The sequence below is a fragment of the Mesorhizobium sp. M0045 genome (genome assembly GCF_040323385.1).
In the GTDB taxonomy this organism is placed as follows: domain Bacteria; phylum Pseudomonadota; class Alphaproteobacteria; order Rhizobiales; family Rhizobiaceae; genus Mesorhizobium.
Window position 1 is genome coordinate 1 of record NZ_JAMYUY010000003.1, and the last position, 218,231, is coordinate 218,231.

233 protein-coding genes, 2 tRNA genes, 5 pseudogenes and 2 riboswitches (1 of these 242 running past the window's edge) are annotated in these 218,231 nt (G+C 63.1%); of the genes and pseudogenes, 133 read left to right on the top strand and 107 right to left on the bottom strand.

The features are described from left to right. Positions 1-241: 241 nt before the first annotated feature. The 7 genes from NKJ72_RS04880 to NKJ72_RS04910 form a co-directional block, all read right to left on the bottom strand. A complete protein-coding gene (locus NKJ72_RS04880) occupies positions 242-454 on the bottom strand; it encodes a hypothetical protein (RefSeq protein WP_352476084.1) in 213 nt (70 codons plus the stop codon). Between the two features lie 446 nt (positions 455-900). Beyond that, on the bottom strand, positions 901-1,932 hold the full coding sequence (locus NKJ72_RS04885) for a peptidoglycan -binding protein (RefSeq protein ID WP_352465687.1): 1,032 nt from the start codon (positions 1,930-1,932) through the stop codon (positions 901-903). Between the two features lies 1 nt (position 1,933). Beyond that, complete coding sequence (locus NKJ72_RS04890) at positions 1,934-2,959, bottom strand: MotA/TolQ/ExbB proton channel family protein (protein ID WP_352476085.1); 1,026 nt, start codon at positions 2,957-2,959, stop codon at positions 1,934-1,936. 115 nt (positions 2,960-3,074) lie between these two features. Continuing rightward, positions 3,075-3,782 carry a PAQR family membrane homeostasis protein TrhA gene (gene trhA, locus NKJ72_RS04895; protein WP_352476086.1) on the bottom strand — a complete coding sequence of 236 codons (708 nt, stop codon included), beginning with the start codon at positions 3,780-3,782 and terminating at the stop codon, positions 3,075-3,077. A 99-nt stretch (positions 3,783-3,881) separates the two neighbouring features. Continuing rightward, on the bottom strand, positions 3,882-4,682 hold the full coding sequence (locus tag NKJ72_RS04900; protein ID WP_352476087.1) for an inositol monophosphatase family protein: 801 nt from the start codon (positions 4,680-4,682) through the stop codon (positions 3,882-3,884). A gap of 25 nt (positions 4,683-4,707) precedes the next feature. Then, positions 4,708-5,274 (bottom strand): elongation factor P, encoded by a 567-nt coding sequence (gene efp / locus NKJ72_RS04905; protein ID WP_352476088.1) that lies wholly within the window; start codon positions 5,272-5,274, stop codon positions 4,708-4,710. Positions 5,275-5,409: 135 nt separating this feature from the next. After that, entirely contained in the window at positions 5,410-6,267 is an 858-nt protein-coding gene (locus NKJ72_RS04910; RefSeq protein ID WP_352476089.1) for a LysR family transcriptional regulator, read from the bottom strand. 112 nt (positions 6,268-6,379) lie between these two features. Between NKJ72_RS04910 and NKJ72_RS04915 the strand changes: the two genes are divergently transcribed. Then, positions 6,380-7,396 (top strand): zinc-dependent alcohol dehydrogenase family protein, encoded by a 1,017-nt coding sequence (locus NKJ72_RS04915; RefSeq protein ID WP_352476090.1) that lies wholly within the window; start codon positions 6,380-6,382, stop codon positions 7,394-7,396. A gap of 43 nt (positions 7,397-7,439) precedes the next feature. On the opposite strand, the gene NKJ72_RS04920 is transcribed toward NKJ72_RS04915, so the two are convergent. From NKJ72_RS04920 to NKJ72_RS04930, 3 genes are all read right to left on the bottom strand, one after another. Then, positions 7,440-8,471: a tetratricopeptide repeat protein gene (locus NKJ72_RS04920; protein ID WP_352476091.1), complete on the bottom strand. Its 1,032-nt coding sequence runs from the start codon at positions 8,469-8,471 to the stop codon at positions 7,440-7,442. 1 nt (position 8,472) lies between these two features. Continuing rightward, positions 8,473-9,120, bottom strand: a complete 648-nt coding sequence (locus NKJ72_RS04925; protein ID WP_254816453.1) for a thiamine phosphate synthase — start codon at positions 9,118-9,120, stop codon at positions 8,473-8,475. A gap of 105 nt (positions 9,121-9,225) precedes the next feature. Next, positions 9,226-10,110 carry a DMT family transporter gene (locus NKJ72_RS04930; RefSeq protein ID WP_352476092.1) on the bottom strand — a complete coding sequence of 295 codons (885 nt, stop codon included), beginning with the start codon at positions 10,108-10,110 and terminating at the stop codon, positions 9,226-9,228. A 132-nt stretch (positions 10,111-10,242) separates the two neighbouring features. Here NKJ72_RS04930 and NKJ72_RS04935 point away from each other — a divergent pair, with 132 nt between their 5' ends. Both NKJ72_RS04935 and NKJ72_RS04940 read left to right on the top strand, forming a co-directional pair. Continuing rightward, positions 10,243-10,692, top strand: coding sequence for an Lrp/AsnC family transcriptional regulator (locus NKJ72_RS04935; protein WP_352476093.1), 450 nt, complete (start codon positions 10,243-10,245; stop codon positions 10,690-10,692). Positions 10,693-10,786: 94 nt separating this feature from the next. Further along, positions 10,787-11,557 carry a sulfite exporter TauE/SafE family protein gene (locus NKJ72_RS04940; RefSeq protein WP_352476094.1) on the top strand — a complete coding sequence of 257 codons (771 nt, stop codon included), beginning with the start codon at positions 10,787-10,789 and terminating at the stop codon, positions 11,555-11,557. A gap of 40 nt (positions 11,558-11,597) precedes the next feature. On the opposite strand, the gene NKJ72_RS04945 is transcribed toward NKJ72_RS04940, so the two are convergent. After that, positions 11,598-12,149 carry a DUF2269 family protein gene (locus NKJ72_RS04945; RefSeq protein ID WP_352476095.1) on the bottom strand — a complete coding sequence of 184 codons (552 nt, stop codon included), beginning with the start codon at positions 12,147-12,149 and terminating at the stop codon, positions 11,598-11,600. A 580-nt stretch (positions 12,150-12,729) separates the two neighbouring features. Between NKJ72_RS04945 and rcdA the strand changes: the two genes are divergently transcribed. The 17 genes from rcdA (at position 12,730) to ftsH (ending at position 27,503) form a co-directional block, all read left to right on the top strand. Next, positions 12,730-13,257 (top strand): protease adaptor protein RcdA, encoded by a 528-nt coding sequence (gene rcdA / locus NKJ72_RS04950; protein ID WP_352476096.1) that lies wholly within the window; start codon positions 12,730-12,732, stop codon positions 13,255-13,257. A 308-nt stretch (positions 13,258-13,565) separates the two neighbouring features. Next, positions 13,566-14,078: a crossover junction endodeoxyribonuclease RuvC gene (gene ruvC / locus NKJ72_RS04955; protein ID WP_254816459.1), complete on the top strand. Its 513-nt coding sequence runs from the start codon at positions 13,566-13,568 to the stop codon at positions 14,076-14,078. A gap of 56 nt (positions 14,079-14,134) precedes the next feature. Continuing rightward, entirely contained in the window at positions 14,135-14,404 is a 270-nt protein-coding gene (locus tag NKJ72_RS04960) for an AbrB/MazE/SpoVT family DNA-binding domain-containing protein (protein ID WP_352476097.1), read from the top strand. Next, positions 14,382-14,804: a type II toxin-antitoxin system VapC family toxin gene (locus tag NKJ72_RS04965; RefSeq protein ID WP_352476098.1), complete on the top strand. Its 423-nt coding sequence runs from the start codon at positions 14,382-14,384 to the stop codon at positions 14,802-14,804. Before NKJ72_RS04960 ends, NKJ72_RS04965 begins: the two co-directional genes overlap by 23 nt. A 13-nt stretch (positions 14,805-14,817) precedes the next feature. Then, entirely contained in the window at positions 14,818-15,438 is a 621-nt protein-coding gene (gene ruvA, locus NKJ72_RS04970; RefSeq protein WP_352476099.1) for a Holliday junction branch migration protein RuvA, read from the top strand. 67 nt (positions 15,439-15,505) lie between these two features. Further along, a complete protein-coding gene (locus NKJ72_RS04975) occupies positions 15,506-15,790 on the top strand; it encodes an AbrB/MazE/SpoVT family DNA-binding domain-containing protein (RefSeq protein ID WP_352476100.1) in 285 nt (94 codons plus the stop codon). Beyond that, positions 15,787-16,191 (top strand): type II toxin-antitoxin system VapC family toxin, encoded by a 405-nt coding sequence (locus NKJ72_RS04980; protein WP_352476101.1) that lies wholly within the window; start codon positions 15,787-15,789, stop codon positions 16,189-16,191. Before NKJ72_RS04975 ends, NKJ72_RS04980 begins: the two co-directional genes overlap by 4 nt. After that, complete coding sequence (ruvB, locus tag NKJ72_RS04985; RefSeq protein WP_023677999.1) at positions 16,188-17,228, top strand: Holliday junction branch migration DNA helicase RuvB; 1,041 nt, start codon at positions 16,188-16,190, stop codon at positions 17,226-17,228. The genes NKJ72_RS04980 and ruvB overlap by 4 nt, the downstream gene beginning before the upstream one ends. 129 nt (positions 17,229-17,357) lie before the next feature. Then, positions 17,358-17,828, top strand: coding sequence for a tol-pal system-associated acyl-CoA thioesterase (gene ybgC, locus NKJ72_RS04990; protein ID WP_352476102.1), 471 nt, complete (start codon positions 17,358-17,360; stop codon positions 17,826-17,828). Positions 17,829-18,122: 294 nt separating this feature from the next. Beyond that, a complete protein-coding gene (tolQ, locus tag NKJ72_RS04995; RefSeq protein ID WP_254816465.1) occupies positions 18,123-18,833 on the top strand; it encodes a protein TolQ in 711 nt (236 codons plus the stop codon). Positions 18,834-18,842: 9 nt separating this feature from the next. After that, the gene (tolR, locus tag NKJ72_RS05000) at positions 18,843-19,301 is read left to right on the top strand and encodes a protein TolR (RefSeq protein ID WP_352476103.1); all 459 of its coding nucleotides are present in this window, start codon (positions 18,843-18,845) and stop codon (positions 19,299-19,301) included. 7 nt (positions 19,302-19,308) lie between these two features. After that, positions 19,309-20,475: a cell envelope integrity protein TolA gene (tolA, locus tag NKJ72_RS05005; RefSeq protein ID WP_352476104.1), complete on the top strand. Its 1,167-nt coding sequence runs from the start codon at positions 19,309-19,311 to the stop codon at positions 20,473-20,475. Between the two features lie 28 nt (positions 20,476-20,503). Further along, complete coding sequence (gene tolB, locus NKJ72_RS05010) at positions 20,504-21,814, top strand: Tol-Pal system beta propeller repeat protein TolB (protein WP_352476105.1); 1,311 nt, start codon at positions 20,504-20,506, stop codon at positions 21,812-21,814. A 284-nt stretch (positions 21,815-22,098) separates the two neighbouring features. Then, positions 22,099-22,605 carry a peptidoglycan-associated lipoprotein Pal gene (gene pal, locus NKJ72_RS05015; RefSeq protein ID WP_352476106.1) on the top strand — a complete coding sequence of 169 codons (507 nt, stop codon included), beginning with the start codon at positions 22,099-22,101 and terminating at the stop codon, positions 22,603-22,605. Positions 22,606-22,793: 188 nt separating this feature from the next. Next, a complete protein-coding gene (gene ybgF, locus NKJ72_RS05020) occupies positions 22,794-23,909 on the top strand; it encodes a tol-pal system protein YbgF (RefSeq protein WP_352476107.1) in 1,116 nt (371 codons plus the stop codon). A gap of 54 nt (positions 23,910-23,963) precedes the next feature. Beyond that, positions 23,964-25,472 carry a tRNA lysidine(34) synthetase TilS gene (gene tilS / locus NKJ72_RS05025; protein ID WP_352476108.1) on the top strand — a complete coding sequence of 503 codons (1,509 nt, stop codon included), beginning with the start codon at positions 23,964-23,966 and terminating at the stop codon, positions 25,470-25,472. A 105-nt stretch (positions 25,473-25,577) separates the two neighbouring features. Beyond that, on the top strand, positions 25,578-27,503 hold the full coding sequence (gene ftsH, locus NKJ72_RS05030) for an ATP-dependent zinc metalloprotease FtsH (RefSeq protein WP_352476109.1): 1,926 nt from the start codon (positions 25,578-25,580) through the stop codon (positions 27,501-27,503). Between the two features lie 412 nt (positions 27,504-27,915). Here the strand turns inward: ftsH and NKJ72_RS05035 are convergent, their stop codons facing one another. Next, on the bottom strand, positions 27,916-28,902 hold the full coding sequence (locus NKJ72_RS05035; RefSeq protein ID WP_352476110.1) for a hypothetical protein: 987 nt from the start codon (positions 28,900-28,902) through the stop codon (positions 27,916-27,918). Between the two features lie 534 nt (positions 28,903-29,436). Here NKJ72_RS05035 and glmM point away from each other — a divergent pair. From glmM to serA, 5 genes are all read left to right on the top strand, one after another. Continuing rightward, positions 29,437-30,789, top strand: coding sequence for a phosphoglucosamine mutase (glmM, locus tag NKJ72_RS05040; protein ID WP_352476111.1), 1,353 nt, complete (start codon positions 29,437-29,439; stop codon positions 30,787-30,789). A gap of 221 nt (positions 30,790-31,010) precedes the next feature. Further along, on the top strand, positions 31,011-31,850 hold the full coding sequence (locus NKJ72_RS05045; RefSeq protein WP_352476112.1) for an outer membrane protein: 840 nt from the start codon (positions 31,011-31,013) through the stop codon (positions 31,848-31,850). 234 nt (positions 31,851-32,084) lie between these two features. Continuing rightward, complete coding sequence (locus tag NKJ72_RS05050; RefSeq protein ID WP_352476113.1) at positions 32,085-32,945, top strand: outer membrane protein; 861 nt, start codon at positions 32,085-32,087, stop codon at positions 32,943-32,945. Between the two features lie 195 nt (positions 32,946-33,140). Continuing rightward, positions 33,141-34,316 carry a phosphoserine transaminase gene (locus NKJ72_RS05055; RefSeq protein ID WP_352476114.1) on the top strand — a complete coding sequence of 392 codons (1,176 nt, stop codon included), beginning with the start codon at positions 33,141-33,143 and terminating at the stop codon, positions 34,314-34,316. A 182-nt stretch (positions 34,317-34,498) separates the two neighbouring features. Continuing rightward, complete coding sequence (serA, locus tag NKJ72_RS05060; RefSeq protein WP_352476115.1) at positions 34,499-36,097, top strand: phosphoglycerate dehydrogenase; 1,599 nt, start codon at positions 34,499-34,501, stop codon at positions 36,095-36,097. Between the two features lie 84 nt (positions 36,098-36,181). Here serA and NKJ72_RS05065 read toward each other — a convergent pair whose 3' ends face one another. Beyond that, positions 36,182-37,084, bottom strand: a complete 903-nt coding sequence (locus tag NKJ72_RS05065) for a DMT family transporter (RefSeq protein ID WP_352476116.1) — start codon at positions 37,082-37,084, stop codon at positions 36,182-36,184. 320 nt (positions 37,085-37,404) lie between these two features. On the opposite strand from NKJ72_RS05065, the gene NKJ72_RS05070 reads away from it, so the two are divergent. Further along, positions 37,405-38,703 (top strand): adenylosuccinate synthase, encoded by a 1,299-nt coding sequence (locus NKJ72_RS05070; RefSeq protein ID WP_352476117.1) that lies wholly within the window; start codon positions 37,405-37,407, stop codon positions 38,701-38,703. Positions 38,704-38,776: 73 nt separating this feature from the next. Then, complete coding sequence (locus tag NKJ72_RS05075; RefSeq protein ID WP_352476118.1) at positions 38,777-40,459, top strand: hypothetical protein; 1,683 nt, start codon at positions 38,777-38,779, stop codon at positions 40,457-40,459. Positions 40,460-40,490: 31 nt separating this feature from the next. Here the strand turns inward: NKJ72_RS05075 and NKJ72_RS05080 are convergent, their stop codons facing one another. From NKJ72_RS05080 to NKJ72_RS05095, 4 genes are all read right to left on the bottom strand, one after another. Beyond that, positions 40,491-40,790 (bottom strand): CcdB family protein, encoded by a 300-nt coding sequence (locus tag NKJ72_RS05080; RefSeq protein WP_352476119.1) that lies wholly within the window; start codon positions 40,788-40,790, stop codon positions 40,491-40,493. After that, on the bottom strand, positions 40,790-41,032 hold the full coding sequence (locus NKJ72_RS05085; RefSeq protein ID WP_254816484.1) for a type II toxin-antitoxin system CcdA family antitoxin: 243 nt from the start codon (positions 41,030-41,032) through the stop codon (positions 40,790-40,792). The genes NKJ72_RS05080 and NKJ72_RS05085 overlap by 1 nt, the downstream gene beginning before the upstream one ends. A gap of 75 nt (positions 41,033-41,107) precedes the next feature. After that, positions 41,108-42,928: an ABC-F family ATP-binding cassette domain-containing protein gene (locus tag NKJ72_RS05090; protein WP_352476120.1), complete on the bottom strand. Its 1,821-nt coding sequence runs from the start codon at positions 42,926-42,928 to the stop codon at positions 41,108-41,110. Position 42,929: 1 nt separating this feature from the next. Beyond that, the gene (locus NKJ72_RS05095; RefSeq protein WP_352476121.1) at positions 42,930-43,574 is read right to left on the bottom strand and encodes a thiamine diphosphokinase; all 645 of its coding nucleotides are present in this window, start codon (positions 43,572-43,574) and stop codon (positions 42,930-42,932) included. Between the two features lie 140 nt (positions 43,575-43,714). Further along, positions 43,715-43,829, top strand: a riboswitch (TPP riboswitch). A 43-nt stretch (positions 43,830-43,872) separates the two neighbouring features. Here NKJ72_RS05095 and thiB point away from each other — a divergent pair. The 4 genes from thiB to NKJ72_RS05115 all read left to right on the top strand — a co-directional run bounded on the left by thiB (position 43,873) and on the right by NKJ72_RS05115 (position 49,258). Next, positions 43,873-44,886 (top strand): thiamine ABC transporter substrate binding subunit, encoded by a 1,014-nt coding sequence (thiB, locus tag NKJ72_RS05100; protein WP_352476122.1) that lies wholly within the window; start codon positions 43,873-43,875, stop codon positions 44,884-44,886. 240 nt (positions 44,887-45,126) lie between these two features. Continuing rightward, positions 45,127-46,746 carry a thiamine/thiamine pyrophosphate ABC transporter permease gene (gene thiP / locus NKJ72_RS05105; protein WP_352476123.1) on the top strand — a complete coding sequence of 540 codons (1,620 nt, stop codon included), beginning with the start codon at positions 45,127-45,129 and terminating at the stop codon, positions 46,744-46,746. Beyond that, positions 46,743-47,534: a thiamine ABC transporter ATP-binding protein gene (gene thiQ / locus NKJ72_RS05110; protein ID WP_352476124.1), complete on the top strand. Its 792-nt coding sequence runs from the start codon at positions 46,743-46,745 to the stop codon at positions 47,532-47,534. The genes thiP and thiQ overlap by 4 nt, the downstream gene beginning before the upstream one ends. A 254-nt stretch (positions 47,535-47,788) precedes the next feature. Beyond that, on the top strand, positions 47,789-49,258 hold the full coding sequence (locus tag NKJ72_RS05115; RefSeq protein WP_352476125.1) for a M48 family metalloprotease: 1,470 nt from the start codon (positions 47,789-47,791) through the stop codon (positions 49,256-49,258). A gap of 13 nt (positions 49,259-49,271) precedes the next feature. Here NKJ72_RS05115 and NKJ72_RS05120 read toward each other — a convergent pair whose 3' ends face one another. Then, positions 49,272-50,129 carry an RNA polymerase factor sigma-32 gene (locus NKJ72_RS05120; RefSeq protein ID WP_352476126.1) on the bottom strand — a complete coding sequence of 286 codons (858 nt, stop codon included), beginning with the start codon at positions 50,127-50,129 and terminating at the stop codon, positions 49,272-49,274. Between the two features lie 325 nt (positions 50,130-50,454). Here NKJ72_RS05120 and NKJ72_RS05125 point away from each other — a divergent pair, with 325 nt between their 5' ends. From NKJ72_RS05125 to NKJ72_RS05135, 3 genes are all read left to right on the top strand, one after another. Then, complete coding sequence (locus NKJ72_RS05125; RefSeq protein WP_352454874.1) at positions 50,455-51,228, top strand: amino acid ABC transporter substrate-binding protein; 774 nt, start codon at positions 50,455-50,457, stop codon at positions 51,226-51,228. Positions 51,229-51,350: 122 nt separating this feature from the next. Continuing rightward, complete coding sequence (locus NKJ72_RS05130) at positions 51,351-52,031, top strand: ABC transporter permease subunit (RefSeq protein WP_023721020.1); 681 nt, start codon at positions 51,351-51,353, stop codon at positions 52,029-52,031. After that, positions 52,028-52,801 carry an amino acid ABC transporter ATP-binding protein gene (locus NKJ72_RS05135; protein WP_352476127.1) on the top strand — a complete coding sequence of 258 codons (774 nt, stop codon included), beginning with the start codon at positions 52,028-52,030 and terminating at the stop codon, positions 52,799-52,801. The genes NKJ72_RS05130 and NKJ72_RS05135 overlap by 4 nt, the downstream gene beginning before the upstream one ends. A gap of 76 nt (positions 52,802-52,877) precedes the next feature. Here the strand turns inward: NKJ72_RS05135 and NKJ72_RS05140 are convergent, their stop codons facing one another. The 6 genes from NKJ72_RS05140 to NKJ72_RS05165 all read right to left on the bottom strand — a co-directional run bounded on the left by NKJ72_RS05140 (position 52,878) and on the right by NKJ72_RS05165 (position 59,545). Then, a complete protein-coding gene (locus NKJ72_RS05140) occupies positions 52,878-53,459 on the bottom strand; it encodes a CarD family transcriptional regulator (RefSeq protein WP_006327799.1) in 582 nt (193 codons plus the stop codon). Between the two features lie 368 nt (positions 53,460-53,827). Beyond that, positions 53,828-54,166, bottom strand: coding sequence for a ferredoxin FdxA (fdxA, locus tag NKJ72_RS05145; RefSeq protein ID WP_254816494.1), 339 nt, complete (start codon positions 54,164-54,166; stop codon positions 53,828-53,830). A gap of 148 nt (positions 54,167-54,314) precedes the next feature. Next, the gene (locus tag NKJ72_RS05150) at positions 54,315-54,701 is read right to left on the bottom strand and encodes an RNA-binding S4 domain-containing protein (protein ID WP_352476128.1); all 387 of its coding nucleotides are present in this window, start codon (positions 54,699-54,701) and stop codon (positions 54,315-54,317) included. Between the two features lie 12 nt (positions 54,702-54,713). Continuing rightward, positions 54,714-58,112: a helicase-related protein gene (locus tag NKJ72_RS05155; RefSeq protein ID WP_352476129.1), complete on the bottom strand. Its 3,399-nt coding sequence runs from the start codon at positions 58,110-58,112 to the stop codon at positions 54,714-54,716. 399 nt (positions 58,113-58,511) lie between these two features. Further along, positions 58,512-58,817 carry a hypothetical protein gene (locus NKJ72_RS05160; protein ID WP_352476130.1) on the bottom strand — a complete coding sequence of 102 codons (306 nt, stop codon included), beginning with the start codon at positions 58,815-58,817 and terminating at the stop codon, positions 58,512-58,514. Further along, positions 58,814-59,545, bottom strand: a complete 732-nt coding sequence (locus NKJ72_RS05165) for a TetR/AcrR family transcriptional regulator (RefSeq protein WP_352476131.1) — start codon at positions 59,543-59,545, stop codon at positions 58,814-58,816. Before NKJ72_RS05165 ends, NKJ72_RS05160 begins: the two co-directional genes overlap by 4 nt. On the opposite strand from NKJ72_RS05165, the gene NKJ72_RS05170 reads away from it, so the two are divergent. Then, positions 59,532-60,731 carry an FAD-dependent oxidoreductase gene (locus tag NKJ72_RS05170; RefSeq protein WP_352476132.1) on the top strand — a complete coding sequence of 400 codons (1,200 nt, stop codon included), beginning with the start codon at positions 59,532-59,534 and terminating at the stop codon, positions 60,729-60,731. The two genes, NKJ72_RS05165 and NKJ72_RS05170, sit on opposite strands and share 14 nt — an antisense overlap. Positions 60,732-60,798: 67 nt before the next feature. Here the strand turns inward: NKJ72_RS05170 and phbB are convergent, their stop codons facing one another. Both phbB and NKJ72_RS05180 read right to left on the bottom strand, forming a co-directional pair. Then, positions 60,799-61,524 carry an acetoacetyl-CoA reductase gene (phbB, locus tag NKJ72_RS05175; protein ID WP_352476133.1) on the bottom strand — a complete coding sequence of 242 codons (726 nt, stop codon included), beginning with the start codon at positions 61,522-61,524 and terminating at the stop codon, positions 60,799-60,801. A gap of 104 nt (positions 61,525-61,628) precedes the next feature. Continuing rightward, complete coding sequence (locus NKJ72_RS05180) at positions 61,629-62,813, bottom strand: acetyl-CoA C-acetyltransferase (RefSeq protein WP_254816500.1); 1,185 nt, start codon at positions 62,811-62,813, stop codon at positions 61,629-61,631. A 278-nt stretch (positions 62,814-63,091) separates the two neighbouring features. Here NKJ72_RS05180 and phaR point away from each other — a divergent pair, with 278 nt between their 5' ends. From phaR to NKJ72_RS05195, 3 genes are all read left to right on the top strand, one after another. After that, positions 63,092-63,700, top strand: a complete 609-nt coding sequence (phaR, locus tag NKJ72_RS05185; RefSeq protein WP_254816501.1) for a polyhydroxyalkanoate synthesis repressor PhaR — start codon at positions 63,092-63,094, stop codon at positions 63,698-63,700. A gap of 168 nt (positions 63,701-63,868) precedes the next feature. Continuing rightward, positions 63,869-64,147 (top strand): hypothetical protein, encoded by a 279-nt coding sequence (locus NKJ72_RS05190; protein WP_352476134.1) that lies wholly within the window; start codon positions 63,869-63,871, stop codon positions 64,145-64,147. A gap of 208 nt (positions 64,148-64,355) precedes the next feature. Next, a complete protein-coding gene (locus tag NKJ72_RS05195; RefSeq protein ID WP_352476135.1) occupies positions 64,356-65,009 on the top strand; it encodes a TetR/AcrR family transcriptional regulator in 654 nt (217 codons plus the stop codon). Between the two features lie 43 nt (positions 65,010-65,052). Here the strand turns inward: NKJ72_RS05195 and NKJ72_RS05200 are convergent, their stop codons facing one another. Further along, positions 65,053-66,201, bottom strand: a complete 1,149-nt coding sequence (locus NKJ72_RS05200; protein ID WP_352476136.1) for a citrate/2-methylcitrate synthase — start codon at positions 66,199-66,201, stop codon at positions 65,053-65,055. 92 nt (positions 66,202-66,293) lie between these two features. On the opposite strand from NKJ72_RS05200, the gene NKJ72_RS05205 reads away from it, so the two are divergent. The 6 genes from NKJ72_RS05205 (at position 66,294) to NKJ72_RS05230 (ending at position 74,553) form a co-directional block, all read left to right on the top strand. After that, positions 66,294-67,382 carry a citrate synthase/methylcitrate synthase gene (locus tag NKJ72_RS05205; RefSeq protein WP_352476137.1) on the top strand — a complete coding sequence of 363 codons (1,089 nt, stop codon included), beginning with the start codon at positions 66,294-66,296 and terminating at the stop codon, positions 67,380-67,382. A 199-nt stretch (positions 67,383-67,581) separates the two neighbouring features. Continuing rightward, on the top strand, positions 67,582-68,364 hold the full coding sequence (locus NKJ72_RS05210) for a 3-hydroxybutyrate dehydrogenase (RefSeq protein ID WP_352476138.1): 783 nt from the start codon (positions 67,582-67,584) through the stop codon (positions 68,362-68,364). A 26-nt stretch (positions 68,365-68,390) separates the two neighbouring features. Continuing rightward, positions 68,391-69,521 carry a patatin-like phospholipase family protein gene (locus NKJ72_RS05215; protein ID WP_352476433.1) on the top strand — a complete coding sequence of 377 codons (1,131 nt, stop codon included), beginning with the start codon at positions 68,391-68,393 and terminating at the stop codon, positions 69,519-69,521. 384 nt (positions 69,522-69,905) lie between these two features. Then, positions 69,906-71,117: an efflux RND transporter periplasmic adaptor subunit gene (locus NKJ72_RS05220; protein WP_352476139.1), complete on the top strand. Its 1,212-nt coding sequence runs from the start codon at positions 69,906-69,908 to the stop codon at positions 71,115-71,117. 2 nt (positions 71,118-71,119) lie between these two features. Next, a complete protein-coding gene (locus NKJ72_RS05225; protein WP_352476140.1) occupies positions 71,120-74,296 on the top strand; it encodes an efflux RND transporter permease subunit in 3,177 nt (1,058 codons plus the stop codon). A gap of 98 nt (positions 74,297-74,394) precedes the next feature. After that, positions 74,395-74,553 (top strand): DUF3309 family protein, encoded by a 159-nt coding sequence (locus NKJ72_RS05230; RefSeq protein WP_023678456.1) that lies wholly within the window; start codon positions 74,395-74,397, stop codon positions 74,551-74,553. Between the two features lie 63 nt (positions 74,554-74,616). Here the strand turns inward: NKJ72_RS05230 and NKJ72_RS05235 are convergent, their stop codons facing one another. Beyond that, the gene (locus NKJ72_RS05235) at positions 74,617-75,579 is read right to left on the bottom strand and encodes an SDR family oxidoreductase (protein ID WP_352476141.1); all 963 of its coding nucleotides are present in this window, start codon (positions 75,577-75,579) and stop codon (positions 74,617-74,619) included. 94 nt (positions 75,580-75,673) lie between these two features. On the opposite strand from NKJ72_RS05235, the gene NKJ72_RS05240 reads away from it, so the two are divergent. After that, on the top strand, positions 75,674-76,585 hold the full coding sequence (locus NKJ72_RS05240; RefSeq protein WP_352476142.1) for a LysR family transcriptional regulator: 912 nt from the start codon (positions 75,674-75,676) through the stop codon (positions 76,583-76,585). On the opposite strand, the gene NKJ72_RS05245 is transcribed toward NKJ72_RS05240, so the two are convergent. From NKJ72_RS05245 to NKJ72_RS05260, 4 genes are all read right to left on the bottom strand, one after another. Continuing rightward, on the bottom strand, positions 76,543-77,724 hold the full coding sequence (locus NKJ72_RS05245; protein ID WP_352476143.1) for an MFS transporter: 1,182 nt from the start codon (positions 77,722-77,724) through the stop codon (positions 76,543-76,545). The genes NKJ72_RS05240 and NKJ72_RS05245 overlap by 43 nt on opposite strands. A 146-nt stretch (positions 77,725-77,870) precedes the next feature. After that, positions 77,871-78,332 carry a cupin domain-containing protein gene (locus NKJ72_RS05250; RefSeq protein WP_352476144.1) on the bottom strand — a complete coding sequence of 154 codons (462 nt, stop codon included), beginning with the start codon at positions 78,330-78,332 and terminating at the stop codon, positions 77,871-77,873. Between the two features lie 13 nt (positions 78,333-78,345). Continuing rightward, the gene (locus NKJ72_RS05255; protein WP_352476145.1) at positions 78,346-78,654 is read right to left on the bottom strand and encodes a DUF1244 domain-containing protein; all 309 of its coding nucleotides are present in this window, start codon (positions 78,652-78,654) and stop codon (positions 78,346-78,348) included. Between the two features lie 26 nt (positions 78,655-78,680). After that, positions 78,681-79,478, bottom strand: coding sequence for an N-formylglutamate amidohydrolase (locus NKJ72_RS05260; protein ID WP_352476146.1), 798 nt, complete (start codon positions 79,476-79,478; stop codon positions 78,681-78,683). A 268-nt stretch (positions 79,479-79,746) separates the two neighbouring features. On the opposite strand from NKJ72_RS05260, the gene NKJ72_RS05265 reads away from it, so the two are divergent. The 3 genes from NKJ72_RS05265 to NKJ72_RS05275 all read left to right on the top strand — a co-directional run bounded on the left by NKJ72_RS05265 (position 79,747) and on the right by NKJ72_RS05275 (position 82,928). Further along, on the top strand, positions 79,747-80,211 hold the full coding sequence (locus tag NKJ72_RS05265; RefSeq protein ID WP_502894192.1) for a DUF1036 domain-containing protein: 465 nt from the start codon (positions 79,747-79,749) through the stop codon (positions 80,209-80,211). Next, positions 80,208-81,638, top strand: a complete 1,431-nt coding sequence (gene pyk, locus NKJ72_RS05270) for a pyruvate kinase (RefSeq protein ID WP_254816515.1) — start codon at positions 80,208-80,210, stop codon at positions 81,636-81,638. Before NKJ72_RS05265 ends, pyk begins: the two co-directional genes overlap by 4 nt. Before the next feature lie 207 nt (positions 81,639-81,845). After that, on the top strand, positions 81,846-82,928 hold the full coding sequence (locus NKJ72_RS05275; protein ID WP_352476147.1) for an NAD(P)H-dependent flavin oxidoreductase: 1,083 nt from the start codon (positions 81,846-81,848) through the stop codon (positions 82,926-82,928). Between the two features lie 86 nt (positions 82,929-83,014). Here NKJ72_RS05275 and NKJ72_RS05280 read toward each other — a convergent pair whose 3' ends face one another. Next, positions 83,015-83,614, bottom strand: a complete 600-nt coding sequence (locus NKJ72_RS05280) for a tetratricopeptide repeat protein (RefSeq protein WP_352454860.1) — start codon at positions 83,612-83,614, stop codon at positions 83,015-83,017. 94 nt (positions 83,615-83,708) lie between these two features. Beyond that, positions 83,709-83,834: a type B 50S ribosomal protein L36 gene (gene ykgO, locus NKJ72_RS05285; protein ID WP_006203764.1), complete on the bottom strand. Its 126-nt coding sequence runs from the start codon at positions 83,832-83,834 to the stop codon at positions 83,709-83,711. Between the two features lie 223 nt (positions 83,835-84,057). On the opposite strand from ykgO, the gene NKJ72_RS05290 reads away from it, so the two are divergent. Then, the gene (locus tag NKJ72_RS05290; protein WP_352476148.1) at positions 84,058-84,366 is read left to right on the top strand and encodes a lysozyme inhibitor LprI family protein; all 309 of its coding nucleotides are present in this window, start codon (positions 84,058-84,060) and stop codon (positions 84,364-84,366) included. A 215-nt stretch (positions 84,367-84,581) separates the two neighbouring features. Here NKJ72_RS05290 and NKJ72_RS05295 read toward each other — a convergent pair whose 3' ends face one another. From NKJ72_RS05295 to NKJ72_RS05350, 12 genes are all read right to left on the bottom strand, one after another. Then, complete coding sequence (locus NKJ72_RS05295; protein ID WP_352476149.1) at positions 84,582-85,658, bottom strand: 5-(carboxyamino)imidazole ribonucleotide synthase; 1,077 nt, start codon at positions 85,656-85,658, stop codon at positions 84,582-84,584. Next, positions 85,655-86,152 (bottom strand): 5-(carboxyamino)imidazole ribonucleotide mutase, encoded by a 498-nt coding sequence (purE, locus tag NKJ72_RS05300; protein ID WP_352476150.1) that lies wholly within the window; start codon positions 86,150-86,152, stop codon positions 85,655-85,657. Before purE ends, NKJ72_RS05295 begins: the two co-directional genes overlap by 4 nt. Before the next feature lie 123 nt (positions 86,153-86,275). Beyond that, entirely contained in the window at positions 86,276-87,109 is an 834-nt protein-coding gene (locus tag NKJ72_RS05305) for an anti-sigma factor family protein (protein ID WP_352476151.1), read from the bottom strand. Then, complete coding sequence (locus tag NKJ72_RS05310) at positions 87,106-87,666, bottom strand: sigma-70 family RNA polymerase sigma factor (protein ID WP_502901833.1); 561 nt, start codon at positions 87,664-87,666, stop codon at positions 87,106-87,108. Before NKJ72_RS05310 ends, NKJ72_RS05305 begins: the two co-directional genes overlap by 4 nt. A gap of 25 nt (positions 87,667-87,691) precedes the next feature. Continuing rightward, positions 87,692-87,934 (bottom strand): cupredoxin domain-containing protein, encoded by a 243-nt coding sequence (locus NKJ72_RS05315; RefSeq protein WP_352974016.1) that lies wholly within the window; start codon positions 87,932-87,934, stop codon positions 87,692-87,694. A 116-nt stretch (positions 87,935-88,050) separates the two neighbouring features. Next, complete coding sequence (locus NKJ72_RS05320; protein ID WP_352476153.1) at positions 88,051-88,998, bottom strand: metallophosphoesterase family protein; 948 nt, start codon at positions 88,996-88,998, stop codon at positions 88,051-88,053. A gap of 166 nt (positions 88,999-89,164) precedes the next feature. Continuing rightward, a complete protein-coding gene (locus tag NKJ72_RS05325; RefSeq protein ID WP_352476154.1) occupies positions 89,165-90,370 on the bottom strand; it encodes an aminotransferase class V-fold PLP-dependent enzyme in 1,206 nt (401 codons plus the stop codon). Positions 90,371-90,396: 26 nt separating this feature from the next. Next, entirely contained in the window at positions 90,397-90,855 is a 459-nt protein-coding gene (locus NKJ72_RS05330) for a RidA family protein (protein WP_254816524.1), read from the bottom strand. 34 nt (positions 90,856-90,889) lie between these two features. Beyond that, positions 90,890-91,684, bottom strand: coding sequence for an amino acid ABC transporter ATP-binding protein (locus NKJ72_RS05335; RefSeq protein WP_352476155.1), 795 nt, complete (start codon positions 91,682-91,684; stop codon positions 90,890-90,892). Positions 91,685-91,688: 4 nt separating this feature from the next. Then, entirely contained in the window at positions 91,689-92,339 is a 651-nt protein-coding gene (locus NKJ72_RS05340; RefSeq protein ID WP_254816526.1) for an amino acid ABC transporter permease, read from the bottom strand. 1 nt (position 92,340) lies between these two features. Continuing rightward, entirely contained in the window at positions 92,341-93,006 is a 666-nt protein-coding gene (locus NKJ72_RS05345) for an amino acid ABC transporter permease (protein WP_352476157.1), read from the bottom strand. A gap of 68 nt (positions 93,007-93,074) precedes the next feature. After that, positions 93,075-93,956, bottom strand: coding sequence for a transporter substrate-binding protein (locus NKJ72_RS05350; protein ID WP_254816528.1), 882 nt, complete (start codon positions 93,954-93,956; stop codon positions 93,075-93,077). Between the two features lie 128 nt (positions 93,957-94,084). On the opposite strand from NKJ72_RS05350, the gene NKJ72_RS05355 reads away from it, so the two are divergent. Further along, positions 94,085-94,888: an IclR family transcriptional regulator gene (locus NKJ72_RS05355; RefSeq protein ID WP_352476159.1), complete on the top strand. Its 804-nt coding sequence runs from the start codon at positions 94,085-94,087 to the stop codon at positions 94,886-94,888. A 32-nt stretch (positions 94,889-94,920) separates the two neighbouring features. Here the strand turns inward: NKJ72_RS05355 and NKJ72_RS05360 are convergent, their stop codons facing one another. Continuing rightward, positions 94,921-95,124, bottom strand: coding sequence for a YdcH family protein (locus NKJ72_RS05360; RefSeq protein WP_023678480.1), 204 nt, complete (start codon positions 95,122-95,124; stop codon positions 94,921-94,923). A gap of 239 nt (positions 95,125-95,363) precedes the next feature. Between NKJ72_RS05360 and NKJ72_RS05365 the strand changes: the two genes are divergently transcribed. The 7 genes from NKJ72_RS05365 to NKJ72_RS05395 all read left to right on the top strand — a co-directional run bounded on the left by NKJ72_RS05365 (position 95,364) and on the right by NKJ72_RS05395 (position 102,093). Further along, positions 95,364-95,543: a YdcH family protein gene (locus NKJ72_RS05365; protein WP_254816530.1), complete on the top strand. Its 180-nt coding sequence runs from the start codon at positions 95,364-95,366 to the stop codon at positions 95,541-95,543. Between the two features lie 206 nt (positions 95,544-95,749). Then, entirely contained in the window at positions 95,750-97,003 is a 1,254-nt protein-coding gene (ispG, locus tag NKJ72_RS05370; protein ID WP_352476160.1) for a flavodoxin-dependent (E)-4-hydroxy-3-methylbut-2-enyl-diphosphate synthase, read from the top strand. A 4-nt stretch (positions 97,004-97,007) separates the two neighbouring features. After that, on the top strand, positions 97,008-97,862 hold the full coding sequence (locus tag NKJ72_RS05375) for a lytic transglycosylase domain-containing protein (RefSeq protein ID WP_352476162.1): 855 nt from the start codon (positions 97,008-97,010) through the stop codon (positions 97,860-97,862). Positions 97,863-98,023: 161 nt separating this feature from the next. Then, on the top strand, positions 98,024-99,220 hold the full coding sequence (locus NKJ72_RS05380; protein ID WP_352476163.1) for a phosphoglycerate kinase: 1,197 nt from the start codon (positions 98,024-98,026) through the stop codon (positions 99,218-99,220). 140 nt (positions 99,221-99,360) lie between these two features. Then, positions 99,361-100,386: a class I fructose-bisphosphate aldolase gene (locus NKJ72_RS05385; protein ID WP_352476164.1), complete on the top strand. Its 1,026-nt coding sequence runs from the start codon at positions 99,361-99,363 to the stop codon at positions 100,384-100,386. A 151-nt stretch (positions 100,387-100,537) separates the two neighbouring features. After that, positions 100,538-101,275 (top strand): DUF899 domain-containing protein, encoded by a 738-nt coding sequence (locus tag NKJ72_RS05390; protein WP_352476165.1) that lies wholly within the window; start codon positions 100,538-100,540, stop codon positions 101,273-101,275. Between the two features lie 86 nt (positions 101,276-101,361). Continuing rightward, positions 101,362-102,093, top strand: a complete 732-nt coding sequence (locus NKJ72_RS05395) for an SGNH/GDSL hydrolase family protein (RefSeq protein ID WP_352476166.1) — start codon at positions 101,362-101,364, stop codon at positions 102,091-102,093. 114 nt (positions 102,094-102,207) lie between these two features. On the opposite strand, the gene NKJ72_RS05400 is transcribed toward NKJ72_RS05395, so the two are convergent. After that, positions 102,208-102,369, bottom strand: coding sequence for a hypothetical protein (locus NKJ72_RS05400; RefSeq protein ID WP_008873884.1), 162 nt, complete (start codon positions 102,367-102,369; stop codon positions 102,208-102,210). 203 nt (positions 102,370-102,572) lie between these two features. Between NKJ72_RS05400 and NKJ72_RS05405 the strand changes: the two genes are divergently transcribed. The 3 genes from NKJ72_RS05405 (at position 102,573) to NKJ72_RS05415 (ending at position 104,021) form a co-directional block, all read left to right on the top strand. Beyond that, positions 102,573-102,740 (top strand): hypothetical protein, encoded by a 168-nt coding sequence (locus NKJ72_RS05405; RefSeq protein ID WP_254816537.1) that lies wholly within the window; start codon positions 102,573-102,575, stop codon positions 102,738-102,740. 141 nt (positions 102,741-102,881) lie between these two features. Then, on the top strand, positions 102,882-103,283 hold the full coding sequence (locus tag NKJ72_RS05410) for a hypothetical protein (protein WP_352476167.1): 402 nt from the start codon (positions 102,882-102,884) through the stop codon (positions 103,281-103,283). An 18-nt stretch (positions 103,284-103,301) separates the two neighbouring features. Beyond that, positions 103,302-104,021 (top strand): helix-turn-helix transcriptional regulator, encoded by a 720-nt coding sequence (locus NKJ72_RS05415; RefSeq protein ID WP_254816539.1) that lies wholly within the window; start codon positions 103,302-103,304, stop codon positions 104,019-104,021. A gap of 107 nt (positions 104,022-104,128) precedes the next feature. Here the strand turns inward: NKJ72_RS05415 and NKJ72_RS05420 are convergent, their stop codons facing one another. The 3 genes from NKJ72_RS05420 to NKJ72_RS05430 form a co-directional block, all read right to left on the bottom strand. Beyond that, the gene (locus NKJ72_RS05420) at positions 104,129-104,824 is read right to left on the bottom strand and encodes a DUF1013 domain-containing protein (protein ID WP_254816540.1); all 696 of its coding nucleotides are present in this window, start codon (positions 104,822-104,824) and stop codon (positions 104,129-104,131) included. A 341-nt stretch (positions 104,825-105,165) separates the two neighbouring features. After that, positions 105,166-105,306, bottom strand: coding sequence for a DUF1127 domain-containing protein (locus NKJ72_RS05425; protein ID WP_023720976.1), 141 nt, complete (start codon positions 105,304-105,306; stop codon positions 105,166-105,168). 132 nt (positions 105,307-105,438) lie between these two features. Then, positions 105,439-106,449, bottom strand: a complete 1,011-nt coding sequence (locus tag NKJ72_RS05430; RefSeq protein ID WP_352476168.1) for an NAD(P)H-quinone oxidoreductase — start codon at positions 106,447-106,449, stop codon at positions 105,439-105,441. 124 nt (positions 106,450-106,573) lie between these two features. On the opposite strand from NKJ72_RS05430, the gene NKJ72_RS05435 reads away from it, so the two are divergent. From NKJ72_RS05435 to NKJ72_RS05445, 3 genes are all read left to right on the top strand, one after another. After that, positions 106,574-106,768 (top strand): DUF1192 domain-containing protein, encoded by a 195-nt coding sequence (locus NKJ72_RS05435; RefSeq protein ID WP_023678495.1) that lies wholly within the window; start codon positions 106,574-106,576, stop codon positions 106,766-106,768. A gap of 94 nt (positions 106,769-106,862) precedes the next feature. Beyond that, positions 106,863-108,110 (top strand): MFS transporter, encoded by a 1,248-nt coding sequence (locus NKJ72_RS05440; RefSeq protein WP_254816543.1) that lies wholly within the window; start codon positions 106,863-106,865, stop codon positions 108,108-108,110. Between the two features lie 31 nt (positions 108,111-108,141). Beyond that, positions 108,142-108,429 carry an ArsR/SmtB family transcription factor gene (locus NKJ72_RS05445; protein WP_254816544.1) on the top strand — a complete coding sequence of 96 codons (288 nt, stop codon included), beginning with the start codon at positions 108,142-108,144 and terminating at the stop codon, positions 108,427-108,429. Between the two features lie 142 nt (positions 108,430-108,571). Here NKJ72_RS05445 and NKJ72_RS05450 read toward each other — a convergent pair. Continuing rightward, positions 108,572-109,227, bottom strand: a pseudogene (locus NKJ72_RS05450) (glutathione S-transferase family protein). Between the two features lie 49 nt (positions 109,228-109,276). Further along, positions 109,277-110,128, bottom strand: a complete 852-nt coding sequence (locus NKJ72_RS05455; RefSeq protein WP_352476170.1) for an alpha/beta fold hydrolase — start codon at positions 110,126-110,128, stop codon at positions 109,277-109,279. Positions 110,129-110,225: 97 nt separating this feature from the next. Between NKJ72_RS05455 and NKJ72_RS05460 the strand changes: the two genes are divergently transcribed. The 3 genes from NKJ72_RS05460 to NKJ72_RS05470 all read left to right on the top strand — a co-directional run bounded on the left by NKJ72_RS05460 (position 110,226) and on the right by NKJ72_RS05470 (position 111,586). Further along, entirely contained in the window at positions 110,226-110,750 is a 525-nt protein-coding gene (locus tag NKJ72_RS05460; RefSeq protein ID WP_352476171.1) for a winged helix-turn-helix transcriptional regulator, read from the top strand. A 76-nt stretch (positions 110,751-110,826) separates the two neighbouring features. Continuing rightward, the gene (locus NKJ72_RS05465) at positions 110,827-111,057 is read left to right on the top strand and encodes a hypothetical protein (RefSeq protein WP_023678501.1); all 231 of its coding nucleotides are present in this window, start codon (positions 110,827-110,829) and stop codon (positions 111,055-111,057) included. Positions 111,058-111,154: 97 nt separating this feature from the next. Beyond that, positions 111,155-111,586: a GlcG/HbpS family heme-binding protein gene (locus NKJ72_RS05470; protein ID WP_352476172.1), complete on the top strand. Its 432-nt coding sequence runs from the start codon at positions 111,155-111,157 to the stop codon at positions 111,584-111,586. A gap of 10 nt (positions 111,587-111,596) precedes the next feature. Here the strand turns inward: NKJ72_RS05470 and NKJ72_RS05475 are convergent, their stop codons facing one another. The 3 genes from NKJ72_RS05475 to NKJ72_RS05485 form a co-directional block, all read right to left on the bottom strand. After that, positions 111,597-111,998 carry a hypothetical protein gene (locus NKJ72_RS05475; protein WP_023720966.1) on the bottom strand — a complete coding sequence of 134 codons (402 nt, stop codon included), beginning with the start codon at positions 111,996-111,998 and terminating at the stop codon, positions 111,597-111,599. Positions 111,999-112,197: 199 nt separating this feature from the next. Further along, positions 112,198-112,380, bottom strand: coding sequence for a 50S ribosomal protein L32 (gene rpmF / locus NKJ72_RS05480; RefSeq protein ID WP_006203806.1), 183 nt, complete (start codon positions 112,378-112,380; stop codon positions 112,198-112,200). Between the two features lie 139 nt (positions 112,381-112,519). Next, entirely contained in the window at positions 112,520-113,278 is a 759-nt protein-coding gene (locus NKJ72_RS05485) for a biosynthetic peptidoglycan transglycosylase (protein ID WP_352476435.1), read from the bottom strand. Positions 113,279-113,357: 79 nt separating this feature from the next. On the opposite strand from NKJ72_RS05485, the gene NKJ72_RS05490 reads away from it, so the two are divergent. After that, on the top strand, positions 113,358-114,275 hold the full coding sequence (locus tag NKJ72_RS05490; RefSeq protein ID WP_352476173.1) for a polyprenyl synthetase family protein: 918 nt from the start codon (positions 113,358-113,360) through the stop codon (positions 114,273-114,275). A 172-nt stretch (positions 114,276-114,447) separates the two neighbouring features. Here the strand turns inward: NKJ72_RS05490 and NKJ72_RS05495 are convergent, their stop codons facing one another. From NKJ72_RS05495 to tkt, 3 genes are all read right to left on the bottom strand, one after another. Next, the gene (locus NKJ72_RS05495) at positions 114,448-116,337 is read right to left on the bottom strand and encodes a potassium/proton antiporter (protein WP_352476174.1); all 1,890 of its coding nucleotides are present in this window, start codon (positions 116,335-116,337) and stop codon (positions 114,448-114,450) included. A 218-nt stretch (positions 116,338-116,555) separates the two neighbouring features. Beyond that, on the bottom strand, positions 116,556-117,566 hold the full coding sequence (gap, locus tag NKJ72_RS05500; protein WP_352476176.1) for a type I glyceraldehyde-3-phosphate dehydrogenase: 1,011 nt from the start codon (positions 117,564-117,566) through the stop codon (positions 116,556-116,558). 158 nt (positions 117,567-117,724) lie between these two features. Continuing rightward, complete coding sequence (gene tkt / locus NKJ72_RS05505) at positions 117,725-119,716, bottom strand: transketolase (RefSeq protein WP_352476177.1); 1,992 nt, start codon at positions 119,714-119,716, stop codon at positions 117,725-117,727. A gap of 260 nt (positions 119,717-119,976) precedes the next feature. Here tkt and NKJ72_RS05510 point away from each other — a divergent pair, with 260 nt between their 5' ends. The 5 genes from NKJ72_RS05510 to NKJ72_RS05530 all read left to right on the top strand — a co-directional run bounded on the left by NKJ72_RS05510 (position 119,977) and on the right by NKJ72_RS05530 (position 123,063). Further along, entirely contained in the window at positions 119,977-120,249 is a 273-nt protein-coding gene (locus NKJ72_RS05510) for a DUF4164 domain-containing protein (RefSeq protein ID WP_006200774.1), read from the top strand. Positions 120,250-120,253: 4 nt separating this feature from the next. Next, on the top strand, positions 120,254-120,619 hold the full coding sequence (locus NKJ72_RS05515) for a cell division protein ZapA (RefSeq protein WP_352476178.1): 366 nt from the start codon (positions 120,254-120,256) through the stop codon (positions 120,617-120,619). A 287-nt stretch (positions 120,620-120,906) separates the two neighbouring features. Then, entirely contained in the window at positions 120,907-121,566 is a 660-nt protein-coding gene (locus NKJ72_RS05520; protein ID WP_352476179.1) for a peroxiredoxin, read from the top strand. 152 nt (positions 121,567-121,718) lie between these two features. Next, a complete protein-coding gene (locus NKJ72_RS05525; protein WP_352476181.1) occupies positions 121,719-122,591 on the top strand; it encodes an MBL fold metallo-hydrolase in 873 nt (290 codons plus the stop codon). A gap of 223 nt (positions 122,592-122,814) precedes the next feature. Beyond that, positions 122,815-123,063: a hypothetical protein gene (locus NKJ72_RS05530; protein ID WP_352476182.1), complete on the top strand. Its 249-nt coding sequence runs from the start codon at positions 122,815-122,817 to the stop codon at positions 123,061-123,063. Between the two features lie 573 nt (positions 123,064-123,636). Here NKJ72_RS05530 and rpoH read toward each other — a convergent pair. Together rpoH and NKJ72_RS05540 are read right to left on the bottom strand one after the other, a co-directional pair. Further along, positions 123,637-124,548, bottom strand: coding sequence for an RNA polymerase sigma factor RpoH (gene rpoH, locus NKJ72_RS05535; protein WP_352476183.1), 912 nt, complete (start codon positions 124,546-124,548; stop codon positions 123,637-123,639). A 187-nt stretch (positions 124,549-124,735) separates the two neighbouring features. Next, the gene (locus NKJ72_RS05540; RefSeq protein ID WP_352476184.1) at positions 124,736-125,776 is read right to left on the bottom strand and encodes an RluA family pseudouridine synthase; all 1,041 of its coding nucleotides are present in this window, start codon (positions 125,774-125,776) and stop codon (positions 124,736-124,738) included. Positions 125,777-125,802: 26 nt separating this feature from the next. Here NKJ72_RS05540 and NKJ72_RS05545 point away from each other — a divergent pair, with 26 nt between their 5' ends. The 3 genes from NKJ72_RS05545 to NKJ72_RS05555 all read left to right on the top strand — a co-directional run bounded on the left by NKJ72_RS05545 (position 125,803) and on the right by NKJ72_RS05555 (position 126,755). Beyond that, complete coding sequence (locus NKJ72_RS05545) at positions 125,803-126,186, top strand: fimbrial protein (protein WP_352476185.1); 384 nt, start codon at positions 125,803-125,805, stop codon at positions 126,184-126,186. Further along, positions 126,183-126,590 (top strand): VOC family protein, encoded by a 408-nt coding sequence (locus tag NKJ72_RS05550; RefSeq protein ID WP_352476186.1) that lies wholly within the window; start codon positions 126,183-126,185, stop codon positions 126,588-126,590. The genes NKJ72_RS05545 and NKJ72_RS05550 overlap by 4 nt, the downstream gene beginning before the upstream one ends. A gap of 90 nt (positions 126,591-126,680) precedes the next feature. Further along, positions 126,681-126,755 (top strand) — tRNA-Glu (locus NKJ72_RS05555). A gap of 250 nt (positions 126,756-127,005) precedes the next feature. On the opposite strand, the gene NKJ72_RS05560 is transcribed toward NKJ72_RS05555, so the two are convergent. Beyond that, complete coding sequence (locus tag NKJ72_RS05560; protein ID WP_352476187.1) at positions 127,006-128,073, bottom strand: adenylate/guanylate cyclase domain-containing protein; 1,068 nt, start codon at positions 128,071-128,073, stop codon at positions 127,006-127,008. Positions 128,074-128,182: 109 nt separating this feature from the next. Between NKJ72_RS05560 and NKJ72_RS05565 the strand changes: the two genes are divergently transcribed. From NKJ72_RS05565 to tolA (NKJ72_RS05580), 4 genes and pseudogenes are all read left to right on the top strand, one after another. Continuing rightward, positions 128,183-128,623 (top strand): SRPBCC family protein, encoded by a 441-nt coding sequence (locus NKJ72_RS05565; protein WP_023678521.1) that lies wholly within the window; start codon positions 128,183-128,185, stop codon positions 128,621-128,623. 405 nt (positions 128,624-129,028) lie between these two features. After that, entirely contained in the window at positions 129,029-129,610 is a 582-nt protein-coding gene (locus tag NKJ72_RS05570; protein ID WP_352476188.1) for a VOC family protein, read from the top strand. Positions 129,611-129,637: 27 nt separating this feature from the next. Then, positions 129,638-130,501, top strand: a complete 864-nt coding sequence (locus NKJ72_RS05575; RefSeq protein WP_352476189.1) for a glutathione S-transferase family protein — start codon at positions 129,638-129,640, stop codon at positions 130,499-130,501. A gap of 357 nt (positions 130,502-130,858) precedes the next feature. Further along, positions 130,859-131,259, top strand: a pseudogene (gene tolA, locus NKJ72_RS05580) (cell envelope integrity protein TolA). A 34-nt stretch (positions 131,260-131,293) separates the two neighbouring features. Here the strand turns inward: tolA (NKJ72_RS05580) and NKJ72_RS05585 are convergent. Beyond that, positions 131,294-131,509: a hypothetical protein gene (locus NKJ72_RS05585; protein WP_352476190.1), complete on the bottom strand. Its 216-nt coding sequence runs from the start codon at positions 131,507-131,509 to the stop codon at positions 131,294-131,296. Positions 131,510-131,826: 317 nt separating this feature from the next. Here NKJ72_RS05585 and NKJ72_RS05590 point away from each other — a divergent pair, with 317 nt between their 5' ends. Next, positions 131,827-132,798 (top strand): DUF2865 domain-containing protein, encoded by a 972-nt coding sequence (locus tag NKJ72_RS05590; protein ID WP_352476191.1) that lies wholly within the window; start codon positions 131,827-131,829, stop codon positions 132,796-132,798. A gap of 88 nt (positions 132,799-132,886) precedes the next feature. Here the strand turns inward: NKJ72_RS05590 and NKJ72_RS05595 are convergent, their stop codons facing one another. Further along, positions 132,887-133,240 (bottom strand): hypothetical protein, encoded by a 354-nt coding sequence (locus NKJ72_RS05595; RefSeq protein ID WP_254816568.1) that lies wholly within the window; start codon positions 133,238-133,240, stop codon positions 132,887-132,889. A 653-nt stretch (positions 133,241-133,893) separates the two neighbouring features. On the opposite strand from NKJ72_RS05595, the gene pstS reads away from it, so the two are divergent. The 6 genes from pstS to phoB are packed head-to-tail and all read left to right on the top strand — an operon-like array spanning position 133,894 to position 139,102. Beyond that, entirely contained in the window at positions 133,894-134,952 is a 1,059-nt protein-coding gene (pstS, locus tag NKJ72_RS05600) for a phosphate ABC transporter substrate-binding protein PstS (protein ID WP_352476192.1), read from the top strand. A 59-nt stretch (positions 134,953-135,011) separates the two neighbouring features. Continuing rightward, positions 135,012-136,001 (top strand): phosphate ABC transporter permease subunit PstC, encoded by a 990-nt coding sequence (gene pstC, locus NKJ72_RS05605; RefSeq protein WP_254816570.1) that lies wholly within the window; start codon positions 135,012-135,014, stop codon positions 135,999-136,001. Between the two features lie 3 nt (positions 136,002-136,004). Further along, positions 136,005-136,856 (top strand): phosphate ABC transporter permease PstA, encoded by an 852-nt coding sequence (gene pstA / locus NKJ72_RS05610; RefSeq protein ID WP_023720929.1) that lies wholly within the window; start codon positions 136,005-136,007, stop codon positions 136,854-136,856. Further along, positions 136,853-137,656, top strand: coding sequence for a phosphate ABC transporter ATP-binding protein PstB (pstB, locus tag NKJ72_RS05615; protein WP_254816571.1), 804 nt, complete (start codon positions 136,853-136,855; stop codon positions 137,654-137,656). Before pstA ends, pstB begins: the two co-directional genes overlap by 4 nt. A gap of 32 nt (positions 137,657-137,688) precedes the next feature. After that, positions 137,689-138,396: a phosphate signaling complex protein PhoU gene (phoU, locus tag NKJ72_RS05620; RefSeq protein ID WP_352476194.1), complete on the top strand. Its 708-nt coding sequence runs from the start codon at positions 137,689-137,691 to the stop codon at positions 138,394-138,396. 16 nt (positions 138,397-138,412) lie between these two features. Continuing rightward, positions 138,413-139,102 carry a phosphate regulon transcriptional regulator PhoB gene (gene phoB, locus NKJ72_RS05625; protein WP_031212149.1) on the top strand — a complete coding sequence of 230 codons (690 nt, stop codon included), beginning with the start codon at positions 138,413-138,415 and terminating at the stop codon, positions 139,100-139,102. A gap of 9 nt (positions 139,103-139,111) precedes the next feature. On the opposite strand, the gene NKJ72_RS05630 is transcribed toward phoB, so the two are convergent. Beyond that, positions 139,112-140,356, bottom strand: a complete 1,245-nt coding sequence (locus NKJ72_RS05630; protein WP_352476196.1) for an ROK family protein — start codon at positions 140,354-140,356, stop codon at positions 139,112-139,114. Between the two features lie 284 nt (positions 140,357-140,640). Here NKJ72_RS05630 and xylF point away from each other — a divergent pair, with 284 nt between their 5' ends. From xylF to NKJ72_RS05650, 4 genes are all read left to right on the top strand, one after another. Further along, positions 140,641-141,681: a D-xylose ABC transporter substrate-binding protein gene (gene xylF, locus NKJ72_RS05635; RefSeq protein WP_352476197.1), complete on the top strand. Its 1,041-nt coding sequence runs from the start codon at positions 140,641-140,643 to the stop codon at positions 141,679-141,681. Positions 141,682-141,823: 142 nt separating this feature from the next. Continuing rightward, on the top strand, positions 141,824-143,188 hold the full coding sequence (locus tag NKJ72_RS05640) for a sugar ABC transporter permease (protein ID WP_352476199.1): 1,365 nt from the start codon (positions 141,824-141,826) through the stop codon (positions 143,186-143,188). Positions 143,189-143,203: 15 nt separating this feature from the next. Then, positions 143,204-144,004, top strand: coding sequence for an ATP-binding cassette domain-containing protein (locus tag NKJ72_RS05645; RefSeq protein ID WP_352476200.1), 801 nt, complete (start codon positions 143,204-143,206; stop codon positions 144,002-144,004). 130 nt (positions 144,005-144,134) lie between these two features. Further along, positions 144,135-145,757 carry a CHASE domain-containing protein gene (locus NKJ72_RS05650; RefSeq protein WP_352476201.1) on the top strand — a complete coding sequence of 541 codons (1,623 nt, stop codon included), beginning with the start codon at positions 144,135-144,137 and terminating at the stop codon, positions 145,755-145,757. Between the two features lie 97 nt (positions 145,758-145,854). Here the strand turns inward: NKJ72_RS05650 and NKJ72_RS05655 are convergent, their stop codons facing one another. The 6 genes and pseudogenes from NKJ72_RS05655 to NKJ72_RS05680 all read right to left on the bottom strand — a co-directional run bounded on the left by NKJ72_RS05655 (position 145,855) and on the right by NKJ72_RS05680 (position 149,172). Next, positions 145,855-146,100, bottom strand: coding sequence for a YMGG-like glycine zipper-containing protein (locus NKJ72_RS05655; RefSeq protein WP_006328050.1), 246 nt, complete (start codon positions 146,098-146,100; stop codon positions 145,855-145,857). A gap of 82 nt (positions 146,101-146,182) precedes the next feature. Further along, positions 146,183-146,401: pseudogene (locus NKJ72_RS05660) on the bottom strand (hypothetical protein); the annotation flags it as partial. A 44-nt stretch (positions 146,402-146,445) separates the two neighbouring features. Continuing rightward, the gene (locus tag NKJ72_RS05665; protein ID WP_352476202.1) at positions 146,446-146,616 is read right to left on the bottom strand and encodes a hypothetical protein; all 171 of its coding nucleotides are present in this window, start codon (positions 146,614-146,616) and stop codon (positions 146,446-146,448) included. Positions 146,617-146,746: 130 nt separating this feature from the next. Next, positions 146,747-147,781 carry a sensor histidine kinase gene (locus tag NKJ72_RS05670; RefSeq protein WP_352476203.1) on the bottom strand — a complete coding sequence of 345 codons (1,035 nt, stop codon included), beginning with the start codon at positions 147,779-147,781 and terminating at the stop codon, positions 146,747-146,749. Positions 147,782-147,973: 192 nt separating this feature from the next. Beyond that, the gene (locus NKJ72_RS05675; RefSeq protein WP_023678541.1) at positions 147,974-148,138 is read right to left on the bottom strand and encodes a DUF1328 domain-containing protein; all 165 of its coding nucleotides are present in this window, start codon (positions 148,136-148,138) and stop codon (positions 147,974-147,976) included. Between the two features lie 239 nt (positions 148,139-148,377). After that, positions 148,378-149,172 (bottom strand): response regulator, encoded by a 795-nt coding sequence (locus NKJ72_RS05680; protein ID WP_352476204.1) that lies wholly within the window; start codon positions 149,170-149,172, stop codon positions 148,378-148,380. A 214-nt stretch (positions 149,173-149,386) separates the two neighbouring features. On the opposite strand from NKJ72_RS05680, the gene NKJ72_RS05685 reads away from it, so the two are divergent. Together NKJ72_RS05685 and NKJ72_RS05690 are read left to right on the top strand one after the other, a co-directional pair. Next, complete coding sequence (locus NKJ72_RS05685) at positions 149,387-149,590, top strand: NepR family anti-sigma factor (protein ID WP_023678543.1); 204 nt, start codon at positions 149,387-149,389, stop codon at positions 149,588-149,590. Between the two features lie 3 nt (positions 149,591-149,593). Further along, complete coding sequence (locus NKJ72_RS05690; RefSeq protein WP_023678544.1) at positions 149,594-150,145, top strand: sigma-70 family RNA polymerase sigma factor; 552 nt, start codon at positions 149,594-149,596, stop codon at positions 150,143-150,145. A 29-nt stretch (positions 150,146-150,174) separates the two neighbouring features. Here the strand turns inward: NKJ72_RS05690 and NKJ72_RS05695 are convergent, their stop codons facing one another. After that, positions 150,175-150,495, bottom strand: a complete 321-nt coding sequence (locus NKJ72_RS05695) for a response regulator (protein WP_502895520.1) — start codon at positions 150,493-150,495, stop codon at positions 150,175-150,177. 283 nt (positions 150,496-150,778) lie between these two features. On the opposite strand from NKJ72_RS05695, the gene NKJ72_RS05700 reads away from it, so the two are divergent. Both NKJ72_RS05700 and NKJ72_RS05705 read left to right on the top strand, forming a co-directional pair. Then, positions 150,779-151,105: an ElaB/YgaM/YqjD family protein gene (locus NKJ72_RS05700; RefSeq protein ID WP_254816582.1), complete on the top strand. Its 327-nt coding sequence runs from the start codon at positions 150,779-150,781 to the stop codon at positions 151,103-151,105. A gap of 10 nt (positions 151,106-151,115) precedes the next feature. Further along, positions 151,116-151,595 carry a hypothetical protein gene (locus NKJ72_RS05705; protein ID WP_352476207.1) on the top strand — a complete coding sequence of 160 codons (480 nt, stop codon included), beginning with the start codon at positions 151,116-151,118 and terminating at the stop codon, positions 151,593-151,595. Between the two features lie 56 nt (positions 151,596-151,651). On the opposite strand, the gene NKJ72_RS05710 is transcribed toward NKJ72_RS05705, so the two are convergent. Continuing rightward, positions 151,652-153,178: a sensor histidine kinase gene (locus tag NKJ72_RS05710; RefSeq protein WP_352476208.1), complete on the bottom strand. Its 1,527-nt coding sequence runs from the start codon at positions 153,176-153,178 to the stop codon at positions 151,652-151,654. A gap of 143 nt (positions 153,179-153,321) precedes the next feature. Between NKJ72_RS05710 and NKJ72_RS05715 the strand changes: the two genes are divergently transcribed. Next, positions 153,322-153,495 (top strand): hypothetical protein, encoded by a 174-nt coding sequence (locus NKJ72_RS05715; RefSeq protein WP_352476209.1) that lies wholly within the window; start codon positions 153,322-153,324, stop codon positions 153,493-153,495. 58 nt (positions 153,496-153,553) lie between these two features. On the opposite strand, the gene NKJ72_RS05720 is transcribed toward NKJ72_RS05715, so the two are convergent. Next, entirely contained in the window at positions 153,554-154,474 is a 921-nt protein-coding gene (locus NKJ72_RS05720) for a diacylglycerol/lipid kinase family protein (protein ID WP_352476210.1), read from the bottom strand. Positions 154,475-154,728: 254 nt separating this feature from the next. Between NKJ72_RS05720 and NKJ72_RS05725 the strand changes: the two genes are divergently transcribed. After that, positions 154,729-156,087, top strand: coding sequence for a PRC-barrel domain-containing protein (locus NKJ72_RS05725; RefSeq protein ID WP_352476211.1), 1,359 nt, complete (start codon positions 154,729-154,731; stop codon positions 156,085-156,087). A gap of 51 nt (positions 156,088-156,138) precedes the next feature. On the opposite strand, the gene NKJ72_RS05730 is transcribed toward NKJ72_RS05725, so the two are convergent. Next, complete coding sequence (locus tag NKJ72_RS05730) at positions 156,139-157,731, bottom strand: alkaline phosphatase family protein (protein ID WP_352476213.1); 1,593 nt, start codon at positions 157,729-157,731, stop codon at positions 156,139-156,141. Between the two features lie 209 nt (positions 157,732-157,940). Here NKJ72_RS05730 and NKJ72_RS05735 point away from each other — a divergent pair, with 209 nt between their 5' ends. From NKJ72_RS05735 to NKJ72_RS05750, 4 genes are all read left to right on the top strand, one after another. Next, the gene (locus NKJ72_RS05735; RefSeq protein ID WP_352476214.1) at positions 157,941-158,873 is read left to right on the top strand and encodes a VOC family protein; all 933 of its coding nucleotides are present in this window, start codon (positions 157,941-157,943) and stop codon (positions 158,871-158,873) included. Between the two features lie 10 nt (positions 158,874-158,883). Beyond that, positions 158,884-159,519 (top strand): alpha/beta hydrolase, encoded by a 636-nt coding sequence (locus tag NKJ72_RS05740; RefSeq protein ID WP_352476215.1) that lies wholly within the window; start codon positions 158,884-158,886, stop codon positions 159,517-159,519. Further along, the gene (locus NKJ72_RS05745) at positions 159,512-159,811 is read left to right on the top strand and encodes a GNAT family N-acetyltransferase (protein ID WP_352476216.1); all 300 of its coding nucleotides are present in this window, start codon (positions 159,512-159,514) and stop codon (positions 159,809-159,811) included. The genes NKJ72_RS05740 and NKJ72_RS05745 overlap by 8 nt, the downstream gene beginning before the upstream one ends. A gap of 186 nt (positions 159,812-159,997) precedes the next feature. Continuing rightward, on the top strand, positions 159,998-161,056 hold the full coding sequence (locus tag NKJ72_RS05750; RefSeq protein WP_352476217.1) for a dipeptidase: 1,059 nt from the start codon (positions 159,998-160,000) through the stop codon (positions 161,054-161,056). A 42-nt stretch (positions 161,057-161,098) separates the two neighbouring features. Here the strand turns inward: NKJ72_RS05750 and NKJ72_RS05755 are convergent, their stop codons facing one another. Together NKJ72_RS05755 and NKJ72_RS05760 are read right to left on the bottom strand one after the other, a co-directional pair. Next, positions 161,099-161,359: a hypothetical protein gene (locus NKJ72_RS05755; protein WP_254816593.1), complete on the bottom strand. Its 261-nt coding sequence runs from the start codon at positions 161,357-161,359 to the stop codon at positions 161,099-161,101. 2 nt (positions 161,360-161,361) lie between these two features. Continuing rightward, positions 161,362-161,718 carry a hypothetical protein gene (locus NKJ72_RS05760; RefSeq protein ID WP_352476443.1) on the bottom strand — a complete coding sequence of 119 codons (357 nt, stop codon included), beginning with the start codon at positions 161,716-161,718 and terminating at the stop codon, positions 161,362-161,364. Here NKJ72_RS05760 and betI point away from each other — a divergent pair. From betI to NKJ72_RS05775, 3 genes and pseudogenes are all read left to right on the top strand, one after another. Continuing rightward, positions 161,709-162,404, top strand: coding sequence for a transcriptional regulator BetI (gene betI / locus NKJ72_RS05765; protein WP_352476218.1), 696 nt, complete (start codon positions 161,709-161,711; stop codon positions 162,402-162,404). The two genes, NKJ72_RS05760 and betI, sit on opposite strands and share 10 nt — an antisense overlap. 76 nt (positions 162,405-162,480) lie before the next feature. Further along, positions 162,481-163,782 (top strand): flavin monoamine oxidase family protein, encoded by a 1,302-nt coding sequence (locus NKJ72_RS05770; protein WP_352476219.1) that lies wholly within the window; start codon positions 162,481-162,483, stop codon positions 163,780-163,782. 27 nt (positions 163,783-163,809) lie between these two features. Continuing rightward, positions 163,810-163,985, top strand: a pseudogene (locus NKJ72_RS05775) (aspartate aminotransferase family protein); the annotation flags it as partial. A 73-nt stretch (positions 163,986-164,058) separates the two neighbouring features. Here NKJ72_RS05775 and NKJ72_RS05780 read toward each other — a convergent pair. From NKJ72_RS05780 to NKJ72_RS05790, 3 genes are all read right to left on the bottom strand, one after another. Beyond that, on the bottom strand, positions 164,059-164,559 hold the full coding sequence (locus NKJ72_RS05780; RefSeq protein ID WP_352476220.1) for a DUF6496 domain-containing protein: 501 nt from the start codon (positions 164,557-164,559) through the stop codon (positions 164,059-164,061). A gap of 122 nt (positions 164,560-164,681) precedes the next feature. Then, positions 164,682-165,359: a dienelactone hydrolase family protein gene (locus tag NKJ72_RS05785; RefSeq protein WP_352476221.1), complete on the bottom strand. Its 678-nt coding sequence runs from the start codon at positions 165,357-165,359 to the stop codon at positions 164,682-164,684. Between the two features lie 11 nt (positions 165,360-165,370). Next, positions 165,371-166,105: a phosphoribosyltransferase gene (locus NKJ72_RS05790; RefSeq protein WP_352476222.1), complete on the bottom strand. Its 735-nt coding sequence runs from the start codon at positions 166,103-166,105 to the stop codon at positions 165,371-165,373. A 286-nt stretch (positions 166,106-166,391) separates the two neighbouring features. On the opposite strand from NKJ72_RS05790, the gene NKJ72_RS05795 reads away from it, so the two are divergent. Then, a complete protein-coding gene (locus tag NKJ72_RS05795) occupies positions 166,392-166,820 on the top strand; it encodes a CBS domain-containing protein (RefSeq protein WP_502895512.1) in 429 nt (142 codons plus the stop codon). 76 nt (positions 166,821-166,896) lie between these two features. On the opposite strand, the gene NKJ72_RS05800 is transcribed toward NKJ72_RS05795, so the two are convergent. After that, positions 166,897-167,511, bottom strand: a complete 615-nt coding sequence (locus NKJ72_RS05800; RefSeq protein ID WP_352476224.1) for an Hsp20/alpha crystallin family protein — start codon at positions 167,509-167,511, stop codon at positions 166,897-166,899. Positions 167,512-167,583: 72 nt separating this feature from the next. On the opposite strand from NKJ72_RS05800, the gene NKJ72_RS05805 reads away from it, so the two are divergent. Together NKJ72_RS05805 and NKJ72_RS05810 are read left to right on the top strand one after the other, a co-directional pair. Next, on the top strand, positions 167,584-168,021 hold the full coding sequence (locus tag NKJ72_RS05805) for a DUF2267 domain-containing protein (protein WP_352476225.1): 438 nt from the start codon (positions 167,584-167,586) through the stop codon (positions 168,019-168,021). Positions 168,022-168,070: 49 nt separating this feature from the next. After that, entirely contained in the window at positions 168,071-168,541 is a 471-nt protein-coding gene (locus NKJ72_RS05810) for a YbhB/YbcL family Raf kinase inhibitor-like protein (RefSeq protein ID WP_352476226.1), read from the top strand. A 24-nt stretch (positions 168,542-168,565) separates the two neighbouring features. Here the strand turns inward: NKJ72_RS05810 and NKJ72_RS05815 are convergent, their stop codons facing one another. After that, positions 168,566-170,041 (bottom strand): FAD-dependent oxidoreductase, encoded by a 1,476-nt coding sequence (locus NKJ72_RS05815; RefSeq protein ID WP_352476227.1) that lies wholly within the window; start codon positions 170,039-170,041, stop codon positions 168,566-168,568. A gap of 1 nt (position 170,042) precedes the next feature. Beyond that, a complete protein-coding gene (locus NKJ72_RS05820; protein WP_352476228.1) occupies positions 170,043-171,035 on the bottom strand; it encodes a hypothetical protein in 993 nt (330 codons plus the stop codon). A gap of 204 nt (positions 171,036-171,239) precedes the next feature. Between NKJ72_RS05820 and NKJ72_RS05825 the strand changes: the two genes are divergently transcribed. Then, on the top strand, positions 171,240-172,196 hold the full coding sequence (locus tag NKJ72_RS05825) for an alpha/beta fold hydrolase (RefSeq protein WP_352476229.1): 957 nt from the start codon (positions 171,240-171,242) through the stop codon (positions 172,194-172,196). Between the two features lie 168 nt (positions 172,197-172,364). Here NKJ72_RS05825 and NKJ72_RS05830 read toward each other — a convergent pair whose 3' ends face one another. The 3 genes from NKJ72_RS05830 to NKJ72_RS05840 all read right to left on the bottom strand — a co-directional run bounded on the left by NKJ72_RS05830 (position 172,365) and on the right by NKJ72_RS05840 (position 177,913). After that, positions 172,365-172,946, bottom strand: a complete 582-nt coding sequence (locus NKJ72_RS05830) for a dienelactone hydrolase family protein (protein ID WP_352476230.1) — start codon at positions 172,944-172,946, stop codon at positions 172,365-172,367. Positions 172,947-173,482: 536 nt separating this feature from the next. Further along, a complete protein-coding gene (locus tag NKJ72_RS05835) occupies positions 173,483-175,228 on the bottom strand; it encodes an adenylate/guanylate cyclase domain-containing protein (RefSeq protein ID WP_352476231.1) in 1,746 nt (581 codons plus the stop codon). 408 nt (positions 175,229-175,636) lie between these two features. After that, the gene (locus NKJ72_RS05840) at positions 175,637-177,913 is read right to left on the bottom strand and encodes a hybrid sensor histidine kinase/response regulator (RefSeq protein WP_352476232.1); all 2,277 of its coding nucleotides are present in this window, start codon (positions 177,911-177,913) and stop codon (positions 175,637-175,639) included. Positions 177,914-178,134: 221 nt separating this feature from the next. Here NKJ72_RS05840 and NKJ72_RS05845 point away from each other — a divergent pair, with 221 nt between their 5' ends. Continuing rightward, positions 178,135-178,365, top strand: coding sequence for a VOC family protein (locus tag NKJ72_RS05845; protein ID WP_352476233.1), 231 nt, complete (start codon positions 178,135-178,137; stop codon positions 178,363-178,365). On the opposite strand, the gene NKJ72_RS05850 is transcribed toward NKJ72_RS05845, so the two are convergent. Together NKJ72_RS05850 and NKJ72_RS05855 are read right to left on the bottom strand one after the other, a co-directional pair. Next, positions 178,362-178,565 carry a hypothetical protein gene (locus NKJ72_RS05850; RefSeq protein WP_254816609.1) on the bottom strand — a complete coding sequence of 68 codons (204 nt, stop codon included), beginning with the start codon at positions 178,563-178,565 and terminating at the stop codon, positions 178,362-178,364. The two genes, NKJ72_RS05845 and NKJ72_RS05850, sit on opposite strands and share 4 nt — an antisense overlap. Before the next feature lie 143 nt (positions 178,566-178,708). Then, entirely contained in the window at positions 178,709-179,611 is a 903-nt protein-coding gene (locus NKJ72_RS05855; protein WP_352476436.1) for a LysR family transcriptional regulator, read from the bottom strand. Between the two features lie 97 nt (positions 179,612-179,708). Here NKJ72_RS05855 and NKJ72_RS05860 point away from each other — a divergent pair, with 97 nt between their 5' ends. Together NKJ72_RS05860 and NKJ72_RS05865 are read left to right on the top strand one after the other, a co-directional pair. Continuing rightward, positions 179,709-180,557, top strand: coding sequence for an SDR family oxidoreductase (locus NKJ72_RS05860; RefSeq protein WP_352476235.1), 849 nt, complete (start codon positions 179,709-179,711; stop codon positions 180,555-180,557). 109 nt (positions 180,558-180,666) lie between these two features. Next, the gene (locus tag NKJ72_RS05865; protein WP_352476236.1) at positions 180,667-181,089 is read left to right on the top strand and encodes a RidA family protein; all 423 of its coding nucleotides are present in this window, start codon (positions 180,667-180,669) and stop codon (positions 181,087-181,089) included. A gap of 316 nt (positions 181,090-181,405) precedes the next feature. Here NKJ72_RS05865 and NKJ72_RS05870 read toward each other — a convergent pair. After that, positions 181,406-181,482 (bottom strand) — tRNA-Arg (locus NKJ72_RS05870). Between the two features lie 47 nt (positions 181,483-181,529). After that, positions 181,530-182,222, bottom strand: a complete 693-nt coding sequence (locus NKJ72_RS05875) for a winged helix-turn-helix transcriptional regulator (protein WP_352476437.1) — start codon at positions 182,220-182,222, stop codon at positions 181,530-181,532. A gap of 173 nt (positions 182,223-182,395) precedes the next feature. Between NKJ72_RS05875 and NKJ72_RS05880 the strand changes: the two genes are divergently transcribed. The 3 genes from NKJ72_RS05880 (at position 182,396) to NKJ72_RS05890 (ending at position 183,801) form a co-directional block, all read left to right on the top strand. Beyond that, positions 182,396-182,722 carry a DUF1330 domain-containing protein gene (locus tag NKJ72_RS05880; protein WP_023677873.1) on the top strand — a complete coding sequence of 109 codons (327 nt, stop codon included), beginning with the start codon at positions 182,396-182,398 and terminating at the stop codon, positions 182,720-182,722. A 127-nt stretch (positions 182,723-182,849) separates the two neighbouring features. Beyond that, a complete protein-coding gene (locus tag NKJ72_RS05885) occupies positions 182,850-183,374 on the top strand; it encodes a hypothetical protein (protein WP_352476237.1) in 525 nt (174 codons plus the stop codon). Positions 183,375-183,510: 136 nt separating this feature from the next. Next, positions 183,511-183,801 (top strand): hypothetical protein, encoded by a 291-nt coding sequence (locus NKJ72_RS05890; protein ID WP_352468681.1) that lies wholly within the window; start codon positions 183,511-183,513, stop codon positions 183,799-183,801. Positions 183,802-183,816: 15 nt separating this feature from the next. On the opposite strand, the gene NKJ72_RS05895 is transcribed toward NKJ72_RS05890, so the two are convergent. Further along, entirely contained in the window at positions 183,817-184,980 is a 1,164-nt protein-coding gene (locus tag NKJ72_RS05895) for a M20 aminoacylase family protein (protein ID WP_352476238.1), read from the bottom strand. A 270-nt stretch (positions 184,981-185,250) separates the two neighbouring features. On the opposite strand from NKJ72_RS05895, the gene NKJ72_RS05900 reads away from it, so the two are divergent. Beyond that, entirely contained in the window at positions 185,251-186,429 is a 1,179-nt protein-coding gene (locus NKJ72_RS05900; protein ID WP_352476438.1) for a D-alanyl-D-alanine carboxypeptidase family protein, read from the top strand. A 4-nt stretch (positions 186,430-186,433) separates the two neighbouring features. Further along, on the top strand, positions 186,434-187,585 hold the full coding sequence (locus tag NKJ72_RS05905) for a CobW family GTP-binding protein (protein WP_352476239.1): 1,152 nt from the start codon (positions 186,434-186,436) through the stop codon (positions 187,583-187,585). A gap of 152 nt (positions 187,586-187,737) precedes the next feature. Here the strand turns inward: NKJ72_RS05905 and NKJ72_RS05910 are convergent, their stop codons facing one another. The 5 genes from NKJ72_RS05910 to NKJ72_RS05930 form a co-directional block, all read right to left on the bottom strand. Further along, positions 187,738-188,007, bottom strand: a complete 270-nt coding sequence (locus tag NKJ72_RS05910; protein WP_352476240.1) for a sulfurtransferase TusA family protein — start codon at positions 188,005-188,007, stop codon at positions 187,738-187,740. A gap of 5 nt (positions 188,008-188,012) precedes the next feature. Continuing rightward, on the bottom strand, positions 188,013-189,341 hold the full coding sequence (locus NKJ72_RS05915; RefSeq protein ID WP_254817064.1) for a L,D-transpeptidase family protein: 1,329 nt from the start codon (positions 189,339-189,341) through the stop codon (positions 188,013-188,015). A gap of 209 nt (positions 189,342-189,550) precedes the next feature. Then, positions 189,551-190,501 carry an acetyl-CoA carboxylase carboxyltransferase subunit alpha gene (locus tag NKJ72_RS05920; protein WP_352471457.1) on the bottom strand — a complete coding sequence of 317 codons (951 nt, stop codon included), beginning with the start codon at positions 190,499-190,501 and terminating at the stop codon, positions 189,551-189,553. Between the two features lie 99 nt (positions 190,502-190,600). Next, on the bottom strand, positions 190,601-191,518 hold the full coding sequence (locus NKJ72_RS05925; protein ID WP_352476241.1) for a site-specific tyrosine recombinase XerD: 918 nt from the start codon (positions 191,516-191,518) through the stop codon (positions 190,601-190,603). Then, positions 191,515-191,664 carry a hypothetical protein gene (locus tag NKJ72_RS05930; RefSeq protein ID WP_023677884.1) on the bottom strand — a complete coding sequence of 50 codons (150 nt, stop codon included), beginning with the start codon at positions 191,662-191,664 and terminating at the stop codon, positions 191,515-191,517. The genes NKJ72_RS05925 and NKJ72_RS05930 overlap by 4 nt, the downstream gene beginning before the upstream one ends. 161 nt (positions 191,665-191,825) lie before the next feature. On the opposite strand from NKJ72_RS05930, the gene NKJ72_RS05935 reads away from it, so the two are divergent. From NKJ72_RS05935 to NKJ72_RS05950, 4 genes are read left to right on the top strand one after another with little or no spacing between them, the layout of a single operon-like run. Next, entirely contained in the window at positions 191,826-192,428 is a 603-nt protein-coding gene (locus tag NKJ72_RS05935; protein ID WP_352476242.1) for a shikimate kinase, read from the top strand. After that, complete coding sequence (gene aroB, locus NKJ72_RS05940; protein WP_352476243.1) at positions 192,425-193,567, top strand: 3-dehydroquinate synthase; 1,143 nt, start codon at positions 192,425-192,427, stop codon at positions 193,565-193,567. The genes NKJ72_RS05935 and aroB overlap by 4 nt, the downstream gene beginning before the upstream one ends. Then, the gene (locus NKJ72_RS05945; RefSeq protein ID WP_352476244.1) at positions 193,564-194,460 is read left to right on the top strand and encodes an HlyC/CorC family transporter; all 897 of its coding nucleotides are present in this window, start codon (positions 193,564-193,566) and stop codon (positions 194,458-194,460) included. Before aroB ends, NKJ72_RS05945 begins: the two co-directional genes overlap by 4 nt. Positions 194,461-194,500: 40 nt before the next feature. Then, entirely contained in the window at positions 194,501-195,307 is an 807-nt protein-coding gene (locus NKJ72_RS05950) for an alpha/beta hydrolase (protein WP_352476245.1), read from the top strand. A 1-nt stretch (position 195,308) separates the two neighbouring features. On the opposite strand, the gene NKJ72_RS05955 is transcribed toward NKJ72_RS05950, so the two are convergent. Further along, positions 195,309-195,611 (bottom strand): BolA family protein, encoded by a 303-nt coding sequence (locus NKJ72_RS05955; RefSeq protein WP_352476246.1) that lies wholly within the window; start codon positions 195,609-195,611, stop codon positions 195,309-195,311. Between the two features lie 132 nt (positions 195,612-195,743). Between NKJ72_RS05955 and NKJ72_RS05960 the strand changes: the two genes are divergently transcribed. From NKJ72_RS05960 to NKJ72_RS05975, 4 genes are all read left to right on the top strand, one after another. Continuing rightward, positions 195,744-196,373 (top strand): J domain-containing protein, encoded by a 630-nt coding sequence (locus NKJ72_RS05960; RefSeq protein WP_254816626.1) that lies wholly within the window; start codon positions 195,744-195,746, stop codon positions 196,371-196,373. A 122-nt stretch (positions 196,374-196,495) separates the two neighbouring features. After that, complete coding sequence (gene cobS, locus NKJ72_RS05965; RefSeq protein WP_023721131.1) at positions 196,496-197,482, top strand: cobaltochelatase subunit CobS; 987 nt, start codon at positions 196,496-196,498, stop codon at positions 197,480-197,482. Between the two features lie 11 nt (positions 197,483-197,493). Further along, a complete protein-coding gene (gene cobT / locus NKJ72_RS05970; RefSeq protein WP_352476247.1) occupies positions 197,494-199,392 on the top strand; it encodes a cobaltochelatase subunit CobT in 1,899 nt (632 codons plus the stop codon). Continuing rightward, positions 199,389-200,414 (top strand): esterase-like activity of phytase family protein, encoded by a 1,026-nt coding sequence (locus NKJ72_RS05975; RefSeq protein ID WP_352476248.1) that lies wholly within the window; start codon positions 199,389-199,391, stop codon positions 200,412-200,414. The genes cobT and NKJ72_RS05975 overlap by 4 nt, the downstream gene beginning before the upstream one ends. 105 nt (positions 200,415-200,519) lie before the next feature. Here the strand turns inward: NKJ72_RS05975 and NKJ72_RS05980 are convergent, their stop codons facing one another. From NKJ72_RS05980 to rpmB, 3 genes are all read right to left on the bottom strand, one after another. After that, entirely contained in the window at positions 200,520-201,191 is a 672-nt protein-coding gene (locus NKJ72_RS05980) for a spermidine synthase (protein WP_352476249.1), read from the bottom strand. Positions 201,192-201,277: 86 nt separating this feature from the next. Next, entirely contained in the window at positions 201,278-201,958 is a 681-nt protein-coding gene (locus NKJ72_RS05985) for a queuosine precursor transporter (RefSeq protein WP_352476250.1), read from the bottom strand. 82 nt (positions 201,959-202,040) lie between these two features. Continuing rightward, on the bottom strand, positions 202,041-202,337 hold the full coding sequence (gene rpmB, locus NKJ72_RS05990; RefSeq protein ID WP_006328411.1) for a 50S ribosomal protein L28: 297 nt from the start codon (positions 202,335-202,337) through the stop codon (positions 202,041-202,043). A 600-nt stretch (positions 202,338-202,937) separates the two neighbouring features. Between rpmB and NKJ72_RS05995 the strand changes: the two genes are divergently transcribed. The 3 genes from NKJ72_RS05995 to NKJ72_RS06005 are packed head-to-tail and all read left to right on the top strand — an operon-like array spanning position 202,938 to position 205,327. Further along, the gene (locus NKJ72_RS05995) at positions 202,938-203,729 is read left to right on the top strand and encodes a DUF3108 domain-containing protein (RefSeq protein WP_352476251.1); all 792 of its coding nucleotides are present in this window, start codon (positions 202,938-202,940) and stop codon (positions 203,727-203,729) included. A gap of 42 nt (positions 203,730-203,771) precedes the next feature. Next, on the top strand, positions 203,772-204,659 hold the full coding sequence (gene yddG, locus NKJ72_RS06000; RefSeq protein ID WP_352476252.1) for an aromatic amino acid exporter YddG: 888 nt from the start codon (positions 203,772-203,774) through the stop codon (positions 204,657-204,659). Then, entirely contained in the window at positions 204,659-205,327 is a 669-nt protein-coding gene (locus tag NKJ72_RS06005; RefSeq protein ID WP_352476253.1) for a lysoplasmalogenase family protein, read from the top strand. The genes yddG and NKJ72_RS06005 overlap by 1 nt, the downstream gene beginning before the upstream one ends. 4 nt (positions 205,328-205,331) lie before the next feature. On the opposite strand, the gene NKJ72_RS06010 is transcribed toward NKJ72_RS06005, so the two are convergent. Both NKJ72_RS06010 and gloB read right to left on the bottom strand, forming a co-directional pair. Further along, on the bottom strand, positions 205,332-205,760 hold the full coding sequence (locus tag NKJ72_RS06010; protein ID WP_352476254.1) for a cupin domain-containing protein: 429 nt from the start codon (positions 205,758-205,760) through the stop codon (positions 205,332-205,334). 21 nt (positions 205,761-205,781) lie between these two features. Beyond that, the gene (gene gloB / locus NKJ72_RS06015) at positions 205,782-206,549 is read right to left on the bottom strand and encodes a hydroxyacylglutathione hydrolase (protein WP_352476255.1); all 768 of its coding nucleotides are present in this window, start codon (positions 206,547-206,549) and stop codon (positions 205,782-205,784) included. A 98-nt stretch (positions 206,550-206,647) separates the two neighbouring features. Here gloB and NKJ72_RS06020 point away from each other — a divergent pair, with 98 nt between their 5' ends. The 3 genes from NKJ72_RS06020 to NKJ72_RS06030 all read left to right on the top strand — a co-directional run bounded on the left by NKJ72_RS06020 (position 206,648) and on the right by NKJ72_RS06030 (position 210,281). Beyond that, entirely contained in the window at positions 206,648-207,418 is a 771-nt protein-coding gene (locus NKJ72_RS06020) for a class I SAM-dependent methyltransferase (protein WP_352476256.1), read from the top strand. 146 nt (positions 207,419-207,564) lie between these two features. After that, a complete protein-coding gene (locus NKJ72_RS06025; protein ID WP_352476257.1) occupies positions 207,565-209,397 on the top strand; it encodes an ABC transporter ATP-binding protein/permease in 1,833 nt (610 codons plus the stop codon). 77 nt (positions 209,398-209,474) lie between these two features. Continuing rightward, a complete protein-coding gene (locus NKJ72_RS06030; protein ID WP_352476258.1) occupies positions 209,475-210,281 on the top strand; it encodes a DUF1194 domain-containing protein in 807 nt (268 codons plus the stop codon). A gap of 18 nt (positions 210,282-210,299) precedes the next feature. On the opposite strand, the gene NKJ72_RS06035 is transcribed toward NKJ72_RS06030, so the two are convergent. Continuing rightward, positions 210,300-211,325 carry an RNA polymerase subunit sigma-70 gene (locus tag NKJ72_RS06035; RefSeq protein ID WP_352476259.1) on the bottom strand — a complete coding sequence of 342 codons (1,026 nt, stop codon included), beginning with the start codon at positions 211,323-211,325 and terminating at the stop codon, positions 210,300-210,302. 41 nt (positions 211,326-211,366) lie between these two features. Continuing rightward, positions 211,367-212,113 carry an SDR family NAD(P)-dependent oxidoreductase gene (locus NKJ72_RS06040; RefSeq protein ID WP_352476260.1) on the bottom strand — a complete coding sequence of 249 codons (747 nt, stop codon included), beginning with the start codon at positions 212,111-212,113 and terminating at the stop codon, positions 211,367-211,369. A gap of 271 nt (positions 212,114-212,384) precedes the next feature. On the opposite strand from NKJ72_RS06040, the pseudogene NKJ72_RS06045 reads away from it, so the two are divergent. After that, a pseudogene (locus tag NKJ72_RS06045) lies at positions 212,385-212,702 on the top strand (DUF1330 domain-containing protein); the annotation flags it as partial. 28 nt (positions 212,703-212,730) lie between these two features. Here NKJ72_RS06045 and metW read toward each other — a convergent pair. Both metW and metX read right to left on the bottom strand, forming a co-directional pair. Beyond that, positions 212,731-213,345 carry a methionine biosynthesis protein MetW gene (gene metW, locus NKJ72_RS06050; RefSeq protein WP_254817066.1) on the bottom strand — a complete coding sequence of 205 codons (615 nt, stop codon included), beginning with the start codon at positions 213,343-213,345 and terminating at the stop codon, positions 212,731-212,733. Between the two features lie 115 nt (positions 213,346-213,460). Then, positions 213,461-214,630, bottom strand: coding sequence for a homoserine O-acetyltransferase MetX (metX, locus tag NKJ72_RS06055; protein WP_254816640.1), 1,170 nt, complete (start codon positions 214,628-214,630; stop codon positions 213,461-213,463). Between the two features lie 95 nt (positions 214,631-214,725). Continuing rightward, positions 214,726-214,803, bottom strand: a riboswitch (SAM riboswitch). Between the two features lie 138 nt (positions 214,804-214,941). Between metX and hisC the strand changes: the two genes are divergently transcribed. Continuing rightward, entirely contained in the window at positions 214,942-216,051 is a 1,110-nt protein-coding gene (gene hisC / locus NKJ72_RS06060; RefSeq protein WP_352476261.1) for a histidinol-phosphate transaminase, read from the top strand. Between the two features lie 6 nt (positions 216,052-216,057). Then, positions 216,058-216,993: a prephenate/arogenate dehydrogenase family protein gene (locus NKJ72_RS06065; RefSeq protein WP_352476262.1), complete on the top strand. Its 936-nt coding sequence runs from the start codon at positions 216,058-216,060 to the stop codon at positions 216,991-216,993. A gap of 31 nt (positions 216,994-217,024) precedes the next feature. On the opposite strand, the gene NKJ72_RS06070 is transcribed toward NKJ72_RS06065, so the two are convergent. Beyond that, the gene (locus NKJ72_RS06070) at positions 217,025-218,026 is read right to left on the bottom strand and encodes a DUF2125 domain-containing protein (protein WP_352476263.1); all 1,002 of its coding nucleotides are present in this window, start codon (positions 218,024-218,026) and stop codon (positions 217,025-217,027) included. A 114-nt stretch (positions 218,027-218,140) separates the two neighbouring features. Here NKJ72_RS06070 and NKJ72_RS06075 point away from each other — a divergent pair, with 114 nt between their 5' ends. Beyond that, positions 218,141-218,231, top strand: partial view of a gamma-glutamylcyclotransferase gene (locus NKJ72_RS06075; RefSeq protein WP_352476264.1) — the 5' end (the start) only. The gene runs 443 nt beyond the window's last position; the window shows 91 of its 534 coding nt (coding positions 1-91); its start codon is at positions 218,141-218,143; the stop codon falls past the right edge of the window.

Sequence of the window (218,231 nt, forward strand, 5' to 3'; positions counted from 1 at the left end):
CCGGGTTAATTCCCGCCCGCACCGGCGGTTTCCCTGTTAAACGCCTCCGCCCGGGGGGGCGCCGCCGGCGCCGGCTTTTCCGGCGGGGCCCCGGCGGGCCGTAAAGTCCTGTTCATCCGAACCGTGCCGGCAGTGCTGGCGCTGAATGCGCTGGCGTTGGGCTAGCGCATGATCCCTGAACCGAGCTGGAAAAGGATCATGCACAAATCAATTGCCACAGCGCCGGGCACTGCGGCCGATTTCAGCCGCCTGGATAGGTTGGGCCATAGCCGTTCGGATAGTATCCGCCATCGGCGCCGTTGCCGATGAGGAAGGCACTGCCGGTATCAGCGCGCAGCTTTTGGCTGACATCGTCGAGCTGCGCCAGCAACTGCTGATATTGCGTGCTCGGCATCGTTCCCTCGCGTGCGGCCCTCTCGGCGGCCCGGTCGAGTTGAGCGAGCTGCGTGCGCAAGTCACGCGCCTCGCCCGGCTCGCTTGTTCGCCTGGATGGCGCCCTGGATACCTGTCTCCACGCTCTGGATCTGATTGATCAAGGCCGTCTCACGTGGGCCGGCGTAAGCGCCGGCAAACGGAACGAGGAGAAGTGTGGCGAGCGTAGCAGTCCTAAAATTCCTGGGAGCGAAGAAGCGCATGGTTGCGTCTTCTTTACTGGGGAAGGCGGTGGTTGGGAGGGGGCCCTGCCTTCCGGCCGCGGGCCGTCAGCTTCCGTCGCGTCGCGATGAGCGGTTCCACCGCCGGCGGTTCTCGGCCCATGACCAAGGCTAAAAGGCCGTGGCGGCAAAATGTAATTAAAAAAGGTAATTTTTTCAGCTCCTGCCGCTGCCGCACCAGTGCACTAAATGCCGCCGACTTGAGCCGGCTCGCCCTGGCGCATGATATAAGCCAAAGGCTTGCAGATCACCGCTCGGTCAGCTTCAGCTCGATACGGCGGTTCTTGTTGCGCGCCTCTTCGGTATCCGCGGGGTCGAGCGGCTGGAATTCGCCGAAGCCGGCCGCGACCAGCCGGTTGGCCGGCACGCCGTTCTCGATCAGGAACTTGACCACCGAGGTCGAGCGCGCCGTCGACAATTCCCAATTGTCGCGGTAGCGGCCGGTGCCGGAGAGCGGCTTGTTGTCGGTGTGGCCATCGACGCGCAGCACCCAGTTGATCTCCGGCGGGATTTCCTTTTGCAATTCGATGATGGCATCGGCAAGCTTCTTCATCTCGACCTTGCCGGCATCGTTGATCACTTCGGAGCCGGTCGGGAAAAGCACTTCCGACTGGAAGACGAAGCGGTCGCCGACGATACGGATGTTCTCGCGATCGGCGAGAATTTCACGCAAGCGGCCGAAGAAATCGGACCGGTAGCGGTTCAGTTCCTGCACGCGTTGCGCCAGTGCGACGTTGAGGCGGCGGCCGAGATCGGCGATCTTGGTGTTGGATTCGCGGTCACGCGTTTCGGACACGTCGAGCGCTTGTTCGAGCGCCGCGATCTGCTTGCGCAGCGCCGAAATCTGCTGGTTGAGGATCTCGACCTGGCTCAGCGCCTGCTGGCTGATCTGGCGCTGGCTGTCGAGTTCGCCGGAAAGGGCCGTGGCACGCTGGTTGGCGGCATCGCCGGCACCGGCGCCTTGCGCCAGCAATTGCTCGAGCCGGCTTTTTTCGGCCTCCGATGCGGATAGCGATGCCTGCAAATTGGCAAGGGTGTCTTCCTTGTCCTGTGTCGTCGAGCGCTCCAGCGCCAGAAGCTGGGTCAACTCATTGATCTGCGAGTTGAGGCGGTTGAGCACCGTGTCCTTGCCGGAGATCTCGCGGCCGAGCAGGAACTGCGCCAAAACGAAAACCGTGAGCAGGAACATGATCGCCAACAGCAGCGTCGACAGCGCATCGACGAAGCCCGGCCAGTAATCGATGCGGCGGTCGGAGCGCCGGCCTCGCGCCAACGCCACGTCAATGCACTCCAGGCTTCTTCAAGGCGTCGGCGATCTTCTCCAGGGTGTTGCGCATCGCCTTCTGCTCGTCGGACTGGGCCTCGACCCAGTCGCGCATGATCTGCTGTTCCGAGCGCATGTTCTTGACCAGGCCGGAAATGCCGTCGGCGAGATTGGCCATGGCAGTGGCCACGCGCGGATTGGAGCCGCCGCCATTTTCCTGCAGAGTGCGCAGCTTTTCCGATAACAGCCGGATTTCCTCGGAGGGTTCGGTCCTCGCCGCGTCGGCAACGACGATGTCGGAGGACAGGTCGGTGACCGAGGACAGCCAGTTTTCGAGTTCGGTATAGAAGCGCGTCTGGGCGCGGCCGGCCTGCAGGTCGAGGAAGCCGAGCACCAGCGAGCCGGAGAGGCCGAACAGCGAGGACGAGAAGGCGGTGCCCATGCCGGCCAACGGAGCGGAAAGCCCCTGCTTCAGGGATTCGAGCACGGCGGCGGCATCGCCGGTGCCGGGATCGAGCGACTCGATAGTTTCGCGGATCGAGCCGATCGTGTTGAGCAGGCCCCAGAAGGTGCCGAGCAGGCCGAGGAACACCAGCAGTCCGACAAGGTAGCGCGACGTGTCGCGGCTTTCGTCGAGGCGGGTGGCGATCGAATCCAGCATGGTGCGCATCGAACTGGTCGAGAAGGCAATCGTCGAGGAGCGGCCGATCATCGCCTTCATCGGCGCCAGCAGCACCGGTTCGGTTGTCTCGGAACCGGCGCGGAACGAGTTGACCCAGCGCACCTCGCGGAACAGCCGGCCGACCTGAACGAAGGCCAGCAGGATGCCGACCGCAAGCACGCCGATGATCAGGCCGTTGAGACCGGGATTGGTGACGAAGGCGGTCGAGATCTGGCGCGTCAGGATGGCGGCGATAAAGGCCACGATGAACAGAAAGATCACCATGGTCAGCAGAAACACCTGCGGGCTCGACAATTTGTGCGGATCGTAGATCAGAACGTCGGAGCGCCTGCCCATGCCGAAGGATCTGAGAAGAGTCATCCGTGCCCCGTTTCCGATGCCGTCGCCGCCGATCAATTTGTGTTTGCGACTCTAAACGGAATTGTGACGAAATTGAATGGCGCTTGGCAATATTGCCACTGTCCGCGACCGGAGGTCAAAGCCGGTTGATGACCAGGCAGTCGACCATGGCGGCCAGATGCAGGCCGGCGCCGGTGACGACAAAGCCATGCCACAGCGCATTGTGGAAGCGCAGGCCCTTCCAGGCGAAGAAGATCACGCCGCAGGAGTAGACGATGCCGCCGGCAACGATGAGCGCGATCGATGTCGCCGGCAGCGTCCGCACGAGCGGCTCCACCAGAACGAGACCGCTCCAGCCGATGGCTAGATAGAAGACGATCGCCAGCCGGTCGAAACGGCCGGGAAGAAAGACCTTGATAGCGATGCCGACCGCCGCGGCGGTCCAGACCAGGACGATCATCGAAACGGCCAGCGGCGAGCCGCCGAGCTGGGCCAGGAAAGGCGTGTAGGTGGCAGCGATCAGCAGGTAGATCGCGGCATGGTCGAAGCGCCGCAATATCCATTTTGCCGGCGACGACACCGGCCAGACATTGTAGGCCAGCGAAATCGACAGCACGGTGAGCAGCGAGACCACATAGAATGCGGCGGCGACATATTCGCCGGGGCCGGTTCGATAGGCGGCCAGTGCCAGCAGCGTCGAGCCGGCAGCGATCGCCAGCACGATGCCCACGGCGTGGACAATGCCGTCGGCGATGATCTCGGCGCGCGAGTAATGCCAGCGCCCCATAAAAGGAATGTCGAGCTGGGAGAATTCGCTCTCGGATTTGGGCCGGCTGTTCGTCATCGATGATCCTGCGTCGCCTTATCTGGGCGGCCGCGGGCGAGTATTTCAAGCTTTGGTTGCGGTTTTGCGACTGCGGCGCTTCAGCGCGGCGCGCCTCTATCAGCTGGCTGAGAGTGGCCTTTTTATGGTCTTCAACAACGCGCGCTGGATGAGTTCGTTGCCGGCAACCAGCGAACCGGCGTTCAGCGCGTCCTGTCCCCCGGCGAAATCGGAGACGAAACCGCCCGCCTCGCGGATCAGCAAGATGCCGGCGGCGACATCCCAGGCCGACAGGCCGGTTTCCCAGAACCCGTCCATGCGGCCGGCGGCGACGTAGGCGAGATCGAGCGAGGCGGAGCCGAGACGGCGGACGCCAGAAACCTCGGCCATGACATTGCGCAACTCGATGAGGAAATTGCCGTGCTGGCCACGCCCGAGATGCGGCATGCCGCAGCCGATCACCGCATCGACCAGCTTGGTACGGCCGGCGACGCGCAGCCGGCGGTCGTTCATGAAAGCGCCGCCGCCGCGCTCGGCGGTATAGAGCTCATCCATCGCCGGATTGTAGACGACGCCGGCGACGATCTGGCCCTGGCGCTCCAGCGCGATCGAAACGGCAAAGAGCGGAATGCCGTGCAGGAAATTGGTGGTGCCGTCGAGCGGGTCGACGATCCAGCGGTGCTGGCCGTCGTCGCCCTCGATCACGCCGCGTTCCTCCATCAGGAAGGCGTAGCCGGGCCGCGCCTTCGACAGTTCGGCAAAGACGATGTCTTCGGCCTTGCGGTCGGCCTGGCTGACATAGTCGCCTGGCCCCTTCATCGAGACCTGCAGGTTCTGCACTTCGCCGAAGTCACGCGACAGGGAGCGGCCGGCCTTCATTGCGGCCTGGACCATGACATTGAGGATCGCGGAACGCGGCATTGTGTTTCTTCCTGCTGCCCGCGCTTTAGTCGGCGCGGCGCACGTAAGTGATTTCGTTGGTATCGACGATGATGCGCTCGCCCGAGCCGATGAACGGCGGCACCAGCACGCGGATGCCGTTTTCGAGTATCGCCGGCTTGTAGGACGAGGCTGCCGTCTGGCCCTTCACCACCGGGTCGGCCTCGGAGATGGTCAAGGTGACATAGTCGGGCAGCGAAATGCCGATCGGCCTTTCGTCATAGAGCTGGACCGTCACCATCATGCCGTCCTGCAGGAAGGCGGCGCGATCGCCGACGAACTCCTTTTGCAGTTCGAGCTGCTCATAGCTTTCGGTGTCCATGAACACCAGCGCGTCGCCCTGCTCGTAGAGGAAAGAAAAATCCTTCAGATCGAGCCGGATCTGCTCGACCGTTTCGGCCGAACGGAAGCGCTCGTTGAGCTTGGTGCCGTTGATCAGGTTCTTGAGCTCGACCTGGTTGTAGGCGCCGCCCTTGCCGGGCTTGACGGTGTTGGTCCTGACCGCCACCCAAAGGCCGCCATCGTGCTCGATGACGTTGCCGGGACGGATTTCGTTGCCATTGATCTTGGCCATGGTGAGGTGATCCGGAAATGAGATGATCGCCGCAAACGGCAATTTGGCGCCTCCAAGACCACAAATCGCCAGCAGAGGCAAGGAGCGCCTTTCAGGTGAAGCGGGAAGCTGGCCCGGCAGCGCGGCGCGGCAGCCTCAGTCCGTCCCGACGGTTGCGGTGACCGCCCCGGTCACCGCGTCGGCAACCTTTCTCAAAAGATGCAGGTGCGGCGAACGCAGCACGACAATTCGCAGCGACAGCTCGAGGCCGGGAGCGTCGACCAGGGCAATACCCTGCGGCAGCTTTTCCCGCAGCAGCCGCTTGGGCAGCAGGCCAAGGCCTTGGCCTCGACGAACCCAGTCGATCTGCAGCGCGCTGTCCTGAATCTCGGCGCCGACGATCAATCTGTGGCCGCCCTCGGCAAGGGCAGCCGCCAGCCGCCGGCGCGCGTCGCAAGGTTCAGGGCTGAGGACCCAGGGCATGGTCTTGACGTCAACTTGCCGGCCGGTGTTTTCGGCAGCGATGATGCCGAGGGGCTCGGTTCCGACAACACCGTCGCCGGCTTTGGAATTGCTGCCGTCCAGGATGAAGGCGAGGTCGAGCTGTCCGCGCTTGTGCTGGTCGGCCAGCTCAAGACTCCAGCCGCTCTTCAGACGCAGCGAGACCTTCGGAAACCGCGCCACGGCATCAGCAATAGCGGCGGCCACAGCTTTGTCGCAAAGTCCATGCGCGAGGCCGAGCCGCAGCAGGCCCTCCGGTTCGTCGCCCTTGGCGAATGATCTCAGCGCGTCGACCGCAGCGAGAATGTGCTTGCCGCGTGCCAGCACTTCTACGCCGGCCGGGGTCAGTCGTGACGGTTTCAGCCGGCGGTCGAGCAATTCCGTGCCGAGCATTTCCTCCAGCCGCTGGATCTGACGGGTGACGGCCGGCTGCGTCAATGGCAGGCGTCGAGCCACCTTCTGAATCGAACCCTCCTCGGCAAAGAGGGCCAGTGTTTTCAGTTCTTCAAGCACGATACACCCGAACATGTCATAGAAGCATAATTATTCTGAACATTATGAATTTGAAATCGGATGGATGGCAAGCGATTTTCCTCCGGCAGGACCCAGCTGGAAAGGAACGACGATGAAAGCGATCGAATTGCGGAGCCCGGGCGGCCTGGAGAACCTCAAAATGGTCGAGCGGCCGATGCCTGAACCAGGGCGCCAGGAGATGATTGTGAAGGTCAAGGCCACGGCGCTGAACTACCGCGATGCCGAGATCGTCCGCGGCAGCTATCACACGAAGTTTGCATTGCCGCTGGTGCCGCTGTCGGACGGCGTCGGCGAAGTCGTTGCCATCGGCGCCGAGGTCAGCCGGTTCAAGATCGGCGACCGGGTCTGCGGCACGTTCTGGCAACGCTGGGTCGGGGGCAGTTTCGCGATGGCTGAGCCCTCCTATCAACGCGGCGGCCCAATCGACGGGCTGCTCAGCGAATTTGCCCGGCTCGACGAACAGGCGGCGGTGCTGGCGCCGGCCAATCTGAGCGACCTCGAAGCAGCGACGCTGCCATGCGCCGGCGTGACGGCATGGCACGCGCTGTTTACGGAGGGCAGCGTCAAACCCGGCGACACCGTGCTTTGCCTCGGCACCGGCGGCGTTTCGCTGTTTGCGGTGCAGTTCGCCGCCGCTGCCGGGGCGCGCGTCATCGTGACGTCGAGCAGCGACGAGAAGCTTGCGCGGGCAAAGCAACTTGGCGCGCAGGATGGCGTGAACTATCGCAGCGTCCCCGACTGGGCATCGGCCGTGCTGGGATTGACGGATGGCCGCGGCGCCGACCATATCATCGAGGTTGGCGGACCGCAGAGTTTTGCACAATCCCTGAGGGCAGCGGCGCGCGGCGCCCAGATCAACGTCATCGGCTATCTCGGTGGCAATGACGGCGCCATCAACCCGCTCGACATCTTCCGCCGGCAGGTCCGGGCGCGAGGCATACCGGTGGGCTCACGCGAATCCTTCGAGGCGATGAACCGCGCCATTGTCGTCAACCGGTTGAGACCGGTGATCGACCGGGTTATGCCGTGGAACCAGGCCGCCGAAGCCTTTCGGTACCTTGAACACGGCTCGCCCTTCGGCAAGGTCGTGCTCGATCATACGCAGTGAGCCCGCCTGACGAGCCCGGGTGCGATGAGTCGCGAGATCGCGATCAGGGCAGGCGGTTGGCCCGTTGCAGCGCCTGCTGTGTCTGCTCGTCGGTCAGGCCCTGCAGGAAATCGTCCATTTCTTGGTCGATGAGCCCGGCGCGGCGGGCGACAACATACCAGGCGCCGGCTAGGATCAGATCCGGATCGGTGCCGATGCCGTTCATGTAGAGCTTGGCGAGACGGTTCTGGGCAGCGACATTGCCGCCTTCTGCGGCCTGCTTCATCCAGTTGAAGCCGGATTTCAGGTCGCGTGCGCCGCCGCGCCCCTCGATCATCCAGGTGGCGAGATCGATCTGTGCGGTGTCGTAGTTCTGCCGCGCGGCCTGTGCCAGCAGGCCGCGGGCGCGGACATCGTCGCGCGGCTTGCCACCGGCGCCGTTGGCGTAGACCTGTGCCATCGCATATTGTGCGTCGGCAAGCCCGGTCGCGGCAGCGCGCTCGTAATAGGATACGGCTTTGGCAATACCGGCATCGCCGGGCTCCTGCTCGACCATCAGCTGCGCAAAATTGAACTGCGCCAGGCGATTGCCGGCCTCGGCGGCGGCCTGCATCAGCGCATAGGCTTCCTTTTCGTCCTTTTTGACGTAGCGGCCGTCGAGCAGCATCAGCGCATACTGGAATTGCGATTCCGGCACGCCCTGCTCGGCGGCAAGCGCATACCACTTCGCCGCCCCAGCCGCGTCGACCGGCACGCCGAGGCCGCGCGACAGTATCTCGGCCACCAACGTCTGTGCCGCCGGATCGCCGTTTTGAGCACGGGAAAGCGCAAGATTGTAGGCCGTCTTGTAGAGCCCGCGCTGAAAGGCGCCGTAGGCGGCGTCGGACGGCTTTGCGCCGAAGCGGTCGGGGTTGATGGTATCGGCCGACGGCAACGGGGCGGTGGTGGCGGGCTGCGGCAATTGTGCGGCGATCGGCTTATCGGCAGGTTCGCTGGAATCCGGCCTGGGCTGCGGTAGCGGAACGGGTTCCGCCGCTATCGCCTGCGTCACGGCCGTTGCAAGAAAGGCGCTGAAAAGGATTTTCCGCGAGAACACGTCAGTCCTCGAAGCGCGGCGCGGTTTCGTCGAGCAGCGCGTTGGCGGCGGCAACCGCCGTCTTCGGATCGGCGCCGTCGGCGAAGACGGCGCTGGACAGCGCAACGAATTCGGCACCAGTGGCGGCGACCGCTTCCACCGAGGCAAGATCGGATCCGGCCATGACGATGCAAGGGATCTGGATCACGTCCGCCCACCATTGCCCCAGCGACAGGTTGCGCGGGTGCGGCTCCGGCTTGTTGTCGTAACCGAAGCGGCCGAAGAAGATGTAATCAGGCCTGAGCTCGCCGAGTTCCAGCGCATCATCGCGGGTCTTGGCGCCGCCGGTGCCGACCATCATCCTGGCCTGGAAATGTTCGATCGTTTCGGCGAGCTCGTCCTTGCCGACCTCGACATGAATGCCGTCGGCCTGGACGCGGCCGGCGATGCGGGTGTCGCCGGCAATGATGACGGCAATGCCGGCCGCTTGCGCCACCGGCACGATCTGCTCGGCAAAGGCCTGGAAGGCGGCCTCGTCCATACCGTTTTCCGGCAGGATAAGCGAGGCGACGTCACCGCCGGCGAAGGCCGCGGCGATGCGCTCGGCGGGCACGTTCGGCGGCGCGATCAGCACGATACGGCAGCGGTTGGGCGGCGTTGCGTCATTCATTGGTGTTCGGTCCCGGTTATCGCCTATGCCGGGCGAAGATGGTTGCATTGCGGCATAGAGCAAAGTGCGGGAGTTGAACAGGCGGCAGGGGGTCGCTTGCGAGCTCTAGGCTGGCACTTTCGATTTCCACAGCGACCAGCCGAGGTTCATGCCGGCGGCGGCGACCAGGATGGCGGCGGCGCCGACGATCTGCGCCGGCTGCAGACGATGGCCGAAAGCGACCACGTCGACGAGGATGGCGACGACGGGATAGATGAAGGACAGCGATCCCTGCAGATGCGTCGGCAGCTTCTGGATGGCGCCGTACATGAGGATGTACATCAGGCCGGTATGGACGATGCCGAGTGTCGCCAGCATGACCCAACTCCGCGCATCGGCGGGAAGGTGGGTGAGATCGGCGAAGGGTGCCAGCATGAGAACGCCGACGCAGACCTGGATCAGGGCGATCAGGTGCGGCGGCGTGCCTTTGAGCTTCTTGGTGACGATAGCCGCAACGGCCCAGAAGAAAGCCGCGGCCAGCGCCATCGCAATGCCGGTAAAGTAATCGGTACCATGATCGCCTGCATCGGGCGCGGCCTGCACGATCAGCAGCATGCCGGCAAAGGCGATGCCGAGCCAGGTCAGCTTGGTCACCGTCAGCCGTTCGGAGAAGAAGAGCGCGCCAAAACCCACCAGCATGAAGGGCTGCGTGTTGTAGACAGCCGTGGCGATCGAGATCGAGGCACGCGAAAACGCGCTGAACAGCAGCAGCCAGTTGATAACGATGGCAGCACCGCCGAGAGCCGCGATCGCGACAATGCGAAGCGACAGCCTGCCGCGCAGCAGTCCCAGCGCCGCGCAGATGATCAGCAGCGTTACCGCCCCGAAAGCACAGCGCCAGAACACCACGTCCATGATAGGCTGGCCGGAAAGGACGACGAACCAGCCGATCGTGCCGAGGATCGCCATCGCCGCCGTCATTTCGATCGTGCCGCGTACCGTGTTGTCCATGGATGCTCCTGAAACCCGTTGCGATTTGATGATCCCACGGCGGATCGGGTCTTTCTATGACTTGTAGCTGGTGATATGCAGGGCAAACCTCATTAAATTAGGTAAACATCGCTCTTAGCCTGGAATTGTAAAATGCTGGACGATCTCGACAGAAAGCTCCTCGATATCCTGGTCAAGGATTCACGGACCTCGCTGAAGGAACTGGCGCTGCAGGTCGGGTTGTCGTCGCCAAGCGTTTCGGAGCGGCTTCGGCGGCTTGAGGATCGCGGCGTTATCCGAGCGTTCACCATCGACGTCGATCCGCAGGCGCTCGGCTACGCCTTGCAGGCGATCGTTCGCATCCGGCCATTGCCGGGCAAGCTGCACATCGTCCAGAAGCTGATCGAGGAAATCCCGGAATTCGGCGAATGCGACAAGGTGACGGGCGATGACTGCTTCGTTGCCCGGCTGTTCGTCCGCTCGATCGTCGAGCTCGACGGGATTCTCGACCGCATCGCCGACAAGGCCGAAACCAGCACCGCCATCATCAAGGCGCAGCCGATCCGGAGACGCCCGCCGCCGCTCGACATGCCAAACATGTGACGGGTTTCGGTGCCGTGGTCCACATATTTGCGGTCGCGGTCCGATCATTTCTGGTCTATTCAGAGGTCACTTTCCCTCCAGCCTCCTTTCCCTCATGTCAGGCCTGCTCGTCGATCCCTGGTTCTATGCTGCGGCCATTCCGGCCGTCATCCTCGTCGGCCTGTCGAAAGGCGGCTTCGGCGGCGCCGTCGGTTTTGTCGGCGTGCCGTTAATGGCGCTGACCATGCCGCCGGTTCAGGCTGCCGCAATCCTTCTGCCAATTCTGTGCCTGATGGACATTGTCTCGGTGTGGACATGGTGGGGCATCTTCGACCGCAAGATGCTGGCCGACATGATGCCGGGCGCCGTGATCGGCATCGCCCTCGGCTGGCTGACGGCGGCACTTGTAACCGAAGAGATGGTGCGGCTGATCGTCGGCGCGGTTGCCTTTATCTTCGTGCTGCGCTGGCTCTATTTGCAACTCCGCCACGGTGCCGGCCACGCAGCGGAGCCCAACCGCGTCGCCGCCGGCTTCTGGGGTACCGTTGCCGGGTTCACCAGCTTCGTCGCCCATGTCGGCGGCCCGCCTTTTCAGGTCTATGCGCTGCCGATCAGGCTCGATCCGAAGGTGCTGTCGGGCACCGCGGCGATCTTCTTCGCCGTCACCAATGCGCTGAAGCTCATCCCCTATTTCGCGCTCGGCCAGTTCGACACCACCAATTTGACCGCGTCGGCGGTGCTGATGCCGCTGGCGCCGCTGTCGACAATCGCCGGCGCCTGGCTGGTGCGGCGGATGCAGCCGGAACTGTTCTATCCCTTTACCTATGCGACCGTAGCGGTCGTCGCGGTCAAGCTTCTGTGGGACGGCATCGCCGGCCTTCTGTAAGACGGCGGCCCCAGTCGGCCGCCGCCGGATTCCTTAAACCTCAGGCGGCACTCGGCAGCAGCGGCCGCGTCCTGCCAAGCGCCAGGGCAACGCCAGTTGCCAGCACGAACGCCATGCAGCCCAAAATGGTGATGTCGTGCAGCGTCGGCTTCAGCACCATGTCTGCGATGATCACCAGCATCACCGAATAGTCGAAGCGCGCGGCATTGAGGACGCGCTGGCCCTGGGCAAGCACTGCCGGCGTCACGCCATCCTTGGCGATCATGCCTGCCATGCGGTCGGCAGTCGGCTTGAAGACGAACATGCCGATGCAGAAGGTCGTCGCATAACCGGCAAGGCCGATCAGCACCCACAGATCGGAAAAGCCGACCCAGAAGCCGCACATGATGAGGCCGAAGAGCAATGTCAGCATCGACATCGGCGCGAAGAACCGGTTGCCGAGCTCGCCGGTGGCGCGCATCGCCTGCAGCATGCCTTCGACGTTTCCGGCACGGTCGGCGCGTACCGCAAGCAGCATCAGCGTGAAGCCGCCGCCGACCCAGAGGATCGCCGAGACGATGTGCAGAAATTTAACGACCGAGTACCAGTCCATTGTTTGCTCCTTGAGAGATTTTCATGATTGCCGGAGCGCAAGGTTTGCTCCGCCTCGTTGCGAGGAGCGCGGCGTTTAGCGCGCCGCCTGTTTCGGAACGATGTCGTGCGCAGTGCCGCTTTGTTTCGGTATGTCGGTCACGATCTGGAGGAACCATGGCGCAAGCGGGTCGCCCCCGCTTCCAGCCAGTGGTGTGAACGCCGCCCTGGCCGGTCAGCTGTGCTGTTACGGCACAGATGCCGGGCCCTTGATCGAAAAATATGCGCTGCGTTAAGGCTTCGTTAAGCTTTACAGGCGTTTACTATGTCCATCCAGTGATCTGGATTCTTACCGAGTGGTTGGAGCCACTTTGTTTGACGCCTCCCTGTTAAACTCCTGAGAGCCGCCTTATCCGCGGCTCTTTTTTTGTTCGCAGGCATGGACGTCTAGCGGCTAAATGCGGCCGTTAACCGTTTGTTAAACATGTGCTTGCCTTCACCGGCAGCGAAGCGCATTTTCAAGCTTCAGTCGTTTAGGCTGCCGGATGTGGCAGACCAAGAGCCGAATCGGCCGGCTTTGAGGCAAGTGCAGGGGCGTAGCAATGAACGAGCCTTCGAAGGCTGGCGCGAAAACCATCAAACTGGCGGAGCGCCGGGTTTTCTCCCAATCCTTCAAGCCGCTCTATCAGGAAGGCATGGGCCTGGTCGAGCAGGCGGCCGAGTATCTCGACGGCAAGGGCCGCGCCGAGGCCAAGAAGCTGTCGAGGCCGGCGGCGACGCTTTATGCCGCCGAATCGATGCGGCTGACCACCAGGCTGATGCAGGTCGCCTCTTGGCTGCTTTTGCAGCGGGCGGCGAATTCCGGCGAGATGACCCGCGATCAGGTGGCCTCAGAAAAATCCAAGGTGCGTCTCGACACCGCCTCGGCGCATGAGGAGGCGCCCGGCTGGGCCGAACTGCCGAACGATTTCATCGACCTCGTCAACCGCTCGCTGCGCCTGCAGGCGCTGGTGCGCCGCATGGACGAGGAGATCTATGGCGGCCTCGCCGAGGCGCCGCCGTCGGGCCGTCGCCTCAATCCGGTGTCCGACCAAATCACGCTGCTCAACACGGCTTTCGCCCGCGGCTGAGAGACCGTTTGGAAACTCTACCAGCGGTCATCTGGCGGCGTTTTCTCCGCTTACCTGCAGCGCCGCGCGTCCTTTTGGACGCGCAAAGGACGCTGCAGCAGTTCAATTGCGCATGATCCCCTCGGGATCACGCGTGGGCTCACGGACCCAAATGTCCGCTGCGCTCCGGTTCTCGAAACCACCACCATATGACTCGCCGGGGCGACTTTCGAAAACGATCTCAGAGGCTCTCTGGACATGACGAGCCCTCGTTTCTGGTTTGTTCACATTTCGCTGGCATCGCTGTTCCCCGAAGGTAGACTTGACGGATGGGGGAAGCGATTCGCATCATCGGCATCGATCCAGGGCTGAGGCGCACCGGCTGGGGCATAGTCGAAAGCCTAGGCAATTCGCTGCGCTTCGTCGCTTCCGGCACGGTGCGGTCCGACGACAAGGCCGCCCTGGCGATGCGTCTTTGCCAATTGCACGACGGGCTCGCCGAGGTCCTGCATGCCGCGATGCCGCACGAGGCGGCGGTCGAGCAAACTTTCGTCAACAAGGACGCCGCAGCGACGCTCAAACTCGGCCAGGCACGCGGCATCGCCATGCTGGTGCCGGCGCGTGCCGGCCTTGTAGTTGCCGAATACGCGCCAAACGCCGTCAAGAAGGCGGTGATCGGAGTCGGCCATGGCGACAAGAAGCAGATCCACATGATGGTCAAGGTGCTGATGCCGAAGGCGACTTTCGACAGCGACGACGCCGCCGATGCGCTGGCCATCGCCATCTGTCACGCACACCACCGGCAGAGCATCGCCTACAGGCTGGCGGCGCTGGTCGGATAAGTTTGTTCTTGACTTGTTCTCAGGTCGGCAATAAGTAATACCGACGAGGTATTACCATGCGCGTTACCACCAAGGGGCAAGTGACCATCCCGAAGGAGATACGGGATCATCTGGGTATCGGCCCAGGTTCGGAGGTGGAGTTCGTTCCCACCGAGGACGGCGCTCGTGTCATTGCGGTCAACGAAAACATGTCGCAGGAGGAAGCCTCGCGCAGATTCAGCCAGACGCTCGATCGTATGGCCGGTACGCTGGACCTAGGGGGCATGACGACGGACGAATATATGGAATGGCTGAGGGGCCCGCGTGAAGACCTCGACATTGATTGACACAAATGTCTTGGTCGACGTTTGGGGTCCTGCCGGACGGGAGAGGAAGTGGTCGGCGTCGGCAATTACCGCATGCCGGCGCGACGGCGCGCTTGTCATCAACACAATCGTCTGGTCCGAACTCGCGCCGCTGATTGCAACGGAGAAGGCCCTTCGCCAGGCAGCCGACATGCTCAAGATCGAGCGTGAATTCCTGCCGTGGGAAGCAGCCTTCCTGGCCGGTGTTACGCATTCCCGCTATCGCAGCGCCGGCGGCCTCCGCGAACGAACGCTGCCGGATTTCTTTATTGGAGCCCATGCAGTTGTTGCCGGGCATCGCCTGCTGACGCGCGATGCCGCGCGCTATCGCAGCTACTTCCCGGACCTCGATATCATCTCTCCGGAAACCCACCCGGCATGATCGGCAAGCTCAAATGATCGGCAAGCTAAAAGGCACGCTGGACGAAATCGACGAGGATTTCTGCATCGTCGACGTGCATGGCGTCGGCTACGTCGCCTATTGCTCGGCGCGTACGCTGGCGGCATTACCGCAGCCGGGCGAGGCGGTGGTGCTGTTCATCGAGACCTACGTACGCGAGGACATGCTGCGGCTCTATGGGTTCCAGTCGGTGCTGGAGCGCGAGTGGTTCCGGCTGTTGATGAACAATGTGCAAGGCGTCGGCGCCAAGGTGGCGCTGGCCATCCTGTCGACGCTGGCGCCGGCCGATCTCGCCAATGCGATTGCGCTGCGCGATATCGCCATGGTCAGCCGCGCGCCCGGCGTCGGCAAGAAGGTCGCCGAGCGCATCGTCACCGAGTTGAAGACCAAAGCGCCGGCCTATGCGGGCACCGCCTCCGGCACCATCGGCTTGAAGCAGGAGCTCGGTGAGGGCGTTGCCTCGGCGCCGATCACCGACGCCGTCTCGGCGCTGGTCAATCTCGGCTATTCGCGCGACACCGCCGCCAATGCAGTCGCAGCGGCGCTGAAGACGGCAGGTGAGGAGGCGGACGCATCGAAGCTGATCCGCTTCGGGCTGAAGGAGCTCGCACGGTGAGACGTTGCTGGAAAGTGAAATTCCAACTACTATGTGATCGGTAAGAATTTTCTCCAGGAGTAAGAATATGGGCGCATATGCCAGTCTGACCTCCAAGGGACAGCTCACGATTCCAAAGGACGTCCGCGACGCCTTGTCGCTCAAGACGGGCGATACGATCGCCTGGACGGTCATGGATGGTTACCTGATCGGAACGCCGCGCAACCTCGGATTTGCCGATCTCGCCGGATTCTTGGGTGATCCGCCTGGCGGTCCCGCTACGCTGGAGGAAATCGACGCCGCTGTGCGGGATGCCGTCGGCCGGCATGTTGTCGGGGATAGATCAAATGACGGACAAGAGGGTCCCGCTTGACGTCGATCGGCATCGATACCAACGTTCTGCTTCGCATGGTGCTCAATGATGATCCGGAGCAGCGGGCAAAGGCGCTTGCGTTCGGCAGCGGCCTTAGTGTGGAAATGCCCGGCTTCGTGAGTTTGATCGTGCTGGTCGAATTCAGCTGGTCGTTGGCTTCGCGCTACAGGCAGCCAAAGGAACAAGTATTGGCCGCAATCCAGAGGCTGCTCAAGATCAAGACGCTGGAGTTCGAAGACTTCGATGCCATCGTCATCGCGCTCGAGCGATCGAATTCAGTGCAGGTCGACTTTGCCGACGCGTTGATTGCGGAACACAATCGAAAATTAGGTTGCTCGCACACGGTCACCTTCGATCAGCGCGCTGCCAAGGCCATTCCCGGTATGGAACTGCTCGCATGAGCCTTTCGCCACGCCTCATTGCTCCCGACAGACGCGGCGAGGACGCCGAGCAGACCTTGCGGCCGCAGACGCTCGGCGACTTCGTCGGCCAGGCGGCGGTGCGGGCCAATCTCAAAGTCTTCATCGAGGCCGCCAAGGGCCGCAGCGAAGCGCTCGACCATGTGCTGTTCGTCGGCCCGCCCGGCCTCGGCAAGACGACGCTGGCGCAGATCATGGCGCGCGAGCTCGGCGTCAATTTCCGCTCGACCTCGGGTCCGGTCATCGCCAAGGCCGGCGATCTGGCGGCGTTGCTCACCAATCTCGAAGACCGCGACGTGCTGTTCATCGACGAGATCCACCGGCTCAACCCGGCGGTCGAGGAAATCCTCTATCCGGCGATGGAGGATTTCCAGCTCGACCTGATCATCGGCGAGGGGCCAGCGGCGCGTTCGGTCAAGATCGACCTGGCCCGCTTCACGCTAGTCGCCGCCACCACCCGGCTCGGCCTGTTGACCAACCCGCTGCGCGACCGTTTCGGCATTCCGGTGCGGCTCAATTTCTACTCGGTCGAGGAACTCGAGCAGATCGTGCGGCGCGGCGCCCGCATCCTTGCCATGCCGCTCGGCGACGACGGTGCCTTGGAGATCGCCCGGCGGGCGCGCGGCACGCCGCGCATCGCCGGCCGGCTGTTGCGCCGGGTGCGCGACTTCGCCAGCGTTGCCGGCGACGGTCATGTCGACCGCAAGGTCGCCGACGAGGCGCTGACGCGGCTGGAGGTCGACGGGCTCGGCCTCGACGCGCTCGACCGCCGTTATCTGTCGATGATCGCCCGGAATTTCGGCGGTGGGCCGGTCGGCATCGAAACCATCGCGGCCGGGCTTTCCGAACCACGCGATGCCATCGAGGACATCATCGAACCCTTTCTGATCCAGCAGGGCTTCATCATGCGCACGCCGCGCGGCCGCGTGCTGGCGGCCAATGCCTGGCGGCATCTCGGCCTCGACGCGCCGAAGGACCTGGCGCAGCAGCAGATCAGCCTGTTCCAGGAAGAGCCCTAAGTTCCGCTACTTATGGCTTTGCTGCTGGCAGTTCCCCGGCCCAGCCCTCCAGGTCTTGATCATCGCCGGTCTATGCGCAAAACAGGTGGTGCCAAAACAGATGCTCGTCGGGAACAAAAGGACAGCGCAATGGACGATCAAGGTGAATCGGCATTGTCCGCCGGGCTCTCCGGCGCGCTGACGGAATTCGGCCATCGATTGATGGCGCGGGTCTATTATGCAGACACCGATTTTTCCGGCGTCGTCTACCACGCGCGCTATCTCGAATTCTTCGAGCGCGGCCGTTCCGACTATCTGCGGCTGGCCGGCGTCCACCACACCGAGCTTGCCGACGGCAAGCATGGCGAGAGAATAGTCTGGGTGGTGCGGCGCATGGAGATCGACTTCCGCGGTTCGGCTCGCATGGACGACATCCTGACCATCGATACGCGCACCGACGGGATTTCCGGCGCCCGCATCGTCATGGCGCAACAGTTGAAGCGCGGCAGCGAAGTGCTGGTCGAGGCGCGTGTCGAAGCGGCGATTGTCGGCGAGAACGGGCGGCCGCGGCGCTTTCCCAAGGACTGGATCGCAGCCTTCATGCCCAGAACGCGCAAATAAGGGCTCAGAGGCGGACGATCCGGAACTCCTGATCGGGCGAGGATCGCCGGGCGGCTCGTCGGGGCGCGGCAATGCGCCGCGCTGTACGTCATAACCCATCCTTAACCATAACGGTCCATGAAGGGATTGGTTAAGATTGGGAGAATCCAAGCGCCTTCCTTTCACCAATATTTGCCCCGAAAAGGCCGCCAACGGTGCATTTGGGGTTATTCCGCAAGCTTAACGCGAACGGACCACAAGGGATGCCCATGGGCCAGCCGCCAGCCACGCCCGGAAAATCTTTAAGGACGTAACATGGAAAACATCGCTCTCGCCGAACCGGGCGCGCATTTATCGATTTGGGCCTTGTTCATGCAGGCCGGTTGGGTGGTCAAGCTGGTCATGATCGGCTTGCTCTGCGCCTCGATCTGGACCTGGGCAATCATCGTCGACAAGCTCGTCGCCTATGCCCGCATGCGGCTGGCGCTCAACCGCTTCGAGCAGGTGTTCTGGTCGGGACAGTCGCTGGAAGAGCTTTACCGCACGCTCGCCGACCGCAAGACGACCGGCATGAGCGCGATCTTCGTCGCCGCCATGCGCGAATGGAAGAAAAGCTTCGAGAAGGGCGCGAAATCGCCGCTCGGCCTGCAGACCCGCATCGACAAGGCAATGGATCTGGCGTTGACCCGCGAAATGGAAAAGCTGGAAGGGCGGCTCGGGTTTCTCGCCACCACCGGCTCGGCGGCGCCCTTCATCGGCCTGTTCGGCACGGTTATCGGCATCATGACCTCGTTCCAGGCGATCGCAGCCTCGAAGAACACCAGCCTGTCGGTGGTCGCGCCCGGCATCGCCGAAGCGCTGCTGGCGACGGCCATCGGCCTGCTCGCCGCCATTCCCGCCGTCATCGCCTATAACAAGCTGTCGTCGGACGCGAGCAAGATCGCGGTGCGCATGGAAGGCTTCGCGGATGAGTTCTCCGCCATACTCTCGCGCCAAATCGATGAAAAAGTCGCGCAGAAGGCCTGAGGAACGATCATGGGAATGTCCGTAAGCGCAGGTGGCGGAGGACGCGGCGGGCGCGGCCACAGGCGGCGCGGCCGCCATCACGCCTTGATATCGGAGATCAACGTCACGCCGATGGTCGACGTGATGCTGGTGCTGCTGATCATCTTCATGGTCGCGGCGCCGCTGCTGACGGTCGGCGTGCCAGTCGACCTGCCGGAGACGAAGGCCAAGGCGATGAACGCCGATACCCAGCCAATCACGATCACGATCGACGGCATGGGAAAGATTTTCCTGCAGGAGACCGAAATTCCGCAGGAGGACTTGATCGCCAAGCTGCAGGCGATTTCCAAGACCGGCTACGAGGAGCGCATCTTCATCCGCGGCGACAAGGCTACCAACTATGGCGCCGCGATGGAAGTGATGGGTCTCATCCAGGACGCCGGCTACAAGAATTTAGGCCTGCTTTCGCTGCCGAAACAGGATCAATAGACGCAAGATGAAGACCGGCCTCACCACATCGGTGATCTTGCATACGGTGGCAATCGCCTTCGGCCTGTTCACGCTGTCGGCGCCGGCTGCGCTTCCGTCGTCCGATGTCGAGTCGGTCGCAGTGGACATTGTGCCGATGGAGGCCGTCTCGCAGGTTTTGCAGGGCGACAAGAAAGCCGTGATGCACGAAAAACCGGCGCCGCTGCCGACACAGCGTCCCGACATCGTACCCGATGCCCAGAAAGTCGGAGAAAACAGCGTCGATACCGACAAGCCGCCGACGCCTGAGGCCAAGCCCAAGCCGGTCGATATGACGGCGGCTCCGCCACCCGCGCCGACCCCGGTCGAGAAGCCGAAGACCGAAGACGTGCCGAAGCCGCCGGAAAAGCCGAAGCCTATTCCCGCAACGGAGGTAGCGCCGGTGCCGCAGCCGAAGGAAGAGGTCAAACCCGAACCGGTCAAGCAGACCGATCCCAAGCCGACGCCGGCCAAGGAGCCGACGCCCACGCCGCCGCAGGACAAGACCGCCGCGATCGATCCGCAGCCTGAGGTCAAGCCGGATGCCGTCGCCGAGGCGATTGCCAAGCAACCGCCGACCGAGGAGGCGCAGCTTCCGGACTCGGCGCCGGCGCCTGAGGCCCGGCCGAAGCCGCAGCCGGCCCAGGCCGAAAGCGCGAAGGCGCCGGAGCGCAAGGACACCAACAAGCCGGTCAAGGAAGCCTCCTCCAGGCCGAAATCGGACGACAAGCAATTCAATGCAGATGAGATTTCGGCGCTGCTCGACAAACAGAAACCGTCCGGCGGCGGCGCCAAGCGCTCGACCCAGCAGGCTTCGCTCGGCGGCGAGAAGAACCAAGGCACCAAACTCTCGCAGAGCGAGCTTGATGGCCTGAAGGCCCAGATCAAACGCTGCTGGAGTGTGACACCCGGCACATTCGATGGCGACAGCCAAAAAGTCACCATCAGGATGAAGCTCACGCAAAATGGCGAGATCGACGGCGCTCCGGAAGTCGGATCCGCGGGCGATGGCTCAATGGGCTCCCGAGTCGCCTCGGAAGCAGCCCGGCGCGCAGTGCTGCGATGTGCGCCCTACAATCTGCCCGTCGCAAAATATGACGGCGAGCTGGGATGGAACGAGGTCGAGGTCAATTTCATCCCCAGCGACATGTATTGATTGCCGAGAGAACAACGAGGCTGAACGAATGAAGAAGTTGCTTACGACGCTGATACTGATCGGCACGATTGCGACCGCCATGAGCGGGCTCGCCACGCTGCCGGCAAAGGCGTTGGTCCAGCTCGACTTGACTCAACCCAATATCGAGCCTCTGCCGATCGCCATCACCGACTTTCAATCGGGCGACGCATTGGGCGCGGAGATATCGGGGATCGTCATCGACGATCTGAAGCGCTCGGGCCTGTTTGCTCCGATCGACAAGAGCGCTTTCATTGAAAAAATCTCCAACCCGGATGCCACGCCCCGCTTCGAGGACTGGAAGGTAATCAACGCCCAGGCTTTGGTCACCGGCAGCGTCGGCAAGGAAGCCGACGGCCGCATCCGCGCCCAGTACCGGCTGTGGGACGCCTTTGCCGGCCAGCAGCTCTCGGGCGAACAGTTCTTCGCCAACGACGCCAATACCAGGCGCGTCGGCCATATCATCGCCGATGCGATCTACGAGCGGCTGACCGGCGAGAAGGGCTATTTCGACACGCGCGTCGTCTTCATCGACGAGTCCGGTGCCAAGAATGCGCGCAAGAAGCGGCTTGCCATCATGGACCAGGACGGCGCCAACGTCCGCTATCTCTCGAACGGCAAATCGATCGTGCTGACGCCGCGCTTTTCGCCGAACCGGCAGGAAATCACCTACATGTCCTATGAAAGCGGTCAGCCGCGGGTGTACCTGCTGCAGATCGAGACGGGGCAGCGCGAGCTGGTCGGCAATTTCCCCGGCATGACGTTTGCGCCGCGCTTTTCGCCGGATGGCCAGAAGGTAATAATGAGCCTTCTGCGCGACGACGGAAATTCCAACATCTTCGCCATGGACCTGAGAAGCCGCTCGACGACCAGGCTCACCAATTCGACCGCCATCGATACCTCGCCATCCTACTCGCCTGACGGCAGCAAGGTGGTGTTCACGTCGGACCGCGGCGGCCGCGCGCAGATCTATGTGATGGGCGCCGACGGCTCGGGCCAGACCCGCATCTCGTTCGGCGACGGCGTCTATTCGACGCCGGTGTGGTCGCCGCGCGGCGATCTCATCGCCTTCACCAAGCAGACCGGCGGCGAATTCCAGATCGGCGTCATGCGCACCGACGGTTCGGGTGAGCGCATCCTGTCCACCGGCTTTCAGCAGGAGGGGCCGACCTGGGCACCCAACGGCCGGGTGCTGATGTTCTTCCGTGATTCCAATGGCGGACCAAAACTTGTTTCGGTCGATCTCACCGGCCGCAACGAACAGCCGATCCCGACGGCGAACTTCGCCTCGGATCCGGCCTGGTCGCCGCTGCTGGAATAGTCCCGGGCAAGGATGTTCTACTTGAGCATCCTTTGTTCCCAGTTGCACGCCGGCAACGGTGCCCGAAAAGCGCCGTTTCCGGCCTTGTTTTCACCCCTTGGTCGCGTTTTGGCCGCATTTCCGCCTACGGTCCGCGCTCATTGTCGCCCTTGAGTAGCCCTCGGCAGAACGGTTGCGGACGGCAGCCGAAACCAAATTTTAACCGTGTTTCTTGAGCGTCGGTTAACCCAAACGTGGTTACTGGACGATCAATGAAATCACTCGAATTGCGAAGGAGAGGCGGCATGGGCCGTATCGCAGCACTTACCACAAACCCGGTCATGATCGCGCTGGTCGCGATACTCGCGATCACCGGTTGCGCCTCGAAGAAGACGCCGAACAGCGCCGCCGATCTCGGCCTCAACGGCGCCGGCGCGGCAACGCCCGGGTCGGCCCAGGACTTTACCGTCAATATCGGCGACCGCATCTTCTTCGACACCGATTCGTCCTCGATCCGCGCCGACGCGCAGACGACGCTGTCGCGCCAGGCGCAGTGGCTGAACCAGTACAAGCAGTATGCCATCGTCATCGAAGGCCATGCCGACGAGCGCGGCACGCGCGAATACAATCTGGCGCTCGGCGCCCGCCGTGCTGCCGCCACCCGCGACTTCCTGGTCGCCAAGGGTGTTTCGGCGCAGCGCCTGAAGACTATTTCCTACGGCAAGGAGCGTCCGGTCGCGGTTTGCGACGACATCTCCTGCTGGTCGCAGAACCGCCGCGCCGTGACCACACTGAGCGGCGCCGGCTCCTGATCGGCAAAAATGCAACACTTGATGCGAAAGGCGGCCGCAGGGCCGCCTTTTTCGTATCTGCTCGCTCCAAACAAAATTTGGCCGAAGTCTCACGTCCTGTTAAGAGCCGAGAGCGTCTGGCCAGTCCCCAGTTGGCTGGTCTACTTCGAGTGAGAGGCGCGCAACAATGGTTTCACGGCGAGAGGCACATGCATTTCAGATCGGTCTTGAGCGGCACGCTTGCGCTGCTGCTCGTATCAAGTATCGCGGCACTTGCTGACGGTATCGGGGCAAACGGCACCGAGCAGTCATCGCAAAGCGGTTTTTCCTTCCATCTGCCGACGATCAAACTGCCCGGCATTTTCGGCGAAAGGAAAAAGCCGGATCAGGTTCAATTCGCGCAACAGGATGGCACCGGCACTCCGGCGCTGGAGGAACAGCTCCGGCAGATGAACGGCAAGATCGAGGAACTCAATTTCCAGGTCCTGCAGATGCAGGAGCAGATCCGCAAGCAGCAGGAAGACAACGAATTCCGTTTCCAGCAGTTGGAAGGCGGTCCGCAAGGCGCGCAGCAGCCGGCCGGGCAGAAGAAGTCCGAGGCCGCGCCTAGCAGCGACAGCCCCAACGGCGACGGTAACATGGCGGAGGCGCCGGCAACGCAGGCTCCGGCCGACGCGGGCAAGGCAGCAGACGGCGGCAAAAGCGTCGAGGACGTCATCATCGAATCGCCCAACGGCGATCCCGGCAAGCTGATCCCTGGCGCGCCGCCCAAGACGTTCGGCACCATCACCGTCGACAAAAACGGCAATGTCGTCGAAGCCGATGGCAATGCGCAGGCGAACGCGCCGTCGCAGAATACGGCCCCAGCCAACGGCGCCAGCGCGGCTGGCAACAAGGCCGGTAAATCCGACGACACGGTGGTCGCGGCACTCCCATCGACCAACGACCCGGAGGAGCTTTACCGCAACTCTTACCAGTTCATCCTGTCGGGCGACTACAGCACCGCCGAACAGGGTTTCCGCGATCACATCGCCCGTTTTCCCCGGGACGCCAAAGCGGCGGATGCGCATTACTGGCTTGGTGAATCGCTGCTCGGCCAGCAGAAATACCGCGATGCGGCCGAGATTTTCCTCGCTGCCAGCAAGGACTATCCGAAGGCCAAGAAGGCGCCCGACATGCTGCTGAAGCTCGGCGTTTCACTGGTCGGGCTGAAACAGCGCGACGTGGCCTGTGCCACTTTCAGCGAGATCGGCAAGCGCTACCCTGATATTTCCGGCGCGCTCAAGGAGCGGGTCAAGCAGGAAAGGGCACTCGCGGCGTGCTAGTTTTTCCGTTGCGTGTCGTTGCCGCAAAACCGGGCCCACGCTTGGGCGACATGCATGACGCTCGACACCGAGCCTGACCTTTCGGATTTTTCGCGGATCGACTTTTCCAACGGCGCTGTTGCGGCCGTATCCGGCGGCAGCGACTCGACCGCCCTTCTCCTCCTCCTCAAAGCCCATCTCGACCGTAACGCCCCGGCAACGAAATTGCTGGCGGTAACGATCGATCATCGATTGCGGCCGCAAGCGGCAGCGGAAGCGCAAGCCGTGGCCAGGCTGTGCGCGGCGCGCGGTATTGCCCATCGCGTCCTCGCCTGGTCGGGGCGCAAACCATCGACCGGCCTGCCCGCCGCCGCGCGCGAAGCCCGATACCGGCTGCTCGCCGAGGCCGCCGAAGCGGCAGGCATCGGCCTGATCCTGACTGGCCACACCGCCGACGACCAGGCCGAGACGGTGCTGATGCGGCAAGCGCGGGACGAGTGGGCGCGGGACGAGTGGGCGCGTGACGAGTGGGCACGTGACGAGCGGCCAAGTGACGAGCGGCCAAGTGACGGAGGGCAAAGCGACGACGGGCGGCGCGAGGAAGGGCGGGGTCTTGCCGGCATGGCGCCGGCAACCCTCTACGACTGGCGGCACTGGATCGTGCGGCCACTGCTCGGCGTAAGGCGTGAGGCACTGCGCGAATTCCTGCGGCGTGAACAGGTTGCGTGGATCGAAGATCCGACCAATGCCGACACCGCTTTCGAGCGGCCGCGCGTCCGCGCAGCACTTGCCGAAGGCGATGGTGCGCCACGCGTGGCTGAAGCGATAGCGCTGGCCAGAAAGGTGGCGGCCGAGCGTGAGCAACTGGGACGCCGCGCGGCCATGCTGATCCGCAGCTTGGCCTCCAGGCCAGCCGCCGGCCTAGTCCGCCTCAACCGGGATTTTGCGACGGAAAGCGACAGCGGGGCGGCCATTTATGCGCTGCGCATTCTGCTGGCGGCGACCGGCGGCACAGCCTTCCTTCCCGACCAGGCCCGCAGCGAAGCCCTTTTCGGCCGGCTCCGCACCGGGCCGCTTTGTGCCACATTGTCGCGGACCGTGATCGATGCCCGGCGTACCGGTATCTTTCTGCATCGCGAATTGCGCGATCTGCCGCCCGCTGTCGAGGTTTCCGACAATGCGCTTTGGGACGGCCGCAGACGGATCACATTGGGCGACAGTTCAGGTGCATTGTTGATCGCGCCGCTGTTGGTAGCACCGCTCGGGGCGGCTCTTGCCGCAAAGCGGGCAATTGCCGGGCATGGCACGCCGGCAAGCCTTGTACGCGCGGCCCTGGCCGCCGAGCCGGCGCTATGGCGGGATGGCGAATGCCTTGGTCTGCCTGGGGAAGGCCCGGGTTTGCCCGGGGAAGGCCCGATGCCGGCTGCTGTCGCCGCATATCCGGCAGTCGCGCCCTTCGCCCGTTTCCTGCCGTCCTTCGATCTGGCGCCGGCCGATGCCGTCGCCGCCTTGCTTGGCGCGGCGCCGGTTCCAGCCTCGCCATTCGGCGGCCACAGTGCCGGCCTACCACGGGCGAAAGCTTAACCGAGACCTGCTGTTATGCTTGGCAAGGGGAGACGCTCTCCCTATGTTAGGGCCAAGTTTCCTCTCACGACGCGTGTCCGCCCAGCGGCGCCAACGGGACAATTGATGAATCCGAATTATCGCAACCTCGCGCTCTGGGCGATCATAGCGGTCCTGCTCATCGCTCTCTTCAATCTTTTCCAGACGCCGCAGACGCGTGGGGCCTCGAGCGATGTCCCCTATTCGCAGTTCCTGCAGGAAGTCGCCGCCGGACGGATCAAGTCGGTGACCATCGCCGGCGCCCGTATCTCCGGCAATTACACGGACAGCTCCAACGGTTTCCAGACCTATTCGCCTGGGGACCCGTCACTGGTTTCGCGTCTGCAGGACAAGAACGTCACCATCAATGCGCGTCCTGAATCCGACGGCTCCAATTCGCTGTTCGGCACCCTGATCTCCTGGCTGCCGATGATCCTCATCCTCGGCGTCTGGATATTCTTCATGCGCCAGATGCAGTCCGGTTCCGGCCGTGCCATGGGCTTCGGCAAGTCGAAGGCCAAGCTGTTGACCGAAGCGCATGGCCGCGTCACCTTTCAGGACGTCGCTGGCGTCGACGAAGCCAAGCAAGATCTGGAAGAGATCGTCGAGTTCCTGCGCGACCCGCAGAAATTCCAGCGGCTCGGCGGCAAGATCCCGCGCGGCGTGCTGCTCGTCGGTCCTCCCGGAACCGGCAAGACGCTGCTCGCCCGCTCGGTCGCCGGTGAAGCCAACGTGCCGTTCTTCACCATTTCGGGCTCGGACTTTGTCGAGATGTTCGTCGGCGTCGGCGCAAGCCGCGTCCGCGACATGTTCGACCAGGCCAAGAAGAATGCGCCTTGCATCATCTTCATCGACGAAATCGACGCGGTCGGCCGCCATCGCGGTGCCGGCCTCGGCGGCGGCAATGACGAACGTGAGCAGACGCTGAACCAGCTGCTGGTCGAGATGGATGGCTTCGAATCCAACGAAAGCATCATCCTGATCGCCGCCACCAACCGGCCCGACGTGCTCGATCCGGCGCTGCTCAGGCCGGGCCGCTTCGATCGCCAGGTGGTGGTGCCGAACCCCGACATCGTCGGCCGCGAGAAGATCCTGAAGGTGCATGTGCGCAACGTGCCGCTGGCGCCCAATGTCGACCTCAAGGTGATCGCGCGCGGCACGCCGGGCTTTTCCGGCGCCGACCTGATGAACCTGGTCAACGAGTCCGCCCTGATGGCGGCGCGGCGCAACAAGCGCCTCGTCACCATGGCCGAATTCGAGGACGCCAAGGACAAGATCATGATGGGCGCCGAGCGCCGCTCGTCGGCGATGACGCAGGCCGAGAAAGAGTTGACCGCCTATCACGAGGCCGGCCACGCCATTCTGGCGCTCAACGTGCCGTCAGCCGATCCGTTGCACAAGGCGACCATCATTCCGCGCGGCCGGGCACTCGGCATGGTCATGCAGCTGCCGGAAGGCGACCGCTATTCGATGAGCTACAAATACATGATCTCGCGGCTCGCCATCATGATGGGCGGCCGTGTCGCCGAGGAGTTCAAGTTCGGCAAGGAGAACATCACCTCGGGCGCCTCCTCCGACATCGAGCAGGCGACCAAGCTGGCGCGCGCCATGGTGACGCGCTGGGGCTTCTCCGACAAGCTCGGCCATGTCGCCTATGGCGACAACCAGGAGGAGGTGTTCCTCGGCCATTCGGTGGCGCGCACGCAGAACATCTCGGAAGAGACGGCGCAGATCATCGACGCGGAAGTGCGCCGGCTGATCGACGAGGCCTATTCGACGGCAAGGTCAATCCTGACCAAGAAGAAGAAGGAATGGATCGCGCTGGCGCAAGGCCTGCTCGAATACGAGACGCTGTCGGGCGAGGAGATCAAGCAGCTGATCGCCGGCAATAAGCCCGCACGCGACCTCGGCGACGACACGCCGCCGAGCCGTGGCTCGGCCGTACCAAAGTCCGGCCGCCGCAAGAAGGGTCCCGAGCCCGAAGGCGGCATGGAACCCCAGCCGTCAAGCTAGGCTCCGGCCCAGGACAGATCGACTTCGAAACGCCGCGGGCTCTAATCGCGGCGTTTTCCTTCTGATGTTCGCGAGGCGCTAAAGCTGCCGATCTCCCCACTTGTGCAGGGCTATCGCAGGTGGAAAGCCGAGGCTTTCGCCCTACGATGATCCCTAACCCCATAAAGGGAAGGGAGACTCGGCGCCGACCTGGGCAAATTGCCTGCCTCTCCGGCGCCAAGGGCTCAACGGCGCCGACGACCCGCCCTCCGAGGCGGGTTCTTTGCTTCCGGCGGCGGACAGAGGGAGCGAAGGAACGCGACCTGACAGTTGGTCCGACCTCGGAAGGCCCTCTCACTTGTTCGGCAATAACAAAAAAGCCCGCGAACCTTGCGGCTCGCGGGTTCCTATCGTCGGATGATGATGGCGCCGGTCAGCTCTTCAGCTTGGCGTTGCAGAGGCTGTAGAAGCCGCCGCCCTTCTGGATCCACCTGAGGCCGCCCAGCGTGTTGGCGTCCTTGTTCGCGTAATAGAGGTCGAGGCAGGTGTGCATGCGGCCCTTGGCCGGGGTCTCGGTTGCATACTTCTTGGAGATCGCCGTCGGGAATTTCACGCCCTGGGGGGCGGTGATGGTCGGCGGCTGCGGATCGCCGGTATACTTGGCATCAGGAGCCGGTAGGGTGTCGTCGTCGGCTGCGCCGGCGCCGCATTGGCTCTTGCGGAAGTCGTTCCACTTCATGCCGTTCAGCGTGTTGCCGGCCTTGGCAGCCTGATATTTGGCGCTGCAATCCGCCATGCTGAGGCCTTTGCCGGAATCGGTCGCCGCGGCTGTCGCCGCCTCGGCAGGTGCCGCGGCAGGCTGTGCCGCTGCAGTTGCGCCGGCGGCGCATTCACTCTTGCGGAAATCGTTCCATTTCATGCCGTTGAGGGTGCCGGCAGCCTTGGCGGCCTGGTATTTGGTGCTGCATTCCTTGGCCGTCAGGCCCGGCGCAGCGTCGTCGGCGGCTGCCGCAGCCTTGGTCGTGGTGGCGGGTTGTGCGGCTGCCGTCGCGTCGGCGGCGCACTGGGTCTTGCGGAAATCGTTCCACTTCATGCCGTTCAGCGTGCCGGCGGCTTTTGCCGCCTGGTACTTGGTGCTGCACTCCTTCGCCGTCAGGCCCGGTGCCGCATCGTCGCCGGCGGCTGCCTTGGTGGTGTCAGTGGCCTTGGCCGGGGCGGTGTCGGTCGTAGCGGCGGTGGCATCGGTGCCGCATTGCGCCTTGCGGAACTGGTTCCAGTTCTGCCCGCCAAGCGTTCCCGCATCCTTCGCCGCGTTATACTTGGTGCTGCACTCGGCCATGGTCAGCGCATTGGCAGGCGCCGCCAGGAACAAGGTCGCGACGGCAAGACCCGTCAAAGTGGCAAGTCGGTGGATGAGCATGCGTTTTCTCCCTATGGCAGTTCATGATATGTCCCAGTGCAGCAATAGCGCTCAACGGCTGGTTGCGCCAGATGCTAAGTAGCGTAGAGACAAATTTAGAAGTGCATTCTTTTCTTTAAGGTGATGAATTCGTTGCCGGGACCGTCTCCGAGCCAAGTTCGTCCGGGTGCATTGCACGGAGAGCGCGCATATGGCTGGGTCCCAGCGAGGCCACTGCGTCACATAACGGCCAGTCAAATCGGCGGGTGCGGAGGACCTGAGCCTACCGCTGTCGGGAGCCGCACGATGCGGACTCGGGTTCAAGGCCACACTGCCACAGACCAAAGGATCCAGATGAGTTTGAGTTGACGTTTCTGATGCTGCTGCCGCAACAAGGGCTCGGAACTTGAAAATCAACACACTAGCGTGACGCAAAACACACAAAACAACAATTTTCTAAGGATTGGTCGTCCATAATCATACAATGTGATGACGGGGCTTGGGCCATTTTATGGCATGAGATGCTCGGAAAGAACCATCGGGAAGCTGGCGAACATGGCAGGACATTATTTCGGTACGGACGGCATTCGTGGGCGAGCCAACAAGTTTCCAATGACGGCGGAGGTCGCCATGCGGGTCGGCATGGCCGCCGGCCTCTCCTTCCAGCGCGGCAGCCACCGCCACCGCGTCGTGCTCGGCAAGGATACCAGGCTTTCCGGCTACATGATCGAGAACGCGATGGTATCCGGCCTGTGCGCCGCCGGCATGGATGTCTTCCTGCTCGGCCCTATCCCGACGCCCGCTGTTGCCATGCTGGTGCGCTCGCTGCGCGCCGATATCGGGGTGATGATTTCTGCCTCGCACAACCCCTATTACGACAACGGCATCAAGCTGTTCGGCCCCGATGGCTACAAGCTGTCCGATGAGATCGAGGAGCGTATCGAGGGGATGCTCGACAAGGATATCGAATTGGCGCTCGCCGATTCCGATGGGCTCGGCCGCGCCAAACGCGTCGACGGCGTGCATGACCGCTATATCGAATTCGCCAAGCGCACGCTGCCGCGCTCAATGTCGCTGTCGGGCCTGCGCATCGTCGTGGATTGCGCCAATGGCGCCGCCTACAAGGTGGCGCCCGACGCGCTATGGGAACTCGGCGCCGAGGTCGTTGCCATCAATGTCGAGCCCAACGGCTTCAACATCAACAAGGAATGCGGCTCGACTCATCCAGCCGGCTTGCAAAAGAAGGTGCACGAAGTGCGCGCCGATATCGGCATTGCGCTCGACGGCGATGCCGACCGCGTCGTCATCGTCGACGAGAACGGCGCGATCGTCGATGGCGACCAGATCATGGCGCTGATTGCCGAGTCCTGGCACCAGAGCGGGCGGCTGGCCGGCGGCGGCGTCGTCTCGACGGTGATGTCCAATCTCGGCCTCGAACGCTTCCTCGGCGATATGAACCTGCAGTTGCATCGCACCAGGGTCGGCGACCGCTATGTCGTCGAGCACATGCGTGCCCATGGGCTCAATGTCGGCGGCGAACAGTCGGGCCATATCGTGCTGTCCGACTTTTCGACCACCGGCGACGGCCTTGTCTCGGCGCTGCAGGTGCTCGCCTGCATCAAGCGGCAGAACCGGCCGGTGAGCGAACTGTCGAAGAAGTTCGAGCCGGTGCCGCAGCTGTTGAAGAATGTGCATATTTCCGGCGGCAAGCCGCTCGAGGAGGCGCCGGTCAAGGCAGCGATCGAAGATGCGCGCAATCGCCTCGGCAAGGCCGGGCGCCTGGTCATCCGGCCATCCGGCACGGAGCCGCTCATCCGCGTCATGGCGGAAGGCGACGACCCACAACTTGTCGAGTCCGTCGTCAACGACATCGTCGAGGTCATTTCGGAAACGCGCAGCGCCGCCTGATCTCCCCCCAACACCGGTTCAAAGCCCGCCTTGCCGGCGGGCTTTTTATTGAGTCGCGGCCAATCCCACCTGCAACGGCGGCCAGATTGTTCGAATTTCAGAGATTCGTAGTTAATCAATACGGTTAAACGCCTTTTAACCTTTCCGATTCATTATCCACAACTGAGGTCAATCATATTTCGGGCGCGTTCGCCGTTCGAGGGTTCTCAGGGGTGATAAGCATGTTCAACACAGCAAGAATGGCCCTCCTGGCCGCGCTGTTTGCCGGCGCCGGGCCGGCGTTCGCCGCCGATTTCGTCGAGCCGCCCGTAGTCGAAGAGGCGCCACCACCGGTTGCCTACGAGCAGCCGGCCCAATTCGGCGGCTGGTATATCCGTGGCGACATCGACTATCACTGGTCGAAGTTTCGTGGTGGCGACTACATCACCTACGGTGTAGCGCCCCAGAATCCCGGCAAGTTCGATACAGGCAAGCTGGACGGCGCCTTCTCGGCCGGCGGCGGTGTTGGTTACCAGATCGACGAGCATTTCCGCACCGATCTCACCTTGGACTGGATGAGCAAGTCCAAATTCCGCGGCTCGACCAACGGCTTCTGCGGCCCGCAGCAAACGCCTTGCACGTCCGTCGATACCTCGTCCTATTCGGCGCTGCTGCTCTTGGCCAACGCCTATGTCGACATCGGCACCTGGCATGGGATCACGCCTTATGTCGGCGCCGGCATCGGCGGTGCCTGGGTCAAGTGGGATGAACTGCACAACGTGGATAGCGACGGTTCATTTGATCATAGCGGTGGCAAGGGCTGGCGTTTTGCCTATGCTGCCATGGCGGGCGCATCCTACTGCCTGACCGACCGCGTCAAACTCGATGTCGGCTACCGCTTCAGCCACATCAATGGTGGTAAGATGTTCGACTATGCCTCCCTCCCCAATGTCGGCCCAGGCTATGACAAAGGCATCAACGTGCACGAAGTGCGTGGCGGCCTGCGCTACCAGTTCGGCAGGTCGGACTGCGCGCCGCCGGAGCCCTACGTTCCAGAACCCGAGCCCGTCTACACCAAGTAGTGGTTTCTGAAATCCAGGAATTCGTCGACCGCCCGGCTGATGCCGGGCGGTTTCGTTTTGGCTGCCTACAGATGCTGCGGCGCTCTGGAACACCGTCCAGCTTGAGAAGCGAAAGCGGATCAAATCAATTGCTAACGCCTTGTTATCCTTAACCCGCACTTAACCACTATGGTTAACAATGCTCTCTGAAACGGCGCGCGATTGCGAATGCGCCAAGTTCGGGAGCCGAGGACCATGACATCCAAATCGCCTGTAGCACTGGCGCTTGCAGCAGTCGTCCTGATGCCGCTGACGCCGGCGCTTGGCGCCGACTACGATCCGCCGGTCTATGTCGACCAGGCGCCCGACTATGTACCGGTCGAGGTTGGCTCGGGATGGTATCTGCGCGGCGATGTCGGCTATGCGTTCAGCCACCCGTTCGAGCATGAGGAGATTGCAACCGGTCCCCTGACCAGCTTCACGCAGGATAGCAGCCTGTTCACGGGCAGCATCGGAATGGGCTACCACTTCAACGATTACCTTCGCGGTGAACTGAATGCCGGAATCCTACCAACCAACGAGTTCGGCGACCAGCAAAAGCTAGCAGCTACCTGCGACGGTTCAACGCTCACCAAGAATCTCCTCGGCGAAATTATAACCGTCCCCGCTTCGCAGAAATGCGATCTGTCCAACAATGCGTCCAACAAGGGCTACAGCATCATGGCCAACGGCTATGTCGATCTCGGGACATATGTCGGGATCACGCCCTATCTCGGCGGAGGCCTCGGTCTCGCCTACAACAAATACTACAGGAGCATCGGCGCGCGCGATTGTAAGGAAGTACCCGCCAATCCATCGGGGACCGGGGGCTTCATTTGCGATGATCCGGCGGGCTACGAGGGCGCTACCGACTCGCAAGCCAAATTCAACCTCGCCTACTCGATCGGCGCCGGCCTTTCCTATCGGGTGACCAAGAACGTCTCGGTCGATCTCGGCTACGAATATTTCTCCGTGCCCAATGCCAAATACGTTGCCTATGACGACGGCGCCCTCAACATTCACAAAGGCATAGACTACCAGACGGTCAAAGTCGGACTGCGATACGACCTCTGGTAGGCTCGATCGAAGCTGAGGCGTGAACAATGGCGGGTCTTTGGCCCGCCGTTTGCGTTACGGCATTTTTGCCAAAGGCAGCCGGTATCCCGCCAGCGACAAAAACTTTCCCCTTGACGCCGAAAGCCTGAACGCATATCGCCGTCCGTGGGCCACCCCTCCCCAACGAGGGGCCACTATCTGGAAGGATAGACCACGATGACGACGCATACTAAGCCCGGATTCCGTCCGGCAAATCCCAATTTTTCCTCAGGTCCCTGTGCAAAACGCCCCGGCTGGTCGGTCGAAGCGCTCAAAAATGCCGCGCTCGGGCGCTCGCACCGCGCCAAGATCGGCAAGACCAAGCTCGAACAAGCGATCGAGCTGACCCGGGAAATCCTCCAGGTTCCGGCAGATTACCGCATCGGCATCGTGCCGGCCTCGGATACCGGCGCGGTCGAAATGGCGCTGTGGTCGCTGCTCGGCGAACGCGGCGTCGACATGGTCGCCTGGGAGAGCTTCGGTTCCGGCTGGGTCACCGATGTGGTCAAGCAGCTGAGGTTCGCCGATGTTCGCAGGTTAGAGGCGGACTACGGCGTGCTGCCCGACCTGACCAAAATAGATTTCGACCGCGACGTGGTCTTCACCTGGAACGGCACGACGTCGGGCGTGCGCGTGCCGAACGGCGATTTCATCCCGGCCACCCGCAAGGGCCTGACCATCTGCGACGCCACTTCGGCGGCCTTTGCGCAAAAGCTCGATTTTCAGAAACTCGACGTCGTCACCTTCTCCTGGCAGAAGGTCCTGGGCGGTGAAGGCGCGCACGGTATGCTGATCCTCAGCCCGCGCGCCGTCGAACGGCTGGAAAGCTACAAGCCGGCCTGGCCGCTGCCGAAGATCTTCCGTCTCACCTCGGGCGGCAAGCTGATCGAAGGCATCTTCAAGGGCGAGACCATCAACACGCCGTCTATGCTGTGCGTCGAGGACTATCTCGACGCGCTGCGTTGGGCGCAGTCGATCGGCGGCCTCGACGCGCTGGTCACCAGAGCGGATGCCAACGCCGCTGTTCTCGATCGCTTTGTCCGGAAATCTTCCTGGCTCGGCCATCTTGCCGTCGACCCGGCGACGCGTTCGAATACATCGGTCTGCCTTTCATTCACCGATCCGGATGTCGCGGCACTCAACGCCGATGGACAGGCTGCGTTCGCCAAGGCAATCGTCTCGGCGCTCGACAAGGAAGGCGTCGCCTACGACATCGGCGCCTACCGCGATGCACCGCCCGGCCTGCGCATCTGGTGCGGCGCGACAGTCGAGACCTCCGATCTCGAAGCGCTGCTGCCCTGGCTCGACTGGGCCTTTGCCGCGCAAAAGGCGTCGCTGAAGGCAGCCGCCTGACTCCCTCTCCCTCGAAGAGAGGGTGGCCCGAAGGGCCGGGTGGAGTCGCCTCCACCCGCTCACCGATCCGCCATCCAGAAAGAAAAAAGATTTGGCCGCATCCGGCCGCAATGACCCCACCCGGCGCTTCGCGCCGACCCTCCCCTCAAGGGGAGGGACGCCAATCGCAAAGGACCAAGCCAATGCCCCGCGTTCTCGTCTCAGACAAACTTTCCACCACCGCCGTGCAGATCTTCAGGGATCGCGGCATCGAGGTCGACTATTTGCCGGATCTCGGCAAGGACAAGGAAAAACTGCTCGAAGTGATCGGCCAGTATGATGGGCTGGCCATCCGCTCGGCGACAAAAGTGACGGAGAAGCTGATCAACGCCGCGACCAGGCTGAAGGTCGTGGGCCGCGCCGGCATCGGCGTCGACAATGTCGACATCCCGGCGGCGAGCCGCAAGGGCATCATCGTGATGAACACGCCTTTCGGCAATTCGATCACCACCGCCGAGCATGCCGTCGCCATGATCTTCGCGCTGGCCCGCCAGATACCGGAGGCCAACGCCTCGACCCATGCCGGCAAATGGGAAAAGAACCGCTTCATGGGCGTCGAGATCACCGGCAAGACGCTCGGCATCATCGGTTGCGGCAATATCGGCTCGATCGTCGCTACGCGCGGCGTCGGTCTGAAGATGCACGTCGTCGCCTTCGATCCGTTCCTGTCGGACAGCCGCGCCGAGGAACTCGGTGTCGAAAAGGTCGAGCTCGACGAGCTGTTCGCCCGTGCCGATTTCATCACGCTGCACACACCGCTTACCGACAAGACACGCAACATCATCGACGCCGCGGCGATCGCAAAGATGAAGACCGGCGTGCGTATCATCAACTGCGCCCGTGGCGGACTGATCGTCGAGGCCGACCTGATCGCGGCCTTGAAGAGCGGCAAGGTGGCCGGCGCCGGCATCGACGTGTTCGAGGTCGAACCGGCGGAGAACAACGCGCTGTTCGGCATGGAGAATGTGGTGGCGACGCCGCATCTCGGTGCCTCGACGATGGAGGCGCAGGAGAACGTCGCGCTGCAGGTCGCCGAGCAGATGTCGGACTATCTGATCAAAGGCGCCGTCTCCAATGCCATCAACATGCCGTCGATCACCGCCGAGGAAGCGCCGCGGCTGAAACCTTTCGTCAAGCTCGCCGAAGTGCTCGGCGCCTTTGTCGGACAGGTCACCGAGGATCCGATCAAGGAGGTCGAGATCCTGTTCGACGGCTCGACCGCGACGATGAATACGCGGGCGCTGATCAGCGCTACTCTTGCCGGGCTGATCCGGCCGCAGGTCGCCGACGTCAACATGGTGTCGGCGCCGATCATGGTGAAGGAGCGCGGCATCATCGTCGCCGAGGTCAAGCGCGACAAGTCGGGCGTGTTCGACGGCTATATCAAGCTAACGGTCAAGACCGAGCACAGGACGCGCTCGATCGCCGGCACCTGTTTTTCGGACGGCAAGCCGCGCTTCATCCAGATCAAGGGCATCAATCTCGACGCCGAGGTCGGTCAGCACATGCTCTACACGACCAATGCCGACGCGCCCGGCATCATCGGCCTGCTCGGCACGGTGTGCGGCGAGAACGGCGTCAACATCGCCAATTTCCAGCTCGGCCGCAACCGGCCGGGCGGCGATGCCATTGCGTTGCTCTATCTCGATGCGCCGTTCCCGGAAGACGTGTTGGCGCAGGTGCGCTCGCACAAGTCGATCGACTCGGCCAAGCGGCTGCATTTCGACGTCGGCGCGGCCTGAAATTCGATCGCCCCGTGTGCAGCAGCACGCGGGGCGCTTCCATGGTCGTTGACGGACCGCAGTGAACCGTCGCGGCAAGCGACTTCATTCAGCAGCGGATACCGCCATCTTCCGTCCGCTGTATTCGGCGAGGCTGATGCCGCCCAGCACCAGTGCGAGAGCCAGCGCCTGATAAAGCTGGAATGTCTCACCGACAATCAGCACCGACAGCAGCGTACCGAAGATCGGCACCAGATTGATGAACAGGCCGGCCCGGTTGGCGCCGATCAGCTCGTTGCCCCTGATATAGAAGATCTGCGAGATGACCGAAGCACCGATGGCGGTATAGAACGCGACAGCCCAGCCGCGGGCGTCGGGGACGATGACCTTGCCGGCGGCAATCTCCCACAGGAAGAAAGGCAGCGATGTGATGAGTGCGGCAACCGACAGCGCCAGCATCAGGCTCTGCCAGCGGATGACCGGCTTCAGCCGCAACCCCACCGAATAGAAGGAGTAGCAAAGCACGGCGACCAGCATGATCGCGTCGCCGAAGTTGAGATCCAGCTTGAGAAGCTGGTGCAGGTCGCCATGGCTCGCCGTCACTGCGACGCCGATGATGGTCAGCACGACGCCAGCGATCTGCACCCGGTTCACCCGCAGGCGAAACAGCACGAAATTGGCGATGATGATCACGATCGGTATCGCCGCCTGCTCGATCGAGACGTTGATCGCCGTCGTGTAGTTGAGCGCCGTGTAGAAGATCGCATTGAAAAAGGCGAAGCCGCAAGCGCCGAGCCCGCCAAGCAGCAACCAGTGCCGACGCACCACTGGCCAGTCCTGATGCAGCGTTCGCCAGCCGATCGGCAGCAGGATCAGAACGGCCAGACTCCAGCGCAGGAAGACCAGCGTCATCGGTGAAATGTGGTCGACGGCCAGCTTGCCGGCCACGGAGTTGCCGCCCCACAGCAAGGTGGTGAACAGCAGGAATAGGTAGGCGGCTCGATGCATCGTGACATTCCGGCCAGGCAGAGGGAATTTGACGTCGGTGTGGGACTATTGCGACCGCTAGCCCAAGTAAATGATGTCAAAGGCGAAAATTGTTGTGCCTCGGAGCGTTTTAGGTGGCAAAGAGTGGTCGCGCTCGCCGGGTCTTGACGCTATAGAGCGACGTGCGTGCAATTGGACGCTACAAGTACGCGTCGGAAGGCTTTAATCCTCGCGTCGTGCTCTCCGAAAATCGATTCCGTTTTTGGGGGCCGATGCGATAGAGGCCTGTCGTTTCGAACTGTTTTCAAGCTGCTCGTGCGGCGTCTCAAGGGAAAAGAAATATGGCCAATGTGGTGGTCGTCGGCTCGCAATGGGGCGATGAGGGCAAAGGCAAGATCGTAGACTGGCTGTCGGAGCGCGCCGATGTTGTCGTGCGCTTCCAGGGCGGCCACAATGCCGGCCACACGCTGGTCGTCGACGGCAAGGTCTACAAGCTGTCGCTGCTGCCGTCCGGCGTGGTGCGGCAAGGCAAGCTGTCCATCATCGGCAATGGCGTCGTCTTCGATCCGCACGCTTTCGTCGCGGAGGTTGCGAAATTGAAGGCGCAGGGCGTCGAGGTGACGCCAGACCGCCTGAAAATAGCCGAAAACACCGCGCTTATCCTGTCCTTGCACCGGGAGCTGGACGGATTCCGCGAGGACGCCGCGTCCAATTCAGGAACGAAGATCGGCACGACCCGCCGCGGTATCGGTCCCGCCTACGAAGACAAGGTGGGCCGGCGCGCGGTCAGGGTGATGGATTTGGCGGATTTGGAAACGCTGCCTTTGAAGGTCGACAGGCTGCTGACGCACCACAATGCGCTGCGGCGCGGGCTTGGCCATGCCGAGGTCACGCATGAGGCGATCATGAGCGAGCTGATTTCCGTCGCCGACGAGATCCTGCCCTATATGGACCGCGTCTGGAAAATCCTCGACGACAAGCGCCGCGCCGGCGAGCGCATCCTGTTCGAGGGCGCGCAAGGCACGTTGCTCGACATCGATCATGGCACCTATCCGTTCGTCACCTCGTCAAATACGGTTGCCGGTCAGGCCGCCGCAGGCTCCGGTGTCGGCCCGGGCGCCATCGGCTACGTGCTCGGCATCACCAAGGCGTATACCACGCGCGTCGGCGAAGGCCCGTTTCCGACCGAGCAGAAGAACGAGATCGGCGAGTTCCTGGGCACGCGCGGCCATGAATTCGGCGTCGTAACCGGCCGCAAGCGGCGCTGCGGCTGGTTCGATGCCGTGCTGGTCCGCCAAGCTGTCGCCGTCAACGGCATCAAGGGCATTGCGTTGACCAAGCTCGATGTGCTCGATGGACTGGACGAGATCAAGGTCTGTACCGGCTACCGCCTCGACGGCGAGGCGATCGATTACCTGCCGGCCAGCCAAGGCGCGCAGGCGCGCGTCGAACCGGTTTACGAGACGCTGGAAGGGTGGAAAGGCACCACCGCCGGCGCGCGCAGCTGGAACGATCTGCCGGCCCAGGCGGTGAAGTACGTCCGCCACATCGAAGAGCTGATCGGCGCGCCGGTCGCACTCCTTTCCACCAGCCCTGAACGGGACGACACGATACTTGTGACCGATCCGTTTCAAGACTAGTTTCTCAGCCTTTCCGGGCATTGCGGCTGATTTGCGGGGGCCGGCCCAGAAACAAATGCAGGTCGACTGAAGCATGGTAGATTTTGTTGGTGCCCTGAAAAAGACGCTAGACAAGCTTGATAAGCCGTCGGCGGAAGTGCGCGCCAAAGTTTATGACATGGCGCGTTCGACGATCGCGAAGAAAATTGCCGAACGCGATCCGCCGTTTGCGCCGTCGGATGTCGCCAGGCAGAAGCGCGCACTCGAAGACGCCATCGCAAGCGTTGAGCGAGAATATGCTAAACCGGCACCGGCATCCGATCCGCTGGCGGAACTGGAGGACATCTTCTCCTCCATCGACCGCAACAAGAACCAGCCCAGCCATGTCCGGCAGCCGGCAAAGACCGAGCCAGCAACGACCGGGCCAGCAAAGACCGGGCCGGCCCAGACTGGGCCGGCATGGCAGTCCACGCCCGCCAAGGCGGTGCCGAACTGGCAAAAGCCGCAGCCCGTCGCTCTTCCTCAAGAGCGCGCTGGTCCGCCGCCGTCCGATATGGATCTTCCGACGGCCGATGACCAGGACAGCGTTTTTCGGGGCGACGACTTTTCCAACGACGGCGGCCCCGCGGAGGACAGGTTCCAGCGACTCCATCCTGCCGAGCGCAGGCGCAGCTATGGCGGCGTGATCGCCGCCGCCATTGCCCTGCTGGTCATTGCCGGTGGCGGTTATGGCATCTGGCTGAACAAGGATGCGTTCGGCAGCATGCTCGGCCTCGACGAGACCAAAGCCGTCGCCACCGAACCGCTGGTAAAACCAGCCCCGGCCAAGCCGGTGGCCGATGCGGCCGTACCGGCCGCCGCGCCTCCGACGGAGGCCGGCGAGGGCGCGAAGTTTACGCAGCGCCTTACGCCCGAGGGCCACGAAGTCGATCCCGGCCCCGCGGCCGGGCAGGCGGGCATCGGCGAAGGCGAATCCGTCGCCGCACTGACCACGCCGCCGTCGGCCGCTCAAGCGCCGACCACCCCGGCACCCGGCGCGCCGGCACCGGCCGCACCCGCCGATACGCAAGCCACGGCCAATGCTCCAGCAGTCGATGGGTCCGCTGCGCCAACGCCCGCAACGCCGCCCGATGCTGCAGCTACTCCGCCAGCCCCTGCAACGGCCGCCCCACCGCCCGCGACGGCAGCGGCGCCGACGGTAGTTCCGCCGCAAGCCGCGTTGGCCGTCGGCCAGAAGGCGATCTTCTACGAGGAGCGCACCAGCACCGCTCAAGGCTCGGCCGAGCCTGGCAACATCGTCTGGTCGCTGGTGCAGGAATCGCCCGGCGGCGACCTGCCGCCCGAGCCGGCGATCCGTGCCGAGGCGACCATTCCAGGCAAGGATATCCAGTTGCGCATGACGATCCGTCGCAACACCGACCAGACGCTGCCGGCCAGCCACATCATCGAGATGATCTTCCTGACGCCTAATGGCTTCGAGGGCGGCGGTGTCGACAACATCTTGCGTGTCGCCATGAAGGGCTCCGAGCAGGATGCCGGCAGCCCGCTGATCGGCATCCCGGCCAAGATCGCCGATGGCTTCTTCCTGGTTGCGCTTAACGACACCAAGGCGGATGAAGACGCCAATCTGACCTTGCTCAGAGGTCAGGACTGGATTGACGTGCCGGTCGTCTACAAGACCGGGCGGCGGGCGCTGCTCACCATGGAAAAGGGAATTCCCGGCGAGAAGGTGTTCGACGAGGCGCTGAAGGCCTGGCAGACAAAGACGGCGGGGTGAGGCCGGCTCACCAGCCCAACGCCTCCTTGGCTCAGAAGCCCTGGAACAGCATGTCGAGCGCGCTCACGATGTCTTCGTGATGCCTGGTCAGATTCAGTCGGCTCTCGCCCAGTTCCGTCGCCGCAACCGTGGCGATCAAATGGGTGGCCATGACCAATTTCCGACCATTGATCTCGAAAACGGGATGGAGCCTTCGCATTGGTGATGGCGCCATCGCAACCGGCAGCAGCGGGACGACCACCCGGGTCTTGAAGTGGTCGAGCAGATCGGCCTGGACGTCGAGGAGATAGCCGCCTTCGATGCTACCCGCGAAGACGTCGTAGCGCGCCATCAGAATTGCCGATGTTCTGCCAGCGGAATACCGTGTTTTTCGACATATTCGTTCCACGCATCTATCGTCGCGCGGTTCTCAAGCTTCCACAGCCGCGTCTTTTCGGCGGCCACTGCCTCTGCGATGCCGGCTTCAGCGGCGCGTGAGACATTCACATCGAGCCCCTTGGCTTCCTTCATGAGCTTTGAGTCGATCGACAGATTTGCCGGCTGACGAACCGCATTCACAGCTATCTTGCGCATGATCACTCCGCAGCATGCGCATAATATATGCGCACTCCTGTCTAGCCGCAATGACACGGTGCTTGAACTCGCGAATTACCCCTCCATCTCCTCGCGCAGCATCTCGAGTTCCAGCCATTCCTCCTCGAGCGCTGCCAGTGTGACGCGCTCCTTGTCGAGCGCGGCAATCGTCTTCTGGAACGAGGCCGGGTCGCGCTCGTAATAGGCCGGATCGGCGATATTGTTCTCCAGCCGCGAGATCGAGGCCGACACCGCCTCGATCTTCTTGGGTAAGGTTTCCAGCGCGAATTTCTGCTTGAACGACAGTTTCCTGGCCGGGCCCTTGGGAGCGGCCGCGTCGCTCCTGCTTGCAGCCGTCGCCTCGCTGGTCTCTGCCTTCGGCCGCGCCTTGCGGTCGTCCAGCCTGGTGCCGCCGCGCTGCGCCAGCATGTCGGAATAGCCGCCGGCATATTCGATCCAGCGGCCGTCGCCGTCCGGCGCGATGATGCTCGTCACGGTGCGGTCGAGGAAATCGCGATCGTGGCTGACCAGGATCACCGTGCCGGCAAAGCCGGCGACCAATTCCTGCAGCAGCTCCAGCGTCTCCATGTCGAGGTCGTTGGTCGGCTCGTCGAGCACAAGCAGGTTTGCCGGCCGTGCCAAAACGCGGGCGAGAATCAGCCGTGCCCGCTCGCCGCCCGAAAGCTCGCGCACCGGCGTGCGCGCCTGTTCCGGCTTGAACAGGAAGTCTTTCATGTAAGAGACGACGTGGCGCTGTTCGCCATTGATGACGAGGTTCTCGCCGCGCCCGTCGGTGAGATACTGCGCCAGTGTCTCCTGTGGATCGACGGCCTCGCGCTTCTGGTCGAGCGTGGCGATCTCCAGATTGGTGCCGAGCCGCACCGTGCCTGCGTCCGGCTTCAATTCGCCGGTCAGCATCTTCAACAGTGTCGTCTTGCCAGCGCCGTTCGGCCCGACCAAGCCAACGCGATCGCCGCGCTGGATGCGGGTCGAAAATCCCTTGACCACGGTCAGATCGCCAAAGCTCTTCTCGATGTTCTTGGCTTCAATCACCAGCTTGCCGGATTCGGCGGCGTCGCTGGCTGTCATCGTCGCCGCACCCTCGGCGCCGCGATGACCGCGAAAGCGCTGGCGCATGGTCTGCAACTCACCGAGTCGGCGCATGTTGCGCTTGCGCCGCGCTGTCACGCCATAGCGCAGCCAGTGCTCCTCGCGCACGATCTGGCGACCGAGCTTGTGCTGCTCGCGCTCTTCCTCCTCCAGCACCGTGTCGCGCCATTCCTCGAAATAGCCAAAGCCCTTGTCGAGACGGCGGGTCTGGCCGCGGTCGAGCCAGATTGTGGCGCGTGACACGCGCTCGAGAAAACGGCGGTCATGCGAGATGACGACCAGTGCCGAGGAGGTGCGGGCAAGCTCCTCCTCCAGCCATTCGATGACCGACAGGTCAAGATGGTTTGTCGGCTCATCGAGGAGGAGAATGTCGGGCTCCGGCGCCATGACGCGGGCGAGTGCCGCACGCCTCGCCTCGCCGCCGGAGAGGTCGTTCGGCCGTTCTTCGCCGGTCAGGCCGAGATGCTCCATCAGATAGGTGGCGCGATAGGGATCGTCGGCGGGCCCGAGCCCCGCCTCGACATAGGCGCGGACGGTCGCAAAACCGTCCATGTCGGGCATTTGCGGCAAGTAGCGCACGGTTGCCGAAGGCTGGCGGAAGACTTCGCCGTCCTGCGGCTCGATCAGCCCGGCGGCGATCTTGAGCAGCGTCGACTTGCCCGAACCGTTGCGGCCGACCAGGGCGATCTTGTCGCCAACTGAGGCCGTCAGGGCGGCACCGTCGAGCAGCGGCGTGCCGCCAAAGGTCAGCTTTATCCCGTCGAGATTGAGAAGCGGCGGTGCCATGTCAGCTTTCAGGTAAGGGAAAAGGATGCGCGAGCAGCAGCGCGCGGCCGCTGGCCAGCGCGATTTCCAACCGGCCCCTGACCTCGTTGGAAATGGTCAGCGACGAGCCGAACGCAACCTCGACGTGGTCGAGCGGCCATTTGGCACCGGTGACGCTCAGGCCGGCGAGATCGGAGAAGCCGAGCACCGAAAACAGCGTGCCGTCGGCATAGTCGAAGCCAGCCTTTCCGGGCAGCAAGGGAATGCCTTCCTGTGCGCCGCTGGTCAAAAGCACTTCCGTCCCGCCTTCCGCCAGCCGGACGCTCAGCGCCATATGCAGGAAGATGTGGTCGGTGCGTTTGCCGCCGAAAGCGCCTGCGAGCACAAGGCTGGTCGCACCGCGTTCGAGCGCGGCAGCGATAGCGAGTTCACCGTCGGTCTTGTCCTTTTCGGCGGGAAACACCTGCCGTGGTACGGCGGCCAGATCCTCCGGCAACTCGGCAGGCACGGAATCGAAATCGCCGACCCAGAGTTCCGGCCTCAGGCCCAGCATACGGGCATGGCCGATGCCGGCATCGGCAGCGATGACGCGCGAGCCTTCGACCTGGCGGTCGAGCAGCGGCGTGCGGATGAGATCGCCGCCAAGCAGGATGGTGAATTTGCTCATATCTCGTGGCCCTTACCAGCCCTGCCCCAGAAACGGAAGAATGAAACGGAAGATGAAACGGCAGACGAAACGGAAGGCTGGGCTTTGGATGCCCGGCAAACTTCCGCTTGCGCAGCACTTCGGCCGGGCCTATGTGTCGAAACGCTCTAACGGGGTGCCGGACGCGATCTTCGCGGACCGGCTGAGAGGCAAGACTGCCAACCCGCTGAACCTGATCCGGTTTGTACCGGCGGAGGGATTAGACGTTTCGGACAGCCCGACGCCTCAATTCCTTTCAACGCGAACGAAGGAGGCGCCGATGCGCAGTTTTTTCCACTCTCTTGTCCCGATTGTCCTGCTTGCGGCATCCGCGCTCGCCCTGCCAGGGCAGGCATCGGCACAGGATAGACTGACCGTCTATACCTATGAAAGCTTCACCGCCGATTGGGGTCCGGGACCGGCGGTGAAGAAGGCCTTCGAGGCCGAGTGCAGTTGCGTCATCGAATTCGTCTCGGTCGCTGACGGCGTGGCGCTGCTCAACCGTGTGAAGCTGGAAGGGGCCGCCACCAAGGCCGATATCGTGCTTGGCCTCGATACCAATTTGACGGCGGACGCCAAGGCAACCGGCCTGTTTTCGCCGCATGGCGCCATATCGGATGTCAGCGTGCCGGGCGGCTGGCGCGACGATATTTTCGTGCCGTTCGACTATGGCTATTTCGCCGTCGTCTACAATACCGAAAAACTGAAGAACCCGCCGAAGAGCCTCAGGGAACTGGTCGAGGGCGATGCCGGAGAGAAGATCGTCATCCAGGACCCGCGCACCTCGACGCCGGGTCTTGGCCTGCTGTTGTGGGTCAAGTCGGTCTATGGCGACAAGGCGCCCGAAGCCTGGGCCAAGCTCAAAGCAAAGGTGCTGACGGTGACGCCAGGCTGGAGCGAGGCTTACGGCCTGTTCACCAAGGGCGAGGCGCCGATGGTGCTGTCGTATACCACGTCGCCGGCCTACCACATGGTCGCCGAAAACACCGAGCGCTACCAGGCGGCGTCCTTCGAGGAAGGCGAATACCTGCAGATCGAAGTTGCGGGGATCACCACCAAGGGCGCGAAGAACCCCCTGGCGGAAAAGTTCATCGCCTTCATGACCGGACCGAAATTCCAGGATGTCATTCCCGAAACCAACTGGATGTTCCCGGCCGGCAAGACCGACAAGCCGCTCAATCCGGCGTTCGACAAGCTGGTCAAACCGACCAAGACCTTGCTGTTCAGCCCGGAGGAAGTCGCGGCCCACCGCAAGGGCTGGGTCGATGAGTGGCTTGCGGTGATGAGCAAGTAGCTTTGGCCGATTGATCGAAGATGATCGCTCTACGGCGCCCCCCTCTGTCCTGCCGGACATCTCCCCCACAAGGGGGGAGATCGGACGGCACGGCGGCTTTCGCCAGTCGCCGATGTTGCTGGAATGAGCAGAGCGCTGAAACTGCCAATCTCACCCCTTGTGGGGGAGATGTCCGGCAGGACAGAGGGGGGCGCGAAGGAACGCAATCCTCACTAAGAATCTCGAATCTGGTGGTCTAGCGTGCAACGCGCACCATCATCTGACTCCCGCATCACCGCCGGCATCCTCGCGCTTGCGGCAATAGCACTTCTGCTCGGCGGAGCATTTGCAGGGCTGATCATCGAAGCCACACGCGACCCGTCCGGTGTCGCCTCCGCCTTCGATTCGTATCTCTTGCGTATCGTCCGTTTCACGCTCTGGCAGGCTCTGCTGTCGACCCTGCTCTCCGTCGCGCCAGCGCTGTTCGCCGCGCGTGCCCTGTCGCGGCATCCACAGTTTTTCGGGCGAGGCTTTATCCTGCAGCTTTTCGCCGTGCCACTGGCGCTGCCGGCCATTGTTGCTGCACTCGGTGTCTTGGCGCTCTATGGCCGCGCCGGCTATTTTGCCGGCACGCTGGGCGCGCTAGGCGGCCAGAGCTGGCCCGGCATCTATGGCCTGTCGGGCATACTCGTCGCCCATGTCTTCTTCAACCTGCCGCTGGCGACGCGGCTGTTCCTGGAGGCGTTGCAGACCGTGCCGGCCGACCAATGGCGGCTGGCGAGCCAGCTTGGCATGGGTGCTGCGCCGGCCTTCCGGCTGATCGAATGGCCGCCGCTGCGTGCGGCCTTGCCGGGCGTTGCCGGGCTCGTTTTCATGCTGTGCATCACCTCCTTCACCATCGTGCTTACGCTCGGCGGCGGACCCAGCGCGACGACGCTGGAGGTTGCCATCTACCAGGCGCTGCGTTTCGACTTCGACCCGGCGCGGGCTGTGACGCTGACCCTGCTGCAGATTGCCCTAACCTTCGTGGTCGTGCTGGCCTTGACGCGGCTTGGCGCCAATATGACCGGCGACGCCAATCTGCCGGTGGCGCCGCGCCGGTATTTTTCAGCCGGTGCGGCCGAGACCGTCCTGAACGCGCTGGTGATCGGGCTGGCACTGCTATTTGTCGCCGGGCCGATGGCGGCCACGCTGGCGGCCGGGCTTGGCGCCGATCTCGGCCGCCTGGCCGGCGAGAGCGCGGTGCGGCAAGCGACGGCGACCAGTGCCGTGCTGTCCGTCTTATCGGCGCTGCTCTCCCTGGCGCTGTCGCTGTCGCTGGTCATGGCACGCCGGGCGCTGGCGCTCACCCGGCGGACAGGCCGACGGACGCTGCTCGAACATCTGGCCGACACCGGTGCGGGGTTCGTCCTGGTGGTGCCGCCCATCGTCATCGGCGCCGGCTGGTTCCTCCTCCTGCGCACTGTCAGCGATGTCTTTGCGATCGCCCCTGTCATGGTCGTTGCGGTCAATGCGGTGATGGCGATGCCGTTCGCCATCCGCGCCATCCGCCCTGCCTATGACGCAGCGAGCGAACGCCACGAACGGCTTTGCGCACAGCTTGGCATCTCGGGCTGGAACCGGTTGCGGCTGATCGACTGGCCGTCGCTGCGGCGGCCGCTCGCCACCGGCTTCGCTTTCGCCATGGCGCTGTCGCTCGGCGATCTTGGCGTCATTGCGCTGTTCGGCAGCGATTCCGTGCAAACCTTGCCCTACCTGCTGCTGGCCCGCATGGGCAGTTACCGCACCGAGGATGCGGCCGGGCTGGCGCTGCTGCTCGGCCTTGTCTGCCTGGCGCTGGTGCTGACCGCGGACTGGATGGGAAGGAGGGAGAAATCATGATGCCGATCGGCCCGGAACGCTCCATTTCGGTGGAAAAAGGCGCGGCCGTGCGGCTCGATAATGTCTCGTTCAGCTATGGTGAAACGCCGCTTATGTTCGATGTCGATTTCCCGGCATCGGAAATCACCGCCATCATGGGGCCGAGCGGTTCGGGAAAGTCGACACTGCTTAATCTGGTGGCCGGTTTCGAGGCGCCACGGTCAGGCCGCGTGCTCATCGGCGGCGCCGACGTCAGCACTGCGCCGCCATCAGCGCGGCCGGTATCGATGGTGTTCCAGGAAAACAACCTGTTTGCCCATCTGTCCCTCGAGCAGAATGTCGGGCTCGGCCGCTCGCCTTCGCTCAGGCTGGGCGAGGCTGACCGCGCCGCAATCGCCGCAGCGCTGAAGCGCGTCGGCCTTGCCGGCAAGGAAAGCCGACTGCCGCGCGAACTCTCCGGCGGCGAGCGGCAGCGCGTCGCGCTCGCCCGGGTTTTAGTGCGCGACCGGCCGGTGCTGTTGCTCGACGAGCCGTTCGCTTCGCTCGGACCGGCACTGCGCGACGACATGCTCGACCTGGTGGCCGACGTCCATTCGGAGCAGCGCATGACGGTGCTATTCGTCACGCACCAGCCGGACGATGCGCGCCGTATCGGCCAAAACATGGTTTTCCTGGACGGTGGCACGGTTGCCGCGACCGGCACCGCCGCCGATTTTTTCGTTGGGGCTGGACCGGAGGCATTCCGACGCTATATCGGCTCGGGTCCGTTTGCGGCTGGATCACGAGATGTTGCCCGGAAGCGGACATAATTTATGGTCAAACCGGCGGAAGGCGAAGCGGCGCTTGCTTGCCATGGTCGAGGTAGTGTGGCTAGGTCCGCCAGGAACTGGTCCGGCTTAGACCGTGATTTGCCCTTGCTGCCTCGTATCTGTCGGACGCACGAAGGACGCCGTAGAACTTGATTTTGCGCGTGATGCTTTCCGGAAATCGCGCCCGATTTTCGCGGTCACGTCCCAGGACTTGAAAGGAAGCCGACCTGCCGACCGGCATCGACAATCGGAGGGTGAAACCGCTGGCGCGCTTTCTGGCGCTGGCCGGTCTTGCCGTGGCGCTGGCAAGCTGCCAGATGTTCACGCCTCCCGACGTGCAGGAATCGGGCTTCCAGCCCTCCGACAAGCCGATTACGGTCGACAATGTCGCCGCTAACAGCAGGCTCGCCGAACTGGCGAAGGCGCAGCACCCGCGCATCCTCGCCACCTATGGCGGCGAGTATTCCGACCCCAAGCTCGAGCGCATGGTGGCCAAGGTCGTCGGCAGACTGACCGTGGTGTCGGCCAACCCGACCCAGACCTACCGCATCACCATCCTCAACTCGCCCAACGTCAATGCCTTCGCGCTGCCGGGCGGCTATCTCTACATCACCCGCGGCCTGCTGGCGCTGGCCAACGATTCGGCCGAGCTTGCCGCCGTCATTGCGCATGAGATGGGCCACGTTACGGCCAATCATGGTCTGCAGCGCCAGCAGCTGGAAGCCGAAGAGGGGTTGGCGACCAAGGTCGTTTCGGACGTGCTCGGCGACAACCCGACGGCCAAGGCGGCGCTGATCCGCGGCAAGCTGAGGCTGGCCCAGTTCTCGCGCAATCAGGAGCTGGAGGCCGATGCCATCGGCATCAAGTCGATCGGCGAAGCCGGTTTCGACCCCTACGCCGCCGGCCGCTTCCTGCAGTCGATGTCGGCCTATACCGATTTCCGCTCGATCAGCGGCGCCACCGACGCCAGCCTCGACTTCCTGGCGACGCACCCCAACACGCCGCAGCGTATCGATCTCGCGCAGCGCCACGCCCGCCAGTTCGGCGCGCCCGGTGTCGGGTCGCGCGACCGCGATTCATTCCTTGCCGGCATAGACGGGCTGCTCTACGGCGACACGCCGGAGGAAGGCTATGTGCGCGGCGAAACCTTCCTGCATCCTGGCCTCGGCGTGTCGTTCTCGGTGCCCAACGGCTTCATCATCGACAATTCGGCGGCGGCGGTGACGGCCACAGGCCCGGGCGACATGGCAATCCGCTTCGACGGCGTTTCGATCGACAAGGACCGCTCGCTGACCGACTACATCCGCAGCGGCTGGGTTGCCGGGCTCGACGACAGCAGCGTGCGCCAGGAAACGATCAACGGCAACGAAGCGGCAACCGCGCATGCCGGCGCCGATGGCTGGCAATTCGATATTGCGGTGATCCGCGCCGGCGGCCAGGTCTACCGCTTGCTGACTGCTGCACCGTCTGCCAGCACCTCGCTGGGCACGGTCGCGCGCTCGGTCAGCGGCTCATTCCGCATCCTGAGTGCTGCCGAGAAGGCAGCACTGAAGCCACTGCGTATCCGCATCGTCACGGTGCGGCCCGGCCAGACAATGGGCTCCCTGGCCGCACAGATGGTCGGCGTCGACCGCAAGCTGGATTTGTTCAGGGTGCTCAACGCGCTCTCGCCGGGTGCTGCGGTTTCGGCCGGCGACAAGGTTAAGATCGTCACCGACAAATAGCAGCCGACGCGATTCAGGCCGCGAGAAATTCCGGATTCTGCTTTACCAGCGCCGCCTTGAGCTTTTCCATGGCGCGCGCCTCGATCTGCCGGACACGTTCCTTGGAGATGCCGAGCGTTTCGCCAAGCGCTTCGAGCGTCGCGCCCTCGTCGCTCAGCCGGCGTTCCTCGATAATCCTGAGTTCTCGCGCATTGAGAGCGCCGAGCGCCGTCTTCAGCCACACCGAGCGGCGTTCGACGTCGATCGTGTCGCCGACCACCTCATCGGGCAGCGGGTCATCCGAAACCAGGAACTCCACCCGCTCGGTTGCGCCCGCATCGTCGGCAAGCGGCGTGTTGAGCGAGCTGTCCGGCGCCGAAAGGCGGGAATCCATCATCGCCACATCGGCCTCCGATACCCCGAGAGCCGCCGACACTTCGCGGTAGAGCGTGGCATTCGACGTCTGCTCGGCGCCGTTTGCCAGGCGGGCGCGCAGACGCCGCAGGTTGAAGAACAGCGCCTTTTGCGCGGAGCTGGTGCCGCCGCGCACGATCGACCAGTTGCGCAGGATATAGTCCTGCATCGAGGCGCGGATCCACCATGTCGCATAGGTCGAGAACCGCACCTCTCGCTCGGGCTCGAAACGGGCCGCGGCCTCCAGCAGCCCGACATGGCCTTCCTGGATCAGGTCGCCCAGCGGAAGGCCGTAGTGGCGAAACCGCGACGCCATGGAAATGACCAGCCGCATATGCGCGACGGTGATGCGGTGCAGCGCGTGCTGGTCATTGTTTTCCTTCCAGCGCAGCGCCAGGAGATGCTCTTCGTCACGTTCCAGATAAGGGGCTTTCATCGCCGCGCGAACCATGGTCCGTCCTGCACTGTCTTCCATCATGCCGCGCTCCTGCTTCAGGCGTTGCGGTGCGATCGAATCGTGAGTTGGCGCCGATGGTTGAAATGGCGGCGCCGCGCCCTACAACAGCGAAGAACGTGCCATGCGGGGGAATGTTCCCCCGGACTGTCATGTCGATTGCGCTGTTCCAGGCGATTCGCCACCGGCCTTGACTCAGCCGGATGGCCCCGGGAACTGCTGGTTGAGAATTGGATTTCAAGGGCGCGAGATTTTTGAAATTTAGTTTCTTATTCCGGCATCGCGCATCTGTCATTTTCCGGCACTCGCAATGACGCCGGACATCGGCCAAGGACGGGATCACAGAAAAATGAAATGGCTCAAATCGCTCATCATCGCCGGAACGCTGCAGGTTCTGGCCATCGCTGCCGGTCATGCCGGCGCCAATCTCGACCAGATCAAGCAGTCCGGCGTCTTCAAGGTCGGCACGGAAGGAACCTATGCGCCCTTCACCTATCATGATGCTTCCGGCGCGCTCGTCGGCTTCGACGTCGAGATCGCGCGGGCCATCGCCGAGCGCCTCGGCGTCAAAGCCCAGTTCCTCGAAGGCAAATGGGACGGGCTGATCGCCGGTCTCGACGCCAACCGCTACGATGCCGTCATCAACGAGGTCGGCATCACCGAGGCGCGCAAGGCCAAATATGACTTTTCTGATCCCTACATCGCCTCCAAGGCGGTGCTGATCGTGCGTGGCGACAACACCGATATCAAGAGCTTCGCCGATCTCAAGGGCAAGAAGGCGGCGCAGTCGCTGACTTCGAACTTCGGCAAGCTGGCTGAAACCAACGGCGCCGAACTCGTCGGCACCGACGGCTTCGACCAGTCGATCCAGCTTCTTCTTACCGGCCGCGCCGACGCCACCATCAATGACAGTCTGTCCTTCCTCGACTTCAAGAAGCACAAGCCCGACGCCAATGTGAAGATTGCTGCGCAGGAGGAAAACGCCGACTATTCCGGCGTCATCGTGCGCAAGGGCGATCCGGAACTGGTGGCCGCCATCAATAAGGCGCTGGCCGACATCAAGGCCGACGGCACCTACAAGAAAATCGCCGACACCTATTTCGGCCAGGACGTTTCGAAGTAAAACGGCTTTCTCGTGTGGGCCGAACGCCGGCCCGCGTCGTTCATACCGCGGCGAGCTGTCTTTTGACGGCCCGCCGCTTTCGCGTGATGTGAGCGACGGCAATCTGGCAAGGAGGAGCCTTCGTGCCGCACTGGCTGCAACTGATGCTGGAATCCCTGCCTACGCTGCTGTGGGCCGCACTGATCTTCACCGTGCCGTTGACGCTGCTGTCGTTTGCATTCGGTCTTGTCCTAGGCCTGGTTGTGGCGCTTGTCCGGCTGTTCGGTCCCAAACCGCTGGTCGCCGTGGTCCGCTTCTACGTCTGGATATTCCGCGGCACGCCGCTTCTCGTGCAACTGTTCCTGATCTTCTACGGCCTGCCATCGGTCGGCATCCTGCTCGACGCCTTTCCGGCAGCACTGATCGGCTTTACCTTGAACATCGGCGCATATTCGTCGGAAATCATCCGCGCAGTCATCGGTTCGGTGCCCAAGGGCCAGTGGGAAGCGGCCTATTCGATCGGCATGACCTGGGCCCAGGCAATGCGGCGCACCATTCTTCCACAGGCGGGGCGCGTCGCCGTGCCGCCGCTGTCCAACACCTTCATCTCGCTGGTCAAGGACACTTCGCTCGCCGCCGCTATCACCGTGCCGGAGATGTTCCAGGCGGCGCAGCGCATCGTCGCCACCACCTATGAGCCGCTGATCCTCTATGTCGAGGCAGCGGCTCTCTATCTGGTCATGAGCTCCGTGCTGTCGGCCTTGCAGGCGCGGCTGGAAACGCGGCTCAACCGTTATGGCGGCTTCCTGGAGGCGCGCGCATGATCGGCCTCACCAACATCGAAAAGCGTTTCGGCGACAATTTGGTGCTGAAGGGCGTGACCGTCACCATCGAGGAAGGCAGCGTCACGGCGCTTGTCGGGCCCTCAGGCGGCGGGAAGAGCACGCTTTTGCGCTGCATAAACCTGCTCGAGCTGCCGACTTCAGGCACGGTGCGGATCGGCGACGATGCACTCGAGTTCCGCCCCGGCGGCAGGGTCTCGACCAGGGATATCCAGCGACTGCGGCTGCAGACCGGCATGGTGTTCCAGAATTTCCAACTGTTTCCGCATCGCACTGCGATCGAGAACATCATGGAGGGGCTGGTGACGGTGCTGAAATGGCCCAAGGAAAGAGCGCGCGGACGGGCGCTGGCCCTGCTCGAAAAGGTCGGCATGGCGCACAAGGCCGATGCCTGGCCGGCGACGCTGTCAGGCGGCCAGCAGCAGCGCGTAGCGATTGCCCGGGCGCTGGCGCCTTCGCCGAAAGTCCTGCTCTGCGACGAGCCGACCTCGGCGCTCGATCCGGAACTGGCGCAGGAGGTGGTCGACGTGCTCGGCAAGCTCGCCAGCGAGGGCACGACAATGGTGATGGCGACGCATGATCTGCGGCTCGCCTCGAAGATCGCGCGGGAAGTGGTGTTCCTCGATGCCGGCAACATCGTCGAACAAGGGCCGGCCGCGGTACTGTTCAGCAACCCCGAGCGCCAGCGGACCAAGCGGTTCATCGCCACGCTGAAGCAGGAGGCGGAACGGGAAGGCGGCGGCAAGAGCTAGAATGGCCATTACCGGTCAGCCAAAACAAAAAACCCGGCGCGAGGCCGGGTTTTTCTGAATTCGAAGGCGAAAAGACTCAGGCAGCTTCTTCCTGCTCGGCTTCCTCGTTGTCGGCCTTGGCGCCGCGCTTGGGGCCCTTGTTGAGGTTCACCTCGATGAGGCGCACCGCTTCGGTCTCCGACATGCGGTTGACGGCCGCGATCTCGCGGGCCATGCGGTCGAGGGCCGCCTCGTAGAGCTGGCGCTCGGAATAGGACTGCTCCGGCTGGTTGTCGGCGCGATAGAGGTCGCGCACCACTTCCGAGATCGAGATCAGATCGCCGGAGTTGATCTTGGCATCATATTCCTGGGCGCGGCGCGACCACATGGTGCGCTTGACGCGGGCGCGGCCCTGCACGACCTTCAGCGCGCGCTCGACATAATCCTCTTCCGACAGCTTGCGCATGCCGATCGAAGTCGCCTTGGCGACCGGCACCTTGAGACGCATCTTGTCCTTCTGGAAGTCGATGACGAACAGCTCCAGCTTGTGGCCCGCGACTTCCTGCTCATCGATCGAGACGATCTGGCCGACACCATGCGCCGGATAGACGATGTACTCGCCGGTCTTGAAACCGTGGCGCGCTGCGGTGGACTTCTTCTGCGGGGTGATCGTTGCCATTACGCCCTGAACTCCTTGTTGTGGTACCGGCATCGTGCCGGCCCGAACTCGTGCGACCGGGGTGACCGGTCCTTAGCCACACAACGATGAACTCACCGGAAAGGCCAGGACCGGCAAATCGCAACATTGCGACCGCCTGCCCCAGATCGCTCTGGTCCGGATTGAGAAATTCACCTTTCAGTGATTTGGGGCGTTTGCGCCATAAATCGACGTTGTGTCACCGGCATGTTTGGCTGATATAACACAAAAAGTCGGAAGAATCAAGGTTTTGCTGCACGCGCGAAGGCCACGCGCCGGCGCCGCCTGTCAAGGCAGTTAATGTATCACGTCTGTTACGCGGCGTCAGGCCGCCGCAGCCGGCCGGCTCGTCAGTCGCCTTCGCCGGGCTCGGGGGAGAAATATTTCTCGAACTTGCCAGTTTCGCCATCGAAAGTTTTAGCGTCGGCCGGCGGCTCCTTCTTGGCGGTGATGTTGGGCCATTTCTCGGCATATTCGGTGTTGATCTGCAGCCATTTGTCGAGCCCCGGTTCGGTGTCGGGCTTGATGGCGTCGGCCGGGCATTCCGGTTCGCAGACGCCGCAATCAATGCACTCGTCCGGGTGGATGACGAGCATGTTCTCACCTTCGTAGAAGCAGTCGACCGGACAGACCTCGATGCAGTCCATGTATTTGCATTTTATGCAATTGTCGGTCACGACATAGGTCATTGGTCGGCTCCGGGACGTCCCATTTTGTTGGGCTTTTTTGGTGAGGTAACGCCTTTGTCCGCTGGTGGCAAGGGCGGCCCCTGCCAGCGGTGCCGCGGTTTCCGGAATGGAATTCCGGAAGGCCGGCAAAGCGGGCGTTCGACCTTGCTCAATCGTCGCCGAGCAGGTGGTCGGTCTGGCGGCGTTCCTTCTTCGTCGGGCGACCGCTGCCGGCCTCGCGCAACGGCGGCACCGCATCCGGAAGCGCCTCGCCCTTGGGCGTGGCGGGCGGCGACATGTCCTCGTAGAGCAGGCGGGCCTCTTCGGCCGGGCCACGCCGTACGCCGGTGCCAAGGACTTTCCAGACGAAGATCCGCCGCTCCAGCGTGATGGTCAAAACGTCGCCCGGCCGGACCGTATCGGAGGCCTGCGCTGCTTTGTCGCGATTGATGCGGACGCGTCCGGCGACGACCAGCCTGGCTGCCAGCGTGCGCGATTTTACCGCGCGCGAGAAGAACAGCCACTTGTCGATGCGCTGGCGGGCATCAGTGACCATTGGACGAGCAGCTTACTTCTTCAGCTGGTCGCGCAACGCGGCGAGCTTGGCGAAGGGCGAGTCCGGGTCGAAGCGGACCGGGCGTTCCTCACGCGGCTTTGGCTGGAAGGCGGGCTTTGCGCCTTGGGCGCTGCCTTTGCCGTCCTGCCGGCCAGCCTTCCAGTCGGGCCGGTTTTCGCGCCGGTCGGGGCGGTCGCCTTGTGGCTTGCCGGCGCGATGCTCTCCAGCCTCGCCTTGCGGTTTAGGCTTGAACTTGCTGCGATCGAAGCGCGGTTTGCCGGCGCCGTCACGCGGGTCGTGGCGCCCCTGACGGGCGGCCCGGTCGCCTGGCGTCGGTTGCCCGCCGGCATCTACCGGCGCATCGCTGCGACTGTCCGGCGCAGCTTGACCATTGCGCGCGCGATTGCCCCGATGATTGTCCCGGGGGCGGTTGTCATGCTGGCGATGACGCGGGCGCTGGTCGAAACGACCCTGCCGCCACAACAGGATAGGTTTTGGCTCCTCCGCCTCCGGGACAGCGTCGTCGGGGACGGCTTCCGCCGTCGCTGCAGGTTCGGCCGGCGATGCTTCCGTCGTTTCGAAGATCGGCGGCTCTGCCGGTGCCGAAGCCTCAGTTTCCGCCCCAAGTTCCGCCGCCCTTGGCTCGGCCGCTGGTTCTGCAACCGCTTCGGCGGTGGGCAGGATCTCTTGCGTGACTTCTGCCGCAGCTTCAGAGGGTGGAGCTTCCGCGACAGGCTCTGCCGTCGCTTCGGTTACAGCTTCGGCCGCCGCCTCCGCAACGGGAGCCGCATTCGACACGGGTTCCGAAGCCTCCGCCGGCAGCTCTGCCGCGGCAGATGCTTCCGCCATCCTCGCCTGCTCGACTCGTGTTGCGTCTTCAGCCGCCTGCTTTGCAGCGGCCGCTTCGCGCGCGGCATTGTCTTGTGCTTCGAGCCGCGCCTTGACCTCGGCCGCCGGTTTGGCATCAGCGCGATAGCCGAGCCCCTTCAGGATTTCTTCCATGTCGTCGGCGGTCGCGCCGAGGATCGACATCATCGGCGGCGTCACCATGAAGGACTGGCCGTCATAGGCGCCATCGGGGCGAGGCCCGAGGCCCGGCTTCCAGTTGGTCGCCGGTCGGATCAGGTCGGCCAGCCGCTCGAGAATATCGACGCGTACAGCACGCCGGCCGAGATTGCGGTAGCCGGCAAGCTTGTAGAAGGTCTTGTCGAAGGTCGGATCGATGACCACCGAGGTGCGGCCGGAGGCCAGTGCGTGAACGACATCGCCGAAGCCGGGCTTGTCCTTGCCGTCGTTTCTCAGCGCCCACAGCAGCGTGATCAACCCGGCCGGTGCCGGCTTGATCAGTGCCGGCACAAAGACATGGTAGGCGCCGAAGCGCACGCCGAGGCGGCGAAGCGCCGCGCGGCCTTCCTGGTCGAGCGACTTCATCTCGTCGGCGATGTCGCGACGGTTGATGAGGCCGAAATGCTCGACAAGCTGGAAAGCGATGCCGCGGCCGATGCCGGTGATCTGCTCGGCATTCTTGAGGTCGACCAGCGGCTTCAGCAGGGATTCGATCTGGAAATTGACGAAGCGCTCGGCGCGCGCCGCAACCTTGTCGCGGGCCGGACCGGTGAGCTGCTCGTCGGCCAGCAGGACGAGACGCGGCTTCAAAGCGTCTTCGCCGGCGACCAGCGTGCCGATCGGCGCGCCGATCCAGCGCAGCGTGCCATCCGAACCCAGGGCGATGTCGCCATTGGCAGAGGCGCCGAAGCGCTCGGCCCGCGCCTCGAACTCGGCGGCAAGCGCCTTCTGCGCCGCCGCCCGCACCGCCTTGGCGTCCTCGCCGCCGGCGCTCTGGTCGGCGGTAAAGCGGAAACCCTGCAGCTCGCCGACATGATGGCCTTCGACGAGGACGGTTCCGGTTGGGCTGATTTCGGCTTCAGGCATCGTGTTTTCTCTAAGGCGCCGCATGAGGACGGAAGTCCTGCGGTCTACAAAACGTTTCGTCAACCGCTCATGCAGCGCATCCGACAATCTGTCTTCGATTTCGCGCGTCTTTTCCTGCCAGTGTGCCCGATCGGCCAGCCAGCCGGGTCGGTTGGAAACGAAGGTCCATGTGCGGATCTGGGCAATCCTGTGCGACAGCGTGTCGATGTCGCCTTCGGTGGTGTCGGCACGGCGCACCTGCTCGGCCATGTAGTTCTCGTCGACATGGCCATGCCTGGCAAGGTCCATGTAGATGGAGGCGATCAAGTCGGCGTGCTGGGCCGGCGCGATCTTCCTGTAGTCGGGCAGCGCGCAGGCTTCCCACAGCAGCGCCACGCGTCTGGCATCGGTGGTGAGTGCCCGGACGTCCTCGTCGCGCGACAGATGCTCGAGCGCCTGCGCGTCCACGGCCGGCAGCGCGCGCGTCAGGCCTTCGACCGGGGCGTTGGTCTCGATCGAGCGCTTCAGCGCATCGAGGTTGGCGAAATCGAAATGCGCGGTGCGCCACTGCAGCACTTTCACCGGGTCGAAATCATGCGCCTCGATCTTCTTGACCAGTTCCTCATCCAGCGGATCGACCTGGCCGGTGACGCCGAAGGTGCCGTCGCGCAAATGCCGGCCGGCGCGGCCGGCAATCTGGCCGAGTTCGGCCGCCGTCAGGTTGCGGTACTGGTAGCCGTCGAATTTGCGGTTCTGGGCGAAGGCGACGTGGTCGAGGTCGAGGTTGAGGCCCATGCCGATGGCGTCGGTGGCGACGAGGTAGTCGACGTCACCCGACTGGAACAGCGCCACCTGGGCGTTGCGGGTGCGCGGGCTGAGTGCGCCGAGCACGACGGCGGCACCGCCTTGCTGGCGGCGGATCAGCTCGGCAATGGCATAGACCTCGTCGGCCGAGAAGGCGACGATCGCGGTGCGCCGCGGCAGGCGGGTCAGCTTCTTCGAGCCGGCATAAGCAAGATGCGACAGCCGTGGCCGGGTCACCACCGACACGCCCCGCAGCAGGCGCTGCAGGATGCCGTGCATGGTGGCCGCGCCAAGCAGCAGCGTCTCCTGGCGGCCGCGCAGATGCAGGATGCGATCGGTAAAGATGTGGCCGCGTTCGAGATCGCCGGCGAGCTGGACCTCGTCGATGGCAACGAAGGCGGCGTCGGTCTCGCGCGGCATCGCTTCCACCGTGCAGACCGAGTATTTCGCGCCAGCCGGCTGGATCTTTTCCTCGCCGGTGATGAGCGCAACCTTATGGGCGCCGACCTTCTCGCAGACGCGCGCATAGACCTCGCGGGCAAGCAGCCTGAGCGGCAGGCCGATGACGCCGCTTTCATGCGCCACCATGCGTTCGATTGCGAGATGGGTCTTGCCGGTGTTGGTCGGGCCGAGCACGGCCGTCACGTCTCGGCCGGTCAGGATCAGCGGTTCAGTGTGTTTCGGATGGATGTTCATCGGCCTGGAAATAAGGCTCTCCGCCTCGCATTGTCGGGAGCGCGCCCATATTGGCCGCGTATGACAGGCGACACATAGGGATTTCGGGCGCGAAGCGAAAGCGGAATGTGCCGAGGGCAGGCCGATTGGTCGCTTCAAAGCCAGAAAATCTGTTCCCGATTAACAGTTGGAACGAGTCTGGAACGAATCAGCGACGAATCACTGACTCTCGCCGATTCAGGTTTTGTTCACGGCTACATCTGGGTTTTCTGCCGGCGTACCTCACCACATGCTGAATCACGGAAACTGGCCCGATTCATGCAGGCGGCATCCAGGCGAGCACCACGGTTAACCTTTGCCGGTGAATGGTCGTGGGTGGCCAATCTGCTTCGCACAACATTATGAAATTATTGATGTTTCCTAACGCGCTTTAATCATTTCGAGGGTGTTTTCAGCTCTCGCCGTTAACGTTCCGCTCAAAGCCGGAACGAATCGGCGACGAATCAGAGATAGCCGAAGTTTCTTGGTTTGTTCACCGCAACATGTTGTGTTGTGAACAGCTTTTCCACCGAGAATCCACAGGCTGCCGGGCGGTTTTTGCACAGGCTGCGCAGCGGCCATTAACCTTTGCGTGCTGGTTCGGCACACGCCGGCGTCATGGCCAATCGGTCGGCGCACTTGCCGCATGAGGCTCAGACTCGGCCCCACGCTGAACGGCTTGTTCAAGGCACGTCCTCTCCGACGGCATAGCGCTGCAATGTAGGGCCGACGGTCTGGATGATTTCGTCGTGAGACAGGGCGACGACCGGCGGTAGGCGCAGCAGGTAACGGCACATCGCCAAACCCAGCAGCTGGCTGGAAATGAGTCCGGCCCGCCGGCCCGCATCGGCGGGATCAGCGACCGCCGCAACCAGTGGCCTCACCTGGTTGGCAAATACATCGCGCAACTTTTCGGCGGCGAATTCGTTCGACGTCGCCGACCGCAGCAGAATTGCCATGCCGGTACCGTTGGCCGGATCTTCCCAGATTTCGAGAAATCGCCCGATCAGTGTCTTGCCGATGGCGGTTCGATCGATCACCCGCAGTGCCGGCAATTTCAGGTCGACGACCGCCGCTCTGGCGAATAGCTCGTCCTTGCTGCGGAAATAGCGGATCACCATTGCCGGATCGATCGAGGCATGGGCGGCGACGTCGCGGATGGAGGCGCCGTCATAGCCGTGCTTGGCGAACAGCAGCCTCGCGGCTTCGAGGATCTGGGCGCGGGTGCGGTCCGACTTGCTGGTTTTCTTCTGCTGATTCTCGCTCATGAAATCCATATGCCAACGGCTGTTGACAAACGCAATGGCTTCGGTTAGAAAGTCAACATGTGTTGATAAATGGAGAGAGAAAATGTTGCCAGATAAAACGGAAGTCCTGATTATTGGCGCCGGCCCGACTGGCTTGGCGCTGTCCATCGTGCTGCACCAGGCCGGGATCGACCATGTTCTGATCGACAGGCTTGGGGAGAGCCTTCATACCTCGCGGGCCGGCGTCATCCACGCACAGACGCTGGAGGCGCTGGAGCCTCTGGGCGTCACGCAGCGGCTGAGCGAACTTGCCCTGAAGCTGCAGAATTTCGCCATCCGAGATCGCAGCCGGGCACTGCTCAAGCTCGATTTCGGAAAGCTTCCGTCGAGGCATCCCTATCTGATGATGCTGCCTCAGAATCTCACCGAGCAGGTGTTTGCCGAGCGGATTACGGCCCTGGGCGGCGTGATCCACCGCATGGTCGAGGCCAAAGCTGTGGTTCAGGACACTGACGGTGCGCGCGTGACGGTGGTCGAAAACGGCCGCGAAAAGATCATATCGACACGTTACGTCGTTGGCGGCGACGGCATGCACAGCCTGGTGCGCAACTCGGCCAGCATAGAGTTCGACGGCGCGGCCTATGAGGCGTCGTTCGTTCTCGCCGACGTTCGTCTCGACTGGCCGGTTGGGCCAACCGAAGTGTCGCTGTTCTTTGCGCCAGCCGGACTGGTGGTGGTGGCGCCGCTCCCAGACGGATCGTACCGCGTCGTCGCGACAATGGACGATGCACCGGAAAAACCCGCAGTCGCAGACATACAGGTGCTGCTCGACAGCCGTGGACCGACCAAAGAAAGAACCCGCGTGCTCGACCTGTCGTGGAGCTCGCGGTTTCGCGTGCATCACCGCCTGGTCCGGTCATACCGCAAGGGCCGGTTGTTCCTGATGGGCGATGCCGCGCACGTGCACAGTCCGGCGGGAGGGCAAGGCATGAATACCGGCATCGTCGACGCGGTCGTGCTTGGCCAATTGCTTGGCGACGTGGTGAACGGCGTGCGCCCCGAAGCGGAGCTCGAACTCTATGAAACGCTGCGACGCCCGGCAGCCCAAGAGGTGCTTGACCTGGCTGGCATGATGACCGGCATGGCACTTACCCGCAGTCCGGTGAAGCGGTTCGTTCGCAACCTCGTACTATCGGTGCTGAACCTCACACCATTCCTGAAGCGCCGCATCGCATTGAAGCTGTCGGGCCTCAGCCGGGCGTCGCTTAACAGGCTGCCGTCACCTTCGCACGAGCCCGGTTCAGTTATCCGAACCCAGCCCAAAGAAAACCCAGAGCTGAAGCTTGCCGCGTGACAGCCCGGTTGTCTTTCCGTACCTGCCGTTGTGCTGGTACGGCATCATCCACGAGGTTCCCCCGGCCTCAGCTAATGTACTGCCCGCCATTGGCTGATATGGTCGAGCCGGTGATGAAACCGGCGTCGTCGGATGCGAGGAAGACGACGCAGCGCGCGATCTCCTCCGGCTCGCCGAGACGGCCGACCGGGATCTGCGGGATGACACGCTCGTTGAGCACCTTCTCGTCCATCGCCTTGACCATCTCGGTGGCGATATAGCCGGGGCAGATGACGTTGACGGTGATGCCGGCGCGCGCGCCTTCCTGGGCCAGTGCCTTGGTGAAGCCGATGTCGCCGGCCTTCGAAGCCGAATAATTGACCTGGCCGACCTGGCCTTTCTGGCCGTTGATCGAGGAGATGGTGATGATGCGGCCGAACTTGCGGTCGCGCATTCCACCCCACAACGGATGCGTCATGTTGAAGACGCCGGAAAGATTGGTGTCGAGGACCTCTTTCCATTGCTCGCGCGTCATCTTGTGGAACATCGCGTCGCGGGTGATGCCGGCATTGTTGACCAGCACCGAGACGGGACCGAGATCGGCCTCTATCTGTTTGATGCCGGCGGCGCAGGCCTCGTAGTCGGCGACCGACCATTTGTACACCGGGATACCGGTCGCGGCCTTGAACTTTGCTGCCGCTTCCTCATTGCCGGCGTAGTTTGCGGCCACCGAATAGCCGGCGCTCTTCAAGGCGACCGATATCGCCGCGCCGATGCCGCGCGACCCGCCTGTGACGATTGCAACCTTTGTCATGTGTCCTCCCGGGAAATGCAGATGACTGCGCGTTGAAGCGGTGGGGTTTGCCCTCTATTCCCTACTCGCTTTGCGCCAGTATCCTACTCGTATCGCCTATCTCATCACAATGCTTCCACGCACATGGCAACGCCCATACCGCCGCCGATGCACAGCGTGGCAAGACCTTTCTTGGCACTTCTGCGGCGCATCTCGTAGACCAGCGTGTTGAAAATGCGGGCGCCGGAGGCGCCGACCGGATGGCCGATGGCGATGGCGCCGCCATTGACGTTGACGATCGCCGGGTCCCAGCCCATGTCCTTGTTGACGGCGCAGGCCTGCGCGGCGAAGGCCTCGTTGGCTTCGACCAGATCGAGGTCGCCGACCGACCAGCCGGCCTTGGCCAGCGCCTTGCGCGAGGAGGGGATCGGTCCCGTCCCCATGATTTGCGGGTCGACGCCGGCGGTCGCCCAGGAAACGATACGCACCAGAGGTGTGATGCCGCGCCTTGCGGCTTCCGCTTCGGTCATCAGCACCACGGCGGCGGCGCCGTCGTTGATGCCGGAGGCATTGGCTGCTGTCACCGTGCCTTCCTTGTCGAAAGCCGGCTTGAGCTTGGTCATGGCGTCGATTGTCGCGCCGTGGCGGATGTATTCATCCTGGTCGACTACGGTGTCGCCCTTCCTGCCCTTGACTGTAAAGGCAACGATCTCGTCCTTGAATTTTCCGGCTTTCTGCGCGGCCTCGGCCTTGTTCTGGGAAGCCAGTGCGAACTGGTCCTGGTCGTCGCGGGTGATCTGGAACTGGCGAGCGACGTTCTCCGCGGTGTTGCCCATATGATAGCCGTAGAAGGCATCGGTCAGGCCGTCCTTGATCATGGTGTCGATCAGCTTGAAGTCGCCCATCTTGACGCCACCGCGCAGATGTTGCGCATGCGGAGCCATCGACATCGATTCCTGGCCGCCGGCAACGATGATCCTCGCGTCGCCCTGGGCGATCTGCTGCATGCCGAGCGCGATGGCGCGCAAGCCCGAGCCGCAGAGCTGGTTCAGGCCCCAGGAGGTAGCCTCCTGCGGCACGCCGGCGGCCATAGCCGCCTGCCGCGCCGGGTTCTGCCCTTGGGCCGCGGTCAGGATCTGGCCGAGAATGACCTCGTCCACCTCCTTGCCCTCGACGCCGGCACGGACAAGCGCTTCCCTGACGGCGACCGCACCCAATTCATGGGCTGGCGTGTTGGCGAAGGCGCCGTTGAAGGAGCCGACAGGCGTGCGCGCTGCACTGGCGACAACGATGGCGTTGGAAGCGGACATGTTCTTCTCCAGGCTTTCGGGGAACGATTTCGGGTGCCGTCGGGGACTTTTCTTGCCCTTTCCACAACCCGAGTCAAACCCGAAATGGGCATGGCGTCCGACTGCCGCAAGCATGCCGCACCTCGCTGCAACGGCGGCCCGTCCGTGCTGCGCAGCATAAAATGTTCCCGCACTGCACAAACTGCTTGGATTCATGACGCTTTTGCGCATATTCTTTAAAAAGGCGCAATCGTTACCGGCGGCTTACTTAAGCTGCCCGGTGTCCGGGGAGGATGCAGATGGCCGCAAAAGACGAACCTATTGTTATCAAGAAATATGCCAATCGCCGTCTCTACAATACGGGCACCAGCACCTATGTGACGCTCGAGGATCTCGCTGAAATGGTCAAAAAAGGCGAGGACTTTACTGTCCAGGACGCCAAGACCGGTGACGACATCACGCATCCGGTGCTGACCCAGATCATCTTCGAGCTGGAGAACAAGGACGGGCAGAACATGCTGCCGATCCCGTTCCTCCGTCAGCTCATCGCCTATTACGGCGACCAGATGCAGATGATCGTGCCGAGCTTTCTCGAGCAGTCAATGCTGGCCTTCTCTAAGGAGCAGGAACGCTTTCGCGAGCAGATGAAAGATGCGCTCGGCAAGTCGCCGATGGACATGATGAAGATCGCCACGCCGATCAAGGTGCTGGAGGAGCAGACGCGGCGCAACATGGAAATGTTCCAGAACGCCATGCGGCTGTTCACACCGTTCCCGCCTGCGGGCTCTGCGCCGGCAGCAGCCCCGGCCGAACCGGCCAGGAAGGAAACACCGGAAAAACCCGACGACCTTCAGGAACTGAAGGAGCAGATCGCCGCGATGCAGCGCAAGCTCGACACGATGTCCTGACTGCCGGCTGGCGAAGTGCCGGCCGAAACTTCCTTCAGCAGACCGTGTGATAAACATCTTCGTCTCGAAAGGCGGAGATGTCATCCATGCTATGCATCGTGGCATGCTCTATTTCGTGGTCACCGTCACCAGAGCGGTAACAGGTTTGCCGTCTACTAGAATGGGCCGGTGATGATCATCGGCAAGAAGCACGCCGATTACGTGTCTGCCGGCGGCATTCGGGCAATGGCCGAAACGGGCCTTGATAAGGTCACCGCCAAAGTCGCTGTTCATGCTGTTGTACGACTTGCCGGGGATGTTGCAGGTGTCTCCGTCGGGATCGATCTTCATATGCACGTGGCCGCATTGGCTGATTTCCTCACACTCACCCGCAGGGAGCAGCCTGAAGTTGCTCCTGACGACGACGCCTATCGCCTTCTCAGGAGCATTGCCCAGTTCGACAACTGAACCTGCGGTCGGCAGGCGATTTCCAGGGTGGGCCGATCCTCGGCCTCGGCAGACACGAGCGACAATAAGGAGAAAGCGAGGGCAGTCGTTGCGGTGATGCGAAACATGGTAACCTCCGTTGCGATGTAAACATTGATTACATACGCAGGGCTCGAACGCAAGGGAAATAATCAGTGTTTACATTCCGCTCTCGTGCTATTTGGCTGAGATGACCAAGACTACTGATTCCGACGAAGCCGGACATGCCAAGCGATACCATCACGGCAATCTTGTCGAGGCCTTGATCGCGGCAACCGTGGAGATCATCGAGGAACGGGGAGCCGAGCATGTCTCCGTACGCGAAGCCGCAAAACGTGCCGGCGTTTCACCCGGCGCACCATTCCGGCATTTTCGATCGAAAACAGCGTTGCTAACCGCGGTCGCCGAACAGGCCATGGATCGGCTGACAGAGGCTGTTGCCAAGGCGCAGTCGAAAATCGGCAGCGCAGATCCCATTGAGGCTTTCGAAGCAATCGGACAAGGCTATCTGGAATGGGCAATTACCAACCCCACGCATTTCCAGATCATCAGTTCCAGAACCCTAATTGATTTTGAAGCGTCGGACAGCCTTCGTCATCAGAATGAGGCTATTCGGCGGAGGATGATCGACTTGCTGACGCAAGCGCAACAACACGGTCGGCTTGCTCCCGACACCGACTTTGATCATCTCGTGCTTGCCGCGCGTGCACTCGTGTATGGGTTGGCACGCATGGCGCTCGATGGTCATTTCCGGGAATGGCATCCGTCCGAGCCGCCAGCCCTGGCCGCGCAGCGGGCTCTCCGACTTTTCATGAGCCGTATGACCATTCCATCTAAAGCTTAAATCCGCCAGCACCCAAAAAAAGGGCCCGGGATTGCGCCGCCAGCTAATGGAACTCCGGCAGCGGTCCCTGGTAGCGGGCGCGTGGCCGGATCAGGCCGTTGCTTGTCACCTGTTCCACCGCGTGCGCGGCCCAGCCGACGCTGCGGCCGAGCGCGAACAGACGGAACGGCGCATCGGACGGCAAGCGGAGGCTGCGCGTCAGCGCAGCCAAGGCGAAATCGACGTTCGGGCGCATGCCCGTTGCCGCAAAGGCCGCATCGCAAAGCCGCAGCAGCCCATCATCGACATCGATAGCGGCCAGCAAAGGTTCGGCGCGCGGATCGCCTTCGGGATAAAGCGGATGGCCAAATCCGGGCAGTGGCATGTCGTGACCGAGCCAGCGTCCGACGGCCGCATCCGGCCCCAATCTCTGCGCATCCTCACCCAATATCATGACGGCCTCCGCGGCGGCGCCATGGCGCGGACCGGAGAGCGTGGCGAGGCCGGCAAGCAGGCAGGCCGAAACAGGTGCGCCGGTGGACGCGGCGACCCGTGCGGCGAAGGTCGATGCGTTCAATTCGTGATCGGCCAACAGTACGAGCGAGCGGCGGATCAAGTCTGCGCCGGCCGCATCGAGCGACCATCCCCGCGCCAGCCTTTCGTGCACGGCACCGGTTCCGGGAATCGCGCCGAGCGCCTGGGCCAGGGCGGCGATGGCGCCGGCGGCATCGTGGTTGAGCGAAGCTGATCGGCGGCCGAGCGAAGGCCGGCCGGTGGCCGCCAACGCGGCCAATCCCGCGAAGGCGGCCGGCCGGCCAGTTGCGCCGTTGCCATGGCGGCTCGCCGAGACAAACGACACTGGTGCGTCAGACGCCCAAAGCAGGTTTGCCGTCTGCTCCAGCGTGGCAGCCTCGCAGAGTGCAACCGCATCCTGGCCGCGATAGACGAGGCGGCCGTGCAAAACGGTCGAGATCGTGGTGGCTATCGCCGGCTCACCCCAGGCAATTGCACTTTCGGCGATGGCCTGAGGATTTCGGCCGCGCGCCCGGCGGCTCGCCAGCGCCGCGATGTCGTCGGCGCGATACTGGCTACGGCGTGGATCCGCCCCATCCGGCCGCATGCCGATGCGTCCGCGGCTGACATAGGCATAGAGCGTCTGGGCGCGCACCTTGAGACGCTCCAGGGCCTCGTCCCGCGTCAGCCACTCCGTCATGTGAGTCCTGTCATGTTGATTCTGTTGATCAAGATTGATGATCCAATCGCCAACCCTTATCTACCGCGCGGAAAGGGTCAAGGAGAAAACCAATGGCGAATGGGCTCGATGATGTGGTGGCGGCGGAAACGGTGCTCTCCGATGTTGACGGTCTTGGCGGCCGCCTGACCATCCGGGGCCATTCGTTGCCCGAACTGGCAGGCCGCTGGAAATACGCCGAGGTGGTCCATCTGCTGTTCGACGGCTTTTTCGACGATCTTCCCGGCGACAAGGAACTGGCGAACGCGATCGGTCGGGCGCGCAGCGAAGTGTTCGAGCAGATCGAACCCTTGCTGCCGTTTCTCACATCCCTCGATATCTACAGCGCGATGCGCGCCGGCATTGCGCTGCTGCCGGACGGCGGCAAATTGCCGGACGCGCTGCGGCTGGTTGCAGCACCTGCCGTGCTGACGCCGGCCTTGCTGCGCTTGCAGCGCGGCGAAAGCCCGATTGCGCCCGATAGCAAGGCCGATCATGCCGCCGACATGCTGCGGATGCTGACCGGCATTGCGGCCTCGCCGAAGTTGGCGAAGGCACTCGATGCCTATCTCGTGACGGTTTGCGACCATGGCCTCAACGCATCGACCTTCGCCACGCGCGTGGTCGCTTCGACGCAGGCCGGGCTTACTTCGGCGGTGCTGGCCGGGCTCGGAGCGCTCAAGGGGCCGCTGCATGGCGGCGCCCCAGGTCCGGTGATCGAGATGCTGGATGCGATCGAGGCGCATGGCGACGCCGCCGGCTGGCTGCGTGACGAGATCGGGCGCGGCCGGCGCATCATGGGCTTCGGGCATCGCATCTACCGCGTGCGCGATCCGCGTGCCGACGTGCTGAAAGCGGTGGTGCGGCAACTCGGCGCCAAGGGCGAAGCCGGCCACCGGCTGGCGTTTGCCGAGAGCGTGGAGCAAGCGGCGCTCGAAGTGCTTCGCATCGCCAAGCCGTCGCGCTCGCTCCAGACCAATGTCGAGTTCTTCACAGCACTTCTGCTGGAGGCGGCGGGCTTTCCGAAGGAGGCGTTCACCAATGTCTTTGCTGCCGGGCGCGTCGCCGGCTGGATTGCCCATGCGCGCGAGCAGCAGACGAGCGGACGGCTGATCCGGCCGCAGTCGCGCTATATCGGGCCGGTCCCAGACCTCGTCGCTTGAGGATTTTTCCCTCGCATACTTGCGGAAGCCGGTCGCAATAGCCGGTGCTGGACACCTCTCTCGTCGAGATAAGAGAGGTCCTCATGACAAAAATTTCATGTCATTGCTCCACACATCCGCTGTTCTTGGATGGCAGAGAACCTATATGCTGCAGTGCAACATGGTTCCGCGGGAACCCACTTCAAAGGAATAGCCAGCCTTGACTACCAGAAAAACCGCCATCGTCACGGGTTCTACCTCGGGCATCGGCCTGGCCATTGCCCACGCGCTCGCGGCCGAAGGCTGCAACCTCGTCGTCAATTCCTTTTCCGATACCGCAGACGACCACGCCATCGCAGACGCGATCGCGAAGCACCACAAGGTGAGGACCGCCTATGTCAAAGCCGACATGTCGAAGCCGGCCGAGTGCCGGGCTTTGGTGGCGAAGGCAGCCGAGGCATTCGGCTCGGTCGACATCCTGATCAACAATGCCGGCATCCAGCATGTCGCGCCGGTGGAAAGCTTCCCGATCGAGAAGTGGGATGCGATCATCGCCATCAACCTGTCATCGGCCTTCCACACCATCGCCGCCGCCATTCCGTTGATGAAACAGGCCGGTGGCGGCCGGATCGTCAACGTCGCCTCGGCGCACGGCTTGGTCGCGTCGCCGTTCAAGTCGGCCTATGTCTCGGCCAAGCATGGCATTATGGGCTTGACCAAGACTGTCGCTCTGGAGCTGGCGCGCGACAAGATCACCTGCAATGCCATTTGTCCGGGCTATGCGCTGACGCCGCTGGTCGAGGCGCAGATCCCCGACCAGATGAAGGCCAACAAGATGGACCGCGAGACGGTGGTCCGCGAGGTCATGCTCGAAAAGCAGCCGACCAAGGAGTTCGTTACCGTCGAGCAGGTTGCGGCGGTGGCAGTGTTCCTATGCTCGGATGCGGCGGCGCAGATCAACGGCACGCACATCTCTGTCGATGGCGGCTGGACCGCTCAGTGAGCCATCCAGCGGTCAAGGGCCACGCCATGCCGAAGAACGGCAAGGTGGAAGAGCCAAAGAAGATCAACATCGCGCTGCAAGGCGGCGGCTCGCACGGGGCGTTTTCCTGGGGCGTGCTCGATCGGCTGCTGGAGGACGGGCGCCTCGACATAACGGCGGTTTCGGGCACCAGCGCCGGCGCCATGAATGCCGTGGCGCTGGCCGACGGCTTTGTCCGCGGCGGCGTCGAGGGTGCGCGGCGCAAGCTCGACGATTTCTGGCGTGCGGTGGCGGCAAAGGGCCGCTTCAGCCCGGTGCAGCGCATGCCTTGGGACGTCGCCTGGGGCAATTGGTCGATCGAGAACACGCCTGGCTATTTCCTGTTCGATACGATGTCTCGGGTATTTTCGCCCTATGTCGCCAATCCGCTCGCCATCAATCCGCTGCGCGATGTGGTCGAACGTGAGATCGATTTCGACAATGTGCGCGCCTGCAAGTCGATTGAACTGTTCATTTCCGCTACCAATGTCGAGACCGGCCAGTTGCGGGTCTTCTCGGACGGCGAGATCGACCTCGACACGGTGATGGCGTCGGCCTGCTTGCCGCAATTGTTCCGTGCCGTCGAGATCAAGGGCGTGCCCTATTGGGATGGCGGTTATGGCGGCAACCCGGCACTGTTCCCGTTCTTCAAGACGGCGGCCACCGAGGACGTGCTTTTGGTTCAGATCAATCCGGTGGTCCGCGAGGGGACGCCGAAGAGCGCCAATGAGATTCAAAACCGCATCGACGAGATCACCTTCAATGCCGGGCTGTTGCGCGAATTCCGCTCGATCGCCTTCGTCAAGGAATTGATCGCCGCCGGCCGACTGCCGCACGGCGAATATCGCGACATACGCATGCACCGCATCGATGCCGACGAAGCGTTCAAGGATTTGTCGGCATCGTCCAAGGTCAATGCCGAATGGGCGTTCCTTGCTTATCTGCGCGACCTCGGCCGCACCGCGGCCAGTGACTGGCTGGAAGAAAACTACGACGCCGTCGGCAAGCGGCCGACGATCGATCTGTCCGGCGAGCTCGATGACGGCCTGAAGCCGGTACGCGGGCCCGCGCCGGGCCGGCGGGTCAAGGAGTTTCTTGCTGCGCGCAAGCAGCCCGAGGCCGCCCGCCGTCCGGCCTAGAACGGTCAATCCTTTCGGAAACGCCGAACCGCTCTATCTTTTTTCTTTTTGTTTGACGCAATTCCGGACGGAAACCGTTTCACACTTTCCTGGAATTGCTCTCGCTCCTCCGCAAAGCAGATGACATCGCAATCTGTCCGATCATCCTGACAATTGCTGCCATACCGCTGTTTTGGCGATCAACAGCCGATGCTGCAGCCGCATCTTTGCGGACAAAGCAACAATCCATCAACTTTTCTGACTATATTGCGCCGCAACTTTGAGGTAGAAGCGCGCTTCGCCGATCACGGCAATTTGAATACGGCCTCGCGCGCACCCATATCGGCGACGCGCCCCAAGTAGAAGATGCGGCTTGGCCGAACCCCGCGCACTGGAAAAATAACGATGCCGAAATTCAGGTTTCACAAGCTTGCAGCCATTGTTGTGCTCATCGGTTTCGCCGGCTGGATGGCGACAGGCGAGTTCTCGTCCGTCGGCAGCGCGTCCGCCGACAACAAGCCCAAGGCAGGAGAGGTCGAGCAGCCCAAGACAGCCGACGCAGGCAAGCCCCAAACTGGCGAACAGGGGGCTGCCAAGCCGGGGACTGCCGAGGCGGAACAGCCCAAGGCGCCGTTACGCACGGTCGCGGTCATAACCCCGCCGCGGCGCACCTATGCACGCGCTATCCGCATTTCCGGACTGACCGAAGCCGACAAGCGCGCCGTCCTGGCGACACGCGTCGCCGGCGTTATCGACAAGCTGCCGGTCAAGCAGGGTCAGCACGTCAAGACCGGCGACCTGATCCTGATGCTTGCCGCCGAGGAAAAAATCTCGGCGGTCGACAATGCCAAGCAGCTTGTCGTGCAGCGGGAGGCAGAGCTGGCTGCTGCCCTGCGGCTGATGAAAACCGGCAATCTGCCCAAGTTGCAGCTCGATACAGCCCGCTCCAACCTGACGCTGGCCAAGTCGCAACTGGACGCAGCGCAAGCCGAACTCGACCGCAACGAGGTGAAGGCGCCCTTCGACGGCGTTATCGACCGGGTGCCGGTGGAGCTTGGCAGTTCCGTGATGCAGGGCGGCGAGGTGGCTACTATTCTCAGCCTCGACCCGGTGATTGCGCGCGGCGAGGTCAGCGAACGCGATCTCGGCTATCTGAAGATCGGTGACAAGGCGAATGTGCGTCTGGTCAGCGGCCAGAACGTCGAGGGCATCGTGCGCTACATCAGCCGGGATGCATCTTCGGCAACCCGTACCTTCCGGGTCGAAGTCGCCATCCCGAATGCAGATGGTTCCGTACCGGCCGGCATGACGGCCGAAATCGCGCTCAGCGCCCAGCCGACCGACGCCGTCATGCTGCCGCGCTCGGTGGTGACGCTCGGCGACAAGGGCGACCTCGGCATCCGCGCCGTCGACAAGGACGACAAGGTCGTGTTCTTCCCGATCGACCTGGTCGACGACACGCCGACCGGCCTGGTGCTCGGCGGCATTCCGGCCGACGCCCGCATCATCGTCGCCGGCCAGGAGCTGGTGAAGGAAGGCGAAGTGGTCAAGCCGGTCGAAGCGGACCAGGCGACCATCCAAAAGCTGTTGGGCGAAGCGACGACCGGGACGCAGTAATCATGGACATCGTCAAACTTGCAATCAGCAATGCCCGGCTGACCATTTCGGTCCTGGTCTTTCTCATCCTTGCCGGTGCGGTTGCTTACCAGTCGACGCCGAAGGAAGCGGAACCGGACGTTCCGATTCCGATGATGTATGTCAGCCTGATCTACCAGGGCATCTCGCCGGAAGATTCCGAGCGCCTCTTGCTGCGGCCGATGGAAGCCAAGCTGAAGAGCCTGAAGGGCCTCAAGGAGATGCGCTCGGCCGCCTTCCAGGGCGGCGGTTATGTGCTGGTCGAATTCCAGCCACAGACGGATCTCGCCACCGCGCTGCAGGACACGCGCAGCAAGGTGCAGGACGGCAAGGCCGACCTGCCGCAAGCGGCCGAGGAGCCCGTGGTCTCAGAGGTCAACATCTCCGAGTTCCCCGTCCTGGTCGTGACGCTGTCGGGCGAGGTGCCCGAGCGCGTGCTGACGGCGGCGGCGCGCGAGTTGCGCGACCGCATCGAGGAAGTGCCTGGCGTGCTCGAGGGCTCGCTGCAGGGTGCGCGCGACGACCTCGTCGAAGTGGTCATCGATCCGATGAAGCTGTCTTCCTACGGGCTGCAGCTCGACCAGTTGATCGGTGCGGTCGGCGCTTCCAACAGTCTTGTCGCCGCCGGCAATATCGAAGGGTCCGAGGGCAAATACGCAGTCAAGGTGCCGTCGCTTATCGAGACGCCAGAGGATGTGGCGGCGCTTCCGGTCGTCGCCGGACCCAATGCCGTGGTGCAGGCCAAGGATATCGCCACCATCCGCTCGACCTTCAAGGACGCCGAGACGGTTACCCGCCTCGACGGCAAGCCGGCGATTGCCATCGAGGTGAAGAAGCGCATCGGCTCCAACCTGATCGATACGATTGGCAAGGTCAGGGAGGTGTCCGACGCCTTCATCAAGACGATGCCGGAGGGCATGCACGTCACCTACACGCAAGACAAGTCCGTTTTCGTGAACCAGTTGCTCGGCGACCTGCAGAACCACGTGATGATCGCCGTCATCCTGGTGTTCATCGTTATCCTCTACGCGCTGTCCGGCCGTGCCTCGCTGCTGATCGGATTGGCCATCCCCTCGTCCTTCCTGATCGGCATCCTGTTGTTGGCGATGATGGGCTACACGATCAACATGATCGTGCTGTTCAGCCTCATCCTGGCGGTCGGCATGCTGGTCGACGACGCCATTATCGTCACAGAATTCGCCGAGCGTCGCATGAGCGAGGGCATGCCGAAGCAAGAGGCGTTCGCGCTTGCCGCCAAGCGCATGGCCGGCCCGGTCATCGCGGCGACGATGACGCGCATTGCCGCCTTCTCGCCGCTGTTGTTCTGGCCGGGCATCATCGGCGACTTCATGAAATATATGCCGATCACGCTGATCGTGACGCTCTCGGCCTCGATGCTCTATGCGCTGGTCTTCGCGCCGACGCTGGGCGCGATATTTGCCAAGGCGCCGGCCCATCACCCCGACGACAATCGCGACGGCTGGTACATGGCCGTGGTCAAGCAGGCGGTGCACTATCCCATCACCGTGCTTGTCCTCACTGTGGCGCTGTTGTTCGGCGTCGGCTACGCCTATTCGAAATTCGGCGCCGGCGTCGAATTCTTCCCGAATGTCGAGCCTGACTACGGCCTGCTCTATGTCCACGCCCGTGGCAATCTTTCGCTTGCCGAAATGGACGCGGCCACCAAGACGGCGGAAAATCGGCTGCTCGGTTGGCCGGGCGTGAAGTCCGTCTATACGCGTGTAGGCAAGACGCAGGGCGGCGGCCAGGACGTTCCGGAAGATGTGGTCGGCGTGATCCAGTACGAATTCGTCGACTGGCGCGAGCGCAAATCGGCGAACTCAATCCTGGACGAACTGCGCGGCGTGATGGCCGGCATTCCCGGTGTCGACGTCGAGGTTCGCGTGCCGGAAGCCGGCCCGCCCACCGGCAAGCCGATCCAGATCAGGCTTTCGGCCGTCGATCCGAAGGGCCTTGACGACAAGGCCCGCGCGGTCGCCGCGCGCATTGCCAAGGTGCCCGGCGTCATCGATATTTCCGACGGTCTGGCGCCGCCCGGCGTCGACTGGGCGCTTGAAGTCGATCGCGCAAAGGCGGCGCAGTACGGCATCAGTCCGACCGCGGTCGGGACGGTCGTGCAATTGGTGACCAACGGGCTGAAGCTCAGCGAGTACCGGCCCGCCGGCGCCGACGATGCGGTGGACATCAGGCTGCGCCTGCCCGAAGATCGGCGCACGCTGTCGACGCTCGACGAACTCAGGGTGCAGACCGCGCAAGGCTCGGTGCCGATCTCGAACTTCGTCGTGCGCAAGCCGGAGCCGACGGTCGGTATCCTCAACCGCATCGACGGCGCGCGAACGGTGGTCGTCCAGGCCAACGTCGCTGCCGGCGCCCAGGTGGCTGCCGTCCAGCAGGAGGTCACCAAAGCTGTCGCCGACATGAACCTCGGCAGCGGCATTCGCTGGAAGCTTGCCGGTTCGAATGAGGACAGTGCGGAGGCCGGGGCCTTCCTCAGCAAAGCCTTCGGTGCGGCGATCTTCCTGATCTTCATCGTGCTTCTGGCGCAGTTCAACAAGTTCACCAGCGTCTGGCTGGTACTGTCCTGCGTGGTCATGGCGACGATCGGCGTGTTCCTCGGGCTGCTGCTGACGGGAGAGGCATTCGGCATCGTCATGTCGGGCATCGGTGTCATCGCGCTGGCCGGCGTGGTGGTGAACAACAACATCGTGCTGATCGACACCTATGACCGGTTGCGCGAAGAGGGCTGGGACAAATACGAAGCCGTTCTGCAGACCTGCCGCGAACGTGCCCGCCCGGTGGTGCTGACGGCAGTGTCGGCGATTCTTGGCGTGCTGCCGATCGCTTTCGGCCTCGGCCTCGAAATCTTCCACCACGAGACGACGATCAACGCGCCGTCGACGCAATGGTGGATTTCGCTGTCTTCGGCGATCGTCTTCGGGCTGTCCTTCGCCACCGTGCTGACGCTGGTGGTAACGCCGTCGATGCTGATGGTGTTCACGCGCGCCAAGGTCAAACCCGGTGCGCGCCGTGGCTGGTTCAGTAGCCTGTTGGGGCGTCGCAAGGCCGATATCCCGTCGAAAGGCCTGGACGCCGATCTGGGCGCCGAGCCGGCGATCGCCTTCCCGAAGGCCGCCGAATAGAGTCCGATTGCTGCCCTGATCAAGCAAAGGCCGCCCGGGAACAATGGGCGGCCTTCTGCATTGTTTCGTCATTGCAACCTCAAAGCGAGGATTTTCTGATGACGATCAGCACCATTCTCATCATTATTCTTATTCTTATCCTGATCGGCGCGGTTCCGGCGTGGCCGCATTCTCGGTCCTGGGGTTACGGCCCATCGGGCATCGTCGGCGTCATCCTGATCGTTGTCTTGGTGCTGCTGTTGATGGGCCGGATCTGAGCGCAATCATTGGTCCGGACAAGCGGCGGATGACCGTCAGACCATCCGTCTTTTTCAACTTCCTTATTGGGCAGCTTGCTGCACCGGCTTGGTTGTGGCGACGCCGATATCCTCAAGCGCTTCCGATACTGCATCTTCCAGCGGCGTGTGCGGGATCGTACCGATAATGCCTTCCAGCCGGGCTGAAGCCAGCCGGTGCGGCTCGAAGCGGAGATAGGACATCGAAACGATCTCGCGCCACATCGCCACGAACGGGCTGCCGGCGCGCAGCACCCACCACGGCATCTTCGTCAGCTTCAGCGCGCGCCCGAGCGCTTTCTCCGCGGCCGCCTTGATGTCCAGATCGGTCACCGCATGGCCAGGAAAATTCAGCGCCTCGTATGAGCCGAGCTTGTCGAGATTGTCAGCCAGCCCGACGAAGGCCTTGGCCAGGTCGGGCAGATAGGCCCATTCATGCACGAGATCGACCGGTCCCGGTGCCGTATAGATACCCTTGGTCATCTTGGCGGCGACAACCAGATCGAACCACGATCCGCTGCCGGTGCCGCCGAAGAAATCACCGGCGCGCAGCAGGATCGTGCGCACCCGACCCGCGTCGGCCTCGCGGCGAAACAGATCTTCCATGGCGACGCGGATGCGGCCCTTTTCCGTCGTCGGGCGAAACGGCGTGTCTTCGGCGATCACCGCCGGCATCGGCGAGCCGTAATTGTAGACGGTGCCCGGGAAGAGATGCAGTGCGCCGTTCGCCCGGCAGGCAGCCATGACGTTCTCCGCCATCGGCAGACACTTGCCCCAGTCGGTGTAGAGCGGGTTGAGGCCGTTGAAGATGATGTCGACGCCTTCGGTGGCGCGGATCAGCGCGTTGCGGTCGAGCGCGTCGCCGGCGATTGCCGTGGCGCCTTTGAGCTCGGCCGGCACCTTGCCGCCGCGGGTGACGGCGCGGACATCGTAGCCGGCATCGAGGAAGGCCTTGGCCACCGCACGGCCGAGCCGGCCGTTGGCGCCGAGAATTGCGATCTTGGTCATTGTTCGTCTCCGTGTTTGTGTTGCGACCCTGTTGTGGTCTCTTCGCAAGCGAATGAAAATTGACTAAAGCTGGCGATCTGATATTCAATTTTGAATGGATATCGATTGGAACCTGATCAAGAGTTTCGTCACGGTGGCGGAGACCGGCAGCCTGTCTGCCGCCGCGCGAAAACTTGCCGCAAGCCAGCCGACGCTCGGCCGCCACATCGCCGAGCTGGAACAGGCGCTCGGCGTCACCCTGTTCCGGCGTGGGCGGCGTGGCTATGCGCTCACGGAAGCAGGCAGCACGCTCTTTGAACAGGGTCGCGCGGTGAGCGAGCAGGCAAGCGCCTTTTCGCTGCTGGCGCTGGGATCGGTCGAGGCGATAGAGGGTACGGTGCGCATTGCCGCCAGCGAAGTGGTGGCCGCCTATGTACTGCCGGAAATGATGGCGAGGCTTGGTTTCGAGGAGCCGGGTATCGAGGTCGAGATCGTCGCCTCGAACCAGGTCGAGAATCTGCTGCGTCGCGATGCCGATATCGCCATTCGCATGGTCAAGCCGGCGCAGAATGAACTGGTCGCGCGCAAGGTGACCGACATTCCGCTCCGCGCCTGCGCGGCAAAATCCTATCTCGACCGGCGTGGCCGTCCGCGCGAGGCCCGCGATCTCGCCGGCCATGATCTGGTCGGCTTCGACCGCAGCGATGAGATCATTCGCGGCTTTGCCCAGTTCGGCGTCCCGCTTGCCCGCAATGCCTTCCGCTTCAGGACCGATAATCAGATCGTGCTGTGGGAAGCGGTGCGGGCGGGAAACGGCATCGGCTTTGGCCAGGAGCCGCTCGCCGACCGTGATCCGCTGGTCGAGACAGTGCTGCCGGGTCTTCCGCTGCCGACGCTGCCGGTGTGGCTCGCCATGCACCGCGACGTGCGTACAAGCGTCCGCATCCGCCGCGTCGCGGATTTCCTCTACGAAGAGTTCAAGCGCTATTCAGCCGGTGCTGCCTCGGCTGCGAATTCAGCGCGGTGAGCGAGGCCGGCCATCAACAGCACGACGATCAGCAGCCCGGACAGAGCGACGAAGATCGGGCCGAAGCTCGAGTGTTCGGCGATGAAGCCGATCGCCGACGGCGCCACCAGAATGCCTGAGTAACCCATTGTGGTGACGACGCTCATGCCGGTGCCGGACGCCATGCCCTCCTGGTTGCCGCCGGCCGAAAAGATGATCGGCACCATGTTGGCAATGCCGAGGCCGCAAAAGGCGAAGGCGGCAATGGCGAGCCACGGCGAGGGAGCCAGCCCGGCCACCAGCATGCCGGCAGCAGCGGCAAGAGCCGAGGCGCGCAACGTCGTAACGGCCCCGAAACGGTTGCGGACGCCATCACCAAGGAAGCGCATGACGGCCATGACACCGGAAAAGGCGGCGTAGGCCAGGCCTGCGATGGCAAGATCGGCGCCGAGCTCCTGCCTGAGATACAGCGCCGCCCAGTCGAGCACCGCACCTTCGGAGATCATCGTCAGCAGTGCCATCAGCCCAACCAGATAGACCAGCGGGTTTGCCGGTAGCGCGAATTTGTGGTGCTCGGCGACTGGGTGCTTGTCCTCGGCGATCAGGTAGCGGATCGCTACGGCGATGACGGCAAAGGCAAGAGCCGTCACCACCGTCGCATGGGCGAGGTGACCGTAGTTCTGGATGGCGAAACCGCCCAAAGCGCCGCCAGCGAAACCGCCAAGGCTCCAGAAGCCGTGCGAGGACGACATGATGGCACGGGACAGCCGCCGTTCGACTGCCACTGCATTGGCATTCATGGCGACGTCCATGCCGCCGATCGAACCGCCGAAGATGAACATGGCGATTGCCGCCAAGGGCACGTTGGGGGCCAGAGCCACGACCAACAGGCCGAAGCTGCCGGCAAGTCCGAACCAGCGCAGCACAGTGCGCGAGCCATGCTTCGAGATCAGATGGCCGCACCAGGTCATGGCGGTTACGGCCCCTGCCCCGAACAACAGAATCAACAGGCCGAGCGTGAATTTGCTGATGTCCAGCCGGGTGAGGAACACCGGGATCTGCGGCGCCCAGCTCCCGGTCAGGAATCCATTGGCGAGGAAGATGCCGGCCACTGCCCAGCGTCCACGAATCGCGGTCTGCGTCATTTTCTGCGCGTCCATCGGGTAGAATCCGGTCCGGAAATGGCTTCGCGCGGCAAATTAGATCGATTCAATTCACAGTCAAGCGCTCTTTGCCGAAAGTGCTTGGACCAGACGCGACGTCCTCTCGCGTCGGCCAACCATCTCGGCGGTCCACTCCGAAATCCTTACGGCTCGGGATAAGGCGCGCCATCCTTGTGCACAAACCGGCCATCAGCGTTGGCGCTCATCATGTCGATGTCGGAGCAGGTGGCGACGTCGTCGGGCCAGCGCGAACCGACTTCGAGATAGATCGCCATCGCGCCCGATTTATTAATCATGTGATGGCCGTTGCCGGATCCTTTCGGAAAGGCCGCGCAGTCACCGGCGCGCAGCACCGTCTCGCCGGCATCTTCGACGAGCATCAGCTCGCCTTCAAGCACGTAGACGAATTCGTCTTCGTGCGAATGCCAGTGGCGCTGGCTCGACCAGTTGCCCGGCGGCAGGCGCATGAGATTGATGCCGAAGTCGGTGAGCCCGCCCGCGTTGCCCAGCCGCTGCCGCACGCGTTCGGCACAGGGTGCATCGAACGGCGGTGGATAGGATGAGCCCTTGCGTCCGGGCACGTCGGCAACGTCAATCTTAGGCACGGCGTCCTCCCCCCTAGTGATTCCTGGGGCGCCTTGCCTCGAACTCGGCCTTCTTGGCATCGGAGGCTTCGATCTGGTTCAGTGCCTGCCACTCGGCATAGGGCATGCCGTAGATGATCTCGCGCGACTGTTCCTTGCTGAGTTCGACACCCTCGGCTTGCGCCGCATCGCGGTACCAGTTGGACAGGCAGTTGCGGCAGAAGCCGGCGAGGTTCATCAGGTCGATGTTCTGCACGTCGGAACGCTCGCGCAGATGCGCGACCAGCCGGCGGAAGGCAGCGGCTTCGAAATCGCGCTTTTGTTCGTCGCTGAGTTCGGTCATGTCTTTGGCGTCCCTTGGGCCTTTCGTCACACCGGTCCGGTGCGCGAGCCGAATATTTTCACCGCATGTATATCGGCACGTCGATCGATCGCGTCAACGATCGGCGCCAGCCGCTCGGCCCATTCGAGGGCACCCTTAAGGTCGGCGATCAGGTCCTGGCGGATCTCGAGCAGCGCATGGGCAAATCCGTTGACGATGGCGTGCCTGAACATGGTGTCGCCGCGTAGTGCGCCGTCATAGGGTTCGTTGTCGCCGACGATGAGGCTCTTGTCCTTGGTGAGCATGTCGATCAGCGGCCGCGCAACGCGATCGTCGAGATCCCATAATATGCCGACGTGCCACGGCCGCACGAAGCCCTGCATGGTCGGCGTGAAGGAATGCACCGAAAAGATGAAAGGTGCCTGCGCGGACGCTTGCGCCACCGAGGCGATCATGGCGCCGACGGCATCATGATAGGGGCGGTAAAAGCGGTCCAGACGTCTTTCGCGTTCCTCCGGCGCCATGGGATAATTTCCCGGGATGATGGTGCCGTCATAGAGCTGGCGAATCAGCGTTGGATCGTCCTCGCCGCGATTGGGATCGATCAGCAGCCGTGAAAAATTGGCAAGCACCGCCGGAACGCCGAGCAGACTTGCGAGTTCGCGGGTTACAGTCTCGACGCCGATGTCGTAGGCGATGTGGCGATCGAACTCCGCCGCTGGCAGGCCAAGGCTGCCATATTCCTCCGGCAGGTCGCGGCGAGCATGATCGGCCAAAAGCACCATGCCGCGCTTGCGGTCGCCTTCGACGATGTCGAAAGGCGCGAAAACTGTGGATCGGGTCATCGGCGGGAAAGGTCTGTTCGCGGGCTTCCTGGGAGGGTGGTATCGTCATTCCACGAAGAGAACGCTTGCGCAATGCCGTTGTTTGGCCACGGTTTCTGCCAAAAAACTGAGCAGGGGCGATCGCAAGCGCGCCGGAGCCTTCTAAATCGATTGGAATTGGACAGATCGGCGCGTTGACATGCGTACGGACTTTTCCGAAAAGGGGCGTTGAGAGATGCAAATGTGGTTCTTGAGGGGTTTCAGGATGGGTTTCGCCGGCAGGCTGCGTGTGCGCCATGCCTTGGCCATGCCGCTCCTGATACCGGCAATGGGCCTTTTCGCGGTGATCACGGCCTCGCCGGCACGGGCCGATTTCCGGGTCTGCAACGCCACGCAGAACCTGGTCGGCGTCGGCATCGGCTATCGCGCCAAGGCCGGCTGGATCACCGAAGGCTGGTGGCACATCGAAGGATCGAGCTGCAAGACGCTCATCGAGGGACCGTTGTCATCAAGGTTTTACTATCTTTATGCAGAAGACGCCGAGCGCGGCGGACGCTGGGATGGCCCGATCAACATGTGCGTGGCCGAAAAAGAGTTCAAGATCGCCGGCGTTACCGACTGCGTCGCCCGGGGCTTTCAGCGCGCCGGATTTCAGGAATATGACACGGGCGAGCAGGCAAGCTGGATGGTCCAGCTGACTGACGAGCCCGCAACGGATGGCGCTGCAGCCGCCCCGGGAACAAACAGTCAATGAGACGTAGCCGCAAGGTCAAGATCCTCGCCACCATCGGTCCGGCCTCCTCGTCCGAGGAGATGCTGAAGAAGCTGTTCGAAGCCGGCGCTGACGTGTTCCGGATCAATATGAGCCACACCGACCATGAATTGATGCGGACGCTTGTCGGCCGCATTCGTGCTGTCGAGGAGGCGGTCGGCCGGCCGATCGGCGTTCTCGCCGACCTGCAAGGGCCAAAGCTGCGCGTCGGTAAGTTCGCCAACGGCAAAGAAGTGCTGACCGTCGGCCAGACCTTCACGCTCGACGACAATCCCGAGCCCGGCAATTCGAAGAGGGTCTACCTGCCGCATCCCGAAATCCTGCGTTCGGTCGAGGCCGGTCATCGCCTGCTGATCGACGACGGCAAGCTCGAGCTCAAGGCGGTCAGCAGCAACGGCAAGGCGATCGTCTGCACCGTCGTCGCCGGCACCACCATTTCCGACAAGAAGGGCGTCAGCCTGCCCGACACCGACCTGCCGGTCGGCGCGCTGACGGAAAAGGACCGCCGGGATCTTGACGCGGTTCTGGCAACCGGCGTCGACTGGGTGGCGCTGTCCTTCGTGCAGCGGCCCGAGGACCTGGCCGAAGCGCGCAAGATCGCGCGCGGCCGGGCGCTGATCATGGCCAAGATCGAAAAGCCGCAGGCCGTCGCCCGGCTGGCCGAGATCATCGAGCTTTCGGATGCGCTGATGGTCGCCCGCGGCGATCTCGGCGTCGAGATGCCGCTCGAAGCCGTGCCTGGCATTCAGAAGCAGATCACCCGCGCCGCCCGCCGCGCCGGCAAGCCTGTGGTCGTTGCCACGCAGATGCTGGAATCGATGATCACCGCGCCGGTGCCGACCCGCGCCGAAGTCTCGGACGTGTCGATCGCCGTGTTTGAAGGCGCCGACGCGATCATGCTTTCGGCGGAGTCCGCTGCCGGCGCCTACCCGGTCGAAGCGGTGGCGATGATGAACCGGATCGCCACCAAGGTCGAAACCGACCCGACCTATGCCGGCATCATCAACGCGCAGCGCTCGGAACCGGAAGCGACCGGCGCCGACGCCATTTCGCTTGCTGCCCGCGAGATCGCCGAGACGCTGAAGCTGTCGGCCATCATCACCTACACGGCCTCGGGTACAACCGGCCTGCGTGCCGCGCGTGAGCGGCCGCAAGTGCCGATCGTCGCATTGTCGCCGATCCTCAACACGGCGCGGCGGCTGTCGCTGTTGTGGGGCACGCATTGCGTCGTTTCTCCCGATGCCATCGACCTCGACGACATGGTCGATCGCGCCTGCCGCATCGCCTTCGACGAAGGTTTCGGCAAGCCCGGCGACCGCGTCATCATCACGGCCGGCGTTCCGCTCAGGACGCCCGGTTCGACCAACATGCTGCGCATCGCCTATGTCGGATCGGAAGTCGGACGCTAATGCCGGCGGCGGCTGGCGGATCGGCCGGCTGCATGGCGCGTCGTAAACACGGCGCCAGCCCGGCGCATCGACGGCAGTCGGGTTAGGATCGACGCCGAACTCCGCCAGCTTGCATCGGCCTGCAGCCGGCGGTTCGAAGGTCCTGTTCGACTTGAGCTGGAAGTCAGTTAAGCTAATCTCTCCTGGGAGAAAGAGGAGGGTGATCCAATGTGGATGCGCACTGATCTTCTGGAACTCCTCGGCATTGAGCACCCGATAATCCAGGCGCCGATGAGCGGCGTCACCACACCGGAACTCGCGGCGGCGGTCAGCAATGCCGGGGCACTAGGCTCGCTCGGATGCGGTATTCTGCCTGCTGCGGCTATCCGCGAGCAGCTCACGGCGACACAGCACGCCACCAATCGTCCGGTCAACGTCAACTTCTTTGCGCACCCGGCGCCGGCACGCGATGATGCGGCTGCACAAATTATGCGCGACCGCCTTCGCGGCTGCTATGAGGAGGTCGGCCTCGGACCGGTGCCCGAGCCGGGCGAGCCCTTCCCCACCTTCGATCGTGAGCGTCTCGAAATTGTGCTCGAGCTGCGCCCGAAGGTGGTCAGCTTCCACTTCGGCCTACCCGACACCGCAATTGTGCAGCAGTTGAAAGCGGCCGGCTGTACTGTCTTGTGTTCGGCTACCACCGTCTCGGAAGCGCGCCAGCTTGAGGCAGGAGGGGTGGACGCCATTATTGCCCAGGGATACGAGGCCGGTGGGCATCGCGGCACATTCACTGGCGACCCTGCTATCGGCACAGCCGGCACCATGGCCTTCGTACCGCAGATTGTTGATGCCGTGCGGGTGCCTGTAATTGCCGCCGGCGGTATCTTCGACGGTCGCGGCATTGCCGCCAGCTTTGCACTTGGTGCATCTGGTGTGCAGATCGGCACGGCTTTCCTGGCCTGTCCTGAAGCCAATGTGCAGCCAGTCTATCGCGCAGCATTGCGCTCGGCCAACGACGAGAGCACGTCGGTGACTCGCTGCTTCACTGGCCGCCCAGCGCGCGTGGTGCGCAACCGGTTTGTGATGGAAATGGCTGGTGAGGAAGATGCTGCGCTGGCGTTTCCGCTACAGGCGAGTCTGGTCATGCCGCTTTCGATGGCGAAGGATGAAAGCAAGCGGGCTGACTTCTTGCCCATTTGGGCCGGGCAGGGCGTTGCGAAGCTGCGGCAGATGCCGGCCGCCGCGCTTGTGGAGAAACTCGTCACGGAAACAAGCGGCGTAGATCGGGCCTATAGGGGAGTAGGGGAGTAGGGGAGTAGGGGAGTAGGGGGCATGCGTTCCGCAGTGCAATCTACACCACTTACATACTGCCTTACTCCCCTATTGCCCTACTGGCTTCAAATGCCTTCGCCGGCAAGCTCCTCGGAAAGTGCGGCGACCTGGTCCTGGGCGCTGCGCATCATCGGGTAGATGCCGAGAACGCGCTGCCAGGCCTCGAGTGCCGACTGCTTGTGGCCGGTTTCGGCCATGATCTGAGCAAGGCCCGAAAGCGCGCCGAAATGGCGTGGTTCGAGCTGCAGGGTGCGGTCGATGTCCGCCATCGATTTTCCGTAGTTCTTCATCATGAAATGAACAGTGGCGCGCCGGTTCCAGCCTTCCGCATAGGTCGGCTGCAAAGTCACCACCTGATCAAGGAAATCGAGTGCAACATCGAATTTCTGGTTTTCGATTGCCTTCTGCGACCATTGCATCATCAGATCGATAGAGGCGCTGCCCGACTGGGACCACTCGCTGCCGATCCGTCCGGCGATGCGCTCGGCCGCCTTTTCATTGCGTTCGCGCTTGAGATCGGCAAACAGCTGATCGAGCCGCGCCTGTTTCGTCTTGACGACCGGAGGTGCTGTCGGCGGAGTTGTGGTCGGATCTTCAGCCCACGCCGGCAGCGAGACAGCGCCGGACACGAGGAAAGCCGTGAAAAATGCAAAAAGAATCCGCATCGCGGGAATCTAGCCCCCGACGCCGGATCGTCAAACTGAATTTAGCGTGAGTGTCGTATCATGCGAACGGAGGCGCGCAGCCTCCGTCGAAAACTCAACCCTGGCGCGCCTTGTAGCGCGGCGCGGTCTTGTTGATGATGTAGATGCGGCCCTTGCGACGAACCAGCTGGTTGTCGCGGTGACGCGCCTTCAACGCCTTGAGCGAATTCTTGATTTTCATGGTCTTGCCCGTCGGTCTGGGCCCGGTCACGGGCCGAATTATTAAGGCGCGCCCACAGACGCGCCTTTGAACTGTGCGTGGCTCATAGACGAGGAGCGTTGCCCGTGTCAACCGCAAGCGCGTTGCCTAAACGATACGGCCCGTTTCGTATCATCAAATATCCGCCACTGGCGCCTTGCGGCATTGCGCAGGCTTGCGACGGCTGGAATGATGCGGCTGCGAATTGGAGATCGTCATGCGCCGAATTCTTGTGTCCGCCTGTCTTGTCGTCCTCGCGGCAGGCTCTGTTGCCCACGCGCAGGAATGCGACCGCAACGACGACAGCCAGCAGATGATGAACATCTGCGCCGACTTGGACTACAAATCCGCCGACGCCAAGCTCAACAAGGCCTACCAGGATCTCATCGGCGGAAGTGACGCAAAAGCCCGGAAGCTGTTGCAGACGGCGCAGCGCGCCTGGATCGCTTTTCGCGACGCGGAATGCAGCTATTCCGCCGCGGACAGCGAAGGCGGCTCAATCTATCCGTGCTGATATCGGAATGCCTGACGCGGCTGACCGACGATCGCACCAGCAGCTCACCGCCGATTCGACCTGCGCAGAAGGCGATGTGAGCTGCGCCAGCCCCGACGAGGACGAGAGCGCCGACATCCAGTAAGCGTAGGTTCTAACTTTGTGTTTGAGCATGATCTTTTCCGAAACCGGATTCCACTTTTCGCTAGCGCGGACCTTCGGTTTGGGATCATGCTCTAGCTGCGGCGGCTCACGCGCGTAAAATGGCCCATCTTGCGGCCGGGCCGCGCCTCGGCCTTGCCATAGAGGTGCAGCATCAGATCGGGCTCGGCGAGCAGCTCAGCAACGCGCCGGATGTCGTCGCCGATCAGGTTTTCCATGACGCAGTCGAACTGCCGGGCGGGATTTCCCAGCGGCAGGCCGGCGACGGCGCGGATGTGCTGCTCGAATTGCGAGATGGTGCAGGCGGCCTCCGTCCAGTGGCCGGAATTGTGGACGCGCGGCGCTATCTCGTTGACCAACAGCGAACCGTCGGCAAGGACAAAGAATTCGACGCCGATGACGCCGACATAGTCGAGCGCTGCAAGGATCTCTGCCGCCGCCGTTTGAGCCGCAGCAGCCGTCTCGGATTTTACTCCGGCCGGCAGCGTCGAGCTGTGCAGAATACCGTTGCGATGGACATTCCACGCTGGATCGTAGGCGGCGAGCGAGCCGTCGCTGCCGCGCGCGGCGATCACCGAAATCTCGCGCTCGAAGGTGACGAAGGATTCCAGGATCAACGGCACGTTGCCCATCGCCTCGCAAGTGCCGGCAAAGCCGCCTGTTTCCATGTTGCGGAAGACACGCTGGCCCTTGCCGTCATAGCCCATGCGGCGCGTCTTCAATATGCCGCTGCCGTTGAACTGTTTCAGCGCAGCCGTCAGTTCCTCGTCATTGTCGACGGGACTGAAATCCGCGGTCGGTATGCCGATACCGTTGAGGAATTTCTTTTCCGCCAGCCGGTCCTGCGCCACTTCCAGTGCGCGTGCCGGCGGATAGACCGGCACCGTAGAGGCAAGTGCCGCGGCAGCCGCGACCGGAACGTTCTCGAATTCATAAGTAACGACGGCACTGGCCGCAGCCAGCTCGCCAAGCGCGGCCGCGTCGTCGTAGGCGGCGACGATCTGCCGGTTGGCGACCTGTGCCGCCGGGCAATCCGGCTGCGGCTCCAGCACGACGATGCGATAGCCGAGGCGGGCCGCGGCCATCGCCAGCATGCGGCCGAGCTGGCCGCCGCCGATGATGCCGATGCTCGATCCCGCCGGCAGGCTCACGGCGCGTCCGTGGGCTCGGCGGCCACCTTGGCGGTCTGCGCGGCGCGCCAGCTATCCAGCCGGGCGGCGAGCTTTTCGTCGCTCAGCGCCAGCACCGCGGCGGCGAGAAGGGCAGCGTTGGCAGCGCCGGCCTTGCCGATGGCCAAAGTGCCGACCGGAATGCCGGCCGGCATCTGCACGATTGATAGCAGCGAATCCTGGCCCGACAGCGTCTTTGATTCCACCGGCACGCCGAACACCGGCAGCGGCGTCATCGCCGCCGTCATGCCCGGCAGATGCGCCGCACCGCCGGCACCGGCGATGATCACCTTGTAGCCGGCCGCCTTGGCGCCCTTGGCGAAGTCATAGAGCCGGTCGGGCGTGCGGTGGGCCGAGATGATCAGGCGCTTGTGCGGAATGCCAAGCGCCTCAAGCGTTTCGGCGGCGTGGCGCATCGTCGCCCAGTCGGACTGGCTGCCCATGATGATGGCGACGTCGGCGCGGTGATCGTCCAAGCTTCTGCTCTCCGGCGGCAAAGGCGCGCATTAGCGGAAATCGAGGGGAGCCGCAAGGATGGCCGAAACGGCAAAGCCGCTTATGCCGTCTCCGTGGCTACGCACATGGACTTGGGGGGTCTGTCATCGGGCGGCCGCTGCTCGGAAGCGGTTGACGAAGTCGTCAAGTTCAGGCCGTTCGGTATCGGAAATCGCCCAGTAGGAAAAGGCGCTGTCGCTCCAGTGGACCAGCGAGAAGCCACCAGCAGAAAGATCGACCGGTCCGGCTGTCGAGCCGGTTTCCTCGGGCGCGGCGACGAGAGTGATCAGGTGCTCGCGGTGCCTGTAGACCAGTGCCGGCACTGGCTGGTCGGCGATCACCTCGACTCGGCCGCCGAGCAACGCGAAGCCGTCACTGGCAAGGTCAGGTGCCGGCGGAGACAGGCCGACCCTGCCATCCAGCCAGGGTTTGACCGTGTGCCGGTCCGACGAGACGACGTCCACCGGGCTGGCTGCCAGCAGGCTGCGGCGGTGGCTGTTGGCGACCGCGGCGGCAAAGCTGTCGGGCGCCCTGCTCAGCATCATCCATTGCGTCGCGCCGCTGGCCAGCACGGCGGTAACGACGATCGACGCCGCCAGCGCGCGCCAGTCGAACGCGCCAAATCGGTGCATCGCCCTGTGCGCTGGCAGCACTCGAGCGGCGGGCGCCGGCGCCGGCAGCACTTTCTCCATACCGGCTGTCCCGATTGCAGCGATGCGAGCCTTGAAATCCTCACGGACATCGAGCCTCGGCAGCCCGCTGACGACCGTCTGCAGCGCAACGATGCGGGCATGCTCGGCGGCGAGCGCCGGGTCGGCCGCGATGCGTCGCTCGACAGCCAATGCTGCTGCTGCGTCGAGCTCGCCATCGACCAAGGCATGGATCATCAGCGCCACGCCCGCCGGGTCATCGGGCAGTCCATCGTTGTGCGCGCTCATAGCGCCCTCCCAAGTTGGGATATCAGCAGACCGCGCGCCCTCGCCAGCCGCGACATCACCGTGCCTAGCGGCACGCCAAGCAGCGTCGCGATCTCGCGATAGCTGAGGCCGTTGACGTCGCGCAGCACCACAGTCTCGCGAAATTGGTGCGGCAGCGCGGCGATCGCCGCCTCGAGTGCGGCCGTGTCGGCCTTGGCGATCAGGCTTGCCTCAGGATTATCCGTATCCGGCAGGCCGGCGACATATGCAGCCGTCATGTCATCGAGGTCGCTCAGGTCGCCGACGGCGACGATACTGCGCGGCCGGTGGCGCGCCAGCCAGGAGTAAGAGGCGTTGCGCACGATCGCCAGCAGCCAGGCGCGCGCATTGCCGCCGGCATAGCCGGCGATGCCCGCATGCGCCTTCAAACAGGCCTCCTGCACCACATCCTCCGCATCGGCTGCGTTGCCCGTCAGCCAGCGGGCAAGCGCAAGCGCATCCGCGAGATGGGGCAGAACCACCTCGCGAAAGCGCTCGGCCGCGGCCTCTTGGTTCAACACCGTCGCATCGCCCGGCATCCCGGGCAGAACCTTCCGAAAATCCTCACGGAGCGACGGTGATCCTGCCCTGCATGTGCGGGTGAAGCCCGCAGAAATAGGCATAGTCGCCCACTTTGGTGAAAGTGAAGGCATATGTGTCACCGGTGTCAAGCGCCTTGGAGCGAAACGAGGCATCGTTGGCGACCACCAGATGCGGGATGTCGTCGTCATTCTCGAAGGTTACGGTAGTGCCCTGCTTTATCGTCAGCACCGCCGGTGTGAAGGCAAAGTTCTCGATCTTGATCATTGGCTGGTCTGCTGCGTTCAGTGGCATGGCAACCATTATCAGGATCGCCGCCACACCGAACGTGACAGGGGATACGACCAAGACGCGGGATGGGAAGCAGATCATCGCATTTCCCCTCAAGCCAGCGTGCTGTCGATGATGGCGAGGTCCTGCCCGCCTTGCTTGACTGTGACGCTGCTTGTGCCGAGCAGGCTGCGCAACTGGCCGGCAGGCACCGTCATCGGCCCGGGTGAGGCTGCGGTGCCCGGCGCCGGTTGCGGGAAAGCGGTCGAGCGCGCGGTATGAAAGGTAACGTTGCCTTCGACCTTCTGCATGATCTGGTGGATATGGCCGTTGAGTACGGTGACAGAGCCGAAGCGCTTGAGCAGGGCCAAGGCCTGCGCCGCGTCGTCGGTGCCCCAGCCCCATTCGGGATAAACAGCCCATAGCGGGATGTGGGCAAAGACGACGATTGGCGTCGAGGCGGTGACCGCCTTCAGATCATCGGCCAACCATGCCAACTGGTCGGCGCCGAGATTGCCCAGTCCTCCAGCCTTCAGGTTGACGACGTTGACCAGCCCGATGAAATGGACGCCGTTCTGGTCGAACGAATACCAGCCGGCGCCCTTGGTGCCTTTGCCGTAGCGGTCGAGATAGGCCTGGCCATTGCCGTCATCGATCAGGTCGTGCTCACCGGGCACATAATGTACGTCGAAGCCTGCGCCGCCGATGATCTGGGCAGCGTTGTCGAACTGCGCGGCTTTCGACAAATGGGTGATGTCGCCGGTGTGGATCATGAAAGCGGGCTTTTGCGGCAACGCCTGGATCTTGCCGATGGCCTCCTTCAGCGTGTCGATGGCGTGCGGGTTGGCAGCCTTGTCGAAGCCGATGTGGCTGTCGGAGATCTGGAGGAAAGTGAAGCCGGTGGCCAAGGCTTCTGCGGCTTGCGCCGCGCCGAGCAGGCTGAGCGAAACCGGCACGCCGGCCGAAATCGTCCACAGCACTCCCGTGCCGGCCCAGATCATGCATTCCAGTGCATGACGGCGGCTGATGCCGTCAGCTTCATTGTCGTGGTGGTGGGTCATACCGGTCTCCTGCAACGCCGGAAATGGCGTCTGCTTGGGAGACCAATGGGCGTGGTGGTTTATTCCGCCCGACGACCAAAAAGTCATTCACAGTGCCGTGATGGCGTAATGGCCCGATGCCAAGCCGGCGCTGGAAGGCACTGGCTCGACCACGTTCTGGCGATGTCTAGTCCGGCCAGCGCACGGCCCCGGCGGACTGCTTGCGAGCGGGTTTCATCGCATCCGCGGGCCGATCGGCAGCACTCAGCACCGCCCGCAGGCTTTCGGCGACGATCTCCGCCTCGCCGGGATGAAGATTGCATGGATCGAGGAAGAAGTGACCGCGCTCGACCTCGTGGTTGCGCACGATGATCGGGGGCGAGCCCGCCGCCAGCGCCGAGGCAAGGCCGGCGGCGGTGAACCTGCTTTCAGGCGTAACAAACACCTGCAGGCGGTCGAGCGGATTGGCGGTCGGATCGGGAATGATATGCGCGGCGATACCAGGTAGCCCTTGCAATGCGTCTTTCCACAGATGCAGGGCGGCTTCCTCCCGCTGACGGATGCCGGCATGGTCGCGCCGCTCCCAGGCTTCCAGGGCCGCCATGGTGCCGGCAATGCTCTCCTTGCCCACCTTCATGGCGCGCGCAACGCCGCGGTTCTGGAGATAGGCGGCCCGCACCAGATCCTTGCGCCCCGTCACGATGCCGCTTGTCGGTCCGCTGAGGAACTTGTGCCCGCTATAGACGACGATGTCGGCGCCGCGTGCGAGAAAGCCGCGCAGGTCGTATTCGGAGGCGGCGTCGACGATCACCGGCACGCCCTTGGCGTGGCAGATCTCGCAGAACTCCTCGAGCGAAAGCATGCCGTATTGCACCGTGTGATGCGCAACTACGTAGAGGCCGGCCGCGGTGCGGTCGCGGATCGCGTCGCGCACATGATAATCCTGCGTCACGCTGACCGTGCCGGCGGGTATCGTCTTCGCCCCGGCCAACCGGATCGACTGGTCGATCGGCGCGCCGTAATTGACGATGTGACCGAGCTGGACGATGACCTCCGACTTGACGCCCTCAATGTCGTCCGGCAGCCGCTCGATCGCAAGAAGGCTGGTTCCGGTCATCGCGCCGGCAATCGCCATGGTTATGCCGCTGGCGCAGCACGCGGTGATGAAGCCGGCCTCGCCGCCGGTGAGGCGTGCAATCACAGTACTTGCGGCGCGCTGCAGATCGTCCATCTCGACCCATTGCGAGGCGATTTCGGACATTGCGGCAATCGCTTCTGGCACGATGATCGAAGCGCCGAGCGCCGTCATCGTACCGGAAACGTTGATGATCGGGCGAAGGCCAAGCCGTTCGCGGATTGTCGTGTTGGAACGGTCAGCGGCATAGGTCGTCATCTCTGCAGATCCTGTTTCGAACGATTTCAGGCGATCTCGACGACCGCCTCGATTTCAACTGTGATGTTGCCCGGCAGCGATCCGACACCGATTGCCGAGCGGGCATGTCCGCCGATCTTATCAAAGACGGCGGCGAAAAGATCGGAACAGCCATTCACCACCTTGGGGTGCTCGCTGAATGTCGGCGTCGCATTGACAAAGCCAAGCAGCTTGACGACGCGCACGACGCGGCCGAGGTCGCCGGCCGCCGCATGCATGACGGCGAGCAGGTTCAGGCCGGTCAGACGCGCATGCCCATAGGCCTCTTCAACGCTGACGTCGTCGCCGACCTTGCCGGTGCAGAGCGCGCCGTCGGCGCGCAACGGCCCCTGGCCGGAGAGGAAGATCAGCCGTCCGCTCTCGGCATAGGTGACGAAGTTGGCGATGGGCTTCGGCGGCTCGGGCAGTGTCAGGCCCAATTCCGCGAGCCGGATGTAAGGCGTCATAAAAGCTCCTTGCGACAGCTTTCGCCGTCCGATGTCAAAAATGCGAGGCGCGAAACCGCGCCAGGAAGCTGCGAAGGCGTTCATTGTCGAACCCCACCGCCAGAATCTCGGCGGGTGGTCCGACGGCGCTGACGCCGCCGTCCGCCATGAAAACGATGCGGCTCGATGCATCGCGTGCAAAAGCCATCTCATGCGTGACCATCAGCATCGTCATGCCGTCTTCGGCGAGGCTGCGAACGACCTCGAGCACCTCGCCAACCAGTTCGGGGTCGAGCGCCGAAGTTATCTCGTCGAGAAGCAGTATCTTCGGCTCCATCGCCACCGCGCGGGCGATGCCGACGCGCTGCTGCTGGCCGCCGGACAGCTCGGCCGGCAGGCTGTCGGCCTTGTGGGCGAGGCCGACCCGGCCGAGCCAGTGCTCGGCAATGGTGCGGGCCTCGGCATTGCTCTTGCCGCGCACCTTGCGCAGGCCAAGCATGATGTTGCCGGCGGCAGTCAAATGCGGAAACAGATTGAAGCTCTGGAACACCATTCCGGTCTCGGCTCGCATCGCCGCCAGGTCGCGCTCGCTGCGTCGCTGGCGTGTTCCCGTCTCGCGATAGCCGACCTCCTTGCCATCGATACGGATCGAGCCGCTGTCGTAGCTCTCCAGGAAGTTGACGCAGCGCAGCAGCGTGGTCTTGCCGCTGCCGGAAGGGCCGATGACAGTCACCACCTCGCCGCGTGTCACCTTGAGGCTGACCGAGCGCAGGACCTCGACGGATCCAAAGGCTTTGGAAACCTCGGAGACATCGAGAAGTGCCGGATTCTGGTGCGAGGCATTGGACATCTTGCTATTCCCGGATGAATGAGAAACGCTGCTCCAGCCGCCGGCTGGCCAAGGAGAGGGCGTAGTTGACGGCGAAGTAGACGAGCGCACCGAGAATGTAGAGCGGCATCGCCTCATAGGTGCGGCCGATGACCTGGTTGATTGCCTGCATCAGGTCGGTGATGCCGAGCAGCGAGACCAGCGCGCTGCCCTTCACCGCGTCGGTCACGCCATTGATCCAGGGTGGCAGGAAGCGCCTGAACGCCTGCGGAAAAATGACGTAGGCCAGCCGCTGGCGAAAGGTCAGTCCGATCGCCATCGCCGCCTCGGACTGACCCTTGGGAATCGAGCCGACGGCGCCCCTCAGATATTCGACCACCTGTGCGGTCTTGAAGAGGGTGAGGGCGAGTACGGCCGCCCAAAAGGATTCCAGATGCAGCCCCACCGCGGGCAGGCCGTAATAGACGAAGAAGATCAGCACCAGGATCGGAATGCCGCGTATGGTGTCGCTGAAGATGCGCACTGCCCAGCGCAGCGGAGCCGGACCGTAGACAAGGCCGACGCCCATCAGCACGCCGGCGATGAGCGATAGCACCACGACCAGCAGCGACACCCACAAGGTCACGGCAAAGCCTTCGGCGAGGAACGGCAAGGCGTAAATGATCTGGCTCAGCATCTCAGCGCGCCGCCTTGAACCGGCGCTCGACCAGCCGCAACGCGAAAAGCAGTGCATAGCCGGTCAACAGGTACATCGCCGTCACCACCAGATAGACCTCGACAATGCGGAACGTGTTGAAGTTGATCCACTGGGCGCCGTAGGTGAGCTCGGGTACCGAGATGACCGATGCCACGGACGTGTCCTTGAAGAGCGATATGAATGTGTTGGAAAGCGCCGGCAGGGTTATGCGCAGCATCGTCGGCAGGCGCACGTGGAGCAGCCTTTGCCATGGCGTCAGGCCGATTGCCTTGCCGGCGTCGAGCTGTCCGCGCGGCACCGCCTCGAGCCCCGAGCGAAACACCTCGACCAGGTAGGCGCCGCTGTAGAGCGATAGCGTGGCAATAAATGAGGTTTGCGCACTGTAGGCAATGTCGACCACCGTCGGCAGGCCGTAGAAGACCAGATAGACGAGCAGGATCAGCGGCACGTTGCGGATGAACTCGACATAGGCCGCGATGATGGTCCGCACCGCACGTCCGGCCGATACATACCAGACCGCCAGAACGAGCCCGATGACGATGCCGATCGCGATCGAGATGACGGCCAGTTCGAGGCTTAACAGCAGTCCGCCCCAGAGCTTGTCGAAATGCCGCCAGATCAGGTTGAAGTTGAGGGTATAACCCATGCATCCCCGTCATAGAGGGCTGTGATGAGAGGGGGGCGGAAGGACGTTTGTCCTTCCGCCTGCTTGCATCAGATGACCGGGAAACCGGGATGGCGGGCCGGCGGCTCCTGTCCGAAATAATCCTTGAACGCAGCGTCGTAGAGTGCCGTTTCATGGCCGAACATGGCGATGGTGAAGGTCTGGTTGACGAAGGTCAGCCAGTCGAGGTCGCCCTGCCGCAGTGCGGCGCCATAAAGCATCGAGAACCAGCTCTTGCCGGCATCGAAGTATTTGTCTGGATTGCGCGAGGCGAGCCAGCGGACCGTTGACAGATCAACCGCGGCAGCGTCGACGCGCTTGGATTCCAGGGCCTGCAGCACGTTGGCCTGCGTGTCTATCTGCATCACCTGCGACTCCGGCAGCACGATATGCACATTTGCCTCGGCATCAACGTTTTGCAGGATGGAAATCCGGGTCGCCGAACCGGCGGCAAGCAGCTTGTCGAAGGTCTTGTTTTCGGCGTTCGGAAGGGTCAGCAAGGCGATGCCTTCGACGTAGTAGGGCCTGGAGAAGTGGATCAGCTGCGAGCGCTGGGCGGTCATGGTCATGAACTGGATGGTGATGTCGACCTTGTTGGTGGTCACGTTCGGAATGCGCTGAGCCGGATCCTGCATGACGAATTCGACTTTGGTCGGGTCGTCGAAGAGCCCCTTGGCGAGAATGCGACCCATGGTGATGTCCATGCCCACCAGTTCGCCGGCGTCGTTCTCGAAATGCCAGGGCGCATTGGTGCTGCCGGTGCCGACGATCACCTTGCCGCGCTCGAGGACGGTGCGCAGCAGGCTGTCCGGCGCTGCCTGGGCCGCCGCTTTCTGAACGTCGACCGCGGTAGCGGCGCTCATCACTCCGGCCGTTGCAAGCCCGGCCATTCCCAGTTTCAGAAATTCACGTCTTTTGGATGTGTCGTTCACGGCGACCTCCTTTCGTGTTGTGTTCCCCTTTGGACCAGCGATACAGGCATCGGTTGCAACTGATGTAATTGTCTCTTACAAGAGACGCCTGTACTCTGTACAAGACAGATTAACATCAGGGATCGATAATGCAAGATGGCAATGCATTGGCCGCTCGACCGGACGTCGGACTGGACGAAGACAAGACCTCGGGCTCTCGGGAGAAGGGTCTCAACCGGGTTCTCCAGATTTTGGAGTTTCTCCACACGACACAGCGCGCGATCGGCGTTGGCGACCTTGCCAAAGGAGTGAACGCGCCGCGTTCGACGACTTATACGCTGGTGCGCTCGCTGGTCGACGCAGGCCTGCTTGAGATGGCTGGAGACGGCAATCGGGTCTATTTCGGAAAGAAGCTTTATCTCTACGGAATGGACTATGTGCGGGGCAACGACCTGCTCAGGCGAGGGCGCCAGGAAGTCGACCATCTGTCGCGCGAGACCGGCGAGACCTCGGAGCTGTGCATGCTGCAAAGCGGCCGCTACACCATCGTCCATTCAAGCCCGGGAACGAGGCCATTCAGGATCAGTTCGGCGACGGGTCTGCAAATACCGCTTCCCTGGACAGCTTCCGGGCGGCTGCTCCTCGCCGGATTCGACAGGGCGGCGATCGAGGATATGGTCTCGGAAGACGATCTCGTGCTGCCGGACGGCCGCAGGTTGCGGCTCGACGATTTCATAGCCGACATCGCCGTCGCCAAATCGGCCGGCTACTGCGTCACCTCCGGCCTTGTCGATGCCTACACGAAATGCCTGGCCGCGCCGGTTTTTTCAGCGCCGGGCAGGGTCGAGGCGACGATGTGCCTGGTGGTTCCGATCGATACTTCGAGTGAAAAGACCGACGATCTGATAGCGTTGTTGCGCGAGCGCGCCGCACGGCTTTCGATCGCGGCATAGCGCTTTTCCAGCAGGCCGGCGCCGGCGTTCGTTCAAGCAATAATGTCTGGAATGATCTTGTCTTCCAGCGCCATCAGCCTGTCCTTCAGGAAAAGCTTCTTTTTCTTCATGCGCTGGATCTGCAGCGGGTCGCAATTCATGGCGATCATCGCATTGATGGCCGCGTCGAAATCGGCGTGTTCCTGCTTCAGCCGGGAATATTCGAGGCGGATATCCGCCTGTTCCTGATCGGACATTTTTACCGTCTGCACGTCTGCGGCGCCCAAACACTGGGCCTGATTGGGCGGGACCGGGGCCTTCTTGCACCGGCGCGCAGCCCATACCACATTTCACATTGTCGTGGAATGCTACCACGCAGCATTCGACATCGGTGCCCGATGGTGGCACACTGTCATTATGCCGTCACAGAAGCGAGCCTGCGGTGGACGTGCCTTGGCGGCTGCAATCGAGGAAACCATGAAAGGGAGAACCAATCATGTCTCTTGCATCCCATCTTGATGAGCTGCAGCGGAAACACGGCGACATCGAACGGGAAATCGACGATGCGATGGCCCATCCATCGGTAGACGACCTCGAAATCGTGAATCTCAAGCGGCGCAAGCTGGCGCTCAAGGACGAGATTGAAAAACTAAAGGCGAAACCGACGACGCACTGAAGCCCTTCCAGGACTAGAAGCGCGCGCCGCCCGGCGCGCGTCTCTTTCCGGTGGCATATCGCTATGCTGCCGGAAATGCATGTGGATTTGCGGCAAGCTGCCGTCTTGTCATTTCCGATTTGCTAGGCCTGCGCGCCAGTCGCCATTGACAAGCCATCTTTGCTCCTCCACCTCATGCCCGGACCTTCAAGATAAAGGCAGCCGGCATGACCGGATATTTTTCCTCACCCTTCCCACGCCGCAGATCGGTCGGTGTCGATGTCGGCGGCGTGATTGTCGGCGGCGGCGCGCCGGTCGTCGTCCAGTCAATGACCAACACCGACACGGCCGATGTCGATCAGACGGTCGCACAGGTGGCGGCGCTGCATCGCGCCGGCTCCGAGATCGTGCGCATAACCGTCGATCGCGACGAAAGCGCTGCCGCCGTGCCGGCCATCCGCGAGCGGCTGGAACGACTCGGCATCGACGTGCCGCTGGTCGGCGATTTCCATTATATCGGCCACAAGCTCCTGGCCGACCACCCGGCCTGCGCCGAGGCACTGGCTAAATACCGCATCAATCCCGGCAATGTCGGCTTCAAGGACAAGAAAGACCGGCAGTTCGCCGCGATCGTCGAGATGGCGATCCGATACGACAAACCGGTGCGCATCGGCGTCAATTGGGGTTCGCTCGACCAGGAGCTGCTGACCCGGCTGATGGACGACAACCAGGCCCAGGGCTTTCCGCTGACCGCCCAGGAAGTGACGCGCGAGGCAATCGTGCGGTCGGCAATCCTGTCGGCCGAAATGGCTGAAGAGATCGGCCTTGCCCGCGAGAAAATCATCCTGTCAGCCAAGGTCAGCGGCGTGCAGGATCTGATCGCCGTCTACACCGAGCTTGCCACCCGTTCCGACCATGCGCTGCACCTCGGCCTGACGGAGGCGGGCATGGGCTCGAAAGGCATCGTCGCCTCGTCCGCGGCCATGGGCATCCTGCTTCAGCAGGGCATTGGCGACACCATCCGCATCTCGCTGACGCCGGAGCCAAACGGCGACCGCACGCGCGAGGTGCAGGTGTCGCAGGAGCTGTTGCAGACCATGGGCTTCCGGCAGTTCGTGCCGATCGTTGCCGCCTGCCCGGGCTGCGGGCGCACAACCTCGACCGTGTTCCAGGAGCTTGCCCAGAACATCCAGGCCGACCTGCGCAAGAACATGCCGGTGTGGCGCGAACAATATCCCGGCGTCGAGAACCTCAAGGTCGCGGTGATGGGTTGCATCGTCAACGGTCCGGGCGAATCCAAACACGCCGATATCGGCATTTCGCTGCCCGGCACCGGTGAGACGCCGACCGCCCCGGTGTTCGTCGACGGCAAGAAGGCGGCGACCCTGCGCGGCCCGTCGATCGCCGCGGATTTCGAGAAAATGGTTTCCGACTACATCGAACGGCGGTTTGGGCAACACGGCAAAGCCGCGGCGGAGTAGTTCGATGCGGCGTTTGCTTGGGGCGACGCTGGTTGTCATTTCCGGGCTGGGCTGGGCGGCGGCCGTCCAGGCCGATCCGCCGCGGCCCGCCAAGCAGAAGCTGATCGATCGAGTTTGCGATCTTATCGAGACGCATGCCGACCAGAACGGCCTGCCCCGGGATTTCTTTGCCCGGCTGATCTGGAAGGAGAGTCGTTTCGATCCCAACGCGGTCAGCCCCGTCGGCGCGGAGGGTATCGCCCAATTCATGCCGGGTACCGCCAAGATGCGCGGGCTCGCCAATTCGTTCGATATCGAGCAGGCTATCCCGGCCTCGGCAAAATATCTCGCCGAAATGAAGACCGGCTTTGGCAATCTGGGCCTCGCCGCAGCTGCATACAATGCCGGCGAGAGCCGGGTGACGCGCTGGCTGAATTCCGGCGGATTCCTCCCGATGGAGACCGAAAGCTACGTCCTGGACGTCATGGGCGAGCCGGCCGACAGGTTCACCGATGCCGCCTACGCCGGCGTCATCCGGCCGCTCGACAAGAAGGCGACTTTCGCTGCCGCTTGCCGCGAGCTGCCGGTGATCATGTCCAGAACCGTGCCGATGTCGTCGATCAACATCAAGCCGTGGGGCGTGCAGGTGGCCGGCAATTTCCGTCGCGCCGCGGCGCTCAATCAGTGGAGCAACGTCAAGCGCAGGTTTCCAGCCTTGCTCAGCGGTCGCGATCCGGTGGTCAGCCGGGTGCGCACACCGATCGGCAGGCGCGGCATCTATGCGGTGCGGATCGGCGCCGACACCAAAGCCAAGGCCGACGATATTTGCCAGAAACTGCACAGCGTGGGCGGCGCATGCATCGTGGTGCGCAATCGGTAAGCCATATGTCGGTGCGTTTTCGCGCCATTGCTGCCATCTTGCTCCCCGTGGGCACTTCGTCCTCGACACGTGAATCATATTTTTGGTGAACCGTTAACCAGGTCTTGCATCGTCGTCGATGCGGGGTAAGGTCCCCGCGATTTTTCGCGAAAGGGATCAGCATGGCCGGCTTCAAGACACTGGACGACATCGGCAATATCAGCGGCAAGCGTGTGCTGGTGCGTGTCGACCTCAACGTCCCCGTCACCCAGGGCAAGGTCACCGACACCACCCGTATCGAGCGCATTGCACCGACCATCGCCGAGCTTTCCGGCAAGGGCGCCAAGGTCATCCTGCTTGCCCATTTCGGCCGGCCCAAGGATGGACCGGTGCCCGAATTCTCGCTCGAGCCGATTGCCAGGGCGACGGCGGACGTGCTCAGCCGCCCCGTCGGCTTTGCCGCCGACTGCATCGGCGACAAGGCCGCAAATGCCGTTGCTGCCATGAACGGCGGCGACGTGCTGCTGCTCGAGAACACCCGCTTCCACAAGGGCGAGGAGAAGAACGACCCGGCCTTCACCGAAAAGCTCGCCGCTAACGGCGACATCTTCGTGAACGACGCCTTCTCTGCTGCGCACCGTGCCCATTCGTCGACAGAAGGGTTGGCGCATGTGCTGCCGGCCTTCGCTGGGCGCACCATGCAGGCCGAACTCGATGCGCTGGAAAAGGGGCTTGGCAATCCAGTCCGTCCGGTTGTCGCCATCGTCGGCGGCGCCAAAGTCTCGACCAAGATCGACCTGTTGATGAACCTGGTGAAGAAGGTCGACGCGCTGGTCATCGGCGGCGGCATGGCCAATACGTTTCTAGCGGCGCGCGGCACCGACGTCGGGAAATCCTTGTGCGAGCATGATCTCGCGACCACCGCCAAGCAGATCATGATCGAGGCGGCCGAGGCCGGCTGCGCCATCATCCTGCCCGCCGACGGCGTCGTCGCCAGGGAGTTCAGGGCCGGCGCCGCCAACGAGACCGTCGCCATAGCAGACGTGCCGGCCGACGGCATGATCCTCGATGTCGGCGCGAAAACCGTGAAGACCATTGCCGAATGGATCGACCGCGCCGCGACGCTGGTCTGGAACGGGCCGCTCGGCGCTTTCGAAATCGAGCCATTCGACCACGCAACGGTGGCGACGGCCAAGCACGCGGCAGCGCGCACCAAGGCCGGCAGACTGGTCTCGGTCGCTGGCGGCGGCGACACGGTGGCGGCGCTCAACCATGCCGGCGTCAGCGATGATTTTACTTATGTATCGACGGCCGGCGGCGCTTTCCTCGAATGGATGGAAGGCAAGCCGTTGCCCGGCGTCGACGTCTTGAAGCGCTGAGCGCGACCGCAAGAGCAGCGCGAAGGAGTGCGCCCGCGACTTTCAATCGATTCGCGCTCGTTTGACGAAATGGTTCGACTTGAACCTGCGTTGCTCTGGTGGTCTGCTGGGCACGGATCAATTCTTTCAGGAGAAGCACGATGAGCGAACGTCTCGAGGACATTGCCGCCGCGATGGTGGCCGATGGCAAAGGCTTGCTGGCGGCCGACGAAAGCTCCGGCACCATCAAGAAACGCTTCGACGTCATCGGCGTCGAGTCGACCGCCGACAGCCGGCGCGACTATCGCGAGATGATGTTCCGCGCCAGCGAGGCAATGACCAAATACATTTCCGGCGTCATCCTCTATGACGAGACCATCCACCAGAAGGCGGCCGACGGCACGCCGCTGGTCGACATCATCAAGGCATCAGGCGCCATCCCCGGCATCAAGGTCGACGCCGGTGCCAAGCCCCTGGCCGGCTTTCCCGGCGATACCATCACCGAAGGCCTGGACGGCCTGCGCGAACGCCTCGCCGACTATTACAAGCTCGGCGCCCGCTTTGCCAAATGGCGCGCGGTGATCGACATCGATGTCTCCAAGGGCGTGCCTTCCGCCACCTCGATCGGCTCGAACGCCCATGCGCTCGCCCGTTACGCCGCGCTTTGCCAGGAAGCCGGCATCGTGCCAATCGTCGAGCCGGAGGTGCTGATGGACGGCGCCCACGACATCGACACGTGCTACGAGATCAGCAAGGCGACACTGACAAAGTTGTACACCGAGCTCTATGCGGCCCGCGTCGCGCTCGAAGGCACCATCCTGAAACCGAACATGGTCCTTGCCGGCAAGAAATCGGGCAAGGTCAGCAGCCCCGAGGAAGTTGCCGAAAGGACCATAAAACTGTTCCGCGAGACGGTGCCGGCGGCGATTGGAGGCATCGCCTTCCTTTCGGGCGGACAATCGGACGAGGAGGCGACCGCCAACCTCAATGCCATCAACGCCGTCGGCCCGCATCCGTGGAAGCTGACCTTCTCCTATGGCCGCGCCTTGCAGGCCGCTCCGCAGAAGGCCTGGGGCGGCAAGGCAGCGAACGTCGCCGCCGCGCAGGCCGCCTTCGCCCATCGCGCCCACATGAACCATCTGGCGGCGCTTGGACAATGGCAGCCGAAGCTTGAGCAAGCCGCCTGACCGAAGACATCTTGCGTTTCTCCCGACCCGGGCCACGTGCCCGGGTTTTTGTTTGAAAGCAGCAAGGGCTGCAATTTCTTGCAACTGAAATGCAGCCGGGTGTCGGTATTGCTCGCTGCCGAACGTCCTCCGTGAAAAGAGGAGCAGACCTATGCCAAACAACAAGATCGTTTCGCAGGAAGACTGGTTTCAGGCGCACAAGGCGCATCTGGCGCGCGAAAAGGAATTGACGCGCTTTCGCGATCGTGTCGCCGCCGAACGCCGCGAATTGCCGTGGCTGAAGAGCCGCAAGGACTACGTCTTCGAGACCGAGCAAGGGCCAAAGAAACTGCCCGACCTGTTTGGCGGCAACAGCCAGCTGATCGTCTACCATTTCATGTTCGGGCCGGGCGCCGATTATCGCTGCGAAGGCTGCTCATTCCTTGCCGATCATATCGACGGCGCCAACCAGCATCTCAGGCACCACGATGTCTCACTTGTCGTGGTAGCGCGGGCGCCATTGGCCGAATTGCTGCCCTACAAGCAGCGTATGGGCTGGAAATTCGACTGGGTGTCGTCCTACGCCTCGGACTTCAACTTCGATATGCAGGTGTCATTCACGGACAAGCAGATCGCGGCCGGCGATACGACCTACAATTTCGAGCGGCGTGCGCGAAACTCGAAAGACCTTCCCGGCGCCAGCGTGTTCTATCGCGACGAGAAGGGCGACATCTTCCTGACCTTCGTCTTGCGCTCCCGAGGCGGCGATCCGCTGATCGGCGCCTATCATTATCTCGACCTGACGCCGAAGGGTCGCAACGAAACCGGCCCGCATCATAGCCTCGTCGACTGGGTGCGGCTGCATGACGAGTACGAAGATCAATCCGGGACACATGACTGCTGCCATTGAGGCGACAAGGGTGTCACTGTAAGGTCGTTCACCTCCAATGCAACATGCGCTAAGTGCTGTTCGCTATGCCCTAAAAGGGACTTGCCATGCGGCGCTTTCCGACCCTTCTCACCTGGTTCGCCTTTCCGGTCTATGTCTGGCAAGGACTTGGCGTGCGTCGCCGCACCACCCGCATGCTGCCGGCACAAGGTCCGGTCATGCACGAGATATCTGGCCTGACGCCAGCAATCTCGGTTCTGGTGCTTGGCGATTCCTCCGCCGCCTCGGTAGGCATCGGCAATTCCGAAAACGGATTGGCCGCGCAACTGGCCGTTCTGATTGCGCAACGCACCGGCCGCATCGTGCGCTGGCGGGCAGCCGGCTTCAACTCGGCAACCTCCGGCCAGATCCGCGATCATGTGCTGCCCAACCTATCGGCCGATCCGTGGACGCATATCGTGCTGGCGATCGGCACCAACGACACCAAGAATTTTCATTCGGTACCGCGGTTCAAGCGCGAGTTTGGCGGCCTGCTTTACGCGCTGCGCGCCAAATGGCCGGAGGCGCGCGTCGTGTGGTCGCCGGTGCTTGAGTTCACCCGGGCGCCGGCAATGCCGCCGCTGCTCGGCAAGATTCTCGAAATCCGTGCCGTCGAAATGAACCGGATGGGCGCGCGCCTTTGCCTCGAGCGTGGCGCCATACCGGCGCCCCGCCTGCCGATCACCGATGCTGATGCCGGCTTCGCATCGGATGGCTTTCATGCTTCGGAAGCCGGCTATCGAGCCTGGGCGGAACATCTGGTCAGCCTGGTGCTCGGCAACGAACCGGGCGTCGCGTAGCGGCCGCCGGCACCAAAGCGCGTCGCGTTCGACTGGCCTCATCCGACGTGCTTCAGGTCCTGTTTCTATGCATGTCGTTGTCGCAAAACCGCTGCACACTTTGCGCGACATGCATCACGTCCAGTGCCCGAGCACCGCCGTAATCGAAATCGCCGCCATCGCCAGCAGCGCCAGCTTCCAGAAATCGCTGCGCCGCTTCAGCCCGGGCCAGCCGAGCGGCTTGATGAGCTGGATGACCATCATGGCGATGATGACGAGCGCGAGAAGTTTCGACATGCCGCCTTTGATCAGCATCGCGGCTGGCTGTCAAAGCGGCTCCGCGATCGCCGTCTTTCCAGTGTGGCAGGCCTCTTTTCAGCACTGCCTGATCACTTCGGTCGACAAATCAAAACGCCGGTCAGGAGAGACGCACCCTCCTGACAGACTGCTGTCAGCAGGGGTGTGCGATAGTGCCTGCATCGAAAGAGAGGAGACCAGCCATGAACGGTTTTACCATTCTGCGTAGCGTGCAGCACTATGTCGGCAAGATCCGGACGATGCGCAATGAGATCCGCACCCAGCGGTTCATGAATACCCTGCCGGCGGACATCCGCAAGGATATTGGTTGGCCGGACATGTATGGCGACCGCCGCAATGGCGGCAATTAAGGCAAGCTTTCTGGGTGGCGTTTGGATGCAACCTGGCGACGAGCTGAAATGAGCATGCTGAAGCCTCCTGACAGTATGGTGTCAGGAGGCTCGTGCCATAGTGCGATGGCCGCCGGAGACGGATGGCTGAGAGGACGATCGATGAAAAGCTGGAGCGACAGGCTGAACATGCCTGGCATCAACGGCATAAAACCGTCGCCACGCACCATCGGCGACGTCGTCGAAGGGCAGCCGATGCTGGTTCCTACAGCTCGCCAGGTCGATGCATTCATCCGCTCCATCCCCGGAGGCATGGATATCCGCGCTTTGCGCACCGTTCTCGCCATCGAGCACGGTGCCGAGGTGACATGTCCGGTCACCATCGGCTATCATCTGCGCACTGTCGCCGAGGCCGCCAACGAGGATCTTGAGCGTGGCATGGCGCTGAGCGACATTGCGCCGTTCTGGCGGGTGCTCGACGCAAGCATGCCGACAACGAGGAAACTGTCCTTCGGCGCGGCCTTCGTCGCCGCGCAGCGCAAGCGCGAAGGGCTGGAACGATAGACGCCGAGGGTCCATACGATGCGCCGCGCCGACAGGCTCTTCCAGATCGTGCAGCATCTGCGTGGTGGCCGTCTGGTCACTGCCCAGAAGCTGGGCACGTGGCTCGAGGTTTCCGAGCGGACGATCTATCGCGACATCGCCGACCTGCAGTCGACCGGCGTGCCGATCGACGGCGAGGCCGGTGTCGGCTACATGATGAGGGAGGGTTTCGACCTTCCGCCGCTGATGTTCACGCGTGACGAGATCGTCGCGCTGGTCGCCGGCGCCCGCATGGTGCGCGCTTTTGGCGGCGCGGCCATGGCACGAGCCGCCGACGAGGCGCTGGTCAAGATAGGCGCCGTGTTGCCCGACGCCGAAAAGGACCGCATCGCCCGTACCGAGATCCACACGCCGATGTGGGTGGTAAGCGATGCCGCCCGCGAAGCCATCGACCTGATCGAGCGGTCCATCGAGAAACGTCAGGTGCTGACCATCGACTATTCGGATGAGGCCGGCCGCAGCACCGCGCGCGACATCCGCCCGCTCGGCCTGTGGTTCTGGGGCAAGGTGTGGACCTTGGTCGCCTGGTGCGAGATGCGCAGCGATTTCCGCGCTTTCCGCATTGACCGCATCGCCTCGGTGGTCATCGCCGGCCGCACCTTCAAGCCGGAGCGCGGCAAGCAGCTCGCCGATTTCTATCGCGCGGTGGAGCGCAGCGAGGATTACGGCATGGCGCCGGACCGGGCGGCGCGGAGCTGACACGGAAGATCACAAAAAAGCCCGCTTGAAAGCGGTCTCAGACCGCTGACAAACCCCGCCGATTCGGCCGGCTTGAAAGCGGGCGTTTTGTTTTGGATGCGAGATGCCTACTCCTCTTCGTCGGCATCCTTGTCCTTCGACTTTAGCGCCGAAAGCTTGGCGAAGACGGCGTTGGCGTCGAGTTCCTGGTCCTCGTCTTTCGGCTTTTCCGGCGCCGGCACCAGTCGTTCGGTCAAGGCGGCCGGCAGCAGCGTATCGCCGACCGGCTGCGCCTGCTCACGGCCGCGCGAGGCGCGGTTGATTTCCATATCGAGGTCGATCTGCGACGTCAGGCCGAGCGTCACTGGATCCATCGGCTGGAGATTGGCGGAGTTCCAGTGCTTTCTGTCGCGGATCTGGTCGATCGTCGACTTCGTCGTGCCGACAAGGCGGGCAATCTGCGCATCCTTGAGCTCGGGATGGTTGCGCACCAGCCAGAGGATGGCGTTGGGCCGGTCCTGGCGCTTCGACAGCGGCGTGTAGCGCGGACCCTTGCGCTTGGATTCCGGCACACGCACCTTGGGATCGGAGAGCTTCAGTCGGTGGTTCGGGTCCTTCTCGGCGCGCGCAATCTCGTCGCGAGTTAGCTGGCCGGTCATGATCGGGTCCATGCCCTTGATGCCTTGCGCCGACTCGCCGTCGGCGATCGCCTTGACCTCAAGCGGATGCAGTCCGCAGAACTGCGCGATCTGCTCGAAGGAGAGCGCTGTGTTGTCAACCAGCCAGACGGCGGTCGCCTTTGGCATCAGCAGCGTATTGGCCATCACAAAATCCTTCTCGTTCGCCCGCGTTCCCGCGCGGGCGGTGGTTTAGAGCCACCAAAATGGGAAAATCGCGGTCTATATAACCGCTCGCTCGCCGTTTCGCAATGTTTTTGGGAGGCGCGTGTCAAGGACGGCCGGCAGACCGCGACGGGATCGGCAGATGACGCCATGCAGTCGAAAGCTTCAAAAAGACAAAGCCCGCCAGACCAAGGTCGGGCGGGCTCGGAACCGGCGACGGAAATCCGTCTGCTGCGGCTCTGGCTTCTAAGGCTCGATCCCGAACCGCGGCTCGGCGTTGCGGAAAAGCAACGCCCGGTCTTCGGGCGGGATCGTGCTCGAGATCAAAGCCCTTGGCGGGCGATTCTCTCGATGTCGCCGCGGTTGATGCCGAGGTCGTTGAGCTGACGAGCGTTCAGCCGGTTCAGTTCGCGCACGGTTTCGTTGTACATGCGCCAGTTACGGAAAGCGCGGATCGGGTTCATGGTAGTCCTCCATCGTTTCGATGCCGCGTAAGTAGGCATCGGCGATGAAAAATTGAACAGACGCTTTTGCATGGCCGCAATGCGTTTGTTGCATTGCACCATTAAGCTTTCGTTCAGGCTGTTTGCCGGTCGTCAGGCGACATCGAGCACAATCTTGCCGATGTGCTCACCCTCCTCCATCCGCTCATGCGCCCGCCAGGCTTCCTTGAGCGGGAAGATCGTGTCCATCACCGGCGCAACCTTGCGCGTGCCGAGCAGCGGCCAAACCTGCGCCTCCAGTGCCGCCGCAACTGCCGCCTTGAACTCCACGGTGCGTGGCCTGAGCAGCGATCCCGTGTGCACGAGCCGCTTTGCCATGATCTTGAAGAAATCGGCGCTCGCCACCGCTCCGCCCTGCGTCGCGATCTGGACGATGCGGCCTTCCATGGCTGCAGCCTCATAGTTCCGCGCCACATAGTCGCCGCCGACCATGTCGAGGATGACATTGGCGCCCTTGCCGCCGGTTGCCTCCTTGACTGCGGCGACGAAGTCCTCCTCGCGGTAGTTGATCGCCCGGTCGGCGCCGAGCTTGAGGCAGGCGTCGCATTTCTCCTTGCTCCCGGCGGTGGTGATGACATAGGCGCCAAAAGCGGCAGCAAGCTGGATCGCCGTCGTGCCGATACCCGACGAGCCTCCATGCACGAGCAGCGTCTCGCCGCTCTTCAGGCCGCCGCGCTCGAAGACATTGTGCCAAACGGTGAAGTAGTTTTCCGGCAGCGCCGCCGCTTCGGTGTAGGTAAAGCCGGCGGGCAGCGGCAGCACGCTGCCGGCGTGCACTCTGACATATTCGGCATAGCTGCCGCCCGCCGTCAGCGCACAGACCCGGTCGCCGACGCGCCAGCGTGATATCTCGTCGCCGAGGGCGGCGACTTCGCCCGCCGCTTCCAGGCCCGGCAGATCCGATGCTCCCGGCGGTGGCGGATAGGCGCCCTTGCGCTGCTGCACGTCCGGCCGGTTGACGCCGGCGGCCCGCACCCGGATCAGGATCTCACCGGGACCGGCAACCGGTACGTCGCGGGTTTCCGGTTTCAGCACCCGCGGCCCGCCCGGTTCCGATATGGCGATCGCCATCATCTTCGCCGGAATTTTCTGTGCGTTCGCCATGAATTTTCCCGTCGTGCTTCGCCGGTTTCTCGTGCCAGCCCTTGCCCGCCATTTGCATCCATACCCTTGCCCTATGTATGCTCATTGGCAAATCAGGCAAATGGGCAATCACGGAGGAGCGACGATGGCGATCTTCGACGACGAACCCAAGAAGAAAGCGCGCCCGCACGAGATCGGGCAGGATCTGTCGCTGCTTTCCGTCGATGAATTGTCCGAGCGGATCGGCATCCTGCGCGACGAGATCGCCCGGCTGGAAGCCGAGCTCAAGACCAAGGGCTCCACCAAGTCGGCGGCAGAGGCGCTGTTTCGCCGCGGATAGTACGGCGGGTAATTCCAAAAGCTCGGGCACGCCGCCGAAAAGCCCGAATGCCGCTGTCTCCAGACTAGGCCCCAAACCCCAGCCGGATTGAAAAATGTTCGCAAGCTACAGACCGATCCTCTCGCTGCTGCGCGGCACCGCGTTCCTGCTGGCGGCATCCGGGCTGCATGGGCTGCTGCTGCCACTGCGCGGTCAGGTGGAGGGCTTCTCGACAGCATCGCTCGGCCTGATGGGCACGGCTTGGGCTGGCGGCTTCGTCACCGGCTGCTTCTTTGCGCCACGCATCGTGCGCCGCGCCGGTCATGTCAGGGCTTTCGGGGCTTTTGCCGCATCGGGAGCGATCGTCGCACTGCTCACCGGTCTGATCATCGACGAATATACCTGGATCCTGTTGCGCGCCTTCACCGGCTTCACCATGGCCGGCGCCTTCATGGTCATCGAAAGCTGGCTCAACGAGAAGGCCACCAACGAAAACCGCGGCACCGTCTTCGGCCTCTACATGATGGTCACCTATGCCTCGATCATGGGCGGTCAGATGATCGTTGCCGGCGGCGATGTGAAATCGGCGTCGCTGTTCATGATCACCGGCATTCTGTTTTGCCTGTCGCTGATCCCAACGGCGGTCTCGACGGCTTCGCACCCCAAGCCGCTGCAGGACGTGTCGCTTGACGTCAAAGGTCTCTATGTCAATTCGCCGGTCTCGGCGATCGCCTGCGTGCTGATCGGCATCGCCAACGGCGCCTGGGGCACGCTTGGCGCCGTCTATGGAGCGCGCATCGGCATCTCGACGGCCGAGATCGCGCTGATGATGAGCCTGGTGGTCATCGCTGGCGCCGCCATGCAGCTTCCGGCCGGGCGGCTCTCCGACACGACGGACCGTCGTTTCGTGCTGGCGGGCGCGGCTTTCGGCGCTGCGCTGTTCGCCATCGCCATCTTCCTGTTCGAACCGCGCTCAGGCGTCTTCGTCATCGTCTGCACCGCCGCCTACGGCGCCTTCGCCTACACGCTCTATTCGATCGCGGTGGCGCATGCCAATGACCATGCGCGATCGGAGGACTTCGTCAAAGTGTCGGGCGGCCTGCTGCTGCTTTATGGCTTCGGCACGATGATCGGTCCGCTGCTGGCCGCCGGCCTGATGGGCTGGATGCGGCCCGAGGGGCTGTTCCTGGCCACTGCGCTCGCGCATCTCTGCCTGGCCGGCTACACGCTGCTGCGCATCAGCCGTCGTGCGCCGGTGCCGATCGAAGGCCGCGATGCCTTCAAGACCCAGCCGGCCGATCGCTCGGTAACGCCGGAAGCGTTGCGGCTCGACCCGCGCAGAAAAGCTGAAACCGACGGTTGAGATTCGAGGCGCTTTGCCCCACAAATAAGGCATGATGCTTTCCGACGCCTTCATGGCGATTGCCGATCCCAACCGGCGCCATCTCTTGGAAGAGCTCCGGCGCGGACCGAAGACCGTCAACGAATTGGCATCCGGCTTGCCGGTGTCCCGCCCGGCCGTTTCGCAGCACCTGAAGGTGCTGCTTGATGCCGGGCTGGTCAACGCCAAGCCGGAAGGCACCAGACGCGTCTATACGGTCAGCAACGCCGGCTTCCTGAAGCTCAACATCTGGCTCGACCAGTTCTGGGATGCGGAGCAGCTCGGTTCATCCGGAAGCTGAGGGGCGTCGTCAGCACGTCGGCAACTATGCAGCTTCAGGCCTAAAGCAATTCCAGGAAGAGTGTGAAACGGTTTTCCGTCCGGAATTCCGCAAAAACAAAGAGATAGAGCGGTCCGGCGTTTCCGTGAAACGATGAACCACTCTAGCCATTGTTGTAGGGGAAGAGCTTGAAATAAGGCTGCGCTTCCTCGATCACACGGGCAACCGAGGGGCGTTGCAGCAACCGGTCGTGATAGCGCCTGACCGCAGGATAGTCGTCTTCGAACGGCTCGACCTTGTTGGCGTAGAACAGCGCGGGGGCGGCAGCGCAGTCGGCCATGGTGAAGCTCGCGCCCACCGCCCATGTCCTCGACTGCATGTCCTGTTCAATGATGGCGTAGGAGCTGCGCAGCTGGGCGCGGGCCTGCTCGACGCCGAACGGATCGGTCTTGCCCTCCGGCCGCAGCCGGTCGCCAACGATCTTCTGCATCGGTTCCTGGACGTAGAAGTCATAGAAGCGGTCGGCGAGCCGGGTCTGGCGAGCGAGATCGAGATCGGCGGGGATCAGTTCGACCGGCCCAGGATAATACGCGTTGAGATATTCGATGACGATCGTCGATTCCGGCACGGTCCGGTCCAGCGCTTCATCGCGCAGCACCGGCATCTTGCCGAGCGGCCACAATTTCAGAAACGCGGCGCGCGACTGTTCATTGCCGAGATCGACAACGACGGATGTGAATGGCGTGCCGTTCTCATAGAGCGCGATCAGCGGTTCCAGCAGAAGGAGGCCAGTGGATGAAGGTGCATAATCAGGGACATTGTTTGTCGTTCCTTGGGTTGTTTGTCTCGCGGTGTCGGGGTCGGATAACTATCCGGCCTGGCTGTGGGCGACGATGGCATCGATGATCGCGGCCCAGTCGTCGGGATGCAGCTCGTGTCCGCCGCCCTCGATCCGGAGCAGCCTTGCACCGGCGACCGCGTCGGCAAGAGCGGCGCCATGCTCGACTGGAAAGATGGGATCGTCGGTGCCGTGGATGACAAGGAGTGGGATTTTCATGTCGCGCAGCCGACCCGTCCAGTCCTCGCCGCTCCCATCTTCGCCACTCTTGAGCATGAAATGATTGGTCGCACTTAGAAAACCGCCGGACCGGTCATAATCTTCTTCGACGAAAGCCCGTGTTCGCCGCTCGTCGAAAGAGTGCGCCGCGCCGGTGAGCGCATGCGCGTCCTTAACGATGAAATCGACCACTTGGCCCCGGTCCGCCCAGTCGACCTTCGCGCCTTCGGCCGAATGTCTCTTATAGGCCTCGGTGGTTCCGGGCAGATGCGACGTATCGATGCCCAAGGGCGAGCTGCTGATCACCGTCAGCGAAGTGACACGCGACGGGTATTTCAACGCCACGAGCTGCGCGATCATGCCGCCCATCGACATGCCGACCATATGCGCCTTTCGCATTCCATGGTCGTCAAGGACGCGGATAGCATCCTCCGCCAAGTCGTCGAATGTATAAGGCGGCTCGCCCGGCGCGTATTTGGTCGAACGGCCGGTATCGCGATTGTCATAGCGGATCACGAAGCGACCCTCGCCGGCCAGCTTCCGGCAAAACGCTTCGGGCCACCAAAGCATGGAAGCCATCGCGCCCATGATCAACAACACCGCCGGATGGGCCGGGTCGCCGAAGGTCTGGGATACGATTTCGGGGTGTCCGGCGCTTTTCATGGCTCTCCTCCGTGGGCTTCCAATCTGATTGCAATTTGCAATCAGTTGCGCAATATTAAAACCGATACAATAATGCAACCGGTTTTTGGAGATTCGCATGAACATCGATCGTCGGTCCGGATGCCCCATCAACCTGTCGCTCGAAGTGTTCGGCGACCGGTGGAGCCTGATCATCCTTCGCGACATCATCTTCGGCGGCAGACGCCACTTTCGCGAACTGCTCAACGGCTCGATGGAGGGCATCGCCTCCAACATCCTCGCTGACCGCCTGAAGCGGCTGATGGAACTCGGCATGCTGACCAAGACGGGCGATCCCTCCCACAAGCAAAAGGCGATCTACAGCCTGACCGAAATGGCGATTACGCTGGTGCCGATCCTGGCCCATCTCGGCGCCTGGGGCCGCGTCTGGCTGCCGGTCAGCGACGAGCTCTCGATCCGTGCCGAGCTTCTGGAAAAAGGCGGCCCGCCGATGTGGGAGCAGTTCATGAACGAGTTGCGCTACGAGCATCTGGGCACATCTCCCGCGCCAACTGGACCCGCTGTCCGCGCGATCTTGCAGGCCGGATACGAAGCGGCGGTCGCCCGCAAGGCGGAGCGAGTCGGCTGCGATCCGGCGCCATGACCAACTTATTTTCCCAATTGCGGGCTGGCTCTGCTATCAAGGGACTGAAGATAATTTACGGGATTGGATAACGCTCTTGGTCGAGAACTCTAAGGACACTGCCCGTGCGCGGGCCGATTTGCGTTTCAAGAAACAGGAAGAGGCAGCCACGGTGCGCCAGAAAGCGATGGCGGAATATGTCGCCGAGAGCGACGCCCGCCAAGCCAAAACCAACAAGCTGCGGGCGCTGCGCCTCGCCAAGGAAGCGGAAGACCTGGCCAATGCGCCTCCGGCGCCGGTGAAGAAGCCTCGCGCCAAGAAGAAATAAGCCGGCGCTCCCTGGATCCCACTGCTTCCTTTCGTACGCGAAACAGTTTCACCGCGATCTGTTCTGCCGGTTGATAACTGGCGTTTAGGAGACGTCCATGACCGCACTGACGCTCGACAAAGCCCTTGAAATCATCGCCGCCTCCTTTGCCAAGGGTGCCGAGCTCAAGCTCAGGCCGCTTGGCGTCTCGGTGCTCGATGCCGGCGCCCATCTGGTCGCGTTCCAGCGTCAGGACGGCGCGTCGTTCCTGCGTCCGCAAATGTCGGCCGGCAAGGCCTATGGCGCGCTCGCTATCGGCATGGGCTCGCGCCGGGTGGAAGCCTTCGCCAAGGAGCGCCCGCATCTGATCGCCGGCGTCTCCGACGTGTCGGGCGGGCGCGTCCTGCCGGTCGTCGGCGGCGTGCTGATCCGCAACGAGGCCGGGACGATCATCGGCGCCGTCGGCATTTCCGGCGACACGTCCGATAATGACGAAACGGCAGCCATCGCCGGCATCGAGGCGGCTGGCTTTAGCGCCGACCCGGGCTGAGCCGGGATCCTTAATTCATATTGATGTCGCGGCTGGCCGACCGCATCGACACCGAAAAGCCGGCCAGTACGTCGATCAGCGCTATGACCATCAGTGTGAAGAAAACAGAATGGGCGGCGCCCTTCACCAGCAGGAACTCGACCAGATAGGCCACAAAGACGAAGGTCGACAAAAGGTGGTCCATGATCGAGGCATTTGTCGTACGCGTCGACTTTACTACTTCGACGAACAAGAAGATCAGTGCGATCAGCACGATGAGATCGCCCAGGGTCATCGAGAACACGCCACCCGACATCATCCGGACCGAAAACATTTCGGTCGCCCACGGATCGTCGCCGCTGCCGAATATTCCTAGAAGCCCGAGATTGTAGAGGATGAAAGGCACGATCAGCAGCGGGATGGCACCGAACATGTGGCGGCTCCGGTTGGACTGATCTTTGTAGAGTGCGCCCGGCGTTCGCCGTCAAGAATTTTCGTGCGACCGATAAACACGGACAAAGACGGCGTGAAACAACAATGTCAGGCCCGGCTGATACGATCAGTTGTCGCAAACGCAAAAAGACCGGCCAATGGCCGGTCGTTTCGCAACCTGTAAACCGTCGAAAGCTCTCTCAGCTTTCCTTCGGCTCCAGAACCTGGCGACCGCGATACATGCCGGTCTTCAGGTCGATATGGTGCGGACGGCGCATCTCGCCGGAGTTCTTGTCCTCGACATAGGTCGGGGCCTTCAGGGCGTCGGCGGAACGGCGCATGCCGCGCTTCGACGGAGAGGTTTTTCGTTTCGGAACGGCCATGGATATGCTCCACTACATGGTCAAAACGCCCCGGCGGCCCTCGTGAAAGGGCCACATCAGGGGCCGGAATCTGAGAAAGTCGGCTGCCTATACACGCCCGATGGCGTTTTGGCCAGCGTCGCCGTGTTTTTTTTTGACACTATCGCAGGCAACCGACATAGGCGCCGGCGCGGCCCGCGCGCCGCTCGATCAACGCGGCAAGCCGCCTCAGTCCCGGCCCGGGCTTCGCTGGATTGCGCACGATCGGGTTCGGCAAGGTGACGGCAAGCAGCGCTGCCTGCCGGCGCGACAGCTGTTTTGCCGAGACGCCGAAATGATGCTGGGCGGCGGCCTCGATGCCGTAGACGCCCGGTCCCCATTCGGCGATGTTGAGGTAGATCTCCATGATCCGCCGTTTCGACAGCACCGCATCGAAATAGACGGCCAGCGGCAGTTCGACGACCTTACGGACCGAGCCCAACGGCCGCGACCATAGATAAAGGTTCTTTACCGTCTGCATGGTGATGGTCGAGGCGCCACGTGTCATCTCGCCGGCGAGCGCATCGTCGACGACGCCGCGCAGCTCGCCCAGATCGACGCCGCGATGGAAACAGAACTGCCCGTCCTCCGACATGATGACCGAATATGCCAGCACCGGCGCGACATCGTCGATGGAAACCCAGCGCCGATCATAGCCGGAAAACGTCGCCAGGTCCTTCAGCATCAATGTCGACACCGGATGCACGAATGACGGCAGGTACAGGAAGGTCAGCACCACCGGCACCAACGCCAGCACGACGGCGACGGCGATGCCGCGCCGGACCCAGCGTTGAAGACCGATGCGGCTGCCGCGTCTCGGTCTTGCCATGTCCAACCCTTCGGTTTCGTGATCGACGATCGGTTCCGCCAAGCCATCCAGTCCGCGCTACTCCCTGCCCCCGGCATAATGGCGCTTGGCTTCTTGCGCAACGTCTGAGTGTCGGCTACCGCTCCCGACCATGACGAAAGACGACCAAATGGCGTTCGAAGCCGCACTTATTGCCCGGGCAGTTCCACTCGAGGCGCTGCTGAGACGGTTGCTCGACGGACGCACGCTTTCAGGCGAGGTCGCGCGGCCGGAACGCCTGATGGCGGCAATGCGACATGGCGTGCTGAACGGCGGCAAACGACTGCGTCCCTTCCTGGTCATGGAAAGTGCTGCATTGTTTTCAGCCGATGGCGAGGCGGCGCTGCGCGTGGCGGCGGCGCTCGAATGCGTGCACTGCTATTCGCTCATCCATGACGATCTGCCGGCCATGGACGACGACGATTTGCGCCGCGGGCAGCCGACCGTGCACAGGGCTTTCGATGAGGCGACCGCCATTCTTGCCGGCGACGCCCTGCTGACGCTTGCCTTCGACATCCTTGCCGACGAGGCGACAATGCTGCCGGCCGAGCGCAGGGCAGCGCTGGTGCTGGCACTGGCCCGTGCCGCCGGGGCGGGAAGCATGGTCGGCGGCCAGATGCTCGATCTCGAGGCCGAACAAAGCCGGCCGGACGAGGCCGGCATCATCCGGCTTCAGGCGATGAAAACCGGTGCGCTGATCCGCTTTGCCTGCGAAGCGGGAGCCATCCTTGCCGGCGCGCCGTCGGGCGACCGCGAAAGGCTGGCCGAATTTGGTTCGGCGATCGGGCTTGCCTTTCAACTTGCCGACGATCTGCTCGACCTGACCGCCGACGCGCATCAGATGGGCAAGGCCACGGGCAAGGATGCCGCGGCCGGCAAGGCGACGCTGGTCGCGCTGCACGGACCGGGCTGGGCGCGGGACCAGCTCCAGGGCCTCGTCGACCAGGCTCATGCGCTGCTCGAGCCTTTTGGCGCACAAGCCGCGCTTCTGAAACAAGCGGCGCAGTTCGTAGCGGCCCGCAACAATTAAAAGCGCCCCCATGGCGCCGTACAGTCACGGTGAATTGCCGACTGTTCGGCCAGATGCCTTGGAGCAGCCGATCGGGACTCCGGCGATGTCGGACCATATGGCTCGCCACGCCAGTTGCCGGGCCATTCTTCAACCCTCGGCGGCAGGGTTCCGCGGCTAGCGTCGACAGCGGTCAGCCTTTGCCAGTTGTCTTTTCCGCCACGGGCTGCGGAACCGGTTCCAGCTCGGCCGCCGCCTCGACCGCCTGCGCTTCGGCCGGCTTGCGCCGGTTGCGGATGAAGGCGGCGAGGCGGTCGCGGATTTCGCCAGCGCTGAGGAACACCGGAACGCGCGCAACCGGCGCGGTCGGCTCGAAGGACAGGCCAAGGCCGGTGATCCTGCCCTTGTCGTCGACGTCGCGCACGATCAGCTCGATCGGACCGAGCAGCACGCGGTCGGCGTATTCGGCGTGGCCGCCGAGCCGCGTAGTGACCAGGTCGCCGATGCTGAGCTTGCGTTCCGCTTCGGTCAGGCCCGGCGCATAGGCGGTCTCCAGTTCCTCGGCGGAGCGTGACGGATCGACAGCGAAGGCGCCGAAGAAATCCGCATCCTCGGGATCGACCACGGCGCGGCTGGCGAACAGCTTGTCGAGCAGGCGCGGATAGCGGTCCGGCACGAAGATGTAGACGTGGTCGCCGGCCGCCAGCCGGCCCATATCCTGGAAGCGCATCGAGCGTCCGTCGCGCAACACAAGCGATGGCCGCGCCCAGCGCGGAATGCGTTCGCCGCGCGCCACCGGGCTGCCGGGTGCCACGCGGTAGGCGAGAAGCTCATGATGGGCGGAGCCCGGCAGTTCCAATTCGACCTTGTCGAGCGGTCCCAGGCGGGCCGGCACGATAAGGCCGAGGCGGCGCGCCAGCGGCCCGACGGTCCATCCTTGGATGATCAGCGAGACCAGCACGATGATGAAGGCGGTGTTGAAGATGAGGCGGCCGTTCTCCAGGCCGCCGAGCAGCGGCGTGATGGCAAGCAGTATCGACACGGCGCCACGCAGGCCAACCCATGAGACAAAGGCGACTTCCGGGCGTGGCAGGCGGAACGGCACCAGACAGAGCCAGACCGCGATTGGCCGTGCCACAAATATCAGGAACAGGCCGAGCAGCACTGCCGGCATCAGGATCGCCGGAAATTGCGAAGGCGTCGCGAACAGGCCGAGGATCAGGAACATGATGATCTGCGCCAGCCACGACATGCCGTCCTGGAAGCGCTTGAGGATGGTGACGGCCCGGATATCGGAATTGCCGGCAATCAGGCCTGCGAGATAGACCGCCAGGAAGCCGGAGCCGCCGACGGCGCCGGCGGCAGCAAACACCATCAGCGACAGCGTCAGCACGAAGATCGGCAACAGGCCGTGATCGAGATTGAGGCGATCGACAAGACGCACAATGGCCATGCCGCCGAGAATGCCGATGACCGCACCGAGGCCCATGTTGACCAGGAAACCGACGGCAAGATCGGTAACCAACACCTTTGCCTCGGGGTGGACGTTGGCGGCGATGACCTCGACCAGCGTGATGGTCAGGAAGATGGCGATCGGGTCATTGGTACCGGATTCCACCTCGAGCGTGGACCGCACGCGCTCGCGCAAATTGATCTCGCCGGCGCGCAGCAGGAAGAACACCGCCGCGGCGTCGGTCGAGGCGACGGCGGCACCGAGCAGGAAGGATTCCAACCAGGTCAGGTCGAGCAGATAATAGGCCGCGGCGCCGAACAGGCCGGTGGTCAAAAGGACGCCGAATGTCGCCAGCGACAGCGCCGGCCCGGCCGCCTGCCGCAAGGCGTTGAGCGGCGTACCGAAGCCGGAATCGAAAAGGATGACCGCCAGCGCCAATGAGCCGGCAAAATAAGCAACTCGGGCGTTGTCGAAGTGGATGCCGAGACCGTCGGTTCCGGTAGCGAGGCCGATGCAGAGAAACAGCAGCAGGAGAGGGGCGCCGAAACGGAAGGCGATCAAGCTCGAAAACGCGGCGGCAACGACAAGTGCTGCTCCAACAAGCGTCACCAGATAGATACCATGCTCCATTCGTTGGTCGCCCCTAGTCGATATGCTCCGGCATCGCGGGAGAGTGGGGCGAAGACATGGCCGCTGCAAGGCAGCAGCGTGGCTTTTTGCCCCACGCTGCCGATCGTCGAAAGTTTTGGCATCCCCGAGCAGCAGAGCGTGCGTTGGCGGTTCGTGCTGCAACGAAAAACGCCCGGACTGAGCCGGGCGTCTTCCAGGTCGAGAAGATGGTTCTGCGATCAGGCGATGGTCTTGCCGAAGGCGACGGCGGTATCGCCCATGCGGTTCGAGAAGCCCCACTCATTGTCGTACCACGACAGCACCGAAACGAAGTTGCCGTCCATGACCTTGGTCTGGTCGAGCGCCACGATCGAAGAATGCGGATCGTGGTTGAAGTCGATCGAAACATTGGGGTGACGGGTAACGGCGAGGATGCCCTTCAGCTTGCCGTTTGAAGCGGCGATCACCGCGTCATTGATCTCCTGGACGGTGGTCGGCCGCTTGGCGATAAACTTGAAATCGACGAGCGAAACGTTCGGCGTCGGCACGCGGATGGAGATGCCGTCGAGCTTGCCCTTGAGCTCGGGCAGTACCAAGCCGATGGCCTTGGCGGCACCGGTCGAGGTCGGAATCTGCGACAGCGCGGCAGCACGGGCGCGGTAGAGGTCCTTGTGCATGGTGTCCAGCGTCGGCTGGTCGCCGGTGTAGGAATGGATCGTCGTCATCATGCCCTTTTCGATGCCGACCGCCTCATTCAGCACGGCCGCCAGTGGCGCCAGGCAGTTGGTGGTGCAGGAGGCGTTCGAGATGACGATGTGGTCCTTGGTCAGCTTGTCGTGGTTGATGCCATAGACGACGGTGAGGTCGGCGCCCTCTGCCGGAGCGGAGACGAGAACGCGCTTGGCGCCGGCGGTCAGATGGGCAACGGCCTTGTCGCGGGCGGTGAAGATGCCGGTGCATTCGAGCGCGATGTCGATGCCGAGCTCCTTCCAGGGCAGTTGCGTCGGATCCTTGATCGCGGTGACCCTGAATTTTTCCTTGCCGACGATGATCTGGTCGCCGTCAACCGTCACCTCATGCGGAAAGCGGCCATGCACGCTGTCGAAGCGCAGCAGATGCGCGTTGGTCTCGACCGGGCCGAGATCGTTGACCGCGACGACATCGATATCCTTGCGGCCGGATTCATGGATGGCGCGCAGAATGTTGCGGCCGATGCGGCCGAATCCGTTGATGGCAACTCTGACGGTCATTGTTCTCTCCCTGGGAGTTGGAGGCCGAAGATCAAGTCCGCAGCTTCATAACGGCGGACGGGCAAAGAATCCAGCCGCCGAGGCTTGGATTTAAATCGATTAATGCTCCACCGCCCGGCAAAACCGCTATGCCAGCCTTTGCCGGTCGGGGCTCACCTTCATTTGCCGTGCAGACGGGCTTCCGCCGCCTTCACCGTTGCTTCGGCGGTGATGCCGAAATGCGGGTAGAGCTGTTCGATAGTGCCGGAGGCGCCGAAGCCGGTCATGCCGATGAAGATGCCGTCGGTGCCGATGAAGTGATCCCAGCCCTGGCGGATGCCGGCTTCGATGGCAATCTTGAGCGGCGCATTGCCGATCGTTCTGCTGCGATAGTCGGCGCTCTGCTTATCGAACAATTCGAAGCACGGCACCGAGACGACGCGGGTCGCGTGGCCGTGCTTTTCCAACGCCTCGCGGGCGGCCAGCGCGATCTCGACCTCGGAGCCCGAAGCGAAGATCGTCACCGCGGCTTCACCGCTGGCGGCGGCAAGTTCATAGGCGCCGCGGCTGCTGAGGTTTTCCGCAACGAAGTCGTTGCGTACCGTCGGCAGGTTTTGCCGGGTCAGCGCCAATGTCGAAGGCGTCTTTTCCGACTCAATGGCCAACTGCCAGCATTCCGCGGTTTCGACCGCGTCGGCCGGGCGGAAGACATTGTGGTTCGGGATGGCGCGAAGTGCTGCCAGATGTTCGACCGGCTGATGGGTCGGACCGTCTTCGCCAAGGCCGATCGAATCATGGGTCATGACGAAGATCGAGCGGATGCCCATCAATGAGGCAAGCCGCATAGCCGGACGGGCATAATCGGAAAAGCACATGAAAGTGCCGCCATAGGCGATAATGCCGCCATGCAGCGTCAGCCCGTTGAGCGCGGCCGCCATGCCGTGCTCACGAATGCCGTAGTGGACATAGCGCTGGCCATAATCCTCGGCGGTGATGTTTTTGGTCTGGCTGGTCTTGGTGTTGTTGGAGCCGGTCAAATCGGCCGAGCCGCCGATGGTTTCGGGCACTGCGCCGTTGATGACCTCCAGCGCCATTTCCGATGACTTACGGGTGGCGACCTTCGGCTTGTCGGCGGCGAGCTTCTTTTTGTAGTCGCCAATGACGGCGTCGAAGTTGGCCGGCAGCGTGCCACTGATGCGGCGTTCGAACTCTGCCCGCAATTTGGCGTCGGCCTTGGCAAGCCGGCTTTCCCAGTCGGTGCGCGCCTTGACGCCGGTCCGCCCGGCGGTACGCCATGCGTCGAGGATATCGGCCGGAACCTCGAAGGGCGGATAATCCCAGCCGAAGAATTTTCTGGCGCCAGCGATTTCCTCGGCGCCGAGCGGCGAGCCATGCGCCTTGTTGGTGCCGGCCTTGGTCGGCGCGCCGAAGCCGATCGTCGTCTTGCAGGCGATCATCGTCGGCTTGTCGGAGTGGCGGGCCGCTTCGATGGCATAGGCGATCGCTTCCGGGTCCTGGCCGTCGATATGGCTGGCATTCCAGCCGGACGCCTGGAAGCGGGCGACCTGATCGGTGTTATCGGCGAGCGACACCGGGCCATCGATCGAGATGTTGTTGTTGTCCCAGAAGACGATCAGCTTGTTCAGCTTCAGATGCCCGGCAAGCGCGATGGCTTCCTGGGATACGCCTTCCATCAGGCAGCCGTCGCCGGCCAGCACATAGGTGTAGTGGTCGACGAGATCTTTGCCGAAAGCGGCATTCATGATGCGCTCGCCGAGCGCGAAGCCGACCGAATTGGCAAGGCCCTGGCCGAGTGGGCCGGTCGTCATCTCGATGCCGGCGGCATGGCCGTATTCCGGGTGGCCCGCCGTCCTCGACCCCAATTGGCGGAACTGCTTGATCTGGTCGATGGTGATGTCTTCGTAGCCGGTCAGATAGAGCAGCGAGTAAAGCAGCATCGAGCCGTGGCCGGCCGACAGGATAAAGCGGTCGCGGTCCGGCCAATGCGGGTTTTTCGGATCGTATTTGAGGAAGCGGGTGAACAGCACCGTGGCGATGTCGGCGCAGCCCATGGGCAGTCCGGGGTGGCCGGAATTTGCCTTCTCGACGGCGTCCATGGCGAGAAAACGGATCGCATTGGCCATCCGGTCATGTTGTTCGCGCGAGGTCATGCTTCCTCCAAAATGGGGGTTTGGGCCTTGGGAAAGCCCTTGAAAAGGGTGCGCGACACATAGCAGGCGCGGCCTTTTAGTCAACAAATCGGTGTGCTTTTGCCGGTCTTGTGATGGCCATGCGCGACCTACATTAGCGTTAGCAGGGGACAGTCGCGACAGCTTTATTGACGTGCGGTTCACACGACGCGTAATGTTTCAGGGATAACGCGTTCTGAACGTGGATGATTCGGTGATGGGCAGGGCGCAGGACGAAAGCCATGACCGGGGAAACGACCCTCAAGGAAGTCATTGCCAGGCTGGGTAAGGCCATCGAAGGGCTGGAAAACGCCGTCGCGGCCAAGCTCGAGCACGAGCGGGACTATTCGGAAGCCGAGGCCGAAGTGCAGCGGATGAACGCCGACCGCTCGCGGCTGGCGCAGGAGCTCGACAATTCCGAAGCTCGCGCCGAACGGCTGGAAGATGCCAACAAGGAAGTGTCGCGAAGGCTGGTGACAGCCATGGAGACCATCCGCGCGGTACTGGACAGGTAGGCTAATGGCACAAGTCACGGTTTCCATCGACGGCAAGCAATATCGGATGGCCTGCGACGAGGGCCAGGAAGAGCATCTGATCGATCTTGCCGAGCGCTTCGACCGCTATGTCTCGCATCTGAAGGATTCTTTTGGCGAAATCGGCGACCAGCGGCTGACCGTGATGGCCGGCATCATGGTCATGGACGAGCTTTCGGAACTGCAAAAGCGGGTCAAGGGCATGGAAAGCGAAGTGCTGACGCTGCGCAAGACGCGCGACGACGCGCTGACCAAGGCCGACAAGAACGATTCCGCGCTGACCGGGGCGCTCGGCGCGCTGGCCCAGCGCATGGAAGACCTGGCGACGACGCTGGCAGTGAGCAAGGCGTAGCGCGTCGCGTCGCCTCATCGACCCGACGCCACTTAACGGCGGAATGGGCAGCATCTGAGCCGAACAATCGGCGGAAATGCCTGCGCGCTTAACCAACCTCCGGTGCTTTTTCGCCAGCGCGGAAATCACTGCTGTATTTCCCGCCTAAGTGACAAAAATTTTTTTGAGGCCGGCCACTATCCTAGCGTCAACAGCCACTTGAAGGATGACGCCGCAGTGTTAGAAATGCAAGCAACGCCGGTGGGGCGTTCAATGCCAGCGGCAAGCCAAACAGGTAGGGACACGCCATGAGCCTTCGCATCAACGACATCGCACCGGACTTCACCGCGGAGACCACGCAAGGACCGATCAGCTTCCATGAATGGATCGGCGACGGCTGGGCGGTATTGTTCAGTCATCCGAAGAACTTTACGCCGGTTTGCACGACCGAACTCGGCACGATGGCCGGGCTCGAAGGCGAGTTCAGGAAGCGCAACGTCAAGATCATCGGCATCTCGGTCGATCCCGTCGAAAGCCACGAAAAGTGGCAGAACGATATCAAGACCGCGACCGGCCATTCGCTGAACTACCCGCTGATCGGCGACAAGGATCTCAAGGTGGCCAAGCTTTATGAGATGCTGCCGGCGGGTGCCGGCGAGAGCTCGGAAGGCCGCACGCCAGCGGACAATGCCACGGTGCGTTCGGTCTACGTCATCGGGCCCGACAAGAAGATCAAGCTGGTTCTCACCTATCCGATGACGACGGGCCGCAACTTCGACGAAATCCTGCGTGCCATCGATTCCATGCAGCTGACCGCCAAGCACCAGGTGGCGACGCCGGCGAACTGGAAGCAGGGCGAGGACGTCATCATCACCGCTGCCGTCTCGAATGAGGATGCCATCAAGCGCTTCGGTGCCTACGAGACGATCCTGCCATATCTCAGGAAGACCAAGCAGCCTTCCGCCTGAGCAGGCAGGGGCGGCACGGAGAAATTTTCGGTTTTCCTGATCCTATGAGCATGGGGTGCTTGACGGCGCCTGGTTGACGGACAACCATGCCTTTCATTTGCCGTGGCAGAGAAAATCCTTCCTGCCGTGGTGAGGGGCGAAGGAGGCTGGGATTGGACGCATTATCGGCCAGGTCGCAGGTCACCGGCTTCTATGACGAGCCGAGCGGGTCCGTCCAGTATGTGGTCGCCGACATGGCGACCCGCAAATGCGCCATCATCGATCCGGTGCTCGACTTCGACGAAAGGTCCGGTGCAACGGCAACGAAGAACGCCGACGCCCTGCTCGACTTCGTCAGGGAAAGCGGGCTGGAGGTCGAGTGGATCCTCGACACGCATCCGCATGCCGATCATTTCTCCGCCGCCCATTATTTGAGGGGGAGAACCGGAGCGCCGACGGCAATCGGCGAAAAGGTCATCGACGTCCAGAAATTGTGGAAGGTGATCTACAACTGGTCGGAATTCTCCGCCGACGGTTCGCAATGGGATAGGCTATTCGCCGACGGCGCAACTTTTTCGGTCGGCGGCCTTCCGGCGAGAGTGCTGTTCTCGCCGGGCCACACACTGGCCTCGATCACTTACGTCATTGGCGACGCCGCCTTCATCCACGACACGTTGTTCATGCCGGATAGCGGCACCGCCAGGACAGACTTTCCGGGCGGCAGTGCCGAGCGGCTCTGGCGTTCGATCGAGGACATCCTGGCGCTGCCGGACGAGACACGTCTGTTCGTCGGTCACGACTACCAGCCGGGCGGTCGCGAAGCGCGCTGGGAAAGCACGGTCGGGGAGCAGAAAGCCAGCAACATCCATGTTGCCGGCGGCAAGACGGAAGCCGACTTCGTCGCGCTCCGCCAAGCCCGCGACAGGACGTTGCCGATGCCGCGGCTGATCCTGCACGCGCTGCAGGTGAACATGAACGGCGGACGCCTGCCGGAGCCGGAATCCAACGGGCGGCGCTATCTGAAGTTTCCGCTCGATTGCCTGTGAGGAGATGGGTCGCTGGCACTACAGTGCCATCCAAACTTGGCGCCGCCCTCATCGTTCTGCGACGGTCATCCAAGTTATTGATCCTTATTGATCCTGATTCGATTTTTGCGATGTTTGAATCCGATAGGCCATGCGGGAAGACGGTGGCGGCAGCCGGATGAGGAGCGGCGCAGAACGCCAGCTAGGTGTTTACTCAGCGTCAGGGTTTTGTTCGGCGGGCTAAATGTTCATACGTGATTTGCCAAGGGTCGCCCTCGGAAGATCTTTCCTCGCCGATCCAATGGAAGTTGTTGGCAGTGATCTCTGTGAAACGCCAACGAGTTTTCAGACCGCGCGAGTCATCGCCGAGCTGGACAATGTCCTTACCCTCGGCTCGGCCGATCTGGCGCGAGTGATCCCGGTTGAGCGGGTCGTTCCATATGATGTGCCAGCCATCGATCCCAGGGTCGAAGATGCGCAGGTCGTGCCGTAGATCGTGGACGGCGCAGGGCGCTTGGGCCTGATCCAAACGTCCTGAATCGCGCGGCCTTCGAGCACCCAGCCAAAATGGCATTCGCCATCCCATTTCTGGATTGTGCCGTCGTCGAGGTAGTGGACCGAGTCCATTTCCCAGCTTCCAATTAGCCATCCATACAGGGCCATGTCTTTCGCCCGATCGGCTGGCGGACCCTCGGATCCGAGAGCGGTCAGAAACGCAGAAGTCGTCATCGTCACACTGCCTTTCGTTTCCAATAGACGAACTCAACTGCCCGGCGCAGCCCCGCCGGCTAGTTATCGCGCCGCCTGCCGCGAGCGCCGGGTTGTGGAATGCCGCGGTCGGCGCCGGAACATTGCCGCCACAGCTTGCAACGTTACGGTTTTCAGGGCTTGGGGAAAATTGCGGTAATGCCGCTATCAGTGGGATCGTCTGCGGACGCCATGGCAACGCTACTGAGCAGCTATGCCAGCGGATCGGACATCCGCGCGCCGCGGAACCGGCAACCCTCCAGAAAAACGGCGGCGCCAGTTACCTGACGCCGCCGTTTTTTTGGTTCTCTTGGAGGCCTTATGCCGCCGGCTGCGCCTCAATCGTGCGCAAGGCCTGCGTCTGGCGCTTGGCCGCGGCCTTGACCGCGTCCTGCACCTTCTCGAAGGCACGCACCTCGATCTGCCGCACCCGCTCGCGGCTGATATCGAACTCGGCCGACAGCTCTTCCAGCGTCAACGGCTCATCGGCGAGGCGGCGCGCCTCGAAGATGCGACGTTCGCGGTCGTTGAGCACGGCAAGAGCGCCGGACAGCATGCCGCGCCGGTTTTCCAGCTCGTCCTGCTCGATCAGCATCTCTTCCTGGCTTTCGTGGTCGTCGACCAGCCAGTCCTGCCATTCGCCGGACTCGCCTTCACTGGCCCGGATGGGCGCATTGAGCGAGGCGTCGCCCGACAGACGGCGGTTCATCGACACGACTTCCGCTTCCGAGACGTTCAGCCGGGTGGCAATCTCGGTGATCTGGTCGGGCTTCAAATCGCCTTCATCGAGCGCCTGGATCTTGCCCTTCACCTTGCGCAGGTTGAAGAACAGACGCTTCTGGTTGGCGGTGGTGCCCATCTTGACCAGGCTCCACGAGCGCAGGATGTATTCCTGGATCGAGGCCTTGATCCACCACATCGCATAGGTGGCGAGACGGAAGCCGCGCTCCGGTTCGAATTTCTTGACGGCCTGCATCAGGCCGACATTGCCTTCCGAGATCACCTCGCCGATCGGCAGGCCGTAGCCGCGATAGCCCATGGCGATCTTGGCGACGAGCCGAAGGTGGCTAGTGACGAGCTTGTGCGCAGCCGTGGTGTCCTCATGCTCGGCGTAGCGCTTGGCGAGCATGTACTCTTCCTGCGGCTGAAGCATCGGAAAGCGGCGGATTTCTTCCAGGTAGCGGCTGAGACCGCCTTCGCCGGAAACGATAGTGGGTAATGACTGGGCCATGATAGCGCCCCCTCTCTATTGGAGTGATGCCCCCGAAACGCGGCGGGCATGTGGCACGAATGCCAAAGGCACATTCGCGCCAACCGACATATATAGGAACAAAACCAGAAAGACAGGCATTTGTTCAACACGAAACAGTGTGTCACGCTGAAGTGAACAACGCCGGTTAGGTTTTCAGGTGGTTGGTTCAGAGCTTGCGGAAGCCGTCGACGAGTTCCTCCATGTCCCACGGCATCGGTGCTTCGAACCTTATCGTTAGATGGGTATCGGGATGGCGAAATGCAAGGAGGCGGGCGTGCAAAGCTTGTCGCGGAAACGCCTTTACCTTGCTCCTTAGCGGCTCGGGCAACCGGTTGGCCTTGGTGCGGAAAGCCTGGCCGTATTCGGGGTCGCCAATCACCGGATGGCCGATATGGGCCATGTGGACGCGTATCTGGTGGGTGCGACCGGTCTCCAGCCGGCATTCGACCAGGCTCGCCGTGGCGAATTCCTGCTGCTGCTCGCCAAAGCGCTCGACGACGGTGAAATGCGTTATGGCATGGCGCGCATCGTCGCGGCCTTGCGGCACCACGGCACGGCGTACCCGGTCGGCGGCGCGGCCGAGCGGCGCGTCGACCGTCCCGGTCGGCCTTGCCGGTATGCCCCAGACCAACGCCAGATAGGCGCGCTCGAGATCGCCGGTCAGGCCGTGGTCGGCAAAGGCCTCCGACAACGCCTTGTGGGCGCGGTCGGTCTTGGCGACGACCATGACGCCGCTGGTCTCCTTGTCGAGGCGGTGGACGATGCCCGGGCGTCTCACGCCGCCGATGCCGGACAGGCTGTCGCCGCAATGATGGATCAGCGCGTTGACCAGCGTACCGGTCCAGTTGCCGGCGCCGGGATGTACGACCAGCCCGGCCGGCTTGTTGATGACGATCAGCGCGCTGTCCTCGTAGAGGACGTCCAGCGCAATATCTTCGCCTTGCGGCACCGCCGGTTCAGGCTCCGGCATGTCGACCGACACGCTGTCACCTTGTGCGATCTTGCGCTTCGTCTCTTCGACCTGCCTGCCGCCGATCCTGACCGCGCCCTGCTTTATCAGCATCTGCACCCGGCTGCGCGACATGTCGGGGCCGAGCCTGGCCGCCAGCCATTGGTCGAGCCGCTGGCCGGCGGCATCGGCGCCCGCCTCCAGTACGATCGGTCCGGCCCCTATTAATTGTCTGGCCTCTTCGTTATGAGCGCTCATCGAAAACAGTTCCGGAATCTGCTGCCATGGCCCGGCCGCTTGCCGACGAAGACGAGGAAAAGCCGCTCGACCCCGAGGTCGAAAAGGTGCGGAGGAAGCTCGTCCGCTTCGTCGCCATCAATCTCGGCCTGCTGTTCCTCGCCCTTATGGTGGTGATAGCAGCACTTGTCTACAAAGCGCGCAACGCGCCGCCTGCCGCCCCGCCGTTGACCAGTGACATCCAGGTGCCGGCAGGCGAGCCGGTCAACGGCGACATCGTGCTGCCGGTCGGCGCCAGGGTGATCAGCCAATCGCTCTCCGGCAATCACCTTTCGATCGACGCCGAGCTGCCCGACGGCAGCCGCGCCATCTTCGTCTATGACATCACCGAGCGCCGCATCATCGGCCGTTTTTCGATCAGGAACAAATGACCGGTTTTGCCGAACGCCGCAGCATTGCCACGGTCGCGCTTATCGTCGCAAACTATGACGAAGCGATCTCGTGGTATGTCGACCGGCTGGGTTTTGTCCTCACCGAAGATGTCGATCTCGGCGGCGGCAAACAATGGGTCACCATCACGCCGGGCAAAGGGCAGGGCGCGCGGCTGCTTCTCGCCGAAGCATCCGGCGATGCGCAAAGGCACGCCGTCGGCAACCAGACCGGCGGGCGGGTCTTTTTGTTCCTCGAAACCGACGATTTTGCCCGCGACCATGCGCTGATGCTCGAAAAGGGCGTGGAATTCCGTGAGGCGCCCCGGCACGAGACCTATGGCACTGTGGCGGTCTTCGCCGACCTTTATGGCAATCTCTGGGACCTGATCGAGCCAAAACGATAGGCTTGCAGCGGATTTTTCGTCTGTGCGAGCAGTGGCCCTGAGCCTAGTTGCTTTTTCCCAGCCGTCAGCCTATATCGCCGGTTCTTGAACGCGCCCATCGTCTAGCGGTCAGGACACCGCCCTCTCACGGCGGGAACAGGGGTTCGATTCCCCTTGGGCGTACCAAGTCTCTCCAAGCTCTCGGCAAACCATCAATCCGATCCATCGCCTTAGGTCGCGGCGGATTTGGCTCATTGCCGCTTCTGCCGCAGCGGAGCCGATTGCATTAGCATTGCATCATGGGTCTTGAGGCACCGCTTAGCGGCGCGCAGAACGTCGCGCTGACCAGGGCAGTCGATGCCACGCGGGGAGGAGCCAGATACAGTACCAAGATGTGCTGCGAACGGCACATCCACGGCGCGCTCAACCATTCGATCTATTCCGGCAAGCCGAAAAGCGTTTGCGCGCCTGCTATTCCTCCGAGCGGATGACTGCCCATGGCGATCATCGGCTCGGTAGTTTCTGCCTCGAACACTGTCGACGCGAGCACCGTCCGTCCCAACGGCTTGCACAGCCCTTCGATGCGGCTGACAAGATTTACAGCCTTGCCGATCGCGGTGAAGTCCAACCTGCCGGCAGTGCCGATATTCCCCCAGAGTATCTCGCCGACATGCAGGCCAATGCCATATCCGAGCTCAGGGCCGCCATTGCGGCGCCGAGTTTGGTTGAGATGATCTATCCCGGCGCGCGTGGCCTTCACGGCGCGGACCGCAGCGTCACATGCGGCATTTGCATCGCGCTCGCCAATCGGGAAAATCGCGAGGACGCCATCACCTATAAACTTGAGAACCTCACCACCAAATGCGTGCACCGCGCCGGCGACGCAATCGAACCAGGCATCAAGTACCAATACGATCTCGTCTGCATCATGAACCTCGGATAGATCGGTGAAACCTCGAAGGTCCGCGCACAGAAGCGCAGCCCGTATCGTCTCTCCCTTTACTCGACGAGAATGACCGTTGAGCACATGTGCTGCACTGCGCTTTCCCAAATATGCTTCGAGCAATGCGCGTTTCGCGGACCGTTCTGCGAGTGCGGTCATCGGAGCCGCAGCAAACCGGGAGATTTGCCGCAGCAGCTCTGACTGCGCCTCATCCGGAGTATGATCGAACGCCCACACCAAAGTCGGTGCGACACCGCCCGCTCGCTCGTCGAACACGATCGCCCGCGTCGTGCCAAGCCACTCCCGCAGCACGAGCCGGGGATCGGCATTCTGGCGGTCGGCGCCTATCCCCAAAGCCTCGACCACTTCACCCCCAGGCGCTCGCCAGAGCCAGATGCGGCGTGAGATAATCGGGTCGGGAGCATCCTGCGCCAGTGCGCCGGCGATGATCGGCAAGCCGTCTTCCATCAAATGCGTTGAGAGCTGCAATAGAAGTCGCCCACCGTCGCCAATATGCGCGGCGTCGTCCAGAAGGAATGAAAGCGAGTTTGCGAGAAGCATCGGTAGAAGATCACTGGGCACCGGCTTATGCTTACGCCTCGAACATCTTCTTGCAACTCCCCATATTCCCTTGCACGGCATTCGATGCGGATGTGACCTGGAGTGAGCGATGGCGGAATCGGTTTACACAGAGATTGAGGTCGCGGCGCCACAAGCGACCGTGTTCGCGCTTTTGACGGATCCGGACCAGATCGTGCGATGGATCGGGACCGAAGCGAATTTGGATGCATCGCCGGGCGGTCTGTTCCTCGTCAATGTCGGTGGTCGCCATATGGCGCGCGGTGAGTTCACCGAGGTGATCCCGGTCCACCGTCTTGCCTACAGTTTTGGCTGGGAAGACAACGAGACCGTGCCGCCCGGCTCCAGCCATGTCGAGATCGACCTGATCGCGAGGGATGCGGGGACACTGATCCGCTTCACGCACAGCGGACTGCCGAATGCAAAGGAGCGTGACAGCCACCGAAGGGGATGGGAGCACTACCTCTCAAGGCTGAAGATCACTGCCGATGGGGGACATGTCGATCCCGATGTGCCGATGAAGAATATGTGATTTTCATCTAGGGCCACGGATGCCCGTAATCCGAACCAGGCGCGGCATGCGTCAACGAGGCCCCTTTGACCTGCCGTCGCCAAACCGGCCGCTCGGGAAACCCAGCGACCTGCGGGCTGCCGCACCATTACAGCTGCCGGCCACGGATCGTTTCGGCGAGCTCGGCGAAGGCGTCCGCGCTCTTGGCGCCTGCGTGGAGTTCTTGAAACTCAGCGCTTCTGGCGCAACGCCTCGGATTGAACTAGCATCCGTTCATCAAAGCTCCGGCCGCACTCCTGCAGGATGCGGAATGCGGAGCGCAGGCGAGCGAGGCCGGGCGCGGTCACATGCCGGGCGCTGATCCAAGCGCGACTGGGCATCCGAACTTCCGTTCGGCGGCAAGACGGCGTGGCCGGGAGGAGTCAGATGCAGAAGCTGCAGTCACAAGGCGTTCATCACATCACGCTGGTCGGCGCCGGGCGTCAGACCTCGATCGATTTCTGGGAGGGCGTGCTCGGCATGCCTTTCATCTTCGAGCAACCCAACCTCGACAAAACCACCGAAAGCCATCTCTATTTCGATCCGGGCGATGGCCGGCTGATCACCGTCTTCACCGACGAGAGCCGCACGCCGGAGAAACGCCGCACGCCGACCGATACGGGCTGCGTCCATCACATCGCGTTTGCGGTGTCGCGCGTCACCTTCCTGCAGGCGGTCGCCCGGCTCGACGAGCGCGGCATCAAGCACAGCGGCGTCAAGGATCGCGGCTTCATGGACTCGATCTATTTCGAGGATCCGCTCGGCCTGCTGATCGAGCTCGCCTCCTACCGCTTCGAGCCGCCGGCGGGATTTACCCATGCCGACGTGCTGGTGGAGGCGCACAAGCTGCGTGTCGCGCGTGGCGACTACAACATCGCCGAGGTGCACCTTGCCGATGCGATCCAGGCGCTTGTCGAGCGTTCGCGCACGACCTTGTCGGAGGATCGCGCACCGAAAAATCCGTACTGACGGCACGCCGAACAAAGGGAGGATTTAATGGCAAAGACAGCAACCAAGAGTGCAAAGAAGCCCGCGGCCAAGGCAGCCAGGCCAGGAGCGAAGCCGGCGGCCGAAGCCGCCGCCGAGTCAGCGGCGAAAGTGGCAAAGCCGGCGACGAAGGTCTCCGCCAAAAAGGCCGCGAAGACCAAGGCGAAACCGGCGAAAAAGCCGGCGCTCACGCTCAGCATGCTGAAGCCCAGCGTCAACAATATGAGCGTTCGGGTGTTTGCACGCGCCGCCGGGCTCGACCATTCCGAAACCGACGTTTGGGGCCTCACGCGCTCGCCCGAATACATGGCGCGAAACCCGGCCCATCTTACGCCGATGATCGAGGACAAGGGCCTGCCGAGAGGTGTCTTGTGGGAAAGCTGCGCCATCATGCAGTATCTCGCCAACAAGCACGGGCTGGAGAAATTATATCCCAAGGCGCCGGCCAAGCGGGCAATGATCGACAGCGCCATGTTCTACCTGATCGGCACGCTCTACCCCTATGTGGCGCGCGCCACCTATCCTGCACTGAATTTCCCGCAATATCCCGGCGAGGTCGGCCACAGCGACGCTCATCCCGACAAGAAGTCGGAAGCCCAGAAGGCCGCTATAGAAGCGATAGCCGAGCCGCTGGAGGTGTTTCACTCCTTCTTCAGGAACGGCAAGCCGTTCATCGGCGGCAAGGACCCGTCGATCGCCGACATCCGTCTGGCGGCGACGCTCGAGTTCCTCGCCGTCATCGACTACGCGTTGCCCCAATGGACAAAAGACTATATGGCGGCGATCGAGAAGAAGCTCGGCAAGGCCTATGCCGAGCCGGCCGGCGACGTGCGCGGCTATATCGCCTATGTGAGGTCGCAGGCCAACGCCTGAGGCACATGCCAATAGCGGTCGTCAGCACGTCTGCAGGAGCCGGTAATGAACTGGTTTTTTTTAATCTCCCCTGTTTGCACGATGTGGGGAGCTTAAGGTTTCGTTAACCTAAACCCTTTCTACTGGATCCACCTCCAGCCCGCGACCACGGATGTACTGGCGCGGATGGAAAGCAAAGGTCGGCTGCGCGCCGGCCTTTTGCTTATTTCAGCCCCTGCCGAAGTTGCGCCAGACGGCGTTTCACGACGCCTGCATGGCTGATGAAACGCGTCGCCGCCATCTTGTCATCGCCGCTGTCGGCCCTACCATCGAAGTTCGTCCCGTCCTCGAGGGCGGTTCAAGGACAGAGGCCCTGCCATGAAAAGCATTGCTGGAATGATCGTGATCGCAGGCGCCATGCTGGTGGGCGCAACCGGTCAATCGAATGCAGCGACGCTCAACACCATGCCCGAGGTCGGGGCTGCCATCCAGGCGTGCTGGACCCCTCCGGCGAATGCCGGGAATTCCACCGTCACCCTGAGCTTCAGCTTCAGGCGCGATGGCACGCTGATCGGCCCGCCCAAGCCGACCGCCATCCGCGTCGCCGGCGAGGAGAAGGCGCGCCAAGCTTTTGTCGACGCGGCGGTCGCGGCCGCCATTGCCTGCCGTTGAGCTTTTCACCGGCGCTGGCCGAAGGCATCCCGGGCAAAGTGTTCACTCTGCAATTCAACTCGCCCAAACAAGAACAGGCTGCACCGCGAGTGAAGGCTTCGCCTTGATCTTTTCCAAAAACCGGATTCCACTTTTCGGGATCTAGTGGCGGCTTCGTCTGGCCTCGACATGTCGCGCTAGTTCCGGCATCTCGAAGACATAGTCGCTCCAGGCCGATTCCGGAATCTGGCCGGCGAGATAGCACTCCAGCAAAAGCCTCTGCTCGTGGTCGAGTGGCCTTGGTGCGCGTTCATGGCCCAGCCCAAGTGAATGGAACAGATTCCTGGTCAGCCCCGCGACAGTGAAGTGGATCGACATCTTCGGTCTCCTCCTTTGGCCGCTCAACGCCGAACCTGGGGCTAAGGTTTCAGCAACGGGCGGCCGGTAACGCCGGATTGATCGCGGTGCGGAACCAGCCGCGCGCTTCAAAATTTCGCCGTGGCGGGCGTCGTTGCTGCCGGTTCGTCTCAATCTTGAAATAAAAATGTAATATTGAATTCACGCGAGTGGATGTACTACACTAGAACTTAAAGTCTCCGATGGTGGCGTGGTCTACTTCAATTAGGTAAAACTGATTTAGCCAGCACTTATCCGTAGTCGACAAAGAAATCCTGTTCTCGGTGCAACAAGTTCCAATGACACGCTTCTGGCTCCTCACGATTCTGATGCTGGTGTCGGCAATAGCCATTGCGCTCGGCACATCCTTCTCCTACGCGGATAGCTGCGGTGCTATCAGGAGCCAATTGCTTTCGGCGGGGCGCAGCGGCGGGACCAGCCCCGAGCTTGCCCAACTGCGCCGGCAACTCGCCGCGCTTCAAAAGCTGGAGAGACAACGCCGATGCACGGCGAAAACGGCCGGCTTCTTCTTCAACCCCTGCGCCGACCTGGTCGCCAGCAAGGCGGAGGTGCAACGCCAGATCGCCAGACTGTCGAATTCGGGCAGGGACACGTCCGGATTGAAGGCCGGGTTTGTCGCGCTGGGCTGCGCCGCCCCCGCTGCCAAGAAACAGCCGGCGCAGCAGCGCACAGCACCCGAAGCCCAGTCCGCAGGCACAACAATGGGCGGCAATCGGATGCTGTTTTGCGTTCGCTTGTCGGACGGATATTTCTTCCCCGCGCCAAAATCGCAGTTCGCCAAGAACGACGATCTGAAGGAAACGGTCGATCAGTGCCGCTATATCTGCGACGATGCCGGCGTCGACCTCTACACGCTGAGCGACGCCACTCGCGAGACTGAAGAGATGGTCGCGCTCCAGTCGGGAAAACCCTATGTGGAGCTACCTGCCGCGTTCCGGTACCGCGACGACGCGAACTTCAAGGCCTGCGACGTCAAGCGCTATTATCGGCGCGTCGCCGAACTCAGGGCACGAACCGTGACACCGGCCAACATGACCAACGCCATCATTCCCTTGCCGACGGCAAAGCCGGATTTTGGCATCGTCGCGGAAATTCCTGAATCCGGGATCGAAACCGCCGGTGCCGTTCCTGCAGAGGCAAAAACGCCGCTTGCCGAGGTGCAAGGCGCTGCCCAGCATCAGCCGATCGAAAGGGCGATCGGCGCGCGGCCGGTGAGAGTGGTCGGGCCGGCCTTTTTCCCGGCGAACTGACCCAGGCGGGCGATGTTCCGAGGCGGCGAACTTTTGGCCGGATAGCCGCTTCGAGGCGTAGGGCCGCGCGTCGACCGACCTCGGCTGGTTATTCGCAGACCATGCGGGCCCGTTTGCCGGGCTCGCTGACGTTCCTGCAAGTTAGCGCCTTCGTCGGCTCCGGCGACAGCACGGGTGGGTTGTTGGTGGCCCTCCTCCGTGGCGCTGCAACGGAAGCTGCATTCCTGCGCATCGCCGGCCTTTTCGTCGTTTGCGGCGCTACTGGAAAGACGTCGGTCTCCAGTTGCGACTGTTCGGCTTGCGCCTGCGGCGAAGGCCGGTCCCAGAACCGGCGAACATCGAGCGGCTTGGGAATGATCACGGTGCCGTCATAGCTGCGCGCGCAACCGCTTCCCAGAGGCAGCGCCAGGCACAGGAAGACAGGCAGAATCCGTCGAGACATCAGCAATACCCCTGCAAGCTTATAACGCCGCTTCGGCCTAACCGACAACCGGCGGAATAGGGCGAAGGGAGTAGATACCGTGAAGTAGAAGTCGTCGCGCTTCCCGTCGAAGGCCTTGCTCGAAGATCGAGCGCCGAGTCGGGCGCGAATGGGGATCCAGCGCGAGTTAGAAACTTGCGATTCGTCAACGCTTCCAGCGTAAGGCCATGGTGCGATCGCACCATACCAAAGCCGCGCTCAGTGGCGACAATGGGATGTTCGAAGTTCCGCTCCTCCAGTTACGGGCGGGAGCAGCGACCGCCGGCAAGAAACAGGGTCAGATTTACCCCAACGGACCTGTTTCGGCGATGGCGCGGCCATGACACGTTCTGGCTGCATGCAACGCGCTCCCGTCCGGTTTTTTTCTTTTAAAGCCGGTGGCTGCGATCGCCGAGCCGACGATGCCGGCCGGAAATCACGCAAGCTGCTGATTCCAGCGGCAAACCGCGGCCCATGCCGACAAAGCCCGCGGCCGCTCCTTCTTAACCCGGCTGGACGACGTTACCGGAGCGACATGAAACTGTCATGCGACTGTAATAATCGGGGGCTATTGGCCTCAGCGGGCGCCGGAGGAATGGCGCCGAGAGACCATATTCCGAACAGGAGCAGGCCACATGAGACATTTCATCCGCTCGGCGGCCGTTGCGATTGCAATGGCGGCGACGACCACCCTCACCCTGTCCTCCGCGCTCGCCGCGGACATCTCCGGCGCCGGCGCCACCTTCCCCTACCCGATCTATGCGAAGTGGGCCGACACCTACAAGAAAGACACCGGCGTTGGCCTCAACTACCAGTCGATCGGTTCCGGCGGCGGTATCAAGCAGATCAAGGCCAAGACCGTTACCTTCGGCGCTTCGGATGCGCCGCTCAAGGGCGACGAGCTTGAAGCGTCCGGACTGGCTCAGTTCCCGATGGTGATGGGCGGCATCGTTCCGGTCGTCAATCTCGAAGGCATCAAGCCGGGCGAGTTGGTTCTCGACGGCCCGACGCTGGCCGACATCTTCCTCGGCAAGATCACGAGCTGGGATGACGAGGCGATCAAGAAGCTCAATCCCGACGTCAAGCTGCCTTCGCAAGCGATCGCGGTCGTTCACCGTTCCGATGGTTCGGGCACGACGTTCAACTTCACCTATTACCTCGGCGACGTCAGCGCGGACTGGAAAGAAAAGGTTGGCGTCGACAAGGCCGTGGAATGGCCGGTCGGCATCGGCGCCAAAGGCAATGAGGGCGTTGCCAACAACGTCTCCCAGACCGGCGGCGCGATCGGTTATGTCGAATACGCCTACGCCAAGCAGAACAAGCTCACCCACACCGACATGATCAACAAGGACGGCAAGAAGGTCGAGCCCACCGCAGCCGCGTTCTCGGCGGCAGCGGCCAATGCCGACTGGAGCTCGCAGCCGGGCTATGGGGTGATCCTCGCCAATGAGCCGGGCGCCGAGTCCTGGCCGATGACGGCGGCGACGTGGATCCTCCTGTATAAGAAGCCGGACGACGCCGCGACCACCGGCGAAGCGCTCAAATTCTTCGCCTGGGCGTATGACAAGGGCGACGAGATGGCCGGCGAGCTGGACTACGTTCCGATGCCCGACAAGGTGGTTGAGAGCGTCAAGGCCATGTGGGCCAAGGAAGTCGTCGGCGACGATGGCAAGCCGCTCTACTCGGCTATGTAATCTCCTCCAGGGAGGGCGTCGACGGCGCCCTCCCTGTTGCCTTTAATCGCGAGGACCCAATGACCATCGCTTCCGATGCCATGCCATCATCTGCAGCAGCCCGGGCCAGGGACGCTACGGTGCGGCGCTTCGCGCTCACAGATGCCATATTTCGCGGACTCACCCGCGCTTCCGCAATCCTTGTGCTGGTCATCCTCGGCGGTGTCGCGATCTCGCTGTTTGCCGGCTCATGGCAGGCGCTGTCGTCCTTCGGCTTTTCTTTCCTGACGACTGAGAGCTGGAATCCGGTCACGGAAAAATTTGGCGCACTGGCGCCGATCTACGGCACCCTGGTAACGGCGGCCATCGCCATCCTGATCGCGGTTCCGATCGGCATCGGCATTGCTATCTTTCTCACCGAGCTCTGCCCGCGCCCGCTCAGGCGCCCGATCGGCATAGCGGTTGAGCTATTGGCCGGCATTCCCTCGATCATCTATGGTATCTGGGGCCTGTTCGTGTTCGCGCCATTCCTGCAGACGACGATACAGCCCTTCATCATCAACATCTTCCACGGCGTGCCGGGACTATCCAGCCTTTTCGCCGGCCCTCCTTACGGCATCGGCCTTCTGACCTCGGCGCTGATCCTCGCCATAATGGTGTTGCCCTTCATCACCTCGATCACCAAGGATGTCTTCGATACGGTGCCGGCGGTGCTGAAGGAGTCGGCCTACGGCATCGGTTGCACGACCTGGGAGGTGACCCGGCGCGTGGTCATTCCCTATACCCGCATCGGCATCATGGGCGGCGTCATGCTTGGCCTCGGCCGGGCACTCGGCGAAACCATGGCGGTGACTTTCGTCATCGGCAACGCGCATCGCATCAGTGCCTCCCTGTTCGCACCGGGCACGACGATCTCGGCGACCATCGCCAATGAATTTACTGAGGCCGACGGCGACCTCTACACCTCCTCGCTGGTCGCGCTCGGCCTGATCCTGTTCGTCATCACCTTCCTGATCCTTGCCGCCGCCCGCTATATGCTGATGCGGATCGACGCCCGTACGGGAGCCTGACCGATGTCGACATCCTCATCGCTCCACAGCCGCCGCAAAGCCAGGAATTCGGTGATGATGGCGCTTTGCGTCGTCGCCGCCGGCATCGGGCTTGCCTGGCTGGCGCTCATCCTCGGTGCGTTGGTCTACAAGGGCACAGCCGGGCTTTCGTTCGCGGTCTTCACCGAGATGACGCCACCACCGGGCGAGGCCGGCGGCCTGCTCAATGCCATCGCGGGCAGCCTGCTGATGACGATCATCGCCGTTGTCGTCGGCACGCCGATCGGCGTGCTGGCGGGAACCTACATGGCCGAGTATGGACGCTTTTCGCGCATCACTACCGTCGTCCGCTTCATCAACGACATCCTGTTGTCGGCGCCGTCGATCATCATCGGCTTGTTCGTCTATGAATTGATGGTGCGGCCAATGGGACATTTCTCGGCCATTGCCGGCGCCGTGGCGCTTGCCATCCTGGTCATTCCGGTGGTCGTGCGCACCACTGAAGACATGCTCAACCTGGTGCCGAACGCGTTGCGTGAAGCCGGTGCCGCGATCGGCGCACCACGCTGGGTGGTGATCCGTTCGGTCGCCTACCGCGCCGCATTGTCCGGCATCGTCACCGGCATATTGCTGGCGATAGCACGCATTTCCGGCGAGACGGCGCCGCTGCTCTTCACCGCGCTCAACAACCAGTTCTGGAGCAGCAATATCAACGCGCCGATGGCCAGCCTGCCGGTGACCATCTTCCAGTTCGCTCTCAGCCCTTACGAGGAATGGCAGCAACTGGCGTGGACCGGCGCACTCATAATCACCCTGACGGTTCTGGGCTTGAGCATCCTCGCCCGCAGCCTTACCGGACGCAGAGAGGACAGATGACACAGATGTTGTCCCCAGACATGACGATGACCGAAACGGTCACCGAGAAGACGAAGATCGAGGTCAAGAACCTCAACTTCTACTACGGCCAGAGCAAGGCGCTGAAGGACATCAGCCTGTCGCTGCCCGAGCGCAGCGTCACGGCCTTCATCGGCCCTTCGGGTTGCGGGAAATCGACGCTGCTGCGCGTCTTCAACCGCATCTACGAGCTCTACCCGAAACAGACCGCCGAGGGGCAGGTGCTGCTTGACGGCAAGAACATTCTCGACCGGTCGCAGGATCTCAACCTCCTCAGGACAAAGATCGGCATGGTATTCCAGAAGCCGACGCCGTTCCCGATGTCGATCTATGAGAACATCGCCTTCGGCGTCAGGCTCTACGAGAATCTCGGCAAGTCCGAGATGGACGGCCGCGTCGAGCAAGCGTTGAAGCGGGCCGCGCTGTGGAGCGAGGTCAAGGACAAGCTAAACGCCAGCGGCTTGAGCCTGTCCGGCGGCCAGCAGCAGCGGCTCTGCATTGCCCGCACCGTGGCAGTGAAGCCGGAAGTCATTCTGCTCGACGAACCGGCTTCGGCCCTCGACCCGCTGTCGACGGCCAAGATCGAGGAACTGATCGACGAGCTGCAAGCCGACTACACGATCGTCATCGTCACCCACAACATGCAGCAAGCGGCGCGCGTGTCGCGCCAGACCGCCTTCATGTATCTGGGTGAACTGGTCGAGTTCGACCGGACCGAGAAGATATTCACGTCGCCCCGCGAGAAGCGCACGCAGGACTACATCACCGGCCGCTTCGGCTGAGCCGTTCCGATCATGCATATGAGGACAGGACCATGGGCGAACACACAGTCGCTTCTTTCGACGAGGATCTCGAGCAGATCAGCAAGCTGATCCGCGACATGGCCGACCTCGCCGGTTCGATGGTCGGCGGGGCGACCAAGGCCCTGTTGAATTCCGACAACGTGCTGGCGCAACGCGTCGTCTCCGACGACGCCATCATGGATGCGCGTCAACGCGAACTGGACGATCGCGCCATCACCCTGATCGCCAAGCGCCAGCCAATGGCTCACGATCTGCGCCATGTCGTCGGAGCGATCCGCATGGCCGGCGACCTCGAACGCATCGGCGACCTTGCCAAGAACATCGCCAAGCGTGTGAGCGCGGTCGGCCTCAGCGTCACGCCGCGCGACCTATCGCATTCCATCGATGCGATGGCGCAGCTAGTGCTCATCCAGGTGCAGGGCGTCATCGAGGAATATGCTGCAGGCGATGCGGCCGCGTTGGCCAAGCTGCGCGCCGCCGACGAGCGCATCGACGTCAAATACACGTCGGTGTTCCGCGAGCTGTTGACCTACATGATGGAAGATCCGCGCAACATCACCGCTTGCACGCATCTGCTGTTCTGCGCCAAGAATCTCGAGCGGATCGGCGACCATGTCACCAACATCGCCGAAAATGCGTATTATGTGCTGACCGGCGAGCAATTGCCGGTCAATCGTCCGAAGCAGGACGAAACGACAATGCCTGCACCGGTGACATGATGGGGGTGCCCAGCCGATGATCGCACCACGCATAATGGTGGTGGAGGACGAGGAGCCGTTGGGCGTGCTGCTCCGCTACAATCTCGAATCCGAAGGCTACCAGGTCGAGGTGGTGACACGCGGCGACGAAGCCGAGATCCGTTTGCAGGAAAATGTGCCCGACCTTCTGGTGCTCGACTGGATGATACCGGCGGTTTCCGGCATCGAGCTCTGCCGCAGGTTGCGCGTGCGCCCCGAAACCGAGCGGCTGCCGATCATCATGCTGACCGCGCGCGGCGAGGAGAGCGACCGGGTGCGCGGTCTTTCGACCGGCGCCGACGACTATCTGGTCAAACCGTTTTCGACACCGGAATTCATGGCCAGGGTCAAGGCGCTGCTGCGGCGCGCCAAGCCGGAAGTGCTGTCCAGCGTGCTGAAGGTCGGCGACATCGTGCTCGATCGCGAATCGCACCGGGTTTATCGCAAGAAGAGCGAGATCCGGCTCGGGCCGACCGAATTCCGGCTGCTCGAGTTCATGATGCGGCATCCGGGCCGCGTCTTCTCGCGTAGCCAGTTGCTCGATAATGTCTGGGGCGAGACGATCTATATCGACGAACGCACCGTCGACGTGCATGTCGGGCGGCTGCGCAAAGCCGTCAATAACGGCCGCATGCCGGATGTCATCCGCACCATCCGCGGCGCCGGCTATGCGATCAGGGAAGATTGACCCGCCTGGTCAGGCGACGTTCCTTCTGACGCCGGGCCTCATTTGCGCGCCCGGCGCGAAAATCTCCTGGTCGACGAAGCTTAACGCCCGCATCGCGCAGCCTTCGCGGATCAGCGGCAATTCGTTTGGCTCGGTGTCGAAGGAGATCGAGCCCGAATGCTGGCCACCGGCGGTCTGGGCGATGGCCTTGCGCAAGGCCGGCTCGATCAGATCGAAGGCAGCGGCACTGGCGCCGACCATCGCGACCGGTGCTGGATCGATCAGCGCGAACAGCGAGCCGAGACCGAAACCCAGCGCTTCGCCGGCCTTGCGGTAGGCCTCGCGTTCCGGCCCATCCTTCTCGCGCGCGCGGGCCGCCAGAGCGCGCATGTCGGCGTCGCTGACGTCGGCGATAGGTTCGCTGTCTTCGCTCATCTGCCTGGCGTTGCGCCAGATGGCATAGTTGCCGGCATAGGCTTCGACGCAGCCGCGCCGCCCGCAACGGCAGAGCGCTCCGCCCGGACGATGGATCATGTGGCCAAATTCGCCGCCCGAGGAATGCGTCCCGGTGAACAGTTCGCCCTTCAGCACAAGCCCCATACCGATGCCATGCGAAAGCAGGATGGCGATGAAGTCGTCGCGATAGCGATCCGGATCGCGCCAGCGCAAAGCCACCGCCATCATATTGCAGTCGTTCTCCACCGTGGCCGGGATACCGAATTCGTCCTCCAGCATGTCGGCAAAGGCGATGTCGGTCTGCGGCGTGATCGGCGACCACAGCATGGCGCGTGCAGGGGAGTCGGTAATGCCCTGAATCGCCAGGGCGATGCGGGCGACACTGCGGACGTCAAGGTCTGGGTCCTCAAGCCGGCGCCGGACGATGGCCCTGCATTCGCGGATCAGTTCGTCGCGCGGCATGGTCAGCGTGTCCAGCCGGCGCTGTTCCTCGGCGACCACCTGTCCCGCATAGTCGATAATGGCGGCCGACAGGAAATTCAGCGACAACACCACGGTCAGCACCGCCGCCGCTTCCGGGTTGAGGGCGAGGCCGACCTGCGGACGACCGCGTTTCAACGAAACGGGCTCACTTGCCTTGCTCTCGGCGAGGATGCCTTCCCGTATCAGGTCGGAGGAGATCGCCGATATGGTTGAATGACTGAGGCCGGTGGTGGCTGCGATCTCCGTACGCGATGGCTGGCCGGCCCGGCGCACCGCCGAGATCACCATCGCCCGGTTGCGCCGGCGCAAATCGTCGTGGCGGATTCCGACCGACATCGTTTTGCTTTCCTCCCGGTTGCCGCGGCCGCTCATGAACCGGAAGCCGTCGGTAATGTCCGACAAATAGTGTCAGATGCGGCAAATAGTGTCAGATGCAGGTGGCGCTGTCATCGTTTATTCCGACGCTCGAAAAAACTCGCAGAGTCATCAAAATCCATCACAATCGATGTTGACAGCAGCCGGAGATCGGGCCAGTATTTTTTCGAGGCTCGAAAAAATTAGAGCTTCCAAGCTGGTCGTTGAGCAATTAGTCACGCCGTACGCGGCGCAGGGAGGATATGATGAAGAGATTCACGACCGCCATTCTGGCGGGTGTCGCCATGACGCTGGCGCTGGCGTCGGTGGCGCAGGCGAAAGACAAGGTCATCGGCGTTTCCTGGTCGAACTTCCAGGAAGAGCGCTGGAAGACCGACGAGGCCGCAATGAAGGCGGCCATCGAGGCCGCCGGCGACAAGTATATTTCCGCCGACGCACAGTCCAACCCCGGCAAGCAGCTCACCGACGTCGAGAGCCTGATCTCGCAGGGTGCCAATGCGCTGATCATCCTCGCACAGGATGCCTCGGCCATCGGGCCGGCCGTGCAGAAGGCACTGGACGAAGGCATCCCGGTCGTCGGCTATGACCGGCTGATCGAGAACAAGGACGTGTTCTATCTGACCTTCGACAACAAGGAAGTCGGCCGCATGCAGGCCCGCGAAGTCTTCAAGGTGAAGCCGGAAGGCAATTACGTCTTCATCAAGGGTTCGGGTTCCGATCCGAATGCCGATTTCCTGTTTGCCGGTTCGATGGAGGTGCTGAAGGAGGCCATCGACAGCGGCAAGATCAAGAATGTCGGCGAGGCCTATACGGACGGCTGGCTGCCGGCCAACGCTCAGAAGAACATGGAACAGTTCCTGACCGCCAACGACAACAAGGTCGATGCCGTGGTCGCGGCCAATGACGGCACCGCCGGTGGCGTCGTCGCCGCGCTGACGGCGCAAGGGCTGGCCGGATCGGTTCCGGTCTCGGGCCAGGACGGCGACCACGCCGCACTGAACCGCATCGCGCTTGGCACACAGACCGTGTCGGTGTGGAAGGACGCGCGCGAGCTCGGTAAGAACGCCGCCGAGATCGCCTCGCAGCTTGCCGACGGCAAGCAGATGACCGACATTGCCGGCGTGAAGGATTTCACCACGCCCGGCGGCAACACGGTCAAGTCGCTGTTCCTGACTCCGGTGGCAATCACCAAGGATAACCTCAACGTCGTCATCGACGCCGGTTGGATCAAGAAAGAAGAGGTCTGCGCCGGCGTGGCGGCTGGCACTGTTGCGGTCTGCAACTGAGCCGACGTTTCCGAGAAGTCCGAACGCCGCGGCCGCTCGCCGCGGCGTTTTTTCAAAAAGAATTGTTTTTCCGCTTCCGGCGGATAACTTCTAGGCTGCTTCCGGCATCCGCGGCAGACGGCAACCCGGCGGGAGAAACATGATGACCGACACGACTTCCAACACGCCGGTCGACAGCACGGCAGACCGGGCGCGGGAATCCGAGCTCGGCATCGTTGCCCGGTTTCTCAAGGCAACCGAGATCGACACCCGCATGCTCGGCATGGTCGGCGCGCTGTTGGTCATCTGGATCGGCCTGCATGTCGTTTCCAGCGTACGGCTCGGCGTCAATCCGTTCGACTTCGACAGCCGGACCTTCCTGACGCCACGCAATCTCTGGAACCTCTCGGTGCAGACTTCCGCCGTGGCCATAATGGCCGCCGGAATGGTGCTGGTTATCGTCATGCGCAATATCGACCTGTCGGTCGGTTCCGCCGAAGGCCTGATTGGCGTGGTCATGGGCTTTGCGCAGGTGCATTTCCTGGTGCGAATGATCGGTCTGCAACTCGGCAACCCCTGGATCTGGATCCTGGCGCTGGCCATTGGCCTGGCGCTCGGCCTTCTTATCGGAGCGTTCCAGGGATACATCATCGCTTATCTCGAGGTGCCGGCCTTCATCGTGACGCTGGGCGGCCTTCTGGTCTGGCGGGGTGCCGCATGGTGGGTCGCCAGCGGTCAGACGATTGCGCCGCTTGATGCCACGTTCCAGCTGATGGGCGGTGGGCCGGCGGGTTCGATCGGCGCGCGATGGAGCTGGATCGTCGGAATTATCGCGTGCCTGGCGGTTGTGTTCATGCTGCTCAACGGGCGGGTGCAGCGCAAGCGGTTCCGCTTTCCGTTGCGCCCGATCTGGGCCGAGACGTTCCTCGGTGTCCTCACCTGCGCTGTGATCATGGGGGCCATATGGCTCGCCAATTCCTATCCTTGGCCGGTCGGCATCGTGAACAGATACGCGGCGGCCAACAATATAACGGTTCCCGAAGGCGGGCTGTTCATCGCCCATGGCATCGCCATACCCGTGCTGATGGCTGTGGCGGTCGGGCTGATCATGACCTTCATCACCAAGCGTACCCGTTTTGGCCGCTATGTCTTCGCTATCGGCGGCAATCCGGAAGCCGCCAACCTTGCCGGTATCAACACGCGGTGGGTGACCATGAAGGTGTTCATGATCATGGGCGTGCTGGCGACGATCGCCGCGGCGATCTCGTCAGCCAGGCAGAACTCGTCGACCAATGCGCTGGGCACGCTAGACGAACTGCTGGTCATCGCCGCCGCGGTCATCGGCGGCACGTCACTTGCAGGCGGCTCCGGCACGGTGCTCGGCGCCATGCTCGGCGCCCTTTTGATGCAGTCGCTGCAATCCGGCATGGTGCTGCTCGGCATCGATTCACCGCTGCAGAGCATCGTCGTCGGTGCCGTGCTGGTGCTCGCGGTCTGGCTCGATACCGTCTATCGCAAACGCGTTTAGGGAGGAGGAACGATCATGGCCGACAAGACCGCTCCCACGGGCACGCCGCTGATCGACATGCGCAACATCTCGATCGCCTTCGGCGGCATTCGCGCTGTCGACGATGCCTCGGTCGATCTTTTCCCGGGCGAGGTGATGGCTTTGCTCGGCCACAACGGTGCCGGCAAATCGACGTTGATAAAAATCCTGTCCGGCGCCTACAGGCGCGATGCGGGCCAGATTTTCGTCAACGGCGAGGAGGCTTCGATCTCCAACCCTCGCGACGCCAAGAAGTACGGCATCGAGACGATCTATCAGACGCTGGCGCTGGCCGACAATGTCGATGCGGCCGCCAACCTTTTTCTCGGCCGCGAGCTGATGACCGGCTGGGGTACGCTCGACGACGTCGCCATGGAGGCCGAGGCGCGCAAGGTGATGGGCAGGCTCAATCCGCGTTTCCAACGCTTCAAGGAGCCGGTGGTAAAGCTTTCGGGCGGGCAGCGGCAGTCGGTGGCGATCGCCCGCGCCATCCTGTTCAATGCTCGCATTCTGATCATGGACGAGCCGACGGCGGCACTCGGGCCGCAAGAGACGGCGCAGGTCGGCGAACTGGTCAAGCAGCTCAAGGCCGACGGCATCGGCATCTTCCTGATCAGCCATGATATTCACGACGTGTTCGAGCTTGCCGACCGTGTCTGCGTCATGAAGAACGGTCGGGTTGTCGGCACGGCGCGCACAACCGACGTCACCCAGGACGAAGTGCTCGGCATGATCATCCTCGGCAAGTGCCCACCCGGCGCCATTCCGGGGCCGGGCGCGCTGAAGATCGCCGCATGAACGAGAATTAGCCGGCTAATCACAAGCCGCCAAAATATGCCAGCCGTCACCATGCTTTGGCCTGGGCATTGTGTTGGCGTCGGGACTTGCCCATAAAAGATGCCGAACCGTCCACGGGACGTATCAGCAATTGAAGAAGCTGTTTCCGACCGTCGCTTTTATCGCCGTCGCGCTGATCAGCCTGACGATGGCGGGCTTTGCCTATTTTGCCACCCAGGAGGCGGCCCGCATAAAATTCGAGGCGACGGCGGACGACGCGCTTAACCGGATCGAAAGCCGCATCGACCTGGACCTGTCGCTGCTGCGCTCAACGCGAGCGCTGTTCGACGCTCGCAATGGCGGTATCTCGCAAGGCGAGTTCAAGGCTTTCTTCAACGCGCTCGACATCGACAATAATTTCGCCGGCCTGCGCGGCATCGGTTTCCTCCGCCTGGCGAAAACTGGCAACGAGGCGGCGGTCGAGCGCGACATCCTGCACGATCACGGCGCAAGCCATCCGATCTACCCCGACACGAACTTACCGTGGCGTACGCCCATCGTGCTGTTCGAACCGCTGGATCCGTCCAACCAATCCAGCATCGGCTACGACATGTTCACCGGGCCGGCGCGGCGCGAGGCGATCGAAAAGGCGATGGCCGACGATCAGCAGCACGCCAGCGGGCTCGTGCAGCTCGGCAAGGATACGGGTGCCGCGCAGACCTTTACCGGGTTCCTCGTCTTCGTCCGGCTCAATGTCGAAACCGCGCCGGACGCCGTGAACGCGACGAGATCCTCGACTGCCGGCTTCCTTTATGCGGCCTTCCGCGCCCGTGACCTGTTCCAGGCTGCGCTCAGTCGGGCACCATTGCTGCCGGTCAACACCGAGATCTATGACGGCACAGTTGACAGCGACAACCTGCTGTTCCAATCGGAAACGCCGCCTGTTTCGAGCCTCGGCGACAGGCTGCTGGTCACCCGCAAGATCACCGTCGCCGGCCGGCCGTGGGTCGTCCTGTTCAGGCCGACAAGTGCTTTCTCGCAACCTTCCTCGCGCGCCATCCCGGTGATGCTCGGATTGTTCGGACTGCTGCTTGCGGGCGCCATCGCGCTGGTGGCCCGCTATCAGGAGCGGGCCTATGAGGCGATCTCGCTGCTTCACGAAACGACCGAAAAGAGCCTGCTGGAAAAAGACCTGATGCTGCAGGAGATGAAGCATCGCATCAAGAACTCGATCACGCGGGTGCTGGCAATCGCGCGCCAGACAGCATCGCACACTACCGACGTCCAGGAATTCTCGGCTTCTTTCTCGGCCCGGCTGCAGGCGATGGCGGCTTCCCAGGACATGCTGACGCGCTCACGCTGGCAGAAAGCCGATCTCGGCGACCTGCTGCGCATCGAGCTAGGCCAGGTGTTCGGCAGTGAGCTTCCTGAAGGGCTGCTGTCGGGACCGCAGGTTCTTCTCGATGAAAAGACGACGCAGGCACTCGGCCTCGTCTTTCACGAACTGGCGACTAACGCGCTGAAGCATGGCGAAGCCGGCAATTCAGTCGGTGCGCTGAAGGTCGACTGGTCGCTCGAAGGAGGTAGCGGCGCCCGGACACTGGCCCTCAACTGGCGCGAGGCCGGTCAGAAGAAGCTCGCGACACCGGCAAAGAGCGGTTTTGGCACCAGACTGATCGATCTCAACATCACACGCGAATTGCGTGGCACAATCAGGCGCGATTTTCGCGAAGATGGCTTGAACGTGGAAATCAGGGTTCCGCTGCCGGCCTGAAACGCCTCTCGCGGGCCGCGTCGCAACAGCGCTTCAAAGGGCAAACGCGAAGACAGGTGGCCTGCCTCCGCGTTTGCTATTCGCCTGGAGCTCGAAACTAGTTGCAGCGAGCTGTGTAAATCCGGCCGTGACGATCTCTGTATTGGCAGTAGCCATTTTGCAGACGGCGAACCAGCAGACCGCCAATCGCACCAGCGCCAGCGCCGATCAAAGCGCCCTTGCCGCCGCCGACAGCGCCACCAATGAGCGCGCCGCCCACAGTGCCGATACCCACGTTCTCTTCCGTGGTGGTGCAGCCGCTGACCGCAACCACGGCAACCATGGCAATAATCATCTTCCGCATGAAGTCATCCTCACTTTTGTCCTCACTTTAATAAGCTCCAGCCGCCATTTAGCATGAAAGTTCGGCCTTTGCCCGCACGATTTCATTGTTGATTAAGATAGTCTTTTTCGGGGCGTGCGCCGTTCGATGCTACCACGAACCCGGAAATCTCCAAGGACGCATCGAGCGTGCCGTCGGGACGCACGTTCCAGACGATCCTGTCACAGTCGTCCTCGAGCGCCGGATCGACGGCAAGGCATCTGGCGACGAGATGCTGGGCCTGGCCTTGCAGGTCGGTGACCGCGAACGGGCGCGGCCGAGTACTCGGGCAGTGGTTTCAAAGCGATCAAGCAGAGGCGAACTCGATCAGATCAACTGGGACGCTGCGGTCAGGACGATCGCGGCCATAAGCGCGACGGCGGCGAAGCGGAGGGGCGAAGCACGAGGCGCGGGCGCTGCGGACGCTTCGGGATCCTGAAAACCGCCCATCGAGACACGAGCGGCCTGTTCCAGTCTGTTCAAGTCGGCAGCCGTCAAGGCCCATTCCTTTCATTTTGTGCCAAACTCAATCGATGGATTGACACGTCGGACAGGATCGGACTTTATGGTGAACAGTCGGTTAAAGTTGGCGATGCGCAGAAGCCTTCTCGCGGCGGCCGCCGTTCGTTCAATCCGTCTCGAAATTGCCGTGAGGAACAAGAAGGCGGTATTCGAGGCGGTTCCCGGTGATCTCAAGTGTCGCCGTTCCATTCAACGATGTGGGTACGACGCGTTCAAGCGCGACGCTGCCAAAACGCTTCTCGCTACGCTGATTGTCATTGGCTCCGATCACTTCGGCCCATGTCAGCGACAGCGCAGGCTCGCCAGCGGAAGCTGCCGTCAGATCGGCCGTCACCTCGACGAAACCGTCGCTGCGCGACAGCGCGCCATAGCTGACCGAATTGAGGGCGAGCTCATGCATGGCCAAGCCGATGTGCAAGGCGGCATTGGGGTTGAGATATGGATTTGCGCCGCGGAAACGCAGGCTGTGTAAGGGGTCCGCGCCGTACCTGCCGACCTGACCGGAAACCAGCTCGCGCAGCGCTGCGCCCCGCCAGTTGGATGACGTGACCAGGTCCTGCGAGGAGGCCAGCGACTGCAATCGGCCCCGGAAACGCGTCAGGAAATCGTCAATGCTGCCGGAGTAACGGCCCGTCTGGGTGGCGATGCTCTGGATGATGGCCAAAAGGTTCTTGGAGCGATGACTGACTTCACGCAGCAGCGCCTTCAGCGTCTGCTCCCGGCGTTTCTGCTCGGTTGTTTCGACCATCGTGGTCACGATGCCCTGCACCGCGCCGGTGTCGCTGCGGTCGGCGTCGATCCACACCTGAAACCAGCGGGCGCCATCATCGGCCGGCACGCTGAGTTCGAGATGTTGAGGATTGCCGGAGACGATGACGTCGTGCTTGGCAGCGCCGATACGCTCTGCCTGCGCCGGCGGCAAGATGCCGTTGTTGTCGGAGGCATCGGAAGTCCATGGTGCGCGCATGTTGCGCGCCCACACGGTTTTCATCTCGCGATCTTGGTATAGAACGGAAACCCCGGCATTGTGCAAAGCGTGAAGAAGGGCTCGGCCAAGCTGCATTCCGCTTTCGGCGGGATGCGGAGCGATGATCTCATCACTCTGGCCGCGGTCTTTCATTTTTCCGACTCTGGAACGCATCGGTCAATTTTGCTCAACCCACGTCGGGCTGAACGGCTCAGGGAAAAATGGGTTCCAAAAGGAGGAGCTGCGGATCAAGCCCTAAAAAGCGGTCCGCCGAGCGGCATCCCGTTGGAGGACACTGCCCGGCGGTGGCTGGAAACCGTTTGAGGGGTGCGGCTTCCAGTGTTCGCTTGAATGGCCGCTTCGCATTCACGCCCGTCTGATCAGGCCGGCAATTAGCGATATGATCAGGAAGGCGAGAAAGATGAAGAACAATATCTGCGCTATGCCGGCCGAGGTGCCAGCGATGCCGCCGAAACCAAGCGCACCGGCGATAATCGCCACGACTAGAAATACGAGCGCCCAGTAAAGCATGATCCATCTCCTTCCAATGCTGCGGTGAAAACGTGATTCGCCTCCGTTTGTTCCACCATTTCCCGAAAAAGACGATGCTGAAAATCGTTGCGGCCCGAATTGCTGCGATGTGTGCGAAAAGGTCCTCGTCAGGTTCGGCAGCAGTTGGCTGTCGTGTGTTAAGCCGGCGTCACGCCCCATCTGGTCCAAGAGGAGTGGCTATCCCACACCCTGGCGGCGGCAACTCGGCCGCCCGATGTTCATGCCGCGGCTTTCGCGTGCCGGTCAAAGAACAGGGCCTGGCTGATAAGAGCCTTGACCATATCCGGGTTGAACGGCTTGGTGACGAGGAAAGCCGGTTCCGGCCGCTCGCCGGTGAGCAGGCGCTCGGGAAAGGCGGTGATGAAGATCACTGGCACCGAGGTGGACGACAGGATCTCATTGACGGCCGCGATGCCCGAACTGCCGTCGGCAAGCTGAATATCGGCAAGCACCATCTTTGGCCGCGTCTTGCCGAACATCGCCACCGCCTCGGCGTGGGTGCGCGCCGTTCCGACGACGCGGTGGCCGAGGCTTTCGACCATTTCCTCGATATCCATGGCGATCAGCGGCTCATCCTCGATGATCAGCACATCGGTTGCCACCTGGCGGGAGATCTCGTTGCTCGCCTGCGCGAGAAGTTCGGAGAATTCCTGTTCGTCGACGTCGAGAATCTCCGCCGCCTCGTCTTCGCTGAAGCCTTCGACCGCGACCAGCAGAAAGGCTTGGCGGGGACGAGGCGCAATTGCATTCAGATTGGCCGCGGCACGCTGTTCCCATGCCGACTGGGCATGCTCCTGCGGAACGCGAATGGCCACTGAGGTGAAGAGCTTGGCAAAGACCTTGTAGAGCGCGATGCGGTCGTTCGATGCGTTCGGAAAGATGTCGACATCGGCAATGATGGCCTCGAGCATTGCGGCGACCAGCGCGTCGCCGCTCTCCTGCGATCCGGATACAGCGCGCGAGAAGCGGCGCAGGAACGGCAGGTGCGGAGCGATGGTTGCTGATAGGCTCATATTGGACGTCTCCCTCATATGACGTGATGCATGTTACAGCTAAAAACGGTTCGCAGGGCCCAGGGTGAAAACGCAGGTTCTGCGAAAAAGTTCCGATCATGCGGAACTAAGTATATGGGCTGGCGTTTAAGGGCGGGTTGGGCAACCAGACGAGGCTGCCGCTTGCCTTGCGTTATGTGTTGAAGGGCGGCTTAAGGCTGGGACAAAAGGGCGAATGAAGAACATGACGAAAGCTACCATGGGTGGCGTTGGCAACGGGCGCCGGGCTGCTTCCCGCGACCCGCTTGGGCCGAACTCGGAAATCGGCCGCAAACTCAAACAATACTACGACGAGCTGGTCTCCGACAATGTGCCGGATCGCTTCGCCCAACTGCTCAGCCAGTTGGAAAAGGCCGAACCTGTACAAAAGAAGGACTGAGGCATGGCGGCCGTCTCCCAGGGCTTCAAGACCGACTTGCTCGGCTCGATCCCGAGCCTGCGGGCTTTTGCCGTGTCGCTGACGCAAAACGCCGACAAGGCCGACGACCTGGTGCAGGAAACATTGGTCAAGGCCTGGGACAAGCATGAAAGCTTCCAGCCCGGCACCAATCTGAAGGCATGGCTGTTCACGATCTTGCGCAACGAATTCTATTCGCAGATGCGCAAGCGCGGCCGCGAGGTGCAGGACAGCGATGGCGTCATGACGGCCAGGCTTGCCGTTCACCCGGCCCAGCACGGCCAGCTTGACCTCGAGGACTTTCGCGGCGCGCTCGAATTGCTGCCAGAAGACCAGCGCGAAGCCATTATCCTCATCGGCGCGTCCGGCTTCTCCTACGAGGAAGCGGCCGAGATCTGCGGCTGCGCCGTCGGAACGATCAAGAGCCGCGTCAGCCGCGCCCGCACACGGCTGCAGGAAATCCTGAAGATCTCCGGTGAAGACGAGTATGGCCCGGACGCAATTTCGGCTCAGGTAACCGGGTCGACGGCTGCGTGAAGCGCGGCGTGTTCGAACCGCTCCGCGCCTCAGCGGAGAGTCGTTCGCCTGCAGGCCGCCGCCACTGCCTCGACGAGATCGTCTCCCGAATAGGGCTTGGTGACCAGTCTGACGCCGGGAAAGGATTTCTTGATCTCGTTCGTATCCGAATAGCCGGAGGCGAAGACGAACGGGATGCCCGCTTCACGCAGCCGCGAAGCAAATTGGAGCGTCGAAACGCCGCTCAGCATGAGGTCGACTATGGCGACATCGAACTGCGCGGCAACGTCTTGCTGTTCGATCTCAGTCAGATCACGGGCGATGACCACATTGAGCGCGCCGTAGTCGCGGCAAAGCTGCTCGATATCCATGGCAATCAGGAACTCATCTTCCAGGATAAGAATCCGCAAACCGTCAAGTGATGCGCGCACGCAGCAATATCTCCTTAAATGCGTATCGTGAAACGAGGGAAGTCATGATCGTTATTTGGCATGCTGTCATTTAAAAAAGACGTGCCGGCGCGGATGCGTCGGCCTCGGCCCATGCAAGGCATTTGCAACGCGCGCTGCCGGAGATAGGGTTAGAAGAGGTTCGCGCCGGAACCTTGGGGTCTGTCGGGCGTTTCGACCGAGCAAAATCATGGAGAGTGAAGCAATGGCGACTGCCGCAGGTAAGGCCGGGAACGAAGCCCGCACGAATTCCGATATTGAGGCCGACATCGCACAATTGAAGGCCGACATCGATCAACTTACCAAGCTGTTGGCCAAAACTGGCGAACATGGCTACGGGGCGGCGCGGCGAGTCGCCGCCGAAAGCGTCGAGCAGTTGCGAACCCAGGGCGAGGCAGCCTTCGATAGCTTGCGCACCAACGCCAGGGACATCGAGGCGCAGATGATAGCGCATATGCGCGAAAAACCGGTGACTTCGCTGGCGATCGCCGCAGGCGTCGGATTCCTCTTCGCGCTTCTCGCGCGCCGCTAGTTCTGCACGCATGGGAATGCTTGCATCGCTGATCTCGGGCCTTGCCTCGGGCGAAACCATTGCGGCGGTGCAGCGCGTGCGCGTCGCTGCGATTGTCTATTCGGTCGCAGCGCTCGCGGCGCTGTGCGGCCTCGGCTTCCTCGTCGGGGCGGCCTATATCTGGGTGGCGGCACGCTATGGGCCGATGGCAGCTTGCCTGAGCTTCGGGATCGGATTTCTGGCAATCGCCGGTCTCATCCTGCTCGTCTACCGCATGTCGGCCGGCTCGCGCGCCAGGCGCCGGGCGAAGCGACGCAACGCCGACATTAAGGCTATCGGCATCACTGCGGCACTCGCCGTGCTGCCGGCGCTGCTCAAGGGCAAAGGTGGCCTGGCGAAGGGCGGGTTGGGCGCCATTCTCGGCCCGGCGATAGCACTCGCTGCCTACGCCATCTACCGCGAGAACGTGAAGCGCGGCTCGGATGATCCGGATACCGGCAAACGCGAATAGTTCGGAGGGGATAGTTCGGGGCAAACGATTCTGGCGCCGGTCGCAAAATGCCGGCGTCACAAATCTTCGAGCGGAATCGATATTTCGGCGACAACGCCATCCGGCCGGAATTCATGGGTCACCTCGCTGGAAATGACCTTGGCCAGGCTGCGGCGGATCAGGATCGAGCCGAAGCCATGGCGTTCGGGCGGCGCAACCCGCGGTCCGCCGCTTTCGCGCCAGGCCAGCAACAGACGCCGTGCACCCTTCCTCCCTTGTACCTTCCAATCGAGATCGACCTTTCCGGAAGAAACCGAGAGCGACCCGTATTGCAGTGCGTTGCTTGCCAGTTCATGCAGGATCAGCCCGAGCCCGACTGCCTGGTCGGGTGAGAGCAAGACATCGGCGCCGGAGATCGCCATCCGCGATTGTCCGGCGGCTTGGAACGGCTTTACCTCGATCTGCACCAGCTCGCGGATGCCGATGCCCCGCCACTCGCGGTCCGACAGCAGGCTGTGCGCAACGCCCAGTGCCTGCAGCCTGGCACTGAAGGCGCCGAGGAATTCGCTTGGCTGGCGGGCATGGCGAACGGTCTGCGTGGCCAGCGCCTGTACAGTTGCCAACGTGTTCTTGACGCGATGATTGAGCTCGCGCAGCAACAGCCGTTGGCGTTCGTCGCCTAGCTTGCGTTCAGTGATGTCGTAATTGACGCCGAAGATCAGCGTCGGCTTGCCCTCGCCGTCGCGCTCTATGACGCGGCCGCGCGTTGCGATCCATCGTGGCGGATCGAGGCCTCTGACACGGTATTCGCCAAAATAGTCATCGCTGCCGGTCAGCGCGTCGCGAAAGCGTGTTTCGGTCTGGTGAACGTCGCGCGGGTCGATGGCGGTCAGGATGTCGCGCGCCCTCAGTCTGTTCGACTTCGGCAGGTTGAACAATTCGGGCAGCAGGACGTCGCAGTCGATCATGTCGCTGCGGATATCCCATGCCCAGCTGGCAAGCGAAGCCGCATCGAGCGCGATAGCGCGCCGCTTTTCCTCTCGAACCAATGCGGCCTTGGCGATCGCCGCGCTGCGGGTTGCATCCTTCAGCGTGAACAGGCTGGCGGCGAGCCCAGCGAGCGCCGACAACTGGTCGAGCTGGACAGAGGAGGGATGTGCGTGCGGCTTCCGGTCGAGCACGCACAGCGTGCCGATCAGCGCGCCGTCGATCATGATCGGCACGCCTGCGTAAAAGCGGATATGATGCTCGCCGGTGACCAGCGGATTGGCTTTGAACCGCGGATCGGCCGCCGCGTCGGCCACCACCATCGGCACGTTGCCGGCTGCGATGGCATAGGCACAGAACGATGTCTCGGTTGCGGTTTCGGTCTGGTCGAGGCCGATACAGGACTTGAACCACTGCCGCTCGGCGTCGACCAGCGTGATCAGTGCGACAGGCGTTTGCATCGCCGAAGCGGCAAGACCACCGATACGATCGAAGTCAGGGTCGGCAGCCCTGTCCAGCGCGTCGAGGCCGTGCAGCACGGCAAGACGGTCCGCGGCGCCCACCACACGGCGAATATCGGCCGGCAGGCCCGGCGTGTTCTGGCTATTGTCGTCCACTATGCCCCCAGTGGCCGGCTCTGATTGATCAGGCCAACCGGCCCGTTTGCCGCCTTGCAGAGCCGGAACTTTCGCTGCGGGGGACCGTTACCAGCCAACGCCCCGCCAGTTACGCCTGCCGGCGCCAAATATGGAGCCAGACAATGCCAAAAACCATTCCTGAAAACAAAGCCCGTCAAGGACGGCAGGGTCGGCATGTCCTTCGTATCCTGATCGCCGCGCTGTTGCTGGCTTTTATCGCCTGGGGCGTCGCCGAAATCTACGGCTGGATGATCGAGACGCCGAAGACCGAACAGAGCAACACGCCCAGCGGCTAGGTTCTCCCCATCGCTCGTGCCAGATCGCATCACGCAACCCCACATCAGGCATCCCACGTCAGGCAACCTTTGCCTCGGCGGCGCGCGCCGGGACGAGAACATTCAACGCGCGCGGATGGATTTCGACGGTCGTCTCGCGATCGAGCTTTACCAGTTCACCGTCCATGACGGCCTGAACTTTCCTGTTCGTCGAATGGATTTTCAAAACGGCGCGGTTTGCCTGATGGATTTCGACATGCTCGTTGCCGCGCCATTTCCCACGGGCGACGTCAAAGAGGAACCTGATCAATTCGCCGCGCCGCCGTGCCACGGTGACATAGATGCCCAGCACGCCGCCTGCCGGATCATCGGCATAGGGCAGGTGGCCCTCGCCAAACAGATTGTTGGTGATGCCGATACCGGTGATCCGGGTTTTGATCTCGGCCTCGCCGATCGTCAGCGTTACGTTCATCGCCGGCGGGTTGTTGATCGTTGCCCAAGCGGCTCGCACCGAGGCACGCATCTTCCCCAGCCGCGAGCCGAATTCCATCTTCTGGCGCAGTTGCACCATCCTGGCATGCATGCCGATCGAGAATTGATGCACGAAAGGCCGGCCGTTGGCTGTTGCAATGTCAATCGCCATCACCTCGCCGTCGGCAAACGATTTCAGCGCCGCATCGAGGGTCTGCGGAATGCCGAGGCCGCGCGCAAAAAGGTTCATTGTGCCAGCCGGCAGAATTGCCAGTGCCTTCTCCCCATTCATCAAACGGGCTGCCGCGGCCGAAATGGTGCCGTCGCCGCCGCCGGCCAGCACGGCGTCGATGCCGCGCCTGGAAGCTACGCCGTCCAGTGTGGCGACGATGTCCTTGCCGGCAACGATTTCGATATCGATCGAGTGGCCGGCAGTCTCAAGCGTGCCGCGCATCCGACTGGCGAAGGCCTCAAGATCGATGGTGCGCAGGGTGCCGCCGTCCTTGTTCAGCACCGCTGCAAACCGCATGGCCGTTCCATTTTTTCCAGCACCCATCCGGCCGGGACGGGGTCCCAGCCGGGAGTGGAACGGCGCGGCCGAGAAAATGTTCCTTTCGACCAGCGCGGTGAATCCAAGAACCATTGGCATCGTACCGAGTGCACCACGGCTTTTTTCGGAACAACAGTGTGGTCACAACGTTGTGAACATGCAGAAGACGCTGCGCCCGCAGTGACGCCAGGCGGGCAGGGCGTGCACGAAATCACCGACGAGGAGACACTAAGATGATCCGCACCCTTTTAACCACGACAGCAGTCGCAACATTGATTGCGACGGGTGCCTTTGCGCAGTCGGCGACGACCCCGGCGCCGGCGCAACCACCCGCAGTAGAGAACCCCGCTCCAGCCGCTCCGGTGCAACGGGCGGAGGGCAGCCTTGCTACCAACATCATCGGCGAATCCGTCTATAACGGCACCGGCGCCGATGCCCAGAATATCGGCAACGTCAGCGACATCGTCTTCGACGAGCGCGGCGAGGTAAAATCCGTCGTCATCGGCGTCGGCGGATTCCTGGGCATCGGAACCAAGAATGTCGCCTTCGACTACGGCAAGATGCAATGGGCAGAAAAGAACGGCGACCGCTGGCTGATAGCTCAGACGACGAAGGATGAGTTGACGGCTCAGCCGGATTTCGACCGGAAGCCTTACGATCCGCCTCCGCCGCCAGCTTCGGCCGATAATGCGGCACCCGCCGCCCCTTCGGCTTCGACCAGCGCGCAGAATACAACGCCAGCGCCTGCCGCGCCGGCTGAGCCAGTGAAGCGCGCCGAAGGCAATCTCGCCACCAATATCATCGGCGAGACCGTCTATAACGGCACCGGCGACGACGCCCAAAACATCGGCGACGTAAACGACATCGTCATCAACAAGGAAGCCAAAGCGCAATCGCTGATCATCGGCGTCGGCGGCTTCCTCGGCATCGGCGAAAAGAACGTCGCCTATGATTTCGACAAGGCGCAGTGGGCCGAGAGGAACGGCGATCGCTGGCTGGTCGCGCAAACCACCAAGGAAGAGCTGCAGGCGCAGCCGGACTTCAACCGCAAGGCCTATGATCCGGCGCCGGCATCCACTGCTTCGAACGATGCCAATGCGCCTGCCACCGTCACGCCTACCGTGATGGCCAGCAACACCGCGTCGACCAACAACACTGCGACGACCAATAACGCCGACCAGGCCGGCAAGACGGCTCAAAACGCCCCAGCGCCCGCAACGGCCGACCAGACCAAGACCGGGTCGATCGACAAGTCGACGTTGACTGAAATGCCGATCGGCCAGATCCGGGCCGAGGATCTGGTTGGAACGACCGTTTACGGCGCCAACGATGTCAACGTCGGCGAGATCGGCGATATCGTGCTGGGCGCCGATAAAAAGGTCGATGCAGTCATTATCGATGTCGGCGGGTTCCTCGGTGTCGGCGAGAAGGAGGTGGCGGTCGGCATGGACAACCTGAAATTCATGACCGACAAGAACGGCAAGCGCTATCTCTACACGAACTTCACCAAGGAGCAGCTCGAAGCGCAGGCCCCCTATGACAAGGCCAGCTATGCGCAAAACCGCGACAAACAGCGCATGATCATGCGCTAGCAGCACACAGGTCGACAGAGAAGCCTGCGCCGGCAACGGCGCGGGCTTTGTTTATATCGAGGGAAAGCCGGCGACATGGCCGGCAACGCCATTGTCCGTCAATTCGGCGAGCGCCAGAGATTGGTCGAGATGCTCGGCCCGCCAGGCAAGCAGCCTTTCGGCAAGTTCCAACCGCACCGGCAGATAGGCTGGGTCGTCAGCGACGTTGGTCAGCTCGCCGGCATCTTTTTCCAGGTCGAAGAGCAAGGGCGGCAGGCCGCCCCCGAAATTCACATATTTGAACTTTTGGGTGCGGATGACGGCGAGATTGCACTGACGCGGACCGATACCGAAATAGCGTTCTGCATCACCATCGGCGATCGAGCGGAAATCGAACTCCCAATGCGCCGCATCGCGCCAATCGTCCGGCTCCGTTGCGTCCAGGAAAGGCGCCAGCGAGCGGCCGTCGAGATGCGGCAGTACTTCGCCGCCGGTGAGCTCGAGCCCAGTGAGCTCGAGCAAGGTCGGTGCCAAATCGACCGCCTCGGTGAAGCGGTCGACACTGCTGCCGGCAGCCTTGCGGCGGCGCGGATCGCGAATGATCAGCGGAATATGGAAGCTGCCGTCGAAGAAGCCGCCCTTGCCCAGCATGAAATGATCGCCCATCATCTCGGCGTGGTCTGAGGTCAGCACGATGACGGTGTCGTCCCATGCATCGGCCGCCTTGACCGCTTGCCAGACACGGCCAAGCTGCGCGTCGACCTCCGAGATCATGCCGTGATAGAGCGCCCGGATGCGGCGAAAACTATCGTCGCTCCAGTCGCGCACCTTACCCTCCGAGCCGGGGCGGAATTTCGACCGTTCCTGCCGGTCTAATTCATAGGCGAGATAGGGGTGGCTTGCTGCTTCGGCCTGCCAGCTTTCGGCGCGGTCAAAAGCTGGGCCGACGGCCGGATCGTACATGGTGTTGTAAGGCGCCGGCACGATGAAGGGCGGATGGGGGCTGATGAAGGAAAGGTGCGCGAACCACGGCGCATCGTGCTCCTGCTCGCCGAGCCAGCGGATGAATTCGCCAGCCAGGAAGGCCGACGGCGTCTCGTCCTTCGAATAGGCTGGCGGGGCGTTACTGATCTCGCCGTCGTTTTCCAGGATTTCGCCCGCCGGGCGGTGGATGTCGGGGGAGGCGGCGCCGGCATCGACGCCGCGCGCCTTGAGCCATGACAGCCAGGGCCTCTGGTGCTCGGGCAGAAGCTGGCGCACGGTAAAGCCCGGCAGCACGCCTTCATAACTCTTCAGCTGCGGGTCGCCAGGCGCCAGCGTGCGCGGGTCGCGCGCCGTGTCGGTATAACCGAACAGCGTCGGGTCATAGCCGAGGGCGCGCGCCCAGAGCGCTATGTTGCCGTGGCGGGCGTCGAGCGGTGTGCCGTTGCGGCAGACACGATTGTTCATCTGGTAAAGGCCGGTGTAGAGACAGGCGCGCGCCGGCGAGCAAGGTGCGGCGCCGCCATAGTGCTTCCGGAACAAAACGCCCTCGGCAGCCAGCGCGTCGGCATTCGGCGTCCTTACCACCTTGTGCCCAGCAGCTGACAGACAGCCGCCGCGCCATTGGTCGCAGGTGATCAGGAGAATGTTGGGGCGTTTTCCACTCAACCGCTGTATCCTCATGCTGGCTACATGCGTCGCTCATGGAGCGCAATTTCGGCGCGTATGCAAGCCGGTCCAGTTTGCCGAATGGTGAACAAAACCTGCTTCGTCGTTCACTTTAACAGCACAGTCTATTCTGTGTTTGCCGCCTTTGCGGCCAGGAGGTGGATGCTCATATTCGCGTGGACAGCGGCAAGGGCCGCACCGACACAAGGAAAGGAGCAACAGACATGCTCGACCAGGTCAAGGGCCTGCATCACGTCACCTCTATGGCCAGCGATGCGCGCCAGAACAATGAATTCTTCACCGGGACGCTCGGCCTGCGGCGGGTCAAAAAAACCGTCAATTTCGACGCACCTGACGTCTACCACCTCTATTACGGCGACGAGGTCGGCACGCCCGGCTCGGTGATGACCTACTTTCCGTTCCCGAACATCGGCAAAGGCCGCCATGGAGTCGGCGAAGTCGGCACCACCGCTTATTCGGTGCCCGAGGGCACGCTCGGCTATTGGGAGAAACGGTTTGCCGAGCAAGGTGTCACCGGGCTGTCACGCGAGGAGACGTTCGGCGAGAAGCGTCTTGCGTTTGCCGGTCCCGACGGCGACGGGTTTGCGCTGGTCGAGGACAGAGCGGACAGCCGTGCGCCATGGGCCAAGGGTGGCATCCCCACCGACGAGGCGATCCGCGGCTTCCACTCGGTGTCGCTCAGGCTGAAAGATGGCGGCGCCACCGAAGAGCTGCTGAAATTCATGGGTTATGAGGAGGTCGACAAATCCGGCAACGTCAGGCGGCTGGCGGTGAAGAACGGCAACGGCGCCGATGTGGTCGATATCGAATCGCTGCCAGGGGCCGGCTTCGCCAATCTCGGCGCCGGCTCTGTCCACCATGTCGCTTTCGCCGTCGAGAACCGGGCCAAGCAGCTCGAAGTGCGCAAGGCGCTGCTCGATACAGGTTATCAGGTGACGCCAGTGATCGACCGCGATTATTTCTGGGCGATCTACTTCCGCACACCGGGCGGCGTGCTGTTCGAAGTCGCCACCAACGAGCCGGGCTTCGACCGCGACGAGGATACCGCCCATCTCGGCGAGGCGCTGAAACTGCCGTCGCAACACCAGCATTTGCGGCCCTATCTCGAGCAGCATCTGCAGAAACTGGAAGACTGAGGGCAAGGTTATGAGCAAGGATTCGTATATTCACAAGGTGCTGCCCGGTTCGCCGGGCGGACCGTTGCTCTTCGTCTTCCATGGCACTGGCGGCGACGAGGATCAGCTTCTGTCGCTTGGGCGCGATCTTGCGCCGCAAGCGACGATCGTTGCCCCGCGCGGCGATGTCTCGGAACAAGGCGCCGCACGCTTTTTTCGTCGTACCGGCGAGGGCGTTTACGACATGGGCGACCTAACGCGAGCGACGGACAAGATGGCCGGCTTCGTCAAGGCGCATGTCGAGGCGGCAAAGCCATCTTCGGTGCTAGGCCTCGGTTATTCCAACGGCGCCAACATCCTGGCCTCGGTGCTGTTTGCCGAGCCGTCGCTGTTCGACGCAACGGTGCTGATGCATCCGCTGATCCCGTTCGAGCCGGAGGTCAAGGGCAGCCTTGGCGGCAGCCGTATCCTGGTCACCGCCGGCAGGCGAGACCCGATCTGTCCGCCTAATTTGACGGCGCGGCTCGAAGCCTATTTGCGCGCCGATGGCGCCGATGTCACAGTCGAGTGGCATGACGGCGGCCATGAGGTGCGGCCGGGCGAGATCGAGGCGGCGCGGCGGTTGTTCGCCGTGGCGTCGGATGAAAGGACCGCAAGCCATGTCTGACCTATTGCCGGAGATTGAACTGGAGGACCGCGGCTCGAAGGGCCGCTACTTGCTGCGTGGGCCGGGCGGCGCCGAGGCGGAGATGACCTTCACCAAGATCGGCGAGCACCAGATCATCATCGACCATACAGAAGTGCCGGATGCGTTTCGCGGCCAGGGCGCGGGACTTCGCCTGGTCACCCGTGCCGTCGAGGATGCGCGTGCGGCGGGCAAGACGATCATCCCGCTTTGCCCGTTCGCCAATGCTCAGTTCCGCCGCCATCCGGAATGGGCGGACGTGCTGAAGCGGTAAGAGACAGCCCCTCGGTGAATGACAGGAGAAAGGGTGCGCGGCTTTACCGCGTGCCCCTTCGACCATTGGCGGCGTACAAACACAAGGCAAACATGCGGGATTTGCGCAGAGCGCCCGTCTTGCCTAAGTATTGGCAACAACCGGCTCGCCTTCTGCGGCCCGACCACTTCAACCGAATGGCCCCCCATGACCGAATCCGATCTCGTTCCCGTCTTCGACGGCCACAACGACACGCTGCTCAGGCTCTACCAGTCGAAGGATGCGGACGTCGAAAAGCTGTTCGTCGAGGGGACGCCGGGTGGCCATATCGACCTGCCGCGCGCGAAGAAAGGCGGATTTGCCGGCGGCATGTTCGCGATCTTCCCGCCGCCTGCCGAGAAATCCAAACGCGGTGCGGTGCCGCTGGCGCCGAGCGACAGCGAGCCCTTGCCGCCCGAGGTTCCGCGCGCCGATGCGCTCAACTCCACCGTAGCGATGGCCTCGATCCTGTTCAGGCTGGAGCGGGCTTCGGCGCTTACCGTCTGCCGCAGCGCCGGCGATGTGAGGAAGGCGATGGCGCAAGGCTCGATTGCGGCGGTGTTTCATATCGAAGGGGTCGAAGCGATCGACCCTGAGCTCACCCTGCTCGACGTTCTCCACGCAGCCGGCCTGCGCTCGCTCGGCATCGTCTGGAGCCGTCCCAATGCCTTCGGCCACGGCGTGCCGTTCCGCTTCCCCTCGTCGCCCGATACAGGGCCGGGGCTGACCGATGCCGGCAAGGCGCTGGTGAAAGCGTGCAACCAGCTGAAGATCATGATCGATCTTTCGCATCTCAACGAAAAAGGTTTCCGCGACGTCGTCGAGATCAGTGACGCACCGCTGGTCGCGACCCATTCAAACGTGCACGCGATCTGCGGCCATTCGCGCAACCTCACCGAATGGCAGCTCGGCGCGATCCGCGACTCCGGCGGCATGGTCGGGCTGAACTTCGCCACCGGGTTCCTGCGTGAGGACGGCAGGATGAACGCCGACACCAGCCTCGACATCATGGTGCGCCATGTCGATTCACTACTGCAGGCGCTGGGCGAAGACGGCGTCGGCCTGGGCTCGGATTTCGACGGCGCCATGATCCCGGCCGTGATAGGCGACGTTGCCGGCCTGCCAAGATTGCTCGACGCTTTCGCGGCGCGCGGCTTCGGGCGCGCGCTGATCGAGAAGATCGCCTATCGCAACTGGCTCGGCATCTTGGAGAAGACCATCGGCTAAGCGGGTGATGCCGGCTTGTCCGGAACACAGTTTGGAGGCGGACTATTCGAAACCCATGCGTTTAAGCCAGTCCTGGCCAATGCCGCGGTCGCGGATGATCGGCAGCGGATCGGTCGAATCCAGCCTCGCACAAATGCGGTAGACCTCCAGCGTTTCAGCGCTCATCTCGCCGCGCTTGTAGAAGAACATGGCCGCGGCATAGCGCGTGCGGCCCGACCATTTTTCGCCGAGCGGCGTATTGACCAGCTGCCACTGTTCGGCGGCTTCGGCGTCGATTTCGTGACTGTCGATGTCGTCGGCCATATTCAGAAATCCGCAGGCGGATTGGCAGTGCGGCGGCCGAGCTTGATGACCAGCCGCGGCACCAGTTTGGCACGCTTCAGCAGCTTTTGATATTGCAGCTCGCGCCTGGCGTAGATCTCGACCCAAGATCCGCTGCAGGCGGACTCGGCGGTGCTGATCTGGTCCGCGTGCCGGGATCGTTGCCTTTCGCCGACGGCGCCTTCGACGTCGTTTTCTATAAGGGTGCAGTCTCGACGAGAACATTCGAATATGGGCAGCCATGCAGAAGGTGCTTGACAGTGGCAAACACCGTCCCACTGATCTTCGCGGCCGAAGTCGGCTAGCCGGCGATGCTGGAGACCATCACCCGATGAAGACAACAGAGGCGCGCGAAGCCCTCCTCGAACCGGCGCGAAAAAGCGATCCCGATAAGCGCGGCCGCAAAGCGTCGAAGGAGACAAGGCAGGTTCAACTGATCGAAGCGACTATCGATTCATTGGCCAAGCGCGGCTATTCGGAAACGACTATGGCCGACGTCGCCGACGGCGCCGGCCTGTCGCGCGGCATCGTCAATTTCCATTTCGAGAGCAAGGAGAAGCTGCTCGTCGCCACTTTGCAGTACATGCATGACGAGTATTCGGCGCATTGGCGCAGCGCCTTGCAAAAGGCCGGCGATGATCCCGCCCGCCAGCTGCAGGCATTGGTGGCGGCCGATTTCGACCGCTCGATCTGCAACAAGCGGAAGCTGGCTGCCTGGTGTGCCTTCTGGGGCGAGGCCAAATCGCGACCGAAATATCAGGCGCTGAGCAGCGCACGCGATGCCGTCTACCAGAACATCTTCATCGATCTTAGCGCGGCGCTCAAGCAGAGCGGCTTCTATGCCTATGAGCCACAAGTCATGGCGCTGGCGCTCAGCGCCATGCTGGATGGTCTGTGGCTGCATTTGATGATGGGCACCGAGGACGCCACACGCGAGACGGCGCTGCAGGCCGCGAATGAGTTCCTGTCTGCGGCATTCCCCAAGCACTATCCGAACTTCGCAGCCCGCGGTGCCAGGCCGGCGTGAACCATCAAAAAGAGGGTGGACCAGCAATGAAGACAATGATCCGGCCCCTGACATTCGAGAAGATCAAGGCCGGCTAATGAAGTTCAAGATCGAACGAGCCGATGTGGCGATCGTCGGCGCCGGCTTCACCGGCCTGTCGGCCGCGCGTGAATTGGACCACGCCGGCATCGATGTCGTGCTGCTCGAAGCCCGCGACCGTGTCGGCGGCCGCGTCGAAGCTGTGCAGAACGGGCTCGGCGAGCGGATCGACAGCGGCGGCCAGTTCTTGTGCGAAGACATGCCGGAATTAATGGCGCTGGTACGAGCGCGCGGCAAGACATTGGTCGAGACCCATGTCGCAGGCGAATTCGTCACGCAGCCGCGAATGGGGGAGGCGCAAGCCGGGCGCACTTACGGCACCGCGATGCGAATGCGCGAGCGGATGAACGCGATCGCACCGAACGACCCGACCATTGCCGGCTTGACGGTCGCGGCATGGCTCAATCGCCAGGCCGATCCCGACGATGCGAAGGCCGCCTTTCGGTCGATGATCGAGGGCCTGTGGTGCCTGGCAATGGAAAGGCTGCCGCTGTGGTACTTGATCGACAATGATCGCCGCATCACCAACGAGGTGTCGGAGCTGCAGTATTTCGTGGGCGAAACCATGCATTCGCTGGCGGATGATCTTGCGCGGGATCTCGGCGATCGACTGCGGCTGAGTACAGCTGTCGAGGCCATTGAGCACGGCCCGGGAGGGGTTCGCGTCGTTTCGCCTGCCGGCGCGATCGAGGCACGAGCGGTACTGGTCGCCGTACCGCCGATGATGGCCTCGAGAGTGGATTTCGTGCCGCCGCTGCCGGCTGTGCTGAAGAGGGCCCTCAGCGTCTGGCAAAGCGGCGCGGTGATCAAGATGCTGGTGCGCTACCCCAAGGCTTTCTGGCGCGACAGGGGCTTGAGCGGCATGGTGATGTGGCGCGACCCGCACGGGCTTTTTGCCTGCGATGCCAGCAGGGACGAGGATCATGCAGCACTTGTCGTCTTCATCGGCGGGCCGCTGGCGCAGCGCTGGCGGGATATGGACGACGCGGCGTTACGCGCAAAGGTGACGTCAAAGCTGGAAGAGGCGCTCGGTATCGAGGCGGCCGGCATTATCGATCTCAGTTATCGCGACTGGACCGGGGATCGCTGGAGCGGCGGCGGTTACAGCGATCTGATCGTCGATGCGACGGCAACGGATGCCGAACGCATTATCCGTGCGGGCGCTCCGCTGGTCCATTTTGCCTCGTCGGAGCTGTCGCCGTCATTTCCGGGCTATGTCGAGGGCGCCATCGTCGCCGGCCGCATTGCTGCCCGAAAAATTATTCAGTCGGCCATCGACAGCAGAGCCTCGGGGCCATAAGCGAGGCAGATCAAGCTGCGGAGCGGGATCGACACGCATTGCCGCGAGCTCGGCCTGCTGGTCAGGCCGCTGATCAATATGTGCGTCATGTCCCGGCGCTGATCATCACGCGCGAGCAGATCGACGACATGGTGTCGATCCTGCGCCAAGGTATTTCGCGCACGATGGACGATCTGCGCCGGGAAGGGGTGTGGCGGGGATAAGCGTTTATGACTGGCGATCTCGCCGGTCGTTTGGGCCATATCGGGTTTCCAGGAGGCGAACTGCCGTCCTGAACTATGCGTGCTGTGCCCGCGTTCTGGCGGCCTTCTGCGCCGCCGCCTTCCTTCCGCTGGCGCCTTTCGTCTCGGCGGCCTTCTTCGCGGCGGCCGAGCGCTCCTCAGCCGTCCGGCGCGAGGCCGCACGCTTGGCCTGCTGCGAGAGCGCCTCGTGCGACGCCGTGCTCTTCGGCTCGTGCTCGAGCACCTTGGAGACGGCCTTCGAGACCCGCGGGCGGCGTTTCGGCGTGCGTTCGCCCTGGCCGGCCTCATAGGCGTATTCGGCGCTCTTGCGCGTGCTCTCCTTCACCTTGCCCTTTTTGGGCGGGGGCAGGTCTACGCCTGCGCGCCTGGCCTCGGAAAGCCCGATGGCGATAGCCTGCTGGGTCGACCGCGCGCCGTGCTCGCCGCGGCGGATTTTATCGATCTCCTCGTGCACGAACTCGCCGGCCTGGGTGCTCGGCGATTTGCCCTCGCGCTTGTCCTTTCGGGCCTTCTCGATGGTTTTCTTGTCCGGCATTGTCTTTCTCCCACATACGGGTTGCGACAGCCTTTCGGGTTGCCGCTTCGCGCGGTCTTATGAGGATCATAACGCGTTGAGGACGCAAATGATCCCGGGACTGGTGATCCAAGCCCCGGCTGTCAGGACGTCGACGCCGATCTGTCCGAAACCAGATGGCGCAAGAACCATTGGGTAGCGAGATCCGCGACTTCGTCCAGGGCGCCGGGCTCCTCGAACAGATGTGTCGCGCCAGGGACGATGGCGAGCTCCTTCTCGCCGCGGAGCGCCACCAAAGCCGAGCGGTTGAGTGCGATCACTTGCGTGTCCGCGCCTCCGACGACGAGCAAGGTCGGCGCCCGGACGCGCGGCAGGGCGAGCGCTGCGAGATCGGGCCGGCCACCACGCGAAACCACCGCCGCGGCCTGGTCGGGCCGCTCGGCCGCCGCCACCAGGGCGGCACCGGCGCCCGTGCTCGCGCCGAAATAGCCAAGACGCAACCCCGACGTGTCCGGGGAGGCGGCGAGCCAATCCGTGACGCCGACCAGCCGATCGGCGAGCAGTCCGATATTGAAGCGCAACTCGGCCGTGACCTGGTCGATCCGCTCCTCTTCGGCCGTCAACAGGTCGACGAGGAAGGTGGCGAGGTTCGCCTCGTTCAGCCTTGCGGCCACGTAGCGGTTGCGCGGGCTGTGGCGGCTGCTTCCGCTGCCATGGGCGAAGAGCACGAGGCCGCGAGCATCCGGGGGCAACGAAAGATTGCCCTCAAGCGTGACAGGCCCCGCGGGAACATGAACGACGTGCTCGCTATGCCGGTCCATATCCACCTCCGCTATGGCGATCTGGTGCCGCGCGCCGGACCCGCGCCCGCGTGCCCAGCCAACTCCTCTTCGGAAGCGGCAGTCTTGTCGGAAGCTGCAGGCTTGGGCACGGACCTGGCGAGGAGCGCGCGGACCTCTTCATCGCTCGTCTGCGAGAAATCCACGTACCAGCGCCCGACACCGAGCAACGGCTCTGGTGTCGTCGCGCAAACGACCTCGTCGGCGTCCGCCCGCATCGCGTCGCAAGTGTCGGGGGTACCGACGGGAACGGCCGCGACAATACGGGCGGCGTGGTTTTTTCGCAGCGCCTTGATTCCGGCCCGCATGGTCGATCCGGTCGCAAGCCCGTCATCCACGAGGATAATGGTCCGTCCATTCAACTGCGGTGGAGGTCGCCCGGCCCTATAGAGGTGCTCGCGGCGCAGAAGCTCTTTTTCCTCCTTTGCAGCGACCGCGTCGACGACATGTGGCGGGATCGCGAGACCGCTGACGATTTCGTCGTTTAGGACACGTACGCCGGAGGGCGCGATCGCCCCCATGGCCAGTTCCTCGTGGCCGGGGACGCCGAGCTTGCGCACGACGAAGACGTCGAGTGGTGCCTTGAGTGCCTGCGCGACCTCGTAGCCGACCGGCACGCCGCCTCGGGGCAGCGCCAATACGATCACGTCGTCGCGGCCGGCAAAGCGAACGAGCTCCCCGGCGAGCCGCCGCCCGGCCTCGCGGCGATCTGAAAAGAGGACAGCCATGACCTTCAATCCGCGTGCATCTGTTTTCCCGGTGGATGTTCTTTCACCAACCTGCGGCCACATCCCGTGGGATGGCTGCGGCACCGGTATCATTTTGGAACTCGCTCGCTGCCGGGACGTTCCAAGAATAGTTTCGATCGCGAGGTGCCGGGAGGCGCGTTCGCGCGCGGATCGAGAAGATCGTGATCCGTACATGCCTCGTCAGGATAGCTGGCGATCTCGCGATGCGCAGCAGCAGGCGCGGTTGGCGGCTTGTTGCCTCAGCAGTCAGAGAGAGGAATATCCCATGCAAGTTCAGGAGATCATGAGCCGTCGGACCGAACTGGTCGGCCCGAACACGACAATTAGGGATGCCGCCCGGAAAATGCGGGCCGACAATCTCGGCGCCCTTCCGGTCGGCGAGAATGACAGGCTGGTCGGCATGGTGACAGACCGCGACATCGTGATGCGCGGCGTCGCCGAGGAGCGCTCAGCCGGCAACACGACCGTCCGCGAGGTCATGTCCGAGCATGTCTATTGGTGCTTCGACGACGCCGATATCACCGATGCGGCGAAGATCATGGCCAAGCATCAGGTGCGTCGTCTTCCGGTGATCAACCACGACAAGCGCCTCGTCGGCGTCATCGCCCTGGCCGACCTCGGGCGGACCGATGAGGAAGCCGCCAAAATCGCTCTCGAAGGCGTTTCCGAGGCGACGGACAATCCCCGGCGCTAGGGCGCTTGCCCGCAGGTTGTACCGCGCTCGCCGTTTAGCTGAGCACCGCCTGCTCAGGCAGCCTTCAGCTTGGCAACTATCGCGCTTTCACTTCAATGCGGCGTGTCTTGTCCTTTGCTGCGGGGTTCTTCGGAAGCTCGACAGCCAAAACGCCGTTCTTGAAAGTGGCCTGCACCTTGTCGGCATCGACCTCCGCATCCAGGGAGATGGTCCGCTGAAACCGGCCATAACTGCGTTCGCTATAGGTGCGGCCGCCAACGCCTTCCTTGTGCTCCGAACGCTTCTCGCCCGTGATGGAGAGGGTGTTGTCGCGCAGCTTGAGCTCAACGTCCTTCTGCTCGAGCCCCGGCAATTCGGCGGTGACCTTATAGGCTTGGTCTGTTTCATATACGTCGACGCTCGGCCAAAGATCGCCGGCCGTAGTCGCTTCGGCCATTGGCGCAAAGAAGTCGTCGAACAGGCGATCGATCTGCCGGTGGAATGACGTAAGCGGATCTCGTCCGGATGGATAAAGACTTCGCGATGGCGTCCAGGACGCCAAGTCACGGTTTGCCATGGTTCTTCTCCTGTTTTTCCTGTTTGCATCGCTCGCCGCCATGTGATCGGCGACAGCAAATAAAACTCGTCCGCCCATGAGGATGTTCCGCACGCCGGCCGGGAAAGGCGGTCCGAAAAACCGCGGAATGCGCATCGGGGAACAACCGGCAGGTAGGACTGTTTGGTCACATCCGCCGTAATCGGATTTGAACGGAAGGAGGATTCGATGAACGCCACTGGACTCGACGTATTCGACAAAACACTGCAGACCACGAACATCTGGCTCGACGAGATCATGGACGAGATTGGACCGGATCGGCAGGTCGCCTGGCACGTTCTCGGAGCGGTGCTACACGCCCTGCGCGACCGTATGCAGCCGGATCTTGCAGCCCACCTCGGCTCGCAGCTGCCGATTCTGGTGCGTGGCGCCTTCAATGACCAATATCAACCTTCCAAGGCTCCCGAGAAGATGCGGTCGCTCGACGAATTTCTGGCCAAGATCAAGGCGGAGCTTGAATTCACCCGTCCGGTCGATTCCAAGGATGCATTCAGGGCCGTGTCCAAGGTGCTTGCCCATCATGTCGGAGAAGGACAGATGCACAAGGTCTGGGAATCCCTGCCAGGAGAGATCAGACGCGTCGCCGAAGCTCAGCAAGCGGCGTGAACGGCGCCGGCGCGGGTTTCTTGGTCGCAATCTTCTTGGGGAAACAGCAATGCCACTCACCCTTATCAGCCCGGCGTTCCCGGCAGGCGGAAAAATTCCCGAAAGGTATACGCGTGACGGCCAGAACGTCTCGCCGCCACTGAAGTGGTCCGGTGTTCCGGATGGTGCCAAGAGCCTTGTTCTTGTCGTGCTGGATCCCGATGCGCCAAGCGGGACTTTCGGACATTGGGCGGTATTCAACATCTCGCCCGATGCCGGCGAACTCGCCGAGGCAGCAGACGGCAAGCCCGGTCCGTCGGCACTCAGGCAAGGCACCAACGATTTCGGCAATGCCTATTACGATGGCCCGCAGCCGCCCGTAGGGCATGGCGTCCATCATTACCATTTCCGGCTGGCCGCGCTTGATGTGCCGAGCCTCAGCGTACCGGGACAGGCGGGCGTGCATCAGGTCTGGAAGCAAGCCCAGAAACACGCATTGGAGGAGACGGAGTTGGTCGGAACCTACGAACGGCCGGCGTGACGCGGAGGGCGTCGGTCGCCGCCTTCACAGCGTAATCTGGGCAAGCGGTTTTCGGGCAGGGCCGTGGATGACCGAACCATCGGCCGCGAAGATCGAGCCGTGGCAGGGACAATCCCAGGTGTGGTCCGCAGTGTTCCAGGTTACGGTGCAGCCCTTGTGGGTGCAAGTCGCCGAAACCGCCTGTAGTGCGCCTTCGGTGTCTCTCCACGCCGCAATCTTTTCCTCTCCCCTGACGATCACGCCCCCCATACCAGGCGCAATGTCGTGGGTGCTCGAGACGATCGATTGACTGCGGCCGTTCTTGTGGAAGTCCTCAGGATAGGGCCGGGCCGGATCGTAGAGTTTTTGCCATGGGCTCGGGCGGCCGCAGATCAGGTCGGCGATCATCGCGCCCACGGCCGTCCCGTTGGTGATGCCCCAGGCGTTGAAGCCAGTGGCAATGTGGAAGCCGGCTGCCTTGGCGGGATCGGGCTCGCCGGCATATGGAATCCTGTCTGCCGTATCATAATCCTCATTGCACCAGCGCCACGCGACGTCGCCGACCGAAAGGTTCTTTCTTGCCCATTTTTCCAGTTCGACAAACCGTTTGGCCACGTCGCCGTCCCAGCCGGTGTTGAACTTGGGGCCGAGCGTGACCAGCAGCGGCCCTTCGGCATCGTGGCCCGTGCGGATGGAATGCGTCGGATCGTCGATGCCGATGAACATGCCGTCGACAGTAAAGGGCTCGTCGATCCGAAAGGCCATGGCGGTGTGGCAGCGCGGCTGCGTCCGGTTCGCCATGCCGATGGGGCTCTTCACCGTCATGTTGGTGGCGACGACGACATGCCCGGCATCAACGGCGCCGCCATCGGTGACGATGCGCCAGCGGCTTGCCTCGTCGATCGACGTGGCGCGGCTGTTTTCGAAGATCCGACCGCCATGGGCCGTCACCGCTTCCGCCAGGCCAACCAGATACATCGCCGGATTGAACTGCGCCTGGTCAGAAAACCGTAGCGCGGCGGCCGTTTCGAAAGGCAGCGGCGCGTGGTCGAGGATCTCGGCCTCCAGCCCGACCTGGCGCGCGGCCTCCGCCTCGGCCGCGACCTCCGCGCGCCGGCTTTCATTGCAGGTGTAGGTATAGGCGTCCTTGCCCTCGAGATCGCAGGCGATGGCGTACTCGCGAACCCAATCGCGGATCTGTCGGGCGCCGGCGGAATTCGCATCGGCGTAGACCTGGGCCAACTCCCGGCCGACAGTGTCGATGAGATGACGATAGATCAGTGCATGCTGCGTGGTGATCTTGGCCGTCGAGCGGCCGGTCACCTGTCCGCCCGTGCGCAGGCCTTCAACGACGACCACCGACCGGCCTGCCTCGCAAAGGCGAAGCGCCGTCGTCAGCCCGACAATTCCAGCACCCACGACAACGGCGTCCGCACGGATCGAACCTTCGAGCTGGGGGTAGTTCGTGGATCTGGCTGCCGCTACCCAACAGCTTCCCGGTTTTCCCAAGAGAATGGCCATTTCAACCGCGCTCCTTGCGTCTCGATGCACTTCCATCGACAACCGCGCCAGCAGGGGAACGTTCCCGAGCTTGGTTGCTTCTTTCAGTCATTGTCCCGCCACCCCGGGTCAGAAAAGCACCGGGAAGGCGCGAGGTGCAGGCCATCACCCAGGTGATCGCCTCGCGGTCGTATTCGTCGCCGGAGCGCCAGTCCTCGAAGAAGGCATTCAGCCTATCGACACGCCCCGGCCAGATGCCGGCGGCTTGCAGGCCGAGCGATACGCCGTAATTGGTGAAGGCGAACTTGGTATCGCGCAGCCATGGCGCGCGGCTGAAATAACCGGGCGGGTCGACCCACATCGTTTCCAGGGTTCGTAGCGAACGCCCCGTCTGGGCCTCGGCCCACGGCTCGTCGGGAAAGAAATGGGCGAGCCACAGCATCATGCCGAGGCCGAGGTCCTGGTCGACGTCGAGTGTGCGCCAATCGCGCTCCATCAGGTCACGCATCTGCGCGATCTCGGGCGCCAGTTCCTCTTCGTCGAGCATGCGATATGAGACGTAGCCGTCATAGGCATCCATGCTGCCGAGGCCGTAGCCGGGGTAAGGACCGCTCAAATCCTCCTGCATCTTCCAGATCACGCCGCGGCCGGGGACCACAAATGCCGGGTGAATGTCCCGCGCCAGCGTAATGCCGCGCTTGCGATATTCCGGCTTCAGATCGCCGAGACGCGCCAGGGCGAACAGCCACATCGCCAGATAGTGGAAATACTGGCCGTCGCGATCCGGCGCTTCGCCGATCCTCAATCCGCGCCGCCGGCCGAGCACACGCTCGACATCCACCACCAGCCGCTCGGCCTCGTCCAGCCAGCGCTCTTCGCCAAGTTCCGCATAAAGCGAGACGTAGAGCACGACCCCGAATGCATCGGTCCACAGATATCGCAAGCCGTTGGGCCAGATGCCTTCGGCGCGCATCCAGTCGAGTTTTTGCAGGACATAATCGACGTCACGCAGCATTGCGCCAAGCCCCGAATCCACGGCAGACTTTGCCGATGTTCGGCTCCATGCGATTGCGAGCATGCGGCATATCTGCCTCGGGTTGATCTGGCCAGATATCGCCAAACGATCTGATCGGCGGCGGGGTTCCTTGGTCGCTTCCACCGCCGCGACCGGGAACCCTCGACCTGATCATGAGTTTCGGGTCCAGGCGCTCACAACGGGATGCGGGAGGTTACCAGTCATTTTCGGAGCCTTTCAATCGAGGAGGCAAAGTTGCGACACCGCCAAATCAGAGTTGACGGAATTACTGTCTTCTTTCGCGAGGAAGGCCCGGCCGACGCTCCCGTGCTTCTGCTGCCGCACGGCTATCCCTGTTCCTCCTATCAGTTTCGAAGGCTGATGCCCGGACTGGCTGATCGCTGGCACACGTTCGCCCCGGACTTTCCTGGCTTCGGCTATAGCGCTACGCCCGACATGGCTGCATTCGGCTACGATTTCGAGACCTATGCCGGGTTTTTGGCGGCTTTCGCGGACACGCTCGGCCTGTCCCACTATGCGCTCTGGCTGCACGATTACGGCTCGCAGATCGGATTGCGCCACGCCATCGCCTATCCGGAGCGCGTTGCCGCGCTTATCATCCAGAACGGCGACATCTACGAAGACGTGCTTGGCCCGAAATACGCAGCCATCAAGGCGTATTGGAACGACAAGACGCCCGACAAGCATAGCCCGCTGGAAGAAGCGGTGAGCGAGGAGGGCTTCCGCCACGAGTTCATCGGTGAGGTTGGCGAGGTCGTGGCCGAGCGCGTGCCACCGGATCTGTGGAAACTCCATTGGCCTCTGATGGACACGCCGCCCCGTCGGCGGCTCGCGGTCGGCCTGATGGAGAAGCTGGAGGCGAACCTCAACTGGTTCCCGAAATACCAGGCTTATCTGCGCGAACGGCAACCACCGACACTGATCGTCTGGGGTCCTGAGGATGGCTACATGCCGGCCGCATCGGCCCGCGCCTACAAGCGCGACTTGCCGCAAGCAGAGCTCCATCTCCTCGATGGCGCCGGCCACTGGCTACTGGAAACCCATTTCGATGAGGCGCTTGCGTTGGTGCGCGACTTCCTCGCACGCGTTCACAGCCGAGCGCCGACGCAACCGTCAGGTAACCTGTTGAAAACGTGGTGATCCCGACAGGGATCGAACCTGTGACCTACAGATTAGGAATTTGGGTGCCGGGGCCGGCGTCCGGAAGCCCTCCAGGGAACGAACGCGCGGGTGGTGATCGCGAATTCGACCCTATGGAGATTTGACGAGAACTGCCAATACTCCTCAATGAGGCCCTCGCCGACATGGTCAGACACGGTCCAGGAACTCGAGCACCCGCCGCGTGAGCAGTGCGGTGGCAGCCGCGTCGTACGACGGGAGCGAGCTGTCGGCGAAGTAGTGCTGGTCGCCGGGATAGAGGAACAGCTCCGCGTCCTCGACCTTCTCCACGATCTCGCGAGCGGCGTCGATGTCGCCCTCGCCGATGAAGATCGGGTCGTTATCCATACCGTGGATCTGGATCGGGACGCCGTCCGGCCAGGGTCCGAACGCCCACTCGCCGCTAATCGGCAGACAGGAGTGGAAGAGCAGGGCTCCGCAGGCACCGGGTCGTGTCTGTGTGAGCTTCTGCGCCGGCAGTACGCCGAACGAGAATCCGGCGTAAACGAGCTCGGGCGTCAGTTCGCCGGCGACGCGGACGCCGCGCTCCCGCATGTCGTCGAACCCGATCTCACCGATGTAGGCGAGACCCTCGTCAATACTCTGGAATGTGCGTCCGTCGAACAGGTCCGGCGTATGCACGGTGTGCCCGGCTGCCCGCAGGTCGTCAGCGAACGCGCGCACGCCGGGAGTCAACCCTTGTGCGTGGTGGAACAGCAGGACCTCGGCCATGGGAGCCTCCAGGTGGGACGTGGATTGCGGCGACAATTGCGAATCGCTTCGCAGAACTGCAAGCGATTTCGGTGTGCATCGAAGAACTTCCAAATGATGACAAGCCTCGGCGCATCGTCTTTTCCCGGTGTGACGACGCGACGGCCGATCTACACCAACAGATAGGCGGCGACGAAAATGCTTCCGGCGTTACCCGCGTCCGCCAGACGGACGCACCGCGACGGTAGTGTCTGGTTCGAATTTCCGCCAAGGTCGACTCCGGCCGATGCGCGAAAGGCAGCTTGAAGGAGCGCCATGAAAGTCGCTTTAAGTGCCACGGGCGACCGCGACGCCGACTTTTTCAACATATCGGTGGAAACCGGAAGTTCGACGCGAACCCAACAGAGAGCTCGCCGGCTGTTCACAGCTGCTCTACGCGCTCGGTCCTCGACAAGCCGGCCAGAGAACTATCCTTCCTGAAGCGAGGCGGGATCAAGGGGGCGCGTCGCCTGGCCGGACGTGACGCGCAGGAGCGGGCATCTTTGCAACCGCGACGATCACTCCGGCACGCCGGCAATACCCAACGCTTCGACGTAGTGCTCGGCGAACACCTTGTCCCGCCACGGGTTGATCTGCTTCTGCAGGCCGAGCGTGTAGGTCGGGAACGCCTCCATCAGCCGCCGCGCCGCCGCCTGCGCTTCGTCCAGCCGGTTGAGTTTGACCAGCGCCATGATCACCACCCGGTGCGAGGAGCCGTAATTCGGCATCTCGCGCAGCGCTCGTTCTCCCCAAGCCAGCGCTTCCTCGTAGCGTTCGAGCATCAGGTAGCTCATCCCGATGCCGGAGAGCGCGATGCCCTTCTCGGGGTCGACCGGACTCAGCCGCATCGCCCTGTGGAAGTGCTCGATCGCAACGAGGGGGTGGCCGGAATGGGCGTTCACCCAGCCGCTGCCCGTATGGCCCTGCGCGGAATTGGGGTTGAGGAGCAGGGACCGTTCGATCGTGTCCAGCGCCGTCTCGTAATCCTTGGCGCTGTAGGCGATCACCTGCGCGGCGAAACGCAAGCTTGTCGGGTCGTCTCGCGCGTCCGCCAGCACCTCGCGGGCCATGCGCACAGCGACGCGGATATCGTCGGGCTCGTGCCAGCACTGACTCACCGACAGGCTGCGGATATAGGCACCGAGTGCCTTCGCCAGGGTGAAGTCTGGGTCGATGCTGAGCGCCTCGTTGGTGAGCCGGCGCACGTCGGCGAAGCCTTCGCGCGTCATGCTGTAGAAGCGCGGCAGCGCACGAAGGTAGAGGTCGTAGGCACCGATGTAGTCGGTCGGCTTCATGCGCGCCTGCTTGATCTCCTGCAGCCGGATGCTCGGTTCGACAGCGCCGACGACGCTCTCGGTCACCTTGTCCTGCAGGTCGAAGATGTCGCTCACGTCGCCCTCGAAGCGGTCGGCCCAGACATGGTGTCCGCTGATCGCGTCCACCAACTGCCCACTGATGCGCACCCGCGATCCTGCTCTGCGGATGCTGCCCTCGAGCACGTAGCGGACGCCCAGCTCGCGCCCGACCTGGCGCAGGTCCACCGCCCGGCCCTTGTAGGTGAACGACGAGTTGCGGGCGATCACGAAGAAGGAGTTCACCCGGCTCAATCCCGTGATGATGTCCTCCACCAGCCCGTCGGCGAAGTATTCCTGGTCGGGATCGCCGCTCATGTTGGTAAAAGGCAGAACCGCGATCGAGGGTTTCGCGGGCAGCGGAGGCGATGCAGCCACCGAGGCGCCGGCGTCGGTCTCGACGCGGTAGGCGCGCACAGGCCGCTCGATGTTCTTGAGGCGCAGATTGCCGAGCGGCGTGAAGCTGCAGTCGAGCTTGCCCTGAAGGTGGTCGTAGGCGGTGCCTGAGACGACCACGGTGCCGGGGTCGGCGATGCCGTCGAGGCGGGCTGCGATATTGACCCCGTCGCCGTAGAGGTCGCCGTCCTCCTCGCAGACCACGTCGCCGAGATTGACGCCGATGCGAAAGCGAATCCGCTCTTCCTCGGGCATCTCCGCCTCGTGTTCTGCCAGGGCCTGCTGGATCGCCATCGCCGAGGCCACCGCGTTGACGACGCTCGCGAACTCACACAGCATGCCGTCGCCGGTGAGCTTGACGATCCGACCCCGGTGCTCAGAGACCAGCGGTTCGAGCAGGTCCTTGCGGTAGATCTTCAGCCGCTCGAGCGTGCCGCGCTCGTCGCGCTCCGTCAGGCGCGAATAGCCGACCACGTCGCAAACCATGATCGCTGCGAGGTGGCGCTGCGTGGTCATTGCACCGCTCGACCAAGCGCCTGCGCGCGGGCCGCCCCGCGTCCATGTCCTGGCACCTTCCAGACGCCCCATGTGCATGGTATCCGTCTCTCCCAGTCGCCGCCGGTCGCCGATACAGAACGGAAAACGCAGCTCGACCTTGCCTTCACGAGATTTCGCTATCCCGCTTGCGAGGCGTGGAGCGATCCAGTCGCCGCGCAAACAGCCAACCGGCGATACGCCCACGCAGCCTCTGGGGACGCTGACACGGCACTCCTCCCAGAAGGCCGGAGATATTTACTGCCCTTGGTAACCGGTTGACGCCACCGTGGCGGTGTTTTTGTCACCGCGATGTAACAGCGAGATGCCTACGAACGCGCATCGGGCATCACACCAGACGTTCGCGCTTAGAGGTGCTGAGGTCGTTGGCTAGCGCGGACCGTCTGCCAACGAGCTTAGTGCCCGGCGGATAGAATCGCGCGAAAATGGCTTCTCGACAACTGGTCGACCGGCCCGTTCAAGGAAGCGCGCCGCAGCGCCGCCGAGCGTGTCGCCGGTAACGAAAACGAATCGCTCCGCCATGCCCGGGGTTGCCTGACAGGCCCAGTCGAACAAGGCGGGGCCGTCGATGTTCGGCATCCGCAGATCGCAAAAGATCACATCAAAAACAGCACTCATCAGCGCTGCCTTGGCACCGGCACCGTCCTCGACGATCCTGACGGCAAAACCTTCAGCCTCTAGTAGTTCTGCCACCGTTTCTCCAACCTCCCGCTCGTCATCGACCACAAGGGCGGTACAACCGATGTCCGCGACCGAGTGAGCCGCAACACCTTCGACTGAATCTGACGAAGTGCAGGCCTCCACCGGCAACAGCAACCGGAAATGCGCGCCGTCCGCACGGTCAAGCAGGGTCAGCCGTCCATTGTGCGACTGCACCACGCCGAGCGAGAAAGCGAGCCCGATCCCGGTGCCCGCACCCTGAGCCTTGGTGGTAAAAAACGGATCGAAAATGCGGTTCCGGATCTCGGCGGGCACACCGGGGCCATTGTCGGCGATCACGATCTGGAGGTCATTGCCTTCAAGCGACGTTTCGATCTCGATCCGCCGCGGTGCCGGTATCTCCTGCAGGGCGTGTTGCGCGTTGACGATCAGGTTGTAGAACACCTGATGCATCTGGTCAGGGTCGACTTCCAAAGGCGGCAGGCTCTCGGCGAGCCGGCATTGCACCTCGATGCCTGCCGTGCGCAAACCGTAGCCGGCGATGTCAAGAACTGCGCGGATCAGATCGTTGACGTCGGTACTGCGGCGCTCCGGCTGGCGTTGTCGCGCCATTGCCAGGAAAGTCTTCACGATGCGCGCGCAGCGCTCGGCGGCGAGTCTGATCTTGCCGGCCCGCTGTGCGTGGGCGGTTCCGGCTAGAAATTCTTCCAGCAACTGGGCCTGCGCGACGACGACCGCCAAGGGGTTATTGAGTTCGTGCGAAACGCCGGCAAGCAGCGAACCAAGTGCATTGAGCCGCTCGCTCTGCGCCAATGCCTCGCGCGACCGCGCCAGTTCGGCTTCAGCCGCCTTGGTTGCGGTGAGATCAAGAATGCTGCCGACGATCACCGGTCGGTCGTCCATCTCGATGTGGCGCCAACTCAGCGACACGGGAAACACGGAGCCGTCCAGACGCCGAAGTTGAGCCTCCACGCCGTCGGCGCGCGGCTGCTGACGTGACAGGGCCTTGAGGCGCCGATAGTCTTCCCGTGTGGCGAACCAGCGGTGCTGGCGGAAGCGGTCCTCGTCACGGGGGCCGATACCCATGATCTCGCGGAAGGCGGGATTTGCGGTAATCAGGTGCCTCGTTCGCGAGTCTATGAACACGACCGGAACCGGATGATGGTGAGTGAGGTCTCGGAAGCGCCGCTCGCTTTGCTGCAGGCGCTCGGCCGCGCGCTTCTGCTCGGTGATATCGATATCGAAGCCGCCGATGCGCGCCTGTTGCTGATCGGCCCACAGCACGGGAAAGCGAACGACAAGGCTCCAGGCATAATCGACCGCGTTGCTTAGAAATTCCTCGATTGCAATCGCCTGTCCCGATTCCAGCACGCGGCGATCGTTTTCCGCGATCATCGCGGCCTCCTGCGGCCCGAAAATGTCGGCCGCGCTTAGTCCGATCGCGCTCTCGGCTGGCCGGCCGAAGACCTTTCCCATTTCCGGATTGGCGACCAGATAGCGTCCGTCGGTATCCTTCAGGTACATGCCTACGGGAGCATGCTTCATGAATGCCGCCAAGCGGGCTTCGCTGGCACGCAGAGCTGCGTCGGCAGCGTGGCGCTGCGACAGGTCGCGCAAGCTCGCCGTGAAGAAACGACGTTTGCCGCTCCGGGCTTCGGTGATCGTGAGTTCCACCGGAAACTCGGTGCCGTTCGCTCGCATGGCAGTCTGCTCTGTGCGACGCCCGAGCAACCGCGGGGCGCCACCCGCAAGATAGGCGGCAAGCCCGTTTGCGTGCGCCTTGCGCAGATGCGGCGGGACGATGAGCTCCGAGATCTGTCTGCCGACCGCTTCAGCGCGCGAATAGCCGAAGGTCGCCTCGGCCGCCGCGTTGAATTCCACAACCAATCCGGCTTCGTCCGTGACGATCACGCAGTCGAGCGATGAGCGAACCACCGAAGCGAGGATCGCCTGTTGGAATGCGTTTCCGTCGTCGTCTTCTTGCAAGGGCGGGCTCCGTGACGACCGGTCGGAACGCTGGCCGTCGGGCTGGCAAGGATGACGATTATCGTGAGTTCCGGCAAGATGCCTGAATCCGACCGCAGTACGGTGCGGGGTGGGGAAACGCTTGCACCAGCAGGACAAGGAGCGCCATTTGCTGACCCTCATGGCGCTTTTCGAAACCTGCCGTTCGCGCTATGACCTGATGCGACCCTTCTTTGCTCCGAGTGCCTGACCACGATGCCGCGATCTCGTGGTACACCGGAAAGCTGGATTTCAGAGTCGTGAATACCGTACCTTCTAGCGACGATATGACCTTCGTCTTTCTTTCGCCGGCAGTGGATGACGGCTTCCGCCTTGAACTTCTGGCAGGCCCCGGCGCTGCCGAGCGCCCCGTATACGCGGATCTTGGTGCCAGCCTCGGCCTGTCGGGGTGGCATCACCTTGCCTTCGCCTAGACGACGTCGACAAGGCCGTTGCCGAGTTGAAGCGCCGTAGCGTGAAAAATCGTGCATGAGCCATTCGATGTTCCGGCGATCAGCAGCCGCATCGCGTTCTTCTCCGATCTTTGGGGCAACATCTTCGAACTGATGCAGCCAGTCACCGCCTGATTATCGGCCAAGGAGTTAGCGTCAAAGGCGTCCTTGTCCTGCGCCATGTCTTACGCAGTGGGTAGGCGCCCACACAGCCCAACTCAGACACACGGACTAACTTCAGACGCGTATGGCCAAGGAACCGGTGGCGAGGTTAGCTTTGTCCGCAGAGCGGCTGTTCCGCGCGAGGGCGTCGTTCGTGATCCAGTTAAGGTTCTTTCTTCCGCAGGTCTTTGACTACGTCGAGAAAAGCTCGCAGTGCGGGCGGTACGGCTCGATGTCCGGGGTAGTAGACCGCAACTTCTTCCGGTGCTGGCGTCCACGCGGTCAGGACCTTGCGTAGCCGGCCATCGGACACCGCCGCTTCGGCGGCCCAATCCGCCACATAGGCGATGCCCAGACCCTCTATTGCGGCTTCGACCATCAGTTCCTCGTCATCAAGGACGATGGGGCCGTTTGCCCCGATCACCAGTTCCTGGCCTGCGCGTTCGAACTCCCATCGATAGAGCTTGCCGCTGGGCATACGGTGGCCGATGCAATGGTGGCGTTGCAATTCCTCGGGCGTTCCCGGCTCCCCGAAGCGATCGAGATAGGCGGGCGACGCGATACAGATGAGCGTCAACGCGCGTGCAAACGGCACGGCGATCATGTCTTTGGGAATTGATGTGATGAGGCGTACGCCGGCATCGAACCCGCTGGACACGATATCGATGAGCCGCCCCTCGACAACGATGTCCACGGTCACGTCCGGATGGCGCTCCGCCACCTGCGGAAGGACCCAGCGAACGAGAAGCCCGGCCACCAATCGCGGTGCGTTGATGCGGACCGTGCCCGCGACATTGCCCCGGAACCCCGCGACGCTGTCGAGCGCCTCGTCCAACGAGGCGAGCGCCGGCTGAAGACGGTCGAGCAACCGGAACCCGGCTTCTGTCGGCGAGACGCTGCGTGTGGTGCGGTTCAGAAGTCGCACGCCCATGCGTTCCTCGAGCGCACGCATCGCATGGCTCAATGTGGAAGGTGCCGTGCCGATCTCGTCCGCTGCGCGGCGGAAGCTGCGGTGTGTGGCAACGGCGACGAAGGCGGTGAGATCGTTGAGCGACGGGCGGGGCATTGATGGGGATTTTGCATTATCCCATGCCGATTTCAACGGCTAATGCGCGCAATGCGATTGCCCTATCTCCTGCCTGGATCAATTGGAGAAATGAGAAATGGAAAAGACCTGGCTCATAACGGGTGTGTCTTCCGGTCTAGGCCGGCTGCTGGCGGAGAAGGCCCTGATCAGGGGAGACCGCGTCGTCGGTGCCAGCCGCAGCGAGGACGCACTTCCCGACCTGCGTGCAAGTTACCCCGAACGGCTCCGCATCGTCGCAATGGACCTCAGGGACCAGAGCTCGGTCCGCGCCGCGGTCGACCGCGCCTTCGCGGCATCCACTCGGATCGACATCGTCGTCAGCAATGCTGGCTATGGCCTCCTCGGCGCGGCTGAAGAGGCTGGCGTTGTGCAGGTCCGGGACATCATCGACACCAATCTCATCGGCTCGATCGCACTCATCCGGGCGGCGGTGCCGCATCTGCGCAGCCAGGGTGGCGGCCGGATTCTACAGGTATCGAGCGAGGGAGGCCAGATCGCCTATCCGGCTTTCAGCCTCTATCACGCAACCAAGTGGGGTATCGAGGGATTCGTCGAGTCCGTGGCGCAGGAGGCGGCTCCCTTCGGCATCGAATTCAGCCTTGTTGAACCTGGGCCGGCGCGGACCGGGTTCGGCGGCAACCTCGCGCGGACCAGGCCGCTCGCGGCCTATGAGGGAACACCCGCCGGTCAGATCCGCGAGGCGCTGGGTGTCTCATGGGTGATCAAGGGCGACCCCGACCGCATGACGGACGCAATGATCCGGCTTGCCGATCAGGATGGTCCGCTCCCGAAACGGCTGGTGCTTGGTGCCGAGGCCTATGCCGGCATCCGCAAGGCACTCGGCGGGCGCATCGAGGAGCTCGACCGGCAGAAGGACATCGCGGTTGCGGCGGATTTCACCGACGAGGAGCTGGCGCGGCTGTGACCCAACCTGTCCCGCCGATCCAGAGCCGCAGGCCACCGGCATGCAGCTCCGCCCGTTGATGCCCCAGGCTCCGGCCCGGCGCCGTTATTAAGACAGAAAGGAACACGAAATGCCTGCACGTGACGCCATTTTCCCGGCCAAACGCCACGCGTTATACGATATTCATCGATATTCCGCGGCCATTCGCTCTGGCGATCTTCTCTTCGTGTCGGGTCAGGTCGGGAGCCGTCAGGACGGCTCGCCTGAGCCCGTATTCGAGGATCAGGTTCGGCGGGCCTTCGCCAATATGCGTGAGGTCTTGGCCGCCGCCGGGTGTAGCTTCGATGACGTTGTCGACGTCACCACCTTCCACACCAACCCGGACGAACAGATCGAAACGGTGCTGGCTGTCCGCGCGGAAGAGATCGGCGCACCTCCCTATCCGAACTGGACGGCAGTGGGCGTCAACTGGCTCGCGGGTTTCGATTTCGAGATCAAGGTCATCGCCCGCATCCCTTTGACGACAAGCGGTCAGCCAGCGGACAAGCGATGATCGTTCATCCTGCAATTTTCTGCATCGGCGATTTGGGCCGATTTCAGACCGTCCGGTCAAAGGGGCTGGTTCAAGGATAGCTGCCATTCAACTCCCAACCCGGAGCGGACGTTAACTCCAATCAGCCGCAAGGGAGTTTTGATGGGGCGATTGCTGTTATTGACCCGCCAAGCGTGATCGTCCCTTCGTGCGAACAGTAGACAATCCAATCAACTTCCTCAGAGGTCCAATAACCCTCGCCGCTCGTGCCATAGACGAGGTGCCGTACCAATTGGCAAAAAAGTACGGCACCAATTCACTAAGTTATTGAAAACTTTGGTGATCCCGACAGGAATCGAACCTGTGACCTACAGATTAGGAATCTGCCGCTCTATCCTACTGAGCTACGGGACCACGCGGCCCGACACATAACCGCTTCGGATCGTTTCGCCAAGAGGCAGTTAGGCCGCTCGCTTCGGCTCCACCGCGAACGGACTCAGGCCGAGCCAGGTCTGCATTTTGCGCGCGATATCCCGGTCGCCCGTCAGAACGACTTTCGCCCCGGCCTTCTCGACGGTGATCAGTCCCATCCAGATTTCGGTCATGGTGTGCAGGTCGGTCGAGACGTAGAGATCGACATCGAAGCCCGGATCGTACCAGCAGAGGTCGACCTCGCCGTGCTTCTCGACGATCAGCCACCATGACCGCTTGGAGGCGGGGAGCTCCTGATACAGAAATTGTATCACCGTGCGCCCGTCGGGCAGCGGCGACGCGTTGAGATTGCGCCGCATGTCCCACATCAGCAGCGACGGATCGAGGTTCTTCAAGGACAGCCGGGACTCGACCCATTTCTGGCCCCAAAAACCCATTGCCTCGACGACGGAACGCAGATCCCTGCCTGCCTCGGTCATCCGGTATTCGAAGATGCCTTTCTCGCCGCGCACCTCCTTGCGCTCGACGATCCCGGCCAGCTCGAGCTCCTTGAGGCGTTGCGACAGAAGGGTCGGCGACATTTTGGGGACGCCGCGGCGCAGATCGTTGAAACGGGTCGAGCCCGCCACCAATTCGCGAAGCAGAACCATGGTCCAGCGAGTGCACAGCACCTCCGCGGCCATCGATAACGGGCAGAACTGTTTGTATCCGGACTGGGTCACGATGTTGCCTTCCCTCAAACTCTGGCGGAACCATAGGCCTTTCCCGGCAACGCCGCGAGTACAGAAACTGTACCGGCCCAGTACAGATGGCGGACTGGCTGGCGCCGGCCCTGACATGCGACCCCTCTGCCGCTGCACGGGATACCCCTGTGCACGACCAGGAGACATGACCCATGACCGCTTACGTTATCGCAGACATCAAGGTGAGGGACCCAAAGTGGATGCCGGCCTATGCCGCGTCGGTCCACGACCTCGTCCACAAGCACGGCGGCAGATATCTGTCGCGCAGCGGCAATGTGAAGACGCTCGAAGGCAAGCCGCTCGACACCACCCTGATTGCCTTGATGGCGTTCCCGACCGAGGCCGCGGCGCGCGCCTTTACCGACGATCCTGCCTACGCACCCTTCGTTTCGGCCCGTCAGGGCGGTAGCGACAGCCGTTTCCAGCTGATCGACAATTCCGATCTGGCCGGAACCATCCCGTATTTGCCGAAGGGATGATCTCCCCCTGCATTCGTCGCATCGGGGCAGGGATCTCCCAGCAACAACAGCCACAGCGCCCACCTGCCGGACCTCCTTACTTCCGGCGGCCGGCCGGGCTGTGCTTTTCAAGAAGAATGGAATAACTATGACAATCAACTTTCGCAACAAGTTCCTCGCTGCCGTGGCGCTGCTGTCGGCCTGCACTGCGTTGGCGCAGGCGCATCAGGCAGCCCCCACCTCCGGTCCCAATCCGCTGGCCGACAAGGTGCGCGCCGCCAACAGCCGCTTCGAGAATGTGGCGGCGGCGACCGCCGAGGGCTATGCGCCCATTCCTTGCGCCAGCGGCATCACCGGCGGCGCCATGGGCATCCACTACGTCAATCCCGGCTACCTCAAGGACGACGCGGTCGATGTCGCCAAGCCTGAAGCCGTCATGTACGAGCCGATGGCCGACGGCACGCTAAAACTGATCGCGGTCGAATACATCACCTCGAAAGGCCCGGCCTCGCTCGATGGACATCTGTTCAATTTCAACAGCGCGCCCAACCGCTATGGCCTCGGACCTTTCTACGAGCTGCATGTCTGGGCCTGGAAGGGCAACCCGACCGGCGCGTTCGCCGATATGAACCCGAACGTGTCGTGCGAACCGACGACTGCTGCCAGCCAGTAAGCAGCCGAGCCAGGCGGCGCCATCGCCGCCTGGCCGCTCTGAATTGCGGGACAGCCAGCAACGGGCGCAAAGACGGCTCAGATAGCGGAACCTTCGGGATGCCAGCGCGCTTTAGTGTCCCGAAGGAGAGACCCGCATGAGCGCCACCAAAGAGTTCTTTGAAACCTGGCTGCAGGAGAATGTCGGCAATCTACCGGCCGAGAGCGAAGTGAGCGTCGCCGTCCTGGCGCAGCAATTCGAGCAGGATGCCGACGCTGCCGGCTATGGCCACGAGGTTCGCGAAGACGAACTCGGCAATATCCAGGAGGCGATCGAGGCAGCCCTGAAGAAGGCGAGGACAGGCGAAGAACCGCAACCCGCCGACGACAACGAGCTGGCGCCGGTCATGGAAGCGCTGGAGGTCGAGGATCCGAAGAGCGGGCCGTAAGCCAATGCCGAACGGCTATGCCGCCAGCGCCGTTTCCGCCAGCTTCACCCAATAGCTCATGCCGTGCGGGATGACCTCGTCGTTGAAGTCATAGGCCGGGTTGTGCAGGCCGGCGGTATCGCCATTGCCGATGAAGATGAAGGCGCCCGGCCGGGCTTCCAGCATGTAGGAGAAATCCTCGCCGCCCATCACCGGCTGGATGGCGCGGTGCACATAACTGTCGCCGGCGATGTCGGCCGCGATGTCGCTAGCAAAGACCGTCTCTTCGGGATGGTTGAAGGTGACGGGGTAGTTGGCATTGTAGTCGACCTCGATTGTCGCGCCGAAAGCAGCGCCCAGGCCTTGGCAAAGCGCGCGGATGCGTTCTTCGGCCTTCTTGGCAACCTCCTTCTTCAGCGTGCGTACCGTTCCGGCGATCTCGGCGCTCTCGGGAATGACGTTGTAGGCGTCGCCGGCATGGAATTTCGTCACCGAGACGACCACCGCCTCGACCGGATCGGTGCTGCGCGAGGCGATCGTCTGCAATGCGCCGACGAGCTGGCTGGCGATGACGATCGGATCGATGGTGCCGTGCGGCATCGCCGCGTGGCCGCCCCGGCCCTTGACGGTGATGGTGAATTCGGCGGTCGCCGCCATGATCGGGCCCGGCCTGATGGCGAACTGGCCGACCGGCAGGCCCGGCATGTTGTGCATGCCGAACACCTTGGAGATGCCGAAGCGCTCCATCATGCCGTCCTTGACCATCTCGTTGCCGCCGCCGCCGCCCTCTTCGGCCGGCTGGAAGATGACCGCGACCGAGCCGGCGAAATTGCGCGTTTCGGCGAGGTATTTGGCGGCACCCAAAAGCATCGCGGTGTGGCCGTCATGGCCGCAGGCGTGCATCTTGCCGGGGACCGTCGAGGCATAGGATTTGCCGGTGATCTCGTTGAGCGGCAGGGCATCCATGTCGGCGCGCAGGCCGATGGTCGAGCCTTCGCCGTGGCGACCGCGAATGATGCCGACGACGCCGGTCTTGCCCAAACCAGTCACGATGTCGTCGCAGCCGAAAGCCTTCAGCTTCTCGGTGACGAAAGCGGCGGTCTTGAAGACGTCGAAATTCAGCTCCGGCGTCTGGTGCAAATGGCGGCGCCAGCCGGCCACCTCGACCTGCATTTCGGCGGCTCGGTTCAGGATCGGCATGATGGTTCCATTTCGCTGTTGGAGCAGGCGGTGTTGGCCTGCTGCTTTGCAATTGTGCCTGCTGCCTTGCAACCATGCACGCTGCTTTGCATTGTGCTGCTGCTTCCACATTGTGATCGGCAGCACTTTGCCATGTTGACGTCACATAGAGTAAATAGCACCGCGACTGTGGTCCGGGAACAGAGGGCCGGACCATTATCCTGGCGATCGTGTAACGAAATCTTACGGAGCCAGGTGCGACTGCGGCAAGAGGCTATTTCGGTTTTCATGATGCGGTACAGGCATTTCCTCAAACTGTTGGTGGCGGGCGCGGTGATGCTTCCGGCGCTGGCCGGGCCTGCCTTGGCCAATCCGACCATCCTGTTCGACCTGAACAGCGGCAAGATCCTGCAGCACCAGGAGGCGTTCAGGCGCTGGTACCCGGCATCGCTGACCAAGCTGATGACCGCCTATGTGGCGTTTCGGGCGATTGCCGCGGGTGAGGTCCAGCTCGATTCGCCGATCAAGGTAACGAAACATTCGGCCGGCGAGCCGCCGAGCAAGATGGGCTTCAAGCCGGGCTCGGTGATGCGGCTCGACAACGCGCTGAAGATGATGCTGGTCAAATCGGCCAACGATATCGCCATGGCGGTCGGCGAGAATATCGGCGGTTCGCAAGCCGCCTTTGCCGAACGCATGAACGCCGAAGCGCAACGGCTCGGCATGAGCGGGTCGCACTTCGTCAATCCGAACGGGCTCTATTCGCCGGACCAATATACGACAGCACGCGATCTCGCTTTGCTGGTGATGGCGATCCGCAAGGACTTCCCGCAATATGCCCCCTGGTTCTCGATCGAAGGCCTTGCCGTCGGCAAGAAGGCAATCTCCAACTACAACCTCCTGATCGGCCGCTATCCGGGTGCCGACGGCATGAAAACGGGTTTCGTCTGCTCGTCCGGTTTCAACATGATCGGCTCGGCGACCCGCAACGGCCGCACCCTGGTCGCCGTGGTGCTCGGCGAACGGTCAGCCATTACCCGCGCCGAAACGGCGGCAAAACTGCTCGACCAGGGCTTTGCAACGCCGGCGCCGAGCTGGCTGACCGTCGCGGCGCTGCCCGCCTATGGCGACACGATGTCGGCCAACGATATGAATGGCGAAATCTGCAAGAAGAAGCCGGCCGAGGAGCAGTCGGAAGCAGCACCCGCCGTCGGCGACAAGGGCAAGGACGTGCCGAAGTCGCCCTATCAGGAAAAGCTCGACCATGTGCCGACGCTGATCGCTGTCGGCCTCGGCGGCGCCACGGGACCGACGCCGAAGGCGATGCTCGACGCCTCCGGGCAGGAATATGCCGACGTGCCGCTGCCGACATGGCGGCCGGACCGGGCGCCGCCGTCCGGCGCCGAGCCTGTTGTGGCCGGATCCGCCACCGCCGCGCAGGTCCAGCAGCCGGCCAAGGCGTTGAACTAGCCTGATGGCCGGCTTCCCGATCCCCGTTTCGGTGCTCACCGGCTTTCTTGGTGCGGGCAAGACGACGCTGCTCAACCGGCTGCTGCGGGATCCCGCGCTCGCCGACACCGCCGTCATCATCAACGAGTTCGGCGAGGTGGCGATCGACCATCTCTTGGTCGAGCAGGCCTCCGACGGCATCATCCAGCTCTCCGATGGCTGCCTCTGCTGTACGGTGCGCGGCGAGCTGGTCGACACGCTGGCCGACCTCGTCGACCGGCTGCAGACCGGCCGCATCGATCGGCTTGCCCGCGTCGTCGTCGAGACCACCGGGCTCGCCGATCCCGCCCCCGTGCTGCAGTCGATCATGGCGCATCCGGCCCTGGTCCAGGCCTTCCGGCTCGACGGCGTCATCACCCTGGTCGACGCCGTCAACGGCAATGCGACGCTCGATGCCCATGTCGAGGCGGTGAAGCAGGTGGCCGTCGCCGACCGCATCGTGCTCAGCAAGGCCGACCTGGCCACGGATGCGGGCGATGCCAAGGCGTTGCGGGCGCGGCTCAGGCAGCTCAACCCGGGCGCCGTGGTGCTCGACGCGAGCCAGGCAAGCGTGGCGACCCTGTTCGATTGCGGCCTCTACAATCCGGCCACCAAATCCGTCGATGTGCAGCGTTGGCTCGGCGAAGAAGCCGGCCACGACCATGACCATAGCCGGCATGACCACAGCGGGCATGATGACGAGGGGCATGACGGTGGCGATCACCATCACCATGGTCATGGTCATGGTCATGGTCATGGCCATAGGCACGATTCCCGCGTGCGTTCGCATTCGTTGGTTCATGACGGGCCGGTGCCGTTTTCGGCAATCGAGATGTTCCTCGATCTGCTGCGCTCGGCGCATGGCGAGCGCCTGTTGCGGATGAAGGGCGTCATTGAGCTTGCAGAAGACCCGTCGCGGCCGCTGGTTATCCATGGCGTGCAGAAGATCCTGCATCCGCCGGTGCAACTGCCGGCCTGGCCGGACAGCCAGCGCGGCACCAGGCTGGTGCTGATCACGCTCGACATGCCGGAAGACTATGTCCGCCGGCTGTTCGCCGCCTTCACCAACCAGCCGTCGATCGACACGCCGGACCGGGCGGCACTGGAGAGCAATCCGCTGGCCATCGCCGGATCGTGATCTCCCCCCTCCAGGGGGCCGGCAGGCCAGAGGGGGTTGCCGCGCGTGAAGCGCCAACTTTCTCTTTGGTCGTACATGGCGTCGCGCCAGCCGAGGCAACCCCCTCTGTCGCCTTCGGCGAGATCTCCCCCTCAAGGGGGGAGATCACGCGCTCAGCCGCGCTCGACCAGGAAGCGGCGGCCGCCTGCGATCGCCGTCGTTTCGATCAGCCGATGGCCGCTCTCGGCGCAGAAGGCGGGAATGTCGATGACGGCGAGCGGGTCGGTGGTTTCGAGCCACAGGCGGCTGCCCGGCTGCATTGCAGCCAGGCGCTTTTTTGCCTTGAGCACGGGCAACGGACAGTTCAAGCCTTTGAGGTCGTAGACGGCGGCGGGGCTGGTTGAGGGCCTGTCTTCTTGGCCCTCATCTTCCTGTTCAACCATGAACCTCAGCCGCCAAACATGCCGAGCAGCTTCTTCTTCAGCCGTGTCGCCGTGCTTTCGGCGTCCGCAGCCTGCGTTTCCGCGACCGGAACGGCCTCCGCGGATGGCGCGACGGTTGCGGTCGCGACAGGCGCTTCGGCCGCCGCCTTGGCAGCATCCTTTTCGGCCAATGCCTGCGCCTTGGCGGCTTCCTTCTCGGCCAGGGCTTGCGCCTTGGCTGCGGCTTTCGCTGCCTTCGCCGCTTCTATCGCGGCAAGCCGCTGTTCCTCGGCCTTCTGCTTGGCAGCCTTTTCGGCGTCGAGCGCCGCCATCTTGCGGCCCGCCGGCGAATCGACGCGGCCCATGCGCGCCGTTTCGGTCACCGTGCCGTCCGGGTTGAGCGAGGGCGGCTCGATCGGCACGCGTTCGCCGCGCGCACGCCGTTTCGACCAGTCGGAAACGATGCTGGCTTCCTTGATCCCGGCGATGGTCGGCTTGGGCGCCGGCACGCTGGCCTTTATGGCGCCGTTGAAGGCCGCCTCATAGGTGCTCTGATAGGCGTTGATGGCGCTTTTCAGCGAATCGGGCTGGGTGGTCGGCGGACAGGGGCCGGTCGGATTGAAGGTCGAGCCGTCGGCTGCAACCTGGTTGAAGACGTAGCGCTTCTCGCAGACGTCGACTTTCGGCGGCACCTTGGTGACCTCGAAATTGTCGTAGCCAACCTTCAGCATCTTCCAGAATTCGTAGTTCGGGTCGTTGCGATAGCGCGCCATATTGGCTGCAGTCATGCGGAACGGAAAAGCCTGGATCTGGAACTCGGTCTGGCCGCCCTGGAAGGCGTCTCGGCCGAAAGCGTAGATCTGCTCGATCTGCGCGTCGGTCATCGAATAGCAGCCAGACGACGAGCAGGCGCCATGGACCATCAGGTTGGAACCGGTGCGGCCATTGGCACGGTCATAGGCGTTGGGGTAGCCGATATTGAAGGACAGGTGGTAATTCGACCGCGGGTTCATCTGTGCCGGGCGGACCGTGTAAAAGCCTTCCGGCGCCTGGCGGTCGCCTTCGGTGAATTTCGGGCCGAGCTTGCCCGACCATTTGCAGATGTCGTAGCTCGCGACCAGGTCGTAGCGGCCGTTGGTCTTGGCCTTCCAGATTTCGAGCTTGCCTTCTTCCTTGAAGATGCGGGCCATCACCGAGGAGGTGCGGACCATGCCCTTGGCTTTCATTTCGGCCAGGATCTTGTCCGGCAGCGGCTTGTTGGCTTGCGGCGCAAAATCCTTCATCGAAGCGTCATTGCAGCCGGCGACGCCGATCGCGGCGATCAGAACTCCGGTGCGGGCAAGCTTGGCAAACATGGATATGGCTATCGTCTCATCTCTGCGCCGCGGATGCCGCAGCTGCTAAACCGACCACTGACGGACTCTAAGCCCGTTAACCTTGAAAATTCCTTACCGCAAGCATGCGGCGCGTCCCCTTACGGCAAGCCCACTGAGCCGAATGCAGCGGCATTTTTGTGGCGAAACTGGTTCGCGCCGCCACATTTCAGGCCGCGTGCCTGGGTTGGTTACAGATTGCGGCCCATCGCCAGGTATTTCTCGCGGCGATGCTCGCGGAAGTCGGTGTTGGCGCCGGAGAATTCCTTCATCGTCCTGGCGATGAGGTCGCCGGTGGCGGCGATCACCGTTTCGGGGGCGCGATGGGCACCGCCGAGCGGCTCCGCGATGATGGCGTCGATGATCTTCAGCTCCAGCAGGTCCTGCGCCGTGATCTTCATGTTGGTCGCGGCATCCTTGGACCGCGTGGTGTCGCGCCACAGGATCGAGGCGGCGCCCTCCGGCGAGATCACCGAATAGATGGCGTGTTCGAGCATGTAGACGCGGTTGGCGGTGGCGATCGCTATGGCGCCGCCCGAGCCGCCTTCGCCGATCACCACCGAGATCGACGGCACCTTCAGGCCAAGGCAGGCCGAAGTCGAGCGGGCGATGGCTTCCGCCTGGCCGCGCTCTTCGGCGTTGACGCCGGGATAGGCGCCGGCCGTATCGACCAGCGTCAGCAACGGGATTTGGAAGCGGTCGGCGAGTTCCATCAGCCGCACCGCCTTGCGGTAGCCCTCCGGCCGCACCGAGCCGAAATTATGCTTCAGCCGGCTTGCCGTGTCGGAACCCTTCTCCTGGCCGATGATCGCCACCGGCTCGCCACGGAAGCGGGCGAAGCCGCCGACGATCGCCTGGTCCTCGCCGAAGTTGCGGTCGCCGGCGAGCGGCGTGAAATCGGTAAGCAGGCCCTTGATGTAGTCGATGCAGTGCGGCCTGTCCGGATGGCGCGCCACCTGCACCTTCTGCCACGGCGTCAGCGCCTTGTAGGCGTCGCGCAGCGCATCGCGCGAGCGCTTCTCGAGACGGGCGATCTCATCGCCGACATCGACCGCCTCGCCGTTCTCGGCAAGCTTCTTCAGCTCGAGGATCTTGCCTTCGAGATCCTGTACAGGCTTTTCGAAATCGAGGTAATTGTACATTCTTGGGCGGACCGGCAAGTCGGAAGGCAATGACTGACGCAAGCCTGAAAATGCAGGCTGGGCGCGGTGGAACGTCGTTCTCACATAGCGACATGACGCCTAGTCGGCAAGCGGATGATGATCGTTGACCAGGCGCATCAGCCGCTCCTCCAGCACATGCGTGTAGATCTGCGTCGTTGAAATATCGGCGTGGCCAAGCAGCTGCTGCACGGCCCTGAGATCGGCGCCGTTCTGCAGCAGATGGCTGGCGAAAGCATGCCGCAGCACATGCGGCGATATCTTCGCCGCGGCAATGCCGGCCCGCGCGGCAAGCGCTTTCAGCTCGCGGGCAAAGACCTGTCTCGAGAGATAGCCGCTGTCGGCGGCGGCCGGAAACAGGAACGGGCTGTCGGCAAGAGCCGGCACCGCCGCCCGTGCGGCAAGCCAGGTCCGCATCGCCGTGCGCGCCTTGGCCGACAGCGGCACCATGCGCTCCTTGTTGCCCTTGCCGCGCACCATGAAGAAGCGGTCGTCGCGCTGCGCCACCGCCACAGGAAGGCCGACCAGCTCCGAAACGCGCAAGCCGGTGGCGTAGAGCACCTCGACCAGTGCGTGGAGGCGCAGCGCCGCGAGCGTGTCGCCGTCATGCATGGAGGGGTCCTTCGCCTCTTGCGCGGCGCGGTCGAGCAGCCGGCCGGTATCGGCTTCGCTCATCGTCTTCGGCAGCGGCCGGCCCTTCTTCGGGCTGTCCAGCGTGCCGGTCGGATCGTCGCCGCGCAGGCCCTCGGCATAGAGGAACTTGAAGAACTGCCGAATCGCCGACAATTTGCGCGCCTGCGAGGTGGCGGCGAAGCCGCGCGCGGCGATGTCGTCGAGATAGGCGCGGATGTCGGCGCTGGTGGCACCGGCAAGTCCGCCGGCGATCCCGGCGGAAGCGTCCTCGAGGTCGCGGCGATAGGACGAAAGCGTGTTTTCGGCGGCGCCGCGCTCGGCGCTCATCATTTCCAGGAAGGCTTCGATGCGGGCGGCGCTGTTCATTTTTTCGGATTGAGCTTTTCCGGAGGGATACGCACGCTCATTTCCGCCTTTCTCGGCTCGACGAACATGACCAAGGCGAACATCGCGCCATAGACAATGCCGGCCAGAATCGCGAGCGTCACGACAAAGCGAAACAGTGTTGGCATTAATTTTCGCCCGTCGTCTTATTCTGCATTTCCAACCCTGTGCCCTTATGAGACGCCAATCCGGGCAATTCAAGGGAGAAGCCATATCCGGTCTTGGGCGCGTTACGCTTGACGCAAACAGGCTTTTGATGTCGATACGCCGGCAAAGAGGCCCTAGAAGCATGAACGCGCTACCAGCAAATCCTTCGGGCGAGAGCCATGCCGCGCTGCTCGGCCGGCTGGGCGGCCGTTCCATCGTCTTTGTCGGGCTGATGGGCGCCGGCAAGACGGCCATCGGCCGCAAGGTGGCGGCGATGCTGGCGCTGCCCTTCATCGACAGCGATCAGGAGATCGAAACTGTTTCGCGCATGAGCGTCCCGGACCTGTTCGAGCGCTATGGCGAGGCTGAGTTCCGGGCACTGGAGCAGCGCGTCATCCTGCGTGTGCTGGAGCACGGGCCGCAGGTGCTGTCGACCGGCGGCGGCGCCTTCATGAACGCGCAGACGCGCGAGGCGATCGCCAGCCATGGCGTTTCGGTATGGCTGAAGGCCGAGATCGATCTGTTGATGGAGCGCGTTTCCAAGAAGCAGAACCGGCCGCTGCTGAAAAGCGCCGATCCGCGCGCCGTGCTGGAACGGCTGATGGCGGAACGCTACCCGGTTTACGCCGCGGCCGATGTCACCGTGCCGACCCGCGACGACCGCAAGGAGATCATTGCCGCCGAGGTGGTGGACGCGCTGCGCGGCCATCTCGGTGTTGCCGACATCGATGAGGTGCGGTCGTGAGCGCTGATGCAACGGTCTCTGTCGAAGTCGGGCTTGGCGAGCGTGCCTACGACATTTTGATCGGCCCCGGCCTACTGTCACGCGCCGGCGCCGAGATCTCGCGCCGCCTGCCGGGCACAAGGGCGGCGGTCGTCACCGACGAAAACGTCGCAGCCGCGCATCTCGCAACGCTTGCGGCCGGCCTGGCAAGCGGTGGCATCCAACATGCCGTCATCACGCTGCCGCCAGGCGAAAAGACCAAGAGCTTTGCGCATCTTGAAGAGGTGGTCGACGGCGTGCTGGCCGCCAAGCTGGAGCGCGGCGACGTCGTCATCGCGCTCGGCGGCGGCGTCATCGGCGACCTGGCCGGCTTTGCCGCCGGCATCGCGCGGCGCGGCATGAATTTCGTGCAGGTTCCGACCTCGCTGCTGGCGCAGGTCGATTCCTCCGTCGGCGGCAAGACCGGCATCAACAGCAAGCGCGGCAAGAACCTCGTCGGGGTGTTCCACCAGCCCAAGCTGGTGCTGGCCGATACCGAAGTGCTCGACACGCTGCCGATCCGCGAGTTTCGCGCCGGCTATGCCGAACTGGCCAAATACGGGCTGATCGACCGGCCGGAGTTCTTCGCCTGGCTGGAAGAAAACTGGCGCCAAGTGTTTGCCGGCGGGCCGGAGCGGGCTGCCGCCATCGCCGAGGCCTGTCGCGCCAAGGCCGACGTCGTTGCCCGCGACGAGTTCGAGACCGGCGACCGCGCCCTGCTCAATCTCGGCCACACCTTCGGCCATGCACTGGAGGCGGCGACCGGCTATGACGGCGCAAGGCTCGTGCATGGCGAAGGCGTCGCCATCGGCATGGCGCTGGCGCACCGCTTTTCCTCAAGGCTCAATTTGGCGAGCCCCGACGATGCGGCGCGCGTCGAGGCGCATCTTCGCGCCGTCGGCCTGCCCTGGCGCATGGCCGACATTCCGGGCGAATTGCCCGACGCCGAGCAGCTGTTCTCCTTCATCACCCAGGACAAGAAGGTGTCGCGCGGCGCGCTGACCTTCATCCTGACGCGCGGCGTCGGACAGGCCTTCATCGCCAGGGATGTGCCGGCCTCGGAAGTGCTGGCGTTCCTCAGGGAGAACCATCCGGGTCGGCAGGAAAGCCGCCCGGGATGAGTCAGGCCGGCTGGATCGCGGCAGCAGTGCTCGCCGGCCTCGGCCTGCTGGGCTTCGTCCTGCGCCGGCACCTGCTCGCCGCCTTCGGCTATGAGCTGCAGCGCATCGAGCCGCAGCGCTCGGCGCGCGAGGAACTGCGCGGCGCCGTCGACGATTTCCGCCGCGACGGCCAGGTGGTGCGCGAGGACCGCGCCCGCATCGGCGGCCTGTTCGACCTCGAGGAGCTCGAAGTGTCGGACGTCATGGTCCACCGCACGAATATGCGCTCGGTCAATGCCGATGACCCGCCCGAAGCGGTGGTTCGCGAGATCCTGCAGAGCCCGCACACCCGCATGCCGTTGTGGAAGGGTTCGCTCGACAACATTGTCGGCGTGCTGCACGCGAAGGATCTGCTGCGCGCCCTGAACGAGGTCGGCAACGATTTCTCCCGGATCGACGTGATGAAGATCGCGTCTAAACCGTGGTTCGTGCCCGACACCACGACGCTGCAGGAGCAGCTCAACGCCTTCCTGCGCCGCAAGGCGCATTTCGCCATCGTCGTCGACGAATATGGCGAGGTCGAAGGGCTGGTGACGCTGGAGGACATCATCGAGGAGATCGTCGGCGAGATCGCCGACGAGCACGACATCGACATCCAGGGCGTCAAGCAGGAGGCCGACGGCTCCGTCGTCGTCGACGGCACGGTGCCGATCCGCGACCTTAACCGGGCGCTGGACTGGAACCTGCCGGACGAGGAAGCCACCACCATTGCCGGCCTTGTCATCCACGAGGCGCAGTCGATCCCGGACGAAAAGCAGGCCTTTACGTTTCACGGCAAGCGCTTCGTCGTCATGAAGCGCGACAAGAACCGTATCGCGCGGCTGAGGATCAAGCCGGCGATGCTTGGCGAATGACAGTGCGCACCGTGTGGCAGCCTTGGGCAGTCAGGAGTCTATGACAATCGATCGGCGAAGCCTGCTTCTGGTGTCGATGGCGGCGCTGTTGCCGGGGCAGGCGGCGGCATTGCAGCTGCGTTCGCCGTTGCCCGAAACCTTCGACTATGGGCCGGCCAAGCTCGACATCTATTCCCGCGCGGGCGCAAGCGGCCTGCCGGTCGTCTTCTTCGTCCATGGCGGCGCCTGGCGGGTCGGCAGTCGCGGCAACGTCAATGCCAAGCCGCAATTCCTGCTCGACAATGGCTTCTGCTTCGTCTCGATCGACTACCGGATGCTGCCCGAGGCCGACGTCGCCACCCAGGCGGCGGATGTCGAACTGGCCTATCGCTACGTCCGCGCCAACATCGCCAGGCATGGCGGCGATCCGGACCGGATCGTCGCGATGGGCCATTCGGCCGGCTGCCATCTCGTCGCATTGACCGGCCTGCGCGGCGGCCTGCCCGGGGTCGCGGCGCTGATCCTCGACGACACCAGGGCTTACGACCTGGAGGCATTGGCCAGGAGCGGCGGCATGGCAGGGGTCTATGCCCGCGCCTTTCCCGATCCGGCGCAGTGGCGCGCGCTGTCGCCTGTCACCTATGTGGAAGGCCGCAAGCACCCGCCGACCTTCATCGCCCATTCACGGGCGAAAGCCCGCGCGGCGGACGCGCAGGCCTTCGCCGGGCGTCTGCGCGCCACCGGAACCAGGGTCACGCTGTTCGACGGCAGCGCCTATTCGCACATGTCGATCAATCGCGACTTCGGCACCGAAGGCGATGCATTGACAGCGGCGGTGATAGCTTTCCTGAGGGCGAGCCTCGGCTGATCTACCAGCGGGTCTTTTCGCCGGGCGCCGCCGGCTCGATCGCCAGGGCGTGGACGCCGGATTTCAACTCTTCGGCCAGCAGATCGTTGACTGCACGGTGACGCTCGACGCGGCTCATGCCGGCAAAGGCTGGCGCGACGATGCGGACGCGGAAATGCGTCTCGCCGGCGCCGTCGAAGGCAGCGTGATGGCCGGAATCCACGTGATGATGACCGGCATGGAGATGGCTTTCGTTGATGACGTCCAGCCGTTCCGGCGAAAACGCCTTTTTCAGCTTATCTTCCATCGTTGCCTGTATGGACATCGCCGCTTCCCTTCACCACATCTATGTCATCGCACAAATTCGCCATTCGCCGGTTTTATGCCGCGATTCAGCGGTTAGGGCGATCATCGCGAAAATGTCAATTCTTGTTTCGCATCCGCGAACGGCCCATAAATGGGTGAGATGAAGCCGTACCCAAAATATTTCGAAAAGATTCGTATCCGCCCGGAGAAGGACGCGGAGCTGAAGTCGCGTTCGCCGATCTGCCAGTGGGATGGCTGCAAGGAGGCCGGTACCCACCGCGCCCCGGTCGGACGCATGAAGGAAGGCGAGTATTTCCAGTTCTGCTTCGACCACGTGCGCGAGTACAACAAGGGCTTCAATTATTTCTCGGGCGTTCCCGACACCGAGATCGCGCGCTTCCAGAAGGAAGCCATGACCGGCCACCGGCCGACCTGGAAAATGGGCGTCAACGGCGCCTCGACACGCTCCTCGCCCGACTTCGCCCAGGCGCGTTCCGGCCGTGCCGGCTACTACAATCGCATGCGCGATCCCTTCGACCTGTTCAAAGGCCCGAAGGACCCGCGCGAAGCACGCGAGCGCAAGGCCAAGCCGCTTGAGGCCAAGGCACTGGAAACGCTTGGCCTTGATACAAAGGCAAGTGGCAAGGATATCAAGGCGCGCTATAAGGAACTTGTGAAACGCCACCATCCGGATGCGAATGGCGGCGACAGAGGTTCGGAAGACCGGTTCCGCGATGTGCTCCAGGCGTATCGCGTGCTCAAGCAGGCAGGTTTGTGCTGAGCGACCTTACGGTTCGTGTCGCTTTCCAACTTTCATAGGGTTGGAAAAGGCTCTAAGACCGCCCCCGAACAAAATCGATTACCAGCGAAACGCGGCGTTTCGCTTGTGGAGACGTGATAGAGATGAACAAGGTCGATCGCGACATCGCCAACTTGCCCGACACCACGGTGTCGGTGAAGGAGACATTCGGCTTCGACTCCAAGATGGTGGTGCCGGCCTATTCGGTGACGAGCGAGCATGTGCCCGACATCGATCCGGACTACCTGTTCGACAAGAACACGACGATGGCGATCCTCGCCGGCTTTGCCTATAACCGCCGCGTCATGGTGTCGGGCTATCACGGCACCGGCAAGTCGACGCATATCGAGCAGGTCGCCGCCCGCCTCAACTGGCCTTGCGTGCGTGTCAACCTCGACAGCCATGTCAGCCGTATCGACCTCGTCGGCAAGGACGCCATCGTCGTCAAGGACGGGCTGCAGATCACCGAATTCCGCGACGGCATCCTGCCCTGGGCCTATCAGCACAATGTCGCGCTGTGCTTCGACGAGTACGATGCCGGCCGCCCGGACGTGATGTTCGTCATCCAGCGCGTGCTGGAATCGTCGGGCCGGCTGACGCTGCTCGACCAGAGCCGGGTTATCCGCCCGCATCCGGCCTTCCGGCTGTTTTCGACCGCCAACACGGTTGGCCTCGGCGACACCACAGGCCTCTACCACGGCACCCAGCAGATCAACCAGGCGCAGATGGACCGCTGGTCGATCGTCACCACGCTGAACTATTTGCCGCACGACAACGAAGTGAACATCGTGCTGGCCAAGGCCAAGCACTATCGCGACGGCAAGGGCAAGGAGATCGTCAACAAGATGGTCCGTGTCGCCGACATGACGCGCTCGGCCTTCATCAACGGCGATTTGTCGACGGTTATGAGCCCGCGCACGGTTATCACCTGGGCCGAGAATGCCGAAATCTTCGGCAATATCGGCATGGCGTTTCGGCTGACCTTCCTCAACAAATGCGACGAGCTCGAACGCTCGCTGGTCGCCGAATTCTACCAGCGCGCCTTCGGCGAAGATTTGCCGGAATCGGCGGCGAATGTGGTGCTGGGCTAAGCAGAGTCTCGATGGCGGGTCCGGGCGACAACACGCGAAACAAATCCAAGACCGGCGCTGAGGCCGACAGCTTCAAGCGCGCGGTTACCGTCTGCATGCGCGCCATCGCCGGCGACAAGGATCTCGAGGTCGGTTTCGCCAAGGACCGGCCGGCGCTGGCCGGCAGCCGCGCCCGGCTGCCGGAACTGCCGAAGAAGGCATCAAAGGCGGACATCGCCATTACCCGCGGGCTCGGCGATTCCATGGCGCTGAAGCGCGCCTGCCATGATACGCGCATCCACACCAGGCTGGCGCCGGAAGGCAAACAGGCCCGCGCCATCTACGACGCGGTCGAGCAGGCCCGGGTCGAGGCGATCGGCAGCCGCGCCATGCAGGGCGTTGCCGACAATATCGGCTCGATGCTCGAGGACAAATACGCCAGGGCCAACCTCGCCGACGTCAAGGACAAGGCCGACGCGCCGATCGAGGAGGCGCTGGCGCTGATGGTGCGCGAAAAGCTGACCGGCCGCACTGTGCCGAAGAGCGGCGAACGGCTGGTCGATCTCTGGCGCCCTTGGGTCGAGGAAAAAGCCAGTGCCGATCTCGACGGGCTGTCGGCAAAGCTCGACGACCAGCAGGCGTTCGCCCGCGTCGTGCGCGAGATGCTCGCCTCCATGGAAATGGCGGAGGAGCTCGGCGACGACCAGGAGACGGAAGACTCCGAGGACAACGACGAAAACCAGCCGCAAGGCGAGGAGCAGAGCGAGGAGGGCGGCGAAGACGATTCCGGCTCCGAGCAGTCGCAGTCAGAGGATACCGAGGCATCGTCCGACGACGAGCAATCGGCCGAGACCGAAGCCTCCGACGCCTCCGCCGAGGATCTCTCCGACGACGACGATGCCGATGCAGAGACGCCCGGCGAGGCGCGCCGCAACGACAATCCCTTCACCAATCTGCCGAAAGAGATCGACTACAAGGTCTTCACCACCGCCTTCGACGAGACCGTAGGTGCGGAGGAACTGTGTGAGGAGGAGGAGCTCGACCGGCTGCGCGCCTTCCTCGACAAGCAGCTCGCCAACCTTTCGGGCGTGGTCGGGCGGCTGGCCAACCGGCTGCAGCGCCGGCTGATGGCGCAGCAGAACCGCTCCTGGGATTTCGACCTCGAAGAAGGCTATCTCGATCCGGCACGGCTGGTGCGCGTCGTCATCGACCCGATGCAGCCTCTGTCCTTCAAGCAGGAGCGTGATACAAAATTTCGCGACACCGTGGTGTCGCTGGTGCTCGATAATTCGGGTTCGATGCGCGGCCGGCCGATCACGGTCGCCGCGACCTGCGCCGACATTCTGGCGCGCACGCTGGAACGCTGCGGCGTCTCGGTCGAAATCCTCGGCTTCACCACCCGCGCCTGGAAGGGCGGACAGGCGCGCGAGAAATGGTTGAAGGAAGGCAAGCCGCCGAACCCCGGCCGTCTCAACGATCTGCGCCACATCATCTACAAATCCGCCGATCATCCGTGGCGGCGGGCGCGCCGCAATCTCGGGCTGATGATGCGCGAGGGCCTGCTCAAGGAAAACATCGACGGCGAGGCGCTGCTGTGGGCGCATAACCGGCTGATCGCGCGGCCGGAGCAGCGCAAGATCCTGATGATGATCTCGGACGGCGCGCCGGTCGACGATTCGACGCTGTCGGTCAATCCGGGTAATTATCTCGAGCGGCATCTGCGCGCCATCATCGAGCTCATCGAGACGCGCTCGCCGGTCGAGCTTTTGGCCATCGGCATCGGCCACGACGTCACCCGCTACTATCGCCGCGCTGTAACCATCGTCGATGCCGAAGAACTGGCCGGCGCCATGACCGAGCAGCTGGCCTCGCTGTTCGCCGAGGAAACCGTGCGCGACACGCGGCGCGGCGGCATACGGCGCGCCGGATGATTTTTTCCCGCGGCGGCTTTTGGCAGAAGCTTTTGGCCGCCATTGCGTTGTTAGGCATCGGTTTGGCGCCGGCTGTCGCTGCCGGCCCGGCCTCGGTCGAGCCGGCCGAGATCACGGCACGGCCGATCAGCGAATTCCACATCGGCCGGCCGGACAAACAGTTCGGGCCGCTTGAATTCGTCGGCGGGCTCGAAATGACCTCGTCGACGCGCGATTTCGGCGCGCTGTCGGCGCTTCGGTTCCTCAAGCCCGGCAGCGATTTCATCGGCGTCGCCGACACCGGCTTCTGGTTCTTCGGCACCCTCGTCCACGATGCCGACAAGCGGCCTTCCGGCATCCAGAATTTTCGCATGCAGCAGATGGTCGATGCGGCCGGCCAGCCGATCGACGAGAAATGGGCGGTCGATGCCGAAGGCCTCGCGGTCCAGGACGGCATTGCCACGGTCGGTTTCGAGCGCGATCACCGTATCGCAGAGTTCAAGATCGATCCGGATGACATGAGGGCGCCGTTCAGGCAATTGGACTTCCTGATCCCGGCCTGGGAACTTCGGCGCAATCGCGGCTTCGAGACCGTCACCCGCGCCCATCCTTACGGACAGCACGCGGGCGGGCTGGTCGTGGTGTCGGAAAAGAGCCTCGACAAGGCCGGTAACATCTTTGCCGCGATCATCGAAGGGCCGCACAAGGGCGTCTTCACCGTCAAGCGCAATGGCGATTTCGACATCACCGACGGCGCCTTCCTGCCGGATGGCGACCTGTTGCTTCTGGAGCGCAGTTTTTCGATGGCCGGCGGCGTCAAGATGCGGCTGCGGCGCATCTATGGCGAAAGCGTCGAGAAGGGCGCTGTCGCCGACGGGCCGGTGCTGCTCGAAGCCGACATGGGTTACCAGATCGACAATATGGAAGCGCTCGACGTCTGGACCCGCGACGATGGCGCGCTGATCGTGTCCATGATGTCCGACGACAATCACTCGATCCTGCAGCGCAATCTTTACCTGGAATTCATCCTGCACGAGGATTGACGCGCGATCGCGGGCTGCTGCAGGCGCTCGTCGCCGAGCTTCAGAAACCGCAGTAGTCGGTGTGCCGGGCGGAGCCCAAACAGCAATCCGCCCAAATTGCTTCCGCTAGGCTTTGCTCGCGAGCCAGATGACGTGACGGGCGCCGCGCTTGCCGTGAGCCCGCGCCTTGACCTCCTCGACCGTGAAGCTCGCCTGCTTGAGCCGCCGGGTGAAGCCTGCGTCAGGGCCCTGCGACCAGACCGCCAGCATACCGCCGGGCTTGAGAGCTGCTCTCGCGCTGTTCAGGCCGGCGCCGCCGTAGAGCGCGTCGTTGCCCTTGTAGACGATGCCCTGGGGGCCGTTGTCGACGTCGAGCAGGATCGCATCCCAGGCCGAGGCTTGCGATCGGATGAGCTGACCGACATCGGCCTCACGAATGCTGACGCGCGGGTCGTCAAGGCAGCCGCCGAACAGCTCGGCCATCGGGCCCCGAGCCCAAATCACGACTGCCGGCACCAGTTCGGCAACGGTGACCTGGGCCTCGTCGCCAAGCTCGGCCAGCGCCGCACGCAAGGTAAAGCCCATGCCGAGGCCGCCGATCAGGATGCTTGGGTTCCGGCGGCCGGCAATCCTTTGACAGGACAGTTTCGCAAGCGCCTCTTCGGAACCGCTGAGCCGGCTGTTCATCAGCTCGTTCGCACCAAGCATGATTGAGAATTCGCCGCCGCGCCGTTTCAGGCGAAGTTCCTGTCCGCCGTCAGGCGTTTTTGCCGAATCCAGTTGGAGCCAGGGGATCAAAGACTGCCCCTTTGTTCGACCATGATCTTGTCCGAAGACCGGTTCCCACTTTCCGCTAACGCGGACCTTCGGTTCCGGGTCATGGTCTAGGCCGCCAGTGCCGGCTGGCTCCAGCGGGCGGCAAGCAGCCGGTAGGGGATCAGCGCCACCACCGCTATGACCAGTTTGACGCTGAGATCGCCGAGCGCCCAGGATACCCAGCGCATCGTCTCGACCGGCAACACACCCATCAGCGGCGCGGTTTCCAGCGCAAAGCCGTCGTTCGGTCCGGCGAAGGCGAAAGCCGCCGCAAAGGCGACGGTGAAAAACACCACCGTGTCGAAGACAGAGCCGACCAGCGTGCCGACAACCGGCGCGCGCCACCAACTCTGCCGGCGCAACCGGTTGAACACGGTGACGTCGAGCAACTGCGCGGTGAGGAAGGCGGCGCCCGAGGCCGTGGCAATGCGCACCAGCCGGTCGGCGGCGGTCTCGAATTCGATCAGGCCGTGGCGAAATAGCAGCGGCGGGATGACGATCGAGCAGATCACCGCTGTCATGAAGCCGACAAAGACGATCCTGCGCGCCACCGCCGGCCCATAACGGCGATTGGCGAGATCGGTGACCAGGAATGAGAACGGATAGGTGAAGGCGCCCCAGGTCAGGATGTCGGCCAACGACAACCCGCCGATTGCACCCTGCATCGGGAACTGCACAAGGATGTTCGAGGCCACGACGACGAGCGCCATGGCCGCCACGAAGGGCAGGTACCGCGAGAGGAAGATCATTTTTTTATCCTGGGTAATGGAACCAGCGGAACGCGATCCGGAACCCCGGTCACGCCCTGGAAGGCGGCTGCCGCCGAAAAACTCAGGCGGCCGGCTGTTCGGCGAGCTTCTTGGCGATCTGCTTCTTCAACAGGCGGGCGCGCTGCGACAATTCCTTGGCATCGGCCTTGGCCAGGAAGGCATCGAGACCGCCGCGATGCTCGACCGAACGCAGCGCGTTGGCCGAAATGCGCAGGCGCACATTCTGGTTCAGCGCTTCCGAGATCAGCGTCACATTGACGAGATTGGGCAGGAAGCGACGCTTGGTCTTGTTGTTGGCGTGGCTCACATTGTTGCCGGACATGACTGCCTTGGCAGTGAGTTCGCAAGTGCGGGACATGATACTAACCTTCGGTTCTCGGTCCTGGCCAAACATTCGACCCGCGCCGGGTGGCGCGCGGTTTCGGTCAGGCGGCCTCATGGAAAAAGTTGGCGTTCCATAGTTGCATTTCGCCGAGGCGTCAAGCTTGGGGGTTGCTTCGGGCATGGGGAATCGCACTTTCGGAGTAGGTGTCGTCAGTGAAGCTGCTGATCGCCCTCTTCTGGAGGAGATGTTGCTGTCCCGCAGTTGTCTCAAGACCTGGGTTCCTCGCCCACCGCATGATGGTTGCGCTCTCCCCACTTTCGTGGGGCGAGGAGCCCAAGCCGGAGTGAAGCCGCAACCCTTTCCCTCATCCGGGCCGAGGCAGATCCGCAAATTCGTCGATGGCCGCATTTTGTTCTTGCTTTGTGCCGGCAGCTATGCTACTAATTTAAGTATGGTGCTGATTCGCACCGACGACCCGCCCGCCGAGGCGGGTTTTTTTCTGGCCCTGGACCCTCCCCAGCGTTCCCTGCCGACGCCGCCTTTCACATTAAGGCCGGAATTCAGCCTATAAGCGGTCGCACAGGGACATGCCAGACCGGAGCCGCCCGTCCGGTCGACAACCAAGGACCCGCCATGCCTCGTTCTTTCCTCCATGCCCTGGTCGTGCTGATGGCCGTCGCGCTGTCGACGACGGTTTCGGCCGCTGAGCCGCAATCCTTCACGGGCGAGTATTCGGTATCGTTCCTCGGCCTTTCCGTGGCCAAAGCGAAATTCTCCAGCCACTACGAGGGCGACACCTATTCGATCGAGGGCAGCGTCTCCGCTGCCGGCCTCGCCACTTTGTTCGACGATACGCGAGGTACGATCTCGTCGAAGGGCAAGATTTCGGGCAAGCGGTTGCAGCCGCAAGCGTTCCACGCCGACTACACGTCCGGCAAGAAGGCATCGATGATCGACATCCGGTTTGCCAACGGCGTCGTCACCTCGACCAAGGTCGTGCCTGAGCCGAAGAAGCGCAATCCCAACAACTGGATACCGCTGGCCGGCAGCGATCTCGTATCGGTCCTCGATCCGATGGCCGCGACCGTCATCCATGCCGACAGCCTCGACCAGGTCTGCGGGCGCACGGTGAAGCTCTATGACGGCGAAATGCGTGCCGATCTCAAACTGACCTACGAGTCCAAAGGGTCGATCTCGGTGGCCGGCTACGAGGGCGATACGGTCACTTGCAGGCTGGGCTTCGAGCCGGTGGCCGGTTACCGCAAGAACCGCAAGGCGCTGAATTACCTGAAGAAACGCAGCCGCATCATGGTGACGTTTGCACCAGTCGGCCAAAGCGGCGTATATGCGCCGATCCGCGCCACGGTCAGCACGCAAATCGGCCCGTTGACGATCAGCGCGGAGCGGTTCGAAGCAAACGAATAGGCGTGATGGTGCGCCGCCAACGATGGGCAGGGGGCGACGGCTATGGCGCGCGCAACACTGATCGGCTTCTCCGCGGTCGCCATGTGGGCGCTGCTGGCGCTGCTTACGGATGCTTCGGGCGCCGTGCCGCCGTTCCTGCTTTCAGCAATCACCTTCACGATCGGCACTTGCGTCGGGCTGGTTGCCCGGCTGTTGATGCCGGCAGCCGATGGCGCCGCGAAGATACCGCGCCAGGTCTGGGTGATCGGCATTGCCGGCCTGTTCGGCTACCACTTCTTCTACTTCACCGCGCTGCGCAATGCGCCGGCCGTCGAGGCCAGCCTGATCGCCTATCTGTGGCCGCTGCTGATCGTGCTGGGGTCGGCGCTGATGCCGGGCGAGCGGCTGGCCTGGAACCACGTCGCCGGCGCGCTGCTCGGCCTTGCCGGCACGGTCCTGATCGTCACCAAAGGCGGCGGGCTTGCCTTCGACGCGCGTTATGCCTTCGGCTACGCCATGGCCGGCGTCTGCGCGGTGCTGTGGTCGTCCTATTCGCTGTTGTCGCGGCGCTTCCCGTCGGTGCCGACCTCGATCGTGACCTGGTTCTGCGCCGCCACCGCGGCCCTTTCGCTGGTCTGCCACCTATTGCTTGAACAGACGGTGCTGCCCGCCGGCGCCGGCCAGTGGCTGGCCGTGCTCGGCCTCGGTCTGATGCCGGTGGGGGCGGCGTTCTATGCCTGGGACATCGGCGTCAAGCGCGGCAACATCCAGGTGCTGGGGGCGGCGAGCTATGCCGCGCCGCTGCTGTCCACCCTCGTGCTGATCGCCGCCGGCTTCGCCGAGCCGTCATGGCGCATCCTCGCCGCCTGCGTGTTGATCACCGGCGGCGCGGCACTGGCGGCGAAATCGCTGTTCCTGCGCAAGAGGGCTACGAGCGAGGCAAACGCTTGATGCCGTTTCCCGGCGGCATCGATGCCAATGCCAATGCGACGCTGGTATTTTCGCTGGCGGCGGCGGTGATTTACGCGTTCAGCCTCGGCATGCCGCCCCGCCTTTCGCGGTCGGCGGCAAGGACATTGGCGGTGGCGATGCTTGCGGTGCTGGTCGTGCAGCAGGGCGGTCCATGGCTGCTCGTCGCAGCACTCGGCGTCAGCGCCGTGGGCGACGCCCTCCTGTCGCGCGACGGCGAGAAGGCATTTCTCGGCGGCACCGCCAGTTTTCTTGCCGCGCATGTGCTTTACGTCGTGCTGTTCCTGCGTGCCGGCGGCGGCCTCGGGCTGCTTTTGGCCGAGCCGTGGCGAGCAGCGATCGTGCTGGCGATGGCCGTGTCGGTGCTGGCGATGGTTTTCGCGCTCCGGCGCCGCGTCGGCCCCGCCTTGCGTTTGCCGATCGGCGTGCATGCCGCGGCACTGCTTGCCATGGGCATTGCGGCGCTCACCCTGAACAGCGTCGGGGTCATCGGCGGCATCGTCCTGCTCATGCTGTCCGACGGGCTGCACGCCGCGGAAAAGTTCCTGCTGCCCGCCATCTCGCCGCATCGCATTTGGGTGCGCCATGCGGCATGGGCGCTGTATTACGTCGGCCAGCTGGCGATCACGCTGGGTTTCCTGCTGGGCTAGGTGCCTATGGCGTTCCCGGCAGCCAGCCTGGTTCGGCAAGTTCGAAGGCGGCGAAATCGAAACCCGGCGCCACGGTGCAGCCGACCAGGGTCCATTCGCCGAGGCTGCGTGCCGACTGCCACCAGCCTGCCGGTACGACGATCTGCGGCCGCTCGCCTGCGGCAAGCGACGTACCGAGGACCTCCTCGATGACGGGACCGCCTTCTCGATGTATCGACAGCGCCAGCGGCGCACCGTCATAGAAATGCCAGACCTCGGCCGCGTCCTTGACCCGGTGCCAGGCCGACAATTGGTCCTTCTCGAGGAGGAAATAGATCGCCGTCGAATGGCCGCGCGTGCCTGCCGCGCCGTCGCGAAAGGTCTCGGCATACCAGCCGCCTTCCGGATGCGGCTTGAGGCCGAGCAGAGCGATGATTTCGGCGGAACTGGTCATGACCCTAGCTCCTGGCGCCGCTCAGAAATTGTCCTTGCGCTTGCGGATCTCGGCGAACACTTCGGCGTCGGAGGCCTTCTCCAGGCCGAGATGTCTGCGGATCGCCGGATCGTGCCAGCGCAGGAACGGATTGGTCGACAGTTCCTCGCCGATCGTCGTCGGCAGCGTCGGCTTGCCGTCGGCGCGCAACGCCTCGACCTTGGCGGCGCGCTCTTTCAGCGCCGAATTGGTCGGGTCGAGGGTCAGCGCGAAACGGGCGTTGGCCAGCGTATATTCATGGCCGCAATAGACGACCGTGTCGGCCGGCAGCGCCGCGAGCTTCTTCAGGGATTCGTACATCACCGGCGGCTTGCATTCGAGCAGCCGCCCGCAGCCGAGCGCAAACAGCGTGTCGGCGGCGAATGCCACTTTCGACGCCGGCAGATGATAGGTGACATGGCCCGCAGTGTGGCCGGGCGTGGCGATGACCTCGATCCGCTCGTCGCCGAGGCGGACAACCGAGCCCTGTTCGACGGTTTCGTCGATGCCGGGAATCTTTGCCTTTTCGGCTTCCGGACCGACAATGCGCAGCTTGAAACGCTCCTTCAGCGCCAAATTGGCCTCGACATGGTCGAGATGGTGGTGGGTGGTCAGAATCATCGTCGGGGTCCAGCCGGTGCGCTTGATCGCCGCCAGGATGGGCGCCTCCTCGGGCGCATCGATGAGCGCCGTCTGGCCGCTTTTCGGGTCGTGCACCAGCACGCCGAAATTGTCGCTACGGCACATGAATTGTTCGATCTCGACCGGCATCGCATCTCTCCCTTTATTGCCGCAGACATAGGGCGCCTGCCGGCCGATGTCATCTGCCTTTGTTGAACTTGGACTGCTTCGAAGCTACCGTTCCGCGCATGCATTCAGACATTGTCGATCTCCGTTCTTTTTATTCGACCACGCTCGGCCGCCTGGCCGAACGCTCGATCACCATGGCGCTGTCCTCGATATGGGCCGTAGTGCCCAACGAGCGGCTGGTCGGCCTCGGCTATACCTTGCCGTGGCTGGAACGTTTCGGCAGCGATGCCGAGCGTGTCTTTGCCTTCATGCCGGCAACACAGGGCGCGGTCGTCTGGCCGGCGACGGGGCCGACGGCGACCGCGCTGGTCTTCGACGAGGAACTGCCGCTGGTCGATTCCTGCATCGACCGCATGCTGCTCGTCCATTCGCTCGAACATGTCGAGAACCCGCGCGAGACGCTGAACGAAATCTGGCGGGTGCTGTCGCCGGCCGGCCGTGTCGTCATCGTTGTGCCCAACCGGCGCGGCGTCTGGGCGCGCTTCGAGCATACGCCTTTCGGCAATGGCCGGCCGTTCTCGCGCGGCCAGCTCACCGAATTGCTGCGCGAAGCGAATTTCACGCCGGCAGCATGGTCCGATGCGCTGTTCTTCCCGCCGTCGCCGCGACGTTTCATGATGCAGTTCCACAATGTGCTGGAACGCGCCGGCCGGCGCTTCTGGCCGATCTTTTCGGGCGTTATCGTCGTCGAGGCGCAGAAGCGGCTTTATCAAGGCGTGCCGGTTGCCCAGCGCGCGTCCCGCCGCGTCTTCGTGCCGGTTCTCTCGCCGCATGGCGCCCCGACGCTCGGCCGGCTGTCGCGGGCCGAACATCCGGCGCCGGCAGGATGACGCGTTCGTGATCCGACGCAGGCTTTTTCTCACCTATCTGTCGCGGACGGGTTCGCTGCCCGATTGAAGGCATACGCAATCGGTTCTATGACCGGCGATTTCTATGACCGGGCTTCAGCACTGCTTCCGAATGCAAGGATTCACTCATGGCTGATCATCCGGATGTCGAGGCCAGCGCCCAGAAGCTTGCCACCTCGATCGAAGCCAGCAGCCTGCGTGAGCAGCTGGCAACAATCAAGATAGCGCTGACCACCTCGCCGGTGCGAAAGCAATTGTTTTGGGCCGCGATCGGCATCGTCGCCGTCATTGTCGCAACCTCGGTCGGGCAGATTCTGCTCAATCGCTGGAACCAGCCGTTCTTCGACGCGCTGGCGCGGCGCGACATGCCGGCCTTCCTGCATCAGCTTCTGGTCTTTGCGGCAATAGCCGGCGGGCTGCTTCTGTTTAACGTGGGCCAGACCTGGCTCGACCAGATGATCCGCCTGAAGCTGCGCGAGGCGCTGACGCTCGACCTGATCGGCGAGTGGATGCGGCCGGCGCGCGCCTTCCGGCTGGCCCATGCCGGCGCCATCGGCGTCAATCCCGACCAGCGCCTGCAGCAGGATGTCGCGCATCTCTCGGATCTTTCCACCGGCCTCGGCATCGGCCTGCTGCAGTCCTGCATCCTGCTTGCCTCCTTTGTTGGCGTGTTGTGGTCGCTGTCTTCCGGCTTCGTCTTCCACATAGGCGGCCATTCGCTGGCCATACCCGGTTACATGGTCTGGGCGGCAATCCTTTATGCGGGCACCGCCTCCTGGTTGAGCTGGTTGGTCGGGCGGCCGCTGATCCGCTTCAACAATGATCGCTATACGCGTGAAGCGGAGCTGCGTTCCTCGGTGGTTCGCGTCAACGAGAATGTCGATGCCATCGCGCTGGCGCATGGCGAGGCCGATGCCAGGCGCCGCCTCGAATTCGATCTCGGCATGGTGCTGGGCGCCATGCGGCACATCTACCGCGCCCAGATCAATCTTTCCTGGGTTACCGACACCTATGGCTGGATCACTGTCGTCGCGCCGATCCTGGTCGCCTCACCGGTCTATTTCGCCGGCGATATCAGCTTTGGCGGGCTGATGATGGCAGTTGGCGCCTTCAATCAGGTCCATTCTTCGCTGCGCTGGTTCATCAACAATATCGGCGGCATCGCCGATTGGCGCGCCACGCTGATGCGGGTCGCCGACTTCCGCATCGCGCTTGGTGACACCGACGCGCTGCACGATACGGAAAGGCGCATTTCATTCGGCGAAAACCCGGACGGCAGCCTGACCTTCGAGAAACTCGAGATCGCCTCGCCGGAGGGATGCACCAAGCTTGCCGAGCCGCATGTCGAAATCCGCGCCGGCGACCGGGTCATGATCACCGGAGATCCGGGCGCCGGCAAGACGCTGTTCTTCCGGGCCATTGCCGGTCTGTGGCCATGGGGCAGCGGGCGGATCGGCATGCCGGCCGGAGAAGCGCCGATCTTTGTTCCGCGCACCCCTTATTTCCCGCTCGGCAGGCTGCGCGAGGTGCTCAACCATTCGGGCGGCGCGGCCGAGGCGAGCGATGCCGAGATCTCGGAGGTGCTGGCCGATGTCGGGCTGCAACGCCTGTCGTCCTCGCTCGATCGCTCGGCGCGCTGGGAGCGTGAGCTCAGCGACGACGAGCAGCGTCTGCTGGCCTTTGCCAGGCTGGCCTTGCGACGGCCGAAATGGGTGATCATCGACGAGGCGCTGGATGCGTTCGACGGCCCGACGCTGAGGCAAGTGCTGTCGATGCTGGAGAAGCGCCTTCCCGACGCCGCGATCCTCAACATCGGCCGCGGCCAGCACAATGCCCGCTTCTTCCGGCGGGCGTTGACCATCGTCAAGGATGCCGGCCAACCGCCCCTCAAGCCGGTCCGTATCAGGGCAGGGGCCATCGAACCGCCTCCGGCCATCGCCTCGGCCGGCCGCAAGAAATAGAAGGGCAAGCTTTATTTCGCCGCGATCGCGGCGAAAAACTGTCGCGATCGTTTCAGATGGGAACGTTCCGATCGGCCATGCTTGACGCTCTCGCCCTGCTCGCCTGCGTTGCCTGCGCCCCCGCAGCACCTGCGGCCGCGCCGGCCAATGCACTTGCCGTCGATGTCGAGCTGGTGCTGGCCGTCGACATCTCGCAGTCGATGGATGAAAGGGAGTTTGCCCTGCAGCGCGCCGGCTATGTCGCGGCGCTGCGCCATCCCGACTTCATCAACGCCGTGCGTGCCGGCACCTCTGGCCGCATCGCCATTGCCTATTTCGAATGGGCCGGCACCATCCGCGACGACGCGGTCATTGCCTGGCAGGTCGTCGACAGCAAGGAGAGCGCCAACGCTTTCGCCGACAAGATCGCGGCCCGCCCGTTCAGAAGCTTTCGCGGCACCTCGATTTCCGGCGCAGTGGCTTTCGGCGCCGAGCTTTTCAACGGCACGGCCTTCACCGGCAAACGTCGCGTCATCGACGTCTCGGGCGACGGCCCAAACAACACCGGCTTGCCGGTCACAACGGCACGCGATGCGGCGCTGGCGAAGGGCATCGTCATCAACGGGCTGCCGATCCTGATCAGCCCGTCACCCACCTTCAGCCATCTCGACCGGTATTATGCCGAATGCGTCACCGGCGGGCCGGGCTCGTTCGTGCTGCCGATCTATGCTGCTTCCGAATTCGCCACCGCCACTCGCCGCAAACTGATCCTCGAGGTCAGCGGCATCGAGTATCCCAAGGTGGATCCGAGGACGATCCGCATCGACACACCGATCGACTGCCTGCAAGGCGAGCGCGACCGGCGGTTTTTCTCGGACCCATATTTCCCGGAACTCGACCGATAAGGCTGGCCGAGGGGTAGGTTAGGCCGGTGGCAGGCCGAAGGCCGGGAACAGAGATGGCCCGAGCGGCCCTATGAAGATCGTCAAGGAAGCGATCCCGCCCTCGGCTGCGTCGAACACATGCAGGGAATGGGCCCGCCATTCAGGGCCATCGTGGCTGCGGGAATAAACCCCGACCGCCGGCTGGGCATTGGCCCGAGTGGCCAGCGTGCGGAAGCCGCCAAACCTCGGCCAGACGGTCTCGAAGAAACCGCGGATCGCTTCGCGGCCTTGATACCATTCGCGCCAAGGCGGCATTGTATAGATGGCGTCCTCACGCAGCAGCTCGATCAAGCTGTCGAGATTGGCGGCCTGCCAGGCCTGCATGTAGCGTTCGAGCAGCAGGCCTTCTTCGGGGCTGGGCCGTGATCGGCTGGCCGGCCGTCCCTGGGGATAGCGCGCCGCCAGCGTTGCGCGGGCGCGCTGCAACGCGCTGTTGATCGAAGCCGTCGATCCGCCCAGCAAACGCGCCGTCTCGACGGCCGACCATCCCAGGACGTCGGCAAGCAGCAGCGCGGCGCGCTGCCTGGGCGGCAGATCCTGGATCGCGGCGACGAAGGCGAGCTGGACGGCCTCGCGGCTCTCGTAACGAGCTTCCGGACCTGGCTCGCTGCCGGCAATGTCTGGAAGCTCGGCGTCGGGGTAGGGCTCCAGCCAGGCGATGTCGGCTACGGGCCCGCCTATGGCCGCCCCGTGCGAGGGCGGCCGTCCGGGTTCCCGGAGAATGCGACGCGCCCTCGACCTCGCCTTGATGGCGTTGAGGCAAGCGTTGGTCGCGATCATGTAGAGCCAACCACGAACCGAACCTCGCCCGTCGAACTCCGACCTGGCGCGCCAGGCGCGAAGCAACGTGTCCTGGACGAGGTCGTCGGCCTCGTGCAGCGAACCCATCATGCGATAGCAATGCAGCTTGAGCTCGCGGCGATGGGCGGCCATGACCTTCTCGAAGGCCAGCCGATCGAGGATCGGCTGGCGTGCTGGTTCCAGAGGTGGTTGAGCGTCTGTCATGCGGCTGTGCGGTTACGAGTGAGCTTTGCATTACGCGCGCCTCAGGCGGCCGGTGCAAGCCCGCTCCCGCTGACCATGAAGGAACTGCCTTGCGGCTGGCCGGTGGCGAGCGCGACCACCGCCCGTCCGACGTCGGCCGGGGTTTGCATGTCGGTCATGGCGGCGATGAAGTCCGCCGGCTGGATGCCCATATAGGCAGCGACGCTGTCGACGCCGGCCTTGCCCACGCCGGTTTCCGGCATGATGCGCATCGGCGCGAGCGCCATGAAGCGAAGGCCGAGGCCGAGTCGGTCGGCTTCCTTCTGGCTATGACCGGCCAGGAACATCTGCATGCGTTTTGCGCCGGCATAGCCGCCGGTATTGGGTGGCCCGCCGGTCAAGGCCGCGCCACTGGAGATCAGAACGATACGGGTTCCCGGCTTGAGCGGACGCCGCAGAGCGGCCCGGCAAAACAGGAACGATGCCTTGACGTCCGTGTCCCAATTTGCGGAGAACGCCTTCCAGTTCTGTTCGTGCAGCGGCGCGGAAGGGGCCAGCGCGCCTGCGCAGATTACCAGCACGTCCGGCTCCAGCGCGGCGAAGACCTTATCGGGGGCGGAGTCCACCGTCGCATCGACCGCGAGCGTCTTCACGCCCGAGACCTCCCAGGCAAATTGCGCCAGGGCCTGTTTTCCGCGGGCGACGGCCAGCACCGTCGCTCTCTCGTTGAGGGCGGCCTCCGCGATGGAGCGGCCGACCCCACGGCTGCCTCCGACAACTACAACATTCTGACCTTGCAACGATCCCATGGATCACCTCTCTGTTCCCGGCCGCCGGACCATCCAGGCGCCCTCATCGACAAGGACAGCGCAGGGGGGTGGAAATCATCGGTGCCAGGGGGAAATATTTTTCAGGTGACAGCAGGGCTCGCGCACGGCCCTGTTCGGGGCAGCAACGGCAGAGGCGCGTCGGTTTGTATTCAGGGTCATTACCGCGGGGGTAATCGACCAACGCGCAAGGTCTCGGCAAACTGCTCCCATCAAGCCGGTTGTCCGGCTTCGACCACCAGGGAGTACAGCCATGACCGCCTACGCCGTCGCGCATATGCGCCAGGTCACGCCGGGGCCGCAGATCGTCGAGTACCTGCACAAGATCGATGCCACGCTGGAGCCGTTTGGCGGGCGCTTCATCGTGCATGGCAGCGAGGTGGAAGTCGTTGAAAACACCTGGCCGGGCCACCTCGTCATGATCGAATTTCCAGACATGCAGCAGGTGCGTGCATGGTACCGCTCGCCCGCCTATCAGGAGATCTTGCCGCTGCGCACCGAGAATTCTCAGTCCGACGTGGTCCTGGTCGATGGCGTCCAGCACCCGCACAAGGCCACCGACGTTCTCGAAGAAGGGGACGATCTGCGACGATTGGCTCTTATCGTTTCAGCAGGAATACCGCTTGCTGGCCGAAAAAGTTCCAGAACCACCAAGGCATGGAGAAGCCGATCCGCTGGCCGTTGGCGTCGAGCGCGGTTGCCTTTTCCACCGTCGCGCCAAGCTCGTCGCACAGATTGACGAAGTCGCGAATGGTGCAGAAATGGATGTTGGGGGTGTCATACCAGGAATAGGGTAGGTCCTTGGTCACCGGCATGCGGCCGTTGAACAGCAGCGAAAAGCGCACCCGCCAGTGACCGAAATTCGGGAATGAGACGATGGCGCGGTTGCCTATCCTGAGCAGTTCGTCGAGCACCAATTTCGGATTGCGGGTCGCCTGCAAGGTCTGCGACAAAACGACAAAGTCGAAGCCCTTATCGGGATAGAATTGGAGATCCTTGTCGGCATCGCCCTGGATGACCGACAGGCCGCGCGCCACGCATTCGTTGACGCCGCGCTGCGACAGTTCCAGCCCGCGACCGTCGACCTTCTTGGTCGCCTGCAGCAATTCGAGCAGCAGGCCGTCGCCGGAACCGACGTCCAGTACCCGCGACTGCGGCGGGATGAGATCGGCGACGACCTCGAGGTCGACGCGCTGGGCGCGGTTGACGCTCATGGGCTCGCCTTCTGCCTGGCGCATGATCCTGATCCGAAAAGTCTGCAACTTTTCGGGGTCATGCGCTGATGCCTGGCGCGTGATCCTGATCCGAAAAGTCTGCAGCTTTTCGGGGTCATGCGCCGAGCCCTCTGGCCCGCGCCGCCGAGGCGATGAAGCCTTTGATGGCGGCAAACAGTTCCGGCTCGTCGAGCAGGAAGGCGTCGTGGCCACGGTCGGTCTCGATCTCGACGAACGATACCGAGGCGCCGGCCGCGTTCAGCGCGTGCACGACCGAGCGGCTCTCCTCGGTTGGGAACAGCCAGTCGCTGGTGAACGAAACCAGGCAGAAGCGCGTCTTGGTGCCGGCGAAGGCATCGGCCAGCCGGCCGCCATGGTCGGCGGCGAGATCGAAATAGTCCATCGCCCGGGTCATGTAGAGATAGGAGTTGGCATCGAAGCGATCGACGAAGGTCATGCCCTGATGGCGCAGATAGCTCTCGATCTGGAAGTCGGCATCGAAGCCGAAGGTCAGCGCTTCGCGGTCCTGCAGGTTGCGGCCGAACTTGCGGTGCAGCGCTGCTTCCGACAGATAGGTGATGTGAGCGGCCATGCGCGCCACCGCCAGCCCCTTTTCCGGCCGCTTGCCGTGCTCGAAATATTTGCCGCCATGCCAGTCCGGGTCGGCCATCACTGCCTGCCTGCCGACCTCGTGGAAAGCGATGTTCTGCGAAGAATGGCGGGCGCCGGTGGCGATCGGCAGCGCCGAGAAGACGCGCTCGGGATAGCTCGAGGCCCATTGCAGCACCTGCATGCCGCCCATCGAGCCGCCCAGCACGCTGAACAGCTGTTCGATACCGAAATGCTCGACCAGCATCAGCTGCGCGCGCACCATGTCGCGGATGGTGATGATCGGCAGGTCGAGCCCGTAGGGCTTGGCGGTGGCGGGATTGGTCGAGGCGGGGCCGGTGGAGCCGAGACAGCCGCCGATGACGTTGGACGAGATGACGAAGAAACGATCGGTGTCGATGATCTTGCCGGGGCCGATCAGCACTTCCCACCAGCCCGGCTTGCCGGTCACGGGATTGGTGTTGGCGACATGCTGGTCGCCGGTCAGCGCATGGCAGACGAGGATGGCGTTGGAGCGCTCGTCGTTGAGCGTGCCATAGGTCTGGTAGGCGATCTGGAACGGCGACAGCAGCGTGCCGGCGTCGAGCTTGAGCGGCTTGTCGGCGCCGAAACGCAACACCGGGCTCGACGGCTGGTCGGCCTCGTTGTTGGTTTTTCGCGCGCGCAAAGCGACCATCACATCTCCTTGCCCGGCCTTCAGTTGTCCACCGCCGGTCTGGGCAACAACCAGCCAGGGCAACAAAAAACCGGCCATGCCTTCGCAAAGCCGGTTACAAGATGCAAACGGCCCTTTAGCAAGTTGTTTAACGTGGCTGCAAGCCGACCGGCCAAATCACCACGGGACTTTCGCTGCTCTTCTAGGACCGACGCATGGCTTCGTCAACGGCAAGTTCTTGATCCCGAATTGCCGCCCCTCGACATTCCGGGCCACGGCCTGTATTTCCGCTGCGGCCTCCGGATGGAGGCAATCTCGACGGATTTCATGGAATGAGCCAGATACCGGATCAGACACGTCCAAGGCCCCGCGCCGGCATCATGGACATCGAAGCCTATGTGCCCGGCAAGAGCGCGGCGCCTGAAGGTGTCGCCAACGTCCATAAATTGTCGTCGAACGAGAACCCGCTCGGCCCTTCGCCAAAGGCGATAGAGGCCGCGCGCGCGGTCGCCGACAAGCTCGCGGTCTATCCCGACGGCAGCGCCAGGCGCCTGAGGGAAGCGATCGCCGAGGTGCACGGGCTCAACCCGGCGAACATCGTCTGTTCCAACGGCTCCGACGAGATTCTGGGCCTGCTGGCGCAGACCTACCTCGCGCCCGGCGACGAAGCGATCATCACCGAACACGGCTTCATGGTCTACAAGATCTACATACAGTCGGCCGGTGCCGTCCCGGTGACGGTCAAGGAGACCGATGAACGCGCCGATATCGATGCGATCCTCGCCGCGGTGACGCCGCGCACCAGGGTCATCTTCCTTGCCAATCCAAACAATCCAACCGGCACCTACGTGCCGTTCCAGGAGGTGCGCCGCCTGCATGCCGGCCTGCCGCGAAACGTGCTTCTGGTGCTGGATGCAGCTTACGCCGAATATGTCCGGCGCAACGATTATGAAGCCGGCGTCGAGTTGGTGGGCAGCGCGGAAAACGTGGTCATGACCCGCACTTTCTCCAAATTGGGCCTGGGCGGGGCGCGGATCGGCTGGATGTATGCGCCAATGCATATCATCGACGCGATCAACCGCGTGCGCGGACCCTTCAACGTCAATGCGACGGCTATCGAGGCCGGTATCGCGGCGATCCGCGACCGCGGCCATATCGAGCGCAGCGTGGCGCATAACGAGACCTGGCTGGCATGGCTGACCGAGCAATTAAGCGGGCTTGGTCTGCGGGTGACGCCGAGTGTCGGCAATTTCATCCTTATCCACTTTCCCGAGGACAAAAAGCATTCGGCGGCGGCCGCCGATGACTACCTCAGTGCGCGCGGCTACATATTGCGGCGCGTTTCCGGCTACGGTTTTCCGAACGCGCTGCGCATGAGCATCGGCACCGAAGAGGCCAACTGCGGCGTTGTCGCAGCACTCGCGACATTCCTGAAAAGCTAGAACACCATGACCTCACCGATGTTCGAAAAGATCGCGCTGGTCGGCATCGGCCTGATCGGCTCGTCGCTGGCGCGCGTCATCCGCCGTGAGGGGCTCGCCGGCCAAGTCGCGATTTCAACGCGCAGCGAAGCGACGCTGGCGCGGGCGAGCCTACTCGCCCTCGGCGACACCTACACGATGGATGCGAAAGAGGCGGTTCGCGATGCCGATCTGGTCGTCGTTTCGGTGCCGGTCGGCTCTTCGGGTACCGTCGCCGCGGAAATCGCGCCGACGCTGAAGAAGGGCGCCATCCTTACCGATGTCGGCTCGACCAAGGCATCGGTGATCGCGCAGATGCAGCCGCATGTGCCTGATGGCGTGCACTTCATTCCCGGCCATCCTTTGGCCGGCACCGAAAAGTCGGGACCAGATGCCGGTTTTGCGGAACTGTTCGAGAACCGCTGGTGCATCTTCACGCCGCTGCCCGGCACCGATCCCGCGGCACTGGAAAGGCTCTCGGAATTCTGGCGCCGCTGCGGCTCCAACATCGACACGATGGACCCGCAGCATCATGACATGACGCTGGCCATCGTTTCGCACCTGCCGCACATCATCGCCTATAACATCGTCGGTACCGCCGACGATCTGGAGTCGGTGACCAAGTCCGAGGTCATCAAATACTCGGCTTCCGGCTTTCGCGACTTCACCCGTCTCGCGGCGTCCGACCCGACCATGTGGCGTGACGTCTGCCTGCACAACAAGGACGCCATCCTCGAAATGCTGGCGCGATTCTCGGAAGATCTGTCCTCGCTGCAGCGGGCGATCCGCTGGGGCGACGGCGAAAAGCTGTTCGACCTGTTCACCCGCACCCGCGCCGTCCGCCGCTCGATCATCGAGGCCGGCCAGGACATCGACGTACCGGATTTCGGTCGCCAGGCAGTCGAACACCCGCCGAAGGGATAAGCCGCGGCAGGCCGATCGCAGTCCCGACCGCCTAGTCAAGCGGCTTGATCTTGCCGAGCGGGATGAAGCCGAGCGAGGCCTTGCCCCTGACGATCTTCAGCGGCATCGACGGCTGGTTGCCGAGCAGCGCCAGTCCGGCAAAGCCGGTTTGGATCTCTTTCTTCTGCTCGGGGATGGCGGTGGCAAGGATCGCCGCCACGGCCTTTGGATCATTGAGCTTGATCGTCAGATCGGCATTTATGAGACCGTCGTCATCGACCGACAGCGGTCCGGAAACGGTGATGCGCGCAGTTCCGGACGACAGATCGAGCTCGTGGATTTCGGCCGCGAGGCCGCGCAGGCTCTTCGAGTTTGCCTTGATCAGCGTCACGCCGTTCTTCAGCGTCACATCGCCGCTGCCATCGAGCGGCGGCAAGACGCGCCCGTCGATGGCCGCCGCGTCGATTTCGAGATCGGTGAAATTGCCGGCATAGTCGATGTCCGGGCCGTTTGGGCGCAATTGCCCGCTGGCAGTTCCGGCGCTGAACAGCGAGACGGGATCGGCATCGTCTGCCGGATCGGTCTGGCCGGACAGGCCTTCTGCCTGCAGCGAGAGGCGTCTCGGCAGCGGCCAGGACAGCTTCATGTCGGCCCGCAGATCATCCCAGTCGATCCAGAGCGGGGTCATGCCGGGAACGGAGGTCCTGAGTGGCCCCCTGAGCTCGGCGGCAGGCGACAGAAGCCGCGTGATCTGGGTGGCAGCGTTGATCTTGCCTGTCGATGCCGCGACGTTGCGGCTGTCGTCCTCGTAAGCCAGACTGTCGCAGGAAAGGGTGAAGCTGAAGGGATAGCCGCTGACCGCGAGATTGGCACAGTCGGCCTTGATGCCCTTGTCATCGAGATCGGCGACCGCCTTGTCGGTGGCGCTCTCGACCAGATCCGCCAGGTAGAACCAGCCCGCGCTGTAGATGCCGAACAGCACGAGAATGAAAGCGGCAAGCCACAACAGGCGGCGACGCTGGCTGGGCGGCGGGCGCTCGTCACTTGACGTCATGCTGCGGCTTTCGTTAACGCGGGTGGCACGGGCGGGCTGTCGCTTGCGGCAACAACAGGTAGACGGACTGAAACACCACCGGTGGAGTGGCTCGTCACAATCAGGCTTGGCGATATGGGCGATTTTTGGGTTTTTGGCTACGGCTCACTGATCTGGCGGCCGGGATTCGCGCATGTCGAGACGCGGCGTGCCCGCCTGCATGGCT

Coding starts and splice junctions, on each gene's coding strand:
- NKJ72_RS04890 (WP_352476085.1), bottom strand. CDS start 2,959: ATGACTCTTCTCAGATCCTTCGGCATGGGCAGGCGCTCCGACGTTCTG.
- trhA (WP_352476086.1), bottom strand. CDS start 3,782: ATGACGAACAGCCGGCCCAAATCCGAGAGCGAATTCTCCCAGCTCGAC.
- NKJ72_RS04900 (WP_352476087.1), bottom strand. CDS start 4,682: ATGCCGCGTTCCGCGATCCTCAATGTCATGGTCCAGGCCGCAATGAAG.
- efp (WP_352476088.1), bottom strand. CDS start 5,274: ATGGCCAAGATCAATGGCAACGAAATCCGTCCCGGCAACGTCATCGAG.
- NKJ72_RS04915 (WP_352476090.1), top strand. CDS start 6,380: ATGAAAGCGATCGAATTGCGGAGCCCGGGCGGCCTGGAGAACCTCAAA.
- NKJ72_RS04925 (WP_254816453.1), bottom strand. CDS start 9,120: ATGAATGACGCAACGCCGCCCAACCGCTGCCGTATCGTGCTGATCGCG.
- NKJ72_RS04930 (WP_352476092.1), bottom strand. CDS start 10,110: ATGGACAACACGGTACGCGGCACGATCGAAATGACGGCGGCGATGGCG.
- NKJ72_RS04935 (WP_352476093.1), top strand. CDS start 10,243: ATGCTGGACGATCTCGACAGAAAGCTCCTCGATATCCTGGTCAAGGAT.
- NKJ72_RS04940 (WP_352476094.1), top strand. CDS start 10,787: ATGTCAGGCCTGCTCGTCGATCCCTGGTTCTATGCTGCGGCCATTCCG.
- NKJ72_RS04945 (WP_352476095.1), bottom strand. CDS start 12,149: ATGGACTGGTACTCGGTCGTTAAATTTCTGCACATCGTCTCGGCGATC.
- rcdA (WP_352476096.1), top strand. CDS start 12,730: ATGAACGAGCCTTCGAAGGCTGGCGCGAAAACCATCAAACTGGCGGAG.
- ruvC (WP_254816459.1), top strand. CDS start 13,566: ATGGGGGAAGCGATTCGCATCATCGGCATCGATCCAGGGCTGAGGCGC.
- NKJ72_RS04960 (WP_352476097.1), top strand. CDS start 14,135: ATGCGCGTTACCACCAAGGGGCAAGTGACCATCCCGAAGGAGATACGG.
- ruvA (WP_352476099.1), top strand. CDS start 14,818: ATGATCGGCAAGCTAAAAGGCACGCTGGACGAAATCGACGAGGATTTC.
- NKJ72_RS04975 (WP_352476100.1), top strand. CDS start 15,506: ATGGGCGCATATGCCAGTCTGACCTCCAAGGGACAGCTCACGATTCCA.
- ruvB (WP_023677999.1), top strand. CDS start 16,188: ATGAGCCTTTCGCCACGCCTCATTGCTCCCGACAGACGCGGCGAGGAC.
- ybgC (WP_352476102.1), top strand. CDS start 17,358: ATGGACGATCAAGGTGAATCGGCATTGTCCGCCGGGCTCTCCGGCGCG.
- tolQ (WP_254816465.1), top strand. CDS start 18,123: ATGGAAAACATCGCTCTCGCCGAACCGGGCGCGCATTTATCGATTTGG.
- tolR (WP_352476103.1), top strand. CDS start 18,843: ATGGGAATGTCCGTAAGCGCAGGTGGCGGAGGACGCGGCGGGCGCGGC.
- tolA (WP_352476104.1), top strand. CDS start 19,309: ATGAAGACCGGCCTCACCACATCGGTGATCTTGCATACGGTGGCAATC.
- tolB (WP_352476105.1), top strand. CDS start 20,504: ATGAAGAAGTTGCTTACGACGCTGATACTGATCGGCACGATTGCGACC.
- pal (WP_352476106.1), top strand. CDS start 22,099: ATGGGCCGTATCGCAGCACTTACCACAAACCCGGTCATGATCGCGCTG.
- ybgF (WP_352476107.1), top strand. CDS start 22,794: ATGCATTTCAGATCGGTCTTGAGCGGCACGCTTGCGCTGCTGCTCGTA.
- tilS (WP_352476108.1), top strand. CDS start 23,964: ATGACGCTCGACACCGAGCCTGACCTTTCGGATTTTTCGCGGATCGAC.
- ftsH (WP_352476109.1), top strand. CDS start 25,578: ATGAATCCGAATTATCGCAACCTCGCGCTCTGGGCGATCATAGCGGTC.
- NKJ72_RS05035 (WP_352476110.1), bottom strand. CDS start 28,902: ATGCTCATCCACCGACTTGCCACTTTGACGGGTCTTGCCGTCGCGACC.
- glmM (WP_352476111.1), top strand. CDS start 29,437: ATGGCAGGACATTATTTCGGTACGGACGGCATTCGTGGGCGAGCCAAC.
- NKJ72_RS05045 (WP_352476112.1), top strand. CDS start 31,011: ATGTTCAACACAGCAAGAATGGCCCTCCTGGCCGCGCTGTTTGCCGGC.
- NKJ72_RS05050 (WP_352476113.1), top strand. CDS start 32,085: ATGACATCCAAATCGCCTGTAGCACTGGCGCTTGCAGCAGTCGTCCTG.
- NKJ72_RS05055 (WP_352476114.1), top strand. CDS start 33,141: ATGACGACGCATACTAAGCCCGGATTCCGTCCGGCAAATCCCAATTTT.
- serA (WP_352476115.1), top strand. CDS start 34,499: ATGCCCCGCGTTCTCGTCTCAGACAAACTTTCCACCACCGCCGTGCAG.
- NKJ72_RS05065 (WP_352476116.1), bottom strand. CDS start 37,084: ATGCATCGAGCCGCCTACCTATTCCTGCTGTTCACCACCTTGCTGTGG.
- NKJ72_RS05070 (WP_352476117.1), top strand. CDS start 37,405: ATGGCCAATGTGGTGGTCGTCGGCTCGCAATGGGGCGATGAGGGCAAA.
- NKJ72_RS05075 (WP_352476118.1), top strand. CDS start 38,777: ATGGTAGATTTTGTTGGTGCCCTGAAAAAGACGCTAGACAAGCTTGAT.
- NKJ72_RS05080 (WP_352476119.1), bottom strand. CDS start 40,790: ATGGCGCGCTACGACGTCTTCGCGGGTAGCATCGAAGGCGGCTATCTC.
- NKJ72_RS05085 (WP_254816484.1), bottom strand. CDS start 41,032: ATGCGCAAGATAGCTGTGAATGCGGTTCGTCAGCCGGCAAATCTGTCG.
- NKJ72_RS05090 (WP_352476120.1), bottom strand. CDS start 42,928: ATGGCACCGCCGCTTCTCAATCTCGACGGGATAAAGCTGACCTTTGGC.
- NKJ72_RS05095 (WP_352476121.1), bottom strand. CDS start 43,574: ATGAGCAAATTCACCATCCTGCTTGGCGGCGATCTCATCCGCACGCCG.
- thiB (WP_352476122.1), top strand. CDS start 43,873: ATGCGCAGTTTTTTCCACTCTCTTGTCCCGATTGTCCTGCTTGCGGCA.
- thiQ (WP_352476124.1), top strand. CDS start 46,743: ATGATGCCGATCGGCCCGGAACGCTCCATTTCGGTGGAAAAAGGCGCG.
- NKJ72_RS05120 (WP_352476126.1), bottom strand. CDS start 50,129: ATGATGGAAGACAGTGCAGGACGGACCATGGTTCGCGCGGCGATGAAA.
- NKJ72_RS05125 (WP_352454874.1), top strand. CDS start 50,455: ATGAAATGGCTCAAATCGCTCATCATCGCCGGAACGCTGCAGGTTCTG.
- NKJ72_RS05135 (WP_352476127.1), top strand. CDS start 52,028: ATGATCGGCCTCACCAACATCGAAAAGCGTTTCGGCGACAATTTGGTG.
- NKJ72_RS05140 (WP_006327799.1), bottom strand. CDS start 53,459: ATGGCAACGATCACCCCGCAGAAGAAGTCCACCGCAGCGCGCCACGGT.
- fdxA (WP_254816494.1), bottom strand. CDS start 54,166: ATGACCTATGTCGTGACCGACAATTGCATAAAATGCAAATACATGGAC.
- NKJ72_RS05150 (WP_352476128.1), bottom strand. CDS start 54,701: ATGGTCACTGATGCCCGCCAGCGCATCGACAAGTGGCTGTTCTTCTCG.
- NKJ72_RS05155 (WP_352476129.1), bottom strand. CDS start 58,112: ATGAACATCCATCCGAAACACACTGAACCGCTGATCCTGACCGGCCGA.
- NKJ72_RS05165 (WP_352476131.1), bottom strand. CDS start 59,545: ATGGACAGCGCCAAGCCAGTCGGGCCGGCGCCAATAATCAGGACTTCC.
- phbB (WP_352476133.1), bottom strand. CDS start 61,524: ATGACAAAGGTTGCAATCGTCACAGGCGGGTCGCGCGGCATCGGCGCG.
- NKJ72_RS05180 (WP_254816500.1), bottom strand. CDS start 62,813: ATGTCCGCTTCCAACGCCATCGTTGTCGCCAGTGCAGCGCGCACGCCT.
- phaR (WP_254816501.1), top strand. CDS start 63,092: ATGGCCGCAAAAGACGAACCTATTGTTATCAAGAAATATGCCAATCGC.
- NKJ72_RS05195 (WP_352476135.1), top strand. CDS start 64,356: ATGACCAAGACTACTGATTCCGACGAAGCCGGACATGCCAAGCGATAC.
- NKJ72_RS05200 (WP_352476136.1), bottom strand. CDS start 66,201: ATGACGGAGTGGCTGACGCGGGACGAGGCCCTGGAGCGTCTCAAGGTG.
- NKJ72_RS05205 (WP_352476137.1), top strand. CDS start 66,294: ATGGCGAATGGGCTCGATGATGTGGTGGCGGCGGAAACGGTGCTCTCC.
- NKJ72_RS05215 (WP_352476433.1), top strand. CDS start 68,391: ATGCCGAAGAACGGCAAGGTGGAAGAGCCAAAGAAGATCAACATCGCG.
- NKJ72_RS05220 (WP_352476139.1), top strand. CDS start 69,906: ATGCCGAAATTCAGGTTTCACAAGCTTGCAGCCATTGTTGTGCTCATC.
- NKJ72_RS05225 (WP_352476140.1), top strand. CDS start 71,120: ATGGACATCGTCAAACTTGCAATCAGCAATGCCCGGCTGACCATTTCG.
- NKJ72_RS05230 (WP_023678456.1), top strand. CDS start 74,395: ATGACGATCAGCACCATTCTCATCATTATTCTTATTCTTATCCTGATC.
- NKJ72_RS05235 (WP_352476141.1), bottom strand. CDS start 75,579: ATGACCAAGATCGCAATTCTCGGCGCCAACGGCCGGCTCGGCCGTGCG.
- NKJ72_RS05240 (WP_352476142.1), top strand. CDS start 75,674: ATGGATATCGATTGGAACCTGATCAAGAGTTTCGTCACGGTGGCGGAG.
- NKJ72_RS05245 (WP_352476143.1), bottom strand. CDS start 77,724: ATGGACGCGCAGAAAATGACGCAGACCGCGATTCGTGGACGCTGGGCA.
- NKJ72_RS05255 (WP_352476145.1), bottom strand. CDS start 78,654: ATGACCGAACTCAGCGACGAACAAAAGCGCGATTTCGAAGCCGCTGCC.
- NKJ72_RS05260 (WP_352476146.1), bottom strand. CDS start 79,478: ATGACCCGATCCACAGTTTTCGCGCCTTTCGACATCGTCGAAGGCGAC.
- pyk (WP_254816515.1), top strand. CDS start 80,208: ATGAGACGTAGCCGCAAGGTCAAGATCCTCGCCACCATCGGTCCGGCC.
- NKJ72_RS05275 (WP_352476147.1), top strand. CDS start 81,846: ATGTGGATGCGCACTGATCTTCTGGAACTCCTCGGCATTGAGCACCCG.
- NKJ72_RS05280 (WP_352454860.1), bottom strand. CDS start 83,614: ATGCGGATTCTTTTTGCATTTTTCACGGCTTTCCTCGTGTCCGGCGCT.
- ykgO (WP_006203764.1), bottom strand. CDS start 83,834: ATGAAAATCAAGAATTCGCTCAAGGCGTTGAAGGCGCGTCACCGCGAC.
- NKJ72_RS05305 (WP_352476151.1), bottom strand. CDS start 87,109: ATGAGCGCGCACAACGATGGACTGCCCGATGACCCGGCGGGCGTGGCG.
- NKJ72_RS05310 (WP_502901833.1), bottom strand. CDS start 87,666: ATGCCGGGCGATGCGACGGTGTTGAACCAAGAGGCCGCGGCCGAGCGC.
- NKJ72_RS05315 (WP_352974016.1), bottom strand. CDS start 87,934: ATGATCAAGATCGAGAACTTTGCCTTCACACCGGCGGTGCTGACGATA.
- NKJ72_RS05320 (WP_352476153.1), bottom strand. CDS start 88,998: ATGACCCACCACCACGACAATGAAGCTGACGGCATCAGCCGCCGTCAT.
- NKJ72_RS05325 (WP_352476154.1), bottom strand. CDS start 90,370: ATGACGACCTATGCCGCTGACCGTTCCAACACGACAATCCGCGAACGG.
- NKJ72_RS05330 (WP_254816524.1), bottom strand. CDS start 90,855: ATGACGCCTTACATCCGGCTCGCGGAATTGGGCCTGACACTGCCCGAG.
- NKJ72_RS05335 (WP_352476155.1), bottom strand. CDS start 91,684: ATGTCCAATGCCTCGCACCAGAATCCGGCACTTCTCGATGTCTCCGAG.
- NKJ72_RS05340 (WP_254816526.1), bottom strand. CDS start 92,339: ATGCTGAGCCAGATCATTTACGCCTTGCCGTTCCTCGCCGAAGGCTTT.
- NKJ72_RS05345 (WP_352476157.1), bottom strand. CDS start 93,006: ATGGGTTATACCCTCAACTTCAACCTGATCTGGCGGCATTTCGACAAG.
- NKJ72_RS05355 (WP_352476159.1), top strand. CDS start 94,085: ATGCAAGATGGCAATGCATTGGCCGCTCGACCGGACGTCGGACTGGAC.
- NKJ72_RS05360 (WP_023678480.1), bottom strand. CDS start 95,124: ATGTCCGATCAGGAACAGGCGGATATCCGCCTCGAATATTCCCGGCTG.
- NKJ72_RS05365 (WP_254816530.1), top strand. CDS start 95,364: ATGTCTCTTGCATCCCATCTTGATGAGCTGCAGCGGAAACACGGCGAC.
- ispG (WP_352476160.1), top strand. CDS start 95,750: ATGACCGGATATTTTTCCTCACCCTTCCCACGCCGCAGATCGGTCGGT.
- NKJ72_RS05375 (WP_352476162.1), top strand. CDS start 97,008: ATGCGGCGTTTGCTTGGGGCGACGCTGGTTGTCATTTCCGGGCTGGGC.
- NKJ72_RS05380 (WP_352476163.1), top strand. CDS start 98,024: ATGGCCGGCTTCAAGACACTGGACGACATCGGCAATATCAGCGGCAAG.
- NKJ72_RS05385 (WP_352476164.1), top strand. CDS start 99,361: ATGAGCGAACGTCTCGAGGACATTGCCGCCGCGATGGTGGCCGATGGC.
- NKJ72_RS05390 (WP_352476165.1), top strand. CDS start 100,538: ATGCCAAACAACAAGATCGTTTCGCAGGAAGACTGGTTTCAGGCGCAC.
- NKJ72_RS05395 (WP_352476166.1), top strand. CDS start 101,362: ATGCGGCGCTTTCCGACCCTTCTCACCTGGTTCGCCTTTCCGGTCTAT.
- NKJ72_RS05400 (WP_008873884.1), bottom strand. CDS start 102,369: ATGTCGAAACTTCTCGCGCTCGTCATCATCGCCATGATGGTCATCCAG.
- NKJ72_RS05405 (WP_254816537.1), top strand. CDS start 102,573: ATGAACGGTTTTACCATTCTGCGTAGCGTGCAGCACTATGTCGGCAAG.
- NKJ72_RS05410 (WP_352476167.1), top strand. CDS start 102,882: ATGAAAAGCTGGAGCGACAGGCTGAACATGCCTGGCATCAACGGCATA.
- NKJ72_RS05415 (WP_254816539.1), top strand. CDS start 103,302: ATGCGCCGCGCCGACAGGCTCTTCCAGATCGTGCAGCATCTGCGTGGT.
- NKJ72_RS05420 (WP_254816540.1), bottom strand. CDS start 104,824: ATGGCCAATACGCTGCTGATGCCAAAGGCGACCGCCGTCTGGCTGGTT.
- NKJ72_RS05425 (WP_023720976.1), bottom strand. CDS start 105,306: ATGAACCCGATCCGCGCTTTCCGTAACTGGCGCATGTACAACGAAACC.
- NKJ72_RS05430 (WP_352476168.1), bottom strand. CDS start 106,449: ATGGCGAACGCACAGAAAATTCCGGCGAAGATGATGGCGATCGCCATA.
- NKJ72_RS05435 (WP_023678495.1), top strand. CDS start 106,574: ATGGCGATCTTCGACGACGAACCCAAGAAGAAAGCGCGCCCGCACGAG.
- NKJ72_RS05440 (WP_254816543.1), top strand. CDS start 106,863: ATGTTCGCAAGCTACAGACCGATCCTCTCGCTGCTGCGCGGCACCGCG.
- NKJ72_RS05445 (WP_254816544.1), top strand. CDS start 108,142: ATGATGCTTTCCGACGCCTTCATGGCGATTGCCGATCCCAACCGGCGC.
- NKJ72_RS05455 (WP_352476170.1), bottom strand. CDS start 110,128: ATGAAAAGCGCCGGACACCCCGAAATCGTATCCCAGACCTTCGGCGAC.
- NKJ72_RS05460 (WP_352476171.1), top strand. CDS start 110,226: ATGAACATCGATCGTCGGTCCGGATGCCCCATCAACCTGTCGCTCGAA.
- NKJ72_RS05470 (WP_352476172.1), top strand. CDS start 111,155: ATGACCGCACTGACGCTCGACAAAGCCCTTGAAATCATCGCCGCCTCC.
- NKJ72_RS05475 (WP_023720966.1), bottom strand. CDS start 111,998: ATGTTCGGTGCCATCCCGCTGCTGATCGTGCCTTTCATCCTCTACAAT.
- rpmF (WP_006203806.1), bottom strand. CDS start 112,380: ATGGCCGTTCCGAAACGAAAAACCTCTCCGTCGAAGCGCGGCATGCGC.
- NKJ72_RS05490 (WP_352476173.1), top strand. CDS start 113,358: ATGACGAAAGACGACCAAATGGCGTTCGAAGCCGCACTTATTGCCCGG.
- NKJ72_RS05495 (WP_352476174.1), bottom strand. CDS start 116,337: ATGGAGCATGGTATCTATCTGGTGACGCTTGTTGGAGCAGCACTTGTC.
- gap (WP_352476176.1), bottom strand. CDS start 117,566: ATGACCGTCAGAGTTGCCATCAACGGATTCGGCCGCATCGGCCGCAAC.
- tkt (WP_352476177.1), bottom strand. CDS start 119,716: ATGACCTCGCGCGAACAACATGACCGGATGGCCAATGCGATCCGTTTT.
- NKJ72_RS05510 (WP_006200774.1), top strand. CDS start 119,977: ATGACCGGGGAAACGACCCTCAAGGAAGTCATTGCCAGGCTGGGTAAG.
- NKJ72_RS05515 (WP_352476178.1), top strand. CDS start 120,254: ATGGCACAAGTCACGGTTTCCATCGACGGCAAGCAATATCGGATGGCC.
- NKJ72_RS05520 (WP_352476179.1), top strand. CDS start 120,907: ATGAGCCTTCGCATCAACGACATCGCACCGGACTTCACCGCGGAGACC.
- NKJ72_RS05530 (WP_352476182.1), top strand. CDS start 122,815: ATGTTCATACGTGATTTGCCAAGGGTCGCCCTCGGAAGATCTTTCCTC.
- rpoH (WP_352476183.1), bottom strand. CDS start 124,548: ATGGCCCAGTCATTACCCACTATCGTTTCCGGCGAAGGCGGTCTCAGC.
- NKJ72_RS05540 (WP_352476184.1), bottom strand. CDS start 125,776: ATGAGCGCTCATAACGAAGAGGCCAGACAATTAATAGGGGCCGGACCG.
- NKJ72_RS05545 (WP_352476185.1), top strand. CDS start 125,803: ATGGCCCGGCCGCTTGCCGACGAAGACGAGGAAAAGCCGCTCGACCCC.
- NKJ72_RS05550 (WP_352476186.1), top strand. CDS start 126,183: ATGACCGGTTTTGCCGAACGCCGCAGCATTGCCACGGTCGCGCTTATC.
- NKJ72_RS05560 (WP_352476187.1), bottom strand. CDS start 128,073: ATGCTTCTCGCAAACTCGCTTTCATTCCTTCTGGACGACGCCGCGCAT.
- NKJ72_RS05565 (WP_023678521.1), top strand. CDS start 128,183: ATGGCGGAATCGGTTTACACAGAGATTGAGGTCGCGGCGCCACAAGCG.
- NKJ72_RS05570 (WP_352476188.1), top strand. CDS start 129,029: ATGCAGAAGCTGCAGTCACAAGGCGTTCATCACATCACGCTGGTCGGC.
- NKJ72_RS05575 (WP_352476189.1), top strand. CDS start 129,638: ATGGCAAAGACAGCAACCAAGAGTGCAAAGAAGCCCGCGGCCAAGGCA.
- NKJ72_RS05585 (WP_352476190.1), bottom strand. CDS start 131,509: ATGTCGATCCACTTCACTGTCGCGGGGCTGACCAGGAATCTGTTCCAT.
- NKJ72_RS05590 (WP_352476191.1), top strand. CDS start 131,827: ATGACACGCTTCTGGCTCCTCACGATTCTGATGCTGGTGTCGGCAATA.
- NKJ72_RS05595 (WP_254816568.1), bottom strand. CDS start 133,240: ATGTCTCGACGGATTCTGCCTGTCTTCCTGTGCCTGGCGCTGCCTCTG.
- pstS (WP_352476192.1), top strand. CDS start 133,894: ATGAGACATTTCATCCGCTCGGCGGCCGTTGCGATTGCAATGGCGGCG.
- pstC (WP_254816570.1), top strand. CDS start 135,012: ATGACCATCGCTTCCGATGCCATGCCATCATCTGCAGCAGCCCGGGCC.
- pstA (WP_023720929.1), top strand. CDS start 136,005: ATGTCGACATCCTCATCGCTCCACAGCCGCCGCAAAGCCAGGAATTCG.
- pstB (WP_254816571.1), top strand. CDS start 136,853: ATGACACAGATGTTGTCCCCAGACATGACGATGACCGAAACGGTCACC.
- phoU (WP_352476194.1), top strand. CDS start 137,689: ATGGGCGAACACACAGTCGCTTCTTTCGACGAGGATCTCGAGCAGATC.
- phoB (WP_031212149.1), top strand. CDS start 138,413: ATGATCGCACCACGCATAATGGTGGTGGAGGACGAGGAGCCGTTGGGC.
- NKJ72_RS05630 (WP_352476196.1), bottom strand. CDS start 140,356: ATGTCGGTCGGAATCCGCCACGACGATTTGCGCCGGCGCAACCGGGCG.
- xylF (WP_352476197.1), top strand. CDS start 140,641: ATGAAGAGATTCACGACCGCCATTCTGGCGGGTGTCGCCATGACGCTG.
- NKJ72_RS05640 (WP_352476199.1), top strand. CDS start 141,824: ATGACCGACACGACTTCCAACACGCCGGTCGACAGCACGGCAGACCGG.
- NKJ72_RS05645 (WP_352476200.1), top strand. CDS start 143,204: ATGGCCGACAAGACCGCTCCCACGGGCACGCCGCTGATCGACATGCGC.
- NKJ72_RS05655 (WP_006328050.1), bottom strand. CDS start 146,100: ATGCGGAAGATGATTATTGCCATGGTTGCCGTGGTTGCGGTCAGCGGC.
- NKJ72_RS05670 (WP_352476203.1), bottom strand. CDS start 147,781: ATGCGTTCCAGAGTCGGAAAAATGAAAGACCGCGGCCAGAGTGATGAG.
- NKJ72_RS05675 (WP_023678541.1), bottom strand. CDS start 148,138: ATGCTTTACTGGGCGCTCGTATTTCTAGTCGTGGCGATTATCGCCGGT.
- NKJ72_RS05680 (WP_352476204.1), bottom strand. CDS start 149,172: ATGAGCCTATCAGCAACCATCGCTCCGCACCTGCCGTTCCTGCGCCGC.
- NKJ72_RS05685 (WP_023678543.1), top strand. CDS start 149,387: ATGAAGAACATGACGAAAGCTACCATGGGTGGCGTTGGCAACGGGCGC.
- NKJ72_RS05690 (WP_023678544.1), top strand. CDS start 149,594: ATGGCGGCCGTCTCCCAGGGCTTCAAGACCGACTTGCTCGGCTCGATC.
- NKJ72_RS05695 (WP_502895520.1), bottom strand. CDS start 150,495: ATGGATATCGAGCAGCTTTGCCGCGACTACGGCGCGCTCAATGTGGTC.
- NKJ72_RS05700 (WP_254816582.1), top strand. CDS start 150,779: ATGGCGACTGCCGCAGGTAAGGCCGGGAACGAAGCCCGCACGAATTCC.
- NKJ72_RS05705 (WP_352476207.1), top strand. CDS start 151,116: ATGGGAATGCTTGCATCGCTGATCTCGGGCCTTGCCTCGGGCGAAACC.
- NKJ72_RS05715 (WP_352476209.1), top strand. CDS start 153,322: ATGCCAAAAACCATTCCTGAAAACAAAGCCCGTCAAGGACGGCAGGGT.
- NKJ72_RS05720 (WP_352476210.1), bottom strand. CDS start 154,474: ATGCGGTTTGCAGCGGTGCTGAACAAGGACGGCGGCACCCTGCGCACC.
- NKJ72_RS05725 (WP_352476211.1), top strand. CDS start 154,729: ATGATCCGCACCCTTTTAACCACGACAGCAGTCGCAACATTGATTGCG.
- NKJ72_RS05730 (WP_352476213.1), bottom strand. CDS start 157,731: ATGAGGATACAGCGGTTGAGTGGAAAACGCCCCAACATTCTCCTGATC.
- NKJ72_RS05735 (WP_352476214.1), top strand. CDS start 157,941: ATGCTCGACCAGGTCAAGGGCCTGCATCACGTCACCTCTATGGCCAGC.
- NKJ72_RS05740 (WP_352476215.1), top strand. CDS start 158,884: ATGAGCAAGGATTCGTATATTCACAAGGTGCTGCCCGGTTCGCCGGGC.
- NKJ72_RS05745 (WP_352476216.1), top strand. CDS start 159,512: ATGTCTGACCTATTGCCGGAGATTGAACTGGAGGACCGCGGCTCGAAG.
- NKJ72_RS05750 (WP_352476217.1), top strand. CDS start 159,998: ATGACCGAATCCGATCTCGTTCCCGTCTTCGACGGCCACAACGACACG.
- NKJ72_RS05755 (WP_254816593.1), bottom strand. CDS start 161,359: ATGGCCGACGACATCGACAGTCACGAAATCGACGCCGAAGCCGCCGAA.
- betI (WP_352476218.1), top strand. CDS start 161,709: ATGAAGACAACAGAGGCGCGCGAAGCCCTCCTCGAACCGGCGCGAAAA.
- NKJ72_RS05770 (WP_352476219.1), top strand. CDS start 162,481: ATGAAGTTCAAGATCGAACGAGCCGATGTGGCGATCGTCGGCGCCGGC.
- NKJ72_RS05780 (WP_352476220.1), bottom strand. CDS start 164,559: ATGCCGGACAAGAAAACCATCGAGAAGGCCCGAAAGGACAAGCGCGAG.
- NKJ72_RS05785 (WP_352476221.1), bottom strand. CDS start 165,359: ATGGACCGGCATAGCGAGCACGTCGTTCATGTTCCCGCGGGGCCTGTC.
- NKJ72_RS05790 (WP_352476222.1), bottom strand. CDS start 166,105: ATGGCTGTCCTCTTTTCAGATCGCCGCGAGGCCGGGCGGCGGCTCGCC.
- NKJ72_RS05795 (WP_502895512.1), top strand. CDS start 166,392: ATGCAAGTTCAGGAGATCATGAGCCGTCGGACCGAACTGGTCGGCCCG.
- NKJ72_RS05800 (WP_352476224.1), bottom strand. CDS start 167,511: ATGCGCATTCCGCGGTTTTTCGGACCGCCTTTCCCGGCCGGCGTGCGG.
- NKJ72_RS05805 (WP_352476225.1), top strand. CDS start 167,584: ATGAACGCCACTGGACTCGACGTATTCGACAAAACACTGCAGACCACG.
- NKJ72_RS05810 (WP_352476226.1), top strand. CDS start 168,071: ATGCCACTCACCCTTATCAGCCCGGCGTTCCCGGCAGGCGGAAAAATT.
- NKJ72_RS05815 (WP_352476227.1), bottom strand. CDS start 170,041: ATGGCCATTCTCTTGGGAAAACCGGGAAGCTGTTGGGTAGCGGCAGCC.
- NKJ72_RS05820 (WP_352476228.1), bottom strand. CDS start 171,035: ATGCTGCGTGACGTCGATTATGTCCTGCAAAAACTCGACTGGATGCGC.
- NKJ72_RS05825 (WP_352476229.1), top strand. CDS start 171,240: ATGCGGGAGGTTACCAGTCATTTTCGGAGCCTTTCAATCGAGGAGGCA.
- NKJ72_RS05830 (WP_352476230.1), bottom strand. CDS start 172,946: ATGGCCGAGGTCCTGCTGTTCCACCACGCACAAGGGTTGACTCCCGGC.
- NKJ72_RS05835 (WP_352476231.1), bottom strand. CDS start 175,228: ATGACCACGCAGCGCCACCTCGCAGCGATCATGGTTTGCGACGTGGTC.
- NKJ72_RS05850 (WP_254816609.1), bottom strand. CDS start 178,565: ATGGCGCAGGACAAGGACGCCTTTGACGCTAACTCCTTGGCCGATAAT.
- NKJ72_RS05855 (WP_352476436.1), bottom strand. CDS start 179,611: ATGCCCCGCCCGTCGCTCAACGATCTCACCGCCTTCGTCGCCGTTGCC.
- NKJ72_RS05860 (WP_352476235.1), top strand. CDS start 179,709: ATGGAAAAGACCTGGCTCATAACGGGTGTGTCTTCCGGTCTAGGCCGG.
- NKJ72_RS05865 (WP_352476236.1), top strand. CDS start 180,667: ATGCCTGCACGTGACGCCATTTTCCCGGCCAAACGCCACGCGTTATAC.
- NKJ72_RS05880 (WP_023677873.1), top strand. CDS start 182,396: ATGACCGCTTACGTTATCGCAGACATCAAGGTGAGGGACCCAAAGTGG.
- NKJ72_RS05885 (WP_352476237.1), top strand. CDS start 182,850: ATGACAATCAACTTTCGCAACAAGTTCCTCGCTGCCGTGGCGCTGCTG.
- NKJ72_RS05890 (WP_352468681.1), top strand. CDS start 183,511: ATGAGCGCCACCAAAGAGTTCTTTGAAACCTGGCTGCAGGAGAATGTC.
- NKJ72_RS05895 (WP_352476238.1), bottom strand. CDS start 184,980: ATGCCGATCCTGAACCGAGCCGCCGAAATGCAGGTCGAGGTGGCCGGC.
- NKJ72_RS05900 (WP_352476438.1), top strand. CDS start 185,251: ATGCGGTACAGGCATTTCCTCAAACTGTTGGTGGCGGGCGCGGTGATG.
- NKJ72_RS05905 (WP_352476239.1), top strand. CDS start 186,434: ATGGCCGGCTTCCCGATCCCCGTTTCGGTGCTCACCGGCTTTCTTGGT.
- NKJ72_RS05910 (WP_352476240.1), bottom strand. CDS start 188,007: ATGGTTGAACAGGAAGATGAGGGCCAAGAAGACAGGCCCTCAACCAGC.
- NKJ72_RS05915 (WP_254817064.1), bottom strand. CDS start 189,341: ATGTTTGCCAAGCTTGCCCGCACCGGAGTTCTGATCGCCGCGATCGGC.
- NKJ72_RS05920 (WP_352471457.1), bottom strand. CDS start 190,501: ATGTACAATTACCTCGATTTCGAAAAGCCTGTACAGGATCTCGAAGGC.
- NKJ72_RS05925 (WP_352476241.1), bottom strand. CDS start 191,518: ATGAACAGCGCCGCCCGCATCGAAGCCTTCCTGGAAATGATGAGCGCC.
- NKJ72_RS05930 (WP_023677884.1), bottom strand. CDS start 191,664: ATGCCAACACTGTTTCGCTTTGTCGTGACGCTCGCGATTCTGGCCGGC.
- NKJ72_RS05935 (WP_352476242.1), top strand. CDS start 191,826: ATGAACGCGCTACCAGCAAATCCTTCGGGCGAGAGCCATGCCGCGCTG.
- NKJ72_RS05945 (WP_352476244.1), top strand. CDS start 193,564: ATGAGTCAGGCCGGCTGGATCGCGGCAGCAGTGCTCGCCGGCCTCGGC.
- NKJ72_RS05950 (WP_352476245.1), top strand. CDS start 194,501: ATGACAATCGATCGGCGAAGCCTGCTTCTGGTGTCGATGGCGGCGCTG.
- NKJ72_RS05955 (WP_352476246.1), bottom strand. CDS start 195,611: ATGTCCATACAGGCAACGATGGAAGATAAGCTGAAAAAGGCGTTTTCG.
- NKJ72_RS05960 (WP_254816626.1), top strand. CDS start 195,744: ATGGGTGAGATGAAGCCGTACCCAAAATATTTCGAAAAGATTCGTATC.
- cobS (WP_023721131.1), top strand. CDS start 196,496: ATGAACAAGGTCGATCGCGACATCGCCAACTTGCCCGACACCACGGTG.
- cobT (WP_352476247.1), top strand. CDS start 197,494: ATGGCGGGTCCGGGCGACAACACGCGAAACAAATCCAAGACCGGCGCT.
- NKJ72_RS05975 (WP_352476248.1), top strand. CDS start 199,389: ATGATTTTTTCCCGCGGCGGCTTTTGGCAGAAGCTTTTGGCCGCCATT.
- NKJ72_RS05985 (WP_352476250.1), bottom strand. CDS start 201,958: ATGATCTTCCTCTCGCGGTACCTGCCCTTCGTGGCGGCCATGGCGCTC.
- rpmB (WP_006328411.1), bottom strand. CDS start 202,337: ATGTCCCGCACTTGCGAACTCACTGCCAAGGCAGTCATGTCCGGCAAC.
- NKJ72_RS05995 (WP_352476251.1), top strand. CDS start 202,938: ATGCCTCGTTCTTTCCTCCATGCCCTGGTCGTGCTGATGGCCGTCGCG.
- yddG (WP_352476252.1), top strand. CDS start 203,772: ATGGCGCGCGCAACACTGATCGGCTTCTCCGCGGTCGCCATGTGGGCG.
- NKJ72_RS06005 (WP_352476253.1), top strand. CDS start 204,659: ATGCCGTTTCCCGGCGGCATCGATGCCAATGCCAATGCGACGCTGGTA.
- NKJ72_RS06010 (WP_352476254.1), bottom strand. CDS start 205,760: ATGACCAGTTCCGCCGAAATCATCGCTCTGCTCGGCCTCAAGCCGCAT.
- gloB (WP_352476255.1), bottom strand. CDS start 206,549: ATGCCGGTCGAGATCGAACAATTCATGTGCCGTAGCGACAATTTCGGC.
- NKJ72_RS06020 (WP_352476256.1), top strand. CDS start 206,648: ATGCATTCAGACATTGTCGATCTCCGTTCTTTTTATTCGACCACGCTC.
- NKJ72_RS06025 (WP_352476257.1), top strand. CDS start 207,565: ATGGCTGATCATCCGGATGTCGAGGCCAGCGCCCAGAAGCTTGCCACC.
- NKJ72_RS06030 (WP_352476258.1), top strand. CDS start 209,475: ATGCTTGACGCTCTCGCCCTGCTCGCCTGCGTTGCCTGCGCCCCCGCA.
- NKJ72_RS06035 (WP_352476259.1), bottom strand. CDS start 211,325: ATGACAGACGCTCAACCACCTCTGGAACCAGCACGCCAGCCGATCCTC.
- NKJ72_RS06040 (WP_352476260.1), bottom strand. CDS start 212,113: ATGGGATCGTTGCAAGGTCAGAATGTTGTAGTTGTCGGAGGCAGCCGT.
- metW (WP_254817066.1), bottom strand. CDS start 213,345: ATGAGCGTCAACCGCGCCCAGCGCGTCGACCTCGAGGTCGTCGCCGAT.
- metX (WP_254816640.1), bottom strand. CDS start 214,630: ATGGTCGCTTTGCGCGCGCGAAAAACCAACAACGAGGCCGACCAGCCG.
- hisC (WP_352476261.1), top strand. CDS start 214,942: ATGAGCCAGATACCGGATCAGACACGTCCAAGGCCCCGCGCCGGCATC.
- NKJ72_RS06065 (WP_352476262.1), top strand. CDS start 216,058: ATGACCTCACCGATGTTCGAAAAGATCGCGCTGGTCGGCATCGGCCTG.
- NKJ72_RS06070 (WP_352476263.1), bottom strand. CDS start 218,026: ATGACGTCAAGTGACGAGCGCCCGCCGCCCAGCCAGCGTCGCCGCCTG.